Genomic DNA, 230,686 nt, shown 5'->3' on the forward strand with positions numbered 1-230,686 from the left:
GCTGGCCTGACCCGCCTGCAAGCGCTGGGCTTGTCCAGCAACCGCTTCAGCGACCTGGCGATCCTTGCGCAGGATTTGGGGGCAAAGCCCCGGCTGGAGACTCTGCGCCTGAGCTACAACCGCATCAAGGCATTCAACGGCACCGACCTTGAGAGCTTGCCTGGCCTGCGTCACCTGGAGCTGAATTTCAATCAGTTGAACCGTTTCGACGGCCCCATTCCACCGCTGCTGAACAGCCTGCACCTGAATGGCAACGACCTGCACCAATGGCCCGACGGCGTGTTACAGGCACCGAGCCTCGAGGTGCTGAACCTGGCGGGCAATCCGATCAACGAGATACCGGTCGAAGCCTTCGATGGCAGCCACGATCAACTGCTGGTGGGCACGCAGTTGTTCGGCATCATGCGCTATCTCTCGACCGACACCCTCAACCGCCTCCTGGGCCACCTCGACCGGGTGGGCAGCAACAGCGCCCTGGGCATTTCGCGAGACAACATCGAACGATGGCTCGCCAATCCCGAGTGGGTGGCGATGGAGGAATAAGCCCCAACCCATTCCTGGGGGAATAACGGACCTGTGGGAGCGGGCTTGCCCGCGATGGCGGTGTGTCATCCAACAGAGAGGGTGACTGACACGGCCTCATCGCGAGCAAGCTCGCTCCTACAGGACGGATTGCAGATCAAGCAATCAATCGTCATAACCCAGGTTCGGCGCCAGCCAGCGTTCGGTCACGCTCAGCTCCTGGCCCTTGCGCGAGGTGTAGCTCTGCACCTGGTCCTTGTCGATCTTGCCGACGGCGAAGTATTGCGCCTGCGGGTGGGCGAAGTACCAGCCGCTGACGGCGGCCGCCGGGAACATGGCGTAGTGTTCGGTGAGGAACACGCCGCTGCGGCCGGCGCGCATTTCGGCGGCTTCGGGGTCGAGCAGGGCGAACAGGGTGGCTTTCTCGGTGTGATCCGGGCAGGCCGGGTAGCCGGGAGCAGGGCGGATGCCGCTGTATTGCTCCTTGATCAGGGCCTCGTTGTCCAGGGCCTCGTCCTTGGCGTAACCCCAGTGCTCCTTGCGCACCTGCTGGTGCAGCCACTCGGCGCAGGCTTCGGCCAGGCGGTCGGCGAGGGCCTTGACCATGATCGAGTTGTAGTCGTCGCCAGCGTCCTGATAAGCCTTGGCCACTTCTTCGGCGCCGATACCAGCGGTGGTGATGAAACCACCCACGTAGTCGGTCAGCTCGCTGTCCTTGGGTGCGACGAAGTCAGCCAGGGAGAAGTTCGGCTTGCCGTCGGTCTTGATGATCTGCTGGCGCAGGTGATGCAGCTTGGCCAATGGCTTGCCGTCATCGCCATACAGCTCGATGTCATCATCACGCACCTGGTTGGCCGGCCAGAAACCGAACACCGCACGGGCGCTGATCAGTTTCTCGTCGATCAGCTTGGCGAGCATTTCCTGGGCGTCGGCGTACAGCGCGGTGGCCGCTTCGCCCACCACCTCGTCCTGGAGGATGCGCGGGAATTTGCCGGCCAGGTCCCAGGAGATGAAGAACGGCGTCCAGTCGATGTACTCGGCCAGCACCTTGAGGTCGATGTTATCCAGCACCTTGGTACCGGTAAACGTCGGTTTGACCGGGGTGTAGGTGCTCCAGTCGAACTGCGGTTTCTTCGCGATCGAGGCGGCGTAGCTCAGGCGCTCGGTACGGGCGCTGCGGTTGGCGGTACGCTCGCGCACCTCAACGTATTCCTCACGGGTCTTCTCGACGAAACCGGCCTTCAGCTCCTTGGACAACAACTGCGTGGCCACGCCGACGGCGCGGGAGGCGTCGGTGACATACACCACCGCATCGTTGCTGTACTTGGGCTCGATCTTCACCGCCGTGTGCGCCTTGGAGGTGGTCGCACCGCCAATCATCAACGGCAGGTGGAAGTCCTGGCGCTGCATCTCACGCGCCACGTGGACCATTTCGTCCAGCGACGGGGTGATCAGGCCGGACAGGCCAATGATGTCGCATTTCTCTTCCTTGGCCACCTGCAGAATCTTCTCCGCCGGCACCATCACGCCCAGGTCGACGATGTCATAGCCGTTGCAGCCCAGCACCACGCCAACGATGTTCTTGCCGATGTCATGCACGTCGCCCTTGACCGTCGCCATGAGGATCTTGCCCTTGGCCTCCGGCTTGTCGCCTTTCTCCAGTTCGATGAACGGGATCAGGTGCGCCACCGCCTGCTTCATCACGCGGGCGGATTTCACCACCTGCGGCAGGAACATCTTGCCGGCGCCGAACAGGTCACCGACGATGTTCATGCCCGCCATCAGCGGCCCCTCGATCACTTCGATCGGACGGGCGAACGACAGACGCGACTCTTCGGTGTCTTCGACGATGTGGGTGGTGATGCCCTTGACCAAGGCATGCTCCAGGCGCTTGTTGACGTCCCAGTTGCGCCACTCTTCGGTCTCGGCTTCCTTGGTGCTGCCGTCGCCCTTGTACTTGTCGGCGATGGCGAGGAGGGCGTCCGTGCCTTCCGGGGTGCGGTTGAGGATCACGTCTTCCACGGCGTCGCGCAGTTCCACCGGGATCTGGTCGTAGATCTCCAGCTGGCCGGCGTTGACGATACCCATCGACAGGCCGTTGCGGATCGCATACAGCAGGAACACCGAGTGGATCGCCTCGCGCACCGGGTTGTTGCCGCGGAACGAGAACGACACGTTGGACACGCCGCCCGAGGTCAGCGCGTAGGGCAGCTCGTCACGGATGTAGGCACAGGCGTTGATGAAGTCCACGGCATAGTTGTTGTGCTCTTCGATGCCGGTGGCCACGGCGAAGATGTTCGGGTCGAAGATGATGTCTTCCGGAGGGAAGCCGACTTCGTTGACCAGGATGTCGTAGGAGCGTTTGCAGATTTCTTTCTTGCGCGCTTCGGTGTCGGCCTGGCCGACTTCGTCGAACGCCATCACCACCACCGCCGCGCCGTAGCGCTTGCACAGCTTGGCGTGGTGAATGAACTGCTCGACGCCTTCCTTCATGCTGATCGAGTTGACGATGCCCTTGCCCTGGATGCACTTGAGGCCGGCTTCGATCACCTCCCACTTCGAGGAGTCGATCATGATCGGCACGCGGGAGATGTCCGGCTCGCCGGCAATCAGGTTGAGGAAGGTCACCATGGCCTTCTTCGAGTCGAGCATGCCTTCGTCCATGTTGATGTCGATCACCTGGGCGCCGGCTTCGACCTGTTGCAGGGCGACTTCCAGGGCTTCGGTGTAGTTGTCTTCACGGATCAGGCGGGCGAACTTGGCGGAACCGGTGATGTTGGTGCGCTCGCCGACGTTGACGAACAGCGACTGGCGATCAATGGTGAACGGCTCCAGGCCCGACAGACGGCAGGCCTTGGGAATATCCGGGATCTGGCGCGGGGCATAACCGGCCACGGCCTTGGCGATGGCTTCGATATGGCCCGGCGTGGTGCCGCAGCAGCCGCCGACGATGTTGAGGAAACCGCTCTGGGCGAATTCCTCGATGACCTTGGCGGTTTGCGCGGGCAGTTCGTCGTACTCGCCGAACTCGTTCGGCAGGCCGGCGTTCGGGTGGGCGGAAACGTGGGTGCTGGCCTTGGTCGACAGCTCTTCCAGATACGGGCGCAGCTCACTGGCGCCCAGCGCACAGTTGAGGCCGACCGAGATCGGCTTGGCGTGGGCCACCGAGTTCCAGAACGCTTCGGTGGTCTGCCCGGACAGGGTGCGGCCGGAGGCATCGGTGATGGTGCCGGAAATCATGATCGGCAATTCGATGCCCAGCTCTTCGAACACGCCCTGCACGGCGAAGATCGCCGCCTTGGCGTTGAGGGTGTCGAAGATGGTTTCGATCAGGATCAGGTCGGCGCCGCCTTCGATCAGGCCCTTGGTCGACTCGGTGTAGTTCTCCACCAGTTCGTCGAAGGTCACGTTGCGGTAGCCGGGGTTGTTCACGTCCGGAGACAGCGAGCAGGTGCGGCTGGTAGGGCCGAGCACGCCGGCGACGAAGCGCGGCTTGTCCGGCGTCTCCAGGGTTTTCGCGTCGGCGACCTTGCGCGCCAGGCGAGCGCCTTCTACGTTCAGTTCGTAGGTCAGGCCTTCCATGCCATAGTCGGCCATGGAAATGCGCGTGGCGTTGAAGGTGTTGGTTTCCAGGATGTCGGCGCCGGCATCCAGATAGGCTTTCTCGATGCCGCCGATCACGTCCGGACGGGTCAGCACCAGCAGGTCGTTGTTACCCTTGACGTCGCTCGGCCAGTCGGCGAAGCGTTTGCCACGGTAATCCTGTTCTTCGAGCTTGTAGCTCTGGATCATCGTGCCCATGCCGCCATCGAGAATCAGGATGCGCTCTTTGAGGGCGTGCTTGAGAGCTTGAAGGCGAAGGCTGCGATCGGACATTAGAACTACTCGGAAAGACCATTACGAAGGAGCGGGATCATAGCAAACCTGCGTGCTTTTAGAGCATGTGCGGCTTTTTCATGAATATCACTCATGTTGGTGGGGCGGCCGGATCTGTACAATCGCGGCGTTTTTTCAAGGATCGGGAACAGACCATGTCGTATCGCGTCGTCATCGGCAGTGTATTGCTGCTTTTAAGCTGGGGCGCCGTGGCGCAGGGCCTGCCGGCCTCGCCGGGAATTTCCTATACCCGCGATATCCAACCGATCTTCACCGAGAAGTGCGTGGCCTGCCATGCCTGCTACGACTCCGCCTGCCAGCTCAACCTGGGCAGTGGCGAAGGTGCGGCACGGGGCGCGAGCAAATCGCCGGTCTACGACGGTGAGCGCACCCAGGCAGCGACGCCTACCCGGCTGTTTTATGACGCCACCGGCAAGCGTGCCTGGCAGCAGAAGGGCTTCTATTCAGTGCTTGATGCCCAGGGCAGCCAGGCAGCACTGATGGCGCGGATGCTCGAATTCGGCCACAAAACGCCGTTGCAGCCCAATGCCAAGCTGCCGGAAGACATCGTCCTGGGCCTGAACCGCGAAAACACCTGCGCCATGCCGACCGAGTTCGACACCTACGCCAGCAGCCATCCGGGGCAAGGCATGCCGCTGGCTGTCACCGGCCTGACCGACCAACAGTACCAGACGCTGCAACGCTGGCTGGCGTCCGGTGCACCTATTGATGAAAAGGGCCTGGTGCCCAGCGCCAAGGAAGCCATGCAGGTGGTGCAGTGGGAGAACCTGCTCAACGCCCCAGGTGCCCGCGAGAGCCTCGTGGGCCGCTGGTTGTACGAGCACTGGTTCCTTGCGCATATCTATTTCAAGGACGGCGAGCCCGGGCATTTCTTCCAGTGGGTGCGTTCGCGCACGCCGACCGGCCAGCCCATCGACGTGATCAACACTCGTCGCCCCAACGACGATCCCGGTACGGTGTTCTACTACCGGCTGTGGCCGGTGCAGGGCGTGATCGTGCACAAGACCCACATCACCTATCCGCTGAGCGCGGCGAAGATGGCGCGGGTCAAGAGCCTGTTCTACAACGGCCACTGGCAGGTCAATGCCTTGCCGGGCTATGGGCCGGAGCGTCGGGCCAACCCGTTCGCCACCTTCGAGGCCATCCCGGCCCAGGCGCGCTACCAGTTCATGCTCGATAACGCCGAATACTTCGTGGATACCTTCATTCGTGGCCCGGTGTGCCGCGGGCAGATTGCCACGGACGTGATTCGCGACAACTTCTGGGCCCTGTTCCAGGCACCGGAGCACGACCTGTACATCACTGACCCGAATTATCGCGGCCAGGCCACGCCTTTGTTGGCGATGCCGGGACAGAACGACGATGTCGGCAGCGTCCTGAGCCTGTGGCACGACTACCGCGACAAACGCAACGAATACGAAGCCCTGCGCCGTGACAGCTACGCCGACCTGCCGGCGCCGAGCTGGTCGACCCTGTGGGCAGGCAACGACAACGCGCTGTTGAGCATCTTCCGCCATTTCGACAGCGCCGCCGTGACCAAGGGCCTGATCGGCGAAGTGCCACAGACGATGTGGTTGTTCGACTATCCGCTGCTGGAGCGCACCTATTACCAGCTGGCGGTGAACTTCGACGTGTTCGGCAACGTGTCCCACCAGGCGCAGACGCGCCTGTACTTCGATTTGATCCGAAACGGCGCCGAGCTGAACTTCCTGCGTCTGATGCCGGCCGATTCGCGCGAGGGTTACCTCGACGACTGGTACCAGAACAGCGGCAAGATCAAGATGTGGATGGACTACGAGGACATCGACGACGACAAGCCCACGGCGCTGAAACTCGATGCCAAGGACCCCAAGTACGATTTCGCCCAGCAATTGCTGGTGCGTTATGGCGAGCTGAACGCTAAGCCGGACCCGATCAACCGCTGCGACGGCGCCTATTGCTCGCGTCCCAACATCGACCCCGAGCTGCAGAGTGCCGAACAGGTATTGAGCCGCCTGACCTCGCGTCCGGCCGCCGGGCTGAAAGTCATCGACCAGTTGCCGGAAGCCACCATGCTGCGCATCGAGACCAGTCATGGCAAACGCGAGGTCTACAGCCTGCTGCGCAACCGCGCCCATAGCAACGTGGCGTTCCTGCTCGGCGAGTCGCTGCGCTATCAGCCGGGCCTGGATACCCTGACGATCTTCCCGGGCGTGCTCAGCAGCTACCCGAACTTCATGTTCAACATTCCCGCCGCCCAGGTGCCGGCATTTGTCGAGGCCATGGAAAACGCCAAGGACGCCAATCGTTTCGAGAAAATCGTCGAACGTTGGGGCATCCGCCGCAGTCATCCGCAATTCTGGTTCTATTTCCATGATCTGAGCCAGTACCTGCACGAGACCGACCCGGTGGAAGAGGGCGTGCTGGACATGAATCGCTACGAGAATCTTTGATCGACTTTTGCCGGGGCGGTGGTGTCGGATTTCATAGACACTGCCAAACCTCTGTGGGAGCGAGCCTGCTCGCGATGGGTTATCTGTGACATCGGTGTCGACTGACACACCATCGCGAGCAGGCTCGCTCCCACAGAGGCTCAGCCGGAGAGCCCATCAATGTTGATTTCGGTACAGGCCCTGCGCGCCCTCGCGGCCTGGATGGTGGTCTGCCACCACTTCATGCAGATTTTCTTCGACTTCAAGGCCCGAGGCCCGATTGGCCAGTTGTTCATCGACAAGGGCGCGGTGGGTGTCGATGTGTTCTTTGTCATCAGCGGCCTGGTGATCTTCCTGTCCACCCAGGGCAAGTCGCTGCCGCCGGGGCGTTTCCTGCTGTATTCGATTGTTTCGCATCGTGCCGGCGTACTGGCTGTACACGGCGCTGATGGCGCTGCTGGTGGTGTTCGCCCAGCCGGTGTTGCCGGACCAGACGGTCGACTGGTCGCATTTCCTCTTGTCCCTGCTGTTTATCCCGACGCAGAACCCCGGCGGCTACGGGATCTATCCGACGCTGAACGTTGGCTGGACACTCAACTACGAAATGCTGTTCTACCTGCTGTTCGCCTGGGCGCTGCTGTTCCGCCGGCAATGGCGGCTGCTGATCGTCGCCGCGCTGCTGTTCGCCGTGTGCCAGGCATGGACCGGCTACGGCTGGATCAGCGGGTTCTACCGCTCGGACATCGTCTACGAGTTCCTGCTGGGCATGGCCATCGGCATGATGTACCGCAGGGGCTGGATCAAGCCGGGCTTGAGTCTGCCGCTGCTGGGCATCGGCGTTGCGCTGCTGGCGATCTACTACCTGCCACCGAACCCGCGGTTTTTCGCCTGGGGCCTGCCCAGTGCGGTGCTGGTCATGGCGTGCATGGCGCTGGAACGCTTCTTCGAGAAGCGTCGGTTGCTGAAATGGCTCGGCGACTGTTCCTACTCGGTGTACCTGATGCACGTGCTGGTGTTGTCAGCGGGAGGTTTTATCGCACAACGTTACGGGGTAAACCCCTACGTGATGTTCGCGGTGTGCGTGGCAGCGATTGCCGTGGGGTCGTGGGCAAGTTACGAATGGGTGGAAAAATGCAGCTATCGGTGGCTAAAACAGCGGATCGACGGCCTACAGCGAGAGGAAAATGACGGTAGTCTTTCCCGACAAAAATACTAGGACTTTGTACGGCGCGATGATTGGCGTAAACTGCGCCCAAGCCTGTGAGGAGTTTCCATGACTGCTATTACTATCACCGACGCCGCCCACGATTACCTGGCCGATCTGCTCTCCAAGCAGAACACCCCGGGCATCGGCATCCGCGTCTTCATCACCCAGCCTGGCACCCAATACGCCGAGACCTGCATTGCCTATTGCAAGCCGGGCGAGGAAAAACCCGAAGACACCGCGCTGGGGCTGAAAAGCTTCACCGCCTACATCGACTCGTTCAGCGAAGCGTTCCTCGATGACGCCGTGGTCGACTACGCTACCGATCGCATGGGCGGCCAACTGACCATCAAGGCGCCCAACGCCAAGGTGCCGATGGTCAACGCCGACAGCCCGATCAACGAGCGCATCAACTACTACCTGCAAACCGAGATCAACCCGGGGCTGGCCAGCCACGGCGGCCAGGTCAGCCTGATCGACGTGGTCGAGGACGGCATCGCCGTGCTGCAATTCGGCGGCGGCTGCCAGGGCTGCGGCCAGGCCGACGTGACCTTGAAGGAAGGCATCGAGCGCACCTTGCTCGAGCGCATCCCCGAGCTCAAGGGCGTTCGCGACGTGACCGACCACACGCAGAAAGAAAACGCCTACTACTAAGGTGTTCGCTGCGGCATGAAAAAACGGCGCCCCGTGAGCGCCGTTTTTTTATGGGTGAAATTCGAGGGCCCCATCGCGGGCAAGCCCGCTCCCACATTGGATGGGTGAACGCAGGCCTATTGTGGGAGCGAGCCTGCTCGCGAGATGTTCTCAAGGGCGATACAAATGCGCATGCCCAGCCCGATACAACGACGACTCACTGAACTGCTCACTGCCCAGCACCCGCCCAACCAGGATCAACGCCGTACGCCGAAACCCCTTGGCCTCGACCTTCGCCGCGATGTCCTCGATCGTCCCCACCACCCAGTCCTGATCCGGCCAGGTCGCCCGGTGAACCACCGCAATCGGACAATCTGCGCCGTAGTGCGGTAACAGCTCGGCGAGGATCTTCGGCAAATGCTTGACCCCCAGATGAATCGCCATGGTCGCCCCATGCTGTGCCAGGCTGGCCAGTTCCTCACCGGCGGGCATTGCCGTCTTGTCGGCGTAGCGGGTCAGGATCACGCTCTGCGACACATCCGGCAGGGTCAGTTCGGCGCCCAGCAAGGCCGCGCAGGCCGCCGTCGCGGTTACGCCAGGAACGATCTCGAACGGGATATCCAGCTCACGCAGGTAGCGAATCTGCTCGCCAATCGCGCCATACAGCGAAGGATCGCCAGAGTGCACCCGCGCCACGTCCTGGCCCTCGGCATGGGCGGCCTTGATCAGCTCGATGATCTGTTCCAGGTGCAGTTCGGCGCTGTTGACCACCTGTTCGGCGCTGTGGCCCTCCAGCACGGCGGCGGGCACCAGGGAGCCGGCGTAGATGATCACCGGGCAGCTGCGGATCAGCCGCTGGCCTTTGACGGTGATCAGTTCCGGGTCGCCGGGGCCGGCGCCAATGAAGTAGACGGTCATCGTCGTTTCCTGTCAGAAAAGGGAGCAGGGCAACGCTTCAGATGAAGATTGCTCATGATCGAGGGTGGGGATTATCGGGGTTTTACGTGGTACAGGCCAATGCCAGGGTGGCCTGGGCGTATTTTTGTCGCGTGATCAGCAGGGAGGCGGGCGTGCCGGCCAGTCGTTCGGCGAGGGCCAGAGCGGCGCTTTCGGCGACGCCGTAGCAGCCGGTGCGTTCGAACGCGATTTGCGAATGATGACTGAGCCTGGGCTCAAAGACCGCCAATTGTTCGCTGCTGAAATACGTCAGCGGCAGTTGCAGCTGCGCGGCCAATTCGAGCAGGCCCGGTTCTTCACGCTTGAGGTCGATGCTGGCCAGGGCCTTGACCTGCCCGAGGCCGATCTGATGCGCCTGGAGCGCCTGGTCGAGCAGGGCCCGCAGCGTGCTGGCCGGGCAGCCGCGCTGACAGCCCAGGCCGACCACCAGGGTCGGCGCTGTGCTTGGATCGGTCATGCGTGGTATTGGCCATCGCTCTTGCGGCGGAACAACCAGGCGCTGATCAGGCCCAGGGCCAGCCAGAACGCCACGTTGGTCAGTTGCGAAGCGATCTTGAACTGCGCTTCCAGGGCTTCTGGTGCGAGCATCGAATGCACTTCCGGCTGCGGCGCGCCAATCACATGCGGCACAGCGATGATTGCCAGGCCCAGCAGCTTCATCAGCCAATGCCGACCAAATGCGACCAGGGCAATACCGACGGCGGTGGAGGCGGCTGTGCCGATCCACCACATTTGCCGCTGCGCCAGATCCGCTGCAGCGGTGCCTGGCAATTCCGGCGGCAAACCGAGGGTCGGGGCGAGGACGAAGGTGGCATAACCGGCCAGGCCCCAGAGCAGGCCCTGGGAAGTCTTGGTCGGTGCGCGCAGGGTGTAGAGGCCCGCGAGCATCAGGGCGAAACCGACTGCAACCACCAGATTGCCACCGGTGGTGGACAGCACGCGCTGCCAGCCGTCTTCGGGCTCCCAGGCTTCGGCATCGTGGCTGTGGGCGGCGGTGCCGGCGGCGTGTTCGTGGACTTCGACGGCGGCAGGTTCGGATTTTTCGTAGGTCTCGGCCTGCAGAATCAGCGGCGAAACCCAAAAGCTTTGCAGCAGGGTCAGCAGCAGGGCGGCCAGCAGGCCGGAAAACCCTGCGGTTTGCGCGATACGCTTGATCATGTCGTCAGGTCTCAATGGCACGGGAACGCGGCGCTGTGACGGGTATCGTGGGCAGCGTTGTGCACCGCCTCGATGTGCGAGAAACCGGCGAAGTAGACCAGGCACGCGCCCAGGATCGACGCGCAGACGGCGGCGGTCAGGCGTTGGGTCAGGGTGGTCGTGGTGGTGCTGGCGGATGTGTGGCCGGTGCTGCTGATGATCGACATGGCGCTTCCCTCTGTTCTGTCAGGGTGACGGGAGCGCATGCAGGGACCCTGCGTATCGGGCACGCAGAGGTTCGAACAGCGCCCGCCCACCGCGGGTTTGTTGTTTTCGTGATCGTAACGTCACGTTGTGTTGCGGGCCGGTCTCCGGGCTCACGAGGGGCTTGGACCAGAGCCCGAACCTGCAAGAATCGCCTTCCCATGCCGGTGGCCGGCACAGTGGCTGTGATTCTTCGCTCGCTTACCGTTGCGGGGGCAGCACCGGACTGACATGGCCTTGAGTAAAGCACATGATTCACCGGTTTCCCGTTTCACCCTGTGAAGGGCACCCGTAACAAAGTGTGTAGGAGAGCATGGGGCGGCTTTGCCGTCAATCGAGACCGCGTAGACCCCATCGCGGGCAAGCCCGCTCCTACAGTGGGTCTGCGTTCACCTCCCCCTGTAGGAGCGAGCTTGCTCGCGATGGCGTCCGACCTGCCAGCACAAGAATTTGACCCGCCCCAACACGATGCGTAGCCTTGTCCCCACGAGGTTCTTCGCCATTGGCGAAGCTAAGAAGGGAACGCGGTCGATGCCGCGGCTGCCCCCGCAACTGTGAACGGTGATGTTCGCTGCCACGCCACTGCAAACCCTGCACAACGGGTTCGCGGGAAGGCGCAGCGAATGCCGGGCCCATCGCCCGGCACACTGTCAGCCAGGAGACCTGCCTCGAAACAGATTCTCACTACAACCGGGCGGGGTGATCCGGTGGCGAAATGCTTGCGCGCACTTGGATTGCAGCGCTCGTCGTCCCGTATGCCCGCCACCTTGCCAAAGGGCATCCGATGAAAACACTGGCCAAACTCCCCGTCACCATCGTCACCGGCTTCCTCGGCTCGGGCAAGACCACCTTGCTGCGGCACATGCTCGACAACGCCGAAGGCCGGCGCATCGCGGTGATCGTTAACGAATTCGGCGAGCTGGGCATTGATGGCGAAATCCTCAAGCAATGCTCCATCGGCTGCACCGAGGAAGAAGCCGTGGGCCGCGTGTTCGAACTGGCCAACGGTTGCCTGTGCTGTACCGTCCAGGAGGAGTTCTTCCCGGTGATGCGCGAACTGGTAGCGCGCCGTGGCGATCTGGACCACATCCTCATCGAAACCAGCGGCCTGGCCTTGCCCAAACCGCTGGTGCAAGCCTTCCAGTGGCCGGAAATCCGCAGCGCCTGCACAGTTGATGCGGTGATCACCGTAGTCGACAGTCCGGCCGTGGCCGCCGGCACCTTTGCCGCATTCCCCGATCAAGTGGACGCCCAGCGCAAGCTCGATCCGAACCTGGATCACGAGTCGCCGCTGCACGAACTGTTCGCCGACCAACTGGCCAGCGCCGACCTGGTGATCCTCAACAAGGCTGACCTGATCAACGCCGAAGACCTGGCTCGTGTGCGCCAGGAAGTCGCCGAGGAACTGCCGCCAGCGGTGAAGATCATCGAAGCCAGCAGCGGTCGTCTGCCGCTGGATGTGCTGATCGGCCTGGGCGCCGGTTCTGAGGAGCACATCGACAGCCGCCACAGCCACCACGATCACCACCACGAAGGTGAGGACGATCACGACCACGACGCGTTCGACTCCATCTCCATCGAGCTGCCCCAGGCCGACGAAAGCCTGTTGCTCGATGCGCTGACCCAGTTGGTGGTGCAGCACGACATCCTGCGGGTCAAGGGTTTCGCGGCGATCCCGAACAAGCCGATGCGCCTGCTGATCCAGGGCGTGGGCACGCGTTTCGACAAGCACTTCGACCGTAAGTGGAACAGCGACGAAGCGCGCACCACGCGCCTGGTGCTGATCGGCCAGGAGCTGGACGCGGCGAAACTCGAAGCGCAGCTGCGCGCCGCGCTCAGCGTTTAACCCATGCACCTGCTCAGGACCCAGCCCGGCGGTTTCGTGTCGGATGACAACATTGCCGACCTTGGACAAACCCCCGCTGAGCTGGTGATCCTGTGCAGCGGCGACTCGAGCCTGGCCTTGCTCGCCGAAGCAGCGCAGCAACTGCCCGACGACTACCCCAGCGTGCGCCTGGCCAACCCGATGCAGGTGCAGAATCACGCCTCGGTCGACCTGTATGTCGACGAGGTGCTGCGCCATGCCAAGGTCATCCTGATCTCGTTGCATGGTGGCATTGCCTATTGGCGCTATGGCGTCGAGCAAATGATCGAGCTGTCGCGCCGGGGCGTGCAATTGATTCTGGTGCCAGGCGATGACCGTCCCGATCCCGAACTCAGTGACCTGAGCACGGTTGCTGCTCCAGACCGAGACCGGCTCTGGCATTACCTGCGCCAGGGCGGCATGGCCAACGCGCTGGACCTGTTTCGCTGCCTGGCCAATCGCTGGCTGGGCCGTGATTACGCGTGGGGCGAGCCGCAAACCCTGCCACGTACGGCGATCTACCACCCACGTAAAAGCCCGGCGGCCCTGAGCGACTGGCAAGCCGACTGGCAGGGCGGTCAGCCAGTGGCGGCGGTGCTGTTCTACCGCTCGCACTTGCAGGCGGCCAACACCGGGTTCATCGACGTGTTTTGCCAGCGCCTGCAAGCGGCGGGGCTCAATCCCTTGCCGGTGGCGCTGGCCAGCCTGAAGGAGCCCGGTTGCCTGGCGGTGGTCGAGGACTGGCTGGACGAGGTCCAGGCGTCGGTCATTCTCAACACCACCGGCTTTGCCCAATCCAGCCCGGAGGCGCCGCACCTGCGTCCGTTCCGGCGCAACATCCCGGTGATCCAGGCCATCTGCGCCCAGGACAACGAACCGGGCTGGCGCGACAGCGAGCAAGGTCTCGGCCCGCGGGACCTGGCGATGCACATCGCGCTGCCGGAACTGGACGGGCGCATCATCAGCCGGCCGATCAGCTTCAAGGACCTGGCCTGGCGCAGCGAGCGCAGCCAGTCCGACGTGGTGTGTTACCGGGCGGCTCCGGAGCGCATGGATTTTGTCGCCGAACTGGCGCGACGCTGGGTCGAACTGGCGCGGGTGCCCAACGGCGACAAGCGCATTGCCCTGGTCCTGGCCAATTACCCGACCCGGGATGGGCGCATTGGCAATGGCGTCGGCCTCGACACCCCGGCGGCGGCGCTGAACATCCTGCGCGCCCTGCGTGAGCAGGGTTATCCGCTGCCGGCCGAGCTGCCGGACAGCGGCACGGCGCTGATCCAGCAACTGCTCGGCGGCGTCAGCAATGATCTGGACAGCCTCGATCAGCGGCCCTGCCAGCAAAGCCTGGCGCTGGATGACTACCAGCGCCTGTTCGACGCCTTGCCCGAGGCCAACCGCCAGGCGGTGCTGGAGCGCTGGGGCACGCCCGAGCAAGACCCGATGTACCGCGGCGGGCGAATGATGGTCGCCGGGCTGCGCCTGGGCCTGACCTTCGTCGGCATCCAGCCGGCACGGGGTTATCAGGTTGACCCGAGCGCGGTCTATCACGACCCCGACCTGGTGCCGCCACACGGTTACCTGGCGTTCTATTTCTGGTTGCGCCAGGCCTACGGCGCCCATGGCGTGATCCACGTCGGCAAGCACGGCAACCTGGAATGGCTGCCGGGCAAGGGCGTCGGCCTGTCAGAAAACTGCTGGCCGGACGCGCTGCTCGGCCCGCTGCCGAACATCTACCCGTTCATCGTCAACGACCCGGGCGAGGGCGCCCAGGCCAAGCGGCGTACGCAGGCGGTGATCATCGACCACCTGATGCCGCCGCTGACCCGCGCAGAAACCTACGGCCCGCTGCGCAACCTGGAGCTGTTGGCCGACGAGTATTACGAAGCGCAACTGCTCGATCCACGGCGCGCCCGGGAATTGCAGCGCGACATCCTGCAACTGGTGCGCGACAGCCACATCGACCGCGAACTGCAACTGGACGAACCCCTGGACAGCGACGCCGACGCGGCGATCTGGCTGCCCCGGCTGGACACCTACCTGTGCGACTTGAAGGAATCGCAGATCCGCGATGGCCTGCACATCTTCGGCGAATCACCGAGCGGACGCCTGCGCATCGACACACTGCTGGCGCTGCTGCGCATTCCCCGCGGCGACGGGCGCGGGGCGCAGTCGAGCCTGTTGCGGGCGTTGGCCAAGGCGCTGGAGTTGGGTTTCGACCCGCTCGATTGCGCACTGGCCGAAGCCTGGACCGGGCCGCGGCCGGAGGCGTTGCTGGCGGTCAGTGCGGAGCTGTGGCGCACGGCGGGGGATACCCGTGAGCGGTTGGAGTTGTTCGCCGCGCAACTGATCTCACAAACGCTGAACGCACCCCTTCACTGTGGGAGCGAGCCTGCTCGCGATGGTGTATCAGACACATTGGAGGTAACTGACAGACCATCGCGAGCAGGCTCGCTCCCACAGAATCCAAACCCAAATCAGGGGTCGGGTTGGGCAGAGGTCGAAGCCATCCTCGACCACCTGCACGAAGTCGTCGCCCCACGCCTCGACGCCTGCGGCCCCGCTGAAATGCGCGGTCTGCTCGATGCCCTCAGCGGTCGCTTCGTCCCCGCCGGCCCCAGCGGCGCCCCCAGCCGTGGTCGCCTCGATGTGCTGCCCACCGGGCGCAATTTCTACTCGGTGGACGTGCGCAACCTGCCCACCACCACCGCGTGGCGTATCGGCTTCCAGTCGGCCAACCTGATTCTCGAACGGCACCTGCAGGACCATGGCGATCACCTGCGTCAGCTCGGTCTGTCGGTGTGGGGCACCGCGACCATGCGCACCGGCGGCGACGACATCGCCCAGGCCATGGCCCTGATGGGCGTGCGGCCGGTCTGGGCCACGGGCAGCCAGCGGGTCGACGACTTCGAGATCCTGCCGTTGAGCCTGCTCGATCGGCCGCGGGTGGATGTGACCTTGCGCGTGTCCGGGTTCTTCCGTGATGCGTTCGCCAACCTGATCCGCCTGTTCGATGCGGCAGTGCAGGCAGTGGCCGCGCTCGACGAACCGGACGACCTCAACCCGCTGGCAGCCAAGGTCCGTGCCGAGCGCGCAAGCCTGGTGCAGGCGGGGCTGGATGAAGATGCCGCAAGGCGCCAGGCCGGCTGGCGGATTTTCGGTGCCAAACCGGGGGCCTATGGCGCCGGGGTGCAGGGCGCCATCGACGGTCGCCTGTGGCAAAGCCGCGAAGACCTGGCCGAGGTGTACCTGAATTGGGGCGGCTATGCGTACGGCGGTGCCGACGAGGGCACCGCCGCCCGCGAGCAGTTCGCCCAGCGCCTGAGCCAGGTGCAGGCGGTGTTGCAGAACCAGGACAACCGCGAGCACGACCTGCTCGATTCCAATGACTATTACCAGTTCCAGGGCGGCATGCTCGCCGCCGTGGAAAGCCTCGGCGGAGCAGCGGCGGCCAGTTACCATGGCGATCACAGCCAGCCGGACCTGCCGAAGATCCGCACGCTCAAGGAAGAACTGAACCGGGTGATCCGTTCGCGAGCGGCCAACCCGAAGTGGCTCGAGGGCGTCAAGCGCCACGGCTACAAGGGCGCGTTCGAGATGGCAGCGACGGTCGACAACCTGTTCGCCTTCGACGCGACCACCCAGTTGATCGACGATCACCACTACGCCTTGCTGGCCGACGCCTACCTGCTCGACCCGGCGACCCGGGATTTCGTGCGCGAGCACAACCCCCACGCCCTGCGCGACATGACCGAGCGCCTGCTCGAAGCGCAGCAGCGGGGCATGTGGCAGGAACCGGGCGAGTACCGCGAGGCGCTGGAAAACCTGTTGCTGGATATAGAAGAAGATGGCTGACCAGTCCTCATCCCATGCCCTGTGGGAGCGAGCCTGCTCGCGATGGACTGTCAGCCGGCTCCGATGTGACTGACACTCCATCGCGAGCAGGCTCGCTCCCACAGGTATTTCATCTTCACCAGTTACCGACCATGACCGAGATTGAACCATGACCCACACCCCCCATTTCCCCCTCTCCGCCGTGGTCGGCGCCGACGACTTGAAACTCGCCCTGTACCTGACCGCCATCGACCCGAAAATCGGCGGTGTGCTGATCGAAGGCCCGCGGGGCATGGCCAAGTCCACTCTGGCCCGCGGCCTGGCGGACCTGTTGGCCAGCGGCCAGTTCGTCACCTTGCCCCTGGGCGCCACCGAAGAGCGTCTGGTCGGTACCCTCGACCTTGACGCCGCCCTGAGCGAAGGGCGTGCGCAGTTCTCGCCCGGCGTGCTGGCCAAGGCCGATGGCGGCGTGCTGTATGTCGATGAGGTCAATCTGCTGCCGGATCACCTGGTTGACCTGCTGCTCGACGTGGCGGCCAGTGGCACCAACCTGATCGAGCGGGACGGCATTTCCCATCGCCACCCGGCCCGGTTCGTGCTGATCGGCACGATGAACCCGGAGGAGGGCGAGTTGCGCCCGCAACTGCTCGACCGCTTCGGCCTCAACGTCGCCCTCGGGGGGCATACGGCGCCGGCGCAACGGGGCCAGATCATCCGCCGCCGCCTGGATTTCGACAGCGACCCACAGGGTTTCTGTGCGCACTGGGAGGCGCAGCAACAGGCGCTGCGTGAGCGCTGCGAGCAGGCGCGGCGGCAGTTGGCGAACATCCCGCTGGACGACGAAGCCCTGGCGCAGATCACCGAGCGTTGCTTTGCTGCAGGTGTCGACGGCCTGCGTGCCGACCTGGTCTGGCTGCGGGCGGCCCGGGCCCACGCGGCGTGGCGCGGGGCGGACGCGATTGCCGGGGAAGACATCAATGCGGTGGCTGATTTCGCCTTGCGCCACCGGCGTCGCGAACCATCGCCGCCAGCACCGGAGCAACCCGCCCAGGCGCCTTCCCGGCAAGACAACCAGCCTGGCACCGGCCAGGGCCAATGGGGCGAAATGCCGCCCCAGGCCCTGCCGGTCGGTGCTCGGCGTGAAGTGCCGAGCTGGCCAAAAAAGCCCTAGGCATTCGCCCCCGGTCACACGCGGGGGCGAATGCCAGACCCCGCGCCGGGCACCTGGAGCACGGCAAACAAGGCAAACGACGGGCCGCGCGTGAAGGCTCGGTCAACTGGCCAGGCACCTTGCTCAAGGGCCGACCGCGTCAACGCCAGGACCTTGAGTTCCAGTTGCGCACCCGTTCGCCTCATGAGGTGTGGCTGGTGATCGTCGACGCCTCGGCCTCGACCCGTCGCCATCGGGCGCTGAGTGATGCCAAGGGGCTATTGGCGCAACTGTTCGATGACGCGTACCGCCAGCGCGCACGCCTGGCGCTGTTGACGGCCAGCGGCGCCGCGCCGAAATGGCAGGTGCAGGGGCTGAAGGCCTCACGCGGCCTGGGCCACTGGCTCGACAACCTCGGCGCCGGTGGCGGCACGCCGTTGCTGGCGGCGTTGCACGAAGCCGAGCGTTGGATGAGCGTGCGCAAAAAACGCTTTCCGGCCGAGCAACAGCGACTGCTGGTGGTCACCGATGGACGTTTGAAGGATGGCCCGACCCTGGCCCCGCTGGATTGCCCGGCCTTGCTGATCGACATCGAGCGCGGCCCGATCCGCCTGGGCCGCAGCAAACGCCTGGCGCAGCAGTTGCAGGCCGAGTATCGGCACATCGACGAACCCCTGTGAACACCGCCCCATTGTGGGGGCTGCGAACACCAAACCGATGTGGGAGTGCATTCCCCTGTGGGAGCGGGCTTGCTCGCGATGGTCGTCAACGGTGACGCGGGTCGTCTGATACCCAGCGGTGTCTGGGCTTGCATCGCGGGCAAGCCCGCTCCCACAGTTGACCGCATTCCCCTGTGGGAGCGAGCCTGCTCGCGATGGTCTTCAACGATGACGCGGGCTGCCTGACGCCCAGCGGTGTCCCGGCCAACATCGCGGGCAAGCCCGCTCCCACAGTTGACCGCATTCCCCTGTGGGAGCGAGCCTGCTCGCGATGGTCTTCAACGATGACGGGGGCTGCCTGATGCCCAGGGGCGTCCCGGCCACCATCGCGAGCAGGCTCGCTCCCACAGTGGGCAGTGAACACCGGGCCTTTGTGGGAGCGGGCTTGCCCGCGATGGTCGCTAACGATGACGCGGGCTGCCTGTCACCCCACCCATCGCACTTCGATACTGCCGGGTCCGCCGGGCGAGATACACCTGGTCCAGCACCAACGCCAACCACGCGGCCACCTGGGGCTTGGGCTTGCGCCCGCGGCTCAAGCGGCGAATCTGGAATTTCACCACCGCCATGTTCGCCAACGCCGCCAGTGGCTTGCGCTTCCAGCGAATCGGCGGCAATTGCGGGTGGCTGTCCTGGCCTTCGCGCCAGCGCTTGACCAGATGCGGTTCCACCGCCAACGCGGTGCCGATGCCGGCCATGGCGATGCCGCTGTCGAGGACCTGCTCGACCACCGCCAGGCGACGGATCCCGCCGGTGACCATCACCGGCATGCGCGCCACGTTGGCCAATTCGCCGGCCATGTCCAAAAAGTACGCCTCGCGCGCCAGCGTCCGACCGTCCCGGGCTTCGCCCTGCATGGCCGGTGCCTCGTAACTGCCGCCCGACAACTCCAGCAGGTCGATCGGCTTGTCGTTGAGCCACTCGATCACCTGGCGCGCATCGTCGGCATCGAAGCCACCACGCTGGAAATCCGCCGAGTTGAGCTTCACCGCCACGCAAAAACCGGGCGACACCGCCTGGCGCACGGCGTCGATCACCTTGAGCAGCAAGCGCGCACGGTTTTCCAGCGTGCCGCCCCATTGATCAGTACGGCGGTTGGTCAACGGCGACAGAAACTGGCTGAGCAAGTAACCGTGGGCGGCATGAATCTGCACGCCACTGAAACCGGCTTTTTCCGCGAGCGCCGCGCTGGTGGCGAAACGCTGGATCACCTCGTCGATGTCCGCTTCGCTCATCGGGATGGGCTCGGCGAACATCTTCGAAAACTTGCCCAAGTCCAGGGCCACTGCCGACGGCGCGAGCGCCGGCTGTCCGAGGTTGGCCATGGTCTGCCGGCCCGGATGATTGAGCTGCATCCAGAAGTGCGCACCCCCGGAGCGGCCGATGCGTGCCCACTCGCGGAACCGCTCTAGATTGCGCTCATCCTCCAGCACCACACCGGCCGGCCCGGTCATGGCGCGGCGGTCGATCATCACGTTACCGGTCAGCAGCAGCCCGGCCTCGCCCTCAGCCCAGGCCTGGTACAGGCGAAACAGCGCGCGGTCCGGCGCCTGCGTGGCGTCCGCGAGGTTTTCTTCCATCGCCGCCTTGGCGATGCGGTTGCCGACGGTCTGGCCGTTGGGCAGGTTCAGGGTTTGGAAGGGCGACATGCTTGACTCCTCAGCAGTGATGGGAGGAGGCTAAGCTTAAAGTTAACTTTAATGTCAAGCAGGCAAATGAGGTCGCAATGAAAATCGGCGAGTTGGCGCAAAGAAGTGGCCTGAGTGCGTCGCGCATTCGTTTTTACGAGGCGCAGGGCCTGATCCGCCAGGTGGAACGCCAGGCCAACGGTTACCGCCGTTACCCGTCGCAAGTCCTGCGAACGCTGCAGATCATCCAGTGCGCCCAGCAGTCCGGCTTTACCCTGGATGAATTGAAGCGTTTGCTGCCGGACGCGACAACCGGGGCGGTCGATCACGACGAAGTGGTGGGCAGCCTGCAACGCAAGATCGAGCAGATCGAAACCATGCAGCGGCACCTGGCGCAGAACAAGGCGCAGTTGCTGGAGCTGATCGACAACATCGGCGCGCGCCCCGACGGCATGGGCTGCGAGGCCAATGCCGAACGGGTGCTGGCCTCGCTCAAGAGTTCGTAACGGCCGCCTGCGGTTGGCTGACGGGGTGAGTCGGGATCGGATTGCGCATCAATGTTCCGACCACCAGCGCACCGAGCAGGCCGAGCAAGCCCGCGACCGCGAGCAACAGGCTGAAACCGCCGACGAAGGCCTGGCGGGCCAGCGGTTCGACCAGCGCCTGGGCACTGTCCGGCAGCAGGCCCAGCGCCGCGGCCATGTCACCGGCCACCACCCGCGAAGCGATACCCTGCGTCTGTTCGAGCCACTGCGTGCCCTGTGCCGACAAGCTCGAGCGCAGCAATTGTTCTGTGTGACTGGACAGCAATGCGCCGTACACGCCCACCGCCAGCACGATGGCGCTGAAGCGCATGGTGGTGCTCATGCCCGAGGCCATGCCGGTGCGCTCCCGTGGCACGCAGGCCATGATGTTTTTCTGCGTGTCGCCGTTGAGCAGTCCGGCTCCGGCACCGGTCACCGCAATCGCCAGGGCGAAGGGCAGGTAGCCGCCGCTGCTGACGGCCCAGGCGCTGAGCAGGTTGCCTGCACCCACCAGCGTCAGGCCGCTGGCCATCATGGTCGCCGGGGCAAAACGGCTGGCCAGGCGCACTCCGATGCGCGGGCAGATCAACATGGTCAGGGCGAACGGCAACATGCCCAGGCCCGAGGCGATCGCCGAGAAACCCAGGCCGTTTTGCAGGTAGAACGGCAGCAGCGTCATCATCACCTGGGCGCAGCCGGCGTAGGCGAACATGCCCAGCAAGGCGCCGATGAAACGCGGGTGGCGGAACAGTTTCAGGTCAACCATGGGCCGCTGTTGCAGACGCTCGATCACCACGAACAGGCCCAGCAGCAGCGCGCCGCCGATCAGCCGGGCGTAGGTGGCGGGGTTGCCCCAGCCGATCCGGTTGGCTTCGATCAGGCCCCAGATCAGGCACAGCAGGCTGCCACTGAAGGCCAGGCTGCCCCAGGGGTCCAGGCGCGCCGATTGCGAGTCGCGGGATTCCGGCACGGCGCGCCAGACCATGACCATCAGCAGCAGGCCCACCGGCAGGTTGAGGTAAAAGATCCAGCGCCAGCCAATGTACTCGGTGATCAAGCCGCCTATGGTCGGCGCGGCGGTCATCGCCACCCCCATGCACGCGCCCCAGAATGCCCAGGCCTTGGCCCGTTCCACTTCATCGTGGAAGGTGTGGCCGATCGACGCCAGCGCCGAGGTCAGCAGCAACGCCGCGCCGACGCCCTTGATCGCCCGGGCGATGTCGAGAAACAGCGCATTGGGTGCCGCGCCACAGCCGATGGAGGCGAGGATGAACAGGCCCAGGCCACACAACAGGGTTTTCTGCCGGCCAAAACGGTCGGCGATGCTGCCGGCGGGCAGCAGCAGGGCGGCGAACGCCAGCATGTAGGCGCTGACCACCCATTCGATATCGGCGAAGTTCGCTCCCAGGTCCCGGGCAATGGTCGGCAGGGTGACGGCGACGATGTTGGTGTCGAGGACGATCAGCGAACAGACACCGGAGGCGGTCAGCAGCGTCAGGCGGGGATTGACCGGGCTCATGGTGTGATTGCCTTTTGAGCAAGGTCGCACCGGTTGGTCATGTTTTTGTGTTTGACGCACATGGCATGGGCTCTCTACTGTGATTGCCAGATGAGCTTATCGCGGCCGTCGGGTGGCTTTATTAGCCTGTGATCGGCATTTCATTACCTTTGAGCTAATGCGCTTATGGACATCCGTCATTTCCGCTACTTCCTGGCCGTTGCGCGGCAGGGCAACTTCACCCGCGCCGCCGAACAGCTCGGCATCGCGCCGCCGACCCTGACCCGGCAAATCCAGGACATGGAAAACGAACTCGGCACGCGGCTGTTCATTCGCCAGACCCGCGAAGTCAGCCTGACCGAAGCGGGCGCCGCGTTGGTCATTGAGGCCGAGGCCACCGTGCGCCAGTTCGAATACGCCCAGCAAAATGCCCAGCGCGCCGGGCGTGGCGAGATCGGCCATATCGAGTTGGGTTATGTGGCGTCGGCGGTGTACTCGGGGTTGCTGCAAAAGCAGGTGCAGGCGTTCAGCCGCGAATGCCCGGACGTCAGCCTCAACGTGCGCGAATACCCCATGGCCTCATTGCCGGCGATGGTGGTCGAGGGGCGCTTCGACATCGGATATGTGCGCTCGCCGATGACCTTACCCGAAGACCTGGAAGCCATCCGCCTGGATGCCGAGGGTTTTGTCCTGGCGCTGCCGAGCGAATCCTGGCTGTGCCGCCTGGGCGAGATCGGGCCTGAGCATTTGCAGGGCGAGACGTTCATCCTGCCGGAGCAGATCAGCGGCACCCTGCAAGTCGCCGCCCAGGGCGGATTCGCGCCGAAACTGGGGGCGCAGCCGGGCGGGCTGGTGGCGGTGCTGGCGCTGGTGTCGCTGGGGCAGGGGGTGGCGGTAGTGCCGGAGTCGGTGGTCGGGCATGTGGGGTTGCCGGGGGTGGTGTACCGGTCGATCAAGGGCAACGAGGCGAATTCGTGGCTGTCGTTGATTCACCGGCGGTTCGAGAAGTCGGCGGCGGTGATGCGCTATATTGAGCGGGTGCGTAATGGCTGAATTTCCCCTGTAGGAGCGAGCTTGCTCGCGATAGCGGCGGCACATCCAACATCTTCGTCACAGGCACACCGCTATCGCGAGCAAGCTCGCTCCTACAGGTCCACGCCATACCTCTACAGATTTTGTAATGATTTCCCACTGTGGGAAATATCCCTTTCCCCTGTACGCTCCAAGACCTTTTTTCTTTCAGGATTTGCATGAACACCCTCTCGGAGCCCCCCAGTTATCCTTCCTCCTCGCGCTGCCGCGCGCGCTTCACGCACGCGAAACATCCGGTCTTTCGACGCCTGAATTCCTTTGACATTGCAACCCCACGGCCTCTGCGCCGCGCCTTGCCGTGCCCGGCATTCTGAATTAACGAAGAGATCGAGACTTTCATATGGAATGGATAGCTGACCCCACCGCCTGGCTGGGCCTGTTGACATTGATCGTGCTGGAGCTGGTGCTCGGCATCGACAACCTGGTGTTTATCGCCATCCTCGCCGACAAGCTGCCGCCTGAGCAGCGTGACCGTGCGCGCATCATCGGCCTGTCCCTGGCCCTGATCATGCGCCTGGGCCTGCTGGCGAGTATTTCCTGGTTGGTGACCCTGACCCAGCCGCTGTTCGAAGTGTTCGACAAGAGCTTCTCCGGACGCGACCTGATCATGCTGTTCGGTGGTGTGTTCCTGCTGTTCAAGGCCACCATGGAATTGCACGAGCGCCTCGAAGGCCATGTCGGCGAGCGCACGGCCAATACCACCTATGCGCTGTTCTGGCCTATCGTTGCGCAGATCGTCGTGCTGGACGCGGTGTTCTCCCTGGACGCGGTGATCACGGCCGTGGGCATGGTCGATGAACTGGCGGTGATGATGATCGCCGTGATCATTTCCATCGGTCTGATGATCGTGGCCAGCAAGCCGTTGACCCGCTTCGTCAACGCGCACCCGACAGTGATCATGCTGTGTCTGGGCTTCCTGATGATGATCGGCTTCGCGCTGACCGCCGAAGGCCTGGGCTTCCACATTCCAAAAGGCTACCTGTACGCGGCCATCGGTTTCTCGATCCTGATCGAGGTGTTCAACCAGATCGCCCGTGCCAAGCGCAAGCGATTGATGCAGGGCCTGCGGCCAATGCGCGAACGCACCGCCCATGCGGTGATGCGTTTGCTCGGCGGGCGCAAGCTGGCGGTGGAAGAGGTGGGTGAAGAGATCGTCGACATGCTCGACAACGGCGAGGCGCCGAGCGAAGAGCTGTTCGACCGTCGTGAACGGGTGATGATCAGCGGCGTGCTACAACTGGCCGAACGACCGATCCGCACCTTGATGACCGTGCGCGCCGATGTCGATTATATCGACCTGGCCGATGACGCCGAGACGATTCGCACGCGTTTGATGCATTCGTCCTATTCGCGCCTGCCGCTGATCCGTGGCGGCGCGGTGGATGAACCGCTGGGCTTCGTGCACAAGAAGGAGCTGCTCAAGGAGTACCTGAGTGGCAACGAGCCGGACCTGGCACACCTGGCGCGTCAGGCCATCAACCTGCTGGACAGCTACTCGATCCTCAATGCCCTGGAGCAGATGCGCAAGGCCTCGACCCACATTGCCTTCGTGGTTAATGAATTCGGTGACTTCGTGGGTGTGCTGACCATGACCGACATCCTCGAGTCGATTGCCGGCGAGCTGCCCGACGCCAGCGAGATCGAGGGCCCGGACGTGATCGAGGAGAAGGGCGGTTTCGTGGTCAGCGGCGCGCTGAACCTGGCGCGGGTACGCCAACGCACCGGCTTCGCCGCCGAACCGACCGACGACTACCAGACCCTCGCCGGGCTGGTGGTGAGCCTGCTGGACCGCTTGCCGATGATTGGCGACAGCCATGAGTGGGAAGGCTGGCGGATGACCGTGATGTCGGTGGAAGAGCGGCGGGTGACGCGGGTGTTCCTGGCACGTATAGACGCCTGATCCACCGCTTTCGCGAGCAAGCTCGCTCCTACAGGGGAACGCATTCCCAATGTGGGAGCGAGCCTGCTCGCGATGGAGGCCCCGCGGGCGGGCTCGCTCCCACAGATATTTCCCGGTCCAATGTGGTGCAAATACCCGCCCTCTGTAGCCAACGGTAGCGCTACGCCATCTCTCCCTCGGGTAACACCCATCTCTCACCTTCACCCATCTCCCTGATTCAAAACACTTTTCAAATCCCCCTCCCGGCACGCCACAACCTGTGGCACACTTTCTGCTGTCTATTCCGCTGTTACATACTACATTCCGGTATAGCGGAATACACATCATCCAGGAGTGCTTGCCATGCATCGCCGACCTTCCTTGTTCAAAGCGTGTGTTTTTCTTTTTGCAGCTTCGGCTGCCGCCATGGGTGTGGCCCAGGCGGCGGACAGCAAGCTCGACAGCGTGCTGGCTCGCGGCAAGCTGATCGTCGGCACTGGCAGCACCAACGCGCCGTGGCACTTCCAAGGCGCGGATGGCAAGTTGCAGGGTTTTGATATCGACATCGGGCACATCATTGCCAAGGGCCTGTTCAATGACCCTGAGAAAGTCGAGTACGTGGTGCAGTCTTCCGATGCGCGGATTCCCAACCTGCTGACCGACAAGGTCGACATCAGTTGCCAGTTCATCACCGTGACCGCCAGCCGTGCCCAGCAGGTGGCGTTCACCTTGCCGTACTACCGCGAAGGCGTCGGCCTGCTGCTGCCTGCCAACAGCAAATACAAGGAAATAGACGACCTCAAGGCCGCCGGCGACAGCGTCACCGTGGCCGTGCTGCAGAACGTCTACGCCGAAGAACTGGTGCACCAGGCGCTGCCCAAGGCCAAGGTCGACCAGTACGACAGCGTCGACCTGATGTACCAGGCCGTGAACTCCGGCCGCGCCGATGCCGCGGCCACCGACCAGTCCTCGGTCAAGTACCTGATGGTGCAGAACCCAGGCCGCTACCGCAGCCCGGCGTACGCCTGGAGCCCGCAAACCTATGCCTGCGCGGTCAAGCGTGGCGACCAGGACTGGCTGAACTTCGTCAACACCGCCCTGCATGAAGCCATGACCGGTGTGGAGTTCCCGATGTACGCCGAGTCGTTCAAGAAGTGGTTTGGCGTCGAGCTGCCGACTCCAGCGATCGGTTTCCCCGTCGAATATAAATGACCCCGTGGGAGTGGGGCGGTGACCAGCCGCCCCGCTCAAGGTACTGCTGACCATGAACTATCAGTTGAACTTTGCCGCCGTGTGGCGCGATTTCGACACCTTGCTGGTGGGGCTCGGCCTGGGCCTGCAACTGGCGCTGGTGTCGATCGCCATCGGCTGCGTGATCGGCCTGATGATGGCGTTTGCCCTGCTGTCCAAGCACCGTACGCTGCGGGTACTGGCGTCGGTGTACGTGACGGTGATCCGCAATACGCCGATCCTGGTGCTGATCCTGTTGATCTACTTCGCCTTGCCGAGCCTGGGTATACGCCTGGACAAGATCCCGTCGTTCATCATCACTCTGTCGCTGTATGCCGGAGCGTACCTGACCGAGGTGTTTCGTGGCGGCTTGCTGAGCATTCCCAAGGGCCAGCGCGAAGCGGGCCTGGCCATCGGCCTGGGTGAATGGCAGGTCAAGGCCTACGTCACCGTGCCGGTGATGCTGCGCAATGTGCTGCCGGCGTTGTCGAACAACTTCATTTCGCTGTTCAAGGACACCTCGCTGGCGGCGGCGATCGCTGTGCCTGAGCTGACCTATTACGCGCGCAAGATCAATGTCGAGAGCTACCGGGTGATCGAGACCTGGCTGGTGACCACAGCGCTCTATGTTGCGGCCTGTTACCTCATTGCCATGCTGCTGCGTTACCTCGAGCAGCGTCTGGCGATCCGCCGATAGGAGGCCCCATGTACGAATCACCCAGTTGGTTGCATGAGTTGTGGGTTGCCCGCGAACCGCTGTGGCAGGGTTTTCTCACCAGTGTGCAGGTGTCGGCGCTGGCGATCCTGTTGGGCACGATGGTCGGCATCGTCGCCGGCCTGGTGCTGACCTACGGCAAGTTCTGGATGCGTGCGCCGTTTCGTTTCTACGTCGACCTGATTCGCGGCACACCGGTGTTCGTGCTGGTGCTGGCCTGCTTCTACATGGCGCCGGCCCTGGGCTGGAAGATTAGCGCGTTCCAGGCCGGTGCCCTGGGGCTGACGCTGTTCTGCGGCTCCCACGTCGCCGAGATCGTGCGCGGTGCGTTGCAGGCCTTGCCCAGCGGCCAGATGGAGGCGAGCAAAGCCATCGGCCTGACGTTCTACCAGGCGTTGGGCTACGTGCTGTTGCCCCAGGCCTTGCGGCAGATCCTGCCGACCTGGGTCAATTCCTCGACCGAGATCGTCAAGGCCTCGACCCTGTTGTCGGTGATCGGCGTGGCCGAGCTGCTGCTCAGCACCCAGCAGATCATCGCCCGGACCTTCATGACCCTGGAGTTCTACCTGTTCGCCGGATTTCTGTTCTTCGTCATCAACTACGCCATCGAATTACTCGGCCGGCACATTGAAAAGCGGGTGGCCTTGCCATGAACCAGACTCAAACCAACCCACAAAACGGCCAGCCGCTGCTGGACATTCGTGGCCTGCACAAGCAGTACGGCAAGCTCGAAGTGCTCAAGGGCGTCGACCTGACCATGCAGCGTGGCAACGTCGTCACGCTGATCGGCTCCAGCGGCTCGGGCAAGACCACGCTGCTGCGCTGCGTGAACATGCTCGAAGAGTTCCAGGGCGGGCAGATCCTGCTCGACGGCGAGTCCATCGGCTATGACGAGGTCGACGGCAAGCGCGTGCGCCACGCCGAAAAAGTCATCGCCCGCCATCGCGCCATGACCGGCATGGCCTTCCAGCAGTTCAACCTGTTCCCGCACCTCACCGCGTTGCAGAACGTCACGCTGGGCTTGCTCAAGGTCAAGAAGCTGCACAAGGACGAAGCGGTGGCCCTGGCCGAGAAGTGGCTGGATCGCGTCGGCCTGCTGGAGCGGCGCAATCATTTCCCTGGCCAATTGTCTGGCGGCCAGCAGCAGCGCGTGGCGATTGCCCGCGCCATCGCCATGAACCCGAGCCTGATGCTGTTCGACGAAGTCACCTCGGCCCTCGACCCGGAACTGGTCGGCGAGGTGCTGAACGTGATCAAGGGCCTGGCCGACGAAGGCATGACCATGTTGCTGGTGACCCACGAAATGCGTTTCGCCTTCGAGGTCTCGGACAAGATCGTTTTCATGAACCAGGGGCGCATCGAAGAGCAGGGGCCACCCAAGGAACTGTTCGAACGCCCGCAATCACCGCGCTTGGCCGAGTTTCTCAAGAGCACGCGGTTTTAAACACTCAATTTCAATCAGGAGAAACACTCATGAGCATTACTCGTTACGGCACCGGCAGCAGCGCGGCAGGCGGTACGCCTCGCCCTTTTGCGCGCGCCGTTGAAGCCGATGGCTGGCTGCATGTTTCCGGGCAGGTGCCGGCGCTGAATGGCGAGATCATCAGTGGCGGCATCGTCGAGCAGACCCACCAGACCATGAAGAACCTGATCGCGATTCTCCAGGAGGCCGGTTACGGCCTGGAAGACGTGGTACGCGCTGGCGTGTGGCTGGATGACCCGCGGGATTTCACCAGTTTCAACAAGGTCTTCGCCGAATACTTCAAACCCGAACACGCCCCGGCGCGGGCCTGTGTGCAGGCGAGCATGATGGTTGATTGCAAGGTTGAGATCGACTGTATTGCCTACAAGAAGAAGGCTTGAGAATTGTGGTGCGCCTATCGCGAGCAGGCTCGCTCCCACATTGGATTTCAGCGGTCACAAAATCCTGTGGGAGCGAGCCTGCTCGCGATAGCGGCCTCACGGTCGCCACTGCACTCTGGTTAAAATCCCGGCATTATCAAGGGGAACCACAGACATGACCGAAGACACCATCAAACGCCGGGCCCGCGGCCTGGACCGGGCGTTCGATATTCTCGATTTCCTCAAGGAAATCGGCCAGCCACTGCGCCCCAATGACATCGCCAGCGGCATCGGCAGCCCCAAGTCCACGGTCTACGAACTGGTGGCCTCGCTGCTGGAGCGACGCATTCTGGAACCTGTGGGCAAGGAAGGTCACGTCTACCTCGGTCGTCAGCTGTACTTCCTCGGCCAGGCGCACCTGCGCCATTTCGACCTGACCCGCGAAGCCGACCACGCCTTGCAGGAGATCGTCAGCCAGACCCGCGAAACCGCGCAGATGTGCCTGCTCAACGGGCGCAAATACACGGTGGCGCTGATGAAGGAGGGCGAGCGGCATTTTCGTATCTCGTCGGACATCGGTGAAAACGCGCCGATCCCCTGGACGGCTTCGGGGCGCCTGCTGCTGGCGCACCTGAGCGACCAGGCCATCGTCGACCTGATCGACCCCGACGACTTCATCCTGCCCGATGGCGAACGCCTGCCGCTGGAGCAGTTTCTCGGTGAGATACGCCAGGCCGGCGTCGATGGCTTTTTCTCCTTCGACAGCGTCGCCGACACCTTCACCCACTGCTTTGCCGCACCGGTCAAGGACAACAACGGCGTCGCCATTGCGACCCTGTGCATCGTCGCCCCCAGGGCTGATGCGAAAAACAACTACAACGACTATCGCCGGGTGCTGATCGACAGCGCCAACAGCCTCGCCCGGCGTATCAACGAATAACCGCGGCTGCCCTGCGGCCGCGACAGTGAGGAGTTCGACCATGTCTACTGCCCAAAATACCGACGCCGTGGCCAAAGGTGATGCCGCCATCGGCGCTCAACTGGTGCGCGACGTCAGCCTGCCGGCGCTGGTGCTGCACCGCGAGGCGCTGGAACACAACATTCGCTGGATGCAGGCATTCGTCAGCAACAGCGGCGCCGAGCTCGCGCCCCACGGCAAGACCAGCATGACCCCGGCGCTGTTCCGGCGCCAACTGGACGCCGGCGCCTGGGGCATCACCCTGGCCAGCGCCACGCAAACCCGCGCAGCGTATGCCCACGGCGTGCGTCGGGTGTTGATGGCCAACCAGTTGGTGGGCACGCCGAACATGGCACTGATCGCCGACCTGCTGGCGGATCCGACGTTCGACTTTTACTGCATGGTCGATCACCCGGACAACGTCGCTGACCTGGGCGCGTACTTCGCCTCTCGCGGGGTGCGCCTGAACGTAATGATCGAGTACGGCGTGGTCGGCGGCCGTTGCGGTTGCCGCAGCGAAGCCGAAGTGCTGGCCCTGGCCAAGGCCATCGACGCCCAGCCGGCACTGGCGCTGACCGGTATCGAAGGCTACGAAGGGGTGATCCACGGTGACCATGCCATCGCCGGCATCCGCGAGTTCGCCGCGTCGCTGGTGCGTCTGGCGGTGCAATTGCAGGACAGCGGCGCCTTCGCCATCGCCAAGCCGATCATCACCGCCTCGGGCTCGGCCTGGTACGACCTGATCGCCGAGTCCTTCGAGGCGCAGAACGCCGCCGGGCGTTTCCTCAGCGTGCTGCGTCCGGGCAGCTACGTGGCGCACGACCATGGCATCTACAAGGAAGCGCAGTGCTGCGTGCTCGACCGACGCAGCGACCTGCACGAAGGCCTGCGCCCGGCGCTGGAAGTCTGGGCGCACGTGCAGTCGTTGCCGGAACCGGGCTTTGCGGTGATTGCCCTGGGCAAGCGCGACGTGGCGTACGACGCCGGGCTGCCGGTGCCGTTGCTGCGCTACAAGGCCGGCGTGGTGCCGGCGGTCGGCGATGATGTCGGCGCCTGCAAGGTCACGGCGGTAATGGACCAGCACGCGTTCATGACCGTGGCGCCGGGGGTTGAGCTGCGGGTGGGGGATATCATTTCCTTCGGCACTTCGCACCCGTGCCTGACGTTCGACAAGTGGCGGGTTGGGGTGTTGGTGGATGAACAGTTGGGGGTGATCGAGACCATGGAGACTTGTTTCTAAGGCTTTAGACCGAGTTGCGGCCATCGCGGGCAAGCCCGCTCCTACAGGGGTTTTGTGAACACTGCAAATCCACTGTAGGAGCGGGCTTGCCCGCGATGAGGCCCTACCAGACAACACAAAACCAGGGACCCAACCCCCATGACCACCCCCAACACCCCCCGCATCGCCCTCATCGGCGAATGCATGATCGAACTGCAACACCACGCCGACGGCAGCCTGCAACAAAGCTTCGGCGGCGACACCCTCAACACCGCCGTGTACCTGTCCCGCGAACTGGGCGAGCACGGTCAGGTGGATTACGTCACCGCCCTGGGCGACGACAGTTTCAGTGACGCCATGTGCCGCAGCTGGGCCGAGGAAAACATCGGCCTGGGCATGGTCCAGCGCCTGCCCGGTCGCCTGCCGGGCCTGTATTGCATCCAGACCGATGACAACGGCGAGCGGCGCTTCCTGTACTGGCGCAACGAAGCGGCGGTGCGCGAGTGTTTCACCACCCCGGCCGCCACGCCGATCCTCAAAGCCCTGCCGGATTACGATGTGCTGTATTTCAGTGGCATCACCCTGGCGGTGCTCGGTGCCCAGGGCCGGGCCAAATTGGTGGAAGCCTTGATCGACGCCCGTTTACGCAGCGCCAAGGTGGTTTTCGACAACAATTACCGGCCGCGCCTGTGGGCGTCGGTCGAGGAAGCTCGAGCGGCGTATCGTAGCGTGCTGCCGTATATCGACGTGGCGCTGCTGACTGTCGACGATGAGCAGGCGCTGTTTCATTTTGCCGACTGCGAGGCGGTGTTCGCGGCCTACGAGCAGATCGGCACGCCGGAGGTGGTGCTCAAGCGCGGTGCCGAGCCATGCCTGATTCGTTGCAACGGCGAGTCGTTCGAGGTGCCGGCGCAGAAGGTCGAGCGGGTGGTCGATACCACGGCGGCGGGGGATTCGTTCAGCGCGGCGTACCTGGCCAGGCGGCTGATGGGTGGTAGCCCGGTGGAGGCGGCGCAGGCGGGGCATGGGTTGGCGAGTCGGGTGATTCAGGTGCGGGGGGCTTTGATTGCGCGGTGAATGGCCGCTGGCGATGCCAGCGGATCGCGAGCAGGCTCGCTCCCACATTTGATCTTCAGTGTTTGCGTGATCTTTGTGGGAGCGAGCCTGCTCGCGATAGGGCCCTAGAGGCCACCCCATCAATCCCTGAAAAACACCTGCACCAGGTGATAGCCGAACTTGCTCTTGATCGGCCCATGCACCACTCGCAGCGGTTTCTTGAAAATCACTGCGTCGATGGCCCCGACCATCTGTCCCGGGCGCACTTCGCCGAGATCGCCACCGCGCTTGCCGGACGGGCAGGTGGAGTATTTCTTGGCCAGCACGTCGAACGCTTCGCCCTTGGCGATGCGTTGCTTGAGCTGTTCGGCTTCTTCCGAGGTTTTCACCAGGATGTGGCGGGCTTGGGCTTTCATGATGCAGGTACCTGGGTGGTGACAGCGGGGCGCGCGATTATGCCTGAACTCACGGCGCTTGGCCGATCATCTGGCGAATCTTGTTGGCCAGCAGGTCAATGGAAAACGGTTTGGACACCATGTCCATGCCTTCTTCGAGGAAGCCCTGGCGTTCGGCGGCTTTCTCCGCGTAACCGGTGATGAACAGCACTTTCAGGCCCGGCCGATACTGACGGGCGATTTCCGCCAGTTGCCGGCCGTTCATGCCCGGCAGCCCGACATCGGTGACCAGCAGGTCGACGCGCCTGTCGGACTCCAGCAAGGGCAGGGCGGTCTTCGCATCTTCGGCCTCGAAGGCCTGATAGCCCAGCTCCTTGAGCAGGTCGAACACCAGCATGCGCACCGCCGGGTCATCTTCCACCAGCACCACGCTTTCACCGGCAATCGCCGCCGGCGCTGCGCCACTGAAAGGCAACAGGGTGTTTTCCGGCTCCGGATCATGCAGCCGTGGCAGGTACAGGCGCACGCAGGTGCCCTGGTCCGGCAGGCTGTCGAGGCTGACGTGGCCGCCTGATTGCTGGGCAAACCCGTAAATCATCGAAAGCCCCAGGCCGGTGCCCTGGCCGATCGGCTTGGTGGTGAAGAACGGATCGAACGCCTTGGCCCGCACCGACGGCGTCATGCCGGTGCCGTTGTCGCTGACGGCGATCATCACGTAGTCACCGGCCGTGACCGATTCCAGGGGCACGATGTCGTGGGCGTCGAGGTGCACGTTGGCGGTCTTGATCAACAGCTCGCCGCCGTCGGGCATGGCATCGCGGGCGTTGATCACCAGGTTGAGCAGGGCGTTCTCCAGCTGGCTGACGTCGGTGCTCACTGACCAGATGTCCTCGGCCAGGTCCAGCTTCAACTCGATGTGATCGCCCTTGGTGCGGCTGAACAAGTCTTCGAGTGAGTGAATCAGCTTGTTGGCAATGATCGGCTTGCGATCCAGCGATTGGCGCCGGGAGAACGCGAGCAGGCGATGGGTGAGGGCGGCCGCGCGGTTGGCCGAGGACACCGCCGCTTCGGTGAAACGGCCAATGTCGGCGGCGCGCCCCTCGGCGATGTAGCGCTGCATCATGTCGAGGCTGCCGATGATGCCGGTGAGCATGTTGTTGAAGTCGTGGGCGATACCGCCGGTGAGCTGGCCGACCGCTTCCATCTTCTGCGCATGGCGCAGGGCGTCTTCGGCGCGCTCGCGCTCGAACATCTCGTTTTGCAGGCGCTGGTTGGCCTCGGCCAGTTGCTGGGTGCGCGAGGCGACGCGCTCTTCCAGGGTTTCATTGAGGTTACGCAGGGCCTCTTCGGTCTGTTTGCGCTCGGTTTCGTCGATCACGAAGATGTAGAAACCATTGACCGCGCCATCGGCACCGTGACGGGGCAGGTAGTTCATCAGCGCCTGGCGGGTACTGCCATCGCCATGGGAGGTGCTGATGCTGAAACAACAGGGTCGGCCTGCCAGGGCTTCGGCGATGTATTGGGCGCGTTTGGCGTAGGCATGTTCACCGAGCACCTCGCGAATGGTCCGACCGTACAGCTCCTGCGGCGTCAGGCCATACCAGTTCAGGTACGCCGAATTGTTCAGGCGAAAGCGTTCCTCGCTGTCGACATAACTGATCAGGATCGGCATGGCGTTGATGATCAGTTGCAGCTCGGTCTGGCTCTGGCGTAGCGCCTGTTCGGTCTGCTTGCGTTCGGTCAGGTCCAGAGCGGCGCCGAGAAAGCGCATCGGCCGGCCATGGTGATCCTTGTAGCAACGGCCGCGGGCGAACACCCAGCGCACCTGGCCGTCGGCGAGCAGCAGGCGATACTCCACGGCGTATTCGCTGCCGTGGGTGATGCAGTGCTTGATGCTGCGGGTGATCATCGCGCGATCTTCGGGGTGCACGCCTTCGAGGTAGTCGCTGATCGGCAGTTGGCTGGCGAGCTTGGGATTGACGCCGTGCAATTGGGCGAAGTGGCTGTCGACGATGAAGCGGTCTTCGCTGATGTCCCAGTCCCAGGTGCCGACCGCGTCCGTGGCGGCCAGCGCCAGTTGCAAGCGTTCCTCGGTTTCGCGCTGGGCCTTGAGACTGGCAGCCGAGCGTTGTTCGAGTTCGAGGGCGATGCGCCGGCGTTCGTTGGTTTCGATGGCGGTCACCAGGATCCCGGCGACCTCGGCGCTTTCGTCGCGGATCGGGCTGTAGGTCAGGTCCAGCCAGAGGTCGGAGTCCTTGCCATCGCGGTGCAGGGTGAAACGCTGTTCGCTGTAGGTTCGCACCTGGCCCTGTAGGACCGCGCTGTAAATCGGGCCGGTAAAGTCGCGCAGTTCCGGCCACATCTGGTAGGTCGGTTGTCCGAAAGCGTGCGGATGCTGGTTGCCGGCGAGCAGGGCAAACCCGTCGTTGTAGATCTGCGTCAGTTGCGGCCCCCACAGCAACAGCATCGGCATGGGCGAGTGAATCACGATGTCCACCGCCGTGCGCAGGCTCTGCGGCCAGTCACTGGCGGCGCCCAGCGGGGTGCGTGTCCAGTCCAGTCGGGCAATCAGGGCCTGGGCATCGCTGCCGATGGTCGATGGGTTCATCAAAATGTCCTGCACGTCTGGCAACTGTCGCGGTCTACTATGCTGGAATCGCCTGGGGTGTGTGGCCCCTGGTCGGGCCATTTCCGTTCATTGAATGCTTCGCGGGTGCTTTTTGCCATGGAAATCGATGCGCTGTTGAAGATCCTGGCCAGCCAGGATGGATCCGATTTGTACCTGTCCACTGGTGCACCTCCGTGCGCACGGTTCGACGGCGTACTCAAGCCCTTGACCCACCAGCCGTTCAAACCGGGGGAAATCGCCGCCCTTGCCCTGTCCATCATGGACGCCGAGCAACGACTGGAGTTCGATCGGGAACTGGAGATGAACCTGGCGATCTCGTTGGTGGGTGTCGGGCGCTTCCGGGTCAATATTTTCAAGCAACGCAACGATGTGTCGATGGTGGCGCGTAACATCAAACTCGACATTCCGCGCTTCGAAGACCTGAAGCTGCCGCCGGTGCTGCTGGACATGGTCATGCTCAAGCAAGGCATGATCCTGGTCGTCGGCGCCACCGGGTCGGGCAAGTCTACCTCACTGGCGGCGTTGATCGACTACCGCAACCGTCACAGCAGTGGCCACATCATTACCATTGAAGATCCGGTGGAGTTCATCCATCGGCACAAGAAGTCGATCGTCAACCAGCGCGAGGTTGGCGTCGATACCCGCAGTTTCCATGCCGCGCTGAAAAACACCCTGCGCCAGGCGCCGGATGTGGTGCTGATCGGCGAGATCCGCGACCGTGAAACCATGGAACATGCGCTGGCCTTTGCCGATACCGGGCACCTGGTGATCAGCACCTTGCACGCCCACAACGCCCACCAGGCGCTGGACCGCATCGTCAATTTCTTCCCCGAGGAACGGCGCACGCAGTTGCTCAACGACCTGGGCAACAACCTCAGGGCCTGTGTTTCCCAGCGCCTGGTGCGCACCCGTGAAGGCGGACGCCGGGCGGCGGTGGAAGTGCTGATCGGCACCCCGACCGTCGGCGACCTGATCCGGCGCAGCGAGGTCGGCGAGCTCAAGGGCCTCATGGAGAAATCCGCCGAGGCGGGGATGCAGACCTACGACGGGGCGTTGTTCGATCTGGTGGTGGAGGGGGCGATCAGCGAGGAAGAAGCGCTGAAACATGCCGATTCGGTGAACAATTTGCGGCTGCGGTTGAAGTTGCATTCCGAGTCGAACCCTGGGGCCGGGAGTGGTTCGGGGGATTGGGGGTTGGTGGATTAACTGCCAGATGGGTCTTTGCCTGTGCCGGCCTCATCGCGGGCAAGCCCGCTCCCACAGGGGGAACGCATTCCAAACTGTGGGAGCGGGCTTGCCCGCGATGAGGCCAGTTGCCCCAACATCATCTTTGAATGTGTCACCCGACAACACTGACTACGCTTGCTTGATCGACCCCAACGAGCCGTTTCCATGCAAGCGCTGTTGCAGTACTTCAAGGCAATCGTGCATCCCGGCCCCGGTGTGGTGCTGTTCGGCCTGCGTACCATCGCCGCCGGGCTGTTGACCCTGTATCTCGCCTTTGTGTTCGACCTCGACCAGCCCAAGTGGTCGATCATGGCCGTGGTCATTGTCAGCCAGCCGTCGGCGGGGATGACCCTGGCCCGCAGTTTCGGCCAGGTGATCGGCACCACCATTGGCGCGGTGGTGGCCGTGGTGTTCATGGCCCTGTTTCCCCAGGCGCCGCTGCCGTTCCTGGTCACGCTGGCCCTTTGGCTGGCGTTGTGCACGGCCGGCGGCACGCTGTTGCGTTACACCAGTTCCGGGGCGTTCGTGCTCAGCGGCTACACGGCGGTGGTGGTCGGGCTGCTGGCGGTGCCGGATCAGGACGGCACCTTCATGCTCGCCGTGACCCGCGTCACCGAAACCCTGCTCGCGGTGGCCTGCGTGTGCGTGGTCAGCCTGTTGACGGCGCGTCCGGAAAACGTCGCCCGTGACTATTTCAACAGGATTGATCAAATCACCCGCTTGCTGGCCACCCACGCCATTGCGGTGATCCGCACCGAGGAAAGCGAGGTGCAATTCCAGCAACGGCAGATGCAGTTGCTCGGGCAGATCGGTGCGCTGGAAGGCGTTCGCCGGCATTTGTATTACGACGCGCCGCGCCTGCGCAGTGCCGACGACCTGGTGCAGTTGCTCGGCAATCAACTGATGCTGTTGGCCGCCAGGCTGACGGCGCTGCGCCATCAGCGCCAACTGCTGCTCGAGCGCTGGGAAGGCGATCTGCCGGTTGAAATCCAGCGCCTGCTCGACGAAGAAGTCGCGTTGCTTGAAGAACTGGCCCGGCTGGGGCGCACGCTGCCCAATGAGCAACGGCGGCAGTTCGCGGCGCTGCAACAGCGTTTCGACGAATTGGCCTATCGCTCCGAGCAACTGGTGGAGCCACTGTCGGCGACCCTGCGTTCGTTGTCATGGTCGTTGCGCTGGGAACAGGCGCGGCTGGTGCAGCAGTTCGAGACGATCCTCGAATTGAGCGATGCGATCCAGAGCGGGCGCCGGGCCAGCAGCCTGTATCGCGGGCAGAAAAACACCCTGCACATGGATTACACACTCGCCGCGATGAACGCGACGCGGGCCTTTTGTGCGCTGATGGTCGCCGGCCTGATCTGGATCGAGACCGGTTGGGATGGCGCCCGTGGCGGCATGATCGTCACCGGCATTCTCTGTTCGCTGATGGCCACGTTTCCCAGGCCGCTGCTGGCGGCCCAGGGGTTCGCCAGGGGGCTTGGTCTGGCGCTGGTGGTGTCGGCGGTACTGCAATTCGCCCTGGTGCCGATGGTCAGCGACTTCGAGATGCTGGCGCTGCTGTTGGCGCCGGTGCTGTATGCGGTGGCGGTGGGCTTGTCGAGCCCGCCGACCACCGGCACCGGGATTGCCCTCGGGCTGATCACCTTGTTGATGTTGGGGCCGCAGAACACCGGCCTTGGACAAAACAGCGCGATCCAGTGGTTCGAGTTCGCCGGTGCCTATGTCTGCGCCGCGTCTCTGGCCTTGAGCGTGTATGCGCTGATCTTTCCTTTCAGGCCGGTGCTGCGCATCCAGCGCCTGCACAAGGAGAACCGCGAGCAGGTGCATGCCTTGATGAAAATCCCGGCCACCGATGAAAACCAGTTCGCCTTCGAGAGCCATATGGTCGACCGCCTGACCGCCATGCTCGGCTTGTTGCCAGCGATACAGGACCCGTCTGCGCGAAACCTGTTCGACGTCAGCCTCGGTTGCATGGCGGTGGGCATCGCGTTGAATCAGCTGCGCCAACAGGGGCAGAGCAACACCTTGCTCAGCCTGGAAATGCAGGGACGGCTGTTCGCCACGGTGCGCGAAACCGGGCGCCTGGTCGCCGGTCGTCCCGACGTTGACCTGGACGGGGTGCTCGAGCGCCTGCAAACCCTGGGCGATGAACTCGATGCGCTGCATTGCAACGTGCATGAACAACTGTGGTCGGTGTTCCGCATGCGCGTGGCGTTGTTGATCGTGGTGTCGTTCCTGCAACGCCACCGCGAGCATTTTCAACCGATCGTTAGCCAAGGAGTCACTGCACTTGCCCATTGATCTGGAATTGGGCGGCGTCTACCTGCCGCCGATCGCTCAGGCGCTGTTGCTGGGCCTGCCGGTTTTCCTGGTGCTGGACTGGATACTGCGCCGCCTTGGCGTGTTGCAGTTCGTCTGGCACGAGGCGTTGTTCGAAGGCGCGTTGTACGCCTGCGTGTGTGCCACATTGATACTGGTGATGGGAGCGTGATGCCTTGAAGAAGATCCTTGCCCGACTCACGACCGTGGTCATGGTGGTGCTGGCCTTTGTGCTGGGCTGGTTCGCCTGGGAGCATTACACCCGTGCACCCTGGACCCGCGACGCACGGGTGCGGGCCGATGTGGTGACCTTGTCTGCCGACGTCGCCGGTCGCATCGTCAACCTCACCGTGCAGGACAACCAGCACGTGCAGAAGGGCCAGTTACTGCTGGAAATCGACCCGTCGCGCTACGCCCTGGCGGTGGAGCATGCCAAGCGTTCGGTGGAAGTGGCGAAGGCGTCGCTGGGCCAGTCCGAAGCCACCATCGCCTCCAGCCAGGCCCTGCTCAAGCAACGCCAGAGTGAAGAGCGCCGGCGCAGGACGCTCAAGGAACGCGCGGCGATTTCCGGCGAAGAGTGGGAAAAGTCCAGCACCGACGTTTCAGTGGCCCAGGCCGATCTGCTGCGCAACCAGGCCAACCTGAGTTTCGCCCAGGCCAATGTGCAACTGGCTATCGCCGCGTTGGCCGAGGCCGAACATGACCTGGAACGCACCCGGGTCGAGTCGCCGGTGACCGGCTACGTCACTAACCTGCTGACCCGCCAGGGCGACTACGCCACGGCCGGCGGGCCGCTGGTGGCGCTGGTCGACAGCGATTCGTTCTACGTCAGTGGTTATTTCGAAGAGACCAAGCTGCCGCGCATCGCCGAGGGCGACCGGGTCGATATCGAATTGATGAGCGGCGAGCGGTTTGGCGGCACCGTGCAAAGCATCGCCTTCGCCATCGCCGACCGCGAGAACCTGCCCGGCGGGCGCCTGCTGGCCAACATCAACCCCAGCTACACCTGGGTCAAGCTGGCGCAGCGAGTGCCGGTGCGGATCGGCATCGACGCCGATTATGCCGGCAAGGACCAGTTGCGGGCGGGAACCACGGCGACGGTGACGGTCGAGGAAAAGCACTGATCCCCTGTAGGAGCGAGCTTGCTCGCGATGGCGGTGTGTCAGGCACCAAAGATGTTGGATGTGACGGCCTCATCGCGGGCAAGCCCGCTCCTACAGGGAGCAGGGGTGTTCATGACATCAGGGTGAAACTGATAACTGTGGGAGCGAGCCTGCTCGCGATAGCAGTGTGTCAGGCGCCAATGATGCTGGATATGACGGCCTTATCGCGAGCAGGCTCGCTCCCACAGGGAATTGCGCAGGGTCCGGGGCGGATTACTCCGCCGCCTTCAACGTACTGCTCTGCACGATCAGCGCCGAGCTGTCGAGGGTCTGCACGAACAGGTCGTAGTCCTCCAGGAACACATGGGTGCTTTTGGACTTCAGGCCTTCGAGCTGGGCGCAGCTGACCAGGCGCGCTTCACCCTTGAGGGACGCCAGTTGCTGGGCCGCCGGGAAAGACGGGCCCACCTTGCACTCGATATTCTGGGTGAATTCTTTGCCCTCGCTGCTTTTGCTGACTTTGCTGTAACTGAGGGTCGAACCGGCCGGCACGGTTTTCCAGTCACCGGCCAGGTGAATGCTTTCGGGGCTGGGGCGCTGTTCCATTTTGCCGTTGCGTCCGATGCGGTTGATCGTGGCGAGGTCGATCAGGCCACGCCAGCGGATGCTTACGCCTTCGCTGGAGAGGGCACCGACTGTCTGCATGCGCCACAGGCCAGGTGCTGGACCGGTTTGCAGGTACACGTCCAGCGGGTTGTCATTGATTTGCGCGCCGGGCACCAGTGGCGAATGGGCGCTGTAGGCCAGTTGCAGGTGACTGAGGCTGTTGGCCGGCGTCCCGTGCGGCAATGAGCGGACCTGGGTCAACAGCGCGTCCGGCACTTGCGGTGTCGCCAGGTTCGGCGGCAGCTTTTTACGCATGAGCACAGTCGGCAGCTTCGCCAGATCGGCGCTGGACGTGCAAAGGGCGCCGATCAGGTGGTTGCGTTGATCGGCGCTGAGCAGGCTGGCAAACGGCTGCGCGGGCGGCTTGATCAGCGTGTCAGTGGCCCCGCGCAGGGACAGGCGGCTGTTGATCTGACGGGCAGCGCAGTCGATCTCGACGCGCTCAAATTGGCGATCGAAGACGAAGGTGTCGTCTTCACTCTGGCGCGAACGCTCATAGTCGATACCGACCCATGCCCACTGTCGGCCTTCGATGGTGGTGAGGCTGTCCGGGTTCACGAGCAGCCAGTCTGCACCGTCCGCGGCCAGTTGCCGCCATTCGCCGCCTTTGGCGGCCTGGCACAACTGTTCGGCGGCGTTGCGCGCGGCGGGTGTCTGATCGGCCAGGGCGGACGTGTAGGTCCAGTCCCGGGTGTCTCGATAATCCATGCTCAAGGCCAGGGTATCGCACTGGGCGAAAAGCCGAGCCTGGGTGGCGGGCTCGGTGCCCTGGGCCGGCACGTCGATCAGGGTCATGGCGACTTTGGGCGCAATCTTGATCGCGGTATTCAACGGCAACGGCTGGGCCAGGACCCGCGTGGCCATGGCGCTGCGTTCGGCCTTGAGGCGGGCGACGATGCTGTCTCTGTAATCGCTGTTCATGCCACCTGAACCAGCACAGCCCGTCAGGGCCACCACACAAGCAAAACCTGCGAAACGGGAAAATGACATTGCGTACAACCACTCCATCAAACGCCCGGCATCCATTGGCGAGCGGGCGCGGATTTTAGCAGGAGTTAGTGGCACATTGACACTCACCCTGTGGGAGCGGGCTTGCTCGCGATAGCGGAGTGTTAGGCGCCAAATTTGTTGGATGTTACGGCCCCATCGCGGGCAAGCCCGCTCCTACAGGGGATGGTGGTGTGTCAGGCAAAAAAAAGCCCCACGACCGAATGGGGCGCGGGGCAAAAATTTGGTTGGTGTTGCCAACCAAAAGAGCTCGTTGATGGCGTTACTTGCTGGCCACGGTTTCCGGTTGCCAGCCACCGCCCAGGGCCTTGTAGATCGCGACAATGCCGCGATACAGGTCGATTTCCGCCTGGGCCTGGCTGTCTTCCGCTGCCAGGCGCTCGCGCTGTGCGTCGAGCAGGACGAGGAAGTCGGCCGTGCCTTCGCGGTAGCGAATCTGCGCAAGGTCAGCTGCGGCGCGGCTCGATTCACTCTGACGAATCAGCGAAATCAGGCGTTGCTGGCGTTTGCCGTAGTCGCTGAAGGCGTTTTCCGACTCTTCCAGGGCCAGCAGCACTTGCTGCTCGTAGGTGGCCAGGGCGCCTTCGGCCTCGGCATCGGCGCCGCGCAAACGGGCGCGCACGCTGCCCAGGTCGAACGCTGCCCAGGTGATGCTCGGGCCCAGTGCCCAGGCGTTGGCCGCCGAGGAACCGATCTGCGAACCACGCCCGGCCGTCCAGCCGAGGAAGCCGCTGAGGCTCACCCGCGGGAACAGGTCGGCCTTGGCCACGCCGATGCGCGCCGTGGCCGAAGCCAGTTTGCGTTCGGCGCTGAGGATGTCCGGGCGACGTTGCAGCAGTTCACCCGGATCACCGATCGGCAAGGCCTTGGCAATCGCCGGCAGGTCCTTGGGGCTCAGGTCCACGGCCAGTTTTTCCGGACGCTGACCGAGCAGGGTGGCGATGCGGTTTTTCTGCCGCACCTGTTCCGCCTGCAATTGCGGCACGCTGGCTTCGACCGCTGCCAGGCGCGCATCGGCGCGCTCGACATCCAGTTGATCGCCAACCCCGGCGTCACGCAGGGCGATGGTGATCTTGCGCGACTCCTGCTGGTTGTTCAGGTTGGCCAGGGCGATCTTCTCGCGCAGTTGCGCGCCGCGCAGTTGACCGTAGGCGTCCACCAGCTCGGCAATCATGGTGACTTGCAGTTGGTACAGATCGGCTTCGGCCGCCTGCTGTTCGGCGTCGCTGGATTCCAGGTTGCGCTGGATGCGTCCGAACAGGTCCAGTTCCCAAGCCATGTCCAGCCCCAGGTCGTAGCGCTCGCTGTTGACCCGGTCGGTGGTCTGGCCAGGGATCTGGCCTTTGCCCAGGTTACTGCTGGCGCGGCTGGTGATGGTCGGCATGGCGTCATTGCTGACGTCGTCGCGAATCGCCCGGGCCGCTTTCCAGCGGGCGAAGGCGACGCGCAGGTCACGGTTGCCTTGCAGCGACTGCGTCACCAACTGGTTGAGGGTCGGGTCGTCGAACTGCTGCCACCAGATGCCTTCGAAACGCGAGCGGTCGAAGTTCTTCTGACCGGCGGCGCCATCGGTGGCGGCGGTGATGTTGGCGCGTTCAGTGGCCGGGGTCTGATAGTCCGGGCCTACGGCACAGGCGCTCAGGGCCAGTACCAGAAGGCTTGGCAGGAAGACTTTCAGGCTCATTGGTGCGCCTCCAGGGGCTTGTCGAGTTTCGGCGCTTTCGCCGCTTTGCGGGCTTCGCCACGCTCCACGAAATTACGGATCAACACGTAGAACACCGGTGTCAGCAACAGGCCGAAGAAGGTCACCCCGAGCATCCCGGAGAACACCGCCACACCCATGGCGTGACGCATTTCGGCACCGGCACCGCTGGAGAACACCAGTGGCACCACACCCATGATGAACGCGAAGGAGGTCATCAGGATCGGACGCAGACGCAGGCGGCACGCTTCCAGTACAGCCGCCAGGGGGTTGAGGCCTTCAAGCTGTTTGTCCTTGGCGAACTCGACGATCAGGATCGCGTTCTTACAGGCAAGCCCCACCAGTACGATCAAGCCGATCTGGGTAAAGATGTTGTTGTCGCCGCCCGAGGCAATCACACCGGTGATGGCTGACAGCAGGGTCATCGGTACGATCAGGATCACCGCCAGTGGCAGGCTCCAGCTTTCGTATTGGGCGGCGAGCACCAGGAACGCCAGCAATACGCAGAGCGGGAACACGAACAGCGCGGTGTTGCCGGACAGAATCTGCTGGTAGGTCAGGTCGGTCCACTCGTAGGTCATGCCGTTGGGCAGTTCTTCCTTGAGCAGTTTCTCGATGGCAGCCTCGGCCTGGCCGGAGCTGTAGCCTGGGGCAGCAGCGCCGTTGATTTCAGCAGTGATGAAGCCGTTGTAGTGCATCACGCGGTCCGGCCCCGAGGTGTCGCTGACCTTGATGAAGGTCGCCAGCGGGATCATCTCGCCCTTGTTGTTACGCACTTTCAGTTGGCCGATCTGGTCGGACTCGAGGCGGAACTGCTGCTCGGCCTGGACGTTGACCTGATAGGTGCGACCGAAGCGGTTGAAGTCGTTGGCATACAGCGAACCCAGGTAGATCTGCAGGGTGTCGAAGATGTCGCTGACGGCCACGCCGTGGGTCTTGGCCTTTTCCCGGTCGATGGCGGCATCGACCTGCGGCACGTTTACGGTGTAGCTGGTGAACAGCCCGGCCAGTTCCGGAACGTTATGGCTCTTGGCGATGACGTTCATGGTCTGCTTGTACAGCTCTTCGTAACCCAGGTTGCCCCGGTCTTCGACTTGCAGGCGGAAGCCACCAATGGTGCCCAGGCCTTGTACCGGCGGCGGCGGGAAGATAGCCATGTAGGCTTCCTGGATCCCGGCAAACTGGCCGTTCAAGGCACCGGCAATGGCACCGGCGGACATGCTTGGATCCTTGCGCTCATCGAACGGCTTCAAGGTCACGAACACGATGCCGGAGTTCGGGCTGTTGGTGAAACCATTGATCGACAGGCCCGGGAATGCCACGGCACTGTCGACGCCAGGCTGTTTCAGCGCCAGGTCGGACATGCGCTTGATCACGTCTTCGGTACGGTCCAGGCTCGCGGCGTCCGGCAGTTGCGCGAAGGCCACCAGGTATTGTTTGTCCTGGCCAGGCACGAAACCGGTTGGCGTGCTGGAGAAACCGAAGAAGGTCAGCACCATCAGGCCTGCGTACAGCAGCAGGGCGATACCGCTGCTGCGGATGACCCGGCGTACGGTGCCGACATAACCATGGCTGGCTTTTTCAAAGAAGCGGTTGAACGGACGGAACAGCCAGCCACCGAAGATCTTGTCGAGGATTTTCGAGAAGCGGTCTTTCGGCGCGTCGTGGCCCTTGAGCAATACGGCAGCCAGTGCCGGCGACAGGGTCAGCGAGTTGAAGGCCGAGATCACCGTGGAAATCGCGATGGTCAGGGCGAACTGCTTGTAGAACTGGCCGGTCAGGCCAGAAATGAACGCCGCCGGTACGAACACCGCACACAGCACCAGCGCCGTGGCAATGATCGGGCCCGTCACTTCGCTCATGGCCTTCTTGGTCGCTTCGAACGGCTCCAGGCCCAGCTCGATGTTACGCTCGACGTTCTCCACCACCACGATGGCGTCGTCCACCACGATACCGATGGCCAATACCAGGCCGAACAGCGACAGGGCGTTGAGCGAGAAGCCGAACAGGTGCATCACCGCAAACGTACCGATCAACGATACCGGCACCGCCACCAACGGAATGATCGAGGCACGCCAGGTCTGCAGGAACAGGATCACCACCAGTACCACGAGGATCAGCGCTTCGAACAGGGTGTGCACCACCGCTTCGATGGAGCCGCGCACGAAGATCGTCGGGTCATAGACGATGCTGTAATCCATACCCTGCGGGAAGCCTTTCTTCAGCTCGTCCATCTTCGCCCGAACCTCGTTGGAGATTTCGATGGCGTTGGAACCTGGACGCTGGAAGATCGGGATGGCCACGGCCGGCTGGTTGTTGAGCAATGAACGCAGGGCGTACTGGCTGGAACCCAGCTCGACCCGGGCGATGTCCTTCAGTCGGGTGATTTCACCGTTGTCGCCAGCGCGAATGATGATGTTCTCGAACTCTTCCTCGGTGACCAGACGGCCCTGGGTGTTGATCGACAGCTGGAAGCTCTGGGCGCTCGGGGAGGGCGGCGCACCCAGTTGGCCGGCGGCCACCTGGCGGTTCTGCTCGCGAATGGCGGTGACCACGTCGGTGGCGGTCAGGTTGCGCGAAGCGGTCTTGTTCGGATCGAGCCAGACCCGCAGCGAGTAGTCGCCCATGCCGAACAGTTGCACGTCACCGACACCGCCCAGGCGCGCCAGCTCATCCTTGATGTTGAGGATGGCGTAGTTGGACAGGTAAAGCATGTCGTAGCGTTTGTCCGGCGAGGTCAAGTGCACGACCATGGTCAGGTCGGGCGAGGCCTTGTCCACGGTGATACCGATGCGCGTCACTTCCTCGGGAAGCTTGGGCTCGGTACGGGTCACGCGGTTCTGCACCTGCACCTGCGCGTTGTCCAGGTCAGTGCCCAGGGCGAAGGTGATGGTCAGGGTGATCTTGCCGTCGGCGGTCGACTGCGAAGACATGTACAGCATGTTCTCGACGCCGGTGATGGCTTGCTCCAGGGGAGCGGCCACGGTTTCACCGATGACTTTCGGGTTGGCGCCAGGGAAGTTGGCACGCACCACCACGGTGGGTGGGACCACTTCCGGGTATTCGCTGATCGGCAACTGGAACAGCGAGATGGCACCGGCGATCAGGATCAGCAGCGACAGCACTGCGGCGAAGATCGGCCGTGTAATGAAGAACTTGGAAAAATTCATCGGAGTCGTTATCCCTTAACCGCGTGGGGACGCAGCAGCGAGCTTCACAGCCGTGCCCGGCGCGACCTTGGCAGGTGCGACTTGGGGCAGGTTGCTGGCTTCCAGCGCTTGTCGTTGTTGGGCGAGGGCCGCCAGGGTCTGTTCACTGGCCATCGGCACCACTTCAGGGGTGACCGGCGAGCCAGGACGTACGCGCTGCAGGCCCTTGACGATAATGGTGTCGTCCTTGTTCAGGCCGCTGCGCACGATGCGCAAACCTTCGATTTTCGGACCCAGCTCAACGGCGCGGTAGGCGGTCTTGTTCTCGCCATCCATCACCAGCACGAACTTCTTGCCCAGGTCGGTGCCGACGGCTTCGTCGTTGATCAGCATGGCGTTGTAGGTGCCGCTGCCCACCAGTTTCAGGCGTGCATAAAGACCAGGGGTGTAGTTGCCATCGGCATTGTCGAATACGGCGCGGCCACGGATGGTGCCGGTTTTCGGGTTGACCTGGTTGTCGACGAAGTTCATCTGGCCCAGGTGCGGGTTGCCGTCTTCGTTGGACAGGCCCAGGTAAACCGGAGTGGTGGCGCCGCGTTTGCCCTGGCGGGCGAGCTGGGTGTACTTGAGGAACACGCGCTCGTCGGCGTCGAAGTAGGCGTAGACCTTGTCGGTGGAGACCACGCTGGTCAGCGCAGTGGTGTCGGCGGTCACCAGGTTGCCGGCGGTGATTTCTGCACGGCTGACGCGGCCGCTGATCGGCGCGGTGACGCGGGTGAAGCTCAGGTTCAGCTTGGCCAGGTCCAGTTGCGCTTGCAGGGCGCCGACGGCGGCGCGGGCTTCCTGGGCAGCGCTGGTGCGCGAGTCGGCCAGTTCGGCGGAAATCGCGTTGCTGGTGCGCAGGCGTTCACCGCGCTGGGCTTCGTTTTCACTGCGGGTGGCGTTGGCGCGCGACTGGGCTACCAGTGCTTCGAGGCGGCGGACCTCGGCCTGGAACGGACGCGGGTCGATCTGGAACAGCAGGTCGCCTTTCTTGACCAGCGCGCCTTCGGTGAAGGCCACTTCGTCGATCTGGCCGGAGACCCGTGGACGGATTTCAACGGTTTCCGGCGCTTCGAGGCGGCCGGTGAACTCGTCCCACTCGTTGACGGGTTGTTCCAGGACCTTGGCAACGCTGACCGAAGCGGCCGGCATGGTCGCTGCCGTTTCGGGTGCCTTGCCGCAGGCACTCATGACCACAACGGCCAATACGGCCAGTGGGAAGCGCAAATGTTTGAGTGATTGTTCCATGGATGCATCCGCCAATGTATTGAGAATGGGCGGATGATGCTCGGCGGCGGGGCTATCGCACGAATCGAACGAAGCGAAGGTAAATATCATTCGGAATGATATAAGAATGCAGCCAGCCCTCTAGCATGCACCTGACGCTGCAAAGCGATCAATGCACTGCATGTAAATACTGTATTGCACGAACAGCAAAGACCGAAGACACCGACATCGGGCCAGCGAAGCGGAAGTGGATCAGTGAGAAATCGGCGCAATGGATCAATACTTTGGTCCACTGCGCAGGGATTATCCGGGCTCACTCAATCTTCAAGGATCATTCCAATGTCTGTGTCCAGTTCCCCGGGGTTAAACGACCTGATGGAAGACAGGATCGCTCGTCGAGACTGGTATGTTGCGCCCATCATCGCACTTCTGTATCCGTACCTGCTGATGGGTTACGACACCATGCGTGTGTCGATCACCCAGGGCGGCGGTGTACTCAGCTGGCTGGGTGCCGGCCTGATGCTGTTAATCGCCATCGTCCTGCCGCTGTCGGGACTGCTGACGGCCACCCGGCTTGGCAGGCTCGCCAACCCCAGTGCTGCCGATGTGCTGGCGCGGCGGGTCGCGTTTCTCGGTGTGGCCGTTGCGCCGATGTTTACCCTGACCGGTGTCGTGTTTCTGCTATTGGGCAAACCCACCTGGGATGTCGGCTTCCTGACGTTCCTGTGGGCCGCGTTGATCGTGATGATCTCCTTCGCCGACCGCACGCCGTTGTCCCGTCAACCGGAGCGGCAACAGTGCCACGCCAACATGCGCCGCTGGCATGGCGTCGCGGCACTGGTGGCGGTGGTGTACCTGTGTTTTCACTTCAGCAACCACCTGTTCGGCCTGATCGGCGCCGATGCCCACATGGCGGTGATGAAAGTGCTGCGGGTGGTTTACCGGTCCCCGTTGATCGAGCCAGCGCTCATCGCCAGTTTCCTGTTCCTGGTCGGTAGCGGCGCCTACATGGCCTGGCGCATGACCCGCCGCCCGGCGGACGCGATTCGTTCCTTCCAGATCGCCGGCGGGGTGTTCCTGATTTTCGCGGTGATCAGTCATATCAACGCCGTGCTTTATCTGGCGCGTGTGTATTTCAACATTGATACCGACTGGGGCTTTGCCGTGGGTGCGCCCGCTGGCCTGTTGCACGATGCCTGGAACATTCGTCTGCTGCCGTACTACCTGCTGGCGGTGTTCTTTGTCATCGCCCACGCCTTCTGCGGGTTGCGCGGCGTCATGCTCGCGCACCGGGTCAGTGAACGGACAGCCACTCGGGTACTGGTCGGCGGAATTGTGTTTTCGGCCGTGGTGGCCGTGACCATCATTCTTGCCATGGCCGGGCTGCGTATCCATTTCGTGTAACGGCAAGCGCCGGGAGGAGGGACTCCCGGCGCTGCCAGCTATGGTCAGTGCTTCAATTGCTGCGCGATGGCGATCATCCGTTCGGTGATCTGTTCTTCGGTGCAGGCGGCGAACCCCATCACCAGCCCCGGTGACACCTGCGGGCCTCGGCCATAGCGCCCGAGAGGAAACGCGCCGACATTCGCCGCTCGAGTGACCTCCAGTGCCTGGGCTTCGGACAGTGATTTGAGGCGCGTGGCGACATCCAGCCCGGCGAGAATCGGCGGGACCTCAATGAAGTCATGCAGGTGTTGCCGGGCCATGTCCTCGAACACCCTGGCCCGCGCAGCGTAGACCTTGCGCATGCGGCGGATATGCCGACCGAAGTGCCCCTCGGACATGAAGTCCGCCAATACCGCCTGGGCCAGCCCGTTGGCACTGCGCGAGGTCAACGACATCGCCCGCTGGAAAGCTTCGACCAACGGCGGCGGCAACACCACATACGCCAGCCCCGTCGCCGGAAACAGCAGCTTGCTGAAGGTGCCGGTCATGATCACGTGGCTGTCAGCCTGGGGCATGCTTTTCAGCGCCGGGATCGGCTTGGCGATGAAGCGATACTCGCTGTCGTAGTCATCCTCGAACAGGTAGGCGCCGGCTTCCCTGGCCCAGCTCAACAGCATGAGGCGCCGTTCCGCGGACAAGGCCACGCCCATCGGAGCCTGGCGACAAGGCGTGACGTACGCCAGCCGGGCGTGGGCCGCGAGGCGGATGCCTTCGCTGACGTCCATGCCGGAGCCATCGACGGGCACATCGACGATATTTGCACCGACGCCCTGCATGATTTGCCGGGCACCGGGGTATCCCGGGTTTTCCATCCACACGCTATCGCCTGGGTTGATGATCAGCCGCAGGCAGATATCCAGCGCCTGCTGCACGCTGCTGACGATGACAATGTTGTCGGCAGAGGTGGCGACGCCTCGCGCAATCGCCAGGTGCTCGACGATGGCCTGACGCAACGCCAGCAGCCCCTGTGCCGGACGACTCGACAGCACAGGCGGCAGCACCGAACCCAGGTGGCGCATGTGCAGACGCCGCCAGGTATCGACCGGAAACTGCGCGACATCACACACATGGGGTGAAAAGGGCAGCTTTACCGTGGATGCCGAATTGGGAAAGGCCGGCTCCTGTTCGATGAGGTCGGTTGCCCAGCGCGTGAGCGGGATCGTGGAATCCGTCGAGGGCGGCGGGCTGTCTGGCGCCAGCGCAGTGGCCTTGACCAGTTGATCATCGGGCAACGTCAGGCTGACCTTGGTGCCGCTGCCTTGCGCGGTCACCAGATAACCTTCGGACAGCAATTGAGCATAGGCCGCTTGCACCGTACCCCGGGCCAGACCATATTGCGCGGCGAGAAAGCGCGTGCTGGGAAGCACGTAGTTGCGGGCCAGGCGGCCGTCGAGAATATCCTGGCGCAAGGTTCGGTACAGCCAGTCCTGCAGGGTTTCGTCAGGTTTACGGGCGGCGAGTGTCAGGGACCAGGTGACGGGCGCGCTGGCGGATTTCTTCAAGGGTGGTACTCGCAGGTGGATCAATCAGATAGTACGGAAATGGATCAATACTTTGGTCCAGTTCAGATCAAGAATAAAGCCTCTTCCAGCGCTTGAGGCTAAAAACATGCAGCAGTCCATCACCGGCTTTGATGGCGTCGACGGCGTCAGAGAGTTTTCCAGCGACGCAGCGATTCTGGCGGCCTTCAGCCTGATCCGGCAACTGCGACCACGCTTGACCAGCGCCGAGCTGTGGCTCAGTGCATTCAAGCGCCAGGCCAGCAGCGGTTACCGCGTGTTGCTGATCGTCAGTAACAACACGCCCACGGCGCTGGCAGGCTTTCGGCTCCAGGAAAACCTGATTCACGGCAAATTCCTGTACGTCGACGACCTGGTCACCGATGCCACGACTCGCAGCGCCGGGTTGGGCAGGCAATTGATGGACGCGCTGATGCAAGTGGCGAGGGATTGCGGGTGCGATCACCTGGTGCTCGACACCGGTCTTGCCAACCATGACGCGCAACGCTTTTACACACGCTGTGGCATGACCAACCTGGCCACGCGCTTTGTCAAATCAGTAGGGGACCAGCAATGAACGCTTCCGGATACCTGTTGCATGTCGCGGCCAGCCCGAATGCCGAACAGTCGACCAGCACCGCCCTGGGGCGCCTGCTGACTGAGCAGCTCGCGCACAAAATGCGCAACGTCGCGGTGGTCGAGCGCGATATCGGGACCCACGCGCCGCCGGTGCCCAGCCGTCAGTTCGCGGCGGATAACCTGCTGCCGCTGGAGCAGCGCTCGGACAACCTAGAATCGGAAATACTCATCGAAGAACTGGAGGCGGCCAAGGCGCTCGTCATCTCCACGCCCATGCATAACTTTGGTGTGCCGGCCGTGCTCAAGGCCTGGATTGATCAGATCCTGCGCCCGCAACGCACGTTTGCGCGCTCGAGCAAGGGCAAGCAAGGGCTGCTGGAGGATCGTCCGGTGTTCATCATCGTCACCTGTGGCGGCCCCGTGACCGGGCCTTACGCCCAGCAGGATTTCCTCACGCCTTATCTGGAATATGTTCTGCCAACCATCGGCCTGTCGAATATTCAGGTCATCCGGCTGGACAGCATGGTGCGCACGCCCGAGCACACTGCCTCGCAAATTGAACAGTGCAAAGCGTGGATCGCCGAGCAAGTAGCCAACCTCTGCGAAGTCGCCTGAACGGGTTGCCCGGTAATGATCTGTCAATAAAGCGAAAGTGCCTCGTTAGAACGCTCTGGTATGGTGGGTTTTTAATCATCCAGAGCATTTGACATGACATGTTTGAAGTTGCCGGAGCCGCTGAAAAGAGGCAGTAGAATAGCGATAGTTTCGCCCGCAGGTTATTTAACCAACCCTGCGTTCCTGGATCATGTGACACCCATGATCAAAGAACAGGGATATACGCCGGTATTGTCGAAAAATTGTTTTGAACGATATGACAATCATTATGCGTACGCGGGCACACCGCAACAAAGACTGGAAGATTTGCAATGGGCCTGCGACGACCCGGATATCGACGCGATCTGGGTCACGCGTGGCGGTTACGGCAGTGTGCAGTTATTGGCCGGGCTGGATATGCAGACCATTTGCAATAAGCCCAAATGGTTGATTGGTTATTCCGATATCACCTATCTGCACAGCTTTTTCAACCGCCACGCCGTCGCCACGATCCATGGTCCCAATGTCGTGAGAACCCTGAGCATGGGCATCGCGCCGCCGCCCTCCAGTTATGGCAAAGTGTTCGATATCCTGCAGGGTCAATTGCCCAGCTATTCGATTACTTCCCATGCGCTGGATAAACCGGGCAGGGCCAGAGGACGACTGGTGGGCGGTAATCAAACGATCGTCGGCGCTCTTTCCGGAACACCCTATAACTTCAATTATGACGGCGCGATATTGTTTCTCGAAGATATTGGCGAGAGCGCTTACTACCGGATTGACCGGCAAATGCAAACGCTGGAAACAGCGGGAATATTGGCCAGGTTAAAAGGCATCATCATAGGCTCGATGCGTGATGTCGGTGGAGTCAAGTCGGACTTCGACGAGGGCGCTTACAGTCTGATCAACAAGATCATGACCAAATACCGCATCCCCAAGATATTCGCTTTTCCCGCCGGCCATGTGCCTGACCATTATCCATTGATCATGGGCGTGGAAGTTGAGATCGAAGTGCAGGCCGGCCTCAGCAGTGTCAGGTATGTCTAACTGAACAGATGCAAGCCGTCGAGGCTGTACCAGCGATTGCGTCCGTTCTGTTTCGCCGAATACAGGCAGGCATCGGCGGATTTCAACAGCGAGGTCGGCGTGACATCCTCGATACCGGGCTGGCGCGTGGCGATGCCGGCGCTGGCCGTGACTTTGCCCAAGGGGTGCTCGGCGTGTTCGATGTTCAGTGAGCGGATCGCCCGCAGGATGTCTTCGGCGACCTGGGCCGCACCGGCGCTGTCGGTGTTGGGCAGCAGCACGGTGAATTCCTCGCCGCCGTACCTGACGGCCAGGTCGCCAGGTCGCTTGACCGCCTGCTGGATGGCGCCGCCTACCGCGCTCAGGCAGTCATCGCCGCTGGCATGTCCATACCGGTCGTTGTAGCGCTTGAAGTAATCGACATCAATCATGATCAGTGAAATCCAGCTGCCGTTACGCTGCGCCAGGCGAATTTCATCCGCCAGCGCAGCGTCCAGACGCCGCCGGTTGCCCAGGCCCGTGAGGCTGTCGGTGAGGGCCATCTCCTGCATGGCCTGATGGGCGCGGCGCAATTGCCGCGAAATCATCATTTTCTGCCGCAATTGACTGAGCACGATCAACCCGAAAGCGCTGAACACGGCCAGCAGGCAAAACAGCACCAGCCCGGTCTTGATCAGGTCGCGGCGCCAGGGCGCGATGATCGACTCACGGGACAGGCCGGCCTCCACGACCAAAGGGTAGGTGCTCAGTGCGCGGTAGCCGTACAGGCGTTCGGTGTCGTCCACCACGGCCTTGACCTCGGCGATGCCTTCATCGGAACTTGGCAGGTAACGCTTGTAGATTTCACTGTTGGCCAGGCTCTTGCCGACCACGGAGGCAATGAAAGGGCGGCGGACCAGGATGGTGCCGTCGCGCTTGGCCAATACCAGCGCGCCCTTGTCGTCGATCTTGAAATCGCCGTAGTAGTCGACGAAATAACTGACCTTGATCGTCCCCAGCAGCACACCGGCAAATGAACCGTCGGGGTTGTTCAGGCGCCGTGAGATCGGCACGATCAGGTCGTTGGTAGAACGACTCCTGACCACATCGCCGATGCGCACGTCGTGATCATCGTGGCTGCGGTGATACTGGAAATAGTCGCGGTCGGCATTGTTCGCAGGGTCCGGGGTGGTTTCCTTGTCCGTGACGATCCACTGGCCGTCCGGGCCATAAATGAACAGGCCGTGCAACTGCGGCATGATCTTCGACTGCTGCACCAGCAGGTTGTGGATGCGCGGCACGTCGATGCTTTGCAAACCATCGCCTTCGACACGCTCCGCGAGGGCGGCAGTCAGCACATCCACCTGGCGAATGGCGTCTTCGGCATGTTGCGCGGTGGCACGCGCCAGGTTCGTCACCGAATCCCGCGCTTGAGCGAAGGCGGCACGATAGTCACGCCAGGTCCGCCAGCCTTCGACCACCACAAACGCCAGGAAAACCGCCAGCATGAAACTGACAATCAGGCGGAACGTGGCGCCGGCTCTCACCGGTTTCAACGGCGAGCCCCCAGCGGGTTTACTGCGTCCGAGCATCTACATGTCCTTTACGACGAATTCGCACACGCCTGATTCTAGATCACTCCCTGACAGCCTCCTACACAATCCCCCGTAGGAGCGAGCCTGCTCGCGATGACGGCGGAACATTCGATGTCGAGGTTGGCTGACACACCGCTATCGCGAGCATGCTCGCTCCTACAGTGTTTTGGGGTGTTCATGGCATCGGGAGCACCTGAAAAAACTGTGGGAGCGGGCTTGCCCGCGATGACGGCGGAACATTCGATGCTGAGGTTGGCTGACACACCGCTATCGCGAGCAAGCTCGCTCCTACAGTGTTAGAACCGGTAGGCCGCCGGGATTTCCTGGGTGATGAATTCCTGCATGTGCGCAAGGAACGCCACCTGCAGATTCGACGCCGGGCCCTGGACCGGCAGCAGCATGCTGAAGTCCATCTCGATGGCTGGCTCGAACGCCCGGAACACTACGCCAGTGCCGCGGTATTCGACAGCGCTGATCGCGTCCACCAGCGCCACCCCCAGGCCCTGTTCGACGAAAGCGCACATGGGCAGCGACAGTTGGGTTTCCAGGCGCAGCTCGCGCTCGACCCCGTAAGCGGCAAAGATCGAGTCGATGTGCTGGCGCGAGCCGATGGACTGCGGGTAGGAAATGAACGCCTCGCCTTGCAGGTCTTCGGGGTGGATCGTGGGTTTGTCCCGCAGCCGATGATGGGCCGGCAAGGCGCAGAGCATGCGCGTGGCCAGCAGTTTTTCCGCGCGCGGGCTGGGGTAAGTGTTGGGCAACACGATGATGCCCAGGTCGCAGCGCTGACCGACTACCAGGTCGACAACCTCGCGGGACGACAGCACCAGCAATGAAATCTGCACCTGCTCATGCCGGGCGGTGAACGCGGCGATGGCGCGCGGCAGGAACGACAGACCCATGGCCGGGGCACAGGCGATCTGCAGGGAGCCGCGCTTGAGGCTGCGGATCTCCTGGGCGGTGCGCGCAATGCGTTCGACCCCGAGCAGCGAGCGCTGCACTTCCTGATACAGCGTCATGGCTTCGGCGGTGGGTTGCAGCCGGCCCTTGGCGCGCACGAACAGATTGAAACCGATGTCTTCCTCCAGGCTGGCGATCAGGCGCGTCGCGGCGGGCTGCGAGATGTGCAGCATTTCGGCGGCGCGGGTGACGGTCTGACCGAGAATGACGGCGCGAAAGGCTTCCAGCTGGCGAAGATTCATCGGGACACCCTTCAGGACAAGCCATAACAAAAAGACATGGTCTTGCCAAAATAAAGCATTTTTCAAGCGCCTGTCAGCTCTTTAGCATCGAATTCATCAAGATCATCCAGGCATAAAGCCTGCGCCGTGGCGGGTCGGTCGGCGTCGGAAGGGCGACAGTGAGTTCATGCAAAAAACTGATGTCATGATTGTGGGGGCGGGTCTGGTGGGGCTGTCCATTGCCTACGGACTGGCCTTGCTCGGTCGCCAGGTCAGCGTGCTGGACGAAGGCGACGACGCCTTGCGCGCCGCCCGTGGCAACTTCGGTTTGCTCTGGGTGCAGGGCAAGGGCTACGGGATGAGCCCCTACGCACAATGGACTCGTGATGCGGTGGCGTTATGGCCGCGTTTCGCCGCATCGTTGCAGGCCGACACCGGCATCGACCTGCACCTGCGCCAGGCGGGCGGGTTTCAGTTGTGCCTGAGCGACGAGGAAATGGCCGAGGAGAGCCGCCGGCTGTTGTGGCTGCGCGAGGCCCTCGGTGACTACCCGTTCGAACTGCTCGACGCCGGACAACTGCGCAGTCGCTTGCCGGGGGTAGGGCCGACGGTGGTGGGCGCGTGTTACTCGCCCATGGACGGACACGTCAACCCGTTGAAGCTGCTGCGTTCGCTGTATGCCGCCTGCCGGGCACGCGGGGTCAACATCATCAATGGCCATCGCGTCACCGCCATCGAACGACGCGCTGCGGGTTTCCAACTACAAGCCGGTGAACAGCACTGGCACGCCGATCGGCTGGTGCTCGCCGCGGGCCTGGGCAATCGCGAACTGGGCGCGCAGTTGGGTATCGACGTGCCCGTGAGTCCCAACCGTGGGCAGATCCTCGTCACCGAACGGCTCAAGCCGTTCCTGCATTACCCCACCACCTATGTGCGCCAGACCGACGAAGGCACCGTGCAACTGGGCGACTCCCATGAATCGGCGGGTTTCGACGACGGCACCGGCAGCCAGGTGATGGCGACCATCGCCGCACGCGCCGTGCGCTGCTTCCCGCGGTTGGGCGAGGTGCGCCTGGTGCGGGCCTGGGGCGCATTGCGGGTGATGAGCCAGGACGGTTATCCCATCTACGAAGCCTCCCAGGCGTGCCCGGGGGCGGTGGTGGTCAGTTGCCACAGCGGCGTGACCCTGGCGGCGATCCACGCACTGCGCCTGGCGCCGTGGATAGACGGCGAGTTCGACGATCCGGCGGTGGCCGCTTTCGGCCTGCAACGTTTTGCCCGCCCAAGTGAGGTGCGCCATGTCGGTTGAACCCTTGTTCCAGGCGTTGAGCCCGGTGGAAAACAGCGTGCGCATCGAATTCGAAGGCGCGTCGCTGGCGGTGCCCGCCGGGGTGTCCCTGGCGGCGGCATTGCTGGCCAGCGGCGTCACCTACACCCGCGAAAGCGCGGTCAACGGCCGGCTCGGTGCACCGTTCTGCATGATGGGCGTGTGCTTCGAGTGCCTGGTGGAGGTTGACGGACAGGCGAACTGCCAGGCCTGCCTGCTGCCTGTGCGGGCCGGCATGCGCGTGCGGCGTCAACGCGGGGCCCGCGCGGTGGGCGATGAGGAGATGACGGATGAATGAGCAAACGGTCGACCTCGTCGTGATCGGCGCCGGTCCCGCCGGCATGAGCGCGGCGCTCGAGGCTACTCGCCATGGCTTGTCGGTGGTGGTGCTGGACGAGCAGGGCAGCCCGGGCGGGCAGATCTATCGCAACATCCAGCAGGCCGACGTGCGCAGCCGCCAGGTACTGGGCGCGGACTATGCCGCCGGCGCGCCATTGGCTGCACAGTTCATGCAGTGTGGCGCGCGCTATTTGCCGGGTGCTGCGGTGTGGCAGGTGACGCCGCAACGCCAGGTGCATTTTCTGCACGAGGGCCGTGCGCACATCCTCCAGGGGCGGCAGGTGTTGATCGCCACCGGTGCCTTCGAGCGGCCGATGCCGATTCCGGGCTGGACCCTGCCGGGGGTGATGACCGCCGGTGCCGGGCAGATACTCCTGAAAAACGCTGCACTGGTGCCGCAAGGCCCGCTGGTGCTGGCCGGTTGCGGGCCGTTGTTGTACCTGCTGGCGCTGCAGTACTTGCGCGCCGGCGTCGCCATTGACGCGTTGGTCGATACCAGTGGCCCCGGCGACCTGCTGCGCGCCTGGCGTACCATTCCCGGTGCCTTGCGCGGTTGGCGCGACCTGTTCAAGGGCCTGCAGATGCTCGCCGAGTTGAAACGCGCCGGGATCCGTCATTACCGCAATGCGCGGAATTTACGCATCGAAGGCCAGGCCCGCGCCAGCGCCCTGAGCTTTGCCACTGGCGGGCGCACGTGGACCGTGCCGGCTGGATTGATCCTGCTGCACCAGGGCGTGGTGCCCAATACACAGATCAGTTGGTCGCTGAAATTGCAACACGACTGGAACGACCAGCAGTTGTGCTGGATCGCGCGCCGTGACCACCAGGGCGAAACCAGCCAGCAGGGGATTTTCATTGCCGGTGACGGCGGAGCCATCGGCGGCGCGCAGGTCGCACGCGTCGAGGGGCGGGTGGTCGGCCTGGCGATTGCCGCACGGGCGGCAAAACTCGATGCGCAGCAGGCCCGGCGACTCAGCGAACCTTGCCACCGGGCCCTGCGGCGCCTGCGTGCGGCGCGGCCTTTGATCAATGCCTTGTACCGGCCGCAGCAGCAGAACCGCATCCCTGCTGACGAGGTGATCGTCTGCCGCTGCGAGGAGGTCAGCGCCGGTGCGATTCGCCAGTTTGTCCAACTGGGGTGCCTGGGACCCAACCAGGCCAAGGCGTTCGGACGCTGCGGCATGGGGCCGTGCCAGGGCCGCCAATGCGGCTTGAGCGTCACCGAGATCATCGCCGAACAACGCCAGGTGCCCGCCGCCGAGGTGGGTTACTACCGCATTCGCTCACCGCTCAAACCCATCACCCTTGCCCAACTGTCCACCGAGACACCTTTGACCCAGGAGCCTGTATGAGCCTTATCCAACGCATCGAAAGCAACCCCCGCCTGAGCCGCAGCGTCGTGCACAACGGCGTGGCCTGGCTGAGCGGCATCGTCGCCGCCGATTGCAGCCAGGACATCCGCGGCCAGACCCGCCAGGTGCTGCAACGGGTCGACGAACTGCTGGCGCTGTCCGGCAGCGACAAGAGCCGCCTGCTCAGCGTGCAGATCTGGATGAAGGACATGAGCGCCGACTTTGCCGGCATGAATGAAACCTGGAGTGCCTGGGTCGACGCCGCACAGACCCCGGCCCGTGCCACTGCGCAGGTGGCGTTCGACGACCCGCAGATTCTGTTGGAGCTGATCGTCACCGCCGCCACCTGAGTGATGCCGTCGTACCGGACCGGTACGACGAAGGAGCAGGGCGCCGGTTAGAGCCGCCCACTCCACCTGTTCACATTGCCGCTGCCATAACGGGCGCCTTCCTTCGCGGAGCGCCCGACACAAACAACATCGCATCTGGAGCATGTATGAACGTAAAAAACGCTGTGTTTGGTGTCATCTCGCTGCTGGCTCTGGCCGGCAATCTGCACGCGGCCGAGCAACCGCTGCGCCTGGGCATCGAGGCGGCTTATCCGCCGTTCGCCTCGAAGACCCCCGATAATCAGATCGTCGGTTTCGATTACGACATCGGCCAGGCACTGTGCGCCGAGATGAAAATCCAGTGCGAGTGGAAGGAGCAGGAGTTCGACGGCCTGATCCCGGCGCTCAAGGTGAAGAAGGTCGACGCGGTGATCTCGTCGATGTCCATGACCCCGGAACGCCTCAAATCGGTGGACTTCAGCAATCGCTACTACCGCATCCCGGCGCGTCTGGTGTTCAAGAAGGGCAGCGGCATCAGCGACATTCCGGCTCAGCTCAAAGGCAAGCGCATCGGCGTGCAGCGCGCGACCAACTTCGATCGTTACGTCACCGAGAAATTCGCCCCGGCCGGCGCCGAAATCGTGCGTTACGGCTCGCAGAACGAAATCTTCCTCGACCTGCTCGGTGGGCGCCTCGACGCGACCATGGCCAGCTCGGTGGTGATCGACGAAAGCCTGCTCAAGCGTCCGGAAGGGCAGGACTATGAGTTCGTCGGCCCGAACTTCACTGAAGAGCAATTCTTCGGCACGGGTATCGGCATCGCCGTACGCAAGAACGATCCACTGGCGGAGCGCTTCAACCAGGCCCTGGCGGCGATTCGGGCCGATGGCACCTACGACACCATCCGCAAGAAGTACTTCGATTTCGACATCTACGGCGAGTGAGTCATCGCGTTTCAACGGCACGCCTGTGTGCTCGGGCGTGCCGTTTTTATTGGGGGGAGATGAAATGCAAACCAAGGCTTTTTTGAGTGAATACGAGGTTTCACGACTGCTGGCCGCTGCCAGCGAGTTGGCCAGGGAACGCAACTGGGCCGTGGCGATTGCCGTGGTCGATGACGGCGGGCATCCCTTGGGCCTGCTGCGCCTGGACGGTGCGGCGCCCATCGCCGGCTACATCGCCACTGAAAAGGCCCGTACCGCGGCGCTGGGACGGCGTGACAGCAAGGCTTACGAAGACATGATCAACGGCGGACGCCAGGCGTTTCTCAGTGCCCCGAATTTGCAAGGCATGCTCGAAGGCGGGGTAGCGATCTGGCACGAGAGTCATTGCCTCGGGGCGATTGGCGTCTCGGGGGTGAAGGCGGAGCAGGACTCCGAGCTGGCGCAGCTGGCGGTCTGTAGGAGCGAGCTTGCTCGCGATGCTCTCCAACGATAACGCCCAACACCTGACACCCCACGGCGGTCTTGAACCTATCGCGAGCAGGCTCGCTCCCACAGTGGTTTGGTGGTGTACACCTATTGTGTGATCACCCCATCCCTCCTGTAGGAGCGAGCTTGCTCGCGATTACGTGGGCCGCCTGAACGCCCGCGGTGCCTGGGCCACCATCGCGAGCAAGCTCGCTCCTACAGGTTTGAGGGTGGATCTTCTGCCTGTGACAGCGGCCGGGCCACCAGCTCAAGCGGCTGCCGTTCCGCGGCTACGCCCCAAATGGCTTGCACTGTCCCGGCAATCACCATCAGCGCCGCCCCCAGCAAATAGCCATAAAACACATTCAGCCGCGAACCGGTTTCGATCAGCGCACCGAACAACGTCGGGCCGATCAAACCGCCCAGCCCGGTGCCAAACGCATAAAACACGGCGATGGCCAGCGCACGGATCTCCAGCGGGAAGGTCTCTGCCACGGTCAGATACGCCGAGCTGGCCGCCGCCGAGGCGAAGAAGAAAATCACCATCCAGGCGACGGTCTGTTGAGTGACGTCGATCAGCTGTTGCTCGAACAGATACCCACTGACGCCCAACAGCACCCCGGACAGCAGATACGTCGAGCTGATCATGATGCGCCGCCCAACCACGTCGAACAGCCGCCCCAGCAACAGCGGCCCACAGGAATTGCCCAGGGCAAACGGCAACACATACCAGCCCACCTGCGCCGCCGGCACGCCGTAGAAGTCGGTGAGCACCAGCGCATAGGTAAAGAAAATCGCGTTGTAGAAAAATGCCTGGGCGGTCAGCAAAGTCAGCCCCACCAGCGCCCGGCGCCGGTGCTCCACGAACAGGCTGTGAAACACCTCGCGCAACGGCGTGTGATCCCGCGCACGCAGGCGCAAGGGCGGAGCTTGCAACGGCGGCACCTCGATCCCGCGTTCGCGATAATGACGCTCGATATCGGCGACGATGCGCTCTGCCTCTTCCGGCCGATTATGGATCATCAACCAGCGCGGGCTTTCCGGAACCCACAGACGCATCAGCATGATCAACAGCCCGAGCACCGCGCCAATGCCGAAACACAAGCGCCAGCCCAACTCGCCGCCAGCCACCGTCGGGTCGAGCAGGATCACCGCACCCACCGCCCCCAAAGCAGCACCGAGCCAGAACGTGCCGTTGATGGTCAGGTCGACCCAGCCACGATAACGCGCCGGAGTGAACTCCTGGATGGTCGAATTGATCGCCGTGTATTCGCCACCAATCCCGGCCCCGGTAAGAAAACGAAACAGCAGGAAACTGGCGAAATTCCAGGAAAACGCCGTGGCCGCCGTCGCGCCGATGTACAGGAACAGCGTGATGAAGAACAACTTGCGCCGCCCCAGGCGGTCGGTCAGCCAGCCAAAGAACAGCGCGCCCAGCACCGCGCCGGCAATATAAGTGGCGCCCGCCAGGCCGATGTCGGTATTGCTCATGGCCAATACCGGACTGTCCTTGAGCGCGCCGGACACCGAACCCGCCAGCGTGACCTCCAGGCCATCGAGCAGCCAGGTAATGCCCAGCGCCATGACCAGCAGGGTGTGAAAACGCGTCCAGGGCAGGCGGTCCAGGCGGGCGGGGATGTCGGTGCTGTACAAATGCTCCTGCGCCGGGGCGTTGGCTGGCGGGGGCAGGGCTTGGGTGGTCATGGCCGTACCGGTTCGCTGACGGGTTTGCTTAGCAAAGGAGCCTGGCAGCGACCGGAGAGTTCCAAAAAACGCGGGGGTCTGGTGACTGTGCTCAGAGGCTGTCGGGATCCCCAAAGAACATCTGAATCCGAGACCGCAACCATCTCTCCCCCGGATCATTATCCTGCGACCCCCGCCAAGCCATGTGCAACTCGAAACTACGCGTCGGCAACGGCGGATCTTCAGCCCGCAACCCGCCCGCTGCCGTCAGTGCTTCCGCCGTGTAATCCGGTACGGTGGCAACAATGTCAGTGCCGGTCAGCAGCGTGCCCAAACCATTGAACTGCGGCACGGCCAGTACCACGTGGCGTTTACGATCGAGTTTTTCCAGTTCTTCGTCGATGAAGCCGCTGAGGTCGCCGGCGAAGGACACCAGCGCATGCGGGCGGGCGCAGAAGTCGTCCAGGCTCAGGGAGCCCGGCACGCTGTCGGCGCGCAGCAGTTTGGGCATGCTGCGGCGCAGTACTTTGCGCTTGGCGTTGGCCGGCAGGTCGGTGGTATAGCTGACGCCGATGGAAATCTCGCCGGAAGCCAGCAGGCTTGGCATGAGGATGTAATTGACGCGACGGATCACCAGCACGATGCCGGGCGATTCGGCGCGCAGGCGCTTGAGCAGCATTGGCAGCAGGGCGAATTCGACGTCGTCCGAAAGGCCGATGCGGAATACCGCGGTGCTGGTGGCCGGGTCGAATTCCGCCGCGCGGCTGACCGCCGTGGAAATCGAGTCCAGGGCGGGCGAGAGCAGGGCGAAGATTTCCACCGCCCGGGCCGAGGGTTCCATGCTGCGGCCGGTGCGCACGAACAACGGGTCGTCGAACAGCCCGCGCAGGCGCGAAAGCGCCGCGCTGATGGCCGGCTGGCCGAGGAACAGCTTCTCCGCGGCGCGGGTCACGCTGCGTTCGTGCATCAGTGTTTCGAAAACGATTAACAGGTTCAGGTCGACACGACGCAGGTCATTACGATTCATCTGGAGTCCTGGCAGAGTCATCAAGCTTGACGAGAGCGGCCATATGAGAACAATGGCCGGCATGAATATTACGGGGAAAGGCTGCTACTCTGCACCGAGTAATTGAGTTTTCCTGCGAAGGTTGTGTCTATTTCTTACGACATTTGACGAAGTCGCCGCTGCTGCGGAATTAATGACAGGCATGTCGACTATTAATAGCCACTGATGGTCTTGGGCACAAAGCCCGGATAGAGTTCAGGGCATTAGAGGTTCATTTGGCGAGGTTTGCGATGTCCCGCACGATCCGTTTTCACAAGTTTGGTCCAGCCGAGGTGCTCAAATGCGAAGAGCATGTGGCGGCTCTCCCTGCACCGGGCGAAGTGCAGGTGCGCGTCGAGGCGATCGGCATCAGCTGGTATGACATTCTCTGGCGTCAGAACCTGGCGTCGTCCCATGCACGTCTGCCTTCGGGCCTTGGCCATGAGATGGCTGGCGTGGTGACGGCGGTCGGCGAGGGCGTCGATGACCTGGCGGTCGGCGACAAGGTTGCCAGCTTCCCGGCCGAAAGCCCGAACGACTACCCGGTCTATGGCGAAGAAATCGTGCTGCCGCGTACGGCAGTCACCCGCTACCCGGACGTGCTCAGCCCGATCGAGGCGGCGGTGCACTACACGCCGTTGCTGGTCGCCTACTTTGCCTACACCGACCTGGCACGGGTCAAGCCCGGGCAATTTGCCCTGGTGACCGACGCCAGTCACTGTGCCGGTCCATCTTTCGTGCAACTGGGCAAGGCCCTGGGCATTCGGGTGATCGCGGCCACCAAGACGGCGGAAGAGCGTGAATACCTGCTGTCCCTCGGTGCGGAAAAGGTTATCGTCACCGAAGAACAGGATCTGCTCATGCAGATCAACAAGATCACTGACAATCGCGGCGTAGACGTGGTATTCGACGGTCTTGGTGGCCCGCAGATGTCGATGCTGGGCGATGTCCTGGCACCGCGCGGCAGCCTGGTGCTGTATGGCCTGCAAGGCGGTAACCAGACGCCATTCCCGGCCTGCGCGGCGTTCCAGAAGAACATTCAGTTCTTCGTGCACTGCATCGGTAACTTCACCGGCAAGCCGGAACTGGGCATCATCCAGGATCAGGTCGCCTTGCAACGGGCATTGCGCGATATCAACCAGTTGACCGCCGATCGCGTGCTGGTGCCGCTCAAGACTCGGGTCTTCCCGTTCTCCGAGTTCGTCGAGGCCCACCGCTACATGGACGAATGCCCATGCCGCGAGCGGGTAGCGCTGCAAGTCGAACCGACTTAACGGCCCTGAATGAAAAAGTCCCGTGCCCGCACGGGATTTTTTTTGCCTGTGGCTTCCCGCCCGATCGTTCCCACGCAGGGCATGAGAACGATCACCCATAACCTTTTCAGCAACTGAACTGGTTTTTGCCCTTGATCTGTATCTTCTAATCGTCTTTCCAGTCCTGATAATTGAATGATTACTTTCATCTCAAGGAAAGAGTCATGTCTGGGTATCGGATTGATACTTCTAATCGCACTTCTTTAATACATTTCCGACAAAGCGTTGATCGTTGCGCAGTTGCCAAAATAATCTGCGCGACTTCTTTCCTTATTTCCTGTGCTAAATGTCTGTGGGTTGTTGTAAGACGTTTCCTAGGATATCTCGCAAAGTCTTGGGGCCGCTCTATCGCGGGCCATTCCGGTCTGTCAGACGTTGCTGTAAGCCGCATCCGGTCCCGGCACCCAACGTAATCCCTCATGGCTAAGGTGTTAGCATTTGAGTGACTTGCGGTACTTCATTGGTGGCAGACGACCTGTTTGCGCGCCGCTTTTTGTTGTTTGTGCATTACTGAACTTACGAGCATCAGGTAAATAAAGATGACCCTTATCCATGATCAGGCGATGAACTATGTCTATCAGCAGATGCTGCAACGTTTGCTGAGCTTCTTTTCCCGGGCGGAGCGCACGGCGTTGCAGTTGTTGATTCAACGACTGGTCGTCAGCGCCGGCGGCATGGAGCACATTGGCGACTACAAGGTGCTGGCTGTCCAGTCCGGCTCGCGGGACAGCTGCTACACCCTGGCGCTGCTGCGCGCCGCGCAGTTGAGCATCGCCGGGCGGGCACCGGCGACGTTCCAGTTACGCGTGGCTTCGCTGCGCATGAACGGTGTCAGCGCCGCCGCGCAGGACAATATTCATCGTTGCAACAGCGCGCTGTTCTTTTACGATGACCCACGGATTGAAGTGGTGGTGGCCGATAATCGCGAGGTGTTCCCGCTCATCCACCCCACGCCGATTTCCGAGGCGGGGCGCGAGGCCCATCGCCTCAACCAGCTGATGGTCGGGCATCGTCGAACGCTGGGCGGGCCGCTGGATCTGTGGGACGACGGATACCTGGCCACAGCGGAGTTCTATGGGCAGATCGCTCGCTGGGACAGGGGTGTCGATGCCTTCGTCTGCAGCGACACGCCACGGCAGCAGAAACAGTTTCTCCACGGCCTCAAGCGTGCGGCGGCCAAGGCTGGCCTGAAGACCTCACGGCCTGCCGGCAACGGTTTTGAAGACTTGTATGCGGTGCTCGATGACCTGGGCAGCGATCTGTACCGCTCGTTGTCGGGCGGGCAGGGCCAGGCGCAATGGCGACCGGCCGACCATTTCGAAGCCTGTCGTCGCTCCACGTTCATTGATATTCACGACATGCTGGTCAGCAACCGCGAAGAGCGCTGGCCGCTGCTGACCGAGTTCCTGGGCTTCCAGCCGGACGAACTCACGGCCCAGTTGAGCGAAAACGAGTTCGTCAGCCCGACGCTCTCCGCTCACGTTCGCGGCCTGCAAGCCTGCTTCGTGCATGGCGGCAGCTACGAGTCGGGCGTGGCGGAGTATCTGCAGCGCGCGCTGGTGATGATGCGCCGCAAGCGTCTGCCGGAGCGCCTGTGTGAACAGGTGGTGGAGGTATTCGGCAATCCGGCGCGGCTGTCCGATCAGCGTGCCCTGGCCGCCGCCGAGGCGCAGAGAAGCCTGGGGCTGAGCGAGGCGCAACTGGTCTGCCTGCTGTTTGCGCCTTTTGTGGAAAATGGCGCCGGGCTTGAACGGTTCCTGCGTCAATGCCATCCGGGCATGCTGGTGGCCATGCCGGACTTGCATCGGGCGATGCAGGGCAATCCGGTGTCCGAGCAGATTGCCCAATGGATGGTCGAGGTCAGCGGCCTGCCGGTCAGCCTGATCGGCAGACTGTACCGCATGGGGCCTGTGCCGGCGCTCGAGCCCGGGTTGAATGACGCCCTGTTCGACGAGATGGGCGCCAAGCCCGGCGACTGTGACGCAGCGGTGGCGGGTGAATGGTCAGCGGGGCGTTGAAAGGACCTCGCGAGACCGATTTTGCCTATCAGGCGGTGTATCGCTACCTGACGCACCTGATCAACGAGCCGGCCAGTGATACCAGCGTGCGCTTGCCCTCGTTGCGTCAGTTGGCCAATCGTTTGAGTGTGTCGATTTCAACCATCCAGTACGCCTACTCGCTGCTGGAGAAGGAAGGGCGGGTCTATTCGGTGGCCAAGTCCGGCTATTTCGCCATGCCGGTGTCGTCGCTCGCCATGCCCGGTGCCGATGGCGATCTGCTCGAAACCCTGTATGTCAGCGCCCGCCGGCCGGGGATGCAGGTGTTCAGTGGCGATGAACCGGCCTTGCTGCAACCGCTAGACAGCCCCTTGTTGCTGCTTGAGCGCGAGTTGCTGCGCCAGTACCCGCGCCTGCCACAACCGCTTGCTCAACCTTGTGGCGAGCTTGAGCTGCGGGCCGCCCTGGCCGCGCGTTACACCACCTCGCCGGTGCGTTGCTGGCATGCCGATGACGTGTATATCGGTGCCGACTTGCGTGGCGTCCTGGAAATCCTCATTGCCGTGCTGGGCCTCAAGGACACCGCCGTGGTGGTCGAGGCGCCGTGTGACTGGACGATCCTGCGGCTGCTGCAGGAGGCCGACGTGCAAGTGATCGAGTGGCCGGTGCAGGCCAATGACAGCCTGGACACGGCACAGTTGCGGGAGTGGCTGGAATCGCGCCGAGTGCAAATGGTCATGCTGTCCTCGGGCCTCAACGTGCCCCGTGGCAGCCTTGCCTGCGATGACAATCGCCAGGCTGTCGCGCACTTGCTGGAGCAATATGGCTGCTGGGTGCTGGAAAACGACTGCTACGGTGAACTCGAATTCGAGCCGGGAGGTATGCGTTTTCGTGATCTGCTCGATCCCCAGCGGCTGATCGTGTTCTCTTCCTTCGAGAAAATCATCGGTCCCGAAGCCCCTTACGGTTACCTGCTTTCCCGGCATTTGAGCGAGCAATTGCAGCGGCACTTCCTGCTGCGTGCCTTTCGCTTGTCACCGATCAGGCAGAAGGCGATAGCGCGCCTGTATGGCAACGGTCGAGTCGATCAGCATCTTCAGGTGCTGCGACGGCTGCTCAGGGAACGCAAGGTGCAGATGACGCAGCTGTTGCAGGAGCGCCTGGGCGATGCTCTGCAGGTTGTCGAGCCGCGGGGCGGGGCGACGATCTGGGCGCGTTCCCTGCGCCAGGTCGATATGCGGGGAGTGTTCCAGCGCTTGCTCAAACAGCATGTGCTGATCGCGCCGGGTGAGTTGTTCAGCTTGCAGGGCCTGCATTCCCAGCATTTGCGCTTGAGCCATGCCTTCGACGGTGACCATGACGTCGTGGCGGCGGTGAGTCTGCTGGGGGACGCCTTGCGGCTGGAGGCGATCGACTGAGCCGGGCCTGCAAGCATCCTTGCGGGCCGGGGGATCTATCCCATCGCGTTACGGTCAAACTGCCAGTAAACTGCGATCCATCCCCGAACCACTCTATTCCAGAGGTTTTGCATGACACTCAGTCCTTTTGCGGGCAAACCGGCACCGGCGCAACTGTTGGTCGATATCCCGCGACTGGTCACGGCCTATTACACCGGCCAGCCCGATGCCTCTATTGCCACCCAGCGTGTGGCTTTCGGCACCTCCGGGCACCGGGGCAGCTCGTTCGATCTGAGTTTCAACGAATGGCACGTCCTGGCCATCAGCCAGGCGATCTGCCTGTACCGCGAAGCCCAGGGCATCGACGGCCCGCTGTTCGTCGGCATCGACACCCATGCGCTGTCCACCCCGGCTGGCGCCAGTGCCCTCGAAGTGCTGGCGGCCAACGGCGTCACGGTGATGATCGCCGAAGGTGACGAGTACACGCCGACGCCGGCGGTTTCCCACGCCATCCTCTGCTACAACCGTGGCCGCACCTCAGGGCTGGCGGACGGCATCGTCATTACGCCTTCGCACAACCCGCCACAAAGCGGCGGCTACAAGTACAACCCCACCAACGGTGGCCCGGCCGATACCCATATCACCAAGTGGATCGAGGCCAAGGCCAACGAACTGCTGGCCAACAAGCTCGCCGGCGTCAAGCGCATCAGCTACGAGCAGGCACTGAAAGCCGGCACCACCCATCGTCACGACTACCTCAACACCTACGTGGCCGATCTGATCAACGTCATCGACTTCGACGCCATCCGTTCGGCCAAGCTGCGCCTGGGTGTCGATCCGCTGGGCGGAGCAGGGGTGCGCTACTGGTCGGCGATTGCCGAGCATTACAAGCTGGACCTTGAGGTGGTGAACAAGGAAGTCGATTCGACCTTCCGCTTCATGACCGTGGATTGGGATGGCCAGATCCGCATGGACCCGTCGTCCAGCCATGCGATGCAGGGCCTGATTGGCCTGAAAGAGCGCTTCGACGTGGCGTTCGCCTGCGACCCGGACCACGACCGTCACGGCATCGTCACCCCTTCGGGCGGTTTGCTCGCGCCGAACAACTACCTCGCTGTGTCGATCGACTACCTGTTCCAGAACCGCCCGCAATGGCGTGCCGATGCCGCCGTGGGTAAAACCGTGGTCAGCAGTGGCTTGATCGACCGCGTGGCCAAGCGCCTGGGTCGTCGCCTGTACGAGGTGCCGGTCGGCTTCAAGTGGTTTGCCGACGGCCTGTTCGATGGCTCGCTGGGTTTTGGTGGCGAGGAAAGCGCCGGGGCGTCGTTCCTGCGCAAGGACGGTGGCGTATGGAGCACTGACAAGGACGGTTTGATTCCAGCGTTGCTGGCGGCGGAAATGACCGCTCGCACCGGCCGCGACCCAAGCCAGGCTTACCGCGCGCTGACCGATGAGCTGGGCGAACCGTTCTCGGTGCGTGTCGATGCCAAGGCTAACCCGCAGCAAAAAGCGCTGCTGAGCAAGCTGTCGCCGGAGCAGGTGACTTCCACGGAGCTGGCGGGCGAGCCGATCCAGAGCATCCTCAGCCATGCGCCGGGTAATGACCAGGCCATCGGCGGCCTGAAGGTCATGACCGAAAACGGCTGGTTCGCGGCGCGTCCGTCGGGGACCGAGGACATCTACAAGATCTACGCCGAGAGCTTCGTCAGCGACGACCACCTCAAGCAGTTGGTAGCCGAGGCGCAGACCCTGGTGGATGGGGCTATCTCCACGAAATAAACCGGCCCCCTGTAGGAGCGGGCTTGCCCGCGATGGAATCCGCCACACCGCTGGACATCAGACAGCCAGCGTTATCGTGAACGACCATCGCGAGCAAGCTCGCTCCTACAGGTTCGGGTTGGCATCAATCACGCCAAATCAACCAGGACAATCTCACTGTCCTCAACCGCCGTCACCCGCAACACCTGCTCATCGGCCACCGCAACGCCGTCTCGAGCTTCTGCGCGTAAGCCATTGACCTCAATCACACCCGTAGCCGGCACCAGGTAGGCACGACGCCCGCTGTCGAGCGTGTATTCGGCCGTCTCGCCCGCTTTCAGATTCGCCGCCACCAACCGTGCGTCCGCACGAATCCGCAGGCTCTGGTCGTCACCGGACTTGCCGCTGGCCAGCGTGACAAAACCTTCGCGATCGCCTTTGGGGAAAGGTTTCGCACCCCAGGAAGGGGCCAGGCCGGATTCATTGGGAATGATCCAGATCTGGAAGATCTTGGTGTCAGTGCTCTCCAGGTTGTATTCGCTGTGGGCGATGCCGGTGCCCGCGCTCATCACTTGCACGTCGCCGGCTTCAGTGCGGCCCTTGTTGCCCAGGTTGTCCTGGTGGGAAATCGCGCCTTCACGAACGTAGGTGATGATCTCCATGTCCCGGTGCGGGTGGGTCGGGAAGCCGGTGCCGGCGGCGATCACGTCATCGTTCCAGACGCGCAGGTTGCCCCAGTTCATGCGTTTGGGGTCATAGTACTCGGCGAACGAAAAGTGGTGGTGCGCATCCAACCAGCCGTGGTGGGCGCCGCCCAGGGTTTTGAAGGGTCTGAGTTCGAGCATGATCGTCTCCTGAAAGGGGGATTAATGGCGAGCATCATCCAACAGGCACTGATCGGTAAAAAGCGTAAAAACTGCTGTATTACCATCGAATAAGTTGATTGAAAATAACCTCGAAACGCTCTCATCCAGCCTTCACTTCATCGCATAAGCCAATGACCTGTAAGCATTTCACTAGAACTCAACGGCAAATGCAGACACCATAGTCCCCAACAGCCTCACACCCTGGAGCCCGCGCGTGTCGCAACCCGATCTTCCTCCCGAACTTCGTCCCCTGGCCGAGATGCCCTTGCTCAAGCGCCTGGCCGCCCGGTTCTTTGGCCATGGCTTGACCCGCCTGCGCGCGCAGCACCGCGCATCCTGGTTGCACGGCCAGGCTGACGGTTTTCGCAGCGGGCACAGTGCCGGTGTCGATTACGGCTACAAGGAAGGCAAGCTCGAAGGCCTGGAAGAGGGCCGGCAGGTCTTGCTGATTCGCGATTCGCGCTCCACCGAGCACCGGGCGCCGAATGTCGACGACAACCTGTTCGATGACTGGCGCCTGCCCCTGAGCGCCGAGCTGAAGAAGCGCATGAAGGCCGATGTCGCCCGGCTGCTGCCGGCCCATGCGCAGCCGAGCGCGGCGCAGTGGAAGATGATTTTCAGCGACACGCCATCGACTTCGGTGATCGCCGGTGCCGGTGCCGGCAAATCGACCACGCTGGCGCTGCGCATCATGCTGCTGACGCATTATCTGGGCTTCGAGCTCGATTCGATGACCGTGGTGACCTTCACCCGCGAGTCGCGCAAGGACTTCATCAACAAACTGGTCGAGCTGTTTGCGCTCTGGGGCCGACAACTCAGCCTCAAGGACGCGCGGGAGCTGGTGCGCACGTTCCACTCACGCATCCTGCCGATGGTGCGCAGCCTGCCGGGTTTCGAGCGTCTGCAGGCGTTCGAGAACATCAGCCATCGCCCCCAGGGTAATGACGCGGACGTCGACAGCAATCCTTTCGACCTGCGCATCAATGATGCCCAGCGCCAGTTGCTCAACGCCTGCTATCACCAGCTGCATAGCCGTGACGAGCGCTTTCGTGAGCTGATCAAGCCGCTGTCGCGCCATGCCTTGCAGCTAAAGGAACTGGAGCGTGATCACCCGGACGTGCAAAAGCGCGTGGCGGTGACCGAGCTGGCGGCCAAGCGTGACGAAGAGTTGTGCGACTTTATCGAGGATCTGTGGTTCGGTGCAGGTGCGTGGCCGATCAAGGGCATCGAACCCAACCGCCAGACGTTTGAAATCAACGGCTCGACCTTTCACTGCCATGGCTACATCCCCAGTCTGGATGCGTGGGTGGTGCTGGGCTTCGACCCTCGGGAAAACCCCCAGGTCAGCCGCCCGAATGCCAAGCTCAGCGTGCGCGCGGAATGGGCAGTGAAACGCACCCTGTTTCAAGCTTTCTGTCGTAAGCCATTGATTTGGCTAGATAGTTACGAATCATCCAAGCGCGTTTTGGCCTCGCTGGCAGGCGACGCCAGCGCCGGTCCCGGCTTCGATTACAAGGTCAAGGGTGAGCTGGGCTCGGCGCCCTTGCTCGACTGTTTCGTGGCGGCAGCCGGGTTTATCGAGAACCTGGGGCTGGACGTACCGAGCGCCGTCGGCCAGATGAGTTTCGCCAAGGATGATCCCGACCGGTTTTTCTTCGAGGCCTTGAGCCTGTTCTGGCGGGCTCTGGAGGATCATCTGCTCGATCAGAAACCGCCGGTCATGACCTACAACCGTATGTTCGCCCTGTTCAGCGAGCATTCCCCGGAAAACCAGAAGCTGCTCAGCGACGAGCTGCTGCGGCCGTTGTCGCACTTGATGATCGACGAGTTCCAGGACGTGTCGCCGCAGATCGTCTCGTGGATTCGCGCCAGCCTGGCGGAAATCCGCAGCCGCGGGCCGGCGATGCACGTGGGGCGCGGCGCTCAGCGTTCCTCGCTGCTGTGCGTGGGTGATGACTGGCAATCCATCTACGGCTGGCGCGGCAGTTCGCCGAGCTATTTCATGGAATTCAACAAGGAGTTCCCGTCGCCGAGTACCACCAAGGTCATGCTCAGCGACAACTACCGCAGTCACCAGCACATCATCGACGCGGCCGAGCACATCGTTCGCGCCGCACCGGCCATCGCCGGCAAGAAGGCCAAGGCGAGCGGCGAGGCGCGGCCGCTGATTCCGGTCAACGTCCTGGACCGGGACGATCAGGCCATGGCCCAGCGCCTGATGGAGCACTATCGAAACGGCGATTCGATCTTGATGCTTTATCGAAAAAGTAGCGATAAGTTATTGATAGAGCAGCATATTCAGTCGGTAGTTAATGTTGATTCTAGCTTGCCGTACGAGGCTCGCCGGCTCAAGCAACTGACCTATCACAGCGCCAAGGGCCTGCAAGCCGATGCGGTTTTCCTGTTGGGTGATTGTCAGCACCTGACCAGTTCGCCGTACAAGAACCAGGTGTATCGCATGGCCGGGCTGGGCAAGCCCAATGACAACGAAGCCTACGACAATGCCCAGAAGGACGAGATTCTGCGCCTGGCCTATGTGGGCATCACAAGGGCGGTGAGTCATTGCTACTGGTACGTCGACGGGCAGGACACCCAGGCGGCGAACATGCCCAAGGCATCGGACCGGATTGGCAAGGGCAAGGCGTTTTTTGCGGATGGGCGCAAGGGTGGCGCTAACTGAAACGTTCCCTGTTCCTGTAGGAGCGAGCCTTGCTCGCGATGGAAGTCCAGGCACCGCTGAGTGTCAGACAGCCAGTGTTATCGTTGACGACCATCGCGAGCAAGGCTCGCTCCTACAGTGATGGGTGTGAAAGGTTACAGCGCCTCAGGCATAGCTCCTGAGCGCAACCGGCGGAATGAACGACTCGAGCTCGTCTTCCACCGCTTCGATTATTCGTTCCACATCCGCGGCATTCATGACCGTTGCACACGGAATCCCGGCGATGGCGATCATGGTCTCGCCACTGGCGCGGTCAAACAGGCGGGCGATCATACTGCCCGGGGCGTCCATGCTCGCCTCGAAACCCATGGGATGAAAATGCCAGCGCATCAGCTGGCAGGCGTTTGGAAAGGTGACCTTGCTGAATCCTCTATTCATGTGTTGCCCGCCTTCATTTTCGAGCGCTTCCTTTAGCTCATGGTAGGTGGGTAGAGCCTTCATTGGCTCGACCTGACTGCTTAAAAGTAGCATCTGCATGTGAAAAGAATGTGGATTTCTCAGGCCATTTGGCAATTGGTTCCATTTTTTTTGATTCAGGTCACAGCGCCACGGATTTTGGGCGAAAGGCCAGTATCGAGCCGGCGTTGAAGCGGCCGGCCAATTTCGGCAAGCTCGCTGTTTTTCCCCGAGATTCCTGATGTCCGCCCATGACGATTCGCTGCAAACCCAGACCACGCGCGAGACGGTGGTGCGTTATCACCTGCGTTGGAAGCATCGCGACCTGGAGGGCGTCATGGCGCTGTACCACCCCGACGTCGAGTACAACGACTTCTTCCAGAATCGAGTGATGGGCCTGAGCGAGTTGCGCGACTACGTGCGCAGCAGCATGCCGCGCGATCCGGACGAAGCGCTGGAGCACTCGGACCGCATCCGCCTCGACGGCGATACGGCGTTCATCCAGTACCGCATTACCCTGCGCGGCGGCGATGGGCTGGTGTCCTTTCGCGCCAGTGAAGCGATCACCGTGCGCGACGGTCTGATCTGGCGGGTTAATGAGTACGCCTCGCTGGTGCGCGAACAGCTTGCTGATCAACCCGGCAGTACGCCGCGACCGGCTGCCAGTCGGCTGGGCCTGTCGCCGCGTCAATTGAGCTTCATGGCCGAGGATCTGCAGCAGTATTTCCAACGCCAGCAACCCTACCTGGACCCTGAACTCGACCTGCAACGGGTCGCCAACGAATGCGGGTACAGTCGCAACCAAATGTCGTACCTGCTGAACCAGGTGCTCGGCCAGAGCTTCTATCGCTACGTCAATCAGGCACGGTTGCAACACCTGCTGGCGGCGCTGGATGTTGCCACGCCACCACTGCGTATCGACGATCTGGCGTTTGCCGCGGGCTTCAATTCGTTGTCGGCATTCTACAGCTGTTTCCGCCAGCACACCGGCCTGTCGCCCAAAGCCTACGTCAAACAGATTTCTTTGCGTGCACGCGCGCAAGACAGCCTCTGAGCCGACGCACTAGGATCTACGCTATCGAAGTTTGAGTGGCGGGGTCGCACATGCCGGCATGGCGCAGTATCAGTTTGTGGATGGATCAACTCGACGAGCCGCTGACAGCGCGCCCGGCGCTGGAGCAGGACCTGGATGTCGACGTCGCGATCATTGGCGCCGGCTACACCGGTCTGTGGACGGCGTACTACCTCAAGCGCCACGCGCCTGAACTGAACATCGCCATCGTCGAGGCGCAAATCGCCGGTTTCGGTGCGTCGGGGCGCAATGGCGGCTGGTTGATGGGCAATATGCTCGGCGAGGACCGCTTGCTGGCTCCTTTGTCTGTCGATCAGCGCCGGGCCTCCTACGAGCTGTTGCACGGCATCCCGGATGAAGTGGGAATTGTCCTCGAACGTGAAGGCATCGACTGCGATTTTCGCAAGGGCGGGGCGCTTTACTGTGCCGCCCGCTATCCCGAACAGGAAGCCAGCCTGCGTGAGTACCTGGACAAGCTCTACCAGCAAGGCCTGAGCGAGCGCGAATACCGCTGGCTCAGCCCCGAGCAGTTGGCGCAACAGATTCGAATCGCCAAACCCTATGGCGGCATCTTCGCTCCGCACGTTGCCACCATTCACCCGGCCAAGCTGGTGCGTGGCCTGGCGCGCACGGTGGAGCGCATGGGTGTGAAGATCTACGAAGACAGTCCGGTCACCCATTGGCAGTCGGGCAGCCTGCGCACGGCGAAGGCGGCGGTGCGCAGCCGCTGGATCGTTCCGGCGGTGGAGGGTTACGCCGCGGCTTTTCCGGGGCTTGGGCGCTACCAACTGCCGGTGCAGAGCCTGATTGTGGCGACCGAGCCGTTGTCCGCCGCGGCCTGGGACGAAATCGGCCTGAACGGCGGCCAGGCGTTCGGCGAAAGCAGCCGCCAGGTCACCTATGGCCAGCGCACGGCGGATAACCGTCTGGTGTTTGGCGCGCGGGGCGGTTATCAGTTCGCCGGCAAGCTGCGTACCGACTTCGATCTGACTCGCGATGAAGTGGAGCTGCGCCGCTACCTGTTCGGCGAGCTGTTCCCGCAACTGAAAAACGTGCGCATCACCCATGGCTGGGGCGGCAACCTGGGCATGGCCCGACGTTTCCAGCCGCACATGATCTGCGATCACGCCCGCGGCATCGCCCTGTCCGGCGGGTATGGCGGGGAGGGGGTGGGCGCCAGCAACCTGGGCGGCCGGACCCTGGCGGACCTGATCCTGCAGCGTGAAAGCCCGTTGGTGCGTCAGCCCTGGGTAATCCCGCAAGGCGGTCTGGACGCGCTCAAGGCCTGGGAGCCGGAACCCTGCCGCTGGCTCGGTTACAACGCCATCATCCGCAGCTTTGTCCATGAAGACCAGGTACTGGCCAACCCCGCGACCGCCCCTTGGCGGCGCAAGCTGGCCAGTGGCGTCGCAGGTTTCATGGAAGGTTTCATGCATTGATTGACCAACGACAGGTGTCCCCATGACCATCACGCAATTCAAGAACACCGCAACGCTCGAACTGGAAGAATCCAACCCGGTCGCGGTGCCGCTGGGGACGCCGGTAGCGGTGGCGTCCACCACCAGCGTCGAGCGCGACGACGGCGTCGAGACCGGCGTCTGGGAGTGCACCCCCGGCCGCTGGCGCCGCCAGATCGTCGCCCAGGAGTTCTGCCATTTCATCCAGGGCCGATGCACCTTCACCCCGGATGAAGGCGAAATCCTGCACATCGAAGCGGGCGACGCATTGATGTTGCCAGCCAACACCCTCGGCGTCTGGGACATCCAGGAAACCGTGCGCAAGAGCTATGTGTTGATCTTCTGACCCAATTCACCACCCCCGGCCCTGTAGGAGCGAGCTTGCTCGCGATGGAGCATCAGCCACCGCAGTTCTCCAGACAGCCAGCGTTATCGTTAACGACCATCGCGAGCAAGCCCGCTCCCACAAAAAAAGGGCACCTCAACCCCTGTAGGAGCGAGCATGCTCGCGATGGAGTCTCAGGCACCGCTGTGTATCAGACAGCCAGCGTCATCGTTAACGACCATCGCGAGCCTGCTCGCTCCTACAGAGGGCACCTCAATCCCCTGTGGGAGCGAGCCTGCTCGCGATGGAGTCTCAGGCACCGCGGAGTGTCAGGCAGCCAGCGTCATCGTTAACGACCATCGCGAGCAAGCTCGCTCCTACAGAGGGCACCTCAATCCCCTGTGGGAGCGGGCTTGCCCGCGATGGAGGCTCAGGCACCGCGGAGTATCAGACGGCCAGCGTCATCGTTAACGACCATCGCGAGCAGGCTCGCTCCCACAAAAAGGGGCACATCACATCCGACTATCCCGAGCCGGGCAGGATCAATCTTCCTTGCGAACCGTAGCCACCTCATCCGCCTTGACCCGCACCTTGGCGCCTGAAATGTCCTCGAATTCGTAGAAACCATCTGCAGTGTCTGTGTCAGGCATGTCTCTGGTCAGGTACTGGGTGCCGTTCTGCAAGGTCACCACCGTGGGCGTCGAGCATCCGGTCAGTGCCAGGAGGGTCGCCACTACCAGTGGTAAACCCAGGTTCTTGATGTTCATAACCACCTCTCTTCAAAATTCGGCAACTGCAGCTCTTCGCCGTTGGTGCGACGGAACGGCAGAAAGTTCGACAGGCCGGTAAAAAAACACCCACCCGTCGCCGCCGGCACTTTTCCATTTGCATCGGGCAGCCCGTTACTGATATCTGTACGCATAACCAGTATTTCCAGCCATGGCCCTGTTTCCCCGTGACCAGCAATCCCCTCGACGATCCGTTCTATTACCTGAACAACTTCATGCAAGTGCTTGATTGGCTGGATCAGCGCTATGCCGATGTGCTCAGTGACGAAGAGCAGGCGTTCATCCGCCACTTCTACCAGTTGCCCCGTGAATCCCGGGCGTTGCTGGTGCGGATGGTGATGCGCAAGGGCGTGCATTTCCGCGCCAGCAAGCTGCATTACCTGGAAATCGGCGACATCGCCCAGGCCGCCGCGCCGTTGCTGGAACTGGGCTGGCTCGACGAACAGGCACCGCTGCTGCTGGAGACCCTGTTCGAGGTGCTGCTCAAGGCAGAGATCGTCGAGTGCTTCGGCAACGTCATCGCTCAACCCAAGGGCAAGAAGTCCGACTGGCTGCCTGCCCTGAGCCCGCATTTTCTCCAGGCTCAGCCGTTCGGCCAGTGGTGTGCGCCGTTGCAGGATCGCCTGTTCAGCCTCACCATCATGGGCCTGTGCGATCGGCTGCGCTTGATGTTTTTCGGCAATCTTTATCAGGACTGGTCCGAGTTCGTGCTGGCCGACCTTGGAATTTTCACCTATGAAAAAGTCGAGTTCTGCGCCGAGTCCCGTGGCCTGCGCAGCCGTGACGATGTGGACGCCTGCCTGTTCCTGCACCAGTGCCAGCAGGCGTTTGAAGCCGGTGTGGAGGTGCCGGACGTCGTTGCACAAATCAACGGCCTGGCACTGGCCAACCCGTGGCTGGAAAAACGCCGCGCCAAGCTGTTGTTCCAGATCGGCCAGCATTGCGAGCGGGTGGCGGATTTTGCCCATGCGCTGGCGATCTACCGTGACTGCGCCTGGCCCGGTGCCCGCGGGCGGATGATTCGCGTGCTGGAGCGTTGTGGCGAGTACCCGCTGGCAATGGAACTGGCCATGCTCGCCGAACAAGCGCCGCAAAGCGCCAGCGAACACCAGCAATTGCTGCGGGTGATACCCAGGCTGCGGCGCAAACTGGGTGGGCCGCCAAACAAACGCCCGGCGCCCCGGCCAATGCAGCGCCTGGACCTGCAACTGCCCAGGGTCGACCCGGCGTTGTCCGTCGAGTTTTACGTACAGGCGCATCTGGCGCAGGCGTCGGCGCCGGTGCACTACGTGGAAAACAGCCTGATCAACTCGCTGTTCGGCCTGCTGTGCTGGCCGGCGATCTTTGCGCCGCTGCCGGGGGCGTTCTTCCATCCGTTCCAGCGGGGCCCGGTGGACCTGCACAACGAAGATTTCCATGCCCGGCGGGCGCACCTGTTCGAAGCCTGCCTGGCCGAGCTGGACGACGGGCGCTATCGACAGACGATCCGCGAACGTTACGTCGCCAAGTGGAACGTGCAGTCGCCCTTCGTCTTCTGGGGCGCGTTGACTGAGGAACTGCTCGATCTGGCGCTCGAGTGCCTGCCGGCCGAGCACCTGCGGCACTGGTTCAGCCGTTTGCTGCTGGACATCAAGGCCAACCGTGCCGGCATGCCGGACCTGATCCAGTTCTGGCCGCAGGACAAGACCTACCGCATGATCGAAGTCAAAGGCCCCGGCGATCGCCTGCAGGACAACCAACTGCGCTGGATCGAGTTCTGCCATGAACACCAGATGCCCATCGCCGTGTGTTATGTGCAATGGGCGGAGCAGAGCGCTTGAGCTACAGCATCGCGGTACGGGCGTTGTGTGAGTTCACCGCCAAGGTCGGTGACCTCGACCTGCGCTTCACGCCATCACCCACGGCCCTGGAAGGCATTGTCGGCCATCGCACGGTGGCCTCCCGGCGCAGTGACGGCTACCAGAGCGAGGTCGCGCTGGAGGGGCAGTTCCAGGCGCTGAAGGTCAAGGGCAGGGCGGACGGCTACGACCCCGCGCAAAACTGCCTGGAAGAAGTCAAAACCTACCGTGGCGACCTGAGCAAACAACCGGCCAACCATCGGCAGTTGCACTGGGCCCAGGCCAAGGTCTACGGCTGGCTGATGTGCCGCAAGCTGGAGTTGCCGCGGATCAACGTGGCGCTGGTGTACTTCGACATCGTCAGCGAGAAGGAAACCTGTCTGGTCGAGGCCTTCAGCGCTGAAACGCTGCAAGCCTTCTTCGAGCATCACTGCCAGCTGTTCCTGCACTGGGCCGAACAGGAGATGGCCCATCGTCAGGCGCGCAATGGCGCGGCGCAGCTGCTGGCGTTTCCCCATGCCGGGTTCCGTCCGGGGCAACGGCATCTGGCGGAGTCGGTGTTCAAGGCCGTCAGCACCGGCCGGTGCCTGATGGCCCAGGCGCCGACCGGCATTGGCAAGACCGTCGGCACACTGTTCCCGCTGCTCAAGGCCCTGGTGCCGCAGCAGTTGGACAAAGTGTTCTTTCTGACGGCGAAGACGCCGGGGCGCAAACTGGCGCTCGATGCGGCGCAGGTCATCCTCGACAGTGCGGCTGCGCCGCCATTGCGGGTGCTGGAGATGATCGCCCGGGACAAGGCCTGCGAGCACCCGGACAAGGCCTGTCACGGTGAGTCCTGTCCATTGGCCCAGGGGTTCTACGATCGCCTGCCGGCTGCACGCCAGGCCGCCAGCCAATTGCGCCTGCTGGACCAGGGCGCCCTGCGTGAGGTGGCCTTGCAACACCAGGTTTGCCCCTATTACCTGAGCCAGGAAATGGCGCGCTGGGCCGACGTGGTGGTTGCCGACTACAACTACTACTTCGATTTCAGTGCGTTACTGTTCGGCCTGGCACAGGCCAACCAGTGGAAGGTCGCCACCCTTGTGGACGAGGCGCACAACCTGGTGGAGCGCGCACGGCAGATGTACAGCGCCAGCCTCGATCAGGCGACGCTCCAGGCGGTGCGCAAAACCGCTCCGGAACCGTTGAAAAAGTCCCTGCAACGGGTCAATCGGGAATGGAATGCCTTGCACAACCCGCAACTGGCGGCGTATCAGGCTTACGACCGCCCCCCGGAAAAACTCTTGCAGGCCTTGTTCAGCTGCACCGCCAGCATCGGTGACTACCTCAACGATCACCCGCAGGGTCTGGACAGTGCGTTGCAGAGCTTGTATTTCGACATGCTGCAGTTCTGTCGGGTGGCTGAGCTGTTCGATGAACAGTATCTGTTCGACATCAGCAAGCGCGACCTCGACCGCAAGCGCCCGCTGTCACAGGTGTGCCTGCGCAACGTGGTGCCCGCCGGTTTCATCGGCCCGCGCCTGACGGCTGCGCGCAGCAGCGTGCTGTTTTCCGCGACCCTGAGCCCCCGGCATTACTACGCTGATCTGCTCGGTGTGCCGGCCGATACGGTGTGGATAGATGTCGAGTCGCCGTTCCACGCCGACCAGTTGCAGGTGCATATCGTCAACCAGATCTCCACGCGCTACGTGCACCGGCAGTCATCCCTGGCGCCGATAGTCGAACTGATCGCGCGACAGTACAGTCTGCGCCCCGGCAATTACCTGGCGTTCTTCAGCAGCTTCGATTATTTGCAGCAGGTCGCGCAGTTGTTGGCCCAGACCCACCCACACATCAACCTCTGGTCGCAGTCACGCGGCATGGCGGAAGCGCAGCGCCAGGCCTTTCTCGACCAGTTCAGTGCCGACGGCCAGGGCATCGGCTTTGCCGTGCTCGGCGGCGCCTTCGGCGAAGGCATCGACTTGCCTGGGGCCAGGTTGATCGGTGCGTTTATCGCGACGTTGGGGCTGGCGCAGCTCAACCCGGTCAATGAACAACTGAAACACCGCATGACGGCAATCTTTGGTGCCGGTTATGACTACACCTATTTGTACCCCGGTGTGCAAAAGGTGGTGCAGGCGGCAGGAAGGGTGATCCGCACGCAACAGGACCAGGGCGTGGTGATGTTGATCGACGACCGCTTTGGCGAGAGCAAGGTCAGGCAGTTGCTACCCCGATGGTGGTCGATTGCCGTGCCTGATGCGCTGTTGCAGGCCCATTGATCCGGGCAACCTGATCAATCAGCCGTATTCGGGCTTCCCTATTTTTGCGTTTGTCCCATACTTCAGCAAAACAATTCTGCCGTGAGCGCTCAATGAACGAAGATCGAAGCAAGTCCAGCGCCATTGACGACGGGCGCTTTCGCCTGCTGATTGATGCCGTGGTTGATTACGCGATCTACATGATTGACCCCGACGGCGTCATTACCAGTTGGAACGCCGGCGCCAGGCGCTTCAAGGGCTACGAGGAAGCGGAGATTCTCGGTCAGCATTTCTCGCGTTTCTATACCGAGGAAGACCGCTTCAAAGGCATGCCGCAACGGGCGCTGGACACCGCGACCCGTGAAGGACGCTTCGAGGGCGAAGGCTGGCGGGTGCGCAAGGACGGCACGCGGTTCTGGTGCCATGTGGTGATCGACCCGATTCATGACCCCAATGGCCGTCTGCTCGGGTTCGCCAAGATCACCCGCGACCTGACCGAGCGCAAGATGGCCGAGGAAGTGCTCAAGCAAAGTGAGCAGCAATTCCGGCTGCTGGTGCAGAGTGTCACGGATTACGCCATTTACATGCTCGACCCCGATGGTCGGGTCTCCAACTGGAATGCGGGGGCCCAGCACATCAAGGGTTATTTGCCCGAAGAGGTGATCGGCGAGCATTTTTCGATGTTCTACACCCCCGAAGACCGGGATGCCGGCGAGCCCCTGCGCACACTGAGCGTGGCCGTCAATGAAGGGCGCTTCGAGAACAAGGGCTGGCGCGTGCGCAAGGACGGCACCCGATTCATGGCGCATGTGGTGGTCGACCCGATCTGGGGCGACACCGGCACCTTGCTCGGTTTTGCCAAGATCACCCGCGACATCACCGAAGCGACGCTGGCCCAGCAGACCCTGGAAAAAACCCGCGAAGCGCTGTTCCAGGCGCAGAAAATGCAGGCCATCGGTCAACTCAGCGGCGGCATCGCCCACGATTTCAACAACCTGCTGACGGTCATCCTCGGCAACCTGGAAATCGTGCGCAAGCGGGTCGATGGTGATTTGAAGCTGACCCGCCTGCTGGATAACGCCACCCAGGGCGCCATGCGTGGGGTGTCGCTGACCCAACGCATGCTGGCGTTCGCCCGGCGCCAGGAGTTGAAGACCGAGGCTGTCGAAATCCCCGAACTGGTGGACGGCATCACCAGCCTGCTGCGCAGCTCGCTGGGGCCCTCGGTATTGCTGGAGACCGCGTTTTCAGCGGACATCGAACCGGTTGTGGCCGATATCAACCAGCTCGAACTGGCCATTCTCAACCTGGTGACCAACGCCCGCGACGCCATGCCCCATGGTGGCAAGATCCTGATCAGTACCCGCGCCGAAGACGCCGAGGATCAGGCGGCGCTGACACCGATGTCCGGTCGTTTCGTCTGCCTGAGCATCAGCGACACGGGTGAAGGCATGGACGAAGCCACCCTGGCCTTGGCGATGGACCCGTTTTTCACTACCAAGGGCGTCGGCAAGGGCACGGGCCTGGGGTTGTCGATGGTGCACGGTTACATCGAGCAATTGGGTGGCCGCTTCATTCTAAAGAGCCGCAAGGACAGGGGCACCACGGCAGAATTGTGGATCCCCGTCGCCACCCAGGGTTCGGTCACCCGGGCCATCGAGGAAGAGGCCGCGCCGCGGGTGTCACGTTTGTGCGTACTGGTGGTGGACGATGACAGCCTGGTGCTGACCAGTACCTGCCTGTTGCTCGAGGACCTGGGGCATCGGGTCATCAGTGCCGCGTCCGGCGCCCAGGCGCTCAAGGTGTTCGACAGCGAGAAGGCTATCGACCTGGTGATCACCGACATGGCCATGCCGCAAATGAGTGGTGCACAACTGGCGCAGGCGATCCGCACAATCAGGCCGGACCTGCCGATTATCCTCGCCACCGGTTATGCCGAACGCCTGGAAGGCTTCGCGCTCAGGCTGCCGCGCCTGTCCAAACCGTTTACCCAGACCAACCTGGTCGAGATCATTGCCTCGACCATGAAATGACCGATGCCTCAGGCGATCGCTTCGTGCCGGATCACATCCCTTGCCACGGGAATCGGCGGGAAATTCTCATTGAGCACCCGCAGATGCTCGATCGCCTCGGCAAACTTCAGGTCGGCTTTCCTGCGGATGAGTTGATAGCGGTCGAACACTTCCCCATCCAGATCATGGCCCTCGAGCATTTCGAAGGCGCTGCGGCTCAAGGTCTGGGCCTCTTCGAACATCTGTTGGTTGCGTTCCAGGGCAAAGGCCCGGCAGGCTTTGATTTCGTTGCGGGTGGAATACTCGATCATGACCTGCACCTTGAATTCAGGGGGGAATTAAGGTTGTGACCTGTCACTCGAGCAAAGGATTTCAATTTTATGAACGTGAAAACTCGATGGTTTTTGGCGTGAAACCGTAGATATCGAATCAGCTAATTTGTTGTTTACGCTGCTCGTACCACGCCAGCATCGGTTGTGTGCTGAAACCATGGACCAGGATGCTCAGGGCCACCACCGACAGGGTCAGGTCAGTGCACAGCGCGGCAACCGAAGGCGCCAACCCGTGGTTCAGCGCATAGAACAGGTAATACAGGCTGCCGATGCCACGGATGCCGAACCAGCCGATCAACAGGCGCTGATGACCGTTGAGCAGGCGGCGCCAGGGCAGGGCAATGACACTCAGCGGCCGGATCAGGCAAAACAGCGCCGCGCCGATCAACAGTGCCCGCCAGTCCCAGTGCGCAATCAGCACGACGCCGAGCAACGTCACCAGAAACACTTCCATGGCCCGTTCCACCAGGCTGCCGAAGGCGAGCATGTCGCCCATCATGATACCGGCGGCGACCTGGGAGTCTTCCAGGCGCTCGGTATCGCCATGCACGGCGTGTTGCGGTTCGACGTTCTGGTGGCCGACCACCGGTTGCACCAGATGTTCGGCGGGCATTGCATCGTCACCCGTGGACTTGACCTCCACATGGCGCAGCCCGAGACCGGCGGCGAACACCGAGAGAAAACCGTAGCCATGCAACGCTTCGGCGCCGACATAGGCGAGGGCGATCAGGGCCAGGGCCAGGTAATCATTGGGCGACAGCGTGCTGTCTTCGTTTTTGATCCGCAGTGCCAGTGTCAGGCGGCCAATTCCGCGTCCCATGGCGTAACCGATCAGCAGGCCTGCGGGCACGGCCCACAGCACGCTGCCCAGCGCCCAATCGCTGAAAAAGTCGGGATTGCTGTCCTGACGCAACAGCAACAGGCCGAGAATGACAAAAGGGAAGGCAATGCCGTCGTTCAGGCCCGCCTCGCCGGAAAGGCCGAAGCGCACGCTGTCGTCGTCCCGCGCGTCGTTGACCTGCACCAGCGCGGCGAGCACCGGGTCGGTGGGCGCCAGGATCGAACCGATCAACACCGCCGCGCCCCAAGGCAATTCAAAACCGTAATGCAGCAACAGGCAGATGCCGGCGATGGTCAGCAGCATCACCGGGCCGGCAAGGCCGACGGCAATGCGCCAGTTCTTGTTCTTGAACGGCGAGCGCAGTTTCAAACCGCAGACGAACAGCGAAAACAGCACCGCCACTTCGGTCAGGTGCTCCATCCACAAGGTGGCATCGCCCATGTCCAGGCGCAAAAAGCCCAGCGCGGCGGGCCCGATGGCGACGCCCAGCACGAGGCACACCGCTGAGGTGGTGACCGGCATCCAGCGCAGGTAAGACGAAGTCAGCGCCAGCGTCAGCAGCACGGCACCGAGCACCGCCACCCAGAGAATGAAGCTCATGCTGCCGGTGCCGGTCGATCAGCCGACGGTCGCGCGCAGGTACTCCGGCGTCAGGACGTTGAACCAGACGAGGATCATTTCCACCAGGATGGTCACCAGCACCAGCAGGCCGACGCCCCAGACGGAGGCGGCGTTCAACAATCCCTGTTCCTTGCGTTCGTGCATGAACGTTGGCATGCCGACGAATAGCAGAAACGTCGAATACACCGAGGCGGCGCCGAGCACGATGATCGCCAGCCAGCGACTCGGGTACAGACCGGCCAGGCCTGCGATGAAGAACGGGGTGACGGTGTACGCGGCGAAACCGATGCACTGGTTGACCGTCGGCCGCGCGTCGAACGTGCGCGACATCCAGCGGATGAACAACCCCATCAGCGCGACGCCGGCGACAATGGTCACATACAGCAACCCGCACAATTGCAGCGCGCTGGCGCTACTGAGTTTCACCGTTTCATTCTCGGCCAGGCTCCAGCCGACATAAGTGGTCCCGATGAACAGGCAGACGGCGGGAATCAGCGCGAGCAACAGCAAATGAGCAAGGTAATGGCGCGGGTGCGCTTCCTCTTCCTTGCGGATATCGGTCCAGGCGAAATTCGGCTGGGTGAACAGTTTGATCAGCGGAGCGGACATGACGACCTCCTGAGCGGGAGCGGCCCGGCACAAGGGCCCTTAAACCAGTTGAGGGGTAGCGTTTGGCATCAGTTCACTTTTTCTCACCCACAACCCCTGTAGGAGCGAGCACGCTCGCGATAGCGGTGTGTCAGACGGCCCTCGTCATCGTTGACGACCATCGCGAGCAGGCTCGCTCCCACAGTTTTTGGGGTTCGGCTCAACGCCTGTACCTGTAGGAGCGAGCTTGCTCGCGATGGCGGTATGTCAGGCTACCCGCGTCATCGCGAGCAAGCTCGCTCCTACAACATGGGTTTGCCACCAGTGATGCCGTAGCGCTGACCGGTGATGTAACTGGCCTCGTCCGAGGCTAGCAGCACATAGATCGGTGCAACTTCCACCGGTTGCCCCGGGCGGCCCAGCGGGGTTTGGCCGCCGAAATTCTGCACTTCCTCATCGGGCATGGTGGAGACGATCAGCGGTGTCCAGATCGGTCCCGGTGCCACGCAGTTCACCCGGATGTTTTTCTCGCCGAGCATCTGCGCCAGGCCGGCGGTGAAGTTGGCTATCGCGCCCTTGGTGGTGGCGTAGGGCAGCAGGGTCGGTTTGGGCATATCCGAATTGACCGAGCTGGTGTTGATGATCGAACTGCCAGGTTGCATGTGTTTCAACGCCGCCTGACAGATACGGAAAATCGCGGTGATGTTGACGTCGAAGGTCATCACCCATTCCTCGTCGGGGATCTCTTCGAAATTTTCATGGGTCATCTGGAACGCGGCGTTGTTGACCAGGATGTCGATGCGGCCGAAGGTTTCAACGGTCTTGTCGACCAAGGACTGGCAGACCGCTTTTTGCGCGATATCGCCCGGCAGCAAAAGGCTCTGGCGCCCGGCCTGTTCGACCCACCGTGCGGTTTCCCGTGCGTCTTCATGTTCATCGAGGTAGGCAATCGCCACATCCGCGCCTTCACGGGCGAAGGCGATGGCGACGGCGCGGCCGATACCGCTGTCGGCGCCGGTGATCAGGGCAATCTTGCCTTCCAGCCGTCCCGAACCCTTGTAGCTTTGCTCGCCACAGTCTGGGTACGGGTCCATTTTTTTCTGGGTGCCGGGGACGGGTTGCGCCTGTTTCTTGAAGGGTGGTTTTGGATAGTCGGTCATCGGAAATCTCCGTTCTCGAAGTAGAAGAGTCAAGGGGTGGACCCGGCTCTTTCTCTGGGAGTTCGGTTGGATTGATGACCTGCCTTGAGTAAATGCAGGAGGCTACTGTGGGAGCGAGCCTGCTCGCGATAGCGGTAGATCAGCCGAAACTGTATTGACTGGAAAATCGCTATCGCGAGCAGGCTCGCTCCCACATGTTTTGTTTCAGCGCAACCGCTGGATCAGGCTGCGCTCCATCCGCGCAATGCCTTCTTCGAGCAACGCCCGTGGGCAGCCGAAGTTCAGGCGGACGAACTGGCGGTGGTCATCGCCGAAGTCCAAGCCAGGGCTCAAGCCGACTTTGGCGTGTTCCAGGAAGAACTGTTGCGGGTTGTCCAGCCCCAGTGCCGAGCAGTCCAGCCACGCCAGGTAGGTGCTTTGTGGCGTGTTCATGCGGATCCCCGGCAGGCGGGTGCGAACGGCGTCGATCAGGTAATCGCGGTTGGCTTGCAGGTACACGCGCAGTTCGGCCAGCCACGGTGCGCCCTCGCTGTAGGCCACGCGCGTGGCTTCCATGCCCAGCGGGTTGACGCTGTCGACCATGCCGCAGCGGGCATGGTTGACCCGCTCACGCACGGCGCGGTCCTGAATGATCATGAACGAAGTCTTCAGACCGGCGATGTTGTAGGCCTTGCTCGCCGACATCAGGGTGATGGTGCGTTTGGCAATGTCCGGGCTCAGCGACGCGGTCGGGATGTGCTGGCGGCCGTCGAAGCACAATTCGGCGTGGATTTCGTCGGAGATGATCCAGGCATCCTGCGCCAGGCAGATATCGGCTACCGCTTGCAGTTCTTCACGCGGGAATGCCTTGCCCAGCGGGTTGTGCGGGTTGCTCAGCAGCAATGCACCGCCACCGGCCAGCGACTGGCGCAGGGTGTCGAGCGGGGTGGCATAGGTGCCATCCGCCAGGGCGTCGAAATTCAGCTCGACCTTGTTCAGGCCCCAATGCCCCGGTGCGTGACGCAGCGGCGAGTAGTTGGGCACCTGCACCACCACGTTCTGTTGCGGCTGCACCAGGGCCTTGAGGGCCATGTTGAACCCGGACTCCACACCCGGCAGGAAAATCAGCTCCTGTGGCTCGACCCGCCAGGCGTACTTGGCCCACAGGTCGGCGACAATGGCGTCGCGCAAGTCGTCCTGCGCCACGCTGTAGCCGAGCAACGGGTGTTCCAGGCGTTTTTGCAGGGCCTGGACAATCACCGGCGGCGCGGCGAAATCCATGTCGGCGACCCACATCGGCAACACGTCAGCCGGGTAGCGACTCCACTTGGTGCTGCCGGTGTGGTGGCGATCGAACACCTGATCAAAATCGAAAGTCATGCTCATCTCATAAAGGGCCGGGATAAATTCGGCAGACATGATAATCGCCAATGTTTGCGGGGGCGAGGGCGGTGTTGAAGGCGCGAGGCGCGGGCGGCACAAAACGGTACTGACGTCTATGCTGGGCTAACCAATCCGCATCGTTGCAGTGACCTGCAGGGAGACGTCCATGGAGCCTTCGTTATTCAACGAAAAAACGCTGACGCGCACGCTGCTCGATGTGTTGATCCGGGCCGGGCTGATCGTCGTGCTGGTGCTGTTCTGCTTCGATATCTTCAGCCCGTTCCGCGACCTGATGCTGTGGTCGCTGATCCTGGCGATCACCCTGTATCCGCTGCAAAAACGCCTGCGCGGCCCGCTGGGGCAGAATGACGGGCGGATCGCGACGCTGATCATCCTCGTTGCGATCATGATCCTGATGGTGCCGATCTACCTGCTGGGGACCTCGATCGCCGACTCGGTCACCCGCGCGATCGACGTGGTCAAGGCCGATACCTTCCGCATTCCACCACCTTCAGAGGCCGTCGCCAGCTGGCCGCTGATCGGCCCGAAGCTGTCGGCGCTATGGACGGATGCCTCGACCAACCTGCCTGACCTCGCCGCCAAATACATCCCGCAGATCAAACTCGCCAGCCTGACGGTGTTGAGCAAACTGGCCGGGGTCGGCATGGGTTTCCTGATTTTCATCTTCGCCCTGATCATCGCCGGTATCTTCATGGCCCATGGTGAGGCCGGTCACCGCAGTGCGGTACAGATTGCCTCTCGGGTCAGCGGTCCGGACCGGGGGCCGAAAATCGCCGCATTGTGCACCGCCACCATTCGTGCAGTGGCCTTGGGCGTAGTCGGCATCGCGTTCATCCAGATGCTGCTGGTGGGCCTCGGGTTCGTCTTCATGGGCATTCCCGGTGCAGGCCTGCTGGCCCTGGCGGTGCTGTTGCTGGGCATCATGCAATTGCCGGTGACGCTGATCACCATTCCGGTGATCGCCTTTGTGTTCGCTACCGAGGGCGCCAGCACCGCCACCATCATTTTCGCCATTTATGTGTTCGTCGCCGGTCTGGTGGACAACGTGCTCAAGCCGCTGATGCTCGGGCGCGGCGTGGATGTGCCGATGCCGGTGGTGCTGATCGGCGCACTCGGTGGCATGGTCACCAGCGGCATCATCGGCCTGTTCATCGGTCCGGTCGTGCTGGCGGTGGGGTATCAGTTGTTCTGGCAGTGGGTGGAGGACCGACCGGATGTCACAACGTCCGAGACGTGAGCGCGGCGCTGCGTATCAGAGTTCGCCACGTTCAGACTGAAGACCTGCGACGGCCTCCTGCAGATGCAGGGTCGCCAGTTTCATCGCATTGGCGCTGGAAGCCTGAGGGCCCAGGCGCCAGGTGTTGCGCGCAATCAGATCGAACAGCGGCTGCACGCGGTCAATGGCGCGCTGCGGCCCGGCAACCAGCACGTTGAGTTGGCCATCCGCCGCGACATCGGCGCGGCCCATCACCGGTGCGGCGATGTAGTCGATCCCTTGCGCCCGATGCAAGCGCGCCAGTTCGTCGGCGCTGGCCACGCTGATGGTGGTCAGGTTGATGTGAATGCGCGGGCCGTTGAGTTGTGCGAGCAAGCCGGAATCGAGCAGTACCGAACGCAGGGCTGCGTCATCGGCGAACATGCTGAACACCACATCCGCCTCGAATGCCTGGGCCGCGGTGGCCGCAGCCTGCGCGCCAAGCCCGACCATTTTTTGCGTTGCTTGCGCGGAGCGATTCCACACGCGGACCTCACGGCCGCTTTTCAAGAGATTGGCGGCGATTGGCTGGCCCATGGTGCCCAACCCCAGAAAACCGATTTTCATGCTGTGTTCCTTGCTGACGCGCTTGTGAGCCGGTCAGCCAACGGTCAAAACAAAGCCCGGGATTCCCGGGCTTGAGAAGTTGCAGTTCAGTGCGCGATTAGTAGCGCTGATATTTCGAACCGAACTCCGCGCGGTTTTCCGCCACCAGGACACCCTTTTGCACAGCGTTGGCTGGAGTGGCCAGTGCGACCCGCTCACGCAGTTCCTGCAGGCGATCCGCGCCACCTTCGGCCACCCGGCGTTCGATCAGGCGATCGGAGCCGCCTTCGGCTACACGCTCACGCAGTTCCTGCAGGCGATCAGCACCACCTTCGGCCACCCGGCGTTCGATCAAACGATCGGAACCGCCTTCAGCCACACGTTCACGCAGTTCCTGAAGACGATCCGCGCCACCTTCCACCAGCAGTTGCCTGGCCTGGCTGGGCGATGCCACGTTTGCGCTGCTGGCCGAGGCCAGGTTGGACAGGCTCAGGCCGCCGATCAGGGCCAGACCGAGTGCGAGGGACGAAACTTTCGAGAAATTGATCATGGTGATGCTCCGTGCGTTGGGTTTGAGTGAGCCGGTAGCTGCTGCTTTCCGGTGAGCACAGTTAAACGCCCGGGTGTATCGCCGATGTGTGCTTGAACGCTGCGAAGTCGAGGTCTGCGTATCTGTCGGGGGTTCATATACAGACAGATACAAATAGATGAGAAACCGCCACCGTGGGGGTGACGGCTTCAGGGGGAGCGGTGCGTGCCAGGCACCGTCTTGCGGTTACTGTTCGTTGAACTGGTCGGAGTAACTGCCTTCACTCATGAGCGCGGACGCTACGCGGTCCGAGCCGATACCGTTGCGTGAGTACGCGAGACGGGCTGCGCCGACGTGGTCAGCGCCATCGGCAGCGAGCCTGTTGGCCCCGACTTTGTCAGCGCCATCGGCGGCGAGTCTGTTGGCACCGACTTTGTCAGCGCCGTCGGCGGCGAGTCTGTTGGCTCCGACTTTGTCAGCGCCGTCGGCAGCGAGTCTGTTGGCACCGACTTTGTCAGCGCCGTCGGCAGCGAGCCTGTTGGCACCGACTTTGTCAGCGCCATCGGCGGCGAGTTTGTTGGCACCCACCTTGTCAGCGCCATCAGCAGCGAGTCTGTTGGCACCAACTTTGTCAGCGCCATCGGCAGCGAGCCTGTTGGCCCCGACCTTGTCAGCGCCATCGGCGGCGAGCCTGTTGGCCCCGACTTTGTCAGCGCCATCGGCGGCGAGTCTGTTGGCACCGACCTTGTCAGCGCCATCGGCGGCGAGTCTGTTGGCCCCGACTTTGTCAGCGCCGTCGGCGGCGAGTTTGTTGGCGCCGACTTTGTCAGCGCCATCGGCAGCGAGCCTGTTGGCCCCGACTTTGTCAGCGCCATCGGCGGCGAGTTTGTTGGCCCCGACTTTGTCAGCACCGTCGGCAGCGAGCCTGTTGGCCCCGACTTTGTCAGCGCCATCGGCGGCGAGTTTGTTGGCCCCCACCTTGTCAGCGCCATCGGCGGCGAGTTTGTTGGCACCCACCTTGTCAGCGCCATCGGCAGCAAGTTTGTTGGCACCGACTTTATCAGCACCATCCGCCGCCACTGCACCCGCGCCCACATGATCCGCGCCGTCCGAAGCCAGCGCTCGCGTCTCTGCAGCCCAGGCACCCGGTATCGTCACCGTAGCCGAGACAACCAAAACCACGCCCGAAAGAAATGTGTATTTCATGGTGTTCTCCACGATCCATCAGCCACTAAGCGCTTGAGCACGCCGGTCGTTAGCGACACGGGCTGCTGGCTGGTTACGTTGGCGATTGGCACGGGTACGCCTGGCGGTGCACGGGTGCCGACGTGCTGCATGTAAACGAGAAAGAAAACCAGATGAGTATAGGCCGTCAGGCAAAAGGCGGGGGGTATTGCGGGCAACTTCCGGATCAAGGGCGATTCCGGTGTCGATTGCAGAGGCGGGCGCTGTTATTCGCTGCCCGCCTCTGGATGAATCAATGCATCTTGCTGTGATCCATTTTGCTGTGATCCATCATGTTCAGCGCACGCGCCGGGGCATCGACGTTGATCACTTCCTTTTCACCGTTCGCGTGCTCGACGGTCAGCACCAGCGGCACCTTGTCGCCTTCTTTGACCTGGGCAACCAGGTCCATCAGCATGACGTGGTAACTGTCAGTGTTGAACGCCACGGCTTTGCCGGCGGGCAGGTCGACGGACTCGACCTGTTGCATGCTCATCACGTCGTTTTTCATGCTCGACTGATGGATCTGCACGGTTTTCGCCACCGGCGATTGTGCGCTGATCAACTTGCCGTCACTGCTGGCGGTGATCGTCATGAAGGCACCGGTGGAGGGTTGCCCGGCCACCGTCGCGCGAACCCAGGCGTCATCGACTTGGGTCTGGGCGCTGGCGTAACCGGCCAGGCCGAGCATCGACAGGCCCAGCGCCAGTTGTCCCAGGCGTGCGCAAAAGCGCGGTTTAAAGGCGTTCGAGTTCATCAGCAGACCTCCATGACGGTCAGTAAGTCTTCCGTACACTCTTGTGCCGAAAGCGAATGGGACAAGCCGACGCGCAGGTTGCCCCGGGTGTCATACACGAAGCTGGTCGCGGTATGGGAAATGGTGTACGTAGAACCGCTTGGTACCTTTTCGTAGAACACCTCGAATTCCTTGGCCGTCTTCGCCGTTTCCTCCAGCGTTCCGTGGAGCGCGACAAACGACGGGTCGAAGGTCTTGACGTAGGCGTCGAGCATTTCCGGGGTATCGCGCTCGGGGTCCAGGGTAATGAAGACCACCTGGAGCAGATCACCGTCCTTGCCCATCAGCTTCTTGATTTGCGCCGCGCGAGCCAGAGTGGTCGGGCAGACGGCGGGGCATTGGGTGAAACCGAAGAAAATCATCGGCATCATGCCGCGAAAACTGGTCAGCGTCGTGGGATTGCCTTGGGAGTCTTTCAGCTTGAAGGTCCGCCCGAGGATCTTGTCGCTCAGATCCTTGCCGTATTTGTACGACAGGCGGACGCTGTTGTCGCAGCCTGTGAGCAGGCCCAGACCGAGTAAACCGATTCCTGCAACCACCTTGCGGCGGGTCAACAAAACACTCATTTCTACAGCCTTTCTGAATAGCCCAGTCCAGGGGCTCGTAGCGGATGATGGGCGCGGGCACGAGGCGCAACGCTGCGTGCGGGTCAAACCGGGTGAATTCTACCGTTTTTCAACGCGCGCAATCGCTTGCGACACGCCGTCACAGACCGGTTGATCACCCTGAAGACGGGTGTTGCGCGGTGTTTGTGCGGCGTACTGTCGCAGGTGTTTTTCGCCTGTTGCACATTCGTCCCAAAAACCTGCCTGGATGGCCCCGTGGGCCCTTGCCTGAATCGAATCAGCTGATCTAGAGTCAGCACATAATTTCAGAGTGCCACCACCAATGAGTGGCGCCGTAAAAAACAACAACATTGCTTCGATTCGATAAGGCTGCCGCCGACTAACAACTCTTTGAAGCACAAAGAAAATGATCGAACCAGAACGTATTGTCACGCTGTCGCGGGAAGTCGAGGCGCTGGCAAATCGTGGTATCAGCGACATCCAGATGATCACCCGCCAGACCCGTCTGCTGGCCATCAACGCGCTGATTGAGGCGGCCCACGCCGGCAAGGCCGGGCAGGGGTTCGCGGTAGTGGCCGAAGAGGTCAAGGTGATCTCCGAGCGTATCTCGAAAATTGCCGGGACCATGACCCAGGACCTGCAGGCGTCAGTCAATGAGCTGACCGCACTGGGCGAAGGCATGTGTTTTGACGTGCGCGGGCAACGCCTGGCAGATCTGTCGCTGAACATGATCGAAATCATGGATCGCAACCTGTATGAGCGTACCTGTGATGTTCGTTGGTGGGCCACCGATGCCTCGCTGGTCGATGCTCTCAAATCTGCCGATGGAGACAACTGCGCCTATGCGTGTGAGCGCCTGGGCATCATTCTTGACAGTTACACGGTTTACCTCGACATCTGGCTCGCCGACACCCGCGGCCGGGTGATTGCCACCGGGCGCTCTGCGGTCTACGACAAGGCGAAGGGGGCCAATGTCAGCGAAATGCCCTGGTTCAAAATGGCGCTCAAACATAGCAGCAGCGATCAATACCATGCCGGCAACGTCTGTGTTGAACCCTTGCTCAACGGCGCCCAGACCTGCGCCTTCAGCGCGGCCGTGCGCAATCAGGGTTCGGTGACGGGAGTAATCGGGATCTTCTTCGACTGGGAAAACCAGGCGCGCTCGATCATCAATGGCGTGCGCTTGACCGACGAAGAGCGTTCGCGCAGTTGCGTGATGATGGTCGATGCCGCCAGCAACGTGCTCGCCAGCTCCGATCCGCAGTCTGCGCTGGGGCAACATATTGCCCTGACCACCAAACCGGGCCAGGCCAACGGCTACAGCGTCCAGCCCAACAACAGCCTGCAGGGCTATTCGCTCACACCCGGCTTCGAAACCTATCCGGGCATGGGCTGGTATGGCGTCATCGAGCAGCAATTGCCCGAGTAATCCTGTGCGAGCGAGCCTGCACATCCCCCTGTGGGAGCGGGCTTGCCCGCGATGGTCGTTAACGATGACGCGGGGTTGTCTGATACCCAGCGGTGTCTGGGCCACCATCGCGAGCAAGCTCGCTCCTACAGGGGGCGAGGCGGTGTATGCATATCCCTGTGGGAGCGAGCCTGCTCGCGATGGTCGTTAACGATGACGCGGGTTGTCTGATACCCAGTGGTGCCTGGGCCACCATCGCGAGCATGCTCGCTCCTACAGAGAGCAGGGTTTGCGGTGTATGCATATTCCTGTGGGAGCGGGCTTGCTCGCGATGGTCGTCAACGATGACGCGGGGTTGTCTGATACCCAGCGGTGTCTGGGCCACCATCGCGAGCAAGCTCGCTCCTACAGGGAGCAGGATTTGCGGTGTAGGCATATCCCTGTGGGAGCGAGCCTGCTCGCGATGGTCGTTAACGATGACGCGGGTTGTCTGGTGCCCAGTGGTGTCTGGGCTACCATCGCGAGCATGCTCGCTCCTACAGAGAGCGAGACTTGCGGTGTATGCATATCCCTGTGGGAGCGGGCTTGCCCGCGATGGTCGTTAACGATGATGTGGGCTGTCTGGTGCCCAGTGGTGTCTGGGCTTCCATCGCGAGCAAGCTCGCTCCTACAGGGAGCAGGGTTTGCGGTGTATGCATATCCCTGTGGGAGCGGGCTTGCCCGCGATGGTCGTTAACGATGACGCGGGGTTGTCTGGTACCCAGTGGTGTCTGGGCCACCATCGCGAGCATGCTCGCTCCTACAGGGAGGTCAGCGGACGGTGTAGCCTTTGTCCACCACCCAATCCTGGCCGTACACGCTTCTGGCGCCGTTGCTCAGTTGGAACAGGACGACATCAGCCACCGCGCCCGCTTCGAGGAATTCACCGCCCAGCAGGCGTTTGTTGACCTGGGTGGCGACGTTGGCCAGGTCTTCGTGGGCCAGGCCCAGTGTGGACCAGATCGGCGTGGCAGTCGGGCCAGGGGAGACCATGTTGATACGGATGCCCTGGGGCGCCAACTCGACGGCCAGTGTGCGGGCATGGGCCTGGAGTGCGGCCTTGGAGGCGATGTAGGCGGCCAGTCCAGGGAAGGTCACGCCGGTCAGGAAGGTGGTGATGAACACCACCGAAGCCGGGTTGGCCAGGTGTCCGCGCAGGTGCGCCAGGGTGTTCAGCGCGCCGGCACCGTTGACCGCCCACTGGCGATCGAAGGCTTGCAGGTCCAGGCAGTCCGCCAGTTCGGCAATACCGGCATTCGGCACCAGGTAATGCACCGGGCCCAGGCGTGCGGCATGTTGCGCCAGTTGCTCGAGGTCTTCGGCCTTGGTGACATCGCCGGATACCCAGGTCAGTTCCCCGGCAAAGTGTCGGGCCAGCTCTTCCAGCCCACCCATTTTGCGCGACATGGCCAGTACCCGTGCACCCTGGGCCAGAAGTCGGGCAGTGACCGCCAGACCGATCCCGGAACTGGCACCGGTGACTACTGCGAGGCGTCCTTCGAAATCGTTACTCATCGCTATTTATCCTGAATGAACATGAGTGGGTTTAAGTCCGAACCCGGTAATTCAAGATGCGGGCCAGATAGCCAGGGCCCGTAAATCGTGGTGTGCAGAGGATGTGCAGTCGTTATGACTGCAAAAAAACAGGGTTATAAAGACCCGGTGCAGTCATTAAGACAGCAGGCTGCACGTCTGGTCATTTAAATTTGAAATGCGCGGCATTGCTCGACAGAATCGCCCACCTGCGCGGCCCCGGACGCCGCGGTTTCACAGTCAAGAGGGTGAGCGTTGAACGAACAGACATTGTCCCGGCGCCTGGAACGCGTGGCGGCGCATGTGCCCGCCGGCGCGCGCCTGGCCGATATCGGCTCGGATCACGCCTACCTGCCGGTTGCGTTGATGCGCCGTGGCGTTATCGCAGCGGCGGTGGCGGGTGAAGTGGCGATGACGCCGTATCGCGCCGCCGAACGCACCGTGCGCGAGAACGATCTGGAGCAGTCGATCGACGTGCGCCTGGCCAACGGCCTGGCGGCCATCGAACCGGGAGACGGGATCAGCGCGATCACCCTGTGCGGCATGGGCGGTGAAACCATTCGCGACATCCTCGACAGCGGCAAGGCCTGCCTGACTGGCCACGAACGCCTGATCCTGCAACCCAATGGCGGCGAGCAACCCCTGCGCCTGTGGCTGATGAGTCACGGCTACCGCATTGTGTCCGAGGAAGTGCTGCGGGAAAACCGCTTCGATTACGAGATCATCGTTGCCGAGCGGGGCGATCCGGTGCACTACAGCGCCGAGCAGTTGTATTTCGGCCCGGTGCAGATGCAAACCCGCAGCCCGGCATTCCTGAGCAAGTGGCAACGCCTGCTGCGCGAGCGGCAACGCACCCTGAACAGCTTTGCCAAGGCGCGCAACGTGCCTGAGCACAAGGTGCGGGAGATCACCCTGCAAGCCCGCTGGATCACCGATCTGCTGGGTTGAGTCTGGAGCCTGCGAAATGCCGGGGCGTCCACCATTTCATTTTTTGAAATAGTGGATTGCAGGACGTGCGCATTCCGCTGCCAGCGCATCGAGGAGAAGATGAGCGCTCACGAGGAACCCTGCTTAACTGGGTAACTCAGACCCCTGATCGAAGCCGCTGACGCGAGCGCGAGGAGACCCGCAATGGATGACGTCTCGAAAGCCCCATCCAACCCATGGCATGAAGGCGAACTGACCTTGCAACGCGCGGTCGGCGCCGTCGACATGATGGTGGGGGTCGGTCAGCGGCAATTGGCGCGCACCTGGATGCCGGACCAGCACCGCGAGTTCTATGCGCAACTGCCGTTCGTGATCCTCGGCGCGGTGGACCGCCACGGCGATGTCTGGCCAACCATTCGCACCGGCGAACCGGGCTTCATGAACTCGCCGACGCCGCCCATCCTGCACATCAACCTGCAAGCGCAGCCCAATGACCCGGCCGATGAAGGTCTGCAGCCTGGAAATGCTATCGGCATGCTTGGCATGGAGCTGCATACCCGCCGGCGCAATCGCATGAACGGCAATGTGCTGCGCAAGCTGGATGACGGCATCGAGATTGGTGTCACCCAGGCGTACGGTAACTGCCCGCGCTACATCAACTTGCGCCAGTACGGATTTGTCGATGGCGTCGAGGACACCCTGGTCGACGTAACGGTGACCGATGCTCGAGTGCGGCAGATGATCACCACGGCGGATTCCTTCTACGTGGCCACCTACGTCGAGCGCGACGGCCAGAATCAGGTCGACGCTTCCCATCGCGGCGGCAAACCGGGTTTTGTGCGCATGGACGAGGATGGCACGCTGACCATCCCGGATTTCAACGGCAACCTGTTCTTCAACACCTTGGGCAACATCCTGCTCAACCCCCGCGCCGGCTTGCTGTTCATCGACTTTCAGAGCGGTGACCTGTTGCAGATGAGCGGCTCGGCCGAGGTGCTGCTCGATGATCCCGAAATCGCCGCGTTCCAGGGCGCGGAGCGCCTGTGGCGGTTCAAGCCTGAACGTGTGGTGCTGCGCCAGGCCGCGATCCCGCTGCGCTGGGTGGACGAGGAGGAGGGTGAGTCGCCCAACTCGCTGATGACCGGCAGCTGGGAACAAGCCGCCGAACGCCTGCGGGTCGAGGCCATGCGCACGCACTGGCGGCCCCTGCGGGTGGCGCGCATCGTCGAGGAGAGCCCGAGCATTCGTTCCTTCTACCTGGAGCCTGATGATGGCTTGGGGCTGCCCGGATTCGACCCCGGACAGCATTTGCCCATCCGTCTTTCCCTGGATGGACAACCGGCGCCGTCGATTCGGACCTACAGCGTGTCCAGTGCCTCGTCGGATGAATTCCTGCGCATCAGCGTCAAGCGCGACGGCCTGATTTCGTCGCACCTGCATGACCGCGTCCAGGTCGGCGACTGGATCGAGGCGCGGGCGCCCCAGGGGCATTTCACCGTGCAGGCGGCGGAGCGGCGCCCTCTGGTGCTGCTGGCGGCGGGTGTCGGCATCACGCCGTTGCTGTCGATGCTGCGCGAGGTGGTGTACCAGGGCAAACGCATGAGCCGTATGCGCCCGACCTGGCTTGTGCAGAGCAGCCGTTCGGTGGCCGACCTGGCGTTTCGCCAGGAAATCGACGAACTGGTGGCGCAGTCTGGCGGCAAGGTGCAGGTTTTGCGGGTCGTCAGCCAGCCGCCTACCAACGGTACTGGCGAGGATTATGACGTGGCGGGGCGGATCGACATCGAACTGCTCAAGGCCCTGTTGCCGCTCGATGACTACGACTTCTACCTGTGCGGGCCGGGCAGCTTTACCCAGGCGCTGTATGACGGGCTGCGCAAGTTGCGCATTCAGGATGATCGCATCCACGCGGAAACCTTCGGTCCGTCGACGCTCAAGCGCGATGTGCAAATTAGTGTGCCAGCACCGCCGCAGGTGCCCATGGCCACCGAGTCGGTGAAAGTGCTGTTTTCCACCTCCGGCAAGGAAGCGCGCTGGGAGCCGGGCACCGGGACGCTGCTGGAACTGGCCGAAGGCCGCGGCCTGAACCCGGACTTCAGCTGCCGCGGCGGCTCGTGCGGCACCTGCAAAACCAAACTCAGCGGCGGCCAGGTGCATTACCTCAACACCCCGGACCTGGGCCTGGCGGCGGATGAAGTGCTGATCTGCTGCTCGGTCCCGGCAGAGGGCAGCGAAACCTTGGTGCTCGACATCTGAAGCCCTGCATCGCACCTGTTTTTCTGTGGGAGCGAGCCTGCTCGCGATGGCGGCCTGTTAGACACCTGTTAACAGACTGATACACCGCTATCGCGAGCAGGCTCGCTCCCACAGTGGGCATACGTCGATCGCCAAATTTATGAACACCACAAATCCCTGTAGGAGCGAGCTTGCTCGCGATAGCGGCCTGTCAGCCACCCCTGCAACCGGCTGATCCACCGCCATCGCGAGCAAGCTCGCTCCTACAGGACCTTGATCATTCCAGAAACTGAAATGCTGGATTGCAAAAGCTGGGGATTCCGCTGTCTGCGTGAGCAGTGGAGGATAGCGCCATCGCCACGATCCCCGTGCCGAGCCCCCAGAATGCCAACAAGGAGTACGTCATGTCCCAGAAAGCGATCATGCTTTACCGTCATCCATTGTCCGGTCACTCCCACCGCGTCGAATTGATGCTGTCCCTGCTGGGCCTGCCCACCGAACTGGTGTTCGTCGACCTGAAGAAGGGCGCGCACAAGACGCCGGAATTCCTGGCGCTCAATCGCTTCGGCCAGGTGCCGGTGATCGACGATGACGGCGTGGTGCTGGCGGATTCCAACGCCATTCTGATCTACCTCGCCGAGAAATATGACGACGGCCAATGGTTGCCCGACGACCCGGTGGTCAAGGCCAACATCCAGCGCTGGTTGTCCGTGGCCGCAGGCCAGGTCAATTCGGGCCCGGCGGCCGCGCGGTTGATCACCGTGTTTGGCGCAGGCTACAACGCCGAAGACGTGATCAGCCGCTCCCACGCCTTGCTCAAGGTGATGGAAGAAGAACTGGGCGACAGCCAGTTCCTGGCCGGCGACCAACCGACCATTGCCGATGTGGCCGTCTACACCTACGTGGCCCACGCGCCGGAAGGCAACGTCTCGCTGGGCGATTACCCGAATGTCCGCGCCTGGCTGGCCCGTATCGAAGCGTTGCCACGTTTCGTCGGCATGCAACGCACGGCGGCGGGCCTGCAACAGGCCTGAGCCTGATCCCGGAGCCTGGCGGCCACGTCATTTCGCCAGGCTCCATCGCGCCTTCTCATCGAACACTCAAACCCCCGCCATTGATCCCCAAACGTGCGAAAGTCGCGATCGGCGACAATACTGGCAGATTGCTCAGCAACCACGTGCGGCCCACACCTCAATCACAATCGGATGCCCCATGGATCGCTTTCAGGAAATGCAGATTTTTATGGCCGTCGCAGAGGAAGAGGGGTTTGCCGCGGCTGCGCGGGCACTGCGGATTTCGCCGCCGAGCGTGACCCGTGCCATCGCCGCGATGGAGGAGCGGATCGGCACCCAGTTGCTCTCGCGCACCACCCGCAGTCTGCACCTGACCGAGGCCGGGCAGCGTTACCTGGAGGACTGCCGGCGCATTCTCGGCGAACTCGATGAGGCCGAAGAGGCCGCTGCCGGCAGCTATTCGGTGCCTTGCGGTTTACTCACCGTGACGGCCTCGGTCCTGTTCGGTGAGCTGTACATTGCGCCACTGATGGCGGATTACCTGGATCAGTTTCCTTCGGTGCACCTCAACGCCCTGTTCGTCGACCGCGTGGTCAGCATGGCCGATGAAGGCATTGATGTGGCGATCCGCATTGGCCACCTGCGCGAAAGCAATCTGCAGGCGATCAAGGTCGGTGAAGTGCGCCAGGTGACCTGCGCCGCTCCGGCCTATTTCCAGCGCTATGCACGACCGCGACACCCGGAAGAGTTGAGCGCCGCCAATATCGTGATGTCGTCCGCCAGCCATTTGCTCAGCGACTGGGTGTACATGAATGATTGCAACCCTCTGAGCCTGCGCTTCAACCCGCGCCTGGTGGTCACCGCCAACCAGGCGGCGATCAATATTGCCTGCCAGGGCTGGGGCCTGACGCGGGTGCTGTCCTATCAGGTCGCCAGCCGGGTCGCCGCGGGCGAACTGGAAATCGTGCTGCGCGACTTCGAACCGCCGGCATTGCCGATTCACGTGGTGTATCAGAAGAGCAACCGGGTGCCGGCCAAAGTGCGCACCTTCGTCGACTTCCTGGTTGAACGGCTGCAACGTGACGAGACGCTCAAGCCCGCCGCAAGAGCCTCGACCTGATGGACCGTTATCATGAGATGCGCATGTTCAGCGCACTGTGCGAACGTCCCAGCTTCGCCTCGGCCGCGCGCCGTCTCAATGTGTCCGCGCCGACGGTCATGCGCGCCGTCGCCAGCCTGGAAGCGCGGCTGGGCGTGGCGTTGTTGCGGCGAAGTACGCGCGGCATCAGCCTGACCGAAGCCGGAGCGGCGTTCATGGCCGACGCCTCGCGCATTCTCCAGGCGGTCGACGAGGCCGAAGCCGCGGCCAAGGGCTTGCATGTCAAGGCGCAGGGCAACCTGACGGTCTCGCTGCCGCTGCTGTTCAGCCGCTACGTGATGACTCCGGTATTGACCGGTTACATGGACCAGTACCCCGACATCGGTGTCTTCGCTCGCTATCAGGATCGCCTGGCCAACCTGTACGAGGAGGGCGTGGATGTGGCGGTGCTGGTGGGCAACCTGCCCAGCTCATCGTTGATCGCGCGCCAGGTGGGCCAGGTCCGCTCGATTGTGTGTGCCAGCCCCGAGTACCTGGCGCTGCACGGTGAGCCCGGTGTTCCCGGGGACCTGCGCAACCACCGCCTGATCGCCACGCAACCTCATCAGAATCGGGTGCAGTGGCCCTTCGAGCATCAAGGTGAGCCCATCATCGTCAAAGCGCGCACGCGCCTGAGTTGCGCCACCTTGCAGACGGCCATTGATGCCGCGGCCAATGGCGCCGGCGTTACCCGTTGCCTGAACTATCCGTTGCACGACTACCTGCGCACGGGGCGCCTGCGTCGGGTCCTGCACGCTTACGATCCGCCGTCGCTGCCGGTGCACGTGGTCTATCGGGAAAGGCGCGACGCCTCGACGCGCGTGCACAGTTTTGTCAGTTACGTGGTCGAGCGGTTGCGCGAGCATCCGGCGTTGCGGCCAGACGGGTAAACCAATGAGATACCTCCACGGCGGACTTCCCACGGATAAGAACAGTTCAGAGCGCCTGCTATTGGTGCCCGAGGGTTACCCGGTGTGGATCGACGTGCCCCAGGCCAGCATCGGCGGCGCCGCGACGGCGTTGCGCTTCGAGTTGCCGTTGCGTGGCCACAACCTGCCATTGATGCACCGGCGCGAGGCCAAGCTGGTGGTGGCGCTCAAGGGCTCGCTGCAAGTGCGAGCCGGGCGGCGGCCCCTGGCGGTACTCAACGAAGGCGATGCGGTGACATTGCCCGCCGGGACTGCACACCGAATCCACCAGTTCGGTGCACAGCCAAGCACCGTGGGCATCGTGCTGTGGCCCGGTGCCGTTGAACAGGCATTTCGCGAGCTGGCAGAACTGGCCGCCGCTGGCCGTCATCAGCGGGGTGCCATGGTCGACATTCTCAAGCGTTACGCGGTGCTGTGGACTGACGGCGAGCCAGAGGACGAAACCCGGCAGGCGGACGTCCGCCCGTTGTCCGAATGGCTGGCGACGCTACCGTCGCAGATCGTGCAGCCGTTGGCGTTGAAGTGGCAGGTGCAACAGCGGCCCTGTGAATCTGCCTGATCACCAGCCATGACGGCGAATCAGCGCTGGTTTTTCCGGCTCACATCGCCCCGTCCCAACCCAGCGTTTCATCGAGCCAATCGTAAATCCGCGCATTGGCAAGTCGTGCGGCGCCCACGCCACAATGGGCGCCGGCGCCCTCGGCGTTGCCGAGCACCAGCAGGGTCTTGTCACAGGTCAGGTGGTCATACAGTTCCTGCGGCTGACCTTTGAAAAACAGATCGCCTTCGGCATCGCAGATCAAAGCGGGGCAGCGGATACGCTCGGCGATACCGCCTTCCAGCGTGTAGTCCAGCGTCATGCGCATGTAGTCGCTGGGGCTCGAAGCACCGAAACACCACGTGCCATGGGTGATCGACCAGCGCGCCACCGGTGAGCGCTGCATGACGGCTTCGATCATGCCGTCCAGCTCGGGTGTCGGCCCGTCCATGAGCGCGGCGATTGCTTCGGGCCGCTGGTCGACCGGTACGTCAGCCAGATGGGCCATGCTGTAGTCATAGACCCCGCCATTGGCGATCACCGCGGCCAGGCGGTGTTCGAACGCCGCTGCCCGCGGGGCCAGATAACCGCCGAGGCTTTCCCCGCGCAAGGCGATGCGGCTGTGGTCAATGCCCGGCAGGGTCAGGGCGAAATCCACCACCGGTGTCACGACCTTTTCCCAATCGAAGCGAAACACCAACCCCTCACGGTGCAGCGGGCCGGACTGCCCAGGGCCGTCGAAACACAACACGTGATAACCACGCTCGACCGCCGCTCGCGCGCCGCTCCAGTGTTTTTCCTCGGCTGCACCGTCGAAGCCGGTGTGCAGAATCAGCAGTGGCCGAGTCCCGTCACCCGCCCGGTGCAGGTAACCGGGCAGCTTCGTGCCCTCATAAGGGATTTCCACCGGCTCGATGGCCGGCTTGAACAGTGCCGCCGCGGTCCGGTAGCAAGCCACCGAACGCTCGAAGGCGCGACTGACCCGCGGGTCCTGCGGCCGGGCATGCAGGAAAAATTCCGAGGCGCGGTAGTAATTACAGGCGCGCAGGTAACTGTCGCGAGCGCTGACCCGGTGGTTGGCCGCGAGTTGACGCTGGCCTTCCTCGGCAACTTGATCGGCCATGGCGTTCCACTCGCGGTACCAGCTGTCGTAGTCGCCGGCCGTGATGCGCGAACTCACGGCCATGACCTCGCCGAAACAGCCGCCGCCATATTCGTCGGCACCGAACATGCGCAAGGTCTCGAACCAGAATTGCTCGTCGTCGGCAAAAAGCAGTGTTGCTGCGTGCGACTGGACTGGCATGGCGAATCTCCCGATGGACAACTCGATAGCCGTAAGCGAGAGGGGATCTCGACGTAACGCCTGATCCCGCGTGTACCAACCTTGCAACAGCGGAGGTCGCCGCGTAACGGCGCTGCTGACTGCCCGGAAATTGTAGCTGGCCGGCGGCGATACACAGGGTTGTGAAGGAAAGATGTCGCAGGTCTGGCGGCCCAATTGTTTGGATCTACACTGATTTCGAGGACGAAATCGGGGTGTTCCGACAGTCACCTGCCACTTCAATTCATGAGGCTCGGTCATGGCAAAAGCAAAGAAGAAGGGCGCTCACAAATCTGATTCCGCTGACAGCCCCAAGCTGAAAAACAAGGATTATCTCGAAGCGCTGCGCCACCTGCACGTCGAGCTGGTCAAGTTGCAGGAGTGGGTCAAGCAGGAGGGCATCAAGATCTGCGTGATCTTCGAAGGCCGCGACGGGGCGGGCAAGGGCGGCACCATCAAGGCCATCACCGAGCGGGTCAGCCCGCGGGTGTTTCGCGTGGTGGCGCTGCCGGCGCCGACTGACCGTGAAAAGAGCCAGATGTACTTGCAGCGCTACCTGCCACACCTGCCCGCGGCGGGCGAGATCGTCATCTTCGACCGCAGTTGGTACAACCGCGCCGGGGTCGAGCGGGTGATGGGATTCTGCACCGAAGAACAGGCCGACAAATTTCTGAAGTCCGTACCGCAAGTGGAACGGGCGATTGTCGATTCCGGGGTCATTCTGCTCAAGTACTGGCTGGATGTGAGTCCAGAGGAGCAAACCCGCAGGCTCGAAGGACGGATCGAAGACGGGCGCAAGATCTGGAAGCTGTCACCCATGGACCTCAAGTCCTACAGCCGCTGGTACGACTATTCCCGAGCGCGGGACCTGATGTTCCAGGCCTCTGACACCGAATACGCCCCTTGGCTGGTGGCCAACTCCAACGACAAGCGCCGCACGCGCCTTAACATCATTTCCGATTTGCTTAGCCGTATTCCCTACAAGGAAGTGCCGCGCGAGAAGGTCAAACTGCCAAAGCGGCAGAAACCCGGCGGCTATAAAGATCCGGACTACCCGTTCCGGCACATCCCGCAGAAATTCTGAGCCGCATGAGCGATCCAAACACGCGGTCACCCGAGGCAGAACCCGGCCGCATTGCCCGCGGCAATCAGGCCGAACACAGTGGCTGGCTGCGCTGGTTGCCGGGCCTGCAGACCCTGCGCCGCTATCAACTGGCGTGGCTGCCCAACGACATCGTCGCCGGCCTGGTGCTCACCACCATGCTGGTGCCGGTGGGCATCGCCTACGCGGTGGCGTCCGGGGTGCCGGGCATCTACGGCCTGTACGCGACCATCGTGCCGCTGTTGGCGTATGCCATTTTCGGCCCCAGCCGCATCCTCGTGCTGGGGCCGGATTCCTCCCTGGCGGCGGTGATTCTGGCGGTTATCCTGCCGCTGTCCGGCGGTGATCCACAGCGGGCGATCGCCCTGGCCGGGGCGATGGCCATCGTTTGCGGGCTGGTGTGCATCCTGGCGGGCATCGCCCGGCTGGGCTTCGTCACCGAACTGCTGTCCAAGCCGATTCGCTACGGCTACATGAATGGCATTGCCCTGACCGTGCTGATCAGCCAGCTACCCAAGCTGTTCGGCTTCTCCATCGACAGCGCCGGGCCGTTGCGCAATCTCTGGGCCATTGGCTCGGGGGTGCTGGGCGGCAAGGCCAACCTGACGACATTCCTGATCGGCGCGGCCACCCTGGTGGTGATCCTGCTGCTGAAAAACCACAAGCGCGTGCCGGGCATCCTGATCGCCGTGGCCGCCGCGACCATTGTTGTCGATGTATGGGAACTGGCGGCCCACGGTGTCGCGGTGCTGGGGCAATTGCCCCAGGGCTTGCCGGCGTTCGCCATTCCGTGGATCACCTATGACGACCTGGTCCCGGTGCTGATCGGTGGCTGTGCGGTGGCCCTGGTGTCGTTCGCCGACACCAGCGTGCTGTCGCGGGTGTATGCGGCGCGCACGCGCACCTCGGTCGACCCCAATCAGGAGATGGTCGGGCTGGGCGTCGCCAACCTCGCGGCCGGGCTGTTCCAGGGTTTTGCCATCAGCAGTAGTTCGTCGCGCACGCCGGTGGCGGAAGCGGCGGGGGCGAAAACCCAGTTGACCGGGGTGGTCGGTGCGCTGGCGGTGGCGCTGTTGTTGATGGTCGCGCCGAACCTGCTCAAGGACCTGCCCACCAGTGCCCTGGCAGCGGTGGTGATCGCCTCCGCCATCGGCCTGATCGAAGTCAGCGACCTGCGCCGGATCTATCGTATGCAGCGCTGGGAGTTCTGGCTGTCGATCGTCTGCACCATCGGCGTGGCGGTGTTCGGCGCGATCGAGGGCATCGGCATCGCCATCCTGATTGCGGTGATCGAGTTCCTATGGGACGGCTGGCGCCCGTATTCGGCGGTGCTGGGGCGCGCCGATGGCGTGCAGGGTTATCACGACATCCAGCGTTACCCGCAGGCAAGTCGGCTGCCTGGGCTGGTGCTGTTTCGCTGGGATGCGCCGCTGTTTTTCGCCAATGCCGAACTGTTCCACGACCGGGTGCTGGACGCAGTGGCGGCGTCACCCACGCCGGTGCGCTGGCTGGTAGTGGTGGCGGAACCGGTGACCAGCGTCGACGTGACCTCCGCCGACATGCTCGCCGAGCTGGACGAGACCCTGCACGCCGCCGGTATCGAGTTGTGCGTGGCCGGGATGAAAGACCCGGTCAAGGACAAGCTCAAGCGTTTCGGCCTGTTTACCCGTATTGGTGAATCGGCGTTCTTTGCCACTATCGGTGAGGCGGTCAGCAGCTACCTGGCGCAGTACCCCGAGCACTGGACCGCCGATAGGGACTGAACCCGCGCCCTCTCAAGGTTGAGGGGCGCGGGCATCGGCCGCGGTCAAGCGGTCCGCTTCGCTGACCCAGCCGCCACCGGTGGCCTTGTACAGGTCGATCATCGAGGTGAACACCGAACCCCGTGTCCGGGTGTAATTGAGCTCGGCATCGAACAGGCTGCGCTCGGCATCCAGCACTTCGATGTAGCTGGTGTAGCCGTTGTCATAACGCAGCCGCGCGTAATGGGCGTAGGTGCGCAGGGCTTCGACCTGGCTGGCCTGGAACGCCATCTGCTCACGGGACTTGCTGGACGCCACCAGCGCGTTCTCGACGTCACCGAACGCCGATTGAATGGCTTTCTGATAGCTCAACAGCGCTCCCTGTTGGAAGGCTTCGGCCTGTTGCACCTGCCCGGCGATGGCGCCGCCGGTGAAGATCGGCATGTCCGCCGCTACCCCGTAAGACCAGGTGGCGGCAGGGCCGGTGAACAGGTTGGACAACTGATTGCTCACCGAGCCTGCCAGCCCGGTCAGGGAAATGGTCGGGAAATACTGGGCCTTGGCGGCGCCGATCTGCGCATTCGCCGAGATCAGGTTGAGTTCCGCTTGGCGCAGGTCCGGCCGGCGTTGCAGCAGGTCCGAAGGCAGGCCGGCCGGCACCGCCGGCAGCGCCAGTTGGCCCAGGTCGCGACCGCGCAGGATCGGCCCCGGATTACGTCCCAGCAGCACCGCCAGCAGGTTTTCCTGTTGAGCCACCAGGGGTTCGAATTGCGCCACCGAGGCGAGGGTGCGTTGGTACTCCGACAGGTTCTGCGCCAGTTCCATCTCGGAGATGGTCCCGGCACCGAAGCGCAGCTTGAAGATCTCGTAGGAATCGCCGCGCACCTTGGCGGTGGTGCGGGCAATTTCAAGTTCGCGGTCGAGGTCGCGCAGGGTGATGTAGCTGGTCGCCACCGAGGACACCAGGCTCAGGATCACGCTGCGTCGGCCTTCCTCGGACGCCAGCAGGTCGGCACGCGCCGATTCGTTGAGGCGGCGCAGGCGGCCCCAGATGTCCAGTTCCCAATTGACGCTGAGCAGGGCCTGGTAATTGTTGTAGATCGGGTCGATGCCCGAAGTCAGCGATGTCGGCCCGTTATCCCGTGGCGCCCGGTTGCGCGTGCCCTGGGCACCCAGCCCGATCTGGGGAAAATACAGCGAGCGGGTTTCGCCATAGCGGCCCTGGAACTGCTCGACGCGGGCGGCGGCGATCTTGATGTCCTTGTTTTCCAGCAGGGCGCTGCGGATCAGTTCGTTGAGCACCGGGTCCTGGAATTGCTCCCACCACAGGCTGTTGGACAGGTCCCTGGCTTCCTTGTCGGCGTAGCGGTAGGCCGCCGGGGTGTCGATCTCGGGCGCCTGGTAATCGGGACCGACCATGCAGCCGGCCATACCCAGGCACACCAGCAAGGCCAATGAGGGCTTGTGCATGTCAGTCACCCCCGTGGCGTTGTTGGGGCGCACCGAGGGGCACGGCGCCGGGGTCGGTGGTGGTTTTTGGCGCGTCCTTGCTGCCGAACAGCCGCTCGATCAGGTAGTAGAACAGCGGGATGAAGAACACCGCGATCACCGTGGCCGCGAGCATGCCGCCAATCACCCCGGTACCGATGGAGTGACGGCTGTTTTCCGAGGCGCCAACGGCAATCGCCAGGGGCACGCAACCGAGGATGAACGCCAGCGAGGTCATGACAATCGGCCGCAAGCGTTCCTTGGCCGCAGTCATCGCCGCATCGTAGGCGGACATGCCGTTTTCGCGGTTGAGCACGGCGAACTCGAAGATCAGGATGGCGTTCTTCGCCGCCAGCGCCACCAGCATGGTCAGGCCGATCTGGAAGTACACGTCATTGCTCAAGCCACGGATCAACACTGCCAGCAGGGCGCCGAAGATGGCGAAGGGCACCGCCATCAGCACACCGACCGGCAACGACCATTTTTCGTACTGCGCCGCCAGGATCAGGAACACCATCACCAGGCCGAAGATGAACACCTGGGAGGAGGCGCCGCCGCTCTTTTTCTCTTCAAAGGCTTCGCCGCTCAAGGCCAGCGCGTAATCGTTGGTCATGATCTCGGCGCTGATTTCTTCCAGCGCCGCCAGGGCTTGCCCGGTGCTGTAGCCGGGGGCCGCGTTGGCCGTGAGCTTGACCGCCGGGAAGTTGTTGAACCGGGTCAACAGGTCCGGCCCGGTGACGTAGCGGGTCGACAGCACCGACTTGAGCGGCACCATGTCCAGGTTCTTGTTGCGCACGTAGATCTGTTGCAGGTCTTCGGCCTTGAGCCGGTAGTTTGGCTCGGCCTGCAAAATCACCTGCCACAGGCGGCTGAACTTGTTGAACTGCGACACGTACAGCGAGCCGAACATGGTCTGCATGGCGCTGTACACGTCCTCGACCGGCACCCCTAAGGATTCGGCTTTTTCCCTATCGACGTCGACCATCAGTTGTCGCGAGTGCACGTTGAAGGTCGAGGTGATGGAGCCCAGTTCCGGGCGCTCCTTGGCCTTGGCCACCAGGGTACCGACCATTTCCGCCAGCTGGTCGACGCCGCCATCGCCCTTGCTCTGCACCCACACTTCCATGCCGCCGGTGGTGCCCAGGCCTGGAATCGACGGCGGGTTGACCGGCAGGACGATACCTTCCTGGATCGTCGAGAAGGCGCGGGCGGCTTTCTGGATCACCGCCGGGGCGCTTTGCTGCTTGATGGTGTCCGAGTCCTTGTAGCGCTCCTCGAAATCCTTGAAGCCGACGAAGAACGCCGCCGCGTTGTTCTTGTTCTGGCCGTCCAGCAGGCTGTAGCCGTTGACGATGGCCACGCCTTCGACGGAGGGGTCGTTCTGGAAGAAATCACTGGCCACCTGGCCCACCGCGCCGGTGCGATCCAGGCTCGCGGCGTCGGGCATGATCACCGCGCCCAATAAATAACCCTGGTCTTCCGGCGGCAGGAAGGCGCTGGGGATGCGCTGGGCCATCAGCGCCATCAGCACGATCATCCCGGCGAACAGCAGCAGCGCCAGGACGAAGCGCTTGATCATGAACGCCACCGAGCGTGAATAGCCCTCGGTCATGCGCTCGAAACTGCGCTCGAACCAGCGGAAGAACGCATTTTTCTCGCCGTGCTGCGGCTTGAGCAGCAGGGCGGCGAGGGCGGGCGACAGGGTCAGGGCGACGAGCCCGGAAATCACCACGGAAATGGCGATGGTGATGGCGAACTGTTTATACAGCTGGCCGGTGATGCCGCCCATGAACGCCACGGGGATGAACACCGCGCACAACACCAGCACGATGGCCACCACGGGGCCGGCCACTTCGTCCATGGCGCGCTTGGCGGCGTCCTTGGGCGTCATCTTGTGCACGTGCATGTTGCGCTCGACGTTCTCGATCACCACGATCGCGTCGTCCACCACGATGCCGATGGCCAGCACCATGCCGAACAGCGTCAGCATGTTCACCGAGAAGCCCAGCGCCAGCATGCCGATGAAGGTACCGACGATCGACACCGGCACCGCAATCACCGGAATCAGCGTGGCGCGCAGGCTTTGCAGGAACAGGAACACCACGATCACCACCAGCACCAGCGCTTCGAAGAAGGTGTGGATCACCTCGGAAATCGACGCGCGGGTGAAGGCGGTGGTGTCCATCACGATCTTGTATTCGATGCCTTCGGGGAAGGTGGCCTTCATGTCCGCCAGGGTCTTGGTCACCGCCGCCGACACGTCCAGCGCGTTGGCTCCGGGTTGCTGGTACACAGCGATCAGCGTGGCCGGTTTGCCTTGGTAGGTGCTGCGCAGCGAGTAGTCCTTTTGCCCGAGCTCGGCGCGGCCGACGTCCTTGAGGCGGACGATGGCGCCGCCCTGGTTGCTGGCGCGCAGAATGATGTTCTCGAATTCGGCAGGCTCGGTCAGGCGACCTTTGGTGGTCACCGCAAACGACTGCTCGACCGGGCTGCCGGTGGGCGACTGGCCGACACGACCGACCGCGAACTGCTGGTTCTGGTTGGCCACGGCTTTCTGCACATCGGCGGCGGTGATGCCCAACTGGGCCATGCGATCAGGCTTGAGCCAGATGCGCATGGCGTAGTCCGGCGTGCCAAAGATACTGGCCTGGTTGGCGCCGGGGATGCGCTTGAGGGCGTCGAGCACATAGAGGTTGGCGTAGTTGGCGACGTAGGTGCTGTCGTAGCGGTCGCCGGCGGAATACACCGCCAGCACCATCATGAAGGCCGAGGACTTCTTCTGTACCTGGATGCCCTGGCTCTGTACCGCCGAGGGCAGTTGCGGCAGGGCCAGGTTGACGCGGTTCTGCACGTCGACCTGAGCCAGGGCCGGGTCGGTGCCGATCTCGAAGAACACGTTGAGGGTCATGTTGCCCGTCGCCGAGCTCGACGAGTTCATGTAGATCATGTTATCGGCGCCGTTGACCTGCTGCTCGATGGGTGCAGCGACGTTGTTGGCCACCACCTGCGCATCCGCCCCGGGGTAGGTCGCCGCCACGGTGATTTGCGGCGGGGTGATGTCCGGGTACTGGGCAACCGGCAGGGACAGCATGGCCACGGCACCGGCCAGGGTGATGACGATGGAGATGACCGAGGCGAAGATCGGCCGGTCGATGCAGTAGTGGGAAATGCTCATGGGCTTTTCCCGCCTGTGGTGGTGCCGGCTTTGATGGTTTGCCCACTTTGCTCAGGCACCGGCGCCGGTACGTTGGCCTCGGTGATCTTCAGCGGCCCGCCGGGCGTTACCCGCAGTGCGCCGTCAACGATGATGCGCTCGCCGCTGCGCAGGCCTTTGTTGATGAACCAGTTGTCGCCTTGCCATTCGCCGACCTCGACCACCCGTTGCTCGGGTTTGCCTTCGCCGTTGACCACCCAGACGAAATGGCTCTTGGCGCCTTCCAGCACGGCTTTCTGTGGCACCAGGATGGCGTCCGGCCGCGAGGCGCCCAAAGCTCGTGCACGAACGAACTGGCCTGGGCGCAGCAGGCCGTTGGGGTTGGCGAGCACCGCGCGGACCAGGAAGGTCCCGGTTTCCTGGCTGTAGGACGGCGCGAGGAAGTTGACCTTGCCCTGTTCGGGCACCACGGTGCCGTCGGCCAGCACGACTTGCACGACAAAGTCGCTGCGCGGCGGGAATTTGAGGTGGCCGGCGGCAATATCGTCGCGGTATTTGAGGTTTTCGTTTTCCGAAAGGCTGAAGTTGACGTACATCGGGTCCATCTGCGCGACCGAGGTCAACAAGCCCGATTCGCCGGGCGTGACGTAGCTGCCTTCCTGTTTCTTGGCATCAGCGGACAGGCCGTTGAGCGGCGAGGTGATGGTGGTGTAGCTCAAGTTCAACTGCGCCGTGCGCACCTCGCCTTCGGCGGCGAGCACGGCGGCCTTGGTCTCGCGCTCGGCGCCGACGGCGTTGTCCAGGTCCATCTTGCTCACGGCATTCTGCGCGGCCAGCGGACGGACGCGGGCGAGGGTGGCCTTGGCCACTTCCCAGCGCGCCTGCTGTTGGGCCATTTGCCCCTGGGCCGAGGCCAGCGCGGCTTCGAACGGCTTGCGGTCCATCTGGAACAGCACCTGGCCGGTTTTCACCAGGTCGCCTTCGGTGTATTGGCGTTTGTCGAGGAAACCGGCGACCCGCGCGCGGATCTCCACTTCACGGGAGCTTTGGGTTTGTGCGACGAATTCGAAGGTGACCGGGGTGTCGCGGGCCGTCACCGTCATGACGGTGACATCGGGAGGTTGCCGCGCCGGGGCGACCGGTTCCTTGCCGCAGCCACCGAGCAGGCTCGAGAGCCCTGCCAGAACGACGATTGGCGCGCCCAAGCGCTGCCAGACAACGAATGAATTCACACCCATGCCCCCGCTCCCTAAAGGTCTCCCGATCAGAAGCGTAGACACAAAGTTTGCGCTGCGCTAACCGCTCAGGAATCGGCACACAACCCTGTGGGAACGGGCGCCTTGCGGCATGCCTACATTTCTCTGAGGGTGCGCGGATTCATCTGTGGGAGCGAGCCTGCTCGCGATGGCGCAGGTTCATTCAAATGAATTGTGACTGATGCACCGCAATCGCGAGCAGGCTCGCTCCCACAAACATCAACCCTGCGGTCCTGTTCGGGGCAGGGCACAGGAAGGGGGGGCTGTCATGAAATGAAAAGCCATTGTCGCCCGATGACAAGCGACTTCCCGGTCACGGCCCTACAGTCCAATCAGCGCAATTCGACAATGCTGACTGGGGAATAACAAAAATGGCCAAAGCCGTACGCTTCTACGAAACCGGTGGTCCTGAAGTGCTTCGTTACGAAGAGGTCGAGGTCGGCGATCCGGGGCCTGGGCAGGTGCGCCTGCGCCATGTGGCCGTGGGCCTGAATTATGCTGACACCTACTTTCGCAACGGCACGTACCCGATCCCGATGCCCAACGGCATGGGCGTGGAAGCGTCTGGCGTGGTCCAGGCCATCGGCGAGGGCGTGACCAACGTCCAGGTCGGTGATCGTGTCACCTACACCGGCTTTCTCAATACCCTGGGTGCGTACAGCACCGAACGCCTGATCCCGGCCGCGCCGCTGATCAAGTTGCCGGAAACCATCAGTTTCGAGACCGCGGCGGCCATGACCATGCGCGGCCTGACTTCGTCGTACCTGATGCGCCGCATCTATGACTTCAAGGCGGGCGACAGCATCCTGCTGCACGCCGCGGCGGGCGGGGTCGGCCTGATCGTCTCGCAATGGGCCAAACTGCTCGGCCTCAACGTGATCGGCACCGTGTCTACCGAGGCCAAGGGCGAAATCGCCAGGGCCCACGGCTGCAACCATGTCATCAACTACAGCCATGAAGACGTCGCCCAGCGCGTGCGCGAGCTGACCGACGGCGTGGGCGTCAACGTGGTGTTCGATAGCGTCGGCAAGAACACCTTCGCCGGCTCCCTCGACTCGCTCAAGCGCCGTGGCCTGATGGTCTGCGTCGGCACCGCGTCCGGGCCGATCCCGGCCTTCGACCCGGTGATGCTGGCGATGAAGGGCTCGCTGTTCCTGACCCGTCCGGCCCTGGCCGACTACATCGCTGATCCTGCGGAAAAAGCCGCCCTGGCCGGCGAGCTGTTCGATCACGTCGGCAGCGGCCGGATCAAGATCGAGATCAACCAGCACTACGCCTTGCAGGACGCCGTCCAGGCCCACCGTGACCTGGAATCGCGCAAGACCACCGGCTCATTGATTTTCGTCATTTAAGGGAGCGTCCCGCCATGAAAGTCGAACAATTGACCTGCAGCATCGGCGCCGAACTGCTGGGTGTGAACCTCGCCGACGCGGTGCATGACGACGGGCTGTTCGCCGAGATCCGCGCGCAGTTGCTCAAGCACCGGGTGCTGTTCCTGCGCGACCAGGACATCAGCCGCGCCGATCACGTGGCGTTCGCCCGGCGTTTTGGCGAGCTGGAAGACCACCCGGTGGCCGGCAGCGACCCGGATCACCCCGGCCTGGTACGCATCTACAAGAACCCCGAGCAGCCGGCCGACCGCTACGAAAACGCCTGGCACACCGACGCCACCTGGCGCGAGGCACCGCCCATGGGCTGCGTGCTGCGCTGCGTGGAGTGCCCGCCGGTGGGCGGCGACACCATGTGGGCCAACATGGTCCAGGCCTACGCCAACCTGCCGGAAGACGTGAAGGTGAAGATTGCCGACCTGCGCGCCCGGCACAGCATCGAAGCCAGCTTCGGCGCGGCCATGCCCATCGAGAAACGCCTGGGACTCAAGGCAATGTTCCCGGACGCCGAGCACCCGGTGGTGCGCACCCACCCGGAAACCGGGGAAAAGGTGCTGTTCGTCAACGCCTTCACCACCCATTTCAGCAACTACCACACCCCGGACCGCGTGCGCTTCGGCCAGGACGCCAACCCCGGCGCCGGCGAGCTGCTGCGTTATCTGATCAGCCAGGCGTACATCCCCGAATACCAGGTGCGCTGGCGCTGGCAGCCCAACAGCATCGCCATCTGGGACAACCGCAGCACCCAGCATTACGCGGTCATGGACTACCCGCCATGCCATCGCAAGATGGAGCGTGCCGGGATCGTCGGTGACAAGACCTTCTGACTTTTTTGCATCTCACTCGTAAAACGCTCGCCCGGCACGACTCCAGGCGGGCGCGACAATCATAAGAACTGGAGTAACCCATGCAATTCTTCGACGATTCCCTGCACCCGGAAACCATGGAGAAAGTGGTCATCACCGTGGCCCCGTACGGCCCGGAGTGGATGCCCGAGGACTTTCCCGAGGACATCCCGCTGACCATGGACGAGCAGGTCCAGAAAGCGGTCGACTGCTACGAAGCCGGCGCCACCGTGCTGCACCTGCATGTGCGTGAGCTGGACGGCAAGGGCTCCAAGCGCCTGTCCAAGTTCAACGAACTGATTGCCGGCGTGCGTGAAGCGGTGCCGGACATGATCATCCAGGTCGGCGGCTCGATTTCCTTCGCCCCGGAAAGCGAAGGCGAGGCGGCCAAATGGCTGTCGGACGACACCCGCCACATGCTCGCCGAGCTCACGCCCAAGCCGGACCAGGTGACGGTGGCGATCAACACCACCCAGATGAACATCATGGAACTGCTGTACCCGGAATATCTCAAGGGCACCTCCCTGGATAACCCGCTGGTGCATGCCGCCTACAGCGAAATGACCGTGCCGGCAGGCCCGGCCTGGGTCGCCGAGCACCTCAAGCGCCTGATGGACAACGACATCCAGCCGCACTTCCAGCTGACCGGCATGCACGCCCTGGAAACCCTCGAACGCCTGGTGCGTCGCGGCGTGTACATGGGCCCGCTGAACCTGACCTGGATCGGCATCGGCGGCGGTTTCGACGGCCCGAACCCGTTCAACTTCTTCAACTTCATCCACCGCGCGCCGGACGGTTGCACCCTGACCAGCGAGTCGCTGCTCAAGAACGTGATGCCGTTCAACACCATGTCCATGGCCATGGGGCTGCACCCGCGGGTGGGCAACGAAGACACTATCATTGATCACAAGGGCGAGCGCTTCGGCTCGGTCGCGCAGATCCAGCAGACCGTGCGCATCGCCCACGAGCTGGGCCGTGAAATCGCCAGCGGCAAAGAGGCGCGCGAGATTTACCGCATCGGTGTGAAGTACGACAGCATCGAACAAACCCTGTTGGCCAACGGCATGGCCCCCAACCGCAAGGCAGGTCAGAAAGGAGTGCCGCAACGCGGCTGATGACCGATGGCGGGCGCGGGGTTTACCGCTGCGCGCTCGCCCGCTTGCGACACGCTTGATAACAACAATAAGACAAAGCCTTGAGGAGGCCCCATGGCCTTTCACCCAATCGCTGAAGGCGATGACGACGGTGCCGTCAGCGTGGCGCGCCCGTATGCCTGGATCGTCTTCGCCCTGACGTTCGGCCTGTTGATTTCCGACTACATGTCGCGCCAGGTGCTGAACGCGGTATTTCCGCTGCTCAAGGGCGAATGGGCCCTGAGCGACAGCCAGCTCGGCCTGCTCAGCGGCATCGTCGCGCTGATGGTCGGCTTGCTGACCTTTCCGCTGTCACTGCTGGCCGACCGCTTCGGCCGGGTCAAGAGCCTGGCGCTGATGGCGATGCTGTGGAGCCTGGCCACCCTGGGCTGTGCGTTGGCGCAGGACTATCAGCAGATGTTCATCGCCCGCTTCATGGTCGGCGTCGGCGAAGCCGCCTATGGCAGCGTCGGCATTGCCGTGGTGATTTCGGTATTCCCCAAACACATGCGCGCCACCCTCGCCAGTGCGTTCATGGCCGGCGGTATGTTCGGCTCGGTGCTGGGCATGGCCCTGGGCGGCGCGATTGCCGCCAAGCTCGGCTGGCGCTGGTCGTTCGCCGGCATGTCGCTGTTCGGCCTGGTGCTGGCCTTGCTGTACCCGATCATCGTCAAGGAAGCGCGCATCGCGCCTCAGCGTGCCGCCCAGATGGCGAGTAGGGCGGCGAGCAAGGCGGCGACCTCGGTCAAGCAACCGTTGCGCACCCTGTGGTCGAGCCGGTCGGTGGTCGCTACCTACGTGGCCAGCGGCTTGCAGTTGTTCGTTGGCGGCACGGTGATGGTGTGGATCCCCAGCTACCTCAACCGCTATTACGACATGCCCACCGACAAGGCGGGCGGCATGGCGGCGGTGATCGTGTTGTGCAGCGGCGCCGGGATGATCCTGTGCGGCATGCTCAGCGACCGCCTGTGCCGGCATTCGCCCGAGCGCAAGGTCAGCCTGGCCATCGGCTTCTGCCTGGGCAGTTGCCTGCTGCTGTCGGCGGCGTTCGCCTTGCAGGCCGGCCCCGTGCAATTGCTGCTGATCTGCCTGGGCATGCTGATTGCGACCGGCACCACCGGGCCTTGCGGGGCGATGGTGGCCAACCTGACCCATTACTCGGTGCACGGCACCGCGTTCGCCACCCTGACCCTGGCCAACAACATGCTGGGCCTGGCGCCAGGGCCGTTCCTGACCGGACGGGTGTCCGACCTGATCGGCCTGCATGCGGCGTTTCAACTGGTGCCATTGGTCAGCGTCGCCGCGGCGGCGGTGTTCTTTTACGCCAAGTGTCATTACCACAAAGATATTGCCCGGCTGCAGGGGCAGAGCGTGCCTGAGCCTGTCAGCGAAGCCGGGATAGAGGTGAAGTTGTGAGTCGTCGTTTACGTATTGATGTGTTTTTCGATTTCATCTGCCCCTGGTGCCTGATCGGCAAGCGGCAACTGGAACATGCCGTGGTGCAGTTTCGCAGCCGTCATCCGGACGTGCAGATCACCACGGTGTGGCATGGCGTGCAGTTGCTGCCGCATCTGCCCGCCGAGGGTGAGCCGTTTGCCGAGTTCTACCGCCAGCGCCTGGGCAATGCCGAGGCCATGACGCTTCGCCAGAAGCAGGTCCAGGAGGCAGCGGCCGCCGTTGGCCTGGCGATAGACCTGAACTGTATCCAGACCATGCCCAACACGGCGGATGCTCACCGCCTGTTCGAGTGGGCCGGCATCCTGGGCAATGCAACGCTGCGTGAGATGTTGCTCGAACGCCTGTTTGCGGCGTATTTCTACCGCCGGGAAAACCTCGGGTGCCGGGACACGCTACTGGCGATTGCCCGTTCCTGCGGCATCGACCCGCAAACGGTGGACGCCTGCCTGAAGGGCGACGGCACGCCCTTTGACGGCTTCCCCGGCGCGCCCAGCGGCGTCCCCAGCTTCCGCATCGACCGGCGCATCACCGTGGTTGGCGCACAACCGGCCCAGGCGTTGCTCGGGGCGATGAATGAAGCGCTCAAGGAAAGTGCTCGCGAGCAGGCACCGGCATGATCAGGCGCATTCCCGTACCGACCGGCAAGCAGCCGCCGCTCGGTGGCCGCGCGCTGTTCGAATTCGAAGACAAGAGCCTGGCGTTGTTCAACGTCGACGGGCAGTTGTATGCCATCGACGACAGCTGCCCGCACCAGGGCGCCTCGCTGTGTGGCGGGCTTCTTTCGGGCAGGGTGATCCAGTGCTGCGCCCATGGCCTGCGTTTCGACCTGAGCAGCGGTTATCTGCTCAATTCCAACCTGGTCAAAGTCCGCAACTACCCGGTCGAGATCATCGACGACCAGGCGTTCATCGTTCTTTATGAGGAGGCCGCGCCATGAGCGCCATCGCCCTGACCCGGATCCACAGTCGCACGCGCGAACTGGCCCCGGGGTTCATCGTCAGCCTGATTGTCGCGGCGGCGGCTTCGTTTTTGTCCGAGCACTATGGCGCGCCGGTCATGCTGTTTGCGTTGCTGCTGGGCATGGCCCTGAATTTTCTCGCCGGGGAGGGCTCGTGCAAGGCCGGCATCGAATTCACCGCGCGCAGTGTGTTGCGCATTGGCGTGGCCTTGCTCGGCATGCGCATTACCCTGGAACAGATGGCGGCGCTGGGGTGGAAGCCGGTGGCGCTGGTGGTGATCCTGGTGGTGGTGACCATCGGCGTGTCGGTGCTGGCGGCCAAGGCGATGGGCTTCCAGCGTCTATTCGGCATGCTCACCGGCGGCGCCACGGCGATCTGCGGGGCCTCGGCGGCGTTGGCGCTGGCGGCGGCGCTGCCCAACCACCCGCAGAAAGAAAAGGCGACGCTCTTTACCGTGATCGGCGTTTCGGCGTTGTCGACCCTGGCGATGATCGTCTACCCGATGATCGCCAACTGGCTGGCGCTCTCACCGCAAGTGGCCGGGGTGTTCCTCGGCGCGACCATTCATGACGTGGCGCAGGTGGTGGGCGCGGGCTACAGCATGTCGACCGAGACGGGGGATACGGCCACTGTGGTCAAACTGATGCGTGTGGCCATGCTGCTGCCGGTGATCGTCACCGCAGCGATGATCACCCGCATGCAGGGCGCCGACCCCACCGGCAAGCGGCCACCGCTGTTGCCGTGGTTCGCCGTGGGTTTTCTGGTTTTGGCCTGCATCAACAGCACCGGCTGGGTGGCTCCGGTGGTGCAGGGTTCGGTCAATGAGCTGTCGCGCTGGTGCCTGGTGGTGTCGATCAGCGCCCTGGGCATGAAAACCCAGCTCAAGGAACTGGCCTCGGTGGGTATCAAGCCGATCCTGTTGATGGTCGGGGAAACGGTATTCCTGGTCGCGCTGGTGCTGTTGTTGCTGCACTGGGGCGCATGAATGGCAGGGGCTCCATTGCGTTTCACTTCTCGGCGCAATGGGGCCGTCATCTGGTGTTGCACACACCGGTAACTTTGCGGCGACTGTACCAGCAGTCGCCGTTTTTTTTGTTTTGTGGTTGGCCACAGCGATGGGCCCAAAACCCGTGGGAGCGAGCCTGCTCGCGATAAATCCAGAGGCCGCTGCGGTGAGTCAGGCTTCCCGCGTCATCGTTGACCACCATCGCGAGCAAGCTCGCTCCTACAGTGGTCCGGGCACGCCGCAATCAAAACCTGTGGGAGCGAGCCTGCTCGCGATAAATCCAGAGGCCGCCGCGGTGAATCAGGTTTCCCGCGTCATCGTTCACCACCATCGCGAGCAGGCTCGCTCCCACAGTGGATCGAGCACGCCGCAAGCCCTGTGGGAGCGGGCTTGCCCGCGATGGGGCCGGGACATCAGACATCAATGTGGCAGACTCACGAATCCGCCGGCGCCTTCGGTTGTTTCTGCGCCGCGCGCCACGCCGCTGGGGGCATGCCGAATTGGGTGATGAACCAGCGGGTGAAGGAGCTGGCCATGGAGTAGCCGAGCATGTCGGCGATGCGCCCCAACGAGTAGCCAGGGTTGTCGAGGTAGCGCAGCACCAGGTCGCGGCGCACTTCGTTGATCAGGTCGTTGAAGGCGCAGCCATCGTCCTTCAGGCGCCGTTGCAGGGTGCGTACGTTCATGCCCTGGCTCTGGGCCACCTGTTCGATGGTGGCGCGGCCCATGGGCAGCAGCAGGTAGATGGCCTTGCGCACTTCGAACAGCAGCGAGGCCCCTTCGTTGTTCTGCAGCGAATCCAGGTACCGCTGGGCATAACGGGCCATGGCCGGGTCGGCGCTGGGGTTGGGCATGTCGAGGCTGGCGTTGGGGCAGACGATGCCGTTGAACTCGCTGCCGAACTCCAGGGTGCAGCCGAACAGGCGCCGGTGCAGTTGCAGGTTGTCCGGCGCCTGGTGCATGAAGTTCACGCTGTAGGGGTGCCAGTGCGACCCCAGCACCGCCGCGCACAGGCGAAACATCACGCCAATCGCCAGCTCCGTGGCCTGGCGGCTGGGCATCGGCGACTCGGTGACCACCTCTTCGCGGATGATCACCATCTTGCCGGCTTCCTCGATGAAGATCGCCAGCGAATTGTTCATCAGGTGCCGGTATTGCACCACCACGCCCAGGGCATCGCGCAGGGTGCGTTGATGACTGAGCAGCAGGCTGACCACGCCAAAATCCGAAAGCTGGCGCGACTCGGCCATGCTCAGGCCGAAGGTCTGACAGCCCGTGGCCGCTGCCGAATCCTCCAGCAGGCGCACCGCCGCGTCGATGGAAATGCGGGTTTCCGGCGCTTGCAATTGCGCCTTGCTCAAGCCGACACCGACCAGTACGTCGCGGGGGTTGAACGACAGGTACTGGGTGACCTCCAGGTAGTTGGTCAGGACGGCGGCGCGAACAAGCTTGGTCATGCGTGGGACTTCCTGGGCCGGTGATAAACGGGGGCGACTATATCCAGCGCATCGGTCGTTGAACAGTTGCCCACGCAGCGCCAACCGTCCTCGAACCCAGCCTGGAATCATCGCTTGCCGGCGCATCGAACGACGCGCACCCATTGATTACAGCGGCCTGTAGCGCACCTGTCGAATTTTTTGATCAGCGGCACGCCGACAACCACGTGTCATGAAAAGAAAAGTGCCTGACGTCCAATGAAAAGCGCCAGGGGCGGGCGCTCTTTAATGTCGGTACTACAAAAAAGTGCTGACCAACGAGTCAGTCGACCCACCGTGATAGCAAAGGTGTTGACGTGGACAAACTGCATACAGCTGCCACCGTTCTGATCGTTCCGGGCCTGCGCGAGCATGTCGCCGAGCATTGGCAGACGCTGCTTGAAGCCCGGCTGCACAACGTGCGCAGCGTACCGCCGCTGACCACCGACAAGCTCGACTGCATGGCCCGCGTGCGCGCCATCCAGCACGAAATCGAGCAGATCGACGGTCCGGTGATCCTGGTGGCTCACAGCGCCGGCGTATTGATGGTCGCGCACTGGGCGGCGCATTACCGCCGGCCGATCAAGGGTGCCTTGCTGGCCGCGCCACCGGACCTCGATGCGGTCTGGCCACAGGGCTACCCGTCATCCGAGACCCTGAGCAGCCACGGCTGGAACCCACTGCCACAAGACCCGCTGCCGTTCCCTGCGATCGTCGCGGCCAGCACCAACGACCACCTCGCCAGTTTTTCTGCCGTGACCCGCATGGCACAGAACTGGGGCGCCGACTTGCTCGACCTGGGCGATGTCGGCCATCTCAACCCGGCCGCAGGATTTGGCCATTGGCAGCAAGCCGAGGCACTCATCCTGCAGCTGGATCGCTAATACAGGAGCCGCACTGGCACGACGCCAGGCGGCATTTGCCCTCACTCCTGAAACGCAGGCACCTGGAGGCCCGCGAGAGGGCGGCTGCGCTTAAAACAAAATAAAAATGGCGGAGACAATGCAATGCACAACACCAAGAGTCACGGCTTCACCGGTTTACGCTACAGCTTGCTGGCCTCGGCCGTCCTGGCCGCGATCATGCCGGCGGCCCATGGCGTCGAGATCGACACGGGAAACCCGGACTGGACCGTGCGCCTGGATAACACCGTCAAGTACAACTACGGCGTGCGGACCGAAAGCGCCGACAAGCGCATGTTGGGCACGCCGAACAACAACGACGGCGACTACAACTTCCGCAAGGCCGGCACCAACATCACCAACCGTGTCGATCTGTTGACCGAGATGGACGTGGTTTACCAGAACCACATGGGCTTTCGTGTCAGCGCCGCCAGTTGGTATGACAAGGCCTACGAAAACACCGGCTCCAACTCCAACCCGTTCGTCAACGGCAATGGCTCGACCTCCGGCCTGGTCGCCAATGACCCGCGCCTGGCCCCTGTCACCCGCGACAATGTCGGTTTTGGCAGCCCGCACCTGAGCAACTACGCGCAGCGTTATTACACCGGCCCGTCCGGGGAAATCCTCGATGCCTTCGTGTTCTACAGCACCGAAGTGGGCGAGGAGTCGATGCTCAGCGTCAAGGCCGGCCAGCACAACGTGTTCTGGGGCGAAACCCTCCTCAACCCGGTGCACTCGATGAGCTACGGCCAGTCGGGCCTGGACCTGGCCAAGCTCGCGGCCTCGCCGGGTACCGAAGCCAAGGAGCTGTTCGTCCCGCGCAACCAGTTGTCGATGTCGTTCACCGTCAACCCCGAGTTGACCGTCGGCGCCCAGTACTTTCTCGACTGGGACGCGGCTCGTCTACCGGAAGCCGGAACCTACTATGGCGGTTCCGACCTGGTCGGTTTCGGCGCGCAGTCGTTCCTGCTCGGCAACACTAACGGTGTTGTTCCTGGCAGTCCTCTGGGGTGCGGCCTGGCGCCGTGCAATGGTTTGACCAACGTACGTCGCGGGCATGACCTGACGCCGGACAAGCGCGGCGACTGGGGCATCATGGCCAAGTGGTCGCCGGCCTGGCTGGATGGCACCCTGGGCGTGTACTACCGCGAAACCTCGGAGATCCTCCCGCAGGCCTGGCTCGACGCCCGTGGCCTGAGTTCGGCCAACGCCAACGGCACCCGACCGGCCGGGCAAGTGCCGGCGGTGGTCAACACGCTGAACTCGCTGAGCACCGCCACCTACCAGCTGGCCTACGCCGACAACATCAAGATCGTCGGCCTGAGCCTGTCCAAGGACGTCGGCGGCGTCAGCGTCGGTTCCGACCTGAACGTGCGCCACAACATGCCGCTGGCCAGCATCCCGGCGATCGTCAGCACCAACAGCCCGCTGGGCCTGGGCCAGGGCCTTGGCCTGCTGCCTGCGCGTACGGCGTCCACCGGTGTGATCTACGACACCCCGGAAAAGGGCGACAGCATGAGCGCCACCGGTGACACCCTGCACTGGACGCTCAACGGCCTGGTGACCCTGCCGAAAACCCCAGTGTTCGACTCCGCCACGCTGCGGGCCGAGCTGTACTACAGCAACCTGCTCAAGCTCGATAGCAAGAACGAAGCGCTGTACAAGGGCAAGGACACCTACCGTGGCATCGACGCGCCGACCCGCGACAACTGGGGCATCGCCGTCAACTTCACCCCCACCTGGTACCAGGTCCTGCCGGGCGTGGATTTCAACGCGCCGATGTCGATCAACGTCGGCCTGGACGGTGTGTCGCCGGTATCCGGTGGCGGCGCCAAGGACACCGGCAACTACGCCGTGGGCGTCGGGGCCGTCGTGTACAACAAATACTTCATTGACCTGAAGTACGTGGACTCTTTCGGCAAGGCCGACAAATGCAACGTCAGCGGTGTCAGCACCGGCCCGACCGGCGGTGACGGCTCCACGCCGAACGCCTTCAGCGGCAACCAGAACTACGCCTGCTACGCCGGCGGCTACTCGGCCTTCTCCGGTGGCGGTGCCACCACCGAAGACCGTGGTGCGGTTTACCTGACGATGAAAACCACCTTCTGATTCACCACTGGCTTGCGCACTGCAAGCAGGAGAACGTCAAGATGAAATTCGCCAAAACCCTGTTGGCCGCCTCGCTGGCCATGGTCCTTGCCGCCCAGGCCCAGGCCGCCGTATCCACCCAGGAAGCCGCCAAGCTGGGCAGCAACCTGACCCTGGTGGGTGCCGAGAAGGCCGGCAACGCCGACGGTTCGATTCCCGCCTACAGCGGCGGCCTGACCACGCCGCCGGCCAGCTTCAAGGCCGGTGACAGCATGCGTCCGGACCCGTTTGCCAGCGAAAAGCCGCTGCTGGTGATCGACGGCAAGAACGTCGACCAGTACAAGCACCTGCTCAGCGCCACCACCGTGGAACTGGCCAAGCGCTTCCCGACCTTCCATGTCGACGTGTACCCGACCCACCGCACCGTGTCGCTGCCCCAGGCGGTGCTGGATAACGGTGTGAAGAATGCCACCGGCGCCAAATCCCTCGAAGGCGGGCTGGCCATCGACAACGTGCTGCCGGGCGTGCCGTTCCCGATCCCGCAATCGGGCAGTGAAGCGATGTGGAACTTCCTGCTGCGTTATCAGGGCGTGAACATCAGTTCCAAGTACGACTCGTGGAACGTCGATGCCGCGGGCGTGCCGAGCCTGGCGATCACCGGGCAGGCGTTCATTTCCTACCCGATCTACGAAAACCTCGCGCAGCCGATCAGCAGCGCCGACGTCTACTACCAGATGAAACTGGCCTACACCGGCCCTGCGCGCCGGGCCGGCGAAGCGGTGATGCTCAAGGACGCCGCCAACCCGTTGCAGCAACCGCGCCGCGCCTGGCAGTACCTGCCGGGGCAACGCCGGGTCAAGCTGGCGCCGAACCTGGCGTACGACACGCCGAACCCGGGGACCGCCGGTGCCGGCACCTACGACGACGTGTTCGTGTTCAACGGCGCGCTGGACCGCTACGACTGGAAGCTGGTCGGCAAGCAGGAAATGATCATTCCGTACAACACCTACAAGCTGACCTACGCCCAGGACCCGAAATCGCTGACCACCGCCAACCACCTGGCCAGCGACTACGTGCGCTGGGAAAAACACCGCGTGTGGGTGGTCGAGGGCAACCTCAAGGCCGGCGCCCGCCACATCTACCAGAAACGCCGTTTCTACCTGGATGAAGACAGCTGGACCGCTGTGGCCTCCGACCAGTACGACGCCCGTGGCCAGCTGTACCGCGGCTCCTTCGCCTTCCTGAGCCAGAGCTACGACAAGCAGGTGCCGGATTCCACGCCGTTCATGATCTACGACCTGGTCGGTGGCACCTACAACATCAACGGGGTGGTCGGGCCTTACGGCGGCATCAAGTACATCGACCCGCTTTCGAAGGCGCAGTGGTCGGCGGAATCGCTGGCAGGTGCCGGGATTCGCTAGAAGCGACCTGTAGGAGCGGGCTTGCCCGCGATGGCGGTGTGTCAGGTCTGCCGCCATCGCGAGCAAGCTCGCTCCTACAGGGAGGGATGCAGCCTTTGTGGGAGCGAGCCTGCTCGCGATGGGTTCAAGAGCACCGCGGGGTGTCAGGCCTCCAGCGTCATCGTTAACGACCATCGCGAGCATGCTCGCTCCTACAGGGTTGTCGCCATTGGCGGGCCCTTGTGGGTGATTTTGCTGAGAGGAAGCGGTATGGGTTTGAACAACATTTACCGGCGCCTGGCACTGGCCTGTCTGCTGGCCAGCGTGCAGGGCGTCAGCCAGGCCGCCGCGTATGTCGACGTGCTGGACCTGCCGGCCAAGGCCAGTGCCCTGGCCGTCAGCAGCCCGTTGTCGGGTACGGCGCGGGCCGGTGAGCGGCTGGTTGCGGTGGGCCAGCGGGGCCACATCGTCTACAGCGATGACGGCGGCGCGCATTGGCAGCAGGCGCAGGTGCCGGTCAGCGCCGACCTCAATGCGGTGAGCTTTGCCAACGCGACCCAGGGCTGGGCCGTGGGCGGCGACGGCGTGGTGCTGCACAGCATTGATGCTGGCGCCACCTGGAACAAACAACTGGACGGGCGCCAGATCGGCGCCTTGCTGGTCAAGCATTACCAGGCCCTGGCCGATGCCGAGCCGGACAACCCGCAATGGCCGGCGCTGGTGGCCGAAGGCGAGCGCCTGACGCAGCAGGGCGCCGACAAGCCGTTGCTGGATGTGTGGTTCGCCAACGAGCGTACTGGCTACGTGGTCGGCGTGTTCAACCTGATCCTGCGCACCGACGATGGCGGCCAGAGCTGGACGCCGTTCCAGGATCGCACCGACAACCCGCAGGGCTTTCATCTCAACGCCATCGCTTCCACCGGCGATGCGCTGTACATCGCCGGCGAGCAGGGCCTGTTGCTCAAGTGGGACCAGGCCAGCCAGCGTTTCGCCGCCATCGCCACGCCTTACCAGGGCAGTTTTTTCGGCGTGCTCGGCAAACCGGGCGAGGTCCTGGTGTTTGGCCTGCGCGGCAATGTGCTGCGCAGCGGCGACGGTGGCGCCAGTTGGACCGCCCTGGACAGCGGCCTGCACGTGAGCATCACCGCTGGTGTCGTCGACGCCCAGGGCAATTATCGCCTGTTCACCCAGGGCGCGCGGATGCTGGTCAGCCAGGGCAGCGGCGCGCAGATGCGCCTGGTGCAACAGGCCGAACCGGTGCCGGTGACCGGCGCCACCCGGGCCGGCAACGGTTCGCTGCTGGTGGTGGGCAGCCGGGGCGTGCGCACGCTGTCGGTTGAATAAGTCTTCGAACCCTAACAACGAGAACCCAGACATGGGCAACATCAAACAAGAAAGCATGCCGGTGATTCGCGAACTGCGGGATTTCGACCGCCAGTCAGGCAATCGGCTCGAACGGCTGGTGTTCAATGGCCGGCCGCTGTTCATGCTGCTCATGGCCCTGGCCACCGTGGTGCTCGGCTACATGGCCGCGACCCGTCTGGAGCTGCGGCCCAGCTTCGAAAAAATGATCCCGCAGAGCCAGCCCTACATCCAGAATTTCCTTGAGAACCGCCAGTCCCTGCGCGGCCTGGGCAACTCGGTGCGGGTGGTGGTGGAAAACACCCGCGGCGACATCTTCGACCCCGGCTACCTGGACGTGCTCAAGCAGGTCAACGACAAGCTGTTCCTCACCGAAGGCGTCGATCGCGCGTGGATGAAGTCGCTGTGGAGCCCGGCGGTGCGCTGGACCGAAGTCACCGAGGAAGGTTTCCAGGGCGGCCCGGTGATGCCCGATACCTACCAGGGCGAGCCTGCGCAGATCGAGCAGTTGCGCCAGAACATCTCCCGTGCCGGGATCGTCGGCAGCCTGGTGGCCAGTGACTTCAAGTCGAGCATGCTGATCGTGCCGCTGCTGGACAAGGCCACCGCCAGCGGCAAGCGCATCGACTACCGGGCGTTCTCGCAGATGCTCGAGGAGCAGTTGCGCGACCAGATCGAGTTCGCCGGCGACAGCGCCGCACGAAAGGCCGGGGAGGAGGGCAAGGGCCCCTACAAGGTGCGGGTGATCGGCTTCGCCAAGTTGATGGGCGACCTGATCGACGGCCTGATCCAGGTGATGATGTTCTTTGGCCTGGCGGTACTGACCTCGCTGGCGATCATCTACGCCTACACCCGGTGCGTGCGCAGCACCTTGCTGGTGGTCGGCTGTTCGCTGATCGCGGTGGTCTGGCAGCTCGGCATCGTCGCCTGGCTGGGCTATGCCATCGACCCGTATTCGGTGCTGGTGCCGTTCCTGATCTTCGCCATCGGCGTGTCCCACGCGGCGCAGAAAATGAACGGGATCATGCAGGACATCGCCCGCGGCACCCACCGCCTGATCGCCGCGCGCTACACCTTTCGCCGCCTGTTCATCGCTGGGGTCACCGCGCTGCTGGCCGATGCCGTGGGCTTTGCCGTGCTGATGTTGATCGACATCCCGGTGATCCGTGACCTGGCGATCACCGCCAGCATCGGCGTGGCGGTGCTGATCTTCACCTCGTTGCTGCTGATGCCGGTGGCGCTGTCCTACGTCGGTGTCGGCGCCAAGGCCGCCGAGCGGGCGCTGAAAATCGACAGCCGCGCCGACCGGCACAAGGGTTTTGGCCGGCTCTGGGACCTGCTCGACCGCTTCACCACGGCCCGCTGGGCCACCGGCGCCGTGCTGGTGGGCTTGTTGATGGGTGTTGGCGGTTTTATGGTCAGCCAGCACCTGAAGATCGGCGACCTGGAGAGCGGGGCGCCGGAGCTGCGCGCCGACTCGCGCTACAACCGCGACAACGCCTACATCACAAGCCATTACGCGCTGTCCAGCGACCTGTTCGCGGTGATGATCAAGACTGCGCCGGAAGGTTGTCTGAACTACAAGACCCTGGTACTCGCCGACCGCCTGGCCTGGGAACTGCAGCAATCGCCGGGGGTGCAGGCCACCGCGTCGCTGGTCAACGCGGTGCGCCAGATCACCGCTGGTACCTATGAAGGCAACCCCAAGCTCAACAGCATCCAGCGCAACCAGGACGTACTCAACTACGCCGCGCAGCAGGCTTCGGTCAATTCGCCGGAACTGTTCAACACCGATTGCTCGCTGATGCCGGTGATCGCCTTTCTCAAGGACCACAAGGCCGAGACCCTGGATGAGGTGGTGGCGATTGCCGAACGCTTCGCCCAGGACAACAACAGCGAGGAGCGCCAGTTCCTGCTGGCGGCCGGCTCGGCGGGGATCGAGGCGGCGACCAACATCGTCGTGCGTGAAGCCAACCACACCATGCTGCTGTACGTGTACGCGGCGGTCACGCTGTTCTGCCTGATCACCTTTCGCAGCTGGCGGGCCACGGTGGTGGCGCTGTTGCCCCTGGTGCTGACCTCGATTCTCTGCGAGGCGTTGATGGTGGCCATGGGCATCGGCGTGAAAGTCGCGACCCTGCCGGTGATCGCCCTCGGTGTCGGCATCGGCGTCGACTACGCCTTGTACCTGCTCAGCGTGCAGTTGCACTTCCAGCGCCAGGGCCTGCCGTTGACCCAGGCCTACCGCAACGCCGTGTCCTTCACCGGGCGCGTGGTCGGGCTGGTGGGCATCACCCTGGCTGCCGGCGTGGTGTGCTGGGTGTGGTCGCCGATCAAGTTCCAGGCCGACATGGGCATCCTGCTGACCTTCATGTTCCTGTGGAACATGCTCGGCGCACTGGTGCTGATCCCGGCCCTGTCGTACTTCCTGCTGCGTGAACGCACGCCGATCGCAGCCCCCGCAAGCAACACCAACAAAACCACCGAACGACCCGGCATGCCCCATGCCGTGAACACTTGCGAGTAAGTCCACAATGTCTGAATACCAAGCTCCCCTGCGCGACATGCGCTTCGTACTCAAGGAAGTTTTCCAGGTGTCGCGCCTCTGGGCCAGGTTGCCTGGCCTGGCCGACGTGATCGATGAAGAGACCGCCGCGGCGATCCTCGAGGAGGCCGGCAAGATCAGCGGCGAAGTGATTGCGCCGCTCAACCGCGCCAGCGATGAACAGGGTTGCACCTGGAACAACGGCGCGGTCAGCGCCCCGGATGGTTTCGCCGAGGCCTATCAGGCCTTTGCCGAGGGCGGCTGGGTCGGGGTTGGTGGCGATGCGCGATTTGGTGGCATGGGCATGCCCAAGGCCATTTCGGCGCAGGTCGAGGAGATGGTCAACGCTGCCAGCCTGTCATTCGGCCTGTACCCGATGCTCACGGCCGGTGCCTGCCTGTCGATCAACGCCCACGCCAGCGAAGAATTGAAAGCCACCTACCTGCCGAACATGTACGCCGGCACCTGGACCGGCTCGATGTGCCTGACCGAAGCCCACGCCGGCACCGACCTGGGGCTGATTCGCACCCGCGCCGAACCGCAGGCCGACGGCAGCTTCAAGGTCAGTGGCAGCAAGATCTTCATCACCGGTGGCGAGCACGACCTGACCGAGAACATCATCCACCTGGTGCTGGCGCGCCTGCCGGACGCCCCGGCCGGGCCACGGGGCATCTCGTTGTTCCTGGTGCCCAAGGTGCTGGTCAATGCCGACGGCTCGCTGGGCGAGCGCAATGCGCTGTCCTGCGGCAGCATTGAACACAAGATGGGCATCAAGGCTTCGGCCACCTGCGTGATGAACTTCGACGGCGCCACCGGCTGGATCGTCGGCGCGCCGGGCAAAGGCCTGGCGGCGATGTTCACCATGATGAACTACGAACGCCTGGGCGTGGGCATTCAGGGCCTGGCCCAGGGCGAACGTGCTTACCAGAACGCCGTCAGCTACGCCCGCGACCGCCTGCAAAGCCGCGCGCCGACGGGAGCGCAACACAAGGACAAGGCCGCCGACCCGATCATCGTCCACCCCGACGTGCGCCGCATGCTGCTGACCATGAAGGCCCTGAACGAAGGCGGCCGCGCGTTTTCCAGCTACGTGGCGCTGCAACTCGACACCGCCAAGTACAGCGAAGACGCGACCCAGCGCAGCCGCGCGCAGGATCTGGTGGCCTTGCTGACCCCGGTGGCCAAGGCGTTCCTCACCGACATGGGCCTGGAAACCACCCTGCACGGGCAGATGGTCTTCGGCGGCCATGGCTACATCCGCGAGTGGGGCCAGGAACAACTGGTGCGTGACGTGCGCATCACGCAGATCTACGAAGGCACCAACGGCATCCAGTCCCTGGACCTGCTCGGGCGCAAGATCGTTGGCAGCGACGGCGCGTTCTACCGCCTGTTCGCCGCGGAAATCCGCCATTTCATCGCCCATGCCTGCGCTGACTTGTGCGAGTTCACCCGGCCGTTGAACGCCGCAGTCGACACCCTCGACGAGCTGACTGACTGGGTGCTGGACAAGGCCCGCAGCAACCCCGACGAAATTGGCGCCGCCTCGGTCGAATACCTGCACGTGTTCGGCTATACCGCGTACGCCTACCTGTGGGCGCGGATGGCCAAGGCTGCGATGAGCACCCATGCCAGCGATGCGTTCTACACCAGCAAACTGGCCACTGCGCGGTTCTATTTCGCCCGCCTGCTGCCACGCATTCACTCGCTGAGCGCCTCGGCCATGGCCGGCAGTGCCTGCCTGTTTGCCTTGCCCGCCGAACAGTTCTGAACGGAAGCCCAACCATGATGGCGACAAAAATAATCCCCCCCGCTGAGGGCGCCTACGCCTATCCGCTGCTGATCAAGCAATTGCTGTTGTCCGGTGTGCGTTATGAACCGGGCCGGGAAATCGTCTACGCCGACAAGCTGCGCTACAGCTACCAGACGCTACACCTGCGCGTGCGCCGCCTGGCCAATGCGCTGACGGCGGCCGGGGTCAAGGCCGGCGACACCGTGGCGATGCTCGACTGGGACAGCCACCGTTACCTGGAATGCTTTTTTGCCGTGCCGATGATCGGCGCGGTGCTGCACACGGTGAACATTCGCCTGTCGCCGGAGCAGGTACTGTTCACCATGAACCACGCCGAGGATGACCTGGTGCTGGTGCACGATGATTTTGCGCCACTGGTTACGCAGATTCGCGAGCGACTGGACACCGTCAAGGGCTTCATTCGCCTGAGTGACGACGCCAGTGTCAGCACCGCACTGCCCGTGCTGGGCGAGTACGAGCAGTTGCTGGATGAAGCTTCGGACCAATACGAGTTCGCCGATTTCGACGAAAACTCGGTGGCGACGCTGTTCTACACCACCGGCACCACGGGCGACCCCAAGGGCGTGTATTTCAGCCATCGGCAACTGGTGCTGCACACACTGAACGCAGCCGGCACCCTCGGCGCCTTCCAGGGCCAGCCACTGTTGCGCTCGGACGATGTGTACATGCCGATCACGCCGATGTTCCACGTACACGCCTGGGGCGTGCCTTATGTGGCGACGCTGCTGGGGCTCAAGCAGGTTTATCCCGGTCGTTACGAGCCCAACACGCTGGTGCGGCTGTTCCGCGAAGAGAAAGTCAGCTTCTCGCATTGTGTGCCGACCGTGCTGCAGATGATCCTGAACTGCGAAGAAGGCAGGAAAACCCGCTTCGAAGGCTGGAAAATGCTCCTGGGTGGCAGTGCGCTACCGCTGGGCATCGCCACGCAGGCCAGCGAACGGGGCATGTGCGTGCACGCAGGCTACGGCATGTCGGAGACCTGCCCGTTGCTGTGCCTGACCTACCTGCGTGATGAGCAACTGACGCAGCCGATGGCCGAGCAACTGCCGACGCGGATCAAGACCGGCACGCCGATCCCATTGGTCGACCTGAAGATCATCGACGCCAACGGCCAGGACGTGGCCCACGACGGCGAGTCCCTGGGCGAAATCGTCGTGCGGGCGCCCTGGCTGACCCAGGGCTATTTGAAGGAACGGGAGAAGGGCGCCGAGCTGTGGCAGGGCGGTTGGCTGCACACCGGCGACATGGCTTCGATCAATCCGCTGGGCTGCGTGGAGATCAAGGACCGGATCAAGGACGTGATCAAGACCGGCGGCGAGTGGATCAGCTCGCTGGAACTGGAAAGCCTGATCAGCCAGCACCCGGCGGTAATGTCCGTGGCGGTGGTGGGCATTGCCGACGAACAATGGGGCGAACGCCCGATGGCGATGGTGGTGTGCGAAGCGGGGCAATACCTGGACCGCAAGGTGCTGGAAGCCCACCTGCAAGCCTTTGTCGATGGCGGGCGCATCAACAAATGGGCGATCCCCAAACAGTTCAAGTTCGTCGCCGAGATCCCCAAGACCAGCGTCGGCAAGATCAACAAGAAGCTGATCCGCGAGAACGAACTGGCGTCCAGTTGATCGCTTGATCCGTCGCCCCGGGGAGGTTCATTGTTCCGGGGCGACGGTGACTTCCTGCCAGCTGTCATCGGGGTCGAACAGCTTCATGGCCTGCGCCACCTTGGCGCCTTCGGGCCCCAGGTCTTTCTCGAAGACCTGGCCGTCGTGGCTGATCATGAAGCTCATCACCCCGGTGTCGTCGTACTTGACCGGCCAGGCGATCATGGCAAAACCGCGGCTCATCTTGTCGCCGATCAGGTAGCTGTAGGCGCCGCCCGGTGCCGAAGGCCCCTGGCCATCGAGGATGCGGAAGTGGTAGCCGTGCCAGCCTTCGCCGGCCACGCTCTTGCCGTACAACGGCCCCAGGGGGCTGATCTGCCCGCTGTCGTCTTCTGCCCAGTAGAGCCCGTCGTGCTTGCCGGGGGTGCTGAAGATTTTCTGCGCGTATTCCAGCGCGCCGTCGCCGTCACGATCCACTGTCGCGTAGTCCATCTGCGCGTCGTGGTAGGTCAGCACCGCCTGTTGTGCGTCCAGTTCGTTGCGGCCGATGCGGCGGGTGCGCAGTTCGGCGTCGCCGGCCTTGATGTCGAAGCGCCAACCGCTGTCGCCCTTGACCAGCGGGATGGGCAGCGGCCAGTTGTCCTTGCCCACCGCGAGGGTGGCCTTGCGCTCGCCGGTTTTTTCAATGTGGTGCTGCTCGTGGTACTGCTTGAGGAAGGCTTCGACATCTTCGCGCTGCGAACCCTTGCGCGGGATGTAGGTTTGCCAGTCCTGGCCCAGCAGTTCGGTCAGGCGGGCCTGGTCGGCGCGCTCGGTGCCCAAGGCCTTGACGAAGGCTTCGGCGGCTTTTTCCGGGGTTGGGAAGGATTGCTGGGCCGCTGCAATGCACGACCAGGCCATGCCGAGCAACAGCGCCAGTGAACTGGCTTTGAAGTGCGTGTTCATCGACGGCCCCCCCGCGAACGTGCCCCGGCGCCGGACGGCCGGCTGATCTGCCGACCCTCCATGCGTGCACCGCCGCCCCGCTGGGCGGACGCCTGACTGGCCCGGCCGCGCAGGGCCTGGGCGTTGGATTGCGACGGCGAGCGCACGCCGGCGAAGGCGTTGTTGCGTGCGGCGCCCTGGCGATTCTGCGAGAAGTCCTGGCGGCGCTGGTTGTTCTGCGCGGTTTCGCGGCGCGCTTGCTGGTTATCACGCAGGTTGCGGTTGTCATTCTGGCTGCGGTCGGTGGCCCGTGGCCGCTCGTTGCCTTGTTGCAGGCGGTTACCGACCGAACCCTCGGAGCGCGCCTGGCGCATCTGGTCCTGGGCCTGGCGATTGCTGGTGGCCGGGCGCTGGATGCCGGCGCGGTCCATGGAGTTGCGCGCGCGGTCGCGGGCCTGGGCACGCTGCGCATCGTCGCCGCGGAAGGCTTCGCGCTGGCGGGCGCCGTCCAGTTGCCGGCCGTACTGTTCACGGCTGCGGGCATCGCGGTAGGGCACACCGTCGCGATTGGCCGGGTTGTGCTGCCACTTGTTGCTGCTGATGCGGTTATTGATGTTGTTGCCATTGATGTTGTTGTAGCGGTTCACGTCGATGTCGACGTCGTTGTTGCCCCAGTCGCAGTCGCCCCACAACGAGGCGACGATTGCCACGCCGGTGCCGAACGCCAGCCCGGCCACCAGCGCCTGGCCGGGGTAGTAGGCGGGTGGCGGTGGGTAGTAGGCCGGTGGCGACGCCGGGTAAGGCCAGGTGCCGTAGGCGGTGGTCGGGTTATAGGTGGGCACGTACACCACCTGCGGGTCGGCAGGCTGGATGATGATGGTGGAACTGCCGCTGGCCGGTGCCGCCGGCAGGGTCTCGGCTTTCGGCCGGTCGGCGGGCGCGGGTGGGGGAGTCGGGGCAGGCGCGGCGACCTGCACCGTGACGTTCTGGTACTGGTTGCTCTCCAGGTTGCCGGCGGCCTGCGCCTGGCGCCGCAGGTTCTGCACGCCATTCATCAGGTCGTCCGGTTGCGCGAGGAAGGCGTCACCCAGGCGCTGCACCCACACCGGGTCCTGGCCGAGGGTGGCGAGCACCTGGGGAAAGGCCACCAGGGCCTGCACGCTGGGGTCCCAGGGCTGGTTGGCAACTTGCTTGACCGCGTCGTCGCCCTTGGCATTGGGGTTGGCCTTGGACCAGGTCACCGCTTCGGCGACTTCGCCGGGGTAGGTGCTGGCCATCAACACTTGCGCGAGCAACGGGTCGGGGTAGAGCGCGATGGGCGCGGCCATCTGCTCCAGTTGTTCCTGGGTGAACACCGGGTCCTTGGCGGGCGCCGCCGAGGTGGCGTTCTCGGCAGGAACGGGGGGCGCCTCCTGTGCCAGCGCCGCCGGCCCACCTAGAAACACAACGACTGACACCGCGCACACCCATGAAATACGCATTGCCTTACCCCTGTGTGACCACCTGATGTGGAATGAAGGGATCCCTGTCGAGACGCTGGAAAAGGGCGAGTTCCGAGCCCATCGACAAGCGTAGCCGCTACTGCGGACGCAGCATGTGAAAGTTGCTGTCGATCAGCGTCTGGACGATTTCCACCGCGCCATTGATCGCAAATTGTGCGCCCATGCACACCAGCAGGAAGCCCATCAGTCGGGAAATGGCGTCGATCCCCGACTTCCCGGTCATGCGCATGATCAGGCCCGAGCCGCGCAGGCATAACCACAGGATCAGCGCGGTGAACAGGAAAATCAGCGGCGGCGCGACCCAGATGACCCAGGGCGCAAATGCCGTGCTGTTCTTGATCGTGGCGGCGGAGCTGATGATCATCGCGATCGTCCCGGGCCCGGCGGTACTGGGCATGGCCAGGGGGATGAAGGCAAAGTCGGCCTGCTCGCTGACGGTATTGGCCGGCTGCGGTGCCGGCGTGGGCGGGAACAGCATCTTCAGGCCCATGATGATCAGGATCCCGCCACCGGCCATGCGCAGGCCCGGTATGGAAATATTGAACACGTCCATGACCAGCTCACCTATGTAGTAGGTGAGCGTCATGATCAAAAACACATACAGTGACGTGAGGAAGGCCTGGCGGTTCTTTTCCTGCTGGTTCAGCCCTTTGCTCAGCGCAATGAACAACGCCACGGTGGTCGGTGGGTTGGTCAAGGGCAACAGGGCGAGCAGCCCGAGCGCAATGGCGTTGAGCAGGTCGGTCATGTCGGCGCTTCCCCAGGGGCTGTCAGCGTGACGTGGTGACCTTCAGCACTTCGGTAAACACCGCGTCGACCGTCTGGCCCACCTTGAGCTTGCTCATGCGCGCCTGCAGGTCGGGGTTTTCCACCTTGACCACGCGAACCTGGCCTTCGGGTGGCAGCAGCGTCACCTCGTGTTTATTCAGGTCGATGGCGGTGATCTTCGAGGTGACGCGCACCTGGCGAATCGCCTCGCCACCGGGGTTGGGGTTGTCCTTGCCGGCGCGGGCGACCATGGATTCATTGCTGACCCCAGGCTGTCCGCCTTCTGTGGTGTCGAGCACATAGGCGACCGAGCGCGCCACCTGGATGTCGACCTTGTCGCCGACCTTGAGATTGTCGAGGTTCTTGGCCTGGTCCGAGAGCTGGATCACCACCGGTTTGCCCTCGGCATCCTCGATGGTCACCTGATGATTGGCGGCATCGACGGCCAGCACCTTGGAGATAATCTGACCTTCCAGCGTCTTGGTACCCAACGGGATTTCAGCGGCGTGCGCCAGGGACATGATCGAGGCAAAAGCACCAGCATAGGCAAGAAAGCGGATCGTTTTCATGGGCCTGCATTTCCGTGTGATGTTGGACAGGACTGCGCGATGGAAGGCAGGACGCATGGCGCATTCGCCAAAGCATAGACAGTGATTGGCGATGTGCTGGGTAACCGATCTACGGCTATGCCACCCAACCTGTAGGAGCGAGCTTGCTCGCGATAATCGTCAACGATAACGCGGATACCCTGACACCCTCATCGCGAGCAGGCTCGCTCCCACAAGGACACCACCAGACCTGTGGGAGCGGGCTTGCTCGCGAGAAAATGGCCCAGGCACCGCGGGCTTCCTGCTGCCCCGCGGTGTTCTTGCGACCATCGCGAGCAAGCCCGCTCCCACAGGGATTTGTGTCGGCCACAAATCATGTGGCGTGCCTGGACTTTTGTGGGAGCGAGCCTGCTCGCGATAATCGTCAACGATAACGCGGATACCCTGACACCCTCATCGCGAGCAGGCTCGCTCCCACAAGGACACCACCAGACCTGTGGGAGCGGGCTTGCTCGCGAAAAAATGGCCCAGGCACCGCGGGCTTCCTGCTGCCCCGCGGTGTTCTTGCGACCATCGCGAGCAAGCCCGCTCCCACAGGGATTTGTGTCGGCCACAAATCGCGTGGCGTGCCTGGACTAATGTGGGAGCGAGCCTGCTCGCGATAATCGTCAACAATGACGCGGGCTTCCTGCTGCCCCCGCGGTGTTCTTGCTACCATCGCAAGCAAGCCCGCTCCCACAGGTTTTTATTGATGACTGATCTGCACATCATCCAGCAACTCGACCAATCCTACCGGCACTGGACCGGACACGGGCTTCCGGTCCCGGCGTCCGTCGAGGGTTCGCGCGAAGCCTGGATACACCATCACGCCCCTTACAGCCTGGTGGCCCACAACGACGCCGCCGACCCGCATTTCATCTACACCAATGAATGCGCCCTGACCTGTTTCAAATACAGCCGCGAAGAGTTCTGCGCCATGCCATCACGTTTCAGCGCTTCGAGCCTCGATCGCGCTGCACGCCAGGCGCTGCTCGAGGTGGTGACTGCCAAGGGCATTGCGTCCGGGTACACCGGCTACCGGGTCGATCGCCATGGCGAACCCTTCATGATCTACGACGGCATCGTCTGGGAAGTGCTGGACGCAGAGGGCGTGCGCAAAGGGCAGGCGGCATTGTTCTGGCCGCAGCCTGCACCCACCGGCAGGTTCGATTAACCGGTAACCCTTGCCACCGCCGCGGGTGCCTGGACTGCCAGGCCCGCAAACGAAGCGGCGGAATCCACATAACGCAGCGCCGATTTCACATCCTTCCAGCCCACATAACTCATCAAACCCTTGATGTCCCAGCCATTCGCCGACGCCCAGGTGGCAAAGCCGCGGCGTAGCGAATGGCTGCTGTAGAACTCGGCGGCGACCCCAGCGTTGCGAAAAATACGCCGTAGCAGCGCAATCATGCTGTTGGGGTTGAGGCCGTCTTCGGCCAGGTGGCCCCAGCGATCAATCTTCCTGAACACCGGGCCTCGGGCGATGCCGGCTGCGGTGATCCAATTGATGTAAGCCTGAACCGGGCACAGTTTTTTCAGCGCGGGCGTGTGATAAGTCGCCCCGAGATGCCGGCGATCACCTTTGGATTGGGGCAAGTAAAAGGTGATGCCTTTACCTGCCTCCGCCTGGGTGTGCTCGACCTGCAAGCGGGTCAGCTCGTCACCGCGAAACCCGCGCCAGAACCCGATCAGCAGCAGGGCGATGTCCCGTCGATGGCGCATCACGCCGGGCCAGTCACCGCGCTCGGCCGCCAGGCTTGCTTCGCGCTCCAGCCAACTGGCGGCTTGCTCCAGATGAACGAGCAGCAGCGGGGCGGCCTGTTTTTCCCGAACGGGATGCAGCGCCCGGATGCCCTTGATCATCTGCCTGACGGTCGGCGTCTTGGTCGGATCGGGAAAGCCCTGGGTGATGTGCCATTGCGCCAGCGCCGCCAGGCGTTGCTTCAGCGTGCTGATCGCCAGCTTGTCCGCGTACTCGGCGAGGTAACGCACGATGCCATCGCCGGTGGCCGGCAGAAAGCCGCCCCACGTCACTTCGAAGTGCTCCACCGCGGCCCGGTAGCTGCGCCGGGTGTTTTCCCGGGTGCCGGCCTGCAGATAGCGATCAACCTTGTTCATTACGTCTTTCCTGCGCAAAACGCGCCTTGTTACGGACGGCGAGGGGCGGAAATTGCCCATCACATGCGATAACGCTCAATTATTTTATCAAAGACTGAATGTTTCTTTGTGCTATTTTTATACATAACGTAGTATGTAAATACGTATTACGTAATACGGTATGAAATCGTAGGAGCGAAGACATGGCGCGTGGCGGCGTAAACAAGGTGATTGTCCTCAGGGCGCGGGACTCGTTGCTGGCACGCGGCGAGAACCCGAGCATCGACGCCGTACGTATCGAGCTGGGCAATACCGGCTCGAAAACCACCATTCACCGCTACCTCAAAGAGATCGAGTCGTTCGAACCGCGACCGCAAACTTCCCGCGAACAACTGAGCGAAGAGCTGACAGCGCTGGTCGGCGGCCTCGTGGATAGGCTGACGGAAGAGGGGCGGGAAGCGACTGACCTGGCCCAGGCCGAGTTCGATCAGCAGCGCGCAGCGTTTGCCGAGCAGCTCGACGCCGCACAGGCGCAACTCGCTGCGCTGCAACGCCAATTCGATATCCAGAACAGCGCCCTGGCCGCGCAAGCCGAAGAACTGCAGCTCTGCCAGACCAGCCTGCAAACCGAGATCACCCGCAATGCCCGCTTGAGCCAGCACAGCAGTGACCTGGAACTGCGGGTCCAGGAAAAAGACGAGCAGATCCGCTCCCTGGAAGAAAAGCACCAGCATTTACGCGAAGCCCTGGAGCACTACCGCAACGCGGTCAAGGAGCAGCGCGAGCAGGAACAGCGGCGCCACGAGGGCCAGGTGCAGCAGGTGCAGGTCGAACTGCGGCAATTGCAGCAGACCCTGATGCTCAAGCAGGACGAACTCACCCGCCTGAACCGCGACAACGAGCGCCTGTTGAGTGAAGCCCGCCAGCAGGCGAAGGCCACGGCCACCCAGGCCGACGCGATGCAGCGCCTGAGCGAGGAAAACGCCCACCTGAACACCGCCGTGGCCAGGGCCGAAGGCGCCCGCGAGCTGCTGCTGGAACAAGTCGGCGTGTCAAGCGATGAAATCAAGACGCTGCAAGGCGCGGTCACGCAGGCCCGCCAGCAGGTAGTGGACGCCGAGCGGCAACTTGAGCAAACCCGCGAGCAGGTAACCGCATTCCAACAGACGATCAAACAATCCGAAGAAGGTGAAGCCCATGACCAGTAAAACTGTTGAGCGTAACGACGTGGCGGCAGCGCGTTCGAGCCTGAAGACAGCCCACGAGCGCTTCGTTGAAATGCTGTTGACCGGTGACCGGATCAATCCTCTCTCGTCATCGCGGCCAGCGCTACCGACGTTGCAGCGGTCCGCGTCTCCACACCCAGCTTGATGTAGATGTGCTCAAGGTGCTTGTTCACCGTCCTTGGGCTCAATTGCAGGATGTCGGCAATGTCCTTGTTGGTCTTGCCGCAGGAGACCCAGCGCAGCACCTCGACCTCGCGTTCGGTCAGGTGAAAGCGCTGGGACAAGCGTGTGAACACCTGCGCGTCATCGAAACCCACCGGTTGCGCAGCGCTGCGTGCCGATTGCAACGTGCGCGCCGTGCGCAGGTGTGAGGCGACCCGCGCGATCATCTCGGCGCACTGGATCGGCTTGGTGACGTAGTCGATGGCACCGGCCTCGAAGCCCTTGACCACATGATCGGTGTCGGTCAGGGCCGTCATGAACAGCACCGGAATGTTCGAAGCCTCCGGCTGCTGCTTGATCTGCCGGCAGGTCTCGAAACCGTCCAGCCCCGGCATCATCGCGTCCAGCAGGATCAGGTCGGGGCGCCGGCGCTGGATGCGCGCCAGGGCGCTGCTGCCGTCCAAAGCCACCAACACCATGTAGCCGGCTTCATCCAGGGCATCGGACAACAGCGCGAGGTTGTCCGGGGTGTCGTCGACAATCAGGATGACGCCTTTTTCATTCGCCTGGGTGATGGCGTTCATGGAGCACCTCCTTGAGTTGCAGGCTCAGTTCGTCGAGGCGGAACCCCTTGGCCAGCGTGCGCAGGTCGGCAATGAAGCCGGCGCTTGCAATGCTGTCGCGTTCGATGGCATCGAGTTTGTTCTGGATGCCGCGCACGTGGCCGAGCCCGCACAGCTCATACAGATCTTCCAGGTCCTGGCGCGGCGGCAGCACCCAGGGCGTCTTTGTCTCGACACGGTTGAGCGGACGGTGCCGCCACTCAAGCTGCAAATGGTGTTTGAGTCGGTCGAGCAAATGCCGCAGGTGCACCGGCTTGGCCAGGTAGTCGTGGCCGAGGTTGTCATCGGGGGAGGTGTTGGCGTTGGCCGACAGCACGATCACCGGCACGTTCGAGCCTGCGTTATGGCGGATCATGCGGATGGTGGCCCAGCCGTCCATGTCCGGCATGGACAGGTCCATCAGGATCAGGTCCGGATGCAGCAGCGACACCTGGCGCACCGCGTCCATGCCGTTCTCGGCCTGGACGATGTCGAAGCCGAGCGGGGCGAGCATGCCGCTGATGACCTTGCGGTGTTCGATGTGATCGTCGACCACCAGTACCCGCCGTCGTGCGCCTTCGTAGCCGATCACATCGTGGTTGGCGTCCTCGACGGCCTTGGGCACCCGCACTTCGGAAAGAAACAGGCGCACCTGGAAGCGCGTGCCTTCGCCCGGTGTGCTGGACACCGACAATGCGCCGCCCATCAGTGAGGTGAGCATGCGGGTGATGGTCAGCCCCAGCCCCACGCCGTTGTCCTGGCGGGTCTGGCCGCCGCGTTCGAAGGGTTGGAAGATCCTGTCGATCTGCTCCGGGGCGATGCCGATGCCGGTGTCGATGATGTCGAAGATCGCGGTTTCCCGGCGATAACTGACGCGCAGCAGCACTTCGCCGCGGTCGGTGAAGTTGACCGCATTGCCCAACAGGTTGATCAAAATCTGCCGCACGCGCTTTTCGTCGCCGCGCACCACCATCGGCATGCGCCCCTCAAGTTCCAGGCGAAAGCCCAGGTTCTTGTGTCTGGCGGTGCTGGCGAAGATTTTTTCCAGGTCGTGGAGAAATTCCTGGAAGAGGATTTCCGAGGGCTCCAGGCGCAACTTACCGGCCTCGATCTTGGCCACGTCCAGCAAGCCGTCGATCAGCGACAACAGGTGCGAGCTGCTGCGCATGATGGTTGCCAACGGGTCCTGGTGCTGGGCCGGCGTGAGCCCATCGCGTTGCAGGATCTGGGTAAACCCCAGGATGCTGTTGAGCGGGGTGCGCAGCTCATGGGACAAGCCGGTGATGTAGCGGCTCTTGGCGGCGTTGGCGGCTTCGGAAGCTTCCTTGGCTTCCTGCAGGGCCTGGTCGGTTTTCTCGTGGGCTTCGATTTCCTGGATCAGCAAGGACGTCTGGCGTTCGGATTCTTCCTGGGCGACCCGCCGGCTTTCCCGGGTCAGCACGATCCACCAGGCCAGCACCCCGGCCGATACGCACACCATCAGGAATGCCTTGAGAAACGCCAGGGTCAGCAGGTGCTGGGCTTGTGGTGACTGATCGACCAGGCCATGGGCGACCTGGTTGTAGATCAGCGCCAGTCCGCCGGATGACCCCGCCATCAGGATCGCCAGCAAGCCCAGGTATTGCGCCAGCCGCGTGTGCAGGTAGCGGCGCGGCAGGCGCGGCAGCAGCCGGGTGATCAGGTCTTCGAGTTGCAGCGACAGCCGTGCCCGCGACTTGCACTGGTCGGCGCAGCGCGCATCCAGCGAACAGCACAGCGAGCAGATCGGTGAACGGTAGGCCGGGCAGTAGGCCATGTCCGGCGTTTCGAAGTGGTTGTTGCACAGGCCGCAGCGCAGGTTGTCCTGGGCGCCGGTGGGGTAGAGCAGGTGGCTGTCGCTGCTGCGGGCGATGTAGTAGCGGCCTTGGGTCAGCCAGGCCAGCAGGGGCGCGGTGATCAGCGCGATGGTCAGCGAGATCAGCGGCGGCGCCGCCTGGGCCAGCGAGCCGAACAACCCGAAGTGCGCGCAAAACGAGGCCAGCGAAGCGATCAGCATGGCGCCCACGCCCACCGGGTTGATGTCGTACAGGTGCGCGCGCTTGAACTCGATGTGTTGCGGTGACCAGCCCAGCGGCTTGTTGATCACCAGGTCGGCGACCAGCGCGCCAATCCAGGCGATCGCCACATTGGCGTAGAGCCCCAGCACCTGCTCGATGGCATCGAACACGCCCAGTTCCATCAGCACCAGGGCAATGGCAACGTTGAACACCAGCCAGATCACCCGCCCCGGATGGCTGTGGGTGACGCGGGCGAAGAAATTCGACCAAGCCAGGGAGCCGGCGTAGGCGTTGGTCAGGTTGATCTTGATCTGGGAAATGATCACGAACAGGGTCATGGCCGCCAGTGCCCACTCCGGCGAGCTGAAGACATAGCGATAGGCGACCAGGTACATCTGCGTCGGTTCGGCGGCCCGCTCGATGGGCACTTCGTATTGCAGGGCGAGAAACGCCAGGAACGCCCCGGCCATGATTTTCACGGCGCCGGGTATGATCCAGCCGGGGCCGGCCATCAGCAACGCCGCCCACCAGCGCTTGCGGTTGCGCCGGGTCTTTTCCGGCAGGAAGCGCAGGTAGTCGACCTGCTCGCCAATCTGCGTGACCAGCGACAACGCCACGCTGAACGCTGCACCGAACAGCAGCAGGTCGAAGGTACTGCCTTCGCCTTCGCGCCCGGAAAAGGTCAGCCAGTCGCTCAGGGCCGTGGGGTTCTTGCAGATCACGAACACGTACGGCACCAGCAGCAGGACCAGCCACAGCGGCTGCGACCACATCTGCAGGCGGTTGATCAGGGTGATGCCGTACGCCACCAGCGGGATCACGATCACCGAACAGATGACGTAGGCCAGCGCCAGGGGGATGTGGAAATACAGCTCAAGCGCCAGGGCCATGATGGCCGCTTCCAGGGCAAAGAACAGGAAGGTGAAGCTGGCGTAGATCAGCGAGGTGATGGTCGATCCGATGTAGCCGAAGCCGGCGCCGCGGGTCAGCAGGTCCATGTCCACGCCATAACGCGCCGCGTAATAGCTGATGGGCAGGCCGGTGAAGAAGATCACCAGGGCCGCGGCGAGGATCGCCCAGGCTGTATTGGTGAAGCCGTAACTCATCACCAGCGCACCGCCAATCGCCTCCAGCGCGAGGAACGACACCGCGCCGATGGCGGTGTTGGCGATGCGCAGTTCCGACCACTTGCGAAACGACTTGGGCGTGAAGCGCAGCGCGTAGTCTTCCATGGTCTCGTCGGCGACCAGCCGGTTGTAGTCGCGGCGGATTTTGATGATGCGCTGGGAGCCTGGAGTGTGCACGGTACGCGTCCGCAGAAGAGGGGGCCGATAGGGCGAGGCGAAGCAATTTCTGTGCCCCGGCAGGTTCGGCAAGGCCGCGATGATGCCCGTCAATGGCGGCGCTGGCGGTAAGTCAAATGACGTATGGCGCTACGTCATGCTGCGTATACCGCCTTTGGGTCGTCGGCTTCATGCTCCGCTCACCTCGTGACGAAACGCCATCTAGAGCGTTCGCCGAGCCTTACCCGCACAGGAGCCGCACCATGGAAAAAGCACTACAGGGCGCGAGAAGCCGACTTCCACGACGGCTGTCGCTGGGGGCCGCCGCGCTGTCGCTGATTGCCGCGAGCATTTTCAGTCAGTCGGCACTCGCCGATGACGCCAACACCACCGGCCTGGCCGTGACCGCCACCGAAGTCACCGTCGGCCAGCTGCATTCGGCCACCGGCACCATGGCGATCTCGGAAACCGGTTCGATCCAGGCCGAACGGCTGGCCATCGACCAGATCAACGCCTCAGGCGGGATTTTGGGTCGCCAGATCAAGGTCGTGCAGGAAGATGGTGCATCGGACTGGCCAACGTTCGCCGAAAAGGCGCGCAAGCTGCTGGTCGGCGACAAGGTGGCAGCGGTGTTCGGCTGCTGGACCTCGGCCTCGCGCAAGGCGGTGTTGCCGGTGTTCGAGAAAGAAAACGGCTTGCTCTACTACCCGACGTTCTACGAAGGCCTGGAGCAGTCCAAGAACGTGATCTACACCGGCCAGGAAGCCACCCAGCAGATTCTTGCGAGCCTGGACTGGATCGCCAAGGAGAAGGGCGCCAAGACCTTCTACCTGATCGGTTCGGACTACATCTGGCCGCGCACCTCGATGAAGATCGCCCGCAAGCACATTGAGAACGTGCTGCACGGCACCGTGGTCGGCGAAGACTACTACCCGTTGGGCAACACCCAGTTCGGTTCGTTGATCAACAAGGTCAAGCTGAAAAAGCCTGACGTGGTGTTCGCCGCAGTCGTCGGCGGTTCCAACGTGGCGTTCTACAAGCAGCTCAAGGCCGCCGGCGTGACGGCAGCCAAGCAGAACCTGCTGACGCTGTCGGTGACCGAAGATGAGCTGCTGGGCATCGGCGGGGAAAACATGGCCGGCTTCTATGCCTCGATGAAGTACTTCCAGAGCCTGGACAACCCCAACAACAAAGCCTTCGTCGACGCCTTCAAGGCCAAGTACGGCAAGGATGCGGTGATGGGCGACGTGACCCAGGCAGCCTACCTCGGCCCGTGGCTGTGGAAGGCGGCAGTGGAGAAGGCCGGCAGCTTCGACATCGACAAGGTGGTGGCCGCATCGCCTGGCATCGAGCTGAAAACCGCGCCTGAAGGCTACGTGAAGATCCACGACAACCATCATCTGTGGAGCAAGACCCGCATCGGTGAAGCCCAGGCCGACGGCCAGTTCAAGGTGATCTACGAGTCCGACCTGATCGAGCCGAACCCTTTCCCCAAAGGTTATCAATAAGCCTTGTGCACCGTGAGGGCGCGCAGCCCTCACGTTCCCACGCCACGCGCTAATCATTCGGAGACCACCACCATGCAATGGCTATCTGATTTCGGTGCCATCGTGGTCATGCAGGGGTTCAACGGGCTTTCCGTGTTCTGCGTGCTGCTGCTCATGGCCCTGGGGCTGGCGATCATTTTCGGCCAGATGGGCGTCATTAACATGGCCCACGGCGAATTTCTCACCGTGGGCGCCTACACCACCTACGTGCTGTCGACGCTGGTGCAGAACTACCTGCCGTCGATGCAGCCGTACTATTTCTTCTTCGCCATCGCCTTGTCGTTCCTGGTCGCGGGCTCGCTGGGCTGGGTGGTCGAGCGGGTGATGATCAGTCGCCTGTATCACCGCCCGCTGGACACGCTGCTGGCCACCTGGGGCCTGTCGCTGGTGATGCAACAGGCGCTGCGCTCGATCTTTGGCGCGCGGGAAGTCAGCGCCAATCCGCCGGAGTGGCTGATGGGCGCGGTCAACCTGACCGATTCCATCGAGATCCCGCGCAACGGCCTGTTCGTCATGGCGCTGACTGTGCTGCTGACCGCCGGCGTGTTCCTCATGTTGTACCGCACCCGCTGGGGCTTGCAGGTACGGGCGACGGTGCAGAACCGCGTCATGAGCCGGGCGGTGGGCATCAACACCCGTGAAGTGGACCGCATGACCTTTGCCCTCGGCTGCGGCGTGGCCGGGGTGGCAGGGGCGGCGTTCACCACCATCGGCTCGACCGGCCCGACCGCAGGCTCCCTGTACATCGTCGACACCTTCCTGGTGGTGGTGTTCGGCGGCGCGCAGAGCCTGCTGGGCACGATCGCCTCGGCGTTCACCATCGCCCAGACGCAGTCGGTCTCGGAGTTCTTCATGAGTGGATCGATGGCCAAGGTGCTGACCCTGTCGGCCGTGATCCTGATTCTGTTGCTGCGCCCGCAAGGGTTGTTCGCAAGCAAAGTGCGCAAGTAGGGGCTGCCGATGAACACGATAGACAAACTCATGGGCGGCCGGCAGGGCGTGGTTGGCCTGCTGATTCTCGCCGCGCTGATCCTGGTGGTATTTCCGCTCACCCTCGACGCGTTCCGCTTGAACATGGTCGGCAAATACCTGACGTACGCCTTCGTCGCCGTGGGCCTGGTGCTGTGCTGGGGTTATGGCGGCATCCTGAGCCTGGGGCAGGGCGTGTTCTTCGGGCTGGGCGGCTACTGCATGGCGATGTTCCTCAAGCTTGAGGCCAGCGACCCGGAAAGTACCAAGATCCAGTCGACGCCGGGGATCCCCGACTTCATGGACTGGAACCAGATCACCGAGCTGCCAGCCCTGTGGGTGCCGTTCCACAGTTTCAGCTTCACCGTGATCGCGGTGGTTGCCGTGCCGGTCATCCTCGCCCTGGTGATCGGTGCAGCACTGTTCAAGCGCCGCGTGGGCGACGTGTACTTCTCCATCGTTACCCAGGCCATCGCGCTGATCCTCACCGTGCTGATCATCGGCCAGCAGGGCCTGACCGGCGGCGTCAACGGCATCACCGACCTGAAAACCCTGCTCGGCTGGGACATCCGCGGCGATGGTGCCAAGCTGATCCTGTACTTCATCAACGCCGTGCTGCTGCTGGGCTGCATCCTGATCGGCAAGTTCATCCTCGCTTCCAAGCTCGGCCGACTGCTGATGGCGATGCGCGACAAGGAAGAGCGCGTGCGCTTCTCCGGTTACGACGTCGCCGGCTTCAAGATCTTCGTGTATTGCGTGGCTGCCGGGTTCTCCGCGATTGGCGGGGCGATGTTCGCCTTGCAGGTGGGGTTCATGTCGCCGTCGTTCGTCGGCATCGTGCCGTCGATCGAGATGGTCATCTTCGCTGCCGTGGGCGGGCGCATGTCGCTGTTGGGCGCGGTCTACGGCTCGCTGCTGGTCAACTATGGCAAGACCTACTTCTCCGAATCCTTCCCGGAACTGTGGCTGTACCTGATGGGCGGGCTGTTCATCGCCGTGGTCATGTACTTCCCCAACGGCCTGGCGGGGGTCTGGGAGACTCACGGGCGCAAATGGCTCGCGCGGCTGCTGCCGGCGCGCAAGGTCGCGGTCGTGGCCCCGGCGGTCAAGGCCGAGGCGCCAACTGCAACTCCAAGTGAAGCTCCGACAACCTCCCGTTCGATGGAGACTCAAGCATGAGCCAGGCGACTGCTTTTCACATGCCCAAGCCGGTGCTGGCCATCGAAGGGCTGACCGTTTCGTTCGATGGCTTCAAGGCGGTGGACAACCTCAACCTGTACATCGACCGCAACGAAGTGCGCGTGGTCATCGGCCCCAACGGGGCAGGCAAGACCACGGTGCTCGATCTGATCTGCGGCAAGACCCGCACCACCAGCGGCAGCATCGAGTTCAAGGGGCGCGAGCTGACGAAGATGAAGGAATACGACATCGTCCGCGCCGGCGTCGGCCGCAAGTTCCAGACGCCGTCGATCTACGACAACCTGACGGTGTTCGAGAACCTGGAAATGTCCTTCCCCAAAGGCCGTACGGTGTTCGGCGCGCTGTTCTTCAAGCGCAGCGCCGAGGTGGTGCAACGGGTCCACGAGGTGGCGGCGGACATCTTCTTGGGCGAGCTGTTGCAGCAGCACGCGGGGCTGTTGTCCCACGGCCAGAAGCAGTGGCTGGAAATCGGCATGCTGCTGATGCAGGACCCGGAGCTGCTGATGCTCGACGAGCCGGTGGCCGGGATGAGCGTCAGTGAGCGGGCGCAGACCGCCGAGCTGCTCAACCGCATCAGCCAGGGCCGCTCGGTGCTGGTGATCGAGCACGACATGGAGTTCGTGCAGAGCATCGCGCACAAGGTCACGGTGCTGCACCAGGGCAAGGTGCTCGCCGAGGGCAGCATGGAGTCGGTGCAGAAAAACCCGAAAGTCATCGAAGTCTACCTGGGCCACTGAGGAGCACGGCATGTTTGCAATCAATCAGCTGGCCTGCGGCTACGGCCAGAGCCAGATCCTGCACGACCTCGACCTGAACGTCGCCAAGCAGGAAATCGTCGCGGTCATGGGCCGCAACGGCATGGGCAAGACCACGCTGTTCAAGAGCCTGATGGGCATCCTGCCGCAATGGCGCGGCCAGGTGAGCGTCGGCGGTGTGGAGATTTCCGCCATGGAAACCCATGCCCGGGTCGATCACGGTCTGGCCTACGTGCCGCAGGGGCGGATGATCTTCCCGGCGATGACCGTCCTGGAGAACATCCAGACCGGCCTGCCGGCGGCGGCCAGGGGCAAGGTGCCAGAAGACCTGTACGCGTTGTTCCCGGTGCTGTTCGACATGCGCAGCCGGCGCGGCGGCAACCTCTCCGGCGGCCAGCAGCAACAACTGGCGATCGCCCGTGCCCTGGCGACCAACCCCAAGGTGCTGCTGCTCGACGAGCCAACCGAGGGCATCCAGCCGTCGGTGATCAAGGACATCGCCCGCACCCTCAAGGAGATCCGCAACCTGCGCGACCTGACCATCGTCGTTTCCGAGCAGGTGCTGTCGTTCACCCTGGAAATCGCCGACCGTTTCCTGGTGATCGAGAAGGGCCGCTTCGTGGTCGAGGAAACCCGCGCTAACGTCGATGAGGCCACGATCAGCCGCTATCTGTCGGTGTAACTCGTTGATACAGCTCGCGGGCAGGGCCCGTTGAAATAGCCACTACACTCAAACCCGATCGCTTGAACCATTGTCACCGCAAGGCCCGCGCTTAGTGAAGTCGTGCAGGTCTCGGGCGTTCGTTCGCCTGCGATCGGGAAATTTTCCATCCAAGGAGAAATGCAATGACCGAAGTGTTGATCAAAGTAGACCTGAATCAGCCAGCCACGGAAAACGAGCAGATTCACAACCGCTGGCACCCGGACATCCCGATGGCGTGCTGGGTCAAGCCTGGTGACGACTTCATCCTGGAAACCTACGACTGGACGGCGGGCGCGATCAAGAACGACGACGACGCCAGCGACGTGCGCGATGTCGACCTGTCCACCGTGCACTACCTGTCGGGGCCGGTGGGCGTACACGGCGCCGAGCCGGGCGACCTGCTGGTGGTCGACCTGCTCGACATCGGCGCCAGGGCCGACTCGCAGTGGGGCTTCAACGGCTTCTTCTCGCGGCAGAACGGTGGCGGTTTCCTCACCGACCATTTCCCTTCGGCGCAAAAAGCCATCTGGGACTTCAAGGGCATGATGACCAGCTCGCGGCACATTCCCGGCGTGGAGTTCGCCGGCCTGATCCACCCCGGCCTGATCGGCTGCCTGCCCGATCACAAGATGCTCGCCGAGTGGAACCGTCGCGAGCAGGAGCTGATCAACACCAACCCCGAGCGCGTACCGCCGCTGGCCAACCCGCCATTCGCCAAGACCGCCCACCTGGGCAAGATGAAAGGCCCCGAGCGCGACATGGCCGCCGCCACTGGCGCGCGGACCGTGCCGCCACGCGAACACGGTGGTAACTGCGACATCAAGGACCTGTCCCGGGGTTCCAAGGTGTTCTTCCCGGTGTATGTCGACGGCGCTGGCCTGTCGGTGGGCGACCTGCACTTCAGCCAGGGTGACGGCGAAATCACCTTCTGCGGCGCCATCGAAATGGCCGGCTGGGTGCACATGCGCGTCGAACTGATCAAGGGCGGCATGGAGAAGTACGGGATCAGGAGCCCGATCTTCAAGCCAAGCCCGATCATCCCGACGTACAACAAGTACCTGATCTTCGAAGGGATCTCGGTGGATGAAAGCGGCAAGCAGCACTACCTGGACGTCAACATCGCCTACAAGCAGGCCTGCCTGAACGCCATCAACTACATGACCAAGTTCGGTTATTCGCCTGCACAAGGTTATGCATTGCTGGGCTCGGCGCCGGTGCAGGGGCATATCAGCGGGGTCGTCGACATTCCGAACGCCTGCGCCACGTTGTGGCTGCCGACGGAGATCTTCCAGTTCGACATCAACCCGAGTGCCAACGGGCCGACGCGCTACATCGACGGCAGCATCGACCTGCCGATCGCGCCGGACAAGTAGTCACGCCAGTGTTTGCGGCGCCCGGCAGGTGCCTGGTGCCGCAACTCATCAGGGAAGAACAGTCACTTTTGCGGAGTAGGTTTCATGGCCATGTACGAATACGATTGCCCCGAGTGCGGTTATTTCACGGCGATGCGGCCGATGGCGGACAGCGCCTTGCCCTGCGATTGCCCGACATGCGGGACGTCCAGCCTGCGGGTGATCCTTTCGGCGCCGGGCCTGGCGACCATGGCCGGCAACACGCGCAAGGCCATCGCCGCCAACGAACGCAGCGCCCATGCACCGAAAACTGTGGATGAATATCGCGACAGCGCCCGCCACCCCAAGGGTTGCGGTTGCTGCGGACCGAGCAAGAAAGTCGAACCGAGCAAGGCCAACCCCCATGCCCTCAAGGGCAAGGCCTCGGGCCGGCCGTGGATGATCAGCCACTGAGCGGGCGCGGGCCTACCAGCCCTTGACCCCGCTCATGTCCGGCAACTTGTGGGCGATGCCCTTGTGACAGTCGATGCACGTCGCTTCGCCATTGGCCAGCGACGTCGAGTGCATGGCCGCCGCGCGCTTGCTCTGGCGGGTGAAGTCCATGAACTCGAAGTTGTGGCAGTTGCGACATTCCCGTGAATCGTTGGCCTTGAGCCGCGCCCATTCGTGTTCGGCCAGTTCGCGGCGCAGGGTGAGGAACTTGTCGCGGGTGTCGATGGTGCCGAAGATCTTGCCCCAGACTTCCTTGGAGGCCTGCATCTTGCGCGCGATCTTGTGGGTCCACTCGTGGGGCACGTGGCAGTCCGGGCAACTGGCGCGCACGCCGGAGCGGTTGGTGTAGTGGATGGTTTCCTGCAACTCGACGAACACGTTGTCGCGCATCTCATGGCACGAGGTGCAGAATTTTTCGGTGTTGGTCAGCTCCAGCGCCGTGTTGAAACCACCCCAGAACACGATCCCGGCAATGAAACCGCCCAGCGTCAGGAACCCCAGGCTGAAGTAGACGCTGGGCCGACGCAGGATGCCCCAGTACTCCTTAAGCAGGGCGAACAGTGCTTTCATGTTGCCTCCTCAAGGTTTCTTTTCGGCGTTGGCGTCGTCTTGCAGGATCTTGTCGATGGTCTCGAAGCTGTTGCCCACCAGCGGCAGCACGTCTTTTTGCGGCACGTGGCACTGGGTGCAGAAGTAGCGGCGCGGCGACACCGCCGCCAGCGCCTGGCCGTCGCGGTCCATGTAGTGGGTGATGCTGATCGCGGTGGCCTGGGTCCGCGGGCTGTTGGCCCGGCTGTGGCAGGCCAGGCATTTGTTGCCGTTCTTGTCGACCTGGTAGCCGCGAATGCTGTGGGGAATGGTCGGCGGTTGCTCGGGGTAGTTGCGCTCGCGCTTGATGTCCTTGTTTTCATCCTCGGCCAAAGGCGGGGCGGGCCGCTCCTGGGTGATGGTGCCGCCAGGGCGACGCCCGTCCGGGGCCGGGGCATCCAGCGGATAATTGACCTCGGCGGCGAACACAGCGCCGATCACGGCAAACAACAGCAACGGCAGGATTCGAAAGGGCATGACGGTTCTCCTCAAGCCGCGCTGATCAACTCGATGCGGATGGCGCATTTCTTGTAGTCGGTCTGCTTGGAGATCGGGTCGGTGGCGTCGAGCGTGACCTTGTTGATCAGCTTGTTGGCATCGAAGAACGGCACGAACACCAGCCCCCGTGGCGGCTTGTTGCGCCCGCGGGTTTCGATGCGCGCGCGGATCTCGCCGCGCCGGCTGATCAGCTTCACCTCGCTGCCGCGCCGCGCCTTCATGGCCTTGGCGTCTTCGGGGTGCATGTAGACCAGGGCGTCGGGCACCGCGCGGTACAGCTCTTCGACCCGCTGGGTCATGGTGCCGGTGTGCCAGTGTTCGAGCACGCGGCCGGTGGCGAGCCAGAACGGATAGTCGGCGTCCGGCGATTCGGCCGGCGGTTCGTAGGGCAGGGCGAAGATGATCGCCTTCTTGTCGGGGTAGCCGTAAAACTGCACTTCGCTGCCGGCTTCGACGTAGGGGTCGAGCCCTTCGCGGTAACGCCAGCGGGTTTCCTTGCCTTCGACCACCGGCCAGCGCAGGCCCCGTTCGTTGTGGTAACTGTCGAACGGCGCCAGGTCATGGCCGTGGCCGCGACCGAACTGGGCGTATTCCTCGAACAGGCCTTTTTGCGGGTAGAAACCGAAAGCCTTGGCTTCATCGTTCTTGAAGCCGGCCTGGATCTGCTCCACCGGGAACTGATCCACCTGGCCATTCTTGTACAGCACGTCGAACAGGGTCTTGCCCTTGTATTGCGGAGCTTTGGCCAACAGCTCGGCGGGCCAGACCTCGTCGGTGGTGAAGCGCTTGGAGAACTCCATCAGTTGCCACAGATCGGATTTGGCATCCCCCGGCGCGCTGACCAGTTGGTGCCAGAACTGGGTGCGACGCTCGGCATTACCGAACGCGCCTTCCTTCTCCACCCACATCGCAGCGGGCAGGATCAGGTCGGCCGCCTGGGCGCTGACCGTGGGGTAGACGTCGGAGACGATCACGAAGTTTTCCGGGTTGCGCCAGCCCGGCAGCACTTCCTGCATGATGTTCGGCCCGGCGTGCATGTTGTTGCTGGCCTGGGTCCAGTAGACGTTGAGCACGCCGTCCTTGAGCATGCGGCTCTGTTGTACGGCGTGGAAACCGACCTTTTCCTGGATCGTGCCTTCGGGCAGCTTCCAGATCTTTTCCGCCGTGGCGCGGTGCTTGGGATTGGTCACCACCAGGTCGGCGGGCAGGCGGTGCGAGAAGGTGCCGACCTCCCGCGCGGTGCCGCAGGCCGAGGGCTGGCCGGTCAACGAGAACGGACTGTTGCCCGGCTCGCTGATCTTGCCGGTGAGCAGGTGGATGTTGTACACCAGATTGTTCGCCCAGACGCCGCGGGTGTGCTGGTTGAAACCCATGGTCCAGAACGACACGACCTTGCGCTTGGGGTCGGCATACAGCTCGGCGAGGTTTTTCAGGCGCTGCGCATCGACCCCGGTTTCCTTCGCGGTGCGCTCCAGGGTGTAGGGCTTGACGAAGGCGGCGAACTGCTCGAACGACATGTCGCTCCAGGTGTTGGCCTTGTCAGCGTTCTTCGCATTCTTCTCTCTCGGGTCGTCGGGGCGCAGGCCGTAGCCGATATCCTCGGCGCCCTTGGCGAAACGCGTGTGCTTGCTGATGAAGTCCTTGTTCACCGCTCCGCTTTCGATGATGTGATTGGCGATGTAGTTGAGGATGAACAGATCGGTCTGCGGCTTGAACACCATGGGGATGTCGGCCAGCTCGAAGCTGCGGTGTTCGAAGGTCGACAGCACCGCGACCTTGACGTGGGGCTGGCTCAGGCGCCGGTCGGTGACGCGGCTCCACAGGATCGGGTGCATCTCGGCCATGTTCGAGCCCCAGAGCACGAAGGCGTCGGTGGCCTCGATGTCGTCGTAGCAACCCATCGGTTCGTCCATGCCGAAGGTGCGCATGAAGCCCATCACCGCCGAGGCCATGCAATGCCGGGCGTTGGGGTCGATGTTGTTGCTGCGAAAGCCGGCCTTCATCAGTTTGTTGGCGGCGTAGCCTTCCCACACCGTCCATTGCCCGGAGCCGAACATGCCTATGGATTCGGGGCCCTTGCTCTTGAGCGCCTGCTTGTACTTCTGTGCCATGATGTCGAAGGCCTGGTCCCAGCTGATCGCCTGGAACTCGCCCTGCTTGTCGAACTGGCCGTCCTTCATGCGCAGCAACGGCTGGGTCAGGCGGTCGACGCCGTACATGATCTTCGACAGAAAATAACCCTTCACGCAGTTCAGCCCACGATTGACCTCGGCCTTGACGTCGCCGTGGGTGGCGACCACGCGATTGTCACGGGTGGCAACCATCACGCTGCAACCGGTGCCGCAGAAACGGCAGGGCGCCTTGTTCCAGTCGAGGGTGACCATGTCCGCTTCGGTGATCAGGTTGCTGGCGGAGGTGACAATCGGCAGGCCGGCCGCAGCCGCCGCAATCGCAGCGGCCTGGGCCTTGACGAATTCCCGGCGACTCATGCTCATTGGAGGTCTCCCGCGGAGTCGAGCACTTCGTGATAGATCAGCGCGGCGTTGAGCACGCCGGGCAGGTTGTTGATCTGTTCGATGCGTTGCAGGATCTGCTCTTCGTGACGGGTCTCGAGCACCACCACCAACTTGCCGGCGGCACTTTCCTGATGCAGTTCCAGATTCTCCAGCAGGCGCAGGTTGGCCTTCACCGCCTCGAACAGTTCGGGTCGGGCAAGTACCACAAGGCTGGCGATATGCAGGGTTTCGTCCATGGTCTGGCTCCAACGGATTGAGGTTTTGGCGTCGATCAGTTGGGCGGTCCTGGCGGGCCGTAGAGCATTTGCAGGAACCAGACGATGAAGCCGTAGCCACCGACAATGGCGACCGACAGCAGGGGGAACAGGCAGACGACAAGGAACAGGAACAGCCGCGTTTCCTTGCGACGCTGGTTTTTTTGTTCTGCGGGCAATGACATCGTGAGGCCTCCAGCCGAACTTGCTGGAGAGACTAGTTCACTTAAAAAAGTTGTGGTTATTGGCAAGGAGTTTGGCGACAGGCGGTGGGAAGTTGTTGATCGCTATATAAATTAGTTGATAGCGCTTTGTTGGGGCGTACGCACAATCATCTTGTGACACACACCATCACTTGTGGGAGCGAGCCTGCTCGCGATGGCGGAGTGTCAGGCACCGATGGTGTCGGATGTGCCGGCCTCATCGCGAGCAAGCTCGCTCCTACAGAGATTGATGTTGTCCCTGTGGGAGCGGGCTTGCCCGCGATGGCGGAGTGTCAGGCGCTGATGATGTTGGGTGGGCCGGCCCCATCGCGAGCAGGCTCGCTCCCACACTGTCCGCGGTCGAGCACAAAATCTGCATCCACCGCAAAAAACTGTGGGAGCGAGCCTGCTCGCGATGGCGATGTGTCAGGCGCCGATGATGTTGGATGTGCCGACCCCATCGCGAGCAAGCCCGCTCCCACACTGTCCGCGGTCGAGCACAAAATCTGTGTTCACCGAAAAAAACTGTGGGAGCGAGCCTGCTCGCGATGGCGATGTGTCAGGCGCTGATGACGTGGATGTGCGGGCCCTCACATGCCATTGGCAAACTCAGGATCGTCGGGGCGCAGGCGTTCGTTGAGGCCGCGCATGGCTTGGGCGTATTCAATCAGCACGCCTAGCGCCCAATCAGCACGCCGCCGGATGCGCAAGTCTTCGGCACTGGTGCTCTCCGGGCCATTCATCACCGATTCCACCTGCCGCACGATCAACTGCTCAGGTAAGTAGCAGACCCGGCAATTCTTGTAGCTGGAGGCCCGCAACTCCGACAGCGGATAGGCGCCACCCTGACCCGAAGACACACCCACCAACAACGCCGGTTTGTGCCCCAGTTCACGGTAACCGGCATACACGAACAGGTTCTTCAACGCCGGGCACGCCATGCCGTGCCATTCCGGGGTCAGCACCACCAGCGCATCGGCTTCGCGCAGCACGGCGCTGTGATCAGCCCACACGCCACCGACATCTTCGGCTGGCCACAAGGGTAGGGGCGCAGCACCGAGATCGATCACCCGAGGCTGTTCACACAGCGCCAACGCCTGCAAACGCGCCGCAAGAAACCCCGCGACCTTCGACGATTGGCTCGCACCCTGGCTGGAACCTGCGACAAGCACGATATTCAAGCTCATTTGGCCAACTCCTGACTGGATGCACGTTGCGCGGGTACACGTTTGCCGCGCGCCAGCGGCCAGAACAACTCCTCCTGCCAGCTCACCGGCTTCATGTCCTCGATGCCGTAGTGCTCAGGGCGCCTGCGGGTGATTTTCGCCGAGCCGAACAACACGTCCCAGAAGAACAGCAAGTTGCCGAAGTTGCCCTTGTAATGGGTCACGCCGTCATCGGCATTCAGCCCATGGTGCGCCGAGTGGGTGGCGGGCGTGGAAATGGTCCGTTCCAGCAACCACATCAGTGGACGCAGCGCCGGTATCCGGTAGAGTTTTTCGTCCCAGGGCACGCTGCTGTGGGCGGAGAAAATCACCAGCATCTTGACGATCAGGTAGCCGTAATACACCGGCGCCAGGCCCATGTAGATCAGCATCCCCGAGAACCACAGGCCGGGCATCAGCAGGTAGTAGAAGCTGTTGTTGCGATAGACGATGCGGATGCTCATGTAGGGCGCCGAATGATGCGCCCGGTGCAGCGAATACAGGAACGGCACCTTGTGGCTCAGGCGATGCCACCAGTATTGGGTCATGTCGTCCAGCACCAGGAACAGGCCCAGACCGAGCAGCCAGTGCACCCCGGCCAGGCTGTCTTTCAATTGCGGTGCGAAATGATCCAGCAACAGGCTGCTGAGCAAGGTCACCAGCGGCAGGGTCACGCCCATCAGCAGGCTGGAACCGAGGATTTCGATGATCACGTCGCGCCGCTGGCCACGGGGCTGGGTGAAGCAGGCGCAGGCGATTTCCAGGGCGATAAAGCCAATCAGGATGGCAAGGATGATCGGTACCGGACTGTTGGAGATTATTGTTGTATTCATGGCACTCTCTGGTTGGGGCCGATAATGGCAACGCCCGACAATAAGAAACCATGGGTCCAGCTCAAGCTATGCGCAAAACGGACAGAATCACCGTAAATCCGGTCAAGCCTTCGCCCGAACGATTTCATCGCGGCCCGCTGGGGCGGGTGCTGGAGCGCTATCTGGACAGTTGCACGCTCAAGGCCCGCAGCAACTACAGCATGGTTGCCCTCGAACAGCTGTGGCGCAAGGCGGCCAGCCATGATCCGGCCATCGGCCTGAAGCTGTTCTCGCATTTCACCCGCCAGGACTGGCACGTGCTGGCGCATGGCTGCCTGTACAGCGCCAACCTGGAGGAGTCGATTCGCTTCTGGGCGCGTTACGCACGCCTGGCTTCGGACATGGACAACATCGTGCTGGTCGAGGAGGGCGACTGCCTGGGGGTCGAGCTGCGCATCGAAGCCCCGGCGAGCCTGGCGCGGTATGTGGTCGAGCACTACTCGGTGATGTCGCTCAGCGTGCTGCGCATCGGCACCGGCCTGACCCTGCTGCCGATGCGCGCGTGTTTCGCCCATCCACGGCCGGCTTATCACGGGCAGTACAGCCAGTGGTTCGGCGACAACGTGCAGTTCGGGTGTGAGCACAATCGGTTGTATTTCACCCGTTCCAGCCTGCAAACGCCGTTGCAGACCCACAATGCCGGGATGATGGAAGTGGTGACCCAGGAACTTGACCGCCGCCTGGCGCAACTGCACCAACTCAGCGGCTGGGCCGGCCGGGTGGTGCAGGGGATTCGCCAGAGCCTGGTCGCGGGACAGCCTTGCAGCCTGGAGACCCAGGCGCAGGTGTTGAACCAAAGCCCCCGCACCCTGCGCCGGCGCCTGGACGAGGAAGGCATGACCTTCCGCTACCTGCTCGACCGGGTGCGGGCTGAGCTGGAGCAGTACCTCGAACTGCAAGGCGACACCCGCACCCAGATCGCCGCGCAACTGGGCTACAGCGACCTGGCCGCCTACGTCCACGCCCGAAAACGCTGGCAAGCCCTGTAGGAGCGAGCTTGCTCGCGATGGTGGGGTGTCAGGCGCTGATGAGGTTTGATGTGCTGGCCTCATCGCGAGCAAGCTCGCTCCTACAGTGTCTGCGGTCGTGCACAAAATCTGCGTTCACCGAAAGAACCTGTGGGAGCGGGCTTGCTCGCGAAGGCGGAGTGTCAGGCTCCGGTGATGTTGGATGTTTCGGCCTCATCGCGAGCAGGCTCGCTCCCACATTGGTCTTGGTCCTGCACAAAATCTGTATTCACCGAGAAACCTGTGGGAGCGAGCCTGCTCGCGATGGTGGCGAACGATGACACGGGCAATCAGGATGCCTTCGATAACCCATGTCCCGCACCCACTTCTTAAGTACCGTTACTTATTAAACTGCCTCCCATAACCAATTAAAAATCATCAAAACTCCCCAACTATTATCGAATCTGGCAGCTACTATCAAGATATCTAATACTCTGTTTGTACATGCTGAAAACTTGATTTTGTGGTCGTAGACTCCGTCGCAACCCGGTTCGAAAACACCGGAAACTACAACTATAAAAACAAGTGGAGTCACGAATGAGCAGTCAGATATCGTTCGAGGATCTTCCGCTGAGCCGCTTCCATATCCGGACGGTATTCAGTGGTACTGGAGGTCAATTCAGCGACGGATTCGTGCTTGGCATTATCGGCATTGCCGTCAGCATGGCCGCAGGCCCGCTGCAACTGACCGCGATCTGGATGGGCTTGCTGGGCGCAGCCTCGCTGGCCGGCCTGTTTCTTGGCAGCCTGTTTGCCGGACCTTTGGCAGACAAGTTTGGTCGTCGCAAAATCTTTGCCTGGGATATGTTGTTATTTGCCGGTATCTCGGCTTCGCAGTTCTTCGTTTCTTCTGCCGAACAATTACTGGTATTGCGCCTGCTACTTGGCCTGGTACTTGGTTTTGATTATGTCGTGAGCAAGTCGCTGGTCACCGAATTTGCCCCTCGTCGGTATCGCGGACGCCTGCTCAGCGTATTGGCGGCCGCCTGGGCGGCCGGTTACGTTGCGGCGTACCTGGTGGGTTTTGTGCTGCGCGACATGGGCCCCGACGCCTGGCGTCTCATGCTGGCCCTCAGTGGCGTCCCCGCATTGCTGATTCTGCCATTGCGCCTGGGCGTACCGGAGTCGCCGATCTGGCTGATGGCTCGCGGTCGCGGCGATGAAGCGATGGCGATCATCCGCAGCAAGTTCGGTCCCAACGTCACATTGCCTGCCGCAGCACCTGCGCCGGCGAAGAAACGCGGAAACTTCAGCGAGCTGTTCAGCCCGCGCTGGAGAAAGAACACCATCGTCGGTTGCGTGTTCTACACCTGCCAGGTCATCCCGTTCTTCGCCCTGGGCACGTTCTCGCCCCGGGTCCTCGAAGCGCTCAACGTGCAGGACAAATTCGTCGGCGGCCTGGTGTACAACGTGCTGCTGATGGTGGGCGCACTGCTTGGTCTGCTGATCATCGACCGCATCTCGCGCCGGACCTTCCTGGTCGGCACCTTCTACCTCAGCGCCGTTGGCTTGTCTGCGCTGGCCTATGGCGGCTTCGGGCCCATGGGCACGATCCTCGCGTTCGGCTTCTTCGCCTGCGTGCTGGCCGCCGCCGTGAACCTGGAATTCGTCTACCCACCCGAACTGTTCCCCACCCACCTGCGCGCCTCGGGTATTGGCCTGGCAGTGGCGTCCAGCCGTTTCGGCTCGGCATTCGCGACCTTCCTGCTGCCGATTGCCGTGCAACAACTGGGTGTGCACACCGCGTTGGGCGTATGCGTCGGAGTGCTGATCATCGGTGGCGTGGTTTGCCAGCTGTTCGCCCCGGAAACCAGCAAGGAAGACCTCTCCGGGGTCACTCCTGAAGGCGGGCCGACCAGCCACCCCCAGCCGACATTCGCCACTGACGGCAAATGACCGACTGACTGAAAAGACAGCACAAGCGAGGTCTCGGGATGTCATCCAGCAAACTCATCGACATGTATGCCGTGCAAGTGTTCATCGCAGTCGCGGAAGAGGGCAGCATGTCGGGCGCCGCCAATCGCCTGGGCATTTCCCAGTCCGGCGTGTCGCAGATGGTCCGCCAGCTCGAGGAAGAGCTGGGGGTGGTGCTGGTCGACCGTGGCACCCGGCCCATGACCCTGACCCCCTTCGGACTGGCCCTGCGCAATCGTGGTTCGGTGATCAGTGAAGAGCTGTTCAACCTCAAGGCGCAGGTGCTGGATGCCGGTCGTGGGGTCAAGCCGGACCTGCGCATCGGCCTGGTCGATTCGTTCGCAGCCACCTGTGGTTCGGCGTTCACCAAACAGTTGCTGGGCCAGGTGACGCAGTTGTCGGTGCGCACTGGCTTGAGTCCGCAGCAGGGCGAGTCGCTGCTGCGGCGCGACCTGGACCTGATCGTCACCAGCGATCCGATGATGGATACCAGTGACGTGGTGCGCTACCGGCTCTTTTCAGAAAAGTACTTTGTCATCACTCCCATCGAACAGCGCAAGCAGTTGGACAGCATCGATGACGTGCGCTCGCTGGCCAATGTGCTACCGGTGGTGCGGTTCAATCGCGCCTCGCAGGTCGGTCGGCAGATCGAACGGCACTTGCGTGGCCTGAACATCCGGGTGCCCAACCGCCTGGAACTGGACAACGCCGACGCTCTGACCTCGATGGTTGCAGAAGGCATCGGCTGGGCTGTCACCAGCCCTATGTGTTTCCTCCAGGCGTCCACCTGGGTCGACAAGGTTACGGCGCACGTCACGCCAGAACTGGGGCTGGAACGCTCGCTTTACCTGGTGGCACGCCGCGACGAATACAGCACGTTTTTCTCCGACGCCTGTGAAACGGCGCGTGAGGTCATTCTGGGCACCTTCCTGCCACGGCTCGCAGCTCTGGGCAAAGGTGTCGAAATCTTGGTTAACACTGATGAAGGAAATTCCCGTGAGTACTTTTGATCACGTGCGACACGAACAGGATTATGTCGGCGCCGTACAGATTCCGGTCGACAAGCTCTATGGCGTCAACTCGGTGCGTGGCTTTGAAAACCTCAGCGTGTCGCCGCTGACCATCGCCCACTACCCGGCGTTTCGTGACGCCTTTGCCCAATGCAAATGGGCCGCGGCACTGGCCAACCTCGACAGCGGCGTGCTGGGTTCCGCCCAGGCAGAAGCGATTGTGCTGGCCTGCAAGGACGTGATCGACGGCCATTGCGATGACTCGCTGATCGTCGACCTGCTCGAAGGCAGCGGTGGCACTTCCACCAACATGAACTTCAACGAAGTGATCGCCAACCGCGCGCAGATCTTTATGGGTCACCCGGCGGGCAGCTACGAGGTGGTGCACCCCAACGACCACGTCAACTGTTCGCAGTCGACCAACGACGTGTATCCCGCGGCGCTTAAAATCGCCACCTACACCATGCTCGGTGGGCTGATCGCCGAAGTGGAAAAACTGGCCGTGCAGTTCGACGGCAAAGCCGAGCAGTTCGCCGACATCCTGCACCTGGGGCGTACCTGCCTGCAGGATGCGCAGCCGATGCGCCTGGGCCAGTTGTTCTCCGGCTACGCCTCGCTGACCCATCGACTGGCCACCGAACTGGTTGCCGTGCGCGACAAGCTGCGGACCTTGCCGCTGGGCGGCACCGCCATTGGCACCGGTTTCGGCGCCCCGGCGCCTTATCGCGCAGCCGCTTACCGGCACCTGTCGAGCATCACCGGCGTGCAGTACCTGGCGCCGAGCAACCCGTTCGACGCCATGCAGAACATGGACGTGTTCTCACGGGTGTCAGCGGAGTTGCGCACCTGCTCGGCGTCGCTGGCCAAGATTGCCGCGGATCTGACCGTGCTGTCCTCAGGGCCGGTGGCCGGCCTGGGTGAGCTGAAGTTGCCGGAGGCCCAGGCGGGCTCGTCGATCATGCCCGGCAAGGTCAACCCGGTGCTGCCGATGGCGATGATCCAGTTGAGTTTCGCGGTGATCGGCAACGATGTCGCCGTTGCCCAGGCGGTGCAATACGGCCAGTTGGAAATCAACCACTTCGAACCGGTGGTGGCTTCGCGGGTGTTCGACAGCATTGCGCTGCTGACCCAGGGCATTCAGCGCTTCCGGGAAAAATGTATCGCCGGCATCGTCGCCGACGAAGCGCGCAACCGGCAGCACCTGACCGACTCGATGGCGGTGGCCACCGCACTGGTGCCCAAGCTTGGCTACGCGAAGGTGAGCAAGCTGGCGCGTCAGTCGGTGAACGAAGGACGTTCGCTGCTGGCCATCATGCAAGAGTCGCAGGTGATGACCGAAGCCGAGGCCATGGCGGCCATCGAAAAGGCTTCCCATCCCGTGTTCGGGGCTTGAACCCTGGTGGCCGGGCGCTCAGCCCAGCCACGTCTGCCGTTGTTTTTCATTCAATCAAGGTGAACGATGAAGACTCTCAATGCAGGGCTGGTGGCAGCTATCGTCTCGATTTTTTCGGTAACCGGCGCCATGGCGCAAACTCAAGACACCTACGCACTGCCGACCGTGGCGGTGTTGACCACCGGTGGCACCATTGCCGGGACGGCCGAGCAGGAAACCCAGACCACCGGCTACAAGCCGGGTGTGCTGACGGCCCAGGCGCTGATCGCCTCCGTTCCGTCCCTGGGCAAGGTGGCCAACGTCACCGCCGAGCAAGTGGCGAACGTGGGCAGTGACAACATGGACAATGAAGTGCTGCTGAAACTGGCCAAGCGCATCAATGAGCTGCTCAAGCGCCCGGACATCTCCGGCATTGTCGTGACCCATGGCACCGACACCCTGGAGGAAACCGCGTACTTCCTCAACCTGGTGGTCAAGAGTGACAAACCGGTGGTGGTCACCGGTTCGATGCGCCCGGCCACGGCGATTGGCGCCGACGGCCCGAGCAACATTCTCCAGGCCGTGAGCGTAGCGGCTGCGCCCGAGGCCAAGGGCCGCGGCGTGATGGTGGTGCTCAACGACCGGATCGGTTCAGCGCGCCTGACGACCAAGACCGACGCCAACTCGCTGGACACCTTCAAATCGGTCGATGGCGGTTACCTGGGCAGCCTGGTCAATCAGCAACCGCAGTTCGAGAACCGCTTGGCCCGCCAACACACGGTCGACACGCCATTCGACATCGCCAGCCTCGACAGCCTGCCCAAGGTCGACATCATCTACGGTTACCAGAACGACAACGGCTACATGTACGACGCTGCGGTGGCGCATCAGGCCAAGGGCATCGTCATCGCCGGGGTAGGGGCGGGCAGTGAGTCGAAGTTCATCCTGCCGTCGGTGCGCAAGGCGATGGAGCAGGGCGTGGTCGTGGTGCGCTCCTCGCGTACTGGCAGTGGCTACGTTCCGGCGGACGAGGCCTACCCTGGATTGCTCGGCGACAACCTCAACCCCCAGAAGGCCCGCATCCTGTTGATGCTGGCGTTGACGGTGACCCACGATCAGGCGCAGATCCAGGACATGTTCCATCGGTTCTGAGTGGCATCCGTAGTGCCCGGGCCTCCATCGCGAGCAGGCTCGCTCCCACAGTGTTTGCGGTCGTACACAAAATCTGTGTTCACCGAAAAAACCTGTAGGAGCGAGCTTGCTCGCGATGACGGAGTGTCAGGCACCGGTGATGTTGGGTGTGCCGGCCTATTCGCGAGCAAGCCCGCTCCCACACAGTTTCGCGGTCGTACACAAAATCTGTATTCACCAAGAAACCTGTGGGAGCGGGCTTGCTCGCGAAGGCAGTGTGTCAGGTACTGATGATGCTGGATGTGCCGGCCTCATCGCGGGCAAGCCCGCTCCCGCAATGTCTGCGGTCGAACACAAAATCTGCACACACCGAAAACAACTGTGGGAGCGAGCCAGCTCGCGATAGCGGTGTATCAGGCACTGACGATGTTGGATGTACCGGCCTCATCGCGAGCAGGCTCGCTCCCACAAGGTGGGTGTTGTTCCTGTAGGAGCGAGCTTGCTCGCGATGGCGGTGTGTCAGACGCTGGTGATGCTGGATGGGCCGGCCTCATCGCGAGCAAGCTCGCTCCTACAGGTGGGGCGCCGTTAGAGGCTCAGCTTTCGGCTGAACTTGGTTTCCATCACGATGTGCGAAGCGGTGTGGGCCACGCCCTTGATCATGTTGATGCGGGTCAGTTCGGCGTTGAGTTCGCTCAGGGTCGGGGTGACCAGGTGGATGATGAAATCCGATTCGCCCGACACCGCATACACCGCCTGCACCGCGTCCATCTTGCGCAGCGAGGTCATGACGTCGGTGTAGCTCTTGTTGGTGCAGGAGGTCATGGTGAAGCAGTTGATGGTCTGCTGCAGCCGGTCCTGGTCGATGCGCACGCTGTAGCCGGTGATGACGCCGGCTTTTTCCAGGCGGGTGATGCGTTCCTGCACCGCCGAGCGCGATACCCCGAGCTTGCGCGCCAATGACGCGGTCGGTTCGCGGGCATTGGTTTGCAGCAGGCCAAGCAGTTGCCTGTCCTTGTCGGTCAGGTTGAACAGGGGACCGGAACTCTGCACATCCATGGACACAAACGTTACCTCGCGGGGCTTCAGTGACTGTGGGTCGCTCGGCGTTGCGAGCGGGCTTCCTGGAATATATCCATCATCTTGAGGCCTGCGTAAACCGTTTGTGCCGCCGCCGGCCCCAGCGGGCCGCCATTCCACTCCAGGCCATAGGCGTCGAACAGCCGGTAGCGGTCGGTTTCGCCGCAAATCGCTTCGGCAATCACCCGCGCGCCAATCGGCGCGGTGTTCATACCATGGCCCCCGAACGAAGTGCACGTCCACAGGCCCTGGCCCAGCGGACCGATGTGCGGCATCTTGTGCCGTGCGTAGCCCATCAAGCCGGACCACGCCTTGTCGATCCTGACCCCGCGCAACTGCGGGTAGACATCCAGGATGTCGTCGGTGAGCAACTGCCCCAGACGCTTTTCATCCTGCAGGTTGCGCGTGGTGATGCGCCCACCCCAGAGCAGGCGATCGCCATCGACGACGCGGTAGTAGTCCGAGGCGCGGCGGTTATCACCGACGGCATCGGTGGTGCACATCACATCTGGCAGACGCTCGCCCAGATGCTCGGTGAGTACCGCATAGGTGGCAATCGGCAGGAAGGCGCGGCGCAGCTTGCCGAACTCGCGGCCACCGTAGCCGCCGCAGCAATACACCACGGTGGCGCAATCGACGCTGCCGCTCTGCGTGATCACCCGGTGGCGACCGCGCTCGCTCTCGACCCGTACCATCGGCGAATGCTCGTGAATCCGCCCGCCATGGGCCTCGATCAGCCCGGCCAGGCCCAGGCAGTAATTGAGCGGATGGAAGTGAAACCCATGGGTATCGCGAAGCGCCTGGAAGTAGCGGTCGGTCTTGAGCCGTTCGCGCACCGCCTGGCGATCCAGGTATTCGAGGTGGAAATCAAAATCCGCCGCCATCTTGTCGCGGGTGCGTTGCAGGTTGTCGCCATCTTCGTAGCGCACCACGCTGAGCTTGCCCGTGGTCGGCGTGCAGCCCGGAAACTGGTGGCGGGCGATCATCTCGCGCACCGTGTCGACGCCTTCCAGGGACAGCTTGAACAACGCCGCCGCGGTCGCCTTGCCACAGCGCCGCTCGATGGCCGACAAACCCTCGGACCAGCCCTGCAGGACAAAACCGCCGTTGCGCCCGGAAGCGCCCCAGGCCACGCGACCGGCGTCGAGCAGCACCACCGACTTGCCCCGCGAGAGCAGCTCCCAGGCCGTGCTGAGCCCGGCCAGCCCGGCGCCGACGATGCACGCGTCGGCCTGCTCGGGGCCCTCCAGCGGCGCACGTTCGGGCGCGTACTGCATGGTGGCGGTGTAGTAATTGTTGATGTACATGAAGGGCGTTGTCCTTTTCTTCACGGCACAGGCGAGCCGGGCGCCGCGTTGAACACGGGCGCTCGGCCTGACTTGGTTTGATGGCTTAGGGGGTTACTGGACCTGGGTCAGGTCCGCGCCGTACCACTTCTGCGACAGCTGCTTCAAGGTGCCGTCGGTTTTCATCTCGGCGACGATCTTGGTCAGCGCGCTGTTGAAGGCGTCATCACCCTTGTCGGTGGCCAGCGCCAGCGGTTCGTAGTAGGCGGGTTTGCCTTCGGCCTGCACGATCGGGTAGCCGTTCTTCACCGCCGCGACCACGGTCGGCAGCGCCGACAGGGTGGCGTTCAGGCGCACGCCGTTGCCCATGCGCAGGTCATCCAGCGGGCCCATGCTGTCGCCGTAGGTCTGCACCTCGCCAGGCTCGACCTCGTAGGTGAAGGCCGGCACGTCGGCGGCGTCGATCTTCAGGCGACGGTTGATGTAGTCCTCGGACGTGGTGCCGGCCTCGACGCCGATGGTCTTGCCGTTCAGATCGGCGGCCTTGGCCCCCGCGGCATCCTTGTGCACCGCGAAGACGTACGGCGTGTAGTAATAGATCGCCGGGAAATCCAGCACCCGGCCGCGCTCGGTGGTCGGGGTCATGGAGCCCACCGACAGGTCCCAGCGGTTGGCCCAGCGCCCGGCGGTGATGATCCCGTACTCCGGCGTGACGAAGGTCACCTTGCTGCCCAGGCGCTTGCCGATTTCGGTGGCGACGTCGATGTCGAAGCCCTGCAGCTTGTTGTCCGGGCCGAGGAACGATTGCGGCGGCCAGTTGGCGGCGGTGGCCACCTTGATCACCTTGGTCTCGTGGATGCGGTCCAGGGTGGCGCCGGCCCAGGCGGCGCCTGCGGTGGCGGTGAAGGCTGCAGCGACGGCGGTTGCAGCGAAGAAGCGGGTCAATGAGCGCATGAGTCAGTCTCCAGTAGTCTTGGTGCTGGTTTTGTTGTTGTTATCGACGGCTGATGTTTCTCAGTGGCTGAGAATCTGTGACAGGAACTCCCGGGCGCGTTCGTGCTGCGGGTTGTCAAAAAACTCGTTGGGCTTGGCCTGCTCGATGATGCAGCCCTGGTCCATGAAGATGATGCGATCGGCCACGCGGCGGGCGAAGCCCATCTCGTGGGTGACGCAGACCATGGTGATGCCGTCCTGGGCCAGTTCGCCCATGACATCCAGCACTTCCTTGACCATTTCCGGGTCGAGTGCCGAGGTCGGTTCGTCGAACAGCATGATGCGCGGGCGCATGCACAGGGCGCGGGCGATGGCCACGCGTTGCTGCTGGCCGCCGGAGAGCTGGCCGGGGAATTTGTCGGCCTGGTTGCGGATGCGCACGCGGTCCAGGTATTCGCAGGCCAGCTCGCGGGCTTCGGCCTCGCTGAGCTTGCTCACCAGGCGCGGGCCGAGCATGAGGTTTTCCAGCACGGTCATGTGCGGGAACAGGTTGAACTGCTGGAACACCATGCCGACCTGGCGGCGGATGTCGGCCACGCGGCTGGCCTCGCGGGTCAGTTCGGTGCCGTCGATGTACACCGCGCCTTTCTGGAAGTCTTCCAGCAGGTTCAGGCAGCGGATCAGGGTGGATTTGCCGGAACCCGACGGGCCACAGACCACCACGATTTCGCCGCTGGCGATGTGCAGGTCGATGCCCTTGAGCACATGGAAATCGCCGTACCACTTGTGCATGTCGCGAATCGAGACGGCGGGGGACAAGGCGGTTGCAAGCTGATTCATCACAAGGCTCCTGGCTTAGCGGTGGGCACGGTTGAAGTGCTTTTCCAGGCGGGCCTGGACGGTTTCCAGCAGGATCGACAGCAGCCAATAGAGCACGGCGGCGGTGATGAGCATTTCCAGGTGGCGGAACTCGGCCCGGCCCTGGGTGCGTGCGAGGAACATCAGCTCCCAGACGCCGATCACCGAGACCAGCGAACTGTCCTTGAGCATCGAAATGAACTGGTTGCCGGTGGGCGGGATGATCAGTCGCATCGACTGCGGCAGGATCACCCGGGTCATGGTCTGCCAGGGGTTGAGGCCAATGGCCCGCGAGGCTTCCCACTGGCCGCGCGGAATGCTGCTGATGCCGGCGCGGAAGATCTCGGTCATGTAGGCGCCGTAGCACAGCGACAGGGCGAGGATGCCGGCGGGTACGGCGCCGACCACGTAGCCGAGCTGTGGGATGCCGAGGTAGATCAGGTAGATCTGGATCAGCAGCGGCACCCCGCGAAAGAACGAGGTGTAGAAACTGGCGATGGCGATTGCGAAACCGTTGGAGGACAGGCGTGCGGTGGCGCCGAGCAGGGCGAGGACGAAGGCGATGGCAATCGAGATCGCGGACACGTAGACGGTGGTGAACACGCCCTGGGTGATCATGAAGCCGAGTTTCGTGGCGATGAAGCTGTAGGACAGGTTGAAGGTGTCGAAGAACAGCAGGAACAGCGCGAGCAATTCGCACCACACCGTGATGATCTGCGTGCGCAGGGGCAGGCGGCCGAGGATGAACAGGTTGAGCACCAGCGTCAGGGTCAGGGTGCCTCCCACCGCGATGTCACGTGCCAGCGGTGCCTGCAAGTCGAGGACGATGGGACCCATCAACTGGGACAAGCGGCCCTGGCCCAATCCGATCAGCAAGGTAATGATGAAAATCACCGCAGCCACCGCGCCCATGAAGGCGGCGCTGTCGGTTTTGCGAGGTTTGACGACAAGGTCTTTGTACATGGCTTACACGCCCCAGGGGGAACCCCTTTATTGTTGTAAGTCCATTATGAGGCGGCAAAATGCCGGGCGGCAGCCGGCGATTTGATGGGTTGGTGGGTTTGTTTTGGCATTTGTCAGGCATCAACCCATACAAATGCTGCATGTTCTTGCACAAACTGTGGGAGCGGGCTTGCTCGCGATGGCGGTGTGTCAGGTGGCGATGATGTTGGATGTACAACCGCATCGCGAGCAGGCTCGCTCCCACAGTGTTCGCGGTCGTGCACAAAATCTGCGCTCACCGAAAAAACCTGTGGGAGCGGGCTTGCCCGCGATGGCGGTGTTTCAGTCACCGATGAGGTTGGATGTGCTGGCCTATTCGCGAGCAAGCCCGCTCCCACAGTGCCTCCGGCCGTGCACAAAATCTGTGTTCACCGAAGAAACCTGTGGGAGCGAGCCTGCTCGCGATGGCGGTGTGTCAGGCACCGGTGATGTTGGATGTGCCGGCCCCATCGCGAGCAAGCTCGCTCCTACAGGGGTTTACGATGCATTGATCCAGATGGTCTTAAGCTCGGTGTACTGGTCATGCGCCCAGATCGACTTGTCGCGGCCGCCGAAGCCCGATTCCTTGTAGCCGCCGAACGGGGTCGAGGCGTCGCCTTCGCCGAAGCAGTTGACGGTCACCACGCCCGCGCGAATTTCCCGGGACAGGCGCAGGGCGTTGCGCAGGCTGCCGGTGTAGGCCGAGGCGGCGAGGCCGTAGACGGTGTCGTTGGCCAGTTCGATGGCTTCATCAATGGTCGAGAACGACGTCACGCTGAGCACCGGGCCAAAGATTTCTTCGATGAACAGGCGGTCATCGCGGCTGACGCCATCGACAATGGTCGGCTGCACGAACACACCCGCTTCGGTGGCGCCACCCTGGACCACCTTGAGCTTGCGCTCGGCGGCATGGTCCAGGTACGAGCTGACTTTCTCGAAGTGCGCCTTGCTGACCATGGCGCCGAGGCGATTGTCCGGGTCCAGCGGATCCCCCAGTTTCCAGTCCTTGAGGTGCTTGGCGATCAGCCCGAGCAGGTCGTCCTTCACATCCTTGTGCACGATCAGCCGCGACGACGCCGAGCAGTTCTCGCCCATGTTCCAGAACGCGCCAGCGGTGACGAACTGCGCCACCTCATCGAGGTTCTCGCAGTCGTTCATCACTACGGCCGGGTTCTTGCCGCCCAGTTCCAGCACCACGCGCTTGAGGTTGGACTCCGACGCGTACTTGAGGAACAGCCGACCGGTGTCGGTGGAACCGGTAAAGCTGACCATGGAAATGTCCATGTGCCGGCCAATCGCTTCGCCAGCCTCACGACCACCGCCAGGCACGATGTTGAACACCCCCGGCGGAATCCCGGCCTGGTGCGCCAGTTCGACCACGCGCAGGGCGCTGAGGGTGGTTTCCCGGGCAGGCTTGACCACGATAGAGCAACCCGCCGCCAGCGACGGGGCGATCTTCCAGGCCAGCATCAGCAACGGGAAGTTCCACGGCAGCACCAGGCCGACCACACCGATGGCTTCGCGCACCACCATGGTCACCGCGGCTTTACCGGTAGGAGCGGTGTTGTCGTAGATCTTGTCGATCAGCTCGGCGTGCCAGCGGATGGTGTGGATGGTCTCCGGCACATCGACGTTCTGGCACTCGCTGACCGGTTTACCGCTGTCCAGGCTTTCCAGCACCGCCAGTTCATGGGCGTTTTCTTCGAGCAGGCGGGCAAAATCCAGCAGGATGTGCTTGCGCTCGCCCGGCGTGAGGTTGGTCCAGCGGCCATCGTCGAAGGCCTGTTTGGCGGCCGCGACCGCCAGGTTGACGTCCTGCACGTCGCAGGCGGCGACGTCGGCGAGCTTCTGCCCGGTGGCCGGGTTGGTGGTGACGAAGGTCTTGCCCGAGACCGCATCGCGGAACTCGCCGTCGATGAACGCCTGGGTGCGCGGTTTCAACTGGTAGGCCAGCGCCGTGTATTGTTCCTTGCTCAGTAATTCAGCCATTTCAGGCACCTCCTGTGATTTGGGCGATGTTGCGCTTGAGGGTGGTGATCACGTCCTTGAGTTGCGCTTTCTCGTGGTCGTCCAGGCCCTGCAATGGCGCGCGTACGCCACCAGTGTGCAGGCCCTGCAATTCGCTGCCGTACTTGATCGACTGGACGAATTTGCCGCCTTCGAGGAAATCCATCAGCGGCATTAGTTCGGCCATGATCTTGCGGCCCTTGGTGAAGTCCTTTTCCAGCACGCAGGCCTGGTACAGGGCCACGTGTTCGCGGGGGACGAAGTTGGAGCCGGCGCAGGTCCAGCTCGACGCGCCCCAGGCGAAGAACTCCAGGGCCTGGTCGTCCCAGCCGCAGGACAGCGCGATGTGCGGGCGCTGGATGGCCAGGCGATGTAGCTGGGCCATGTCACCGGAGCTTTCCTTGATGGCGACGATGTTTTTCACATCGGCCACGGCGTCGAAGAACTCATCGCCCATGTTCACGCTCATGCGGCCCGGGTAGTTGTAGAGCATGATCGGCAGTCCGGCGGCGCGGTCCACGGCTTTGACGTGCACGGCGATTTCCTGCTGGGTCGGCAGCGCATAGGGCGGGGTGCCCACCAGCAAGGCATCGGCCTTGATTTCCTTGGCGGCCGCGGCATGGGCCACCGAATCCTCGGTGCGGATCGCGCCGGTGCCGACGATCAGGGGTAGGCGGCCGTTGAGCACGTCCTTGGCCTGGGCCGCCAGGTCGAAGCGCTCCTGGGCGGTGTGGGCGTAGTACTCGCCGGTGGAGCCGCCGATGATCACACCATGAACCTTGGACTCGACCAGGTACTCCAGGACATTGGCAAACGCCGCTTTGTCGATGCTGCCGTCCGCTGCCAGCGGTGTGATGGCCGGGGTGTAGATACCTTCAAATTTCATGATTGAGCCTCAGTGCAGTGATTGTTGTGTAGTGCGTTCAAGATCAGCCTTCCTTGCCAGCGCGCATCTGCCCCCATGCGAGGTTCAGGTTGACGCCGAGGGAGAGGAAGGGCTGCGGTGGATTGGCATTCGGGCCGGGCGAATCGAGCAGGAACTCGATCAGTTCGTTGCGCTCGCCGGCCAGCCAGTCGGCCAGCAACTGGCCGGTAGCGGTGCCACGGGTGACGCCCAGGCCGTTGCAGCACAACGCGCCGTAGACGTTGGGCCCCAACTGGCCGAAGTAACCTTCGTGGTTGCGTGACAGCGCCAGTGCGCCGCCCCAGGTGTATTCGAACGGCAGGCCGGGCAGCATCGCGAAGCGCCGGTCGAACGAAGCGCGATGGCGCGCGGCGAACCGCTCCAGGTACTTGTGGTGGCTGCGCCCGTCCGGATTGAAGCTGAAGCTGTTGCGGATCAACAGGCGATTGTCCGGGGTGCGGCGCACCGTGGTGCCGAACGGGTCGGCCGGGATCAGCCCCCAGTAGGGTTTGCCGGCCAGGCGCGACTGTTCCTCGGTGGTCATCGGCCGCGTCAGGCTGGCGTAGGTGAACACCGGCAGCATGCGCCCCTTGAGAAAGCCGAAGTGCTGGCCGAAGGCGTTGTTGGTCAGCAGCAGCTTGTCGGCGGTGATCGAGCCGCCAGCGTGGCGCAGCACAGTGCGGTTACCGTATTCGACCTCGGTGATCACGGTGTTCTCGTAAAGGGTCACGTTGCCCGGCAGTGTGTCGGCCAGGCCCTTGACCAGTGCCGCCGGTTGCAGCAGCGACGTGCCAGGGGTGAACAGCGCCTTGCGGTAGAACGAGGTGCCGATGTGCTCCGGCAGGTCACGGCCTTCGATCATTTCGTAGGGCTGGTCGAGCTTGTCCAGGCCGCTGCGGTAAGCCTCGAGCACCGCGATGCCACGGGGTTCGACGGCTGCCTGGTACTTGCCGCAGTGCTTCATCTGGCAGTCGATGTCGAAGCGCTGCACCAGTTCCTTGAGGGTGTTCTTGCCGCTGAGGTTGAGTTTCATCACCTTGCGCGCGGTGGTGATGTCGCCGATGTAATCCTCGGCGCCGATGTCGTGGGGCAGGTCGATGGCAAAACCGGCATTGCGCCCCGAGGTGCCGAAGCCCACGGGTTGCGCGTCGAGCAGGATGATCTGCTCGTCAGGAAAGTGGCTGGCCAACTGGCGCGCCGCCGCCAGGCCGGTGAAACCGGCACCGACGATCACCCAGCGGGCAGCGCTGTTGCCTTGATGGGCTGCGGTGGGGGTGCGCTGGCGGCTGGTGTGAAACCAGCCACAGCTATCATCATCAGCCGGCAACGAAGTTATTTTTGTCATGTTCAAATCCTGATGCAGTGCAACGTTGCAAGCGTGATCGCGCAGGCCAGTGCGCTGATTTCAAGGCGCAAGAATTCAATGGAACCAGGAAGCCGTCCTGGTTCCGGCTGATTCGGTTGAGTGTTTTTCCCCAGCCCCGACCCGGTGAAGGGTCGGGAATCAATGGGTCAGTTCTGGGCTTGCATCGCTGCCGCCCGCGAGGCCTTGAGCCATTCGTCGAACTGCGCGCGGTGCGCCGCGACCCATTCCTTGGCGTGACGGGTGATGTCCTTGGGCTTCTTCTCGCCGTCCTGCATCTTCAGGTTCTGCGCGCTCTCGTCGTCGGTGCTGATCTGCACCAGCGAGAGGAACTTCAGGGCGGCCGGGTTCTTCTGCGCGAAGTCCTTGTTCAGCACCGCCTCAACCTTGTCCACGGCAAAGCCCAGGTTCTTACCCTTGTACATGGTGTTGACGTCGTTCTTGCCGCCCGGCAGGTCGGTCTTCGGCACTTCCAGCCAGACCACGTCCTTGTCTTCGACCAGCACGCTGGCGATCCACTGCGGTACCCAGGTGAAGTAGAAAATCGGCTTGCCTTCCTTGTAGCGGGTGATGGTGTCGGCCATCAGCGCGAAGTACGAGCCCTGGTTGACGGTGATCGACTTCTCCAGGTCGTAGGCCTTCATGTGGTGGGCGATCACCAGCTCGCAACCCCAGCCCGGGTTGCAGCCCGTCATGTCGGCCTTGCCGTCGCCGTCGGTGTCGAACAGCTTGGCGATCTCCGGCTTTTTCATGTCGGTGATGTACTTGATGTTGTATTTGTCCGCGGTCTTCTTGTCGATCAGGTAGCCCTGAAGCACGCCCGGCAGGATGTCACCGGCCTTGATCATGGTCTTGTCGCCACCGGCCTTCTGGTAGAACTCGTCATGCAACTGGTCCCACAGGTGCACGGTGAAGTCGGCGTCACCGGCCGACAGCGCCATCATCATCACGCCGTACTCGGTTTCCTTCGGCTCCTGCACGTTGTAGCCCAGCTCGCGCAGGCCCTCCATCGCCACTTCGCCACGGAAGCGTTCCTCGGCAATCGAGGGGAAGATCGGGGTGACCTTGACCCCTTCGCCAGGCTTGTCGGCCGAGGCGAGGGCGGCCAGCGAGGCCAGGGTGAAGGTCACGGCGCCAGCGCACTGGAGCAGGTTGCGGGTGAATGTGCGGTTCAACATCATCACGTACCTTTTAGTGGTTGTTATCGGTGTACGGCAGATTGAAAAAAACGTAAGCGTCAGGCGGTCTTGCCTGCCACCTGGACTGGCTTTTTACCGGTCAGGCGTAGCAACACACCCACGGGACCTGTTTGGTACCAGCGTTTGCTCGGGTCGGCATTGGTGCGGGCACCCATGGCCTGGGTCAGACGGTCGAGGAAGATCGCCAGCAGCACCAGGCCGATACCGCCGACGGTGGCCAGGCCCATGTCGAGGCGACCAATGCCGCGCAGTACCATCTGGCCCAGACCGCCCACGGAAATCATCGAGGCGATCACCACCATCGACAGCGACAGCATCAGGGTCTGGTTGAGGCCGGCCATGATGGTCGAGGTGGCCAGCGGCAACTGCACGCGGGTCAGCATCTGCCGTGGCGTGCAGCCGAAGGCGCGGGCGGCTTCGATCTTGTCTTCCGGCACCTGGCGAATGCCCAGGTTGGTCAGGCGCACCAACGGCGGCAGCGCAAATACGATGGTCACCAGCACGCCGGGAACGTTGCCGATACCGAACAGCATCACCACCGGCACCAGATAGACGAATGCCGGCAGGGTTTGCATGGCGTCGAGGATCGGCCGGATGACTTTTTCCAGGCGATCACTGCGGGCACAGACGATGCCCAGCGGAATACCGATCAGCGCGCAGAAGAACACCGAGGTCAGCACCAGGGCGAGGGTGGTCATGGACTCCGACCACACGCCGATCAGGCCGAGGAAGGTCAGGGTGACGAAACACAGCAGCGCCATGCGCTTGCCCGCCAGCTGCCAACCGAGCAGCGACGACAGGATGATGCCGATGCTTGGCGGGATGCTCTGTAGCGTGAACTCAATGCCATTGAGCACCTGGTCGATCGGCCAGCGGATCGCACGGAACACGTCGCGGAAGTTGTGCACCATGTAGTTCAGTACACTTTCCACCCAGTCACCCAGCGGAATGGTGAGGGTCTGGAAGGGGTCGAGAAAGCTGAAATCGGACATTGTGGCTACCTCTTCAAAGGGACACTGGCGCTTAGTGGCGGCTCAGGGTCTGCAGCAACTGGTTCTTCGACACGGTGCCCTTGAAGGCGCCATCGCGGTCGAGCACCGGGACCGGGTAGGGCAGGTTGGCGGCGATATCCAGCACGTCGTGCAACGGCGTGTCGGTGTACACCGGTTGCTGTTCGTGCAGGCAGTAGCCGTCGCCCGAGCAGGTGCCGCGCTCGTCGGTGTCGACCACGCCGAGCAGATGGTCCTGGTCGTCGATCAAGTAGCCGTAGGCCGCACAGGCCTTGAACTGCGGCGCCTTGCCGTTGACCCGGCACACCGTTTCCGGATCGAGCTGGGCGACGTCGCCGGCCTTGAGCACCCGTGAACTGTCGAAGCCCTTGAAGAAGGTGCGCACGTATTCGTTGGCGGGCTGGTTGATCAGCTCCTGGGGCGTGCCGATCTGCACCACGCGACCGCCTTCCATGATCGCGATGCGATGGCCGATGCGGATCGCTTCCTCGATGTCGTGGGAGATGAAGATGATCGTGCGTTGCTGCTCGGCCTGCAGGCGGATCAGCTCGCCCTGCATCTCGCTGCGGATCAATGGGTCCAGCGCCGAGAATGCTTCGTCCATCAGCAGGATGGTCGGATCGTTGGCCAACGCCCGGGCCAGGCCGACGCGCTGCTGCATGCCACCGGACAACTGGTGCGGGTAGCTGTGCTCATGACCGGCAAGACCTACTTGCGCCAGGGCTTCCTTGGCGCGGCTGTGCCGTTCGCTTTCGCTGACCCCGGAGATCTCCAGGCCGAACGCGGTGTTTTCCAGCACGCTCATGTGCGGCATCAGCGCAAAGGACTGGAACACCATGCCCATTTCCTTGCGGCGCACGTCGAGCAACGCCTTGTCGGAGAGGCCGGTGATTTCCTTGCCGTTGAGGTGGATGCTGCCGCTGGTGGGTTCGATCAGGCGGTTGAACAGCCGCACCATGGTCGACTTGCCGGAGCCGGACAGGCCCATGATCACGAAGATCTCACCGCGCTTGACCGAGAAACTGGCGTCGAACACGCCGACCACATGGCCGGTCTTCTGAAATATCTCGTTCTTGTCGGCACCGTTGTTCAGCATCTTCATGGCCAGGTCCGGGTTGGGACCAAAAACCTTGAAGATGTTCTTGACCGAAAGAATCTCTTCGGGATGGCTCATACGACCCTCTTTTTATGTTTATAACCAACTGTTAACCCTTACTGACCAGAGGCTGGCGTTCGGGGTGTGGCATTGGCAGTCCGTTCGAAAACCGAACGTGAGTCAGTCCTTGATGCAGTTATCTTCTGCCTTCAATAACGTTGTTTCAGATGATGCGTTGTGCGGCGTTTTCGCCGAGGCGGCGCAGCATCAGCGTGCTGTACCAGTCGACGAACTGGCACACGCCGTTTTCCACCAGCGACGAATACGGGCCCGGCTCGTAGGCGGGGGACGTCACGCCCACCTGGGTGCCTTCGACCAGACGACGGTCCTGGTCGTTGGTGGCGACCCAGACTTTGGTCAGGCGTTCGATGTCGTAGTCCACGCCTTCCTGGGCGTCCTTGGGCACCAGCCACTTGGTGGTCACCACGGTTTCGCCGGGGCCGAGCGGTAATACGCGAAAGCTCAGGGCGTGATCGCCTAAAAAGTGGTTCCAGGTGGACGGGTAGTTGAAGTAGAGCAGGGCGCCGATGTTCGGCACCTGGCTGCGATCCAGGCGGCGCGCCACGGCGGGCTTGCCGTCCATGGTGTAGCTGCTGGCCCCGGCGCTGAGCGGAATGCGGGTCATTCGGTACTGGCCGTCAGCGTCCATCACCAGGCGGCTGGGCAGGCCACCGGCTTCGCAGCTGTTCCAGTGCGCGGCCAGTTCCGGGTCGGCGTCGCCACCGGTGCCTTGTACCGAGTCGTTCTCGACGAAAGAGTTGAGCAATTCCGGGTGCGAGCCGTCGCAGTGGTAGCACTCGCGGTTGTTCTCGAACACCAGTTTCCAGTTGCCTTTCTCCACCAGGTTCGACTCGTAGGCGACCTTGCAGTCTTCCAGGTAGTGCGGGCCAATGAACGGGGAGACGGCGCTGCGGAATTTCTCGAAGTCCGGGGCCTGTTTGGCCACGCAGACGTAGATGTAGCTGTGCACCACTTCGCAGTGCGCAGGCTTGAGGCTGTGCTCGGCGGGGTTGAAATCGCCACCCATGTTGCCGGCGAACAGCAGGCGACCGTCCAGCTCGTAGGTCCACTTGTGGTACGGGCACACCAGCTTGGCGACCTTGCCCTTGGCCTCTGTGCAGACCTTGGAACCACGGTGGCGGCAGGCGTTGTGGAACGCGCGGACCTGGCCGTCGGCGCCACGTACGATGGCGATCGGGTAGTCGCCGATTTGCAGGGTGAGGTACTGGCCGGGTTTTTCCAGCTCGAAGGTGTGACCGGCGAAGATCCACTCGCGGTGCCAGATCTGCTCCAGGTCCTGACGGTAGACGTCCTGGTCGGAGTACGCCGCGCCGGGCAAGCCGTGCTGCGTCTTGCGTTGGGAAATCAGGTCCAGTACATCGGTTGGCTTATGCATTTTTTATTGCGCTCCGTGAGAAGAGGCTGTTGTTGCATTTGCTTTGGCTTGCAGACAGTCTAGAGCCGGGCCCGCCGGCCAGAAATCGACATTTTTTGCGGTCTATTGATTACCTGGTGTTATGGTTAAACATACTGAACCCGATCAGACGCTGATCAAGATGCCCTCGCTGCGGGCCGTCAAAGCCTTTGTGGCCGCGGCGCGCTACCAGAATTTCACCCGTGCCGCCGAGGCCCTGTGCGTGACCCAGGCCGCCATCAGCCGGCAGATCCGCGAGCTGGAGGATCACCTCGGTGCCGAGCTGTTCAACCGCGCCGGGCGGGCGGTCGAGCTGACGTCGGCGGGTTCGATTTTCTATGATGCGGTGCAGTTATCCTTCACCAACATCGCCCAGGCGGCCGAGCGCATCAGCAGCAACAGCAACTCCAAGCACGTGGTGACGTTGTGCTGTTCGCAGGCGTTCGCCAACCTGCTGTTGTTGCCCAGGCTGCCGAGCTTTTTCGAGGCGCATCCAGAGATCGACCTGAATCTGGTGGTCACGCAGAACTTCCTGACCATGGAAAACGGCGTGCATCCGGACCTGATCATCTGCAAACTGGTCAAAAGCCACGACGGCTACCACAGCCAGGCGCTGATGCACGACCAGATCTACCCGGTGTGCACGCCGCTGTACCTGGAGCGCCATCCCGAGCTGCGCACGGTGCACGACCTGCGCGACGGCGCCTTGCTCAACCTGAGCCCGTTCGGTCGCTCACAGGTGGCCGAGCACGTCGACTGGATGGTGTGGCTCGCCTACCACGACATCGACCTCAAGGCCCGCCCGGCGGACAGCCCGCCGTTTTTCAATGCCAACGACTACAACATGCTGATCCAGCTGGCCCTCAACCACCAGGGCGTGGTGCTGGGCTGGAATCATCTGGTCGGGCATCTGGTCAAGACGGGGGTGCTGGTTAGGCCGGTGAAACAGTCGATGGTGCTGCAGGATTCCAAGCACTACCTGAGCTTCAACGAAGACAAACAGCACGACGCCGGGTGCCGGCGGCTGCATGAGTGGTTGCTGGGGGAATTCGGGCCTGATTTTGGCCAGGAGCTGGACTGATAACGCTGGATCATCACCACTTCTTCGTCAACGATGACGCGGGTTGTCTGGATGCCTGCGGTGCCTGGTCTACCATCGCGAGTAAACTCGCTCCTACAGGGTTAGGCGGTGTCTGTGGGAGCGAGCCTGCTCGCGATGGTCGTTAACGATGACGCGGGTTGTCTGGATGCCCGCGGTGTCTGGTCTTCCATCGCGAGCAGGCTCGCTCCCACAAGGGGATTTGCGGCATACAGAGAATTCTCTGTTGGGCATGTTCTCCTGTGGGAGCGGGCTTGCTCGCGAAGGCGTCAGCACAGGCAACATTGATGTTGAATGTACCGGCCTCTTCGCGGGCAAGCCCGCTCCCACAAAGGGATTTGCGGTGTACACAAAACCCTGTAGGAGCGAGTTTACTCGCGATGGTCGCCAACGATGACGCGGGCTATCTGGACGCCCGCGGTGTCTGGACTTCCATCGCGAGCAAGCTCGCTCCTACAGGGTTAGGCTGTGTCTGTGGGAGCGAGCCTGCTCGCGATGGTCGTTAACGATGACGCGGGTTGTCTGGATGCCCGCGGTGCCTGGTCTTCCATCGAGAGCAGGCTCGCTCCCACAAAGGGATCCCGTTAACGCTAGGCGCTACGGATCCTTCTGGTCACCTGCTGCCGGGCAACGAACTCACTGATGTTGTCCACCGCGCTGTCCATCAATTGTTGCATGGCGTCTTCGCTGCTCCAGGCGATGTGCGGGTTGAGCAGGAAGTCGTCGCGCTCGATCAGGCTGAACAGCGGATTGCTCGGGTGCAGCGGTTCGTGTTCCACCACATCCAGCGCCACGCCACCCAACCGGCCGTTTTCCAGCGCGGCGATCAGCGCTGCTTCGTTGACCACGCCACCACGCCCGGTGTTGACCACCACCGCATCGTGTTTCATCAAGGCCAACTGCTCGGCGTCGATCAGGTTGTAGGTCTCGGGTGTCAGCGGGCAGTTGATCGACAACACGTCACAGTTCTTCAGCAGCTCGGCCAGCGGCCGGCAATCCGGCCCGGTGCGCTTGCCGCCGCGGTCCTCGAACAACACCTGCATGCCGAACGCCCGCGCCAGGTGCGCCAGGCGCATGGCGATCGGGCCGCTGCCGATGATCGCCAGGTGCTTGTCGCGCACATCGCGGATACGGTGGTTGAAGTAGATGTTCTGGTACGCCGCCTCGCCAGCATGCACCTGACGCATCAGCCGGGTGAACGCCGCAGGGCGGCGGAACAGTTCCAGGATCATCGCCAGGCTGTGCTCGGCCACGGTATTGGCGGCGTAGCCCGGCACGCTCGACACCTGGATGCCATGGGCATCGCAGTAGTCGACGTCGACGATGTCGCGCCCGGTCAGGGCCAGCGAAATCATCTTCAGCTTGGGCAACTGACGCAGGTGCTCTTCGCGCAGCGGCACGCTGCAGGTCAGGGCAATCGTCGCGTCCTGCAGATGCTCAAGCACCTGTTCCGGGCGGGTGTAGGCGAATTGCTTCCAGCTGTGCTTGAAGCTCGGGCTCTTGAGACGGGTCGACGGCGCCAAGCCATCGTCGTCGAGAAAAACGATCTGTTCGCTCACGATCAAATCCTTATTTCTTCTGCGCCGGCACGTAGCCGGCCGGGGCCATGGCAACCAGCTGACGGGTGACAAAACCCGCATCCTGATCGTGATCTTCTAACGATTCCTTGCGCACCAGGGCGTCACGCACCATGTGTGCACCAAAGAAGCGGAACGGTTCTGGCGGCAGCAGTTTCATGCGCTGGTTGACCAGGCCGCAGTTGGCCCACTCGTCATTGGCGTGCTCGACCAGCGACTTGATGATGCGGCTGGCGAACACGGTGGTGGCCACGCCGTTACCGGAGAAACCGATGCCGTAGGCGATGTTCTGGTGATGATCGAGGTAGCCGAAGTTCGGCAGGCCTTTCATGGCGCGGTCGATCGGCCCGGTCCAACTGCTGACGATCGGCACGCTGGACAGTTGCGGGTACAGGCGACGCAGTTCAGCGGCGACCTTGTCCGCCGCCGGCGACGGTTTCTCGTACAGGTTGCCGATGCGTCCGGCAAAGGCGAACTGGCCCAGCGGCTTGCCGAACACCACGCGGCCGTCAGGGGTGTTGCGCCAGTAGTTGAGCACGGTGCGCGAGTCGGTCATGCATTCGCCGCCGCTGAAGCCGATGGCGTCCAGCCGGGCCTTGACCGGTGCGGTGGCGACCATGTCGCTGGACATGATTGCGATCATCCGCCGCAGCTCGGGGAAGCGCGCGCCCCAGGCGTTCATCGCCAGCACCACACGGTCGGCTCGCACGGCGCCGCGCTCGGTGTGCACCACCGGGTTCTTGCCTTGTTCGAGGCGGGTCAACGGGCTCTTTTCATAAATCTTCACGCCCAGCTTCAGCGCCACGCGACGCAGGCCACGGGCGAGCATGGCCGGTTGTACGGTGGCGGCGTTGGGGTCGTAGATGCCACCCAGCACCAGCGGCGAGCCGACACGGCCCTGGATGGTCTGGCGGTCCATTTCCTGGAACGGGTTGACGCCCAGGTTCTGCAAACCGTCGGTCAGCACGCGCCAGGAGTTCATCTGCCGCGGGTTGGTCGCGGTCCACAGCCAGCCGTGCTTGCGGTACTGGGCGTCGATGCCGTGTTCTTCGCAGAAGCTGCCGATCTCGTCGATGGCCGACTCGGCGGCCTCGCAGATGCGCCGGGCCTCGACGTCGCCGCAGATGGTGCGCAGCGACAGGTACTTGCCCCACCAGTTGGTCGCCACGCCGCCGTTACGGCCGCTGGCGCCCGCACCGCAGCGGTCGCGCTCGACGATGACGATGTTCTTTTCCGGGTTGGCCTGCTTCAGGCGGATGGCCGACCACAGGCCGAGATAGCCGCCGCCGACGATGCACACGTCAGCTTGAATCGATTCCTGCAGGGCAGGGGCCAGATCGTTATCCAGGTCAAGCGCCTGGGCATACCAGAATCCACGGTACATAAGGGGGTGCCTTCAGCCGATGTTGTTTTGTGAGTACATGATGCGCAGCGGGGGAAGGGGCACACTATGATGCGGGGGACAATTGATATGAGGATGTTGCGTGGGGGGGCAGATAATTCAGGTTGGTCCTGGATGCACACAATCCCCCTGTGGGAGCGAGCCTGCTCGCGATGAACTCGCAGACGCCGGGGTGCAACAGGCTCACCGCGTCATCGTTGAAGACCATCGCGAGCAGGCTCGCTCCCACAGGGGGGGGCATACAGAGATTTTGTGTGAGGCCGCTTAGAGCTGTCCGAACGCCTGGATCTCGATTCGGTACTCCGGTGCTGCCAGCGCCGCGCCGACACACGCGCGTACCGGCGGCTGGGCGCCGACCCAGGCGTCGTACACTTCATTCATCGCGGCAAACTCGGCCATGTCCGCCAGCCAGATCTGCATGCGGGTGAGGTTGGCCTTGCCCGCACCGACCTGCTCAAGCCACTGTTCCAGCTGCGCCAATACGCAACGGGTCTGCGCGGCGATGTCGCCCGGTTGCAGGGCGACGATGCCGCTGGTTTCGATGCGACCGTCCACCAGCACCATCTGGCTGGCCCGTGGGCCTGGATTGATTCGTTCGATCATCGAAGACTCCTCAGAACAGCACGTAGGTTTTGCGCAGGGTTTCGCGGATGTCCCACACGCCCTCGCAGTTCTCCGGGAACAGCACCGCGTCACCGGCGCGCAGCTCCACCGGCTCGCCACCGTCGGGGGTGAAGGTGCACCAGCCGCTGACGATGTGGCTGAACTCACGGTTCTTCAGGTGGCGCCGGAACACCCCCGGGCTGCTTTCCCAGACGCCGATGCTGGCGCCCACGGCGTCATCGGTCTGGGCCTGGCCGGTGGCGGCCACGGCAATCGGTTCGCCAATCGGCAGGCGTGCCGGCGAGTGTTCGCCCAGCGCAGAGGCGGCGGCGTTGCGAACGACGGTGAGGACTTGGCTCATGGTTTTTCCTTGTTGTGGGGGCAATCGGGCAAACGGTCGGTACTTTTGCATTGCCCCCCAAGCGCTGCATATAACGGGAAGGACCAGTCATCGAACGCCGTGTCGCCGCCAGCCGATTTCGGTGTCCGGGATAATACAAATTGACCGGTTCATACAATTCAGGGGGGAGCCACCGGGATAGAGTTCAACACGTTCGATCAATAAATATAAAAAGAGGGTCGTATGAACCAGACCGATGAAATTCTCTCGGTAAGGAACATTTTCAAGGTATTCGGGCCCCGCCCGGACCTGGCCATGAAGATGCTGAACGAAGGTGCCGACAAGAACGAGATCTTCAAGAAGACCGGGCATGTGGTCGGTGTGTTCGATGCCAGTTTCTCGGTCAAGCGCGGCGAGATCTTCGTGATCATGGGCCTGTCCGGTTCCGGCAAATCGACCATGGTGCGGTTGTTCAACCGCCTGATCGAACCCACCAGTGGCAGCATCCACCTCAACGGCAAGGAGATCACCGGCCTCTCCGACAAGGCGTTGCTGGACGTGCGCCGCAAGGAAATGGGCATGGTGTTCCAGTCCTTTGCCCTGATGCCGCACATGAGCGTGCTGGAAAACACCGCGTTCGGCCTGGAGATCTCCGGCGTCAGCGAAAGCGAACGCCACTGCCGGGCCAGGGAAGCCCTGGCGCAAGTGGGCCTGGCCGGCCAGGAATTCAGCTACCCGCACCAACTCTCCGGCGGCATGCAGCAGCGTGTCGGCTTGGCCCGTGCGCTGGCCAACGACCCGACCATCCTGCTGATGGACGAAGCCTTCTCGGCGCTGGACCCGCTGATCCGCAGCGAAATGCAGGGCGAACTGATCCGCCTGCAAGCCGAGCAGCAACGCACCATCATCTTCATTTCCCACGACATCGAGGAAGCCGTTCGCATCGGCCATCGCATCGCGATCATGGAGGGCGGCCGCGTGGTGCAGATCGGCACGCCGTTGGAACTGATCGAACAGCCGGCCAACGACTATGTGCGCGCGTTCTTCAAAGGCTTTGATGTGTCCCGCGTGCTCAAGACCGGTGATGCGCCCGCGCTGGACCCATCGACGGTCTGCCGGGTCTGCCGCAAAGAGCTTGAACTCGCCCACACCCATCACTGAAAAGAGGCAAGCCAGAATGTCCGATTTCAGCTTTCTCGATCCCTTCCAGACCCTCACCATTCCGCTGGGTGACTGGGTGGAAAGTGTTCTGAATTACATGGTGCAGAACTTTCGTGAAGTGTTCCGCGCCATACGCTGGCCGATCGACCAGGTGCTCAACGGCATCGAGTACACCTTGCAGAGTATCCCGCCAAGCATCGGCATCATCCTGTCGTCGCTGCTCGGTTGGCAACTGGCGGGGAAGCGCATGGCCGCGCTGTGTTTTGTCACGCTGACGCTGCTGGGTTTGATCGGCGTGTGGTCGGAATCCATGACCACCCTGGCGCTGGTGCTGACCTCGGTGTTCTTCTGCGCGCTGATCGGTATTCCCTTGGGCATCGTCTGCGCCCGCAGTGACCGCCTGGAAAAAGTCATCCGACCGATCCTCGACGCCATGCAAACCCTGCCGGCATTCGTCTATCTGGTGCCGGTGGTGATGCTGTTCGGTATTGGCAACGTCCCCGGCGTGCTGGTGACCATTGTGTTTGCGCTGCCGCCACTGGTGCGCCTGACCAATCTCGGTATCCGCCAGGTGCCCGAAGACAAGATCGAAGCCGCCCGCGCCTTCGGCTGCACGCCACGGCAGATGCTGACCCGCGTGCAGCTGCCGCTGGCCACCTCGACCATCATGGCCGGCCTCAACCAGACCCTGATGCTGTCGCTGTCGATGGTGGTGATCGCCTCGATGATCTCCGTGGGAGGTCTGGGCCAGATGGTCTTGCGCGGCATCGGCCGCCTCGACATGGGCCTGGCCACCGTCGGCGGCATCGGCCTGGTGCTCCTGGCGATCTTCCTCGACCGCCTGACCCAGGCGATGGGCGCCCGCACCAATGCCGACCCGAGCAAACGCTGGTACCACACCGGTCCCGTGGGCGTGCTGCTGCGCCTGGTCGGGGCCGGGCAACCCGCAGGACGGCGCGAAACCGCCTGAGATTCACCGTTCTATCTGCCGCAATCCACACAACAATCACAAAAGGTAAGCGAAGATGTACGAGTCCACATTCACCCGCCGTGTCCTGCAATGCGCCTCTGCCGTGGCGTTCAGCGTGGTCTGCCTGGGCGCCAGCGCCTCGGTGGACAAACCGGGGGAGGGGGTGACGATCACCCCGGCATTCCCGACCGTCGATGAAGAGCGCTTCCGTGGCGAAGTGGCCCTGGCCGGCCTGCGCGAGCTGGGCTACAAAGTCCAGAAGCCCAAGGAGACAGAGTACGCCACCATGGTCCTGGCGGTCGGTTTCGGCGACGCCGATTTCACCGTCAACGCCTGGGACAAACTGCATGCGGCGTTCTACGACAAGGCCGGTGGCGACGACAACATGATCAAGGTCGGCAACGTGCTGCCCGGCGTGTTGCAGGGTTATCTGATCGACAAGAAAACCGCCGACCAATACAACATCAAGTACATCACCGACCTGAAGAAACCGGAAATCGCCAAGCTGTTCGACACCGATGGCGATGGCAAGGCCGACATGACCGGCTGCAATCCGGGCTGGGGCTGTGAACTGGTGATCGCGCACCAGATGAAAGCCTACGACCTGGAAAAATCCATCCACGTGAACCAGGGTTCTTACTTCGCCCTGATGGCCGACACCATCACCCGCTTCAAGGAAGGCAAACCGGTGTTCTATTACACCTGGATTCCGCAGTGGGTGGCCGGCGTGATGGTCGAAGGGCGTGACGTGGTCTGGCTGCAAGTGCCCAAGACTGACCTGCCGGGTGGCGACAACAGCCTCGACACGATCTACGAGGGGAAAAACCTCGGCTTCGCCCTGGACAAGGTCCAGGCCCTGGTCAATCGCAAGTTCGCCGAGAAGAACCCGGCGGCGGTGAAGTTCCTGTCGCTGATGCAGATCCCGGCTGCCGACGAGAGTGCCGAGAACCTGAAGATGCAACAGGGCGAAAAATCCATGGCGGACATTCAGCGCCATGCCAAGGAATGGATCGCTGCCCATCAGGAGCAGTTCGACGGTTGGGTGAAAGCGGCGCGGGAAACCGGCTCCCAGGCCACTCAAGCAAGCAATTGATTTGATGGCCAGGCCCCGATTGTCGTGATCGGGGCCGCCACATAATTATAGGGATGACGCCTTAGCCATGATGAGTTCGCCTTTTTCGATTCCCGCAGAAAACCGTCGCATCGACCCCGCCCGCCAACGCGCCGACGGCTCACCGGACGACAACGACCGTACCGAGATCGGCCCGACGCCCCTGGCCTTTGCCGAATGGGCGCAACTGGGCCTGCAACCGCCCAACCTTGCAAGCATGCGCGAATTCCGTCTGCAACGGATCAAGGAACAACTGGTAGCCCGCGACCTGGCGGGCATTTTGCTGTTCGATCCGCTGAACATCCGCTACGCCACTGACACCACCAATATGCAACTGTGGACCACCCACAACCCGGCACGCGCCTGCTTCGTCGCCGCCAACGGGCATGTGACGCTGTGGGACTTCCATGGCTGCGATCACCTATCCGCGCACTTGCCGCTGATCACTGAGCTGCGCAGTGGCGCGTCGTTTTTCTATTTCGAGACTGGCGACCGCACCGAGCAGCACGCCAAGCGTTTCGCCGCCCAGGTCGACGATCTGTTGCGGGTCCATGGCGGCAGCAACCGCCGGCTGGCGGTGGATCGCATCGAAGTCGCCGGTTTGCGCGCTCTGGAAGCCCTTGGCGTGCAGGTCAGCAGTGGCCAGGAAGTGACGGAGCACGCCCGAGTGATCAAGGGCCCGGACGAAATCCGCGCCATGCGCTGCGCCGTGGCCTCCTGCGAAGCCTCGATTGGCGAGATGCGCCAGGCCATGCGCACCGGCGCCACCGAGAACGACGTGTGGTCGGCGCTGCATGCCGGCAACATCCGCCGCGGTGGCGAGTGGATCGAAACCCGAATCTTGAGCTCCGGCCCGCGTACCAACCCCTGGTACCAGGAATCCGGCCCGCGGGTGCTCAGCGACGGCGACCTGTTGTCTTTCGACACTGACCTGATCGGCGTCTACGGCATGTGCGTGGACATGTCGCGCAGCTGGATCTGCGGCGACCGCGAACCCACCGCCGAGCAGAAACGCCTGTACCGCATCGCCCATGACCACATCAGCTTCAACACCGACCTGGTGCGCCCGGGTGTGGGTTTCACCGAACTGACCCGCCTGGCCCACCGCCTGCCGGAATCGTGCCGCGCCCAGCGTTATGGCGTGATGTTCCATGGCGTTGGGCTGTGCGACGAATACCCGTGCATCCGCTACCCGGAAGACGTCGATTCCTACGGCTACGAAGGCGTGCTGGAACCGGGCATGGCACTGTGCGTCGAGGCCTACATCGGCGAAGTCGGCGGCCGTGACGGCATCAAGCTGGAGAACCAGTTGCTGGTCACCGAGGACGGCTGCGAGGTGCTGACCCATTACCCGTTCGAAAAGAGCTTCCTGGAGGACTGAACAGACATGGAACAACGCCGATGAAGATGGTTTCTGCGCAGCAGATCAACGCCGTACTGGACTGGGCCGGGGTGCTCGCCGCCTTGCGCCGCACGCACCTGGGGCCGCGGCCGCGGATTGATGACTTTTTCCTGGGGGACAGCGAGTACGGGCTGTTCAGTCGGGGCGTGATCCTGCCGGGTGTCGGGGCCGGGGTGAAGATCGCCTCGATCTGCCCTGGCAACCTGCAGGCCACGCCGCCATTGCCGGCCGAGGACGCGGCGTTCCTGGTGGTGGACGAGCGCACCCGGGCCATTGCGGCGATCTGCGATGGTCCAGCGATCACTGCCTGGAAAACTGCCGGGGATTCGGCCCTGGCCGGCTCGTATTTGAGCCGGGAGGACAGCCAGGTGTTACTGGTGCTCGGTGCCGGGCCGGTGGCGCGGGCGTTGACCGAGGCGTACCTGCATGTGCGTCCGGGGATTCGTCAGGTGTTGTTGTGGAATCGCACGGCCGCCAAGGTTGAAGCCTTCGCCGCGCAACTTCAGGCAAGGGGCATCGAAGCCAGCCTGGTCAGTGACCTGGACCAAGCGGTTGGCCGCGCCGACATCATCGCCTCGGCCACTGCGTCTTCTGTCGCACTGATCAAGGGGCAGTCCGTGCGCGCCGGCACCCACATCGACCTGGTCGGCGGCTTTCGCCCGGACATGCAGGAAGCCGACGCGGACTTGGTGGCACGCGCCCGACTGTTCACCGACGATCGCAAGGGTGCGCTTAACTCGGGGGACTTGCAGGTGCCGTTGCAGGCTGGGTTGATTGACGAGGACTGCATCGAAGCCGATCTGTTCGAGATCTGCCAGGCCAGCGCGCCATGGCGTCAGCCGCAGGACATCACCCTGTACAAGAATGCCGGCGGCGCGCACCTGGACCTGACGGTGTGCCAATGCGTGCTGGAACGGCTGGCGGGCTAGGCGACGATCCGCCGGATCAGCTCGGGGGTAGAACCCACCGCGTACTTGCGCAGCAGGCTGGCGCGGTGGATGTCCACGGTGCGCGGGCTGATGCCGAGTTTCTTTGCCGCTTCCTTGCTGGTCAGGCCGTCCACCAGCAGGGCGGCGACGTCGCGTTCGCGGGCGGTTAGGCTGACTTTCTCGGCTGACGCCGGGTCGGCGACATCGGTGAAGACCCAGGCCGCCAGTTCGTAGGGATTGTCTTCGTTGAAGCCGTAGCCGCGCACGGTCACCCAGAAATGCGTGCCATCCAGGCGGCGCATGATGCGGTCGTCGTGGAACTCGGCATGGCGCGAGAGCAGGGGGGCGAAGTGTTCGGCGGCGGATTCGAAGTCTTTCTGTTCGGGGTACAGCAGCGCGAATGAGGCGCCGATGATCTGTTCCTCACTGGCGCGGAACATCGTCAGGGCGCGGGCGTTGCAGTTGACGATGATTCGATGGCGGGCGATGACCACCGAGACCGGCAGATGCTGAAGAAGATACTCGGGTTTCAGGCATTCCTCTTCGATCATGGGGCGCTGCTCTTTCTCGGTTTCAGAGGTGAGGGAAATGCTGATTACCTAGGTAATCGCGGCGTTTGGCGTGGCTGCGCCAGGCTGCTTAAGATCATACCGCAGGCTCTGCCTGCGGGCCTGTTGAATAACAACAATGTGCACGTCTCCCATCCAGGGCGGATGCTGCAAACCGATGGAGCGCGCGACCGATCATGAGCACAGTGGCAGAACCCTTGAGTGAAGCAGGGCGCTCGAAAAGCACCCGGTTGGGCATCGGCCTGTGCCTGATGTCGATGTTCGTGTTTGCCGCCCAGGACGGGATTACCAAGATCCTGGTCAAGGACCTGCCGGTGTCGCAGTTGATCATGGTGCGCTACTGGTTCTTCCTGCTGTTCGCCCTGTGTTTCGTGCACATGAAGGGTGGCTTGCGCAGTGCGGTGAAGAGTGGGCATCCGTGGCTGCAATTGAGCCGGTCGCTGATAGCGGTGTTCGACATCATGGTCTTTGGTTTGGCGCTGCGCTTTCTGGGGTTGGCCGAGACCCACGCGATCTACGCGATCTTCCCGCTGCTGACCATGGGGTTGGCGGCGTTGCTGCTGGGGGAAAAGGTCAGCCCCCGGCAATGTGTGGCGGGGCTGATCGGTTTTGCCGGTACTTTGATCATTCTCCAGCCGGGCATGGGCGTGTTCAGCGTCACTTCGTTGATTCCGCTGTTGGGCGCGGTGATGTTCGCCTTCTTCAGCGTGCTGACGCGCAAGATCAGCGCGGTCGACAGCTTCAGCACCAACATGCTGCACATGGGGTTCTGGGGCGCGCTGGCCTCGACCGTGGTGGCGACGCCGCAATGGGTGACACCGTCCTCGACCGAATGGGGGCTGTTGCTGGTGTTGTCGGTGAGCGGGGTGATTGCCCAGTTGTTGCTGTTGCAGTCGTTGAAGTACGCGGCGGCGGTGACCTTGCAACCGTTCAACTATTCGCTGCTGCTGTTCGCCTCGGTGTTTGGGGTGACCTGGTTTGGCGAGACATTGGCCACATCGCTGGTGATTGGCGCGCTGCTGGTGGTGTTGGGCGGGATTTATGCATTTCGGCGGTGAGTGAGACTTCCCCTCCTGTAGGAGCGAGCTTGCTCGCGATGAGGGTGTGTCAGTCACAGTTAATTTGCCTGACAGACCGCCATCGCGAGCAAGCTCGCTCCTACAGGTTTTGAGTCGATCGCATTTATTGTGTACACCCTGAACCATTGTGGGAGCGGGCTTGCTCGCGATGAGGGCGTGTCAGTCACGGTTTATTTGCCTGACACACTGCTATCGCGAGCAAGCCCGCTCCCACAGGTTTTTGAGTCGATCACATTTTGGTGTACACCTGAAACCACTGTAGGAGCGAGCTTGCTCGCGATAGCGGAGTGTCAGTCGCAGTTCATTTGCCTGACACATCGCCATCGCGAGCAAGCTCGCTCCTACAGTGGGGAAGGTTGGGTTTACCTAGGCTCAGGCCCAGATATCTCCAATGGTGAAGCCCTCGGTGAACGGATCATCATGGTCGAGCACATAGGTGTTCAGACCATAGATCCAACTTCTGCCGGTGACGGTGGGCACCACGGCCTTGTGTGGGCCGATGCTGGTTTCGCTGATCAGGCGGCCGGTGTAGATGTTGCCGATGATGCCCTGGTGGCGGAAATCCTGGTTCAGTGGCAGTTCGCCCTTGGCGTGCAGGGTGGCCATCTTGGCGCTGGTGCCGGTGCCGCAGGGGCAGCGGTCGAGGGCGCCGGTCCAGGTGGCCGGGTTGTCCCAGGAGAACTCGCCGCTAGCCATGGTCACCACGTTTTTCCAGTCGGCGTTGGGGTCGTCGCTGGGGCCGGAGAGCTGCGAAATGGTAATGCCCACCCCTGGATAATCAGGATGCGCGACCGGCAGTTGTTCGATGGCAGCTTCACGGATCATCGACGACACCCGGGCAATCTCCGCACCATGTTGCGGAATCAGCTCAAGGCCCTTGAACTGGCGGACATCGGCGATCACGTAGAACATGCCACCCCAGCCGACATCCACCCGCACCTTGCCCAAGTGCGGCACGTCGATCACCGCGTCCAGGTGCGCAGCGAACGCCGGCACGTTCTGGAAGGTCACGCCCTTGACCTTGCCGTCCTTGCACTCGGCCTTGATGCGAATCAGCCCGGCCGGCGCTTCCAGCACCAGTTCGGTCAACGGTTCCTTCATCGGCAGCAGGCCCATTTCCAGCAGCACGGTGACCACCGAGATGGTGTTGCCGCCGGACATCACCGGGTACTCGATCTGCTCCATGATGATGTAGCCGGCGTCCGCCTCGGGATGGCACGGCGGCACGATGATGTTGCAGCAGTGCGCCGGGTAGCCACGCGGCTCGCGCAACATCAGCTTGCGCAGCTGGTCGTCGTTTTCTTCCAGCCATTTCATCTTGGCGTGCACGGTGTCGCCGGGAATGTGCGGAACGCCGCCAGTGATCACGCGCATGGGCGTGCCGGCGTGGGTGTCAACGGCGTGGATGGTTCTCTTGAAGGTCATGGTGGGCTCCTGTGGCGGTGCACGGCCCTGCGTGCACCGGCCTTTAAAGGTTAGTCAGACGGCACTGGCCTTGGCCAGGTCCAGCGAGCGGGTTTCCGGGGCCATCAGCCAGGTGAAGAACAGCCCGACCATGGAGATGCCAAACGCGGCGAACATGGTGTTGGCGATACCGATGGAGGACAGCGAGATCGGCACCAGGTAGGTGCCCACCGCCGCGCCGATCCGCGACAGCGAGGTGGCCAGGCCCACGGCTGAGCCGCGAATTTCGGTGGGGAACAGCTCGTTGGGGTAGACGTATTGGAGCACCTGGGCACCGCCGATGAACAAGGCGTAGCTGCCGAACAACACCAGGGTCAGCAACGCCGCGCCATCCTTGAACACACCGAGCAGCAGCAGGGCCAGTCCCGACCAGAGGAAGCTGTGCATGAGCATGTTGCGCCGGCCCAGCGGGTTGATCAGGCGCACACCGAGCAGGCAGCCGAGTACGAAGATCACCGTGATCGCCACCGCGCCCCAGGACGCCAGTTCACCGGTCAGGCCCATCGCCGCGAGGATCTTGGGCGCAAAGGCATAGATGGCGAATTGCGGGATGATCGAGCAGGTCCAGAAGATGCTGACGAAGAAAATCCGCTTGCCGTAGCTGGAGTGGAACAGCGACCACGCGGTGACCTGGCGTTGCGCGGCGGGCTCGGGCAGGTCGGTGATGGAAAAACCTGTGCCGTAGACCTTCTTGATCACCTTGTCGGCTTCCTGGGTGCGGCCCTTGCTGACCAGCCAGCGCGCCGATTCCGGGGTGCCGGCACGCATGATCAGGAACAGCACCGCCGGCACCACCGCACTGGCCAGCGCCCAACGCCAGGCCTCAGGGCCCATGCTGCGCAGGATCAGCTCCCCGGCGACATAGGCCACCGCCGCGCCGACGAACCACATCATCACCAGGCTGGCGAGGATCGAGCCGCGCTGTTTTTTCGGCAGGAATTCAGCCAGCAGCGAGGTGGCTAGCGGGTGGTCGGCGCCGATGGCGATACCCAGCAGCAGGCGCAGCGTGATGAGGGCCCAGGCGGAGGTGACCCAGAACTGCCCGAGGGAAAACACCGCGAGCATCACCAGGACCAGCACGTAAAGGGTCTTGCGTCCGAGTTTGTCGGTGAACAGGCCACCGACGAATCCGCCGAAGAACATGCCGATCAACGAGGCGGCGGCCACCAGCCCCTCTTGCAGTTCGGTCAATTGCAGGGCCTGGCTCAGTTGCATGAGCACCACGCCAATGATGCTGAGGATGTACCCGTCGAGAAACGGCGCGCCGGAGGAGTAGATCGCCAGCTTCTTGTGAAAACTGTTCAGCGGCGCATCTTCCAATGAAATATTGAGCTTGTTGGTCATGGGGTCTCTCTTGCTACGCAATACCGAACGCATTACCCGTCGCAACGGGTAATCGCTCCTGTTGTTTTTAGAGTGTGTCTGCGGAGAACATCGGCGTTTCGCCTGGCCTGGACGATTTCCGATGTCGAGAGAAATATCGCACTGCGCGGACATCGCCGATATAACGGCGATGACGCGTTATGGAAGATTCCATTGCTGATCGACAGGCAATGGGAAACGCCGCGCAAACCTCATGGCAGAGGTTTGCACGGGGGGCACTATCCCTGTAGGAGCGAGCTTGCTCGCGATGGCGGTGGGTCAGCCTGTGTATGTGTCGGCTGACAGGGCCTCATCGCGAGCAAGCTCGCTCCTACAGAGGTTCGGCTAGGCGGGTATGGCCCGCCAGCACCTCATTGTTGACCTCGGCCGGCGCCAGGCCTGCGTTGGAGCCCAGGGCGCGGATCAGGCCGTAACTGGCCACCAGCATGTAGATCGCGATCGGCAGGCCGACCACGATGCTCGCCATCTGGATCGCCACCAGGCCGCCGGCGATGATCAGGCTCGCGGCAATTGCGCCCTCCAACACGCACCACAACACGCGCAGCCAGTTCGGCGGGTTGATGCTGCCCAGCGAGTTGAGCATGCACAGCACCTGGGTGCCGGCATCCGCCGCCGTGACGAAATGCACCGCGAGCAGCAGACAGACAATGATGCTGAGAATGCCGCCCAGGGTCTTGCCATCCAGGCGTTCGAGCAGGGTAAACATCGCCGTGGTGGTTTCCTTGCGCGTGGCATCGAGGATCGGGCCGCCGGTGAACGGGCCGGCCTGGGTCTGTTCCGCCACCGGCAGGCTGTTGTAGGCCTGGCGGGTTTGCTGCTCGTCCTTGAGCGCCGTGCCGCCGAACACCGCCATCCACAGAATGGTGACCAGCGTTGGCACCAGCAAGGCGCCGACCACCAGCTCGCGGATGGTTCGGCCACGGGAAATCCGCGCGATGAACAGGCCAACGAACGGTCCCCAGGTCATCCACCAGGGCAGGTAGAACGCCGTCCAGCTCTTCTGCCAGCCGCTGCCGCTCTGGGTGTCGGTCCACAGGCTCAGGCCGACGATGTTCTGCAGGTAGTCGCCGGTCGATTCGAACAGCAAGTTCATGATGTAGTTGGTCGGGCCGAGCATCAGCACCACCAGCATCAGCCCCAGGGAAATGAACATGTTCACCGTCGACAGGCGCTTCATCCCGCGCGACACGCCGGCCACCAGCGAGATCGAGGCGATCACGGTCACTACGGCGATCAGCCCGAGCTTGAACGACAGGCTCACCGGCACGCCGAACACCTGATTCAGGCCGGTGTTGATCTGCTCGACGCCCATGCCCAGCGATTGCGAGACGCCAAACGCGGTGACGGCGGCGCCGATGATGTCGACGGTATGGCCGATGGGCCCGTAGATGCGCTTGCCGATCAGCGGGTACAGCACCGAACGCAGCGCCAGTGGCAGGCCTTCACGGTAGGCGAAGTAGGCCAGGCCGAGGCCGATGATGGTAAAGATCGCCCACGGGTGCAGGCCCCAGTGGAACAGGGTGATGCGCATCGCCATGGACGCCGCCTGATCGCTCAGGCCCGGGCTGAACGGGTTGCTGGCGTAATGCAGCACCGGTTCGGCCACCGACCAGAAGATCAGGCCGACGCCCATGCCGGCGCTAAAGAGCATGGATATCCAGGCGGCAAAACTGAATTCCGGCTTTTCGTCCGGGCGGCCGAGTTTGAGGGTGCCGTGGCGGCTGAAGGCGATGTACAGCAACACGCAGAGCACGCCGCTGACCAGGGAAATGTAGAACCACTTGAGGTTGTCGAGGATTGCGTCCGAAGCACGCTTGAACACGCCGGCCGCCTGGTCGCCGTGGGAGGCGCACAGGATCACGAAGGCGAGGACGATCAGCAGCGACCCGACGGTCACCACGGGGTTGAGGCCCTTGAACAGGCCGGATTTTGCACGCATCGGCTTTCCTTATTATTTTTACAAGGCCGTATGGCGGGGGGATGGCTTGCTAGCCAGATTTGCAGTACACCCAAGTTCCCCTGTAGGAGCGAGCTTGCTCGCGATAGCGGTGCATCAGTCAACACAGAGCTGGATGACAGATCGCTATCGCGAGCAAGCTCGCTCCTACAGGGGGCCGGTGGTGTTCAAGTCATGTGTTTAGAGATCAATCACCAAATCCGAAGTGGGCCGGCTGCAGCACAGCAGGCGCAGGCCCTTGTCGATTTCGCGCTGACGGATGCCGCCGTTGTGGTTCATTTCGACGCTGCCTTCGAGTACCGCGGTCTTGCAGGTGCCGCACACGCCCTGGCTGCACGAGGAGGGCACCACGGCGCCGGCTTTCTTGGCCGCCGAGAGCACGGTCTGTTCGGCGGTCATGGTGAATTCCTTGCCCGAACGGGCCAGGCGCACGGTGAAGGTGCCCTGGGCCTGGCCGGGGGCGGCGCTCGGAACGGGCTCTACCGGTGCTTCGGCACTGATGTCGAAGCTTTCCTGGTGGTAACGCGCAAGGTCGAAACCGGCGCTGCCGAGCAGAGCCTTGGCGGCGTCCATGTAGCCCTTGGGGCCGCAGGTGAACACCGAGCGTTCGAGAAAATCCGGAATGCGCTGTTGCAGCTCGGCAATCGACAGGCGCCCGACGGGCCCGGCCCAATCCGGTTCGTCACCCAGGCCTTCGCAGAAGAACAGCGTGCGCAGGCGCGGCATAGAGCGTTCCAGGCGTGCCAGTTCGTCGCGAAAGATGATGTCCTTGGGTGTCCGCGCACTGTGCACGAAGACGATATCCAGGTCGGCATGCAGGTCGGCCGCCGCACGGGTCATGGCCATCAGCGGGGTGATGCCTGAGCCGGCGGACAGGTACAGCAACTTGCGCGCAGGGCCGGCAATCGGCGTGAAAATACCCGCCGGTCCCGACGCCGTCATGGCATCGCCGGCCTTGAGGTTGTCGTGCAGCCAGTTGGACACCGCTCCACCCGGCACCCGCTTGACCGTGATGGAAAAGGTGAACGGCCGGGTCGGCGTCGACGACAGGGTGTAGCAGCGGGAGATGACCTCCTGGCCGATCACTGGCGAGATCGTCAGGAACTGGCCCGGTTCATAGGCCAGGGCCGGGTAGTCCGGGCTGTGGAAGGTGAAGGTCTTGACGTCGTGGGTCTCGGCGACGACGCTCAGGCATTCGATGCGTTTGCTCTCGCCGCTGGCCCACTGGGCGCCGTGGGCGGCCCAATGGTCAGTGTCGGCAAAGCGCTGGTCGGCGCGCAGGCTGGCGATATTCTCGAAGACAGTCATCACCTTATACCCCATGGACGGCGAGACGATCGCTGTACCAGCGCAGGAACTGGTCCACGTACGGCTCGGTGAATTCGGAGTAGGGGCCCGGAATGTAGGCCGGGTCCTGGGTGCCGCTGTGGGTGATGGCGACCAGGTCGGCATCCTGCTTGGTGGTGGCCACCCACACTTCGGTCAGGCGCTGCACGTCGTAGTCGACGCCTTCGACGGCGTCCTTGTGCACCAGCCATTTGGTGCGCACCAGGGTGCGGTCCGGCGACAGCGGGATGATCCAGCTGATCATCGCGTGGTCGCTCATCACGTGGGCCCAGGAGTTGTTGCCCCACAGGTGGGTGTCGCCCAGGTCCTTGCGGGTCAGGTTGCCCAACAGCTTGGTGCAAGCAACCTTGGTGTCCAGGGTCTGGGATTCGCCACTGCCGGCGATGATCATGCGCTGGGTGCGGAACTGGGTGGCGGCATCGCCTTCCAGGTGTTCGAACGTCTCGTACAGGTGCCCGCCGCGGGCCCAGTCGGCTTCGATACCGGCCTTGCGCACTTGATAAGCGTCATAAGAAGCGCGGGCCTCTTCGCTCATTTCTTCAAGACTGACACCCAGGTCTTCGGACTGATAGGAAACAAGTAACTCGGGGTGAGTGCCCGCGCAGTGATAACACTCGCGGTTATTCTCCATCACCAACTTCCAGTTGCCGTTCTCTATATAGTCAAGTTCATAGGCGATACGGGTATTGGTCAAGTCGAAAGGGGCAAAACGCGCGCCCATGACTTCTTCCTGAATGGCAATATCAGCCGGTGCTTCTTCACTCAGGCAAACGAATACGTGGGTGCCGATGACCTTGCAATGTACTGGGATCAGACTGCGGCACTTGGGATCGAAACCCTTGCCCATGTGCGCGGCATGCTTGAGGCTGCCGTCCAGGTCGTAGGTCCATTGGTGATAAGGGCACACCAGCATGCCGACCGTGGATTTGCCCGGTTCTTTCAGGCGTGCGCCGCGGTGGCGGCAGACGTTGCGGTAGGCACGGACCTGTTCGTCGTCATCGCGCAGGACCAGGATCGACGACTTGCCGATGTCGGTGGTGAACACATCACCGGGCTCGGCGACGTCCGCTGTCACGGCGACCAATATCCAGTGTTTGGTGAAAAATACATCGACGTCGGTTTCAAAGATGTCCTGGCGACTGAACACTTCGCCAGGCATGCCAAAACCCGGTTGCCGGGAAGTTATAACTTCGCGGTGAGACTTGATAGACGCAATGCTCATTATTATTCCTCAGGCACTTTCTTGTAATTAGTCGTATGTAATACGAGTGCTGTAAGGATTATCTGAGTGGGTCAAAACACCGTCAATGCGCCTATTTTTACCGTTCGCATTACATCAAGTTATGAGTTGGTTTTTGAGAGAGCTGACAGTGGCGCACGGTCCTGCAACCAGCGGATGATCGCCCAGGCTTCAGGGGTGGCCGTGCGCCCATGGGGGATGATTGCGTAATAGGCGTCGGTGGGCCGCACGGAAAACGGCTCGAGCCGCACCAGTTCGCCACTGTCCAGCAGATGCTCGATCACACGCCCCCAGCCCAGGCCGATGCCGTGGCCATGCAAGGCGGCGTGCACCATGTCGGCGTGCAGGTTGCCGCGCAGGGTGAAATGCAGTTTCTGGTTGGAAAGGCCCAGGCGCTTGAACCAGCCTTGCCAGTTCATCCAGCCTTCGGTGGTCGAGTCGGAGTCGAGCAGGCCGGCCGCCGCCAGTTCCTCCAGGGTGGTTGGCGCACTGTGGCGTGCCAGCCAGGCGGGGGAGCAGACCGGGAAGATTTCCTCTTCGTACAACAGGATGGCCTCGCCGTCCTGCCAGCGACCGTCGCCGTAACGGATGTACAGGTCGGCGTCCTGGGTGCGCAGGTCGCCGGTGAACATCTGGGTAGCCAGGCCCAGTTGAATGTCCGGCAGGGTTTCACGCAGCGCGGCGAGCCGCGGCATGATCTGGAACTGCGAGAACGAGGCCGTGACGCCAAGGGTGATTTCCCGGCGGCCGCCTTCCTGGTTGATCTGGTCGAACACCGTGGCGATTTTTTGCAGGGATTCGGAAATGATCGCGAACAGCGCCTGGCCTTCGTTGGTCAGGTCGATGGAGCGGTGCAGGCGATGGAACAGCTGCGCGCCGACGTTCTCTTCGAGCATCTTCACCTGTTTGCTCACCGCCGCCTGGGTCACGCCCAGTTCCTTGGCCGCCTGGGTGAAGCTTTTCAGGCGGGCGACGGATTCGAACTGGAGCAGGGCGGTCATCGACGGGATGATGCGGCGATAGCCCTTGTGGCGGGTGCCGGGGTCCTGGGTTTTCAATTGTTATTGTTCTCGGTATGTGTTCATCAGGCGCCGCCTCCCCCCTGTAGGAGCGAGCTTGCTCGCGATTGCGATGTGTCTGCTACTCATCTATTGACTGACACACCGCTATCGCGAGCAAGCTCGCTCCTACAGGAGGCGGGGTTGGATTCAGACAGCGAGACTCCGCTCACGCAACTCGCTATTGAGAATCCGGTCATTCTCGCTGTAGTCCACCGGGCAGTCGATCACGTGCACACCAGGCGTCTTGATGCAGTGTTCGAGCAGCCCGAGGAAGCCTTCAGCGCTTTCCACGCGATGGCCGTGGGCGCCGTAGGCCTCGGCGTATTTGACGAAGTCCGGGTTGCCGTAATCCAGGCCGAAATCGGTGAAGCCCATGTTCGCCTGCTTCCAGCGGATCATGCCGTAGCCGTCGTCGCGCAGGATCACCACCGTCAGGTGCATGCCCAGCCTGACCGCCGTTTCCAGCTCCTGGCTGTTCATCATGAAACCGCCATCGCCGCACACCGAGACCACCGGGCGATCGGGGTGCACCAGGTGCGCCGCCATCGCCGATGGCAGGCCGGCGCCCATGGTCGCCAGGGCGTTGTCGAGCAGCACGGTGTTGGGTTTGTGCGCCTTGTAGTTGCGGGCGAACCAGATCTTGTAGATGCCGTTGTCCAGCGCCACGATGCCTTCGGACGGCAGCGCACGACGGATGTCGGCCACCAGCCGCTGCGGGTACACCGGGAAGCGGTCGTCGTCGGCGCCTTCGGCGATCTGCGTTTCGTTGGCCTCGCGGATCGCCATCAGGCGGGTGAAGTCCCAGTGCGCGGTGTCGTTCAGGGCTTCGCCGATCTGCCACACGGCGTTGGCAATGTCGCCGATCACCTCGATCTGCGGGAAGTACACCGCATCCACCTCGGCGGAGCGGAAGTTGATGTGAATGACTTCGGTGCCGCCGCGCACCATGAAGAACGGCGGTTTCTCGATCACGTCGTGGCCGATGTTGACGATCAGGTCCGCGGCCTCGACGGCGCGATGGACAAAGTCGCCGGCCGACAGTGCCGCGTTGCCGAGAAAGCGCGGGTGACGCTCATCGACCACACCCTTGCCCATCTGCGTGGTGATGAACGGGATGCCGGTCTTGTCGATCAGTTGCTTGAGCACCTTGGCGGTCATCTTGCGGTTGGCGCCGGCGCCGATCACCAGGATCGGGCTGCGCGCGGTGCGTAGCTTGTCGACGGCGGCCTCGACGGCCTTGTTTTCCGCCAACGGCCTGCGATGCAGACTCGGCGGGATCGGCAGGCTGTCGGTCTGCTCGGCGGCGATGTCTTCCGGCAGTTCGACGTGCACGGCGCCGGGTTTTTCTTCTTCGGCGAGGCGGAAGGCCTCACGCATGCGCGCCGGGATGTTGTCGGCGGAGGCGAATTGGTGGGTGTATTTGGTGATCGGCGCCATCATCCCGCACACGTCGATGATCTGGAATCGACCCTGTTTGGACTTCTTGATCGGTTTCTGCCCGGTGATCATCATCATGGGCATGCCACCCAGATAGGCATAGGCGCTGGCGGTCACCAGGTTGGTCGCGCCAGGCCCGAGGGTCGACAGGCTGACGCCGGTCTTGCCGGTCAGGCGCCCGTAGGTGGCGGCCATGAACCCGGCGGACTGTTCGTGACGGGTCAGCACCAGCTTGATCTTCGACTTGCGCAGGGATTCCAGCAGGTCGAGGTTTTCCTCGCCGGGAATGCCGAACACATACTCGACACCTTCGTTTTCCAGGCATTGCACAACGACATCGGCAGCCTTGGCCATTTGCGTGTTACCTCTTGCGGTCTCAAAGGGGGGATGGGGCTGCCAGGCAGCTTAGCGCGACGCCGTTGCTTGCGGGCAGCGAAAAACGACACCCGGGTAGAGCGCAACGGCGTGGCGATCAGGTTCTCAGGCCAATTGGTAGGTGGTCTTGACCCGGGTGAAGAACTGCCGCGCATGGGTGCCTTGCTCCCGCGAGCCGAGGCTGGAGGCGCCATTGCCGCCGAACGGCACGTGATAATCGACCCCGGCGGTGGGCAGGTTGACCATCACCATGCCCGCCGAGCTGTTGCGCTTGAAGTGTTCGGCGTGTTTGAGCGAGGTGGTGACGATACCGGCGGACAGGCCGAACGCGGTGTCCTCGGCTGCCGCGAAGGCTTGCTCGTAATCATCGACCTTGAGCACGCTCAGCACCGGGCCGAAGATTTCCTCGCGGTAGATGCGCATGTCCGGGCGCACGTCGCAAAACAGCGCCGGGGTGAACAGATAGGCACCCGCGGCGTTGTCGATGCGTTCACCGCCGCACACCAGGGTTGCGCCTTGCTCGACACCACTGGAGACGTACGACAGGTTCTGCTCAAGCTGACGGGCATCCACCACCGGGCCGATGTCGGTGGAAGCCTGCAAGGCATCGCCGACTTTCAGGGCGCGGGTGCGTTCGGCCAGGCGTGCGACGAACGCGTCGTGAATGCCCTGGGTGACGATCACCCGGGAACTGGCGGTGCAGCGCTGGCCGGTGCTGTAGAACGAACCGTTGAGAGCGACATCGACCGCTTGTTCGAGGTTGGCGTCATCGAGGACGATCAGCGGGTTCTTGCCGCCCATCTCCAGTTGCACTTTCTTCATGCCATCGGCGGCCAGGCGGGCGATCTGCCGGCCGGTGTGCTCGGAACCGGTGAAGCTGATGCCGTCCACCAGCGGCGAGCGGATCAGCGTGTCACCGACGCTGCGGCCGGGGCCGATCAGCAGGTTGAACACGCCAGCCGGCAGCCCTGCGCGGGAAATTATCTCCGCCAGCGCCCAGGCCGAGGACGGTACCAGTTCCGCCGGCTTGAACACCACGCAGTTGCCGAAACACAGGGCCGGGGCGATTTTCCAGGCCGGAATGGCGATGGGGAAGTTCCACGGCGCGATGATGCCGATCACCCCCAGGGGCTGGGTGAACACGTCAATGCCGACGTCCTGGCGCACCGACTGGTATTTTTCGCCTTCGGCGCGCAGGGCTTCCTGGGCGTAGAACTTGAAGGAACGCCCGGCGCGGTCGACTTCGCCCAGCGCTTCGCGCACCACCTTGCCTTCCTCGCGGGCCAGCAGCACGGCCAGTTCTTCACGGCGAGCGAGGATTTCGCTGCCGATGAAGTCCAGCGCGTCGGCCCGTTGCTGCGGGTTGCTGCGCGCCCAGCCCGGCTGGGCACGGCGGGCCGCGGCGATGGCGCGTTCGGTTAGGGCCTGGTCGGCGCGCACGAAGCGCTCGATCACTTCGCCTGGGTTGGACGGGCTGCGATTGTCTAGCAGGTCGCCCAGCAGGTCGCTGCCATCGGTAGGGAGGAAGGCGCCATCGACGTAGCTGCTCTTGGTGACGGGGTTCATGCGCGGCAAATCCTTATTGTTGGGTTTGCCGGGCATGATGCGCAGCGCCCCGAGGTGCCTGCTATTACGCGCATGACAATTGATAGGATGCCGGGGCCTCTAAACCGCGGGCCTGTCCTGGATATACGATATAGCTGTCTTTATATGATAGGCCGGACGCCCGGCCAGGCTTATGATGAAGCCGTGCCGGACGTCCCGGCCTGCCTGGAGAACGACCTTGAACGCACTGCCCGCAGAGGTAAAGCCGGACCTTCGAGTCGGTTTCGTGCTGATGAACCAGTTCACCCTGGTGCCGGTGGCGGGCCTGGTCGACTCCTTGCGGTTTGCCGCCGATAAGTCGTTCCGCAGTCAGCAGGTGTACTGCCAGTGGGACTGGATGACCTGCAACGACCAGTCGATCACCGCCAGTTGCGGCATGCCGATTTCACCCACACGGCCCCTGAACTTGTGGGCGCAATACGACTACATCGTCATCGCCGGCGGCCTGCTGGGTGAGACGCGCAACCCGCCGGACTGGCTGCTCGATGCGTTGCGTGACGTGCATGCGGCGAATATCCCGATCATCGCCCTGTGTTCGGCGTCCTTCGTGCTCGGCAAGGCCGGCTTGCTCGATGGCCGGCGTTGCGCGGTGCACTTCACCATTCGCGAAGAATTCGAAGAGCTGTTTCCCAACGCCACTGCCGTGATCGACAAGAGCTACGTCGATGACCGCGGCATCATCACTTGCCCCGGCGGCACCGCCATTGACCTGGCCGCCAGCCTGATTCGCCGGCACTGCGGCGAAGTGCGCGCGCAGAAAGGCCTGGAATACCTGTTGGTGGAAGAGCGGGCGGACGAAGAGGAGCAGGCGGGCAAGGTCTACCAGAACGATCGGGTGGAGCGGGCGATTGCCTTCATGCGTGACAACCTGGACGTGTCGTTGTCACTCAAGGCGGTGGCCGAGGCGGTGGGCACCCACCCGCGGCAACTGCACCGCGAATTCGTCGCCAACACCCAGGAACCGCCAGCCAACTACTGGCGCAAACTGCGCCTGGACCACGCCCGGCGGCTGCTGGTGAACACCAGCCAGAACATCACCACCATCGCCCTGGCCAGCGGCTTTTCCGATGCGTCGCACTTTATCCTGTGGTTTCGCAAGCAATATGGCGAAACCCCGTACAGCTTCCGCAAGCGCCGCCATGAAGTGGAACGCTTCAACGGCGAGCGCCTGGTGGAGCGGGTCGGGATGGACCCCGAGCTTTAACGCGGGGCGCGGTTGAGCAGGGCGTCGAACACCACTTCACAGGCGGCGCCCCAGGTGGCACTGCCCGGCTGGTGATGCAGCACGTCCAGCCCGGCGGCAGTGAAGGTGCCTGGTGTGGCAATGGCTTCGCCCATGGCCTTGAGGGTCTGCTCGGGATTGGCGCGGGCACTCGCCAGGCAATCCTGCAGATTGCCCAGCACCAGCATGCGCGCCTGATCGGCCGGCAAGCCCTTGTCCACCAGCCAGTGTTGCAGGTCATGCAGCAGGAAGTAGAACCAGCCGTTCATGCACGCGGCTACGGTGGCCAGCTCGAATTCGGCTTCATCCTTCATCACTACCATTGACCCGAGCGGGTCGAGCAGGGCCTGGGTGGTGGGGTCGGGCGGGTAGACGACCACGGTGGTCTGGTTCAGTTGGGCGGCGCAGGACAGCATCACCCGCACGCACTCCGCCTCGGCAAAGGTCGCTTGCAGGGTTTGCAGATGCAGGCCGGCGACCAGCGACAACAGGCGCTGGCCGGGTTTGATGCGGATCTCTGCCGCCAGTTGCGCCACCGCATCCGGGCGCACGCCCAGCAGCAGAATGTCGGCGTTGTCGACCACCGCCTGGTTGTCCGGCATCACTTCACAGGCCAGTTCGGCGGCGAGTACCTGGGCCCGTTCGGCATTGCGCGGCGACAGCCGGATCGGTCCGTCGAAGCCGCTGCGGCGCAGGCCGCGAACGATGGTTTCGGTCAGCGCGCCAACGCCCAGAATGCCCAGACTGTGCATGTTGCCTCCTCAGGCTTCGAGACCAGCACGGCGCTGGCCCCAGTTCAGGTTCAGGTTGACCCCCACGCTCAACAGCGGTTCCGGCGGATTGCGGTTGGGGCCAGGGGAGGCGAGCAGGAAATCGGTCAGTTCGTTGCGCTCACCGGTCAGCCAGTTGGCGAGCAGGGTGCCGGTGGCCGTGCCACGGGTGATGCCCAGGCCGTTACAGCACAGCGCCGCATGAACCCTGGGCGCGAGGCTGCCGAAGTACGACAGGTGGTTGCGCGACAGGCACATCGCGCCGCCCCAGGTGTAGTCGAACGACACGTCCGGCAGCATCGGGAAGCGCCGCTCGAACGAGGCGCGGTGCTGGCGTTCGGCGCGGTCGAGAAACTTCTGCTGGGCCTGGCCACTGGCGTTGAAGCTGAAACTGTTGCGCACCAGCAGGCGTTGATCCGGCGTGCGGCGCAGGGTGGTGCCGAACGGGTCGGCGGGGATGATGCCCCAGGTCGGCTTGCCGCCCAGGCGTTGTTGCTCCGCCTCGGTCAGCGGCCGGGTCATGCTGGCGTAGGTGAAGATCGGCAGCAGGCGCCCCGGCAGGAAACCGAAATGCGAGGCGAAGGCGTTGTTGCACAGCAGCAGTTCGTCGGCAACGATCTGGCCGTTGGCGTGGTGCAGGGTGATCTTTTCGCCCTGTTCCAGGCGGGTGATGACGGTGTGCTCGTACAGGCTGACGTTGCTCGGCAGGCTGTCGGCCAGGCCACGGGCCAGGGCTGCCGGTTGCAGCAGCATGGTGCCGGGGGTGTAGAGCGCCTGGCGGTAGAACGAGGTGCCCAGGTGCTCGGGCAGATCACGCGCGTCGATCATTTCGTAGGGTTGGTCGAGCTTGTCCAGGCCACTGCGGTAAGCCGCCAGCACCGCCAGGCCCTTGTCCTCGACCGCGGCCTGGTACTTGCCGTCCGGGCGGATCTGGCAGTCGATGCCGTGCTCGGCCACCAGCGCGCGGATCTGCGCCTGGGCGAAGTGGTTGAGCTTGAGGTTCATCCGCGCCGTGGCCAGGTCGCCGATGTAATCCGGGGCGCCGATGTCATGGGGTAGGTCGATGGCAAACCCCGAGTTACGCCCGGAGGCGCCGAAGCCGACCTGCTGGCCCTCGATCAGGACGATTTCGTCATGGGGAAACTTCAACGCCAGCTGACGCGCCGCGGCAAGACCGGTGAAGCCGGCGCCCAGCACCGCCCAGCGCGCCTGGCTGCGGCCGCTGTGGGCAGGGCGCGGCGTGCGCGGGGGACTCAGGTGGAACCAGCCACAACCATTGTCGTCTGCCGGGGTGGAGGTGTTTCTGTACATGCTGCCGGTTCCTTGTTTTTTTAGCACTATCGCACCGGCTGGCGAGTGTGCCCTATAACGAACGGGACAACTCATGGAAGGTTTGGACATGGTCACGCCGAGGGTTTTCACTGGCGGTGAATGACGTGCAATGATGGTCTCCCGAGCATTTGAGACCTTGCGCCCATGGTGAAGCACACAGAGCCGGATCAGTCGTTGATCAAGTTGCCGTCGCTGCGTGCGGTCAGGACGTTCGTGGCGGCCGCCAAATACCAGAACTTCACCCGCGCGGCCGAAGCGCTGTGTGTCACCCAGGCGGCGGTCAGCCGGCAGATCCGCGAGTTGGAGGAGTACATGGGCTCGGCGCTGTTTCGCCGCTCCGGGCGCAATATCGAACTGACTGCTGCGGGCTCTTCGTTTTATGACGCGGTGCAGTTTTCCTTTGCCAACATCTCCCAGGCAGTCGAGCGCATCCGCGACCAGCACGTCAGCCGCCCGGTCGTCACCCTGTGCTGCACGCCGGCGTTTTCCAATCTGTGGCTGACGCCGCGCCTGCCGGATTTCTTCGCCCGTTACCCAGGCATCGACCTCAACCTGATCACCACCCAGAAGTTTCTCGACATGGAACCGGGCGTTAAGCCGGACATCTTCATCACCAAGCGCAACATGGTCGATGAGGGCCTGCGCAGCCAGCCGCTGGTGTGCGATGTGATCTACCCGGTGTGCACGCCGCAGTATCTCAAGCTGCACCCGCAGGTGCGCACGCTCGAAGGCCTGCGCGACAGCGCCTTGCTCAACCTCGGCCCCTATGGCCGCTCGCAGGTCGCCGAGCACGTGGACTGGGGCTTGTGGCTGGCGTTCCATGACATCGACTTCAAGGACCGGGCCGACAACGCCGGGCATTTTTTCAGTGCCAACGATTACAACACGCTGATCCAGCTGGCCTTGAACCATCAGGGTGTGGTGCTGGGCTGGCATTACCTGGTGGCGCCGTTGGTGGAACAGGGTTTGCTGGTGCGCCCGGTCGAGCAGCAGATGGTCCAGGGTGATACTCAGCATTACCTGAGTTTGCGCCTGGACAAGGAGGACGATCCGGGGTGTCGGCAGTTGCATGACTGGCTGCTGGAGCAGTTCGCGTTGCATAACGCCAGCTCATGATAACCAAGGCCTAAATCTCGTTTTGCGCAGGCGTGGGCGCTGGTTAGTCTGCTGCCAACGAACAACAAGAAGGGGTTTTGCGTGATGTCTGACTTTCCGTTTGCGGGCCTTAACCTGGCGATCACCACGCCATTCGATGCGCAGGGCCGGATCGACTTCCAGCGTTTTGGGCAGTTGATCGAGCGTTATATCGAGGCCGGTGTCGATGGTTTTGTGCTCAGTTCCGGGACCGGCATGCATGTGTACCTGTCCAGGGATGAATCCAGCGAGCTGATTGCTTATGGCGCCAAGGTTATTGCCGGGCGTGCGCGGGTGATTGCGCAGACTTCGGCGCTGTTGGTCGAGGAAGTGGTCGAGCGCACCCGGCGGGCGGCGGATGCCGGTGCGGAGGGAGTGATGGTGCTGCCGCCGTTTTTCGAAGGGCCGACCGATGATCAAGGCATCGTTGATTTCTATAGCACCGTGGCAAGTGCCGGGTTGCCGGTGATTGGCTACAACGTGCCGCAGGCAGTGGGTGTCGAGGTGACGCCTTCGTTGTTGCGGCAGTTGTGTGAAATCCGCAATTTTGTCGGAGTGAAAGACAGCAGTGGCGACCTGGCTGCCCAGGCGTCGTTGATGCGCACCGGTTTGCCGGTGATGAACGGGGCCGATCCACTGGCGCCCTACGCGATGTTTGCCGGTTGTGCAGGGTTGATCTGGGGCGGGGCGAACATGGCGCCGAAGACCTGCGTGGCGCTGGTGCGCGCGGCCCGGGAAAAGCGTTGGGACGATGCGCGGGAGATCTGGCGGCAGTTGGAACCGGTGATGTCGTTGATCTGGCAGGGCGATTATGTGCAGTCGGTCTACGCCGGCGCACAAATCACCGGCTACGACGCCGGCCAGCCACGCCGACCGCTGGCGCGGCTGCCCGCGCAGAAGACCGAAGCATTGCGCGAAGCTTTATCCGCACTCCACGAAACCCTGTAGGAGCGAGCTTGCTCGCGAAGAGGCCGGCACATGCACAATCGCAGTTGCCTGACCGACCGCTTTCGCGAGCAAGCCCGCTCCCACAGGATTTGTGTCGTACCGGGATGTTGCGACACCCTCAAACCAGTGTGGGAGCGAGCCTGCTCGCGATAATCGCTAACGGTAACGCGGGAAACCTGATGCCCCGCGGTGTCTGTGGCTCCATCGCGAGCAAGCTCGCTCCCACAAGGCAGGGCGCTGTCCCTGTGGGAGCGGGCTTGCCCGCGATGGTCGTTAACGATTACGCGGGACGCCTGTTGCCCCGCGTTGTCTGGGCTACCATCGCGAGCAAGCTCGCTCCTACAGGGGCGGGGGCGGGGGGGGGGTTAGAAGGTGTAGGCGACGCCCATTTGTACTGTGCGCGGGGCACCTGGGTAGGCGTAGGTGTTGAAGGCGCCTTCGTCGTAACCTTTGTTGAAGACGTTCTTCACATCCAGGTTCAACCGCACGTGCTCGTTGACCTTGTAGAAGCTCAGCAAGTCCACCACGCTGTAGCGGTCCATGGTGTAGGTGCTGGCTTCGGTCTGGCCGTTGCGGTCGTCCACGTACTTGACCCCGGCACCCAGCCCCAGGCCCTTGGCGAAGCCGTCCTGGAATTCATAGGTGTTGAGCAGGCTGAAGCTGTTGCGCGGGATGTTGGCCAGGCGCGTGCCGTTGGGCAGGCGGTTGTCCTCGATCACTGCGGCATCGACGTAGGCGTAACCACCGATCACTCGCCACTCTGGGGTAATGTTGCCGGCAACGTTGATGTCCAGGCCACGACTGCGCACCTTGCCTGCCGCCAGGCTGTAGTTGGTGTTCGCCGGATCGAGGGTCAGCACGTTTTCCTTGATGATGTGGTACACCGCCGCATCGACGCTCAGCTGGCGATCCAGCGCTTCCCACTTCACGCCCAGCTCATAGGATTTGCCCTTTTCCGGATCGAAGCCTCCGCCGGCGAACGGCGTGCCGCTGTTGGGCTTGAACGAACGCGCGGTGTTGGCATACACCGCCACGGTGTCGGTCAGGTCATACAGCAAGCCAAAACGTGGCGTGGCCGCGTTCTGGCCCTTGGTGAAGTCCCGCGAGTTGACGAGCTTGTCGTCGTAATCGTGCTCGAAGCGCTCCAGGCGCACACCGGCCAGGGCCTTCAGGCGATCGGTCAACGCAACCTGGTCCTGGATGAAGAACGCCCAGGTCTTGAGGTTTTCCTTGTCCCAAGTGGTGGTGCGGGTGAGGGCCGGGCGCGGCTGGCCGAGGACCGGGTTGTAGATGTCGATCGGGTAGGTGCCGTTGGCCGCCGACGAGCGCTGGATGATCGAGTTGTAGTCGTAGTTCTCGTACTCGACGCCGGTCAGCAGGGTATGGGCAAAGCCTGCGGTGTCGAAGTGGCCGGTCAGGTTGAGCTGGAAGTCGCGGTCAGTCCATTCCAGCTTGCGGTAGTTGAAGTTGCGCTGCAGCGTGCGGCCATCGGCGGGCGCGCCGTTGGCTTCGACGGCGTTGCCCTTGAGCGAGCCATCGAGAAACTGGAAGCCGCCACCCAGGGTCCAGTCGTCGTTGAGCAGGTGCTCGAAACGGACCTGGGCCATGTTGTTGTCGTTGTGCAGCAGGTTGTCGCTGCCTTTTTCCCAGATGTAGGTATCGCGCGAGGCGCTGCCGGTTTGCGTGGCGTAGCGGGGCAGGCCACGGTCGAGCGGGTGGTTGTTACGCATGAAATCACCCTCGAAGACGATCTTCGTGGTGTCGTTGACCTGCCAGCTGACCACCGGTGCAACGTCGTAGCGCTCACTTTCGACATCATCACGGAAACTGTCGCCACCTTCGCCCAGCAGGTTCAGGCGATAGGCCAGGCTGCCATCCTGATTCAGCGGACCGGTCGCATCGAGGGTGGCGCGATGCATGCCCTGGTCATCGAACTGGCTGCCCAGCGTCACCTTGGACTCCGGCAGCGGCTGCTTGCTGACCACGTTGAAGGTACCGCCGGGATCGCCACGGCCATACAGGCTGGTGGCTGGGCCGCGCAACACTTCCAGGCGTTCGATGGTGTTGGCATCCGGCGCGTTGGGGTAACCGCGGTTGATCGGGAAACCATTGCGGTAGAACTCGCCGGTGGTGAAGCCGCGCACGGTGAAGGTGGTCAGGCCCTGGCCACCGAAGTTGTTGGCGCGGCCCACGCCGCCGGCGTAATCGAGCGCATCCTGCAAGCGTGTGGCACTCGTGTCTTCGATGACATCGCGGGGCACCACGCTGACCGATTGCGGGGTTTCGTGCAGGGCGGTGTCGGTGCGGGTGGCACTGGCAGAACGGGTGGCCTTGTAGCCTTCGACCGGGCCGTCGGCGCGTTCGACATTGAGGGCATCGGCGTTGATGCTCAAGGCGTCGAGTTCAATACTGGCGGGCTGTTGAGCAGGTTGCTCAGCCCAGGCCAACGAGGGGACAGCGTGGAGCAGACACAGGGAAACAAGCGTGCGGCGCATCGGTAGGGAAATCCTTGCGGGGGCAGGGGGGGAGAAAAAGCGCGCCGATACTATCTGCGAATAGTTCGTATTAGCAACGTTTTTTTGAGATTATGGTATGCCGCAGAAATACCCGTTGCTCAATAAAGGTGGCCGTAGCGGCCACCTTCGCTTATCGCGCTAGGCATCCAATTCCAGCAACACCCCTTGCAAGCGCGCCATCGTTCCCGCCGTGCAGGCTTGCATCGGCTCGCGCAGCTCGTTGGCGATCAGGCCCTGAAGGCTCAGTGCAGCTTTCACCACTGCCGGGTTGGCTTCGGCAAAGGCCATCTGAATCCATGGCAGCAACTGGTAGAACGTCGTTCGGGCGACGGCGACGTTGCCCTGATCCATGTGCTCCAACAACTGCACGTAGAGCTCGGCCCGCACATGGGCAGACGCGGATATCGCACCCGCACCGCCCAGTGCCAGATTGGAGAATATCTGCACGTCCTCGCCCGTCAGCACCTCGGCCTGGTCATCGTTGATCAGCGCCAGAGTGGTTTCGATGTCGCCGCTGCAATCCTTCACGGCAGCGATGTTCGGATGGCGCACGATGCTCCTCAAGGTGTCGCGCTCGATGCGCACACCGGTTCGGTAAGGGATGTCATAGACCACAACCGGTACTGAGGAGGCGTCGGCCACGGTGTGGAAGAACGATTGAATACCCTGCTGCGAAGGCCGGATGTAGCAAGGCGCCGGAACCAGGACGCCGGCGATGTCCCGTGCCTGGACCTTCTGCTGGAACGCCAGCAGTTCCTGCAGGTTGTAGCCTGAAAGTCCCATGATCACCTGGTGCGGCTCGGCGATTTTCAGCACGGCATCGAGCATCGCCAGCTGTTCGTCCTTGCCCATGGCCGCCGCTTCGCCCGTGGTGCCACACACCACCAGGCCGCGCACGCCGTCGGCCAACAGCTTGGTCACCAGGCCGGCAAGGGCGTCGAAATCAACGTGCCCACCACGAAAAGGTGTGACCAGTGCAACCCAGATACCGCGAAAATTAGACATGCATAACTCCTCAGGCAGACCGATTAGTCGACGTCAGAGGAGAAGAGGGGAATCAAGCAGGGAGAAGGAAACCTGGTGCTCTCTGTCCTGTCAGCTCATCTGACGGGACAGCGCCCCGGTCAAATGAGCGACTGTTTCTTCGATTTCTTGGCAACGCACACGCACGCGCAGCCCTGGGCGGAAAGGCCCTGGGTCGTCAGCATGAGGTGAGCGTCGAGAATCATGAATGATCCGTTGCCAAGTTGGGTGAAGCCGGATAATGCGCAAGGTGGCGTGCGCAAGTCAACCACCTATCTCGCGGTTTGCCCGCCCCCCTGTAGGAGCGAGCTTGCTCGCGATGGTCGTCAACGATGACGCGGGGGGGGGGCTGATGCCCCGCGGCGCCTGGGAGTGCATCGCGAGCAAGCTCGCTCCTACAGGTTTTGTGTTGACCGCGATGGTCGTCAACGATAATGCAAGCGTCCTGATGCCCCGCGGTGTCAAAGCGCAGCTTTAACCTGCAACCCCACCACCAGCGCATTGTCGATGTCCTGCCCGGAGAACGCCCCCGGCTCGATGATGTATTGCAGGTTCGGTCGCAGGCTCAGCCAAGGGGTGGCCTGGTAGCCGTAGCCGAGTTCGATCAGTTGTTCGGCGCTGTCCAGGTTCGACAGTGGCGTGCCGTTGGCCAGCGCGGCGTCCTGTTGCACATCGCGGCTGCGTGGGTTGGGCACGGCGCGGCCGTAGCCCAGGGCAATGGTGTCACGCGGGCGGCCTTCGAACGGTTTGTACAGCACCACGCCGGTGCCGTACCACTTGCTGAACGGCGATGCCGCTTCGCTGGCTGCCGAGTATTGGCCGAAGGCATGCAGGCTGCGGCCCTGGTCGGTGGACGAGTTCCACACCGCCTGGTCGATTAGCAGGTAATGGCCGCCACGACCGGACACTTCCTTGTCGCTGCCGATGCGTTTGACGTCTGAGCTGTCGTAGTAATAACCAACCTTGTATTCGCCGGGCAGGTTGCCTGCGTGTTTGTACACCAGCTCGATGGGCACCACGGTGCCGGTGGTGTGTTTCGGGCCCAGGTGCCAGGCGCGGCTGGAGTTGCCGTTGCTCGACGGGTCGACGTTGAACGCGGCCACGCGCAGTTGCCAGGACGACGACAGGTCGTATTTCACCCGCGCCCCCAGGTGAGCGTTGGGGTAGTTGGTCCAGCCGCTGCCGCCGGACATATTCAGCGGGTGACCGCAGAAACCGGCGTTCATGAAGTTACACAGGATGCCGCTATCGAGGCCGCCCAGGTCGTTGCCCATGGCCATGTAGCCGAGCTTGACGTTGAGCTTGGGGGTGAACAGCGTGCGCTCGTAGCTCAGCTCGGTCAGGCGGGTGTAGAGGCCGCCGTAGTTTTCCTGGATCGGCAGGCGGTTGCCCACCAGGTCTTCGGAGGCGCTGTTGCCGCGCCGGTCGTTGATGGTCAACTGGATCTTGCCGGCGTTGTCGACGCCATACAGCTTGCTCAGGTCGAACTGCGCACCGAGCTTGATGTTCTGCGAGTAGCGCGCCGAGCGGTGCAGGCCGCCGTCGGCGTTGTAGGCGGTTTCGCCGCTGTATTCGCCGCTGAACTTGATGCCGTCTTCATCGAGCTGGTGGCGCAGGCCGCCCCAGTCGCCGCTCAGGGTGTTGCGGGTGAACAGGTCGGGCTCAACGAAGGAGGGCAGGGCAAAGGCGGGCAGGGTGGCGCTGCAGGTGAGACCGAACATCACCCCGGTGACGACGCCGGGGTGGGAAAAACGAACTGGCATGTGAAACTTCCTGCTGAAAAGCTTGAACGGAAAACGACGCGGCACCCGAAGGTGCCGCGCACTGTTGCGATGAAGGGAGCCGCAGTTACGGCAGGGCGTAGGCCATTACGTAGTCGCCGCGATCGGTCGACTGACGCGCACCACCGGCGGTGATAACCACGTATTGCTTGCCGGTTTTTGGCGAAACATAGGTCATCGGGCCACCCTGGCTGCCCACCGGCAGGCGGGCTTTCCAGATTTCTTCACCGTTGCCGCTGTTGAAGGCGCGCAGGTAGAAGTCCTGGGTGCCGGCGATGAAGATCAGGCCGCCCTGGGTCGACAGCGTACCGCCGAGGGTCGGCAGGCCGATCTTGATTGGCAGGTGCATGCGGATGCCCAGGGGACCGGTGTCTTCAACGGTGCCCACCGGTACTTGCCAGGCGACTTTCTGGGTTTTCATGTCGATGGCGGTCAGGGTACCGAATGGCGGCGCCTGGCAGGGAATGCCGGCCACCGACAGGAAGCGGTTCTTGTTCACCGCGTACGGCGTGCCCTTGAGCGGCACCGCGCCCATACCGGTGTTCAGTGCTTCGCCACCTGAGGTCGACTGGCCCTTGTTCTGCGACGGGATCATCTGGATCCACAGGCCCAGGCGCATGTCGTTGACGAAGATGAAGCCGTGCACCGGATCGGTGGAGATGCTGCCCCAGTTCATGCCACCCAGGGAGCCCGGGAAGCTCAGCGATTTGTCGGTGCCCGGCGCGGTGTACAGGCCGTCGTAGCGCATCGACTTGAAGTCGATCCGGCACAGCAGTTGGTCGTACGGCGTGGCGCCCCACATGTCCGACTCGGTCAGGTGCTGGGCACCGATCTGCGGCATGCCCACCGATTTCGGCTGGGTCGGCGAGTACGGCTCGTTAGGGATGTTGGACGCCTTGACCGGTACTTCCTTGACCTCGGTCAGCGGCTTGCCGGTCGCGCGGTCCAGCACGTAGATCTGCCCGGCCTTGGTGCCGATCACCAGCGCCGGGATGGTCTTGCCGTCCTTGGTGAAGTCGATCAGGCTCGGCTGCATCGGCAGGTCGAAGTCCCAGAGGTCGTTGTGCACGGTCTGGTAGACCCAGCGTTCGGCGCCACTGTTGGCGTCCAGTGCCAGGATTGACGCGCCGTAGGTGTGATCCAGCTTGCTGCGCTCCACCCCATAAATGTCGGTGGACGAACTGCCCATCGGCAAGAACACCGTGTTGGTGGTGGCGTCGTAGGACATCGGCGCCCAGCTGTTGGGCGTGCTGCGCACATAGGTGCTGCCGTCGGCTGGAGCGTTGCGATCCTGCGGGTTGCCCGGGTCGAACGCCCAGCGCATTTGACCTGTGGCCACGTCGAAACCACGGATCACGCCGCCTGGCATGTCGGTTTGCACGTTGTCGGCCACGCGACCGCCAACCACCACCGTGGTGCCCGCCATCAAAGGCGCGGAAGACAACTGATAGTAGCTGTCCGGCACATCACCCAGGCCGGCCTTGAGGTCCACCTGGCCGTTATTGCCAAAACCCTGGCAGAACTCGCCGGTGTCGGCGTCGACGGCGATCAGTCGCGCGTCGATGGTGTTGGTCAGCAAACGACGCTGGCAGTTGGCGCCAGGGGCGACGGCCACCGGTTGCGCCAGCGACGGGGATTGCGGCGCGGCGACAGCGGCAGTGGCGTCAAAGTAAGCCATGCCACGGCAGCGCTGCCAGACCTTGGACTGGGCGTTGATGGCGTTCTTCCACAGTTCCTTGCCGGTGTCCGCATCCAGCGCGATCAGGTTGTTGTGCGGGGTGCAGATGAACACCTTGTTGCCGACCTGCAATGGGGTGAGCTGGTCTTCGGCGCCATTGCCGTCACTCTCGGCGACGTCACCGGTGTGGTAGGTCCACGCCACCTTGAGCTTGTCGACGTTGCTGCGGTTGATCTGGTCCAGCGCAGCAAAACGGCTGCCGCCCTCGGTGTTGCCGTAGTGCGCCCAATCCTTTTGCGCCTTGGCCGGTTCCACCGGCGTCAGGCCAGGGCCGGTGCCTGTGGCGGCGACGGTGGGGTGGGCCACGAACATGTTGCCCCCGGCCACGGCCACACCCACCGCCAGCACGGCGGCCACGGCATAGGCGCCGCGACCCGGCACGTTACCGCTGGCACGTTGCAACAGCGGGTAGACCAACGCCACCACCAGGCCCACCACGCTGAACATGAACAGGCGCGAGAACACCGGCCAGAACACCAGCCCGGCGTCGCTCACTGCCCAGATCGCCGTGCCCACCAGGAACGCGGCGAACAGCCAGGCACCGGCCGGCTTGAAGCGAGCGATCAGCAGACCGGCGAGGGCCATGACCAGACCACCCACCAGGAAGTACCACGACCCTCCCAGGCTGACCAATTTCACGCCGCCAGCAGCCAGCGCCAGACCGAGCAGGGCGATGACCACGCCCAGCCCGACCAGTATGAATTTTGATAAGCCCGAGAGGCCTTGACTCTGCTTCACGTTGAATGTCCCGTTGAAATGAGGGGCGCAGTATATAGATAGGTAACTATCTAGTTAAATCATAAATTCATGGTGAAGTGTAGTTCGGGGCTGGAAGCAGCGCTTTGGCTGGGGAAAGGCGGTTTGTCGAGGCAGGCGGGGGATTGGAGAATTGAGCGGATAAGCGATTTTTTGACAGGGGTGCTGTTAGTTTCGACAGGCAGATCCAGCGGCAACCCCGGATTGAGTGAACAACACAGCCCCCTGTAGGAGCGAGCACGCTCGCGATGGAGGCCCAGACACCGCTGGGCATCAGACCACCCTCGTTATCGTTGACGACCATCGCGAGCAGGCTCGCTCCCACAGGTCCAGCGCCAAACCCGGATTGAATGAACAACACAGCCCCCTGTAGGAGCGAGCTTGCTCGCGATGGAGGCCCAGACACCGCTGGGCATCAGACCACCCGCGTTATCGTTAACGACCATCGCGAGCAGGCTCGCTCCCACAGGTCCAGCGCCAAACCCGGATTGAATGAACAACACCGAACCCTGTAGGAGCGAGCTTGCTCGCGATGGTGGCACAGGCACCGCTGGACATCGGACAGCCCGCGTCATCGTTAACGACCATCGCGGGCAAGCCCGCTCCTACAGGGGGCTAGACGATATCGTCGATAAGAATATGGTGCAGTCCACGGCTGCATTGCTCGATCCGTGCTTCAACCTTGTACACGTCGCGCAACATCCGCTGGGTGATGACCTCGTTGCTCGGCCCGCTGCCTTGCGCGGTGCCATCGGCGATGACCAGCACCTGGTCGGCAAAGCGCAGCGCCTGGTTCAGGTCATGTATGGCGATGAACACTATGACTTCACGCTGGCGCGCCAAGGTGCGCATGAAGTTCAGCACCTGCACCTGCCGGTACATGTCCAGGGCACTGGTGGGTTCGTCCATCAGCAGGATTTCCGGCTCGCGCACCAGCGTCTGGGCGATCGACACCAATTGCTGCTGACCACCGCTCAATTCCCCGAGATTGCGAAACGACAGGCCGGTGATGCCCAGCGCGGCGAGGATGTCGTCGACCAGTCTCAATTCATCATCGTGCACGACCCAGCCCGGGGTCAGTTGCTTACGTGCCAATAGCACCGATTCATAGACCGTCAGCCGCGCGCTGGCATTCAAGCCCTGGGGCATGTAGCTGATGCCGGCCGCGCCTTTGACCGAGTCCTGCAAGATGACTTGCCCGGCGCCGTCGATCAAACCGGCCATGCGCTTGAACAGCGTCGACTTGCCCGCAGCGTTCGGCCCGACCACGGCCACCACCTGGCCGCCGAGAAATGTACCGGTGGTGACGTTACTGATGATCTCGCGCTGGCCGTAGTGGGCGCCGAGGTTCTCCAGTTGCAGCTTTACCATGAGTTTTTCTTCCCGCTGAGAATCAAGGAAATGAAGAACGGCACGCCGATCAGCGACGTGACCACGCCTATGGGGAAGATTGCGCCCGGGATCAGGGTCTTGCTCACCACGGAGCTGGCCGACAGGATCAATGCACCGGTCAACAACGAGGCCGGCAGGAAGAACCGCTGGTCTTCGCCGATCAGCATGCGGGCGATGTGCGGGCCGACCAGGCCGATGAAACCGATGGTGCCAACGAACGCCACCGGGAACGAGGCGAGCAGGCTGACCATGATCAGCGTCTGCAGGCGCAGGCTGCGCACGTTGATGCCGAAACTGGCGGCCTTGTCGTCCCCCAGGCGCAGCGCGGTCAAGGCCCAGGCGCGTTTGGCGAAAATCGGCAGGGTGATGAGGATCACCACGCAGATCACCGCGAGTTTCGGCCAGGTGGCCTTGGTCAGGCTGCCCATGGTCCAGAACACCACGGCGGCCACGGCCTGCTCGGTGGCGAAGAATTGCACCAGCGCCAGCAGCGCATTGAAGGTGAACACCAGGGCGATGCCCAGCAGCACCACGGTTTCGGCGGTGACGCCGCGGCGCATGCTCAGGAAGTGGATCAGTAGCGCCGAGAGCATGGCCATGATGAACGCGTTCAACGGCACCATGAACTGCGCCGCCAGCGGGAACAGCGCGACGCCAAAGGCCAGCCCGAGGGCGGCACCGAAACCGGCCGCCGCGGAAATGCCCAGGGTGAACGGGCTGGCCAGCGGGTTGTTGAGGATGGTCTGCATCTGCGCACCGGCCAGCGACAACGCCGCGCCGACAGCGACCGCCATCAGCGCCACCGGCAGGCGGATGTCCCACATCACCACGCGTACCTGGGGTGAGGCGCTGTCCGGTGAGAACAGCGCGCCCAGCACTTCGGTGAGGCTATAGCGCGCCGGCCCCAGGGCCAGGTCGAGCAGGACGCTGCACATCAGCAACGCCACCAGCGCGACCAGGATCAGACGTTTCCGCAGCACCAGGCGCCGGTAGGTGTCGCGCTGTGCGGCCACCGGATTGGACAACGACGTCATGGTTTCACCTCGGGCTGGCGCAGGCTGACGAAGTAACCCGGTTCATAGGGCACCGGCAGGAACCGCTCGTGCAACTCGCGAAATGACTGGTCCGGGTCAAGGTCGGCGAACAGCTCGGGATGGAACCATTTGGCCAACTGCTGGATGGCCACGAACTGGTAAGGGCTGTTGTAGAACTGATGCCAGATGGCGTGGAAGGCCTGGTTTTCCTGGGCCTTGATGCCGGCGTAGGCCGGTCGCCGGGTGTACCAGGCGAGTTTTTTCCTGGCTTCGGCCATGTCAGCGCCGGGGCCGACACCGACCCAATGGCCGCCCGGTGCAAAGGCTTCCCAGTTGGCAGTGGTGACCACCACATGGGCCGGGTTGGCGACGATGACCTGCTCGGGGTTCAATTGGCCGAAGGTGCTGGGGATGATGCTGTGGGCGATGTTGTTGCCACCGGCCATGTCGACGAACAGGCCAAAGTTCTCATTGCCGAAACTCAGGCAGCAGTCATCGGTGTAGCCGCCAATGCGCTCGATGAACACGTTGGGTCGCGATGGATGCTGTTTCTCCAGGACATCGGTCACCCGGTGAATCTGCTGGTTGCGAAAGTCGATGAACGCTTCGGCGCGCTGCGCCTTGCCGAACAGTTGGCCGAACAGGCGCATGGTCGGCTCGGTGTTCTGGATCGGGTTGTTGCGAAAATCCACGTAGACCACGGGAATGCCCAGGGCAACGAGCTTCTCGATGTAGCGCGCATCCTCGGTGGCATGCTGCGCCTCGATGTTGAGGATGATGACGTCGGGGCGTTGCGAAATGGCCTGTTCGATGTCGAAGGTGCCATCCTCGAACCCGCCGAACGTGGGGATTTTGGCGATATCGGGGAATTTGCGCAGGTACGCGCCATAGGTGTCCGGGTCCGACTGGATCAGGTCCTTGCGCCAGCCGACGATGCGCTCGATAGGGTTTTGCGTATCCAGGGCGGCAACCAGGTAAAGCTGGCGGCCCTCACCGAGAATGACGCGCCTGACCGGCAGGTGAACCTTGACCTTGCGCCCCAGCAGGTCGGTCACCTCGGTGAGCGCCGGATCAGCCTCAGCGGCGGTTGCGGCGCGCGCAGCGAAAAGCGCCATGGCCAGGCCCAGCAGCCACGCCATTAGCAGCGCCGCGAGGGCCGGCTTGCGTCGATCGAAAATCACCATGCTCAAAGCCTTTGCAAAGTCAGGCCGCGGGACGGTTCGCACCGCCGCAGGCGCTGAACGTTTCAGAAATCGACAGTTGCCGACAGTAATAGGGTGCGCGGTGAACCCTGGGAGAACGCCCCGTAGGAGGCGACGCCCGACCAGTACTCGTGGTCGAACACGTTCTGCACGGTGGCGCGAAACGTGGTCGGTCGTTCATCGACGCGGGTGGTGTAGCGCGCGCCGACATCGAAGCGGGTCCAGTCATCGAGTTTCTGCGTGTTGGCCTGGTTCACGTACTGGCTGCCGGTGTGGATCGCGCCGCCGGTCAGCGTCAGCCCCTCGATCCAGGACGTGTCCCATTCGCCCCAGAGATTGGCTTGAACCTCGGGTACGCCCACCGGTTTATTGCCTCGATTGGCCGCCACCGCCGTCTGGGTCAGCTCGGCATCGAGCAGGGTCATGCCGGCGAGCAGGCGGGTGCCTTGGGCGATTTCGCCGAACACATTCAACTCCAGCCCACGGTTACGCTGCTCGCCCTGCACGGAAAACACCCCGGAGGCCAACTCACCACTGGGTTTGCTGATTTGGAACAACGCGAGTGTCGAAGTGAAGGTGCCGTAGTCGACCTTGACGCCCAGTTCGTGCTGGCGGGAAACGTAGGGGGCGAAGATCTGGCCGGCGTTCGATGCGGTTGACGGTGCGATATCACCCTTGCTCAGGCCTTCGATGTAGTTGTAATAGATCGAAACGTGTTCCCAGGGCTTGACCACCGCGCCGAACAGCGGGGTGGTACGACTGTCGTCGTAGGCGGTGGTGACGACACCGGCGGCGTTGTAGTTGTCGGATTTGATGGTCTGCTTGCGCACGCCCAGGCTGAGTTGAACGCGCTCATCGAGCACCGACAGGGTGTCGGCCAGGGCCACACCGGTCAGCTCGCTCTCGGACACCTTGGGCGTATCAGGCTTGGGGATGGCCGGTTTCGGGCGATCTGTCGGGTGATAGATGTTCGACAGGATCGGCGCGCCTGAAATGATTCCCCGGGACAGGAGATCGCGGTAACGGCTGACTTGCACGGTGGTGCGATGGCTGATCGGCCCGGTGTCGAAGTGCAGGCGCGCGCCTGCGTCCACGGTATAGCGCTCGACTTCGAATTTGTAATAGCCGGGGATGGAGGAGGTGTCACCGGCCGCATTGGTGATGGTCGGTGTCTGGTCGGACATGCGCGCAACGTCCGACTTACCTCCGCCGGCGTGGGCAAATACGGTCAGCGCATCGTCAAGGTCGTATTCACCACTCCACAACGCGGAGGTGTCACGGGTTCTCGACCACCCCCATTCCTGACTCACGTTGGTCCGGCCATTGGCGGCAGGTGGAATGTCCACCCCTTGGGCAATGAGAAACGGCCTGGAGGCGGCGTCGAAGCTTTCCTTTTGGTGGAGCCAATCGAAGCTGGTCCGCAGACGCTCACCCTGATAGTCGAGGGAAATGGCGCCGATGTCGAAGTGGCGTGACTGATCATCAATCGCCGTGTCGCCCATTTGACTGCTGGCGTTGATGCGCACGCCAAGTCGACGCTCCTCGCCAAAGCGTCTGCTGAGGTCAATGTGACCACCCAGCTGCGAGTCCATGGCGTAACTGGCAGTGAAACGGGTCAGGTCTTCATCGAGGGAGCGTTTGGGCACGATGTTGATGACGCCGCCGACCCCATTGTTGGGCGACATGCCATACAGCAGGGCACCGGGCCCCTTGACCAGCTCGATGCGTTCGGCGTATTCGGTGAACACGCGGTAATTGGGGGCCACGCCATACACGCCGTCGAACGCCAGTTCACCGAGGTTGCCTTCGCCAACGGGAAAGCCACGGATGAAAAATGAGTCGACGATGCCACCGGCCTGACCGGTGGAGCGCACTGACGAATCGCGTTCCAGGGCATCGCCGACGGTCACCGCCTGCTGGTCCTTCATCATCGTCGAGGTGTAGGTACTGACACTGAAAGGAGCATCCATCACATCGGTATTGCCCAGCATGCCAAGACGTCCGCCATTGGCGACCTGCCCACCGGAATACACCGCAGGCAGGACTTGCGAGCGCTTGTCGATGCCAATGACTGCCGTTTCATCCAGCGTCACCCGGCGCGGCACCAGTGTGTAGCTGCCGTCGCTGCCCAGCACCATTTCCAGGCCGCTGCCCTTGAGCAATATCGCAACGGCTTGCTGAGTCGAGTAATTGCCAACCAACTCCGGGCTGACCAGACCTTCGGTCAGGGAAGGCTGGAACGACAACGCAATGCCCGCATCCACGGCAAAGCTCGACAGCGTCGCACCGAGCGGCCCGGAGGGAATGCGGTAGGCCCTGACCGTCACGTCATCCAGTTGCGCAGGCACCAGGGCCTGGGCGAGGGGGCAAACAGCACCCGTCAGGACAAGGCTGAGCAACGCTGCGCGAACAACTGGGCTGAGCTGAAAATCTGGACGCAGCAGGCGTGCAGCGAACATGGATGGATGAGCCTATGACAGTACGAAAAAAAACCTCTTCACCTATAGCCAGTCGAGATCGAAAAAAGTATCACCCACGGCGGTGTTTTTTTCGTCGCTTCAAGCCGGGGAGAGCATGACCCAGAAGCCGTTGAGATGGCCGCTGACCTGGATGGGGTAGGTCTTGGCCAGCATCTTCAACATGAGCGAGGTGTCGCCGATGGGATAGGCACCGGAAATGCGCAGGTCGGCGATCGCCGGATCCAGGCGCAGGAATCCGCGGTGGTAGCGGGTCATTTCGCCAACCAGATCCGCGAGGCGCATCTTGTCGGCCATCAACATGCCTTGCGTCCAGGCATCGACGTAGCGCCCGGTGGCAGCGAGCGAACCAAAGGTGTGCGCGGAAAAATCAGTGCGTTGCCCGGCGTTGACGATCAGCGGCGTTTGCTGGTGATTTGCCGCCAGTTCAACCTTCACGGCGCCTTCCAGCACCGCAAGGTGAGTACGCGGTTCGAGCTCGCGCACGGTGAACCGGGTACCCAGCGCCTGCATCCGGCCCTGGCGGGTGCTGACCAGGAACGGCCGTGCCAGCGGTGATACATCCGGTGCGGTCTGTACCAGGATTTCACCTTCGCGCAGGTGAATCAGCCGCTGGTTGGTATCGAACAGCACGTCGATGGCCGTGTCGGTGTTCAGCGTGATTTGCGAGCCATCGGCGAGGGTGAGTTGGCGGCGCTGGCCGACGGCGGTGCGATAGTCGGCCGACCATTGCTGGGACTCGGCCAGTTTCCAGCTGCCCCAACTGGCCGGCAGGATGGCCAGGATCAAGGCCAGCTTGCCGATGGCCGCTCGACGTCCCGGGCTGTCCGGGCGATCCAGTGTGGCCATCGCCAGTGACGGTGACAGGCCACCGAACTTGCCCTGCAACAGTTGCGCGCGGTCCCAGGCGAGCACGCGTTCGGGCGTGCTGGTTTTCCACTGTTCCCACTGTGCACGGTCAGCGTCGCAGAGGTCGCCCTCGCTCATGCGGATCAACCAGTCGGCGGCTTCTTCTACGGCCTGAAGGTCAAGCTGTGGCTCATTGCGACGGGAAAGCACTCAATTCACCAGCAACAGGCATTGCACGTAAGCTTGCTTCATGTAGCGTTTGACAGTGATCAGCGAGACACCCAGTTGCGTGGCGATGTCGTCGTACTTCAGGCCGCTGAGTTGCGAGAGCAGGAACGCGCGCTTGACCAGTGGCGGCAGGGTGTCGAGCATCGCGTCGATTTCGTGCAGGGTCTCCAGCACTAGGAAACGCAGTTCCGGCGACGGGACCTCCGGTTCGGGTAAATGGGTCAGTGCTTCGAGGTAGGCGCGTTCCAGTGCCTTGCGCTGGTACCAGTTGACCAGGATCCCCTTGGCCACGCAGCTCAGGTACTCGCGGGGCTGTTCGATGACCGTGACCTGCGAGGCCAGGATCCGCGCGAAGGTGTCCTGCGCCAGGTCCGCCGCATCCATGGCGTTGCCCAGTTTTTTTCTCAGCATGGTGTACAGCCAACCATGGTGGCCGCTGTACAGGGCTTCGATCACGCGCAGGTGGTTGTCATTGTTCGCGGGAAGGGATTCGCTCATGGCTGCAGGGATTCATGCAATTGAGAAGTATTCCCAATGCTAAATTACAACGTGACCACGGCGCAAGCAGCCACAGTCATTGCCTTTGCGGCACCGGCATCAACGCCGCAAGGGCAGGGTCAACGCAGGCAGGTAGCGCAAGGCAGCCATCGACACCAGTGCGACCCCGTAAGCCAGGCAGACGAACAGATAGGTGTATTGCAAACCGTAGGCCTGGCTGAGCAGACCCCCTGCGCAAATACCGCTGATCGATGCGAATTGCGCCGTACCCTGGGCGATACCCAGCACATGGCCTTGCCGCGAGCTGTCAGTGGTTTTCGAAATCAGCGCCATCAACACGGGGGTGGTTGCACCGAGCAAGACGCCCCAGATGAAGTAGGTGATGACAAACACCAGGGGATTGCGCGTAACGCCCGCCACGGCGGTGATGAGCACGCAACCGACAACGACCCAGGTGATGCGCTGCAGGGTTTGCCCCTGGCTCAAGTGTTCGAAGTACCGCGTCCAGGCGGTGGCCGAGACGATGAACCCCATCGCCAGCAGGCCGTAGCACAGGCCGGTGACCGAGTTGCTGACGGCGAACACCGAGCCGACATACAGCGAAAAGGAAGTTTGCGGCAGCATCCGCGCCATCAGCAGGATGCCCATCACCACCAGCAGCGGCAGCAAGGGCGAGCCGCGCCATACGCTGGTGGAAGCGTTGCCGGGCACTGCGTTGTCCGCCGCCGGCGCCTTCTTCACTGGCGGCACATTCGGCAAGCTGACCGCCGCGATCACGGTGCACACGGCACACAGCACCGCGGCGATCAAATTGATCCAGAAGAACGTTGAGTAATCGAGGATCAGCCCGCCGACCACCGCACCCAGCAATGAACCGACGTTGGTCGAAATCTGCAGGATCGCGAACAGCCGTGCCCGTCGTGAGGGCGCTTCGATGCTGACGCCATAGGCCTGGGCAGGTGCGATGTACCCGGCGAAGGCGCCTTGCAGGAAGCGCAGGAGCAGGATGACCCAGATGTCGTTGGCCAGCGCCAGCCCCAGCTGGGTCAACGACAGACCGGCCAGGGCCCGAATCATCATCCACTTGTGACCGTAGCGATCACCGATGCGGCCCCAGAAGGCACTGGTCAGGATGACGCCCAGCATGGGCCCGACATACACGGCGATGCTGGCGAAACTGAAGAACGATTCGGAGGCAGTCAGCCCGCGCAGGTGGACCGGCCAGAACGGGCCGCTCATCTCCATGGCGCCCATGGACACGAGCTGGATCGTAAACAACAGATAAACCAGGATTCTCACGTTTGAACGCTGGAGGGCAACGGCATGGGGCATGGGTGAGTCTCGCAAACAAGCCTGCAAACGATTGAGCCGCGCAGTGTTCCACGAACGCGCAGGCTTCGCCTACAGCACTGGTGGATATCTGCGCAGCGTTCGTGATTGCGCAAAAAAACAGCGAGGAGGGTGATACTTTTTTCGATCTCAACTGGCAATAAGAGTGATTACCATTTTCCACCGTTGAAAAGGATTCTCACGTCATGCCTGTTGTCAGTCGTCCTTGTGGTGAGCGCGTGTTAACACTCGCCATCCGTACCGCCATGCTGAATTTCGTTCTGGTCGCAGGAAGCGCCAACGCCTGGGCCGCCAGCCCCGAGCAACAAGACGTTGCCGCCGATCAGACCGCCAGCAGCACGGCTGGGCCATCGACGGATGACCGCGCCCCGGCGCTGGAACTGGGCACCACCAACATCAACGCCCGCTACAACACCGCGACCGCATTGCCGGAAACCTTTGCCGGTGGCCAGGTGGCGCGCGGTGCGCGCTTGGGCATGATGGGTAACAAGGACGTGATGGACACGCCGTTCAGTGTTTCCAGTTACACCGCCAAGACCCTGGCCGACCTGCAAACGGTGACCGTCGCCGATGCGCTGGAGCGCGATCCTTCGGTGCGCTCGACCGGGCAGATGGGCGGCATCGTCGATTCGTTTTTCATCCGCGGTTTCCCGGTCGGCGAAGGCAACCTGGGTGAATTGGCGTTCGACGGGGTGTATGGCGTGGCGCCCAATTACCGGGTGTTCACCGACTACGCCGAACGGGTCGAAGTGCTCAAGGGGCCGGGCGCGCTGATGTATGGCATTTCACCGAACAGCGGTGTCGGTGGTGTGATCAACATCGTGCCCAAGCGGCCACTGGAGGAGGACCTGACCCGCTTCACCGCCAGTTACGCGTCAGACTCCCAGGTCGGTGGTCACCTGGATGTCAGCCGGCGCTTCGGTGACGAAAACCAGTTTGGCGTGCGTTTCAACGGTAATCTTCAAGGTGGCGACACCGCTGTCGACCACCAGCAGCGCGACGTCGGCATTGGTGCCATTGCCCTTGATTACCGAGGTGAGCGGTTGCGCCTGAACCTGGATTTCATCAGTCAGAAGGAAAGTTTTGAGGCGGCTTCGCGGCCGTTCACCATCGCGCCGGGCGTCGAAGTGCCCGGCGCACCGAACGGTCGCACCAACCTGCCGCAGGACTGGGGCTGGTCGGACACCAAGGAGCAATCAGCGTTGCTCGGTGGCGAATATGACCTGAGCGATTCGCTCACCGTGTTTGCCCATGCCGGCGGCGGCAGGTCCGACGTCAAGCGGATGTCCGACCAGGTGCCGCGCATCCTCAACGCGGCCGGCGACACCAGCAACATTCCCGGGTACTACAAATTCAACGTCGATCGCTCCACCGCGGATGTCGGGATGCGCGGCGTCTTCGCTACAGGGCCGATCACCCACACCACGACGGTGATGGCGACCAAGTACCAGGACGAGTTGTCCCGCGGGATCAACAACGGCACCGAAATCCGTTCGAACATTTACCACCCGGTGGATGTGCCCAAGCAGTACATCAATTCGCCGAAGGTGTTGCGTATTTCCGAATCGGAACTGTCCGGCGTCGCGTTGACCGACACCATGTCCATCCTCGATGACCGCTTCCAGTTGACCCTGGGCGTGCGTCGCCAGGACATCGAATCTCGCAACTACAGTGCCACCGGGGCGGTCAGCTCCAAATACGATGACAGCGCCACGACGCCGCTGGTGGGTGTGGTGTTCAAGCCCTGGGAAGACGTTTCGCTATACTACAACTACGTCGAAGGCTTGAGCAAGGGCGACATCGCCCCCGGCACCGCGGCCAACGCCGGGGAAACCTTCGCTCCTTACGAGTCCAAGCAGCACGAGATTGGTGTCAAGTACGAGCACGGCACCTTCATGACGACCCTGGCGCTGTTCCAGATCGAGAAACCCAGCGGCGAAGTCGGTGCCGGCAACGTGTTTTCCGTGCAGGCCGAACAACGCAACCGGGGTGTCGAGTTGAGCATGTTCGGTGAAGTCGCGCCGGGCACGCGCCTGATGGGCGGCGTGACGCTGCTTGATGGCGAGTTGACCGACTCGGCCACGGCCGCCAACCGGGGCAACAAGCCGGTCGGTGTGCCGGATGTGCAGGCCAACCTCTGGGCCGAATGGGACACCCCGTGGCTTCAGGGCTTCACGCTCACCGGTGGGGCCATTTACACCGACAGCCAGTACGTGAACCAGGCGAACACCCAGGAGCTGGATTCGTGGACACGCTTCGACGCGGGCGCGCGTTATGCGACCAAGATCGAAGGTCGGCCGACGACATTCCGTGCCACCGTGCAGAACGTGTTCGATCGTGAGTACTGGTCGGGTGTCGCGTCATACGGCGCGTTCTCGCCGGGTTATCCGCGGACCTTGCAGTTGTCGGCCACGGTCGATTTCTAAGCGAGGCGGGGCAGGTGCGACGCTGGGGTCGACACCTGCCCTTATCATTCAGGGATGAGGTTACGCATGTCGATAAATCGGGCTTTTACCTCTGATCTTTGCGTTGCGAAGGCGAAGCAACCGGGTTCAGCATCCGATCGTGGTGTGAACGGTCACATCCGTGAACTGCTGCGCTTGCATGGCCTGCGCACCAGTCTTTTTCGCCTTGAGGTGATCAAGACGTTGATCGAGGCTGAACGAGAGGGACGTTTCATCGGCACAAGCGGAGTGCATGCGCGTTTGTGCTCGGGTGAGATTTCCATCGTCAGTGTGCGAGAAGTGCTCAGGCGCCTGGCTGAAGAGGGTGTGATCATTTTTCAGGCCGGCAGAACCTGTTGCTTCACGGCAAAGGCCCAGGACAGCTTGAAGCCCTATCTTGACCGAGACATTGCAATGCCCCGTCCTTGACCCATCGCGGGGTATCAGACGACCTGCGTCATCATTAACGACCATCGCGAGCAAGCCCGCTCCCACAGGTCCCGGTTTCAATGAACAACACCGAACCCTGTAGGAGCGAGCTTGCTCGCGATGGTGGCCCAGACACCGCTGAACATCAGACGATCCGCGTCATCGTTAACGACCATCGCGGGCAAGCTCGCTCCCACAGGTCCCGGTTTCAATGAACAACACCGAACCCTGTAGGAGCGAGCTTGCTCGCGATGGTGGCCCAGACACCGCTGGGCATCAGACAGCCCACGTCATCGTTAACGACCATCGCAGGCAAGCCCGCTCCCACAAGTCCCGGTTTCAATGAGCAACACCGAACCCTGTAGGAGCGAGCTTGCTCGCGATGGTGGCCCAGACACCGCTGGCCATCAGACCACCCGCGTCATCGTTGACCACCATCGCGAGCAGGCTCGCTCCCACAGGGATTAGGCAGGGCAGGGTTTAGAAATCCACGGTCGCCGACAATTTCAGCGTACGCGGCTCACCCTGGGTCAGGTAGTTGTTGGCCGTCGAAGCCGAGGACCAGTACGCCTTGTTCGCCACGTTCTCGACGTTGGCGCGCAGGGTGATGTACTTGTCGTCCGCCTTGAAACCATACCGTGCACCCAGGTCCACGCGAGTCCAGGCCGGGATGTTCAAGGTGTTGGCCGCGTTGACGTACTCGCCTCCGGTGCGCAACAGGCGACCGCTCAGCGCTGCGCCCTGAATGCCCGGCACATCCCAATCCGCGCCCAGGTTGTACTGGAAGCGCGGCACGCCGGCGGCACGGTTGCCGTCGTTGACGCCGTTGGAGGTCTTCTTCTGCTCGGTGTCCATCCAAGTCGCCCCGGCCAGCAAGCGCAGGCCGTCCAGCGGTTCGCCGAACACGTTCAACTCCACACCCTTGTTGATTTGCTCACCATCGACGCTGAAGGTCGGCAGGCGGTTGCCGACCAGCGTCGATGTCGAGCTGTTGGGCATCTCGATGCGGTACACACCCAGCGTCGCGCCGAAGCTGTCCCAGTCAAGCTTGACGCCAGCTTCGGTCTGCTTGGTGCGGTTGGGTGCGAAGGGTTGGCTCGGGTTAGTTACACCGCTGGCTGGTGCCGTCGGGCCTTGCTGCAAGCCTTCAATGCGGTTGGCGTAAAACGACACGTGCTCCCACGGTTTGATCACCAGCCCGTAAACCGGAGTGGTGATCGACTTATCGTAGCTTGGGTTACGTTTACCACTGGTGGTGTTCCAGGAATCCACTTCGATGGTCTGACGACGTACGCCCAGCGTCAGCAGCACGCGGTCGTCGATGAAGCCCAGGGTATCGGAGACCGCGGCACTCTTGATGCGGTTCTTGCCGACGATGCGCGGGTCATGCAGATCGCTGCCGAAATAGGTGTTGGTCGGGCGTGGCACCTGCACCGGGTTGTACAGGTTGCCATTGGGTCGGTTGAGTGCCGTGATCGACTCGAACGCCGAGCGCTGTTCACCCCAGGTGCCGGACAGGCCGAAATTCATCTGGTGAGTGACCGGGCCGGTGGCAAAGTGGCCGTTCAAGCCGGCGATTGCGCTCTTGTTGTCTTCGTCATGGGGCGGGTAGAGGAAGCCAACCTTGGCGCTGCCATCATTGCCCACATAGAGCGAAGAATACACGCCGTTTTCCCGGGTATGCTTGGCGCCGCCGCCGACGTAGGCCGTCCAGTTATCGTTGAGATCGTACTCGGCGTTGACCATGCCGTAGGTGTCTTCCAGCTCCGACCAACTCCAGTCCTGGGCGTAGTTGTCTTTGGCCGAAGGCACGCGCGGGACCTTGGTGCCGTTGGGATAGACCACGGCGCGACCGTTATTGATGCGCTCTTTCTGGTAGCCCAGGTCCGTGGAAATGCGCAGGCGATCACCGCGATAGTCCAGGCCCACGGCGATCAGTTGCGAGCTTTTCGACTCATTATCAATCGCCGTATCGCCACCGTGCCTGGCCAGGTTCACCCGTGCGCCGAAGCGGTTGTCTTCACCGAAGCGCTGACCCAGGTCGATGTGCCCGCCAACCTGATTGTCACTGGCGTAATCGAGGGTCACGCTGCGGGTCGGGGTGTCCTGGGCGCGCTTGGGCACCAGGTTGACGCTGCCGCCAATGCCGCTGCCGCCGGGCGCCACACCATTGATGAAGGCGTTCGGGCCCTTGAACAGCTCAACGCGCTCCAGCGCTTCGGTGGTGATGATTTGCCGTGGCAGCACGCCGTACAGGCCGTTATAGGAAATGTCGTCGGTGGTCAGCGGCAGGCCGCGAATGGTGAACACCTGGGAAAAGTTGCCGAAACCGGCGGACTGGCGCACCGACGCATCGTTGAGCAGCACATCGCCGACGGTCCGCGCCTGCTGGTCCTGGATGGTCTTGGCGGTGTAGCTGACCACGCTGAACGGCACGTCATTGATGCTGCGATTGCCCAGCACGCCCAGGCGCGCGGTCTTGGCCACCTGGCCGCCGGAGTAGACCTCGGCGTCCTGGGCGATGCCGTTGACCGTGGTGGCGCCCAGTTCCAGCGCCGAGCCGTTATCCACCTGCGGCGCCACGGTGTAGCTGTCGGCGCCGGTGTTGATCAACGAGAAACCGCTGCCCTGCAACAGTTGGGCGAAACCGGACTGCACGCTGTAGTTGCCTTGCAGGCCGGCGCTTTGCTGGTTATTGAGCGTGCTGGTGTCAAAGGACAGCAGCACGCCCGATTGCGCGGCGAACTGCGCCAACACACTGGCCAGGGAGCCGGGCGCAATGGCGTAGTTGCGGGTGGCCTCGGTCTGGGCGGCGTCGGCGGCCAATGCGCTGTGCATCGGCGCCATGGCGCTCAGGGCGATGGCCAGGCTCAGCAGGTTCAGGGGGAGGCGGGCAGGGCGGATTCTGGAACGCGACAGCGGTGAACTGGAAGTCATGGGGCATGCCTGTGGATGCGTAGATTAATGAAAATTCCTCTACACACCGAACGAGCGCGGAAAAGGTATCACCGAATCCAAAAATAATTTTCACCACCCTTTAAATGTGGGAGCGAGCCTGCTCGCGATGGGGGCAGGGACACCGCTGGGCGTCAGGCAGACAACGTTATCGTTGAAGATCATCGCGAGCAGGCTCGCTCCCACATTGATATGAGAATCATTACCACTTATCATCGCGCCTTCTTTTGGGGGGCGAGTTGTGAGTGATGATCGTCTAGGGCTGCTTTACGCAGAGCACAACCGCTGGCTGACGGGCTGGCTGTATCGCCGCCTGGGCTGTAACAGCCAGGCCGCCGACCTGGCACAGGACACCTTCCTGCGCATCCTCACGTCCCAACGCAAGACCGGTGAGCGCCTGGTCCTGGATCGCCCGCGGGCGTACCTGGCGACCGTCGGCCAGCGCCTGGTCTGCGATTTTTTCCGTCGCCAGTCACTGGAACGCGCCTACCTGGACATGCTCGCAACCATGCCGGAAGCCTTCGTCCTGTCGCCGGAAGAGCAATGGCAGATGCGCGAAACCCTGCTGCAGCTCGACGCCTTGCTCGATCGCATGAAGCCGGTGGTGCGCTCGGTGTTCCTGCTGGCCCAGATC

At 62.9% G+C, this 230,686-nt stretch carries 184 protein-coding genes, 5 pseudogenes and 2 riboswitches (2 of these 191 cut by a window edge); of the genes and pseudogenes, 95 read left to right on the forward strand and 94 right to left on the reverse strand.

The window, feature by feature from the left end; all coding sequences use genetic code 11:
• Positions 1-543, forward strand: partial view of a leucine-rich repeat domain-containing protein gene (locus ABVN20_RS24010; protein WP_368558240.1) — the end only. 3,081 nt of this gene lie to the left of the window's left edge; 543 of the gene's 3,624 nt are visible here — the last part of the coding sequence; the start codon falls outside the window, past its left edge; it ends in the stop codon at positions 541-543.
• A gap of 144 nt (positions 544-687) precedes the next feature.
• Here ABVN20_RS24010 and metH read toward each other — a convergent pair whose 3' ends face one another.
• The gene (gene metH, locus ABVN20_RS24015; protein WP_368558241.1) at positions 688-4,398 is read right to left on the reverse strand and encodes a methionine synthase; all 3,711 of its coding nucleotides are present in this window, start codon (positions 4,396-4,398) and stop codon (positions 688-690) included.
• A gap of 155 nt (positions 4,399-4,553) precedes the next feature.
• Between metH and ABVN20_RS24020 the strand changes: the two genes are divergently transcribed.
• The 3 genes and pseudogenes from ABVN20_RS24020 to nfuA all read left to right on the forward strand — a co-directional run bounded on the left by ABVN20_RS24020 (position 4,554) and on the right by nfuA (position 8,688).
• A complete protein-coding gene (locus tag ABVN20_RS24020; RefSeq protein WP_368558242.1) occupies positions 4,554-6,851 on the forward strand; it encodes a fatty acid cis/trans isomerase in 2,298 nt (765 codons plus the stop codon).
• Positions 6,852-7,010: 159 nt separating this feature from the next.
• A pseudogene (locus ABVN20_RS24025) lies at positions 7,011-8,046 on the forward strand (acyltransferase family protein).
• A 57-nt stretch (positions 8,047-8,103) separates the two neighbouring features.
• Positions 8,104-8,688 (forward strand): Fe-S biogenesis protein NfuA, encoded by a 585-nt coding sequence (gene nfuA, locus ABVN20_RS24030; protein ID WP_007959519.1) that lies wholly within the window; start codon positions 8,104-8,106, stop codon positions 8,686-8,688.
• 150 nt (positions 8,689-8,838) lie between these two features.
• Here nfuA and cobM read toward each other — a convergent pair whose 3' ends face one another.
• The 4 genes from cobM to ABVN20_RS24050 all read right to left on the reverse strand — a co-directional run bounded on the left by cobM (position 8,839) and on the right by ABVN20_RS24050 (position 10,988).
• Entirely contained in the window at positions 8,839-9,585 is a 747-nt protein-coding gene (cobM, locus tag ABVN20_RS24035; protein WP_368558243.1) for a precorrin-4 C(11)-methyltransferase, read from the reverse strand.
• Positions 9,586-9,667: 82 nt separating this feature from the next.
• Positions 9,668-10,081 carry a cobalamin biosynthesis protein gene (locus ABVN20_RS24040; protein ID WP_368558244.1) on the reverse strand — a complete coding sequence of 138 codons (414 nt, stop codon included), beginning with the start codon at positions 10,079-10,081 and terminating at the stop codon, positions 9,668-9,670.
• On the reverse strand, positions 10,078-10,782 hold the full coding sequence (locus tag ABVN20_RS24045; protein WP_368558245.1) for a CbtA family protein: 705 nt from the start codon (positions 10,780-10,782) through the stop codon (positions 10,078-10,080). Before ABVN20_RS24045 ends, ABVN20_RS24040 begins: the two co-directional genes overlap by 4 nt.
• Before the next feature lie 11 nt (positions 10,783-10,793).
• Entirely contained in the window at positions 10,794-10,988 is a 195-nt protein-coding gene (locus ABVN20_RS24050) for a CbtB-domain containing protein (protein ID WP_368558246.1), read from the reverse strand.
• A gap of 117 nt (positions 10,989-11,105) precedes the next feature.
• Positions 11,106-11,333: riboswitch (cobalamin riboswitch) on the reverse strand.
• 164 nt (positions 11,334-11,497) lie between these two features.
• Positions 11,498-11,711, forward strand: a riboswitch (cobalamin riboswitch).
• A gap of 98 nt (positions 11,712-11,809) precedes the next feature.
• Between ABVN20_RS24050 and cobW the strand changes: the two genes are divergently transcribed.
• The 4 genes from cobW (at position 11,810) to ABVN20_RS24070 (ending at position 18,550) form a co-directional block, all read left to right on the forward strand.
• The gene (cobW, locus tag ABVN20_RS24055; RefSeq protein WP_368558247.1) at positions 11,810-12,871 is read left to right on the forward strand and encodes a cobalamin biosynthesis protein CobW; all 1,062 of its coding nucleotides are present in this window, start codon (positions 11,810-11,812) and stop codon (positions 12,869-12,871) included.
• 3 nt (positions 12,872-12,874) lie between these two features.
• Positions 12,875-16,741 carry a cobaltochelatase subunit CobN gene (gene cobN, locus ABVN20_RS24060; RefSeq protein ID WP_368558248.1) on the forward strand — a complete coding sequence of 1,289 codons (3,867 nt, stop codon included), beginning with the start codon at positions 12,875-12,877 and terminating at the stop codon, positions 16,739-16,741.
• Positions 16,742-16,889: 148 nt separating this feature from the next.
• Positions 16,890-17,891 (forward strand): ATP-binding protein, encoded by a 1,002-nt coding sequence (locus ABVN20_RS24065; protein ID WP_368558249.1) that lies wholly within the window; start codon positions 16,890-16,892, stop codon positions 17,889-17,891.
• Positions 17,873-18,550: a VWA domain-containing protein gene (locus ABVN20_RS24070; protein WP_368558710.1), complete on the forward strand. Its 678-nt coding sequence runs from the start codon at positions 17,873-17,875 to the stop codon at positions 18,548-18,550. Before ABVN20_RS24065 ends, ABVN20_RS24070 begins: the two co-directional genes overlap by 19 nt.
• A gap of 440 nt (positions 18,551-18,990) precedes the next feature.
• Here ABVN20_RS24070 and ABVN20_RS24075 read toward each other — a convergent pair whose 3' ends face one another.
• The gene (locus ABVN20_RS24075) at positions 18,991-20,238 is read right to left on the reverse strand and encodes an NADH:flavin oxidoreductase/NADH oxidase family protein (RefSeq protein ID WP_368558250.1); all 1,248 of its coding nucleotides are present in this window, start codon (positions 20,236-20,238) and stop codon (positions 18,991-18,993) included.
• A gap of 77 nt (positions 20,239-20,315) precedes the next feature.
• On the opposite strand from ABVN20_RS24075, the gene ABVN20_RS24080 reads away from it, so the two are divergent.
• Entirely contained in the window at positions 20,316-20,723 is a 408-nt protein-coding gene (locus ABVN20_RS24080) for a MerR family transcriptional regulator (protein WP_368558251.1), read from the forward strand.
• Here the strand turns inward: ABVN20_RS24080 and ABVN20_RS24085 are convergent.
• A complete protein-coding gene (locus ABVN20_RS24085) occupies positions 20,710-22,260 on the reverse strand; it encodes an MFS transporter (RefSeq protein ID WP_368558252.1) in 1,551 nt (516 codons plus the stop codon). The genes ABVN20_RS24080 and ABVN20_RS24085 overlap by 14 nt on opposite strands.
• 165 nt (positions 22,261-22,425) lie before the next feature.
• Here ABVN20_RS24085 and ABVN20_RS24090 point away from each other — a divergent pair, with 165 nt between their 5' ends.
• The 10 genes from ABVN20_RS24090 to ABVN20_RS24135 all read left to right on the forward strand — a co-directional run bounded on the left by ABVN20_RS24090 (position 22,426) and on the right by ABVN20_RS24135 (position 32,251).
• A complete protein-coding gene (locus ABVN20_RS24090) occupies positions 22,426-23,292 on the forward strand; it encodes a LysR family transcriptional regulator (RefSeq protein WP_368558254.1) in 867 nt (288 codons plus the stop codon).
• Between the two features lie 379 nt (positions 23,293-23,671).
• Positions 23,672-25,231: a transporter associated domain-containing protein gene (locus ABVN20_RS24095; RefSeq protein WP_368558255.1), complete on the forward strand. Its 1,560-nt coding sequence runs from the start codon at positions 23,672-23,674 to the stop codon at positions 25,229-25,231.
• 342 nt (positions 25,232-25,573) lie between these two features.
• Positions 25,574-26,422 carry a transporter substrate-binding domain-containing protein gene (locus tag ABVN20_RS24100; protein WP_368558256.1) on the forward strand — a complete coding sequence of 283 codons (849 nt, stop codon included), beginning with the start codon at positions 25,574-25,576 and terminating at the stop codon, positions 26,420-26,422.
• A 52-nt stretch (positions 26,423-26,474) separates the two neighbouring features.
• Positions 26,475-27,137, forward strand: coding sequence for an amino acid ABC transporter permease (locus tag ABVN20_RS24105; RefSeq protein WP_368558257.1), 663 nt, complete (start codon positions 26,475-26,477; stop codon positions 27,135-27,137).
• Positions 27,138-27,145: 8 nt separating this feature from the next.
• Entirely contained in the window at positions 27,146-27,808 is a 663-nt protein-coding gene (locus ABVN20_RS24110; RefSeq protein WP_192308128.1) for an amino acid ABC transporter permease, read from the forward strand.
• On the forward strand, positions 27,805-28,599 hold the full coding sequence (locus tag ABVN20_RS24115; protein ID WP_368558258.1) for an amino acid ABC transporter ATP-binding protein: 795 nt from the start codon (positions 27,805-27,807) through the stop codon (positions 28,597-28,599). The genes ABVN20_RS24110 and ABVN20_RS24115 overlap by 4 nt, the downstream gene beginning before the upstream one ends.
• A gap of 29 nt (positions 28,600-28,628) precedes the next feature.
• A complete protein-coding gene (locus tag ABVN20_RS24120) occupies positions 28,629-29,018 on the forward strand; it encodes a RidA family protein (RefSeq protein ID WP_368558259.1) in 390 nt (129 codons plus the stop codon).
• Between the two features lie 154 nt (positions 29,019-29,172).
• Positions 29,173-29,937: an IclR family transcriptional regulator gene (locus ABVN20_RS24125; RefSeq protein WP_368558260.1), complete on the forward strand. Its 765-nt coding sequence runs from the start codon at positions 29,173-29,175 to the stop codon at positions 29,935-29,937.
• A gap of 40 nt (positions 29,938-29,977) precedes the next feature.
• Complete coding sequence (locus ABVN20_RS24130) at positions 29,978-31,195, forward strand: amino acid deaminase (RefSeq protein WP_368558261.1); 1,218 nt, start codon at positions 29,978-29,980, stop codon at positions 31,193-31,195.
• Between the two features lie 138 nt (positions 31,196-31,333).
• Positions 31,334-32,251, forward strand: a complete 918-nt coding sequence (locus ABVN20_RS24135; RefSeq protein WP_368558262.1) for a sugar kinase — start codon at positions 31,334-31,336, stop codon at positions 32,249-32,251.
• 119 nt (positions 32,252-32,370) lie between these two features.
• Here ABVN20_RS24135 and ABVN20_RS24140 read toward each other — a convergent pair whose 3' ends face one another.
• On the reverse strand, positions 32,371-32,646 hold the full coding sequence (locus ABVN20_RS24140) for a peptidylprolyl isomerase (RefSeq protein WP_368558263.1): 276 nt from the start codon (positions 32,644-32,646) through the stop codon (positions 32,371-32,373).
• 49 nt (positions 32,647-32,695) lie between these two features.
• Positions 32,696-35,233, reverse strand: a complete 2,538-nt coding sequence (locus ABVN20_RS24145; RefSeq protein ID WP_368558264.1) for a PAS domain-containing protein — start codon at positions 35,231-35,233, stop codon at positions 32,696-32,698.
• 117 nt (positions 35,234-35,350) lie between these two features.
• Here ABVN20_RS24145 and ABVN20_RS24150 point away from each other — a divergent pair, with 117 nt between their 5' ends.
• The 4 genes from ABVN20_RS24150 (at position 35,351) to ABVN20_RS24165 (ending at position 39,924) form a co-directional block, all read left to right on the forward strand.
• The gene (locus tag ABVN20_RS24150) at positions 35,351-36,460 is read left to right on the forward strand and encodes a PilT/PilU family type 4a pilus ATPase (RefSeq protein ID WP_368558265.1); all 1,110 of its coding nucleotides are present in this window, start codon (positions 35,351-35,353) and stop codon (positions 36,458-36,460) included.
• 186 nt (positions 36,461-36,646) lie between these two features.
• Positions 36,647-38,782 carry an FUSC family protein gene (locus tag ABVN20_RS24155; RefSeq protein WP_368558266.1) on the forward strand — a complete coding sequence of 712 codons (2,136 nt, stop codon included), beginning with the start codon at positions 36,647-36,649 and terminating at the stop codon, positions 38,780-38,782.
• A complete protein-coding gene (locus ABVN20_RS24160) occupies positions 38,772-38,972 on the forward strand; it encodes a DUF1656 domain-containing protein (RefSeq protein ID WP_368558267.1) in 201 nt (66 codons plus the stop codon). Before ABVN20_RS24155 ends, ABVN20_RS24160 begins: the two co-directional genes overlap by 11 nt.
• Positions 38,973-38,976: 4 nt before the next feature.
• Positions 38,977-39,924, forward strand: a complete 948-nt coding sequence (locus tag ABVN20_RS24165; RefSeq protein ID WP_368558268.1) for a biotin/lipoyl-binding protein — start codon at positions 38,977-38,979, stop codon at positions 39,922-39,924.
• A 252-nt stretch (positions 39,925-40,176) separates the two neighbouring features.
• Here ABVN20_RS24165 and ABVN20_RS24170 read toward each other — a convergent pair whose 3' ends face one another.
• The 4 genes from ABVN20_RS24170 to mexE all read right to left on the reverse strand — a co-directional run bounded on the left by ABVN20_RS24170 (position 40,177) and on the right by mexE (position 47,718).
• Positions 40,177-41,490: a hypothetical protein gene (locus tag ABVN20_RS24170; RefSeq protein ID WP_368558269.1), complete on the reverse strand. Its 1,314-nt coding sequence runs from the start codon at positions 41,488-41,490 to the stop codon at positions 40,177-40,179.
• Positions 41,491-41,839: 349 nt separating this feature from the next.
• The gene (locus tag ABVN20_RS24175; RefSeq protein WP_368558270.1) at positions 41,840-43,261 is read right to left on the reverse strand and encodes an efflux transporter outer membrane subunit; all 1,422 of its coding nucleotides are present in this window, start codon (positions 43,259-43,261) and stop codon (positions 41,840-41,842) included.
• A complete protein-coding gene (locus ABVN20_RS24180) occupies positions 43,258-46,449 on the reverse strand; it encodes an efflux RND transporter permease subunit (RefSeq protein ID WP_368558271.1) in 3,192 nt (1,063 codons plus the stop codon). The genes ABVN20_RS24175 and ABVN20_RS24180 overlap by 4 nt, the downstream gene beginning before the upstream one ends.
• 15 nt (positions 46,450-46,464) lie before the next feature.
• Positions 46,465-47,718 (reverse strand): multidrug efflux RND transporter periplasmic adaptor subunit MexE, encoded by a 1,254-nt coding sequence (gene mexE, locus ABVN20_RS24185; protein ID WP_368558272.1) that lies wholly within the window; start codon positions 47,716-47,718, stop codon positions 46,465-46,467.
• Between the two features lie 318 nt (positions 47,719-48,036).
• On the opposite strand from mexE, the gene ABVN20_RS24190 reads away from it, so the two are divergent.
• Positions 48,037-49,101, forward strand: coding sequence for a hypothetical protein (locus tag ABVN20_RS24190; protein WP_368558273.1), 1,065 nt, complete (start codon positions 48,037-48,039; stop codon positions 49,099-49,101).
• Positions 49,102-49,145: 44 nt separating this feature from the next.
• Here ABVN20_RS24190 and ABVN20_RS24195 read toward each other — a convergent pair whose 3' ends face one another.
• Entirely contained in the window at positions 49,146-50,645 is a 1,500-nt protein-coding gene (locus ABVN20_RS24195; protein ID WP_368558275.1) for a PLP-dependent aminotransferase family protein, read from the reverse strand.
• Positions 50,646-50,751: 106 nt separating this feature from the next.
• Here ABVN20_RS24195 and ABVN20_RS24200 point away from each other — a divergent pair, with 106 nt between their 5' ends.
• The 3 genes from ABVN20_RS24200 to ABVN20_RS24210 all read left to right on the forward strand — a co-directional run bounded on the left by ABVN20_RS24200 (position 50,752) and on the right by ABVN20_RS24210 (position 52,862).
• Positions 50,752-51,219: a GNAT family N-acetyltransferase gene (locus ABVN20_RS24200; RefSeq protein ID WP_368558276.1), complete on the forward strand. Its 468-nt coding sequence runs from the start codon at positions 50,752-50,754 to the stop codon at positions 51,217-51,219.
• Positions 51,216-51,836 (forward strand): FMN-dependent NADH-azoreductase, encoded by a 621-nt coding sequence (locus tag ABVN20_RS24205; protein ID WP_368558277.1) that lies wholly within the window; start codon positions 51,216-51,218, stop codon positions 51,834-51,836. The genes ABVN20_RS24200 and ABVN20_RS24205 overlap by 4 nt, the downstream gene beginning before the upstream one ends.
• Before the next feature lie 93 nt (positions 51,837-51,929).
• Positions 51,930-52,862, forward strand: coding sequence for an LD-carboxypeptidase (locus ABVN20_RS24210; protein WP_368558278.1), 933 nt, complete (start codon positions 51,930-51,932; stop codon positions 52,860-52,862).
• On the opposite strand, the gene ABVN20_RS24215 is transcribed toward ABVN20_RS24210, so the two are convergent.
• Both ABVN20_RS24215 and ABVN20_RS24220 read right to left on the reverse strand, forming a co-directional pair.
• Positions 52,859-54,412 carry a diguanylate cyclase gene (locus ABVN20_RS24215; RefSeq protein ID WP_368558279.1) on the reverse strand — a complete coding sequence of 518 codons (1,554 nt, stop codon included), beginning with the start codon at positions 54,410-54,412 and terminating at the stop codon, positions 52,859-52,861. The genes ABVN20_RS24210 and ABVN20_RS24215 overlap by 4 nt on opposite strands.
• Before the next feature lie 299 nt (positions 54,413-54,711).
• Positions 54,712-55,617, reverse strand: coding sequence for a LysR substrate-binding domain-containing protein (locus ABVN20_RS24220; protein ID WP_368558280.1), 906 nt, complete (start codon positions 55,615-55,617; stop codon positions 54,712-54,714).
• A gap of 166 nt (positions 55,618-55,783) precedes the next feature.
• Here ABVN20_RS24220 and ABVN20_RS24225 point away from each other — a divergent pair, with 166 nt between their 5' ends.
• The 6 genes from ABVN20_RS24225 (at position 55,784) to ABVN20_RS24250 (ending at position 60,380) form a co-directional block, all read left to right on the forward strand.
• Positions 55,784-56,905 (forward strand): NAD(P)/FAD-dependent oxidoreductase, encoded by a 1,122-nt coding sequence (locus tag ABVN20_RS24225; protein ID WP_368558281.1) that lies wholly within the window; start codon positions 55,784-55,786, stop codon positions 56,903-56,905.
• On the forward strand, positions 56,895-57,221 hold the full coding sequence (locus ABVN20_RS24230; protein WP_368558282.1) for a (2Fe-2S)-binding protein: 327 nt from the start codon (positions 56,895-56,897) through the stop codon (positions 57,219-57,221). The genes ABVN20_RS24225 and ABVN20_RS24230 overlap by 11 nt, the downstream gene beginning before the upstream one ends.
• Positions 57,214-58,614 carry an FAD-dependent oxidoreductase gene (locus ABVN20_RS24235; RefSeq protein ID WP_368558284.1) on the forward strand — a complete coding sequence of 467 codons (1,401 nt, stop codon included), beginning with the start codon at positions 57,214-57,216 and terminating at the stop codon, positions 58,612-58,614. Before ABVN20_RS24230 ends, ABVN20_RS24235 begins: the two co-directional genes overlap by 8 nt.
• Positions 58,611-58,964 (forward strand): RidA family protein, encoded by a 354-nt coding sequence (locus ABVN20_RS24240; protein WP_368558285.1) that lies wholly within the window; start codon positions 58,611-58,613, stop codon positions 58,962-58,964. Before ABVN20_RS24235 ends, ABVN20_RS24240 begins: the two co-directional genes overlap by 4 nt.
• Positions 58,965-59,110: 146 nt before the next feature.
• Positions 59,111-59,887 carry an ABC transporter substrate-binding protein gene (locus ABVN20_RS24245; protein WP_368558286.1) on the forward strand — a complete coding sequence of 259 codons (777 nt, stop codon included), beginning with the start codon at positions 59,111-59,113 and terminating at the stop codon, positions 59,885-59,887.
• A 64-nt stretch (positions 59,888-59,951) separates the two neighbouring features.
• Positions 59,952-60,380, forward strand: coding sequence for a heme-binding protein (locus ABVN20_RS24250; protein ID WP_368558287.1), 429 nt, complete (start codon positions 59,952-59,954; stop codon positions 60,378-60,380).
• A gap of 188 nt (positions 60,381-60,568) precedes the next feature.
• Here the strand turns inward: ABVN20_RS24250 and ABVN20_RS24255 are convergent, their stop codons facing one another.
• Positions 60,569-62,056, reverse strand: coding sequence for an MFS transporter (locus ABVN20_RS24255; RefSeq protein ID WP_368558288.1), 1,488 nt, complete (start codon positions 62,054-62,056; stop codon positions 60,569-60,571).
• A 91-nt stretch (positions 62,057-62,147) separates the two neighbouring features.
• The gene (locus ABVN20_RS24260; protein WP_368558289.1) at positions 62,148-63,062 is read right to left on the reverse strand and encodes a LysR family transcriptional regulator; all 915 of its coding nucleotides are present in this window, start codon (positions 63,060-63,062) and stop codon (positions 62,148-62,150) included.
• Between the two features lie 269 nt (positions 63,063-63,331).
• Here ABVN20_RS24260 and ABVN20_RS24265 point away from each other — a divergent pair, with 269 nt between their 5' ends.
• From ABVN20_RS24265 to pgm, 4 genes are all read left to right on the forward strand, one after another.
• Positions 63,332-64,354, forward strand: coding sequence for a zinc-dependent alcohol dehydrogenase family protein (locus tag ABVN20_RS24265; RefSeq protein WP_368558290.1), 1,023 nt, complete (start codon positions 63,332-63,334; stop codon positions 64,352-64,354).
• Positions 64,355-64,932: 578 nt separating this feature from the next.
• The gene (locus ABVN20_RS24270) at positions 64,933-66,411 is read left to right on the forward strand and encodes a hypothetical protein (RefSeq protein ID WP_368558291.1); all 1,479 of its coding nucleotides are present in this window, start codon (positions 64,933-64,935) and stop codon (positions 66,409-66,411) included.
• On the forward strand, positions 66,408-67,808 hold the full coding sequence (locus tag ABVN20_RS24275; RefSeq protein WP_368558292.1) for a PLP-dependent aminotransferase family protein: 1,401 nt from the start codon (positions 66,408-66,410) through the stop codon (positions 67,806-67,808). The genes ABVN20_RS24270 and ABVN20_RS24275 overlap by 4 nt, the downstream gene beginning before the upstream one ends.
• A gap of 111 nt (positions 67,809-67,919) precedes the next feature.
• Complete coding sequence (gene pgm / locus ABVN20_RS24280; protein WP_368558293.1) at positions 67,920-69,566, forward strand: phosphoglucomutase (alpha-D-glucose-1,6-bisphosphate-dependent); 1,647 nt, start codon at positions 67,920-67,922, stop codon at positions 69,564-69,566.
• Positions 69,567-69,694: 128 nt separating this feature from the next.
• Here the strand turns inward: pgm and ABVN20_RS24285 are convergent, their stop codons facing one another.
• The gene (locus tag ABVN20_RS24285) at positions 69,695-70,390 is read right to left on the reverse strand and encodes a pirin family protein (RefSeq protein WP_368558294.1); all 696 of its coding nucleotides are present in this window, start codon (positions 70,388-70,390) and stop codon (positions 69,695-69,697) included.
• Between the two features lie 280 nt (positions 70,391-70,670).
• Between ABVN20_RS24285 and ABVN20_RS24290 the strand changes: the two genes are divergently transcribed.
• A complete protein-coding gene (locus tag ABVN20_RS24290; protein WP_368558711.1) occupies positions 70,671-73,091 on the forward strand; it encodes a UvrD-helicase domain-containing protein in 2,421 nt (806 codons plus the stop codon).
• Positions 73,092-73,235: 144 nt separating this feature from the next.
• Here ABVN20_RS24290 and ABVN20_RS24295 read toward each other — a convergent pair whose 3' ends face one another.
• A complete protein-coding gene (locus tag ABVN20_RS24295) occupies positions 73,236-73,508 on the reverse strand; it encodes a DUF1652 domain-containing protein (RefSeq protein ID WP_368558712.1) in 273 nt (90 codons plus the stop codon).
• 259 nt (positions 73,509-73,767) lie between these two features.
• Here ABVN20_RS24295 and ABVN20_RS24300 point away from each other — a divergent pair, with 259 nt between their 5' ends.
• From ABVN20_RS24300 to ABVN20_RS24310, 3 genes are read left to right on the forward strand one after another with little or no spacing between them, the layout of a single operon-like run.
• Positions 73,768-74,580, forward strand: coding sequence for a helix-turn-helix domain-containing protein (locus ABVN20_RS24300; RefSeq protein WP_368558295.1), 813 nt, complete (start codon positions 73,768-73,770; stop codon positions 74,578-74,580).
• A 50-nt stretch (positions 74,581-74,630) separates the two neighbouring features.
• The gene (locus ABVN20_RS24305) at positions 74,631-76,037 is read left to right on the forward strand and encodes an NAD(P)/FAD-dependent oxidoreductase (RefSeq protein WP_368558296.1); all 1,407 of its coding nucleotides are present in this window, start codon (positions 74,631-74,633) and stop codon (positions 76,035-76,037) included.
• Between the two features lie 22 nt (positions 76,038-76,059).
• A complete protein-coding gene (locus ABVN20_RS24310) occupies positions 76,060-76,401 on the forward strand; it encodes a cupin domain-containing protein (protein WP_368558297.1) in 342 nt (113 codons plus the stop codon).
• 521 nt (positions 76,402-76,922) lie between these two features.
• Here the strand turns inward: ABVN20_RS24310 and ABVN20_RS24315 are convergent.
• Together ABVN20_RS24315 and ABVN20_RS24320 are read right to left on the reverse strand one after the other, a co-directional pair.
• On the reverse strand, positions 76,923-77,147 hold the full coding sequence (locus tag ABVN20_RS24315) for a YgdI/YgdR family lipoprotein (protein ID WP_368558298.1): 225 nt from the start codon (positions 77,145-77,147) through the stop codon (positions 76,923-76,925).
• Complete coding sequence (locus ABVN20_RS24320) at positions 77,144-77,302, reverse strand: hypothetical protein (RefSeq protein WP_368558299.1); 159 nt, start codon at positions 77,300-77,302, stop codon at positions 77,144-77,146. The genes ABVN20_RS24315 and ABVN20_RS24320 overlap by 4 nt, the downstream gene beginning before the upstream one ends.
• A gap of 33 nt (positions 77,303-77,335) precedes the next feature.
• On the opposite strand from ABVN20_RS24320, the gene ABVN20_RS24325 reads away from it, so the two are divergent.
• The 3 genes from ABVN20_RS24325 (at position 77,336) to ABVN20_RS24335 (ending at position 83,279) form a co-directional block, all read left to right on the forward strand.
• On the forward strand, positions 77,336-78,988 hold the full coding sequence (locus tag ABVN20_RS24325; RefSeq protein WP_368558300.1) for a VRR-NUC domain-containing protein: 1,653 nt from the start codon (positions 77,336-77,338) through the stop codon (positions 78,986-78,988).
• Positions 78,985-81,267 (forward strand): ATP-dependent DNA helicase, encoded by a 2,283-nt coding sequence (locus ABVN20_RS24330; RefSeq protein ID WP_368558301.1) that lies wholly within the window; start codon positions 78,985-78,987, stop codon positions 81,265-81,267. Before ABVN20_RS24325 ends, ABVN20_RS24330 begins: the two co-directional genes overlap by 4 nt.
• A gap of 92 nt (positions 81,268-81,359) precedes the next feature.
• Positions 81,360-83,279 (forward strand): PAS domain S-box protein, encoded by a 1,920-nt coding sequence (locus tag ABVN20_RS24335; RefSeq protein WP_368558302.1) that lies wholly within the window; start codon positions 81,360-81,362, stop codon positions 83,277-83,279.
• 8 nt (positions 83,280-83,287) lie between these two features.
• On the opposite strand, the gene ABVN20_RS24340 is transcribed toward ABVN20_RS24335, so the two are convergent.
• From ABVN20_RS24340 to ABVN20_RS24360, 5 genes are all read right to left on the reverse strand, one after another.
• Complete coding sequence (locus ABVN20_RS24340) at positions 83,288-83,569, reverse strand: hypothetical protein (protein ID WP_368558303.1); 282 nt, start codon at positions 83,567-83,569, stop codon at positions 83,288-83,290.
• A 118-nt stretch (positions 83,570-83,687) separates the two neighbouring features.
• Complete coding sequence (locus ABVN20_RS24345) at positions 83,688-85,031, reverse strand: cation:proton antiporter (RefSeq protein WP_368558304.1); 1,344 nt, start codon at positions 85,029-85,031, stop codon at positions 83,688-83,690.
• An 18-nt stretch (positions 85,032-85,049) separates the two neighbouring features.
• Positions 85,050-85,661: a Yip1 family protein gene (locus tag ABVN20_RS24350; RefSeq protein ID WP_368558305.1), complete on the reverse strand. Its 612-nt coding sequence runs from the start codon at positions 85,659-85,661 to the stop codon at positions 85,050-85,052.
• Positions 85,662-85,942: 281 nt separating this feature from the next.
• The gene (locus ABVN20_RS24355; RefSeq protein WP_368558306.1) at positions 85,943-86,800 is read right to left on the reverse strand and encodes an SDR family oxidoreductase; all 858 of its coding nucleotides are present in this window, start codon (positions 86,798-86,800) and stop codon (positions 85,943-85,945) included.
• 204 nt (positions 86,801-87,004) lie between these two features.
• Positions 87,005-88,159 (reverse strand): MalY/PatB family protein, encoded by a 1,155-nt coding sequence (locus tag ABVN20_RS24360; protein ID WP_368558307.1) that lies wholly within the window; start codon positions 88,157-88,159, stop codon positions 87,005-87,007.
• 169 nt (positions 88,160-88,328) lie between these two features.
• On the opposite strand from ABVN20_RS24360, the gene ABVN20_RS24365 reads away from it, so the two are divergent.
• The gene (locus ABVN20_RS24365) at positions 88,329-89,420 is read left to right on the forward strand and encodes an AI-2E family transporter (RefSeq protein ID WP_368558308.1); all 1,092 of its coding nucleotides are present in this window, start codon (positions 88,329-88,331) and stop codon (positions 89,418-89,420) included.
• A 15-nt stretch (positions 89,421-89,435) separates the two neighbouring features.
• On the opposite strand, the gene ABVN20_RS24370 is transcribed toward ABVN20_RS24365, so the two are convergent.
• From ABVN20_RS24370 to ABVN20_RS24400, 7 genes and pseudogenes are all read right to left on the reverse strand, one after another.
• Positions 89,436-90,005 carry an NAD(P)-dependent oxidoreductase gene (locus ABVN20_RS24370; protein WP_368558309.1) on the reverse strand — a complete coding sequence of 190 codons (570 nt, stop codon included), beginning with the start codon at positions 90,003-90,005 and terminating at the stop codon, positions 89,436-89,438.
• A 97-nt stretch (positions 90,006-90,102) separates the two neighbouring features.
• The gene (locus ABVN20_RS24375) at positions 90,103-90,534 is read right to left on the reverse strand and encodes a hypothetical protein (protein ID WP_368558310.1); all 432 of its coding nucleotides are present in this window, start codon (positions 90,532-90,534) and stop codon (positions 90,103-90,105) included.
• A 354-nt stretch (positions 90,535-90,888) separates the two neighbouring features.
• Positions 90,889-91,101: pseudogene (locus ABVN20_RS24380) on the reverse strand (hypothetical protein); the annotation flags it as partial.
• Between the two features lie 21 nt (positions 91,102-91,122).
• Positions 91,123-91,335, reverse strand: a pseudogene (locus tag ABVN20_RS24385) (hypothetical protein); the annotation flags it as partial.
• A 60-nt stretch (positions 91,336-91,395) separates the two neighbouring features.
• A pseudogene (locus tag ABVN20_RS24390) lies at positions 91,396-91,599 on the reverse strand (hypothetical protein); the annotation flags it as partial.
• A gap of 391 nt (positions 91,600-91,990) precedes the next feature.
• Positions 91,991-92,494, reverse strand: a complete 504-nt coding sequence (locus ABVN20_RS24395) for a copper chaperone PCu(A)C (RefSeq protein WP_368558311.1) — start codon at positions 92,492-92,494, stop codon at positions 91,991-91,993.
• The gene (locus ABVN20_RS24400; protein WP_368558313.1) at positions 92,494-93,099 is read right to left on the reverse strand and encodes an SCO family protein; all 606 of its coding nucleotides are present in this window, start codon (positions 93,097-93,099) and stop codon (positions 92,494-92,496) included. Before ABVN20_RS24400 ends, ABVN20_RS24395 begins: the two co-directional genes overlap by 1 nt.
• A 406-nt stretch (positions 93,100-93,505) precedes the next feature.
• Between ABVN20_RS24400 and ABVN20_RS24405 the strand changes: the two are divergent.
• Positions 93,506-93,727, forward strand: a pseudogene (locus ABVN20_RS24405) (methyl-accepting chemotaxis protein); the annotation flags it as partial.
• Positions 93,728-94,203: 476 nt separating this feature from the next.
• On the opposite strand, the gene ABVN20_RS24410 reads toward ABVN20_RS24405, so the two are convergent.
• Together ABVN20_RS24410 and ABVN20_RS24415 are read right to left on the reverse strand one after the other, a co-directional pair.
• The gene (locus ABVN20_RS24410; RefSeq protein WP_368558713.1) at positions 94,204-94,395 is read right to left on the reverse strand and encodes an arsenic metallochaperone ArsD family protein; all 192 of its coding nucleotides are present in this window, start codon (positions 94,393-94,395) and stop codon (positions 94,204-94,206) included.
• A 922-nt stretch (positions 94,396-95,317) separates the two neighbouring features.
• Entirely contained in the window at positions 95,318-96,061 is a 744-nt protein-coding gene (locus tag ABVN20_RS24415; RefSeq protein WP_368558314.1) for an SDR family NAD(P)-dependent oxidoreductase, read from the reverse strand.
• Between the two features lie 273 nt (positions 96,062-96,334).
• Between ABVN20_RS24415 and ABVN20_RS24420 the strand changes: the two genes are divergently transcribed.
• From ABVN20_RS24420 to ABVN20_RS24445, 6 genes are all read left to right on the forward strand, one after another.
• Positions 96,335-97,027 (forward strand): tRNA (adenine(22)-N(1))-methyltransferase TrmK, encoded by a 693-nt coding sequence (locus ABVN20_RS24420; RefSeq protein WP_368558316.1) that lies wholly within the window; start codon positions 96,335-96,337, stop codon positions 97,025-97,027.
• Between the two features lie 183 nt (positions 97,028-97,210).
• On the forward strand, positions 97,211-99,262 hold the full coding sequence (locus ABVN20_RS24425) for a pyridoxamine 5'-phosphate oxidase family protein (RefSeq protein ID WP_368558317.1): 2,052 nt from the start codon (positions 97,211-97,213) through the stop codon (positions 99,260-99,262).
• Positions 99,263-99,645: 383 nt separating this feature from the next.
• On the forward strand, positions 99,646-100,275 hold the full coding sequence (locus ABVN20_RS24430) for a glutathione S-transferase family protein (protein ID WP_368558318.1): 630 nt from the start codon (positions 99,646-99,648) through the stop codon (positions 100,273-100,275).
• A 178-nt stretch (positions 100,276-100,453) separates the two neighbouring features.
• Positions 100,454-101,374 carry a LysR family transcriptional regulator gene (locus tag ABVN20_RS24435; protein ID WP_368558319.1) on the forward strand — a complete coding sequence of 307 codons (921 nt, stop codon included), beginning with the start codon at positions 100,454-100,456 and terminating at the stop codon, positions 101,372-101,374.
• Complete coding sequence (locus tag ABVN20_RS24440) at positions 101,374-102,282, forward strand: LysR family transcriptional regulator (RefSeq protein WP_368558320.1); 909 nt, start codon at positions 101,374-101,376, stop codon at positions 102,280-102,282. The genes ABVN20_RS24435 and ABVN20_RS24440 overlap by 1 nt, the downstream gene beginning before the upstream one ends.
• Positions 102,283-102,286: 4 nt before the next feature.
• The gene (locus tag ABVN20_RS24445) at positions 102,287-102,880 is read left to right on the forward strand and encodes a cupin domain-containing protein (protein WP_368558321.1); all 594 of its coding nucleotides are present in this window, start codon (positions 102,287-102,289) and stop codon (positions 102,878-102,880) included.
• Positions 102,881-102,920: 40 nt separating this feature from the next.
• Here the strand turns inward: ABVN20_RS24445 and ABVN20_RS24450 are convergent, their stop codons facing one another.
• The gene (locus tag ABVN20_RS24450; RefSeq protein ID WP_368558322.1) at positions 102,921-104,162 is read right to left on the reverse strand and encodes an alpha/beta hydrolase family protein; all 1,242 of its coding nucleotides are present in this window, start codon (positions 104,160-104,162) and stop codon (positions 102,921-102,923) included.
• Between the two features lie 277 nt (positions 104,163-104,439).
• Here ABVN20_RS24450 and ppk2 point away from each other — a divergent pair, with 277 nt between their 5' ends.
• A complete protein-coding gene (gene ppk2 / locus ABVN20_RS24455; RefSeq protein WP_368558323.1) occupies positions 104,440-105,264 on the forward strand; it encodes a polyphosphate kinase 2 in 825 nt (274 codons plus the stop codon).
• A gap of 5 nt (positions 105,265-105,269) precedes the next feature.
• Entirely contained in the window at positions 105,270-107,045 is a 1,776-nt protein-coding gene (locus ABVN20_RS24460) for a SulP family inorganic anion transporter (RefSeq protein ID WP_368558324.1), read from the forward strand.
• Between the two features lie 12 nt (positions 107,046-107,057).
• Here the strand turns inward: ABVN20_RS24460 and ABVN20_RS24465 are convergent, their stop codons facing one another.
• From ABVN20_RS24465 to ABVN20_RS24475, 3 genes are read right to left on the reverse strand one after another with little or no spacing between them, the layout of a single operon-like run.
• The gene (locus ABVN20_RS24465) at positions 107,058-108,494 is read right to left on the reverse strand and encodes an efflux transporter outer membrane subunit (RefSeq protein WP_368558325.1); all 1,437 of its coding nucleotides are present in this window, start codon (positions 108,492-108,494) and stop codon (positions 107,058-107,060) included.
• A gap of 1 nt (position 108,495) precedes the next feature.
• Positions 108,496-111,687, reverse strand: coding sequence for an efflux RND transporter permease subunit (locus tag ABVN20_RS24470; protein WP_368558326.1), 3,192 nt, complete (start codon positions 111,685-111,687; stop codon positions 108,496-108,498).
• Positions 111,684-112,769, reverse strand: coding sequence for an efflux RND transporter periplasmic adaptor subunit (locus ABVN20_RS24475; RefSeq protein WP_368558714.1), 1,086 nt, complete (start codon positions 112,767-112,769; stop codon positions 111,684-111,686). Before ABVN20_RS24475 ends, ABVN20_RS24470 begins: the two co-directional genes overlap by 4 nt.
• Positions 112,770-113,293: 524 nt before the next feature.
• Here ABVN20_RS24475 and ABVN20_RS24480 point away from each other — a divergent pair.
• From ABVN20_RS24480 to ABVN20_RS24510, 7 genes are all read left to right on the forward strand, one after another.
• Positions 113,294-114,274: a quinone oxidoreductase gene (locus ABVN20_RS24480; protein WP_368558327.1), complete on the forward strand. Its 981-nt coding sequence runs from the start codon at positions 113,294-113,296 to the stop codon at positions 114,272-114,274.
• 14 nt (positions 114,275-114,288) lie between these two features.
• A complete protein-coding gene (locus ABVN20_RS24485; RefSeq protein ID WP_368558328.1) occupies positions 114,289-115,137 on the forward strand; it encodes a TauD/TfdA dioxygenase family protein in 849 nt (282 codons plus the stop codon).
• A gap of 80 nt (positions 115,138-115,217) precedes the next feature.
• A complete protein-coding gene (locus ABVN20_RS24490; protein ID WP_368558329.1) occupies positions 115,218-116,270 on the forward strand; it encodes a 3-keto-5-aminohexanoate cleavage protein in 1,053 nt (350 codons plus the stop codon).
• A 93-nt stretch (positions 116,271-116,363) separates the two neighbouring features.
• Positions 116,364-117,704: an MFS transporter gene (locus ABVN20_RS24495; RefSeq protein WP_368558330.1), complete on the forward strand. Its 1,341-nt coding sequence runs from the start codon at positions 116,364-116,366 to the stop codon at positions 117,702-117,704.
• Positions 117,701-118,363, forward strand: a complete 663-nt coding sequence (locus ABVN20_RS24500; RefSeq protein WP_368558331.1) for a DsbA family oxidoreductase — start codon at positions 117,701-117,703, stop codon at positions 118,361-118,363. The genes ABVN20_RS24495 and ABVN20_RS24500 overlap by 4 nt, the downstream gene beginning before the upstream one ends.
• The gene (locus tag ABVN20_RS24505) at positions 118,360-118,683 is read left to right on the forward strand and encodes a Rieske (2Fe-2S) protein (RefSeq protein ID WP_368558332.1); all 324 of its coding nucleotides are present in this window, start codon (positions 118,360-118,362) and stop codon (positions 118,681-118,683) included. Before ABVN20_RS24500 ends, ABVN20_RS24505 begins: the two co-directional genes overlap by 4 nt.
• Positions 118,680-119,690, forward strand: coding sequence for a YeiH family protein (locus ABVN20_RS24510; RefSeq protein ID WP_368558333.1), 1,011 nt, complete (start codon positions 118,680-118,682; stop codon positions 119,688-119,690). Before ABVN20_RS24505 ends, ABVN20_RS24510 begins: the two co-directional genes overlap by 4 nt.
• 455 nt (positions 119,691-120,145) lie before the next feature.
• Here ABVN20_RS24510 and ABVN20_RS24515 read toward each other — a convergent pair whose 3' ends face one another.
• Positions 120,146-121,168, reverse strand: a complete 1,023-nt coding sequence (locus tag ABVN20_RS24515) for an AraC family transcriptional regulator (protein ID WP_368558334.1) — start codon at positions 121,166-121,168, stop codon at positions 120,146-120,148.
• A 335-nt stretch (positions 121,169-121,503) separates the two neighbouring features.
• Between ABVN20_RS24515 and ABVN20_RS24520 the strand changes: the two genes are divergently transcribed.
• The 7 genes from ABVN20_RS24520 (at position 121,504) to ABVN20_RS24550 (ending at position 132,915) form a co-directional block, all read left to right on the forward strand.
• Positions 121,504-122,070 (forward strand): RBBP9/YdeN family alpha/beta hydrolase, encoded by a 567-nt coding sequence (locus ABVN20_RS24520; RefSeq protein ID WP_368558335.1) that lies wholly within the window; start codon positions 121,504-121,506, stop codon positions 122,068-122,070.
• 123 nt (positions 122,071-122,193) lie between these two features.
• Positions 122,194-124,197 (forward strand): DUF1302 domain-containing protein, encoded by a 2,004-nt coding sequence (locus ABVN20_RS24525; protein WP_368558336.1) that lies wholly within the window; start codon positions 122,194-122,196, stop codon positions 124,195-124,197.
• Between the two features lie 41 nt (positions 124,198-124,238).
• Positions 124,239-125,597, forward strand: coding sequence for a DUF1329 domain-containing protein (locus ABVN20_RS24530; RefSeq protein WP_368558337.1), 1,359 nt, complete (start codon positions 124,239-124,241; stop codon positions 125,595-125,597).
• A gap of 249 nt (positions 125,598-125,846) precedes the next feature.
• Positions 125,847-126,920: a WD40/YVTN/BNR-like repeat-containing protein gene (locus ABVN20_RS24535; protein ID WP_368558338.1), complete on the forward strand. Its 1,074-nt coding sequence runs from the start codon at positions 125,847-125,849 to the stop codon at positions 126,918-126,920.
• A 31-nt stretch (positions 126,921-126,951) separates the two neighbouring features.
• A complete protein-coding gene (locus tag ABVN20_RS24540; RefSeq protein ID WP_368558339.1) occupies positions 126,952-129,465 on the forward strand; it encodes an RND family transporter in 2,514 nt (837 codons plus the stop codon).
• A 7-nt stretch (positions 129,466-129,472) separates the two neighbouring features.
• Positions 129,473-131,251: an acyl-CoA dehydrogenase C-terminal domain-containing protein gene (locus ABVN20_RS24545; protein ID WP_368558340.1), complete on the forward strand. Its 1,779-nt coding sequence runs from the start codon at positions 129,473-129,475 to the stop codon at positions 131,249-131,251.
• Between the two features lie 14 nt (positions 131,252-131,265).
• On the forward strand, positions 131,266-132,915 hold the full coding sequence (locus tag ABVN20_RS24550) for a fatty acid--CoA ligase (RefSeq protein ID WP_368558341.1): 1,650 nt from the start codon (positions 131,266-131,268) through the stop codon (positions 132,913-132,915).
• Positions 132,916-132,942: 27 nt separating this feature from the next.
• On the opposite strand, the gene ABVN20_RS24555 is transcribed toward ABVN20_RS24550, so the two are convergent.
• The 4 genes from ABVN20_RS24555 to ABVN20_RS24570 all read right to left on the reverse strand — a co-directional run bounded on the left by ABVN20_RS24555 (position 132,943) and on the right by ABVN20_RS24570 (position 136,657).
• A complete protein-coding gene (locus ABVN20_RS24555; RefSeq protein WP_368558342.1) occupies positions 132,943-133,839 on the reverse strand; it encodes a DUF2950 domain-containing protein in 897 nt (298 codons plus the stop codon).
• A complete protein-coding gene (locus ABVN20_RS24560) occupies positions 133,836-135,299 on the reverse strand; it encodes a DUF3300 domain-containing protein (RefSeq protein WP_368558343.1) in 1,464 nt (487 codons plus the stop codon). Before ABVN20_RS24560 ends, ABVN20_RS24555 begins: the two co-directional genes overlap by 4 nt.
• Before the next feature lie 97 nt (positions 135,300-135,396).
• Positions 135,397-136,068 carry a MarC family NAAT transporter gene (locus ABVN20_RS24565; protein WP_368558344.1) on the reverse strand — a complete coding sequence of 224 codons (672 nt, stop codon included), beginning with the start codon at positions 136,066-136,068 and terminating at the stop codon, positions 135,397-135,399.
• A gap of 22 nt (positions 136,069-136,090) precedes the next feature.
• Positions 136,091-136,657, reverse strand: a complete 567-nt coding sequence (locus ABVN20_RS24570) for a hypothetical protein (RefSeq protein WP_368558345.1) — start codon at positions 136,655-136,657, stop codon at positions 136,091-136,093.
• Between the two features lie 730 nt (positions 136,658-137,387).
• Between ABVN20_RS24570 and ABVN20_RS24575 the strand changes: the two genes are divergently transcribed.
• Complete coding sequence (locus ABVN20_RS24575; protein ID WP_368558346.1) at positions 137,388-137,849, forward strand: MEKHLA domain-containing protein; 462 nt, start codon at positions 137,388-137,390, stop codon at positions 137,847-137,849.
• Here ABVN20_RS24575 and ABVN20_RS24580 read toward each other — a convergent pair.
• Positions 137,846-138,796, reverse strand: a complete 951-nt coding sequence (locus ABVN20_RS24580) for a site-specific integrase (RefSeq protein ID WP_368558347.1) — start codon at positions 138,794-138,796, stop codon at positions 137,846-137,848. The two genes, ABVN20_RS24575 and ABVN20_RS24580, sit on opposite strands and share 4 nt — an antisense overlap.
• A gap of 182 nt (positions 138,797-138,978) precedes the next feature.
• Here ABVN20_RS24580 and ABVN20_RS24585 point away from each other — a divergent pair, with 182 nt between their 5' ends.
• Positions 138,979-139,983 carry a DNA-binding protein gene (locus tag ABVN20_RS24585; protein WP_368558348.1) on the forward strand — a complete coding sequence of 335 codons (1,005 nt, stop codon included), beginning with the start codon at positions 138,979-138,981 and terminating at the stop codon, positions 139,981-139,983.
• 92 nt (positions 139,984-140,075) lie between these two features.
• Here the strand turns inward: ABVN20_RS24585 and ABVN20_RS24590 are convergent, their stop codons facing one another.
• Together ABVN20_RS24590 and ABVN20_RS24595 are read right to left on the reverse strand one after the other, a co-directional pair.
• Positions 140,076-140,747: a response regulator gene (locus ABVN20_RS24590; RefSeq protein WP_368558349.1), complete on the reverse strand. Its 672-nt coding sequence runs from the start codon at positions 140,745-140,747 to the stop codon at positions 140,076-140,078.
• Positions 140,722-144,105, reverse strand: a complete 3,384-nt coding sequence (locus ABVN20_RS24595; protein ID WP_368558350.1) for an ATP-binding protein — start codon at positions 144,103-144,105, stop codon at positions 140,722-140,724. Before ABVN20_RS24595 ends, ABVN20_RS24590 begins: the two co-directional genes overlap by 26 nt.
• A gap of 242 nt (positions 144,106-144,347) precedes the next feature.
• Here ABVN20_RS24595 and urtA point away from each other — a divergent pair, with 242 nt between their 5' ends.
• The 7 genes from urtA (at position 144,348) to ABVN20_RS24630 (ending at position 151,063) form a co-directional block, all read left to right on the forward strand.
• The gene (gene urtA, locus ABVN20_RS24600; protein ID WP_368558351.1) at positions 144,348-145,592 is read left to right on the forward strand and encodes an urea ABC transporter substrate-binding protein; all 1,245 of its coding nucleotides are present in this window, start codon (positions 144,348-144,350) and stop codon (positions 145,590-145,592) included.
• Between the two features lie 72 nt (positions 145,593-145,664).
• Positions 145,665-146,582, forward strand: coding sequence for an urea ABC transporter permease subunit UrtB (gene urtB, locus ABVN20_RS24605; RefSeq protein WP_368558352.1), 918 nt, complete (start codon positions 145,665-145,667; stop codon positions 146,580-146,582).
• Positions 146,583-146,591: 9 nt separating this feature from the next.
• Positions 146,592-147,779, forward strand: coding sequence for an urea ABC transporter permease subunit UrtC (gene urtC / locus ABVN20_RS24610; protein ID WP_368558353.1), 1,188 nt, complete (start codon positions 146,592-146,594; stop codon positions 147,777-147,779).
• Complete coding sequence (gene urtD, locus ABVN20_RS24615; RefSeq protein ID WP_368558354.1) at positions 147,776-148,537, forward strand: urea ABC transporter ATP-binding protein UrtD; 762 nt, start codon at positions 147,776-147,778, stop codon at positions 148,535-148,537. The genes urtC and urtD overlap by 4 nt, the downstream gene beginning before the upstream one ends.
• 10 nt (positions 148,538-148,547) lie before the next feature.
• Complete coding sequence (urtE, locus tag ABVN20_RS24620; protein ID WP_368558355.1) at positions 148,548-149,237, forward strand: urea ABC transporter ATP-binding subunit UrtE; 690 nt, start codon at positions 148,548-148,550, stop codon at positions 149,235-149,237.
• 164 nt (positions 149,238-149,401) lie between these two features.
• Complete coding sequence (gene fmdA, locus ABVN20_RS24625; protein ID WP_368558356.1) at positions 149,402-150,631, forward strand: formamidase; 1,230 nt, start codon at positions 149,402-149,404, stop codon at positions 150,629-150,631.
• 84 nt (positions 150,632-150,715) lie between these two features.
• Entirely contained in the window at positions 150,716-151,063 is a 348-nt protein-coding gene (locus ABVN20_RS24630) for a zinc ribbon domain-containing protein (protein ID WP_368558357.1), read from the forward strand.
• Between the two features lie 12 nt (positions 151,064-151,075).
• Here ABVN20_RS24630 and ABVN20_RS24635 read toward each other — a convergent pair whose 3' ends face one another.
• From ABVN20_RS24635 to ABVN20_RS24665, 7 genes are all read right to left on the reverse strand, one after another.
• Positions 151,076-151,672, reverse strand: coding sequence for a cytochrome c3 family protein (locus ABVN20_RS24635; RefSeq protein ID WP_368558358.1), 597 nt, complete (start codon positions 151,670-151,672; stop codon positions 151,076-151,078).
• A gap of 9 nt (positions 151,673-151,681) precedes the next feature.
• Positions 151,682-152,167, reverse strand: a complete 486-nt coding sequence (locus ABVN20_RS24640) for a nitrate reductase cytochrome c-type subunit (protein ID WP_368558360.1) — start codon at positions 152,165-152,167, stop codon at positions 151,682-151,684.
• Positions 152,168-152,178: 11 nt separating this feature from the next.
• Complete coding sequence (napA, locus tag ABVN20_RS24645) at positions 152,179-154,683, reverse strand: nitrate reductase catalytic subunit NapA (RefSeq protein ID WP_368558361.1); 2,505 nt, start codon at positions 154,681-154,683, stop codon at positions 152,179-152,181.
• Positions 154,680-154,940: a chaperone NapD gene (locus ABVN20_RS24650; protein ID WP_368558362.1), complete on the reverse strand. Its 261-nt coding sequence runs from the start codon at positions 154,938-154,940 to the stop codon at positions 154,680-154,682. The genes napA and ABVN20_RS24650 overlap by 4 nt, the downstream gene beginning before the upstream one ends.
• Positions 154,941-154,975: 35 nt before the next feature.
• Complete coding sequence (gene napE / locus ABVN20_RS24655) at positions 154,976-155,143, reverse strand: periplasmic nitrate reductase, NapE protein (protein ID WP_368558363.1); 168 nt, start codon at positions 155,141-155,143, stop codon at positions 154,976-154,978.
• Between the two features lie 608 nt (positions 155,144-155,751).
• The gene (locus tag ABVN20_RS24660) at positions 155,752-156,348 is read right to left on the reverse strand and encodes an NADPH-dependent FMN reductase (protein WP_368558364.1); all 597 of its coding nucleotides are present in this window, start codon (positions 156,346-156,348) and stop codon (positions 155,752-155,754) included.
• Positions 156,345-157,199, reverse strand: a complete 855-nt coding sequence (locus ABVN20_RS24665) for a sterol desaturase family protein (protein WP_368558365.1) — start codon at positions 157,197-157,199, stop codon at positions 156,345-156,347. The genes ABVN20_RS24660 and ABVN20_RS24665 overlap by 4 nt, the downstream gene beginning before the upstream one ends.
• Before the next feature lie 68 nt (positions 157,200-157,267).
• On the opposite strand from ABVN20_RS24665, the gene ABVN20_RS24670 reads away from it, so the two are divergent.
• The 5 genes from ABVN20_RS24670 (at position 157,268) to ABVN20_RS24690 (ending at position 163,693) form a co-directional block, all read left to right on the forward strand.
• Complete coding sequence (locus tag ABVN20_RS24670) at positions 157,268-158,227, forward strand: AraC family transcriptional regulator ligand-binding domain-containing protein (RefSeq protein ID WP_368558366.1); 960 nt, start codon at positions 157,268-157,270, stop codon at positions 158,225-158,227.
• Between the two features lie 555 nt (positions 158,228-158,782).
• Positions 158,783-160,141, forward strand: a complete 1,359-nt coding sequence (locus tag ABVN20_RS24675; protein WP_368558367.1) for an MFS transporter — start codon at positions 158,783-158,785, stop codon at positions 160,139-160,141.
• 38 nt (positions 160,142-160,179) lie between these two features.
• Positions 160,180-161,169: a LysR family transcriptional regulator gene (locus ABVN20_RS24680; protein WP_368558368.1), complete on the forward strand. Its 990-nt coding sequence runs from the start codon at positions 160,180-160,182 to the stop codon at positions 161,167-161,169.
• On the forward strand, positions 161,156-162,562 hold the full coding sequence (locus tag ABVN20_RS24685; protein WP_368558369.1) for an aspartate ammonia-lyase: 1,407 nt from the start codon (positions 161,156-161,158) through the stop codon (positions 162,560-162,562). Before ABVN20_RS24680 ends, ABVN20_RS24685 begins: the two co-directional genes overlap by 14 nt.
• A 66-nt stretch (positions 162,563-162,628) precedes the next feature.
• Positions 162,629-163,693 (forward strand): type II asparaginase, encoded by a 1,065-nt coding sequence (locus ABVN20_RS24690; RefSeq protein WP_368558370.1) that lies wholly within the window; start codon positions 162,629-162,631, stop codon positions 163,691-163,693.
• Positions 163,694-164,260: 567 nt separating this feature from the next.
• Here the strand turns inward: ABVN20_RS24690 and ABVN20_RS24695 are convergent.
• The 12 genes from ABVN20_RS24695 to ABVN20_RS24750 form a co-directional block, all read right to left on the reverse strand.
• Positions 164,261-164,731, reverse strand: coding sequence for an Lrp/AsnC family transcriptional regulator (locus ABVN20_RS24695; RefSeq protein WP_169866571.1), 471 nt, complete (start codon positions 164,729-164,731; stop codon positions 164,261-164,263).
• A gap of 26 nt (positions 164,732-164,757) precedes the next feature.
• Positions 164,758-166,059, reverse strand: a complete 1,302-nt coding sequence (locus ABVN20_RS24700) for an NAD(P)/FAD-dependent oxidoreductase (RefSeq protein ID WP_368558371.1) — start codon at positions 166,057-166,059, stop codon at positions 164,758-164,760.
• Between the two features lie 93 nt (positions 166,060-166,152).
• Entirely contained in the window at positions 166,153-166,992 is an 840-nt protein-coding gene (locus ABVN20_RS24705) for a transporter substrate-binding domain-containing protein (protein ID WP_368558372.1), read from the reverse strand.
• A gap of 60 nt (positions 166,993-167,052) precedes the next feature.
• Positions 167,053-167,811, reverse strand: a complete 759-nt coding sequence (locus tag ABVN20_RS24710) for an amino acid ABC transporter ATP-binding protein (protein WP_368558373.1) — start codon at positions 167,809-167,811, stop codon at positions 167,053-167,055.
• A gap of 15 nt (positions 167,812-167,826) precedes the next feature.
• Positions 167,827-168,792, reverse strand: a complete 966-nt coding sequence (locus ABVN20_RS24715; protein ID WP_368558374.1) for an amino acid ABC transporter permease — start codon at positions 168,790-168,792, stop codon at positions 167,827-167,829.
• A gap of 516 nt (positions 168,793-169,308) precedes the next feature.
• The gene (locus ABVN20_RS24720; RefSeq protein WP_368558375.1) at positions 169,309-170,799 is read right to left on the reverse strand and encodes an aldehyde dehydrogenase; all 1,491 of its coding nucleotides are present in this window, start codon (positions 170,797-170,799) and stop codon (positions 169,309-169,311) included.
• Position 170,800: 1 nt separating this feature from the next.
• Positions 170,801-171,703 carry a dihydrodipicolinate synthase family protein gene (locus ABVN20_RS24725; RefSeq protein WP_368558376.1) on the reverse strand — a complete coding sequence of 301 codons (903 nt, stop codon included), beginning with the start codon at positions 171,701-171,703 and terminating at the stop codon, positions 170,801-170,803.
• Between the two features lie 43 nt (positions 171,704-171,746).
• On the reverse strand, positions 171,747-173,066 hold the full coding sequence (locus ABVN20_RS24730; RefSeq protein WP_368558377.1) for an NAD(P)/FAD-dependent oxidoreductase: 1,320 nt from the start codon (positions 173,064-173,066) through the stop codon (positions 171,747-171,749).
• Between the two features lie 167 nt (positions 173,067-173,233).
• Positions 173,234-174,262 carry a glycine betaine/L-proline ABC transporter substrate-binding protein ProX gene (gene proX, locus ABVN20_RS24735; protein ID WP_368558378.1) on the reverse strand — a complete coding sequence of 343 codons (1,029 nt, stop codon included), beginning with the start codon at positions 174,260-174,262 and terminating at the stop codon, positions 173,234-173,236.
• 59 nt (positions 174,263-174,321) lie between these two features.
• Positions 174,322-175,275, reverse strand: coding sequence for a glycine betaine/L-proline ABC transporter permease ProW (gene proW, locus ABVN20_RS24740; protein WP_368558379.1), 954 nt, complete (start codon positions 175,273-175,275; stop codon positions 174,322-174,324).
• 31 nt (positions 175,276-175,306) lie between these two features.
• Complete coding sequence (gene proV, locus ABVN20_RS24745; RefSeq protein WP_368558380.1) at positions 175,307-176,467, reverse strand: glycine betaine/L-proline ABC transporter ATP-binding protein ProV; 1,161 nt, start codon at positions 176,465-176,467, stop codon at positions 175,307-175,309.
• A gap of 145 nt (positions 176,468-176,612) precedes the next feature.
• Positions 176,613-177,845 carry an aromatic ring-hydroxylating dioxygenase subunit alpha gene (locus ABVN20_RS24750; protein ID WP_368558381.1) on the reverse strand — a complete coding sequence of 411 codons (1,233 nt, stop codon included), beginning with the start codon at positions 177,843-177,845 and terminating at the stop codon, positions 176,613-176,615.
• A 121-nt stretch (positions 177,846-177,966) separates the two neighbouring features.
• Here ABVN20_RS24750 and ABVN20_RS24755 point away from each other — a divergent pair, with 121 nt between their 5' ends.
• On the forward strand, positions 177,967-178,944 hold the full coding sequence (locus tag ABVN20_RS24755) for a LysR family transcriptional regulator (RefSeq protein ID WP_368558382.1): 978 nt from the start codon (positions 177,967-177,969) through the stop codon (positions 178,942-178,944).
• 608 nt (positions 178,945-179,552) lie between these two features.
• Here the strand turns inward: ABVN20_RS24755 and ABVN20_RS24760 are convergent.
• From ABVN20_RS24760 to ABVN20_RS24775, 4 genes are all read right to left on the reverse strand, one after another.
• Positions 179,553-180,521, reverse strand: a complete 969-nt coding sequence (locus ABVN20_RS24760) for an NAD(P)-dependent oxidoreductase (protein WP_368558383.1) — start codon at positions 180,519-180,521, stop codon at positions 179,553-179,555.
• Positions 180,522-180,531: 10 nt separating this feature from the next.
• Complete coding sequence (locus ABVN20_RS24765; RefSeq protein ID WP_368558384.1) at positions 180,532-181,923, reverse strand: NAD(P)/FAD-dependent oxidoreductase; 1,392 nt, start codon at positions 181,921-181,923, stop codon at positions 180,532-180,534.
• A 282-nt stretch (positions 181,924-182,205) separates the two neighbouring features.
• Positions 182,206-182,544 (reverse strand): RidA family protein, encoded by a 339-nt coding sequence (locus ABVN20_RS24770; protein ID WP_368558385.1) that lies wholly within the window; start codon positions 182,542-182,544, stop codon positions 182,206-182,208.
• A gap of 10 nt (positions 182,545-182,554) precedes the next feature.
• Positions 182,555-182,905 (reverse strand): cupin domain-containing protein, encoded by a 351-nt coding sequence (locus ABVN20_RS24775; protein WP_368558386.1) that lies wholly within the window; start codon positions 182,903-182,905, stop codon positions 182,555-182,557.
• A gap of 222 nt (positions 182,906-183,127) precedes the next feature.
• On the opposite strand from ABVN20_RS24775, the gene ABVN20_RS24780 reads away from it, so the two are divergent.
• The 5 genes from ABVN20_RS24780 (at position 183,128) to ABVN20_RS24800 (ending at position 188,457) form a co-directional block, all read left to right on the forward strand.
• Positions 183,128-184,045 (forward strand): glycine betaine/L-proline ABC transporter ATP-binding protein, encoded by a 918-nt coding sequence (locus ABVN20_RS24780; protein WP_368558387.1) that lies wholly within the window; start codon positions 183,128-183,130, stop codon positions 184,043-184,045.
• Between the two features lie 16 nt (positions 184,046-184,061).
• On the forward strand, positions 184,062-185,015 hold the full coding sequence (gene proW / locus ABVN20_RS24785) for a glycine betaine/L-proline ABC transporter permease ProW (RefSeq protein ID WP_368558388.1): 954 nt from the start codon (positions 184,062-184,064) through the stop codon (positions 185,013-185,015).
• Positions 185,016-185,070: 55 nt separating this feature from the next.
• Positions 185,071-186,108: a glycine betaine/L-proline ABC transporter substrate-binding protein ProX gene (proX, locus tag ABVN20_RS24790; protein ID WP_368558389.1), complete on the forward strand. Its 1,038-nt coding sequence runs from the start codon at positions 185,071-185,073 to the stop codon at positions 186,106-186,108.
• A gap of 70 nt (positions 186,109-186,178) precedes the next feature.
• Positions 186,179-187,507, forward strand: coding sequence for a dimethylsulfonioproprionate lyase DddP (gene dddP / locus ABVN20_RS24795; RefSeq protein ID WP_368558390.1), 1,329 nt, complete (start codon positions 186,179-186,181; stop codon positions 187,505-187,507).
• A gap of 20 nt (positions 187,508-187,527) precedes the next feature.
• Positions 187,528-188,457 (forward strand): ornithine cyclodeaminase family protein, encoded by a 930-nt coding sequence (locus ABVN20_RS24800; protein WP_368558391.1) that lies wholly within the window; start codon positions 187,528-187,530, stop codon positions 188,455-188,457.
• Here the strand turns inward: ABVN20_RS24800 and ABVN20_RS24805 are convergent.
• Entirely contained in the window at positions 188,454-189,008 is a 555-nt protein-coding gene (locus tag ABVN20_RS24805; RefSeq protein ID WP_368558392.1) for a LuxR C-terminal-related transcriptional regulator, read from the reverse strand. The two genes, ABVN20_RS24800 and ABVN20_RS24805, sit on opposite strands and share 4 nt — an antisense overlap.
• Before the next feature lie 194 nt (positions 189,009-189,202).
• Here ABVN20_RS24805 and ABVN20_RS24810 point away from each other — a divergent pair, with 194 nt between their 5' ends.
• Entirely contained in the window at positions 189,203-190,084 is an 882-nt protein-coding gene (locus tag ABVN20_RS24810) for a DMT family transporter (protein WP_368558393.1), read from the forward strand.
• A 393-nt stretch (positions 190,085-190,477) separates the two neighbouring features.
• On the opposite strand, the gene ABVN20_RS24815 is transcribed toward ABVN20_RS24810, so the two are convergent.
• From ABVN20_RS24815 to ABVN20_RS24850, 8 genes are all read right to left on the reverse strand, one after another.
• Positions 190,478-191,530 (reverse strand): proline racemase family protein, encoded by a 1,053-nt coding sequence (locus ABVN20_RS24815; protein WP_368558394.1) that lies wholly within the window; start codon positions 191,528-191,530, stop codon positions 190,478-190,480.
• Positions 191,531-191,584: 54 nt separating this feature from the next.
• Complete coding sequence (locus ABVN20_RS24820) at positions 191,585-192,913, reverse strand: MFS transporter (RefSeq protein ID WP_368558395.1); 1,329 nt, start codon at positions 192,911-192,913, stop codon at positions 191,585-191,587.
• A gap of 349 nt (positions 192,914-193,262) precedes the next feature.
• Positions 193,263-194,891, reverse strand: a complete 1,629-nt coding sequence (locus tag ABVN20_RS24825) for a BCCT family transporter (protein ID WP_368558396.1) — start codon at positions 194,889-194,891, stop codon at positions 193,263-193,265.
• A 198-nt stretch (positions 194,892-195,089) separates the two neighbouring features.
• The gene (locus tag ABVN20_RS24830; protein ID WP_368558397.1) at positions 195,090-196,217 is read right to left on the reverse strand and encodes a 2Fe-2S iron-sulfur cluster-binding protein; all 1,128 of its coding nucleotides are present in this window, start codon (positions 196,215-196,217) and stop codon (positions 195,090-195,092) included.
• A 4-nt stretch (positions 196,218-196,221) separates the two neighbouring features.
• On the reverse strand, positions 196,222-197,478 hold the full coding sequence (locus tag ABVN20_RS24835; protein WP_368558398.1) for an SRPBCC family protein: 1,257 nt from the start codon (positions 197,476-197,478) through the stop codon (positions 196,222-196,224).
• A 119-nt stretch (positions 197,479-197,597) separates the two neighbouring features.
• Positions 197,598-198,554: a LysR substrate-binding domain-containing protein gene (locus ABVN20_RS24840; protein WP_368558399.1), complete on the reverse strand. Its 957-nt coding sequence runs from the start codon at positions 198,552-198,554 to the stop codon at positions 197,598-197,600.
• A gap of 150 nt (positions 198,555-198,704) precedes the next feature.
• Entirely contained in the window at positions 198,705-200,348 is a 1,644-nt protein-coding gene (locus tag ABVN20_RS24845; protein WP_368558400.1) for an acetolactate synthase large subunit, read from the reverse strand.
• A 126-nt stretch (positions 200,349-200,474) separates the two neighbouring features.
• A complete protein-coding gene (locus ABVN20_RS24850; protein WP_368558401.1) occupies positions 200,475-201,935 on the reverse strand; it encodes an aldehyde dehydrogenase family protein in 1,461 nt (486 codons plus the stop codon).
• 217 nt (positions 201,936-202,152) lie between these two features.
• Here ABVN20_RS24850 and ABVN20_RS24855 point away from each other — a divergent pair, with 217 nt between their 5' ends.
• Entirely contained in the window at positions 202,153-203,178 is a 1,026-nt protein-coding gene (locus ABVN20_RS24855) for a GlxA family transcriptional regulator (RefSeq protein WP_368558402.1), read from the forward strand.
• Here the strand turns inward: ABVN20_RS24855 and ABVN20_RS24860 are convergent.
• Together ABVN20_RS24860 and ABVN20_RS24865 are read right to left on the reverse strand one after the other, a co-directional pair.
• Positions 203,175-203,948, reverse strand: a complete 774-nt coding sequence (locus tag ABVN20_RS24860) for an NAD(P)-binding domain-containing protein (RefSeq protein ID WP_368558403.1) — start codon at positions 203,946-203,948, stop codon at positions 203,175-203,177. The two genes, ABVN20_RS24855 and ABVN20_RS24860, sit on opposite strands and share 4 nt — an antisense overlap.
• A 9-nt stretch (positions 203,949-203,957) precedes the next feature.
• Entirely contained in the window at positions 203,958-205,277 is a 1,320-nt protein-coding gene (locus tag ABVN20_RS24865; RefSeq protein WP_368558404.1) for an NAD(P)/FAD-dependent oxidoreductase, read from the reverse strand.
• Between the two features lie 165 nt (positions 205,278-205,442).
• Between ABVN20_RS24865 and ABVN20_RS24870 the strand changes: the two genes are divergently transcribed.
• Together ABVN20_RS24870 and ABVN20_RS24875 are read left to right on the forward strand one after the other, a co-directional pair.
• Entirely contained in the window at positions 205,443-206,414 is a 972-nt protein-coding gene (locus ABVN20_RS24870; RefSeq protein WP_368558405.1) for a LysR family transcriptional regulator, read from the forward strand.
• Between the two features lie 84 nt (positions 206,415-206,498).
• On the forward strand, positions 206,499-207,380 hold the full coding sequence (locus ABVN20_RS24875) for a dihydrodipicolinate synthase family protein (protein ID WP_368558406.1): 882 nt from the start codon (positions 206,499-206,501) through the stop codon (positions 207,378-207,380).
• 365 nt (positions 207,381-207,745) lie between these two features.
• On the opposite strand, the gene ABVN20_RS24880 is transcribed toward ABVN20_RS24875, so the two are convergent.
• From ABVN20_RS24880 to ABVN20_RS24930, 11 genes are all read right to left on the reverse strand, one after another.
• Positions 207,746-209,875, reverse strand: a complete 2,130-nt coding sequence (locus ABVN20_RS24880) for a TonB-dependent siderophore receptor (protein ID WP_368558407.1) — start codon at positions 209,873-209,875, stop codon at positions 207,746-207,748.
• 159 nt (positions 209,876-210,034) lie between these two features.
• Complete coding sequence (gene dapA, locus ABVN20_RS24885) at positions 210,035-210,901, reverse strand: 4-hydroxy-tetrahydrodipicolinate synthase (protein ID WP_368558408.1); 867 nt, start codon at positions 210,899-210,901, stop codon at positions 210,035-210,037.
• Between the two features lie 479 nt (positions 210,902-211,380).
• Positions 211,381-212,682: a carbohydrate porin gene (locus tag ABVN20_RS24890; RefSeq protein ID WP_368558409.1), complete on the reverse strand. Its 1,302-nt coding sequence runs from the start codon at positions 212,680-212,682 to the stop codon at positions 211,381-211,383.
• A gap of 85 nt (positions 212,683-212,767) precedes the next feature.
• Complete coding sequence (locus tag ABVN20_RS24895; RefSeq protein WP_368558410.1) at positions 212,768-215,176, reverse strand: glucose/quinate/shikimate family membrane-bound PQQ-dependent dehydrogenase; 2,409 nt, start codon at positions 215,174-215,176, stop codon at positions 212,768-212,770.
• A gap of 633 nt (positions 215,177-215,809) precedes the next feature.
• Entirely contained in the window at positions 215,810-216,565 is a 756-nt protein-coding gene (locus tag ABVN20_RS24900) for an ABC transporter ATP-binding protein (protein WP_368558411.1), read from the reverse strand.
• Positions 216,559-217,620 (reverse strand): FecCD family ABC transporter permease, encoded by a 1,062-nt coding sequence (locus ABVN20_RS24905; RefSeq protein ID WP_368558412.1) that lies wholly within the window; start codon positions 217,618-217,620, stop codon positions 216,559-216,561. The genes ABVN20_RS24900 and ABVN20_RS24905 overlap by 7 nt, the downstream gene beginning before the upstream one ends.
• Positions 217,617-218,804, reverse strand: a complete 1,188-nt coding sequence (locus ABVN20_RS24910; RefSeq protein ID WP_368558413.1) for an ABC transporter substrate-binding protein — start codon at positions 218,802-218,804, stop codon at positions 217,617-217,619. The genes ABVN20_RS24905 and ABVN20_RS24910 overlap by 4 nt, the downstream gene beginning before the upstream one ends.
• 62 nt (positions 218,805-218,866) lie before the next feature.
• Positions 218,867-221,281, reverse strand: a complete 2,415-nt coding sequence (locus ABVN20_RS24915; RefSeq protein WP_368558414.1) for a TonB-dependent siderophore receptor — start codon at positions 221,279-221,281, stop codon at positions 218,867-218,869.
• Between the two features lie 99 nt (positions 221,282-221,380).
• Positions 221,381-222,358, reverse strand: coding sequence for a FecR domain-containing protein (locus ABVN20_RS24920; RefSeq protein ID WP_368558415.1), 978 nt, complete (start codon positions 222,356-222,358; stop codon positions 221,381-221,383).
• Positions 222,359-222,874, reverse strand: a complete 516-nt coding sequence (locus tag ABVN20_RS24925) for a sigma-70 family RNA polymerase sigma factor (RefSeq protein ID WP_368558416.1) — start codon at positions 222,872-222,874, stop codon at positions 222,359-222,361.
• A 99-nt stretch (positions 222,875-222,973) separates the two neighbouring features.
• Positions 222,974-224,206, reverse strand: coding sequence for an MFS transporter (locus tag ABVN20_RS24930; protein ID WP_368558418.1), 1,233 nt, complete (start codon positions 224,204-224,206; stop codon positions 222,974-222,976).
• Between the two features lie 203 nt (positions 224,207-224,409).
• Between ABVN20_RS24930 and ABVN20_RS24935 the strand changes: the two genes are divergently transcribed.
• Positions 224,410-226,650, forward strand: coding sequence for a TonB-dependent receptor (locus tag ABVN20_RS24935; RefSeq protein ID WP_368558419.1), 2,241 nt, complete (start codon positions 224,410-224,412; stop codon positions 226,648-226,650).
• Between the two features lie 66 nt (positions 226,651-226,716).
• Complete coding sequence (locus ABVN20_RS24940; protein WP_368558420.1) at positions 226,717-227,097, forward strand: fe2+ zn2+ uptake regulation protein; 381 nt, start codon at positions 226,717-226,719, stop codon at positions 227,095-227,097.
• A 480-nt stretch (positions 227,098-227,577) separates the two neighbouring features.
• On the opposite strand, the gene ABVN20_RS24945 is transcribed toward ABVN20_RS24940, so the two are convergent.
• A complete protein-coding gene (locus tag ABVN20_RS24945; protein WP_368558421.1) occupies positions 227,578-230,034 on the reverse strand; it encodes a TonB-dependent siderophore receptor in 2,457 nt (818 codons plus the stop codon).
• Between the two features lie 259 nt (positions 230,035-230,293).
• On the opposite strand from ABVN20_RS24945, the gene ABVN20_RS24950 reads away from it, so the two are divergent.
• Positions 230,294-230,686, forward strand: the 5' portion of a protein-coding gene (locus tag ABVN20_RS24950; protein ID WP_368558422.1) for a sigma-70 family RNA polymerase sigma factor. It continues 114 nt past the right edge of the window; 393 of the gene's 507 nt are visible here — the first part of the coding sequence; the start codon lies at positions 230,294-230,296; the stop codon falls past the right edge of the window.

This window comes from Pseudomonas sp. MYb118, assembly GCF_040947875.1.
In the GTDB taxonomy this organism is placed as follows: domain Bacteria; phylum Pseudomonadota; class Gammaproteobacteria; order Pseudomonadales; family Pseudomonadaceae; genus Aquipseudomonas.

Coding starts and splice junctions, on each gene's coding strand:
- ABVN20_RS24365 (WP_368558308.1), top strand. CDS start 88,329: ATGGAGCCTTCGTTATTCAACGAAAAAACGCTGACGCGCACGCTGCTC.
- ABVN20_RS24340 (WP_368558303.1), bottom strand. CDS start 83,569: ATGATCGAGTATTCCACCCGCAACGAAATCAAAGCCTGCCGGGCCTTT.
- ABVN20_RS24695 (WP_169866571.1), bottom strand. CDS start 164,731: ATGGATGTGCAGAGTTCCGGTCCCCTGTTCAACCTGACCGACAAGGAC.
- ABVN20_RS24545 (WP_368558340.1), top strand. CDS start 129,473: ATGTCTGAATACCAAGCTCCCCTGCGCGACATGCGCTTCGTACTCAAG.
- ABVN20_RS24415 (WP_368558314.1), bottom strand. CDS start 96,061: ATGAGTAACGATTTCGAAGGACGCCTCGCAGTAGTCACCGGTGCCAGT.
- ABVN20_RS24105 (WP_368558257.1), top strand. CDS start 26,475: ATGAACTATCAGTTGAACTTTGCCGCCGTGTGGCGCGATTTCGACACC.
- ABVN20_RS24515 (WP_368558334.1), bottom strand. CDS start 121,168: ATGACCAAGCTTGTTCGCGCCGCCGTCCTGACCAACTACCTGGAGGTC.
- ABVN20_RS24905 (WP_368558412.1), bottom strand. CDS start 217,620: ATGACGTCGTTGTCCAATCCGGTGGCCGCACAGCGCGACACCTACCGG.
- ABVN20_RS24650 (WP_368558362.1), bottom strand. CDS start 154,940: ATGGACGAAACCCTGCATATCGCCAGCCTTGTGGTACTTGCCCGACCC.
- ABVN20_RS24820 (WP_368558395.1), bottom strand. CDS start 192,913: ATGACCAACAAGCTCAATATTTCATTGGAAGATGCGCCGCTGAACAGT.
- ABVN20_RS24315 (WP_368558298.1), bottom strand. CDS start 77,147: ATGAACATCAAGAACCTGGGTTTACCACTGGTAGTGGCGACCCTCCTG.
- ABVN20_RS24395 (WP_368558311.1), bottom strand. CDS start 92,494: ATGAACTCGAACGCCTTTAAACCGCGCTTTTGCGCACGCCTGGGACAA.
- ABVN20_RS24705 (WP_368558372.1), bottom strand. CDS start 166,992: ATGCGCTCATTGACCCGCTTCTTCGCTGCAACCGCCGTCGCTGCAGCC.
- proW (WP_368558388.1), top strand. CDS start 184,062: ATGTCCGATTTCAGCTTTCTCGATCCCTTCCAGACCCTCACCATTCCG.
- ABVN20_RS24050 (WP_368558246.1), bottom strand. CDS start 10,988: ATGTCGATCATCAGCAGCACCGGCCACACATCCGCCAGCACCACCACG.
- ABVN20_RS24815 (WP_368558394.1), bottom strand. CDS start 191,530: ATGACCTTCAAGAGAACCATCCACGCCGTTGACACCCACGCCGGCACG.
- ABVN20_RS24580 (WP_368558347.1), bottom strand. CDS start 138,796: ATGAACAAGGTTGATCGCTATCTGCAGGCCGGCACCCGGGAAAACACC.
- ABVN20_RS24075 (WP_368558250.1), bottom strand. CDS start 20,238: ATGTCGCCCTTCCAAACCCTGAACCTGCCCAACGGCCAGACCGTCGGC.
- ABVN20_RS24190 (WP_368558273.1), top strand. CDS start 48,037: ATGTCTGTGTCCAGTTCCCCGGGGTTAAACGACCTGATGGAAGACAGG.
- ABVN20_RS24320 (WP_368558299.1), bottom strand. CDS start 77,302: ATGCGTACAGATATCAGTAACGGGCTGCCCGATGCAAATGGAAAAGTG.
- ABVN20_RS24370 (WP_368558309.1), bottom strand. CDS start 90,005: ATGAAAATCGGTTTTCTGGGGTTGGGCACCATGGGCCAGCCAATCGCC.
- mexE (WP_368558272.1), bottom strand. CDS start 47,718: ATGGAACAATCACTCAAACATTTGCGCTTCCCACTGGCCGTATTGGCC.
- ABVN20_RS24145 (WP_368558264.1), bottom strand. CDS start 35,233: ATGAACCCATCGACCATCGGCAGCGATGCCCAGGCCCTGATTGCCCGA.
- ABVN20_RS24355 (WP_368558306.1), bottom strand. CDS start 86,800: ATGACCGACTATCCAAAACCACCCTTCAAGAAACAGGCGCAACCCGTC.
- ABVN20_RS24865 (WP_368558404.1), bottom strand. CDS start 205,277: ATGTACAGAAACACCTCCACCCCGGCAGACGACAATGGTTGTGGCTGG.
- ABVN20_RS24175 (WP_368558270.1), bottom strand. CDS start 43,261: ATGAGCCTGAAAGTCTTCCTGCCAAGCCTTCTGGTACTGGCCCTGAGC.
- ABVN20_RS24830 (WP_368558397.1), bottom strand. CDS start 196,217: ATGACTGTCTTCGAGAATATCGCCAGCCTGCGCGCCGACCAGCGCTTT.
- ABVN20_RS24925 (WP_368558416.1), bottom strand. CDS start 222,874: ATGAGCGAATCCCTTCCCGCGAACAATGACAACCACCTGCGCGTGATC.
- ABVN20_RS24290 (WP_368558711.1), top strand. CDS start 70,671: ATGCCCTTGCTCAAGCGCCTGGCCGCCCGGTTCTTTGGCCATGGCTTG.
- ABVN20_RS24345 (WP_368558304.1), bottom strand. CDS start 85,031: ATGAGCTTCATTCTCTGGGTGGCGGTGCTCGGTGCCGTGCTGCTGACG.
- ABVN20_RS24040 (WP_368558244.1), bottom strand. CDS start 10,081: ATGACCGATCCAAGCACAGCGCCGACCCTGGTGGTCGGCCTGGGCTGT.
- ABVN20_RS24045 (WP_368558245.1), bottom strand. CDS start 10,782: ATGATCAAGCGTATCGCGCAAACCGCAGGGTTTTCCGGCCTGCTGGCC.
- ABVN20_RS24825 (WP_368558396.1), bottom strand. CDS start 194,891: ATGCGTGCAAAATCCGGCCTGTTCAAGGGCCTCAACCCCGTGGTGACC.
- proX (WP_368558378.1), bottom strand. CDS start 174,262: ATGTTGAACCGCACATTCACCCGCAACCTGCTCCAGTGCGCTGGCGCC.
- cobN (WP_368558248.1), top strand. CDS start 12,875: ATGCACCTGCTCAGGACCCAGCCCGGCGGTTTCGTGTCGGATGACAAC.
- ABVN20_RS24310 (WP_368558297.1), top strand. CDS start 76,060: ATGACCATCACGCAATTCAAGAACACCGCAACGCTCGAACTGGAAGAA.
- ABVN20_RS24120 (WP_368558259.1), top strand. CDS start 28,629: ATGAGCATTACTCGTTACGGCACCGGCAGCAGCGCGGCAGGCGGTACG.
- ABVN20_RS24020 (WP_368558242.1), top strand. CDS start 4,554: ATGTCGTATCGCGTCGTCATCGGCAGTGTATTGCTGCTTTTAAGCTGG.
- ABVN20_RS24080 (WP_368558251.1), top strand. CDS start 20,316: ATGAAAATCGGCGAGTTGGCGCAAAGAAGTGGCCTGAGTGCGTCGCGC.
- ABVN20_RS24640 (WP_368558360.1), bottom strand. CDS start 152,167: ATGCCCTTTCGAATCCTGCCGTTGCTGTTGTTTGCCGTGATCGGCGCT.
- ABVN20_RS24250 (WP_368558287.1), top strand. CDS start 59,952: ATGCAAACCAAGGCTTTTTTGAGTGAATACGAGGTTTCACGACTGCTG.
- ABVN20_RS24095 (WP_368558255.1), top strand. CDS start 23,672: ATGGAATGGATAGCTGACCCCACCGCCTGGCTGGGCCTGTTGACATTG.
- ABVN20_RS24130 (WP_368558261.1), top strand. CDS start 29,978: ATGTCTACTGCCCAAAATACCGACGCCGTGGCCAAAGGTGATGCCGCC.
- ABVN20_RS24115 (WP_368558258.1), top strand. CDS start 27,805: ATGAACCAGACTCAAACCAACCCACAAAACGGCCAGCCGCTGCTGGAC.
- dddP (WP_368558390.1), top strand. CDS start 186,179: ATGAGTTCGCCTTTTTCGATTCCCGCAGAAAACCGTCGCATCGACCCC.
- ABVN20_RS24495 (WP_368558330.1), top strand. CDS start 116,364: ATGGCCTTTCACCCAATCGCTGAAGGCGATGACGACGGTGCCGTCAGC.
- ABVN20_RS24525 (WP_368558336.1), top strand. CDS start 122,194: ATGCACAACACCAAGAGTCACGGCTTCACCGGTTTACGCTACAGCTTG.
- proW (WP_368558379.1), bottom strand. CDS start 175,275: ATGTCCGATTTCAGCTTTCTCGACCCCTTCCAGACCCTCACCATTCCG.
- urtD (WP_368558354.1), top strand. CDS start 147,776: ATGAGCCAGGCGACTGCTTTTCACATGCCCAAGCCGGTGCTGGCCATC.
- ABVN20_RS24180 (WP_368558271.1), bottom strand. CDS start 46,449: ATGAATTTTTCCAAGTTCTTCATTACACGGCCGATCTTCGCCGCAGTG.
- proX (WP_368558389.1), top strand. CDS start 185,071: ATGTACGAGTCCACATTCACCCGCCGTGTCCTGCAATGCGCCTCTGCC.
- nfuA (WP_007959519.1), top strand. CDS start 8,104: ATGACTGCTATTACTATCACCGACGCCGCCCACGATTACCTGGCCGAT.
- ABVN20_RS24375 (WP_368558310.1), bottom strand. CDS start 90,534: ATGATCAATTTCTCGAAAGTTTCGTCCCTCGCACTCGGTCTGGCCCTG.
- urtC (WP_368558353.1), top strand. CDS start 146,592: ATGAACACGATAGACAAACTCATGGGCGGCCGGCAGGGCGTGGTTGGC.
- ABVN20_RS24475 (WP_368558714.1), bottom strand. CDS start 112,769: ATGACGGTGACGGCCCGCGACACCCCGGTCACCTTCGAATTCGTCGCA.
- ABVN20_RS24140 (WP_368558263.1), bottom strand. CDS start 32,646: ATGAAAGCCCAAGCCCGCCACATCCTGGTGAAAACCTCGGAAGAAGCC.
- ABVN20_RS24540 (WP_368558339.1), top strand. CDS start 126,952: ATGGGCAACATCAAACAAGAAAGCATGCCGGTGATTCGCGAACTGCGG.
- dapA (WP_368558408.1), bottom strand. CDS start 210,901: ATGTCTAATTTTCGCGGTATCTGGGTTGCACTGGTCACACCTTTTCGT.
- ABVN20_RS24750 (WP_368558381.1), bottom strand. CDS start 177,845: ATGCATAAGCCAACCGATGTACTGGACCTGATTTCCCAACGCAAGACG.
- ABVN20_RS24555 (WP_368558342.1), bottom strand. CDS start 133,839: ATGAACACGCACTTCAAAGCCAGTTCACTGGCGCTGTTGCTCGGCATG.
- ABVN20_RS24730 (WP_368558377.1), bottom strand. CDS start 173,066: ATGACAAAAATAACTTCGTTGCCGGCTGATGATGATAGCTGTGGCTGG.
- ABVN20_RS24715 (WP_368558374.1), bottom strand. CDS start 168,792: ATGTACAAAGACCTTGTCGTCAAACCTCGCAAAACCGACAGCGCCGCC.
- ABVN20_RS24850 (WP_368558401.1), bottom strand. CDS start 201,935: ATGAACCCCGTCACCAAGAGCAGCTACGTCGATGGCGCCTTCCTCCCT.
- ABVN20_RS24230 (WP_368558282.1), top strand. CDS start 56,895: ATGTCGGTTGAACCCTTGTTCCAGGCGTTGAGCCCGGTGGAAAACAGC.
- ABVN20_RS24285 (WP_368558294.1), bottom strand. CDS start 70,390: ATGCTCGAACTCAGACCCTTCAAAACCCTGGGCGGCGCCCACCACGGC.
- ABVN20_RS24535 (WP_368558338.1), top strand. CDS start 125,847: ATGGGTTTGAACAACATTTACCGGCGCCTGGCACTGGCCTGTCTGCTG.
- ABVN20_RS24260 (WP_368558289.1), bottom strand. CDS start 63,062: ATGAATCGTAATGACCTGCGTCGTGTCGACCTGAACCTGTTAATCGTT.
- ABVN20_RS24485 (WP_368558328.1), top strand. CDS start 114,289: ATGAAAGTCGAACAATTGACCTGCAGCATCGGCGCCGAACTGCTGGGT.
- ABVN20_RS24935 (WP_368558419.1), top strand. CDS start 224,410: ATGCCTGTTGTCAGTCGTCCTTGTGGTGAGCGCGTGTTAACACTCGCC.
- ABVN20_RS24295 (WP_368558712.1), bottom strand. CDS start 73,508: ATGAATAGAGGATTCAGCAAGGTCACCTTTCCAAACGCCTGCCAGCTG.
- ABVN20_RS24880 (WP_368558407.1), bottom strand. CDS start 209,875: ATGCGCCGCACGCTTGTTTCCCTGTGTCTGCTCCACGCTGTCCCCTCG.
- pgm (WP_368558293.1), top strand. CDS start 67,920: ATGACACTCAGTCCTTTTGCGGGCAAACCGGCACCGGCGCAACTGTTG.
- ABVN20_RS24255 (WP_368558288.1), bottom strand. CDS start 62,056: ATGACCACCCAAGCCCTGCCCCCGCCAGCCAACGCCCCGGCGCAGGAG.
- ABVN20_RS24875 (WP_368558406.1), top strand. CDS start 206,499: ATGTCTGACTTTCCGTTTGCGGGCCTTAACCTGGCGATCACCACGCCA.
- napA (WP_368558361.1), bottom strand. CDS start 154,683: ATGAGCATGAGTCGCCGGGAATTCGTCAAGGCCCAGGCCGCTGCGATT.
- ABVN20_RS24810 (WP_368558393.1), top strand. CDS start 189,203: ATGAGCACAGTGGCAGAACCCTTGAGTGAAGCAGGGCGCTCGAAAAGC.
- ABVN20_RS24775 (WP_368558386.1), bottom strand. CDS start 182,905: ATGAGCCAAGTCCTCACCGTCGTTCGCAACGCCGCCGCCTCTGCGCTG.
- ABVN20_RS24635 (WP_368558358.1), bottom strand. CDS start 151,672: ATGAAAGCACTGTTCGCCCTGCTTAAGGAGTACTGGGGCATCCTGCGT.
- ABVN20_RS24725 (WP_368558376.1), bottom strand. CDS start 171,703: ATGAAATTTGAAGGTATCTACACCCCGGCCATCACACCGCTGGCAGCG.
- ABVN20_RS24335 (WP_368558302.1), top strand. CDS start 81,360: ATGAACGAAGATCGAAGCAAGTCCAGCGCCATTGACGACGGGCGCTTT.
- ABVN20_RS24890 (WP_368558409.1), bottom strand. CDS start 212,682: ATGCCAGTTCGTTTTTCCCACCCCGGCGTCGTCACCGGGGTGATGTTC.
- ABVN20_RS24575 (WP_368558346.1), top strand. CDS start 137,388: ATGACTGATCTGCACATCATCCAGCAACTCGACCAATCCTACCGGCAC.
- ABVN20_RS24860 (WP_368558403.1), bottom strand. CDS start 203,948: ATGCACAGTCTGGGCATTCTGGGCGTTGGCGCGCTGACCGAAACCATC.
- ABVN20_RS24940 (WP_368558420.1), top strand. CDS start 226,717: ATGTCGATAAATCGGGCTTTTACCTCTGATCTTTGCGTTGCGAAGGCG.
- ABVN20_RS24435 (WP_368558319.1), top strand. CDS start 100,454: ATGGATCGCTTTCAGGAAATGCAGATTTTTATGGCCGTCGCAGAGGAA.
- urtE (WP_368558355.1), top strand. CDS start 148,548: ATGTTTGCAATCAATCAGCTGGCCTGCGGCTACGGCCAGAGCCAGATC.
- ABVN20_RS24065 (WP_368558249.1), top strand. CDS start 16,890: ATGACCCACACCCCCCATTTCCCCCTCTCCGCCGTGGTCGGCGCCGAC.
- ABVN20_RS24450 (WP_368558322.1), bottom strand. CDS start 104,162: ATGCCAGTCCAGTCGCACGCAGCAACACTGCTTTTTGCCGACGACGAG.
- ABVN20_RS24150 (WP_368558265.1), top strand. CDS start 35,351: ATGGAAATCGATGCGCTGTTGAAGATCCTGGCCAGCCAGGATGGATCC.
- ABVN20_RS24675 (WP_368558367.1), top strand. CDS start 158,783: ATGAGCAGTCAGATATCGTTCGAGGATCTTCCGCTGAGCCGCTTCCAT.
- ABVN20_RS24770 (WP_368558385.1), bottom strand. CDS start 182,544: ATGATCGAACGAATCAATCCAGGCCCACGGGCCAGCCAGATGGTGCTG.
- ABVN20_RS24570 (WP_368558345.1), bottom strand. CDS start 136,657: ATGAAAACGATCCGCTTTCTTGCCTATGCTGGTGCTTTTGCCTCGATC.
- ABVN20_RS24110 (WP_192308128.1), top strand. CDS start 27,146: ATGTACGAATCACCCAGTTGGTTGCATGAGTTGTGGGTTGCCCGCGAA.
- ABVN20_RS24205 (WP_368558277.1), top strand. CDS start 51,216: ATGAACGCTTCCGGATACCTGTTGCATGTCGCGGCCAGCCCGAATGCC.
- ABVN20_RS24200 (WP_368558276.1), top strand. CDS start 50,752: ATGCAGCAGTCCATCACCGGCTTTGATGGCGTCGACGGCGTCAGAGAG.
- ABVN20_RS24765 (WP_368558384.1), bottom strand. CDS start 181,923: ATGTACCGTGGATTCTGGTATGCCCAGGCGCTTGACCTGGATAACGAT.
- metH (WP_368558241.1), bottom strand. CDS start 4,398: ATGTCCGATCGCAGCCTTCGCCTTCAAGCTCTCAAGCACGCCCTCAAA.
- ABVN20_RS24845 (WP_368558400.1), bottom strand. CDS start 200,348: ATGGCCAAGGCTGCCGATGTCGTTGTGCAATGCCTGGAAAACGAAGGT.
- ABVN20_RS24670 (WP_368558366.1), top strand. CDS start 157,268: ATGCGCAAAACGGACAGAATCACCGTAAATCCGGTCAAGCCTTCGCCC.
- ABVN20_RS24835 (WP_368558398.1), bottom strand. CDS start 197,478: ATGAGCATTGCGTCTATCAAGTCTCACCGCGAAGTTATAACTTCCCGG.
- ABVN20_RS24350 (WP_368558305.1), bottom strand. CDS start 85,661: ATGTCCGCTCCGCTGATCAAACTGTTCACCCAGCCGAATTTCGCCTGG.
- ABVN20_RS24665 (WP_368558365.1), bottom strand. CDS start 157,199: ATGAATACAACAATAATCTCCAACAGTCCGGTACCGATCATCCTTGCC.
- ABVN20_RS24135 (WP_368558262.1), top strand. CDS start 31,334: ATGACCACCCCCAACACCCCCCGCATCGCCCTCATCGGCGAATGCATG.
- ABVN20_RS24215 (WP_368558279.1), bottom strand. CDS start 54,412: ATGCTCGGACGCAGTAAACCCGCTGGGGGCTCGCCGTTGAAACCGGTG.
- ABVN20_RS24680 (WP_368558368.1), top strand. CDS start 160,180: ATGTCATCCAGCAAACTCATCGACATGTATGCCGTGCAAGTGTTCATC.
- ABVN20_RS24445 (WP_368558321.1), top strand. CDS start 102,287: ATGAGATACCTCCACGGCGGACTTCCCACGGATAAGAACAGTTCAGAG.
- ABVN20_RS24300 (WP_368558295.1), top strand. CDS start 73,768: ATGTCCGCCCATGACGATTCGCTGCAAACCCAGACCACGCGCGAGACG.
- ABVN20_RS24240 (WP_368558285.1), top strand. CDS start 58,611: ATGAGCCTTATCCAACGCATCGAAAGCAACCCCCGCCTGAGCCGCAGC.
- ABVN20_RS24360 (WP_368558307.1), bottom strand. CDS start 88,159: ATGACTTTCGATTTTGATCAGGTGTTCGATCGCCACCACACCGGCAGC.
- ABVN20_RS24125 (WP_368558260.1), top strand. CDS start 29,173: ATGACCGAAGACACCATCAAACGCCGGGCCCGCGGCCTGGACCGGGCG.
- ABVN20_RS24590 (WP_368558349.1), bottom strand. CDS start 140,747: ATGAACGCCATCACCCAGGCGAATGAAAAAGGCGTCATCCTGATTGTC.
- ABVN20_RS24220 (WP_368558280.1), bottom strand. CDS start 55,617: ATGAATCTTCGCCAGCTGGAAGCCTTTCGCGCCGTCATTCTCGGTCAG.
- ABVN20_RS24225 (WP_368558281.1), top strand. CDS start 55,784: ATGCAAAAAACTGATGTCATGATTGTGGGGGCGGGTCTGGTGGGGCTG.
- ABVN20_RS24915 (WP_368558414.1), bottom strand. CDS start 221,281: ATGTTCGCTGCACGCCTGCTGCGTCCAGATTTTCAGCTCAGCCCAGTT.
- ABVN20_RS24585 (WP_368558348.1), top strand. CDS start 138,979: ATGGCGCGTGGCGGCGTAAACAAGGTGATTGTCCTCAGGGCGCGGGAC.
- ABVN20_RS24660 (WP_368558364.1), bottom strand. CDS start 156,348: ATGAGCTTGAATATCGTGCTTGTCGCAGGTTCCAGCCAGGGTGCGAGC.
- ABVN20_RS24155 (WP_368558266.1), top strand. CDS start 36,647: ATGCAAGCGCTGTTGCAGTACTTCAAGGCAATCGTGCATCCCGGCCCC.
- ABVN20_RS24510 (WP_368558333.1), top strand. CDS start 118,680: ATGAGCGCCATCGCCCTGACCCGGATCCACAGTCGCACGCGCGAACTG.
- ABVN20_RS24245 (WP_368558286.1), top strand. CDS start 59,111: ATGAACGTAAAAAACGCTGTGTTTGGTGTCATCTCGCTGCTGGCTCTG.
- ABVN20_RS24170 (WP_368558269.1), bottom strand. CDS start 41,490: ATGAACAGCGATTACAGAGACAGCATCGTCGCCCGCCTCAAGGCCGAA.
- ABVN20_RS24440 (WP_368558320.1), top strand. CDS start 101,374: ATGGACCGTTATCATGAGATGCGCATGTTCAGCGCACTGTGCGAACGT.
- ABVN20_RS24780 (WP_368558387.1), top strand. CDS start 183,128: ATGAACCAGACCGATGAAATTCTCTCGGTAAGGAACATTTTCAAGGTA.
- ABVN20_RS24910 (WP_368558413.1), bottom strand. CDS start 218,804: ATGGTGATTTTCGATCGACGCAAGCCGGCCCTCGCGGCGCTGCTAATG.
- ABVN20_RS24805 (WP_368558392.1), bottom strand. CDS start 189,008: ATGATCGAAGAGGAATGCCTGAAACCCGAGTATCTTCTTCAGCATCTG.
- ABVN20_RS24460 (WP_368558324.1), top strand. CDS start 105,270: ATGAGCGATCCAAACACGCGGTCACCCGAGGCAGAACCCGGCCGCATT.
- ABVN20_RS24085 (WP_368558252.1), bottom strand. CDS start 22,260: ATGAGCCCGGTCAATCCCCGCCTGACGCTGCTGACCGCCTCCGGTGTC.
- ABVN20_RS24210 (WP_368558278.1), top strand. CDS start 51,930: ATGACATGTTTGAAGTTGCCGGAGCCGCTGAAAAGAGGCAGTAGAATA.
- ABVN20_RS24870 (WP_368558405.1), top strand. CDS start 205,443: ATGGTGAAGCACACAGAGCCGGATCAGTCGTTGATCAAGTTGCCGTCG.
- ABVN20_RS24505 (WP_368558332.1), top strand. CDS start 118,360: ATGATCAGGCGCATTCCCGTACCGACCGGCAAGCAGCCGCCGCTCGGT.
- ppk2 (WP_368558323.1), top strand. CDS start 104,440: ATGGCAAAAGCAAAGAAGAAGGGCGCTCACAAATCTGATTCCGCTGAC.
- ABVN20_RS24270 (WP_368558291.1), top strand. CDS start 64,933: ATGACCCTTATCCATGATCAGGCGATGAACTATGTCTATCAGCAGATG.
- ABVN20_RS24630 (WP_368558357.1), top strand. CDS start 150,716: ATGGCCATGTACGAATACGATTGCCCCGAGTGCGGTTATTTCACGGCG.
- proV (WP_368558380.1), bottom strand. CDS start 176,467: ATGAGCCATCCCGAAGAGATTCTTTCGGTCAAGAACATCTTCAAGGTT.
- ABVN20_RS24900 (WP_368558411.1), bottom strand. CDS start 216,565: ATGGTAAAGCTGCAACTGGAGAACCTCGGCGCCCACTACGGCCAGCGC.
- ABVN20_RS24265 (WP_368558290.1), top strand. CDS start 63,332: ATGTCCCGCACGATCCGTTTTCACAAGTTTGGTCCAGCCGAGGTGCTC.
- ABVN20_RS24090 (WP_368558254.1), top strand. CDS start 22,426: ATGGACATCCGTCATTTCCGCTACTTCCTGGCCGTTGCGCGGCAGGGC.
- ABVN20_RS24430 (WP_368558318.1), top strand. CDS start 99,646: ATGTCCCAGAAAGCGATCATGCTTTACCGTCATCCATTGTCCGGTCAC.
- ABVN20_RS24465 (WP_368558325.1), bottom strand. CDS start 108,494: ATGCACAAGCCCTCATTGGCCTTGCTGGTGTGCCTGGGTATGGCCGGC.
- ABVN20_RS24560 (WP_368558343.1), bottom strand. CDS start 135,299: ATGCGTATTTCATGGGTGTGCGCGGTGTCAGTCGTTGTGTTTCTAGGT.
- ABVN20_RS24470 (WP_368558326.1), bottom strand. CDS start 111,687: ATGAGCATTTCCCACTACTGCATCGACCGGCCGATCTTCGCCTCGGTC.
- ABVN20_RS24490 (WP_368558329.1), top strand. CDS start 115,218: ATGCAATTCTTCGACGATTCCCTGCACCCGGAAACCATGGAGAAAGTG.
- ABVN20_RS24690 (WP_368558370.1), top strand. CDS start 162,629: ATGAAGACTCTCAATGCAGGGCTGGTGGCAGCTATCGTCTCGATTTTT.
- cobW (WP_368558247.1), top strand. CDS start 11,810: ATGAAAACACTGGCCAAACTCCCCGTCACCATCGTCACCGGCTTCCTC.
- urtB (WP_368558352.1), top strand. CDS start 145,665: ATGCAATGGCTATCTGATTTCGGTGCCATCGTGGTCATGCAGGGGTTC.
- ABVN20_RS24700 (WP_368558371.1), bottom strand. CDS start 166,059: ATGTACATCAACAATTACTACACCGCCACCATGCAGTACGCGCCCGAA.
- ABVN20_RS24930 (WP_368558418.1), bottom strand. CDS start 224,206: ATGCCCCATGCCGTTGCCCTCCAGCGTTCAAACGTGAGAATCCTGGTT.
- ABVN20_RS24235 (WP_368558284.1), top strand. CDS start 57,214: ATGAATGAGCAAACGGTCGACCTCGTCGTGATCGGCGCCGGTCCCGCC.
- ABVN20_RS24710 (WP_368558373.1), bottom strand. CDS start 167,811: ATGAATCAGCTTGCAACCGCCTTGTCCCCCGCCGTCTCGATTCGCGAC.
- ABVN20_RS24305 (WP_368558296.1), top strand. CDS start 74,631: ATGCCGGCATGGCGCAGTATCAGTTTGTGGATGGATCAACTCGACGAG.
- ABVN20_RS24480 (WP_368558327.1), top strand. CDS start 113,294: ATGGCCAAAGCCGTACGCTTCTACGAAACCGGTGGTCCTGAAGTGCTT.
- ABVN20_RS24755 (WP_368558382.1), top strand. CDS start 177,967: ATGGTTAAACATACTGAACCCGATCAGACGCTGATCAAGATGCCCTCG.
- ABVN20_RS24400 (WP_368558313.1), bottom strand. CDS start 93,099: ATGAGTGTTTTGTTGACCCGCCGCAAGGTGGTTGCAGGAATCGGTTTA.
- ABVN20_RS24550 (WP_368558341.1), top strand. CDS start 131,266: ATGATGGCGACAAAAATAATCCCCCCCGCTGAGGGCGCCTACGCCTAT.
- ABVN20_RS24565 (WP_368558344.1), bottom strand. CDS start 136,068: ATGACCGACCTGCTCAACGCCATTGCGCTCGGGCTGCTCGCCCTGTTG.
- ABVN20_RS24425 (WP_368558317.1), top strand. CDS start 97,211: ATGGATGACGTCTCGAAAGCCCCATCCAACCCATGGCATGAAGGCGAA.
- napE (WP_368558363.1), bottom strand. CDS start 155,143: ATGTCATTGCCCGCAGAACAAAAAAACCAGCGTCGCAAGGAAACGCGG.
- ABVN20_RS24530 (WP_368558337.1), top strand. CDS start 124,239: ATGAAATTCGCCAAAACCCTGTTGGCCGCCTCGCTGGCCATGGTCCTT.
- cobM (WP_368558243.1), bottom strand. CDS start 9,585: ATGACCGTCTACTTCATTGGCGCCGGCCCCGGCGACCCGGAACTGATC.
- urtA (WP_368558351.1), top strand. CDS start 144,348: ATGGAAAAAGCACTACAGGGCGCGAGAAGCCGACTTCCACGACGGCTG.
- ABVN20_RS24945 (WP_368558421.1), bottom strand. CDS start 230,034: ATGACTTCCAGTTCACCGCTGTCGCGTTCCAGAATCCGCCCTGCCCGC.
- ABVN20_RS24100 (WP_368558256.1), top strand. CDS start 25,574: ATGCATCGCCGACCTTCCTTGTTCAAAGCGTGTGTTTTTCTTTTTGCA.
- ABVN20_RS24720 (WP_368558375.1), bottom strand. CDS start 170,799: ATGGCTGAATTACTGAGCAAGGAACAATACACGGCGCTGGCCTACCAG.
- ABVN20_RS24800 (WP_368558391.1), top strand. CDS start 187,528: ATGAAGATGGTTTCTGCGCAGCAGATCAACGCCGTACTGGACTGGGCC.
- fmdA (WP_368558356.1), top strand. CDS start 149,402: ATGACCGAAGTGTTGATCAAAGTAGACCTGAATCAGCCAGCCACGGAA.